This is a genomic window from Streptomyces sp. Q6, from assembly GCF_036967205.1.
Classification (GTDB): Bacteria; Actinomycetota; Actinomycetes; order Streptomycetales; family Streptomycetaceae; genus Streptomyces; species Streptomyces citrinus.
This window is the reverse complement of record NZ_CP146022.1, coordinates 5453281-5679636: the sequence shown is the minus strand read 5'-3', so window position 1 is coordinate 5679636 and position 226356 is coordinate 5453281. Positions and strand designations below refer to the sequence as shown.

Genomic DNA, 226356 nt, shown 5'->3' with positions numbered 1-226356 from the left:
GCGGCCAGCAGCAGCGGGTGGCGATCGCCCGCGCGCTGGCGATGGACCCGAAGCTGATGCTGTTCGACGAGCCGACGTCGGCGCTCGACCCGGAGCTGGTCGGTGACGTCCTCGACGTCATGCGCGACCTCGCCGAGTCCGGCATGACGATGGTCGTCGTGACGCACGAGATGGGCTTCGCCCGCGAGGTCGGCGACAGCTTGGTCTTCATGGACGAGGGCGTCGTCGTCGAGTCGGGGCATCCGCGCGACGTCCTGACGAACCCGCAGCACGAGCGGACGCAGTCGTTCCTGTCCAAGGTGCTGTGACCGCGGTAGCGCCTTGCGCGTGAAGGGCGGTGGGGACCCCAGGGTCCCCACCGCCCTTTCCCGTTCCCGCGGCCGGCCCGTCGCGTCAGGCGGGCTGCGGGGTGGGCGTCGCCGCGACGGGCACGACCGTGCGGGTCTCGCGCAGTATCAGCAGGCCGTTGATCACCATCGCGGTCGCGGTCAGGCAGTGGACGCCGAGCGCGGTGGCCACGGAGCCGTGGTGGGCCAGCACGGTCGTCATGTCGCCGTACGCGGCGAGGGCCTCCACCAGCAGCGCCCAGCCCAGCGCCCGGCGGTGGCCCGTGATCAGCAGGACGCCCAGGACCAGGGCGAGGACGACGTCGCGTATCCCCTTGATGACCAGGAAGCCGCCACCGTCGCCGGACGGCCAGCTCGGCAGGCCGAAGTCGGGGGCCGTCGTCTCCGGGCTCAGGATGAACTCCGAGCCGAACCAGAGGATGAAGAGGATGAAGGCGGCGGCCAGGACGGTGTTGAACTTCTTCAGCGACATGGTTCTTCTCCCTACGAGTCTTCGGTGGAACGACGGATCGGTGGAACGGCGGAACGGCGGATCGGCGGAACAGCGGACTGACGGATCGGTGGATCGGTGGACCGACGGCCCGGTGGACCGGTGGACCGACGGCCCGGTGGACCGATGAGCTTCGTGGAGCGCGGAGCGTGGGGGCGAGCGCGGCGTCGGCGTCCGGCTCAGACGAGGGCGGCGACGAGCAGCGTGAACGCGGCGACGATGACGGCGACCCGGACGTAGTGGTACCGGTTCCAGCGCTGCACCTGCTGCTTCCAGTCGGCGGGCCGGTTCTCGGGGGTCCACGTCTTGTTCCGGTTGTTGATCGGGACGAGCAGCAGGACCGACATGATCACGCTGACGGCCAGCAGCACCCCGCCACCGACGACGAGGCCGGTGCCGTGTGGGTCCCACCCGGTGACGGCCCAGACCGCGACGAGGACGAGCGAGCCGATGTACCAGAACGGCATCAGGGCGCCCATCATCCGGCCCCCGTGCGCATGGCCGAGCTGACTGCTGTCCTCGGGGAGCGCGTTCAGGATCGGGTTCATGACGAAGGCGACGGCGAGCTCGACCCCCACCATCAATCCGACAACCACCGTGGTGACGATCTCAAGCGCGTCGAACATGGCGACCCCTCCAAATTTCTAGCATTGCTAGGTGATGATGCAACGCTAGCCCTACTGTCGCTCGATTGTCTAGCGGTGCTAGAATCCCAGTCATGTCGGTACAAGAACGCAAGCAGCGCGAACGGGCGGAGCGCGAGCGCCTCATCGTGGCGACAGCCAGGGAACTCGCCGAGCAGCAGGGCTGGGACGCGGTCACCACGCGTCGGCTCGCCGACCGCATCGAGTACAGCCAGCCCGTCCTCTACAGCCACTTCCGCGGCAAACGCGAGATCATCGGCGCCGTCGCCCTGGAGGGTGCCGCCGATCTGGCCGTGGCGGTGCGCGCGGCGACCGCCGCCGCGTCCGGCCCGCGCGCGCGGGTCGCCGCCCTCGCCCACGCCTATCTCGACTTCGCCGAGCGCAACCCGGCGGTGTACGACGCGATCTTCCAGCTCGACGGCGGCCTCCCGTACGCGCGGGAGGACACCCCGGAACCCCTCAAGGACGCCTTCGCCGCGCTCCTGGAGAGCCTCGGGGAGGTAGCAGGGGACGGCGTCGACGCGGGGCTGTTCACCGAGACGTTCTGGGCGTGCCTGCACGGCCTCGCGACCCTGACCCGGGCGGGACGCCTGCCCCCGCAGGAGACCGAGCGGCGCGTGGGACTGCTGGTGGACCGGCTCCCCGTTGACTGACCGGGCCGGCCACGGTTCCCTTCTCACTCGGGCTCACGCGGGCCCGAGTCGCCGAGCGCCCTGCTCCACCCCTGACCCTTGGTAAGGTCCAATCATGGAACTGGCCTATTACTCGGACTACGCAGTGCGCCTGGTCAACACCGAGGAACCGGGGCGTGGCAAGGACACGCTGACCTCGGTGGAGGCGGTGCGCGAGCTCTTCGGCGCGGGCCAGGACGCGGCCCGCCGTGCCACCGACGCCGACCTGACCCGCTTCCGCGGCATCCGGGCACGCCTGCGCACCGTGTTCGAAGCCGCTGACGGCGGCGACGAGGAACTCGCGGTGAACCTGCTGAACTCGCTGCTCCTGGAGTTCCCGGTGAGCCCGCAGATCTCCGGGCACAACCACCGCGACGACGACGGCCGCCCCCTGTGGCACATGCACCTGGCGGACCACCCGTCGAACGCGACGGCGGGGTACGCGGCGATCGCCGCGATGGGCCTGGCGTTCCACCTCACGGAGTACGGCGTGGACCGCCTCGGCCTCTGCGAGGCGACCCCGTGCCGCAACGCGTACCTGGACACGTCCACGAACCGCTCACGGCGCTACTGCTCGGACCGCTGCGCGACCCGCGCCAACGTGGCCGCCTACCGTGCCCGCAAGCGCCTGGAGGCCGACGGCCCCGACCGGGCCGACACGGGACGTACGGCGGACCAGACCCAGGACAGCACGGCCGTCACGGACCGCTGACCCTCGCCCTCGGCCCACGGCCTGCGGCGCCGCAGCCGCCCGCGCACCTTGGCGAGCACCAGCTCGTCGGGGACGACGCCGTACACGGTGCTGTCGCCGCCGGCGCCCGGGTTGTCGCCGAGGACCCACCAGCCGCCGTCCCTGCGCTCGGCGATCCGCTTCACGACCAGAAGGTCCTGCTGGAAGGGGTGGCGCAGCACGATGACGTCACCCGGACGCACCCGGGCGCCGTGCTGCACCAGCATCCAGTCGCCCGGATAGAGGGTGGGCACCATGGACGGCCCGTCCACTTCGATGATCTGAAACGGCACCTTCGCCTCGCGCACTTCCTCGACCGCCTCGGGCATCAGTCATCCTCCCCGGTTCCCGCCGTGCTCCGGCACCTGTTCCATCCTCCACCAGTCCCAGTCTGACGCCGGTCTTTTGACCTAAGCCCCTGGGGGCACCCGAGAAAACCCGTCCTGCACGGAGTAATGTCGCACCCGAGAAGACGATCACGAGGAAGGAACAGCTACATGCTTTCCCGCCTGTTCGCCCCCAAGGTGAAGGCCAGCGCCCACTGCGACCTCCCCTGCGGCGTGTACGACCCCGCCCAGGCCCGCATCGAGGCCGAGTCGGTCAAGGCCGTCCAGGAAAAGATGGCCGGCAACGACGACGCGCACTTCCAGGCGCGCGCCACGGTCATCAAGGAGCAGCGTGCCGAGCTCGCCAAGCACCACGTCTCGGTGCTGTGGAGCGACTACTTCAAGCCCCCGCACTTCGAGAAGTACCCGGAGCTGCACCAGCTGGTCAACGACACCCTGAAGGCCCTCTCGGCCGCCAAGGGTTCGACCGACCCGGCCACGGGCCAGAAGGCGCTGGACTACATCGCCCAGATCGACAAGATCTTCTGGGAGACCAAGAAGGCCTGACCCAGGCCTCGTTCACGTCCGCGGAACCGGCGGGCGGTGCACCCCCGCGGGTTCGCTGTGTGAACATCTCCGAAGGGCCCGACCGAGCTTCCGCCCGGCCGGGCCCTTCGCCGTCCCCCGAACTTCTGTTCCTCGTAGCTTCTGTTTCCCGCAGTCCCTGATTCCCGCAGTCCCTGATACCCGCAGTCCCTGATACCCGCAGTGCCTGTTTCCCGTAGTCCCTGTACTGGAGCCGTTCCATGCCTCGCCGTCCCCGCGTCCTCTACGTCACCGACCTCGCGTACGAGGCCCGCGGCCGGCGCTACTGCGACGAGGACATCCGCCTCGCCTCCCGGCTGCGCGCCTGGTTCGACCTCGCGCTCTGCCACCCGCTGGACGCGGTCGCCCTGATGGACGGCTTCGACGCAGTCGTGGTGCGCAACAGCGGGCCGGTGCTCGGCTACCAAGAGGGCTACGAGGCGTTCCGCGCGCGGGCCCTGGAGCGGGGCACGAACGTCTACAACCCGCTGACCGGCCGCGCCGACATGGCCGGCAAGCAGTACCTCCTCGACCTGACCACCGCCGGGTACCCGGTGATCCCGACCGTGGACCGCGCGGAGGACCTGGACCGGCTCCCCCGCGCCGACGCGTACGTCGCGAAGCCGAAGCTGGGCGCGGACTCGATAGGCCTGCGCTTCGTACGTCCCGAGGAGCTCGCCGGCCTCCCCTACGCCGACGGCATCCTGGTCCAGCCACGCATCGACTTCACGTACGAGGTCTCCTTCTACTTCGTCGACGACCGGCTCCAGTACGCCCTGTACGCGCCCGACCCGGACCGCCGCTGGGAGCTCGTCCCGTACGAACCCACCGACGCGGACCGGGAGTTCGCCCGGAGCTTCATCGAGTGGAACGGCCTCGCGCACGGCATCCAGCGCGTCGACGCCTGCCGCGCCCCGGAGGGCGACCTGCTGCTGGTGGAGCTGGAGGACCTCAACCCGTACCTGTCGCTCGACCTGGTGGACGAAGCGACCCGGACGGCGTTCGTCCGGGCGATGGCGGACTCGGTCAACGCGACGATCGACGCCCGTACGGCACTGAACTAGCCTCTCACCACAGCCACTTGGGCACTTCGCGCACCGGGTGGAGCTTCTCCTCGCCGCGGCCTGCGAGTTCCGCCGCGCCACCCGCGTGCCCAAGTCGAGATGCGACCGGAAGGCTGTGCGCAACGCCCCGACGCGAGATCACCTCGGGCCGTGAGCGCCTTCACGCATCGGGATGCGGCCAGTCCCGTACCTCGGTCACCGCGACCACCGGCAACGGCCCGTAGATGTGCGGGAATCGGGGTCCGCCCGGCGAGACCTCCTCGACCCGCACCGGCACGTCGAGCAGCGCCGGGTCGATGACGAGCACCACCAGCTCGCCGGGCGCAGGCGCCGCCCCGTACAGCAACTCGGCGACCCCGCGCAGCTGGTGCGGGAACGAGCAGTGGATGAACCCCTCCTCCTGGAGGGTCCTGCCGCGGGTCGACCAGGTGTACGTGCCCGCGGCCCTGGCGCTCTCCCACAGGGTGCGCTCGGTGATGTGCAGCAGTTCGCTCATGCCGGACAACCTATGAGGTCGCGCGGCCGGTGCGGCGGGGCGCTACGCCGTCCGCGTGTACCGGCGGACGATCACGCCGTTGCCGAACGTCCGGTTCTCCACCAGGGCGAACTGCTCCAGGCCGCACTTCCGACCGCCGAACATCGGCATCCCGCCGCCGAAGACGATCGGATACGTCTTGATCACCAGCTCGTCGACCTCGTCCGCGAGCAGCCCGGCCACCTGCGCGCCACCGCACAGCCAGATGCCCAACTCGCCGTCCTCAGCCTTGAGTTCGCGGATCTTCCCGACGACGTCGTCGCGGATCAGCTCCACGTTCGGGTGCGGCGACTCGGTGAGGCTGCGCGTGGCGACGTACTCGCGCAGATGCCCGTACGGGCTGGTGACGTCGGCGTCGAGGCCCACCTGGTAGCTGCCGCGACCCTGGATGACCGTGTCGAACTTCTTGTTCGGCGCCCCGTCGAGGCCGAACGCCGGGCGGGCCTGAGTGGGGAGCGTGTCGGGGTATTCGCTGGTCAGGAACCCAAGGAACTCCTCGTCGAGGAAGGACATGAACGCGGAGCCGTCTCCGGACTCGTCCCCGATGAAGCCGTCGATGGAGGCGGCGACGAAGTACGTGAGCTTGCGCAAGCTGGTCTCTTTTCGCTGGGCGACAGAACGCTCCGGGGACGGCCTCGTCGACCGCTCGTCGACCGCTCGACGACTTGTCGACGGCCTATCGATGACCTGTCGATGACTTCCCCCCGAACCACTTCAGTTATAGTACTTCACCTGTAGTGGTTGCAAGGGATTAGGCGAGAGACGTCGGTGACGGGGAAGGAGTTCGGGAGATGGCGAGGAATCCGGAGCGCAGAGCCGCTCTCGTGGACGCGGCCGTCGAGGTGCTGGCCGCGGAGGGCGCGCGGGGCCTGACCTTCCGCGCCGTGGACACGGCGGCGGGCGTCCCCATCGGCACCTCGTCCAACTACTTCGCCAGCCGCGACGACCTGCTCCGGCAGATCGACGGCTGGTTGCACCAGCGGCTCGCGCCGAAGCCGGAGATCATCGAGAAGCTTCTCGCGCGCCCCCGCGACCGGGCCCTGGTCACCGCGTTCATGCACGACCTGATGAGCCGCGTGCAGGGCGACCGCACCGGCTTCCTCGCCCTGCTGGAGATGCGCCTGGAGGCGGGGCGCAGGCCGGAACTGCGCGCGTCCCTGATGACGTCGCTGCGCGGCGACCTCGACTTCGGCATCGCGTTCAACGCCGAGTCGGGCCTGCCGGGCGACGCCCAGGACATCACGCTGCTCTACCTGGGCATGCTCGGCCTGATCCTGGAGCAGTTGACGATGCCCGGGATGCTGGACGGCGCGATCCCCGGCGTGAGCGTGCCCGATGGTGTGGTGGAGCGACTGGTGGAGCGGATCGTGCCGGCGACGTGACCTCTTCGGGGACCCGTGGGCGCGACGCGGTCACCTACGCGCCCACCAGCCCGGCCGCCCCATCGGCCACCAGCACGGTCGCCCGAATCGCCCACCAGCACGGTCGCCGGATCGGCCATCGCGTCGGCCATCGGACGGGCCGTCGCGTCGATCATCGGACAGGTCGTCGCGTTGGTCATCGGACGGCCATGAAGTCGGTCATCGGGTCGGCCATCAGGCCGGTCTTCAGGCCGGTCTTCAGGCCGGTCTTCAGGCCGGTCTTCAGGCCGGCCATCAGACCGGCCATCAGATAAGTCACCGGCGCCGTCAGCTCGTGTGCGGCTCCCGCCACATGGGCCACAGCGTCGGCCCGTCCGGCAGGTCGAGCGCGGTGCCCGTGCACACGAAACCGAGCCGCTCGTACAGCGCGCGACTGCGCGGGTTGCTGGCCTCCAGATAGACGGGCAGCCCTTCCCGGTCGCAACGCTCAAGGACCGGCGCCATCAGCGCGGTGCCGAGGCCCTCGCCCTGCCGGCCCGGCACGACGCCGATCATCCAGAGATAGACGTGCGCGCGGCCCACGGGGTGGATGCCGGCCGTCAACCGGGCTATCTGCTCGACCCGTTCGTTGTCCGGGTCGACGGCTGCCCGCACGGCCGCGGCCTGCTCGGCCAGTTCCTTCTCGGCGAGCGCGGCAAGCTCGGCGGACTCCGGTGACCCGTCCACCTCATCGGACGCATTCGCCTCATGCGAATCATGCGGCTCGTGGGCCTGATGGGGCTCGTCCGGCATCTCCATCCACAGCGCGACGGCCGCACTGTCGTCCACGAGATCGATGTACCCGTCGGCGAGCGTGGCGTCGGTGAACACACCCATCAGCCCCGCGTGCCGGGCGCGCCGGTACTCCTCGCCGGGGAAGACCCAGCCGCTGACCGGATCGTCCATGAACGCGTCGTCGAGCAGTCGCACGACGAGGTCCCGATCACTCTGCTCCGCCCGCCGGATGCGCACACCCACGCCGACCGCCCCCTGCCTCGAACCTCAACCCGCTTGCCCTGTCCGGTCGTTGGCAGCCTAAGTGATCAGCGGAGCACACGGGCACGGTCCCCTGCACTCCGCCTTGTCCTCTCCCCCGTTTCCCCCGGTCACCCCTTTCCCCCGGTCACCTCTTTCCCCCGGTCACCTCTTTCCCCCGTTATCCCATGCCCCCTGCCTCCCTCCCTCGGCTTCTCTCCAACGGCCCGCCGGGATCACCACCCGCCAGCCCGCCGGCCCGTGACCCGTCACTGGCCCCCCGTCAGCCCGTCGTCAGTAACCGCGTCGCGTGACGAACTCCGCCAGCGACAGCAGTCCGCCCGCCGCCTCCGGATCCGGGACCGCCCGCGACAACTGGTGCACCGCGCGAGCCATCTGGTCCGCGGCCTCCGTCTGCGCCCAGTCGCGCCCACCGGCCCGCTCGACCGCGAGCGCGATGGCCTCCAGTTCCGCCTCGCTCTCCTTACGGGGACCCGGTGGCCCGTACAGCGCGGCCAGGTCGGCCGCGTACGGGCCGCCCGAGGCGAGACCCGCGACGACCGGCAGGGACTTCTTGCGTACGGCCAGGTCGGCCCCGGCCGGCTTGCCGGTGCGGGCCGGGTCGCCCCAGATCCCGATCACGTCGTCGATCAGCTGGAACGCCAGGCCCGCCGCCCGCCCGAACGCGTCCAGCGCCTCGACCTCCTCCGGCGCCGCCCCCGCGTACAGCCCGCCGAGCGCACACGCGCAGCCGAGCAGCGCCCCCGTCTTGGCCTCCGCCATGGCGAGGGTCTCCTCCAGGGTCACCTCCGCCGGATCACGCCGCTCCAGGGCGACGTCCGTGGACTGGCCCGCGCACAACTCGACGACACAGGCCGCGAGCCGGGCCGCCGCCGAGGCCGCCGCCGGGTGCCGGTCCTCGGCGAGCAGCCGCTGCGCCTGGGCCTGGAGCGCGTCACCCGCCAGGATCGCGTCGGCGTCCCCGAACACCGTCCACGCGGTCGCCCGGTGCCTGCGGGTGGCGTCCCGGTCCATCACGTCGTCGTGCAGCAAGGTGAAGTTGTGCGTCAACTCCACCGCTGCCGCCGCCCGTACCGCCTGCTCGGGCCGGCCGCCCAGGGCCCGCGCCGCGGCCAGGACGAGGGCGGGCCGTACGGCCTTCCCCGCGTTCCCCGCCGCGGGCGTACCGTCCGCGTGCTCCCAGCCGAAGTGGTACAGGGCAACGCGGCGTATGGACCCCGGCAGGGCCTCGACGGCTGTGCGCAGTTCGGGATCGACGGTGCTCCTGGCCTGCGCGAGGATCACCGCCGCCTCGTGCGCCTCGTGCCCGTCGCGGCCCGCGCTCGCCGCCACCGCCTCGACATGCTCTGCCACCACTCGCGTCTCCGTCGTCTGCGTCATGGACTCACCCCGGAGAGGGTGCGGACGGTGGCGGTTCCGCTGCTGCTGGGCGCGTACCCCCTGGATGTACCCGCCCCGGCGGGCGGGGACACGGACCGCCGGGGGGTGGGTGTCACCGCCACCGGCCCACCTCCACGTTCTCCAGGACCCCGAGCGCGTCGGGCACCAGGACCGCCGCCGAGTAGTAGGTGGTCACCAGGTACGAGATGATCGCCTGCTCGCTGATGCCCATGAACCGCACGGACAGGCTCGGCTCGATCTCGTCCGGGATGCCGGACTGCCGCAGGCCGATGACGCCCTGTTCCTCCTGTCCGGTACGCATGCAGATGATGGACGTGGTCCGCGCGTCCGAGATCGGGATCTTGGCGCACGGGTAGATCGGCACACCGCGCCAGGTCGGGATCCGGTTCCCGCCCACGTCGATGCTCTCGGGCACGAGGCCCCGCTTGTTGCACTCGCGGCCGAACGCGGCGATCGCCTTCGGGTGCGCCAGGAACAGCTTGGAACCACGCCGGCGGCTGAGCAGCTCGTCCATGTCGTCCGGGCTGGGCGCACCGTCGTGCGGCTGCAACCGCTGGTCGTACTCGCAGTTGTTGAGGAGGCCGAACTCCCGGTTGTTGATCAGCTCGTGCTCCTGGCGCTCCTTCAACGCCTCGACGGTCAGCCGGAGCTGGTGCTCCGTCTGGTTCATGGGCTGGTTGTAGAGGTCGGCCACGCGCGTATGGATGCGCAGGACGGTCTGCGCGACGCTCAGTTCGTACTCGCGCGGCGCCGACTCGTAGTCGACGAACGTGCCCGGCAGCACCGCTTCCCCGACGTGGCCGGCGGAGAGGTCGATCTCCCGCTCGCCGTACTTGTTGGCCCGCTGCTCCGGAACCGACCGCAGCCGGTGGAGGTGGTCGCGCAGCGCCTCGGAGCGCTCGGCGATCTGCTCCAGGTCGCGGCGCGGCAGCGTGAGCACCGTGCACGCGGTGACCGCGCGAGCCGTGTACTCCCAGATGCTCTCCGGGTCGAGCAGGGCCTGCTCGCCGAAGTACGCGCCGTCGGCGAGGACGCCGAGCACCGCGTCGTCCCCGTACGGTCCCGCGCCGACCTGCTCCACCCGGCCGTGCGCGAGGAGGTACACCTCGTCCGCCTGGCTGCCGAACGAGGCCAGGACCTCGCCCGCCGCGAACTCGCGCTGCGTACAGCGCTGGGCCAGCTCGCCCAGGACGTCCTGGTCCTCGAAGTCGCGCAGCGCCGGCAGCTCCCCCAGCTCGGCGGGGATGACGCGGACCTGGTCACCCGTCTTCACGAACGTGATGCGGCCGTCCCCGACCGAGTAGCTGAGTCGCCGGTTCACCCGGTACGTGCCGCCCTGCACATCCACCCAGGGCAGCGTCCGCAACAGCCAGCGGGAGCTGATCTCCTGCATCTGCGGCGCGGATTTGGTGGTGGTGGCCAGATTCCGCGCGGCGGATGTGCCGAGGCTCTTCTGCGACCCCGGCTGCTCCGTGCGGACCTCTTCGCCTACCGACATGAATTGCCCTCCCGATCATGAACTGGCCTGCGCCGCCCACCTTTCCAGCACGGAACGTGGTCGCGCCATTACACAAATGAGCGGGAATGGATCAGTGGCGGACGGGGCATGGGCGGCGTTTTTCGAACCCGGTTCGGCGTCCCGAAGCCGGTTTTCGGAACCACCGGCTCCCGGCGCGCGTTGATCGGGAAACGGACGAAACAACAGCGCGGACACCGCAGCAGGACCCACAAGAGGAGACGAACCATGGCTGGCTTTCTGGACCGTGCCAAGGAGCAGGCGCAGCGCGGACTCACGCAGGGCAAGCAGAAGCTGGACGACGTCCAGGCACAGCGCGCCGGTGGTGACCTGCTGAAGAAGCTGGGTGCGGCGTACTACGCGGAGCGCAAGGGGACCGGCAGCCCGCAGGCCACCCAGCAGGCGCTCCAGGCCCTGGAGGCGCACGTCGCGACGAACGGGGACGGGTTCCTCCACAGCTGAGCCCCCCGCACGAAGGCTCCCGCACGGGGCTCTCTGACCTGGTCACCCCTGTCCGGAACGGCTCGCACGGCGTACGAACGAGTAGTGGCCGTAGGGCAGTTCCTGTACAAGCAGCGGTACGAGACGGTGCGCGAACGGCGCTCGTCACTCCCCGCTAAGGAGGCGGCCATGGCCCCACCCATGTCCGCGAGCAGTTTTCTCGCCGCCCTCAAGAACGAGGGCCTGACCGTGGTCGAAGTCGGTGACTGGCGCCACCACAATCGCAACCACAAGGGCGCCTGGGGCCCCCTGAACGGCGTGATGATCCATCACACCGTCACCTCGGGCAGCGAGCGCACGGTCCGTATCTGCCGCGACGGCCACCCGGACCTACCCGGGCCGCTGTGCCACGGCGTCATCACCAAGGACGGCCGGGTGCACCTGGTCGGCTACGGCCGCGCGAACCACGCGGGTCTCGGCGACGACGACGTACTGCGGGCGGTGATCGCGGAGAAGGCGCTGCCGCACGACAACGAGGCGAACACGGACGGCAACAGCCGCTTCTACGGCTTCGAGTGCGAGAACCTCGGCGACGGGCACGACCCGTGGCCGGCGGAGCAGCTCCTGGCCATCGAGAAGGCCGCGGCGGCGATCTGCCGCCACCACGGCTGGACGGAGCGCTCGGTCATCGGCCACCTGGAGTGGCAGCCGGGCAAGGTGGACCCGAAGGGGTTCACGATGGCGGCGATGCGGGAGCGTATCCGCGACCGGCTCAAGTAGCACGGGGCGTTGCGGCGGGCACCCGGACACATGTCCGACAATGGCCGGGTGTCCCGCCCGCCCGTCGCCGCTCCGCGCCCCCGCCTGCCGTCGCCGCTCACCGAGGTCGACGACGACCGCTTCGCGCGCCACGGCGTCCGGCTGTTCCTGAAGCGGGACGACCTGATCCACCCGGACCTGATCGGCAACAAGTGGCGCAAGCTCGCGCCGAACCTCGCCGCCGCGCGGGGCCGCCCCCTCGTGACCTTCGGCGGCGCCTACTCGAACCATCTGCGGGCCACCGCCGCGGCAGGCCGTCTCCTGGACGTTCCCACCCTCGGCATCGTCCGCGGTCACGAGCTCGCCGACCGGCCCCTCAACCCGTCCCTGGCCCGCTGCGCGGCCGACGGCATGCGGCTGCACTTCGTCGACAGATCGACGTATCGACACAAGACGGACCCGGACGCCCTCGCGGCGCTCCTCGACGCCGCCGACGCCCGGGACGCGTATGTGATCCCCGAGGGCGGCAGCAACTCTCTCGCCGTGCAAGGCTGCACGGCCCTCGGCCACGAGCTCGGCGACCTGGCCGACGTCGTGGCGCTCGCCTGCGGGACGGGCGGCACCCTCGCGGGCCTCGCCGCGGGGCTCCCCGCGGGTCGGCGTGCCGTGGGTGTCTCCGTCCTCAAGGGCGGCTTCCTGGATGCGGAGATCCGCGCCTTGCAGGAAGCCGCTTTCGGCGGGCCGCGCGGCAGCTGGCAGGTGGAGGACCGTTTCCATTTCGGCGGCTACGCGCGCGTGCCCGCGGAACTGGCCGCGTTCGCCGAGGATTTCGAACAGCGTCACGGCCTGCCCGTCGAGCGTCTCTACGTCGCCAAGATGCTCTACGCCCTTGTCGCCCTCACGGCCGAAGGCGCCTTCCCGCGGGGCACGCGGCTGGCCGCCGTCGTCACGGGGTCGCCGGGTCCCGACGCTCAGTCGTCGACCTCGCGATAGGCGGCGGCCTCCTCCAGGTCCAGCTTGCGCAGCAGCGTCCGCATCATCTCGTCGTCGATGCGCCGCTCGTCCCGCATCCGTACGAAGACCTCGCGCTCGGCGGCGATCGCCTCGCGCGCGAGCCGCCGGTAGGTGCCGTCGGCGGACTCGCCGGTCACGGGGTTGGGCTGGCCGAGCCGTTCCCACACGGAGTTGCGGCGCCGTTCCAGAACGGTGTGCAGACGGTCCTGGAGGGGCTCTGGCAGGCAGTTGCGCTGGTCCCGCATGAGCTCGTCCACCCGCTCCTCCGCGGCCGTGGAGGCGACGCTCTGCGCCTGCGCCTCGGCGAGCGTCTCGGCCTGCACGTCCCGGCCCGGCAGTTTCAGGTACTTGATGAGCGGCGGCAGCGTGAGCCCTTGGACGACGAGCGTGCCGATGACGGTCGTGAACGTGAGGAAGAGCACCAGATTGCGCCCCGGGAACGGCGTCCCGTCCTCCGTGACGAGCGGGATGGAGAACGCGATCGCCAGCGAGACGACACCCCGCATGCCGGCCCAGCTCACGATCAGCGGCCGTTTCCAGTCGGTCTCGCTCTCGCGCGCCCTGATGCGCGACGACAGACACCACGGCAGATAGGTGGCGGGATACGACCAGACGAAGCGGATCACGACGACGAAGAAGAACACCCCGACGGCGTACCAGACGGCCTGCCCCACGCTGTACTCGCCGAGGTCCTCGACGACGACGCGCAGCTGGAGTCCGATGAGCGCGAAGACGGCCGACTCCAGGATGAACGCGACGACCTTCCACACGGCCGCCTCCTGGAGCCGCGTCTCGAAGTCGACCTGCCAGGAGCGGTGTCCCAGGTAGAGCGCCACGGTCACCACCGCGAGCACTCCGGAGGCGCCTACTTGTTCCGCGGCGGCGTACGCGACGAAGGGGATGAGCAGGGAGAGCGTGTTCTGGAGCACCGCCTCCTTCAGGTGCGTGCGCAGCCAGTGCAGCGGCACCATGAGCAGCAGCCCCACGCCGACCCCGCCGACGGCCGCCACCAAGAACTCCTTGATGCCGCCCGCCCAGCTCGCTCCCTCTCCGACTGCCGCGGCGAGCGCGACCTTGTAGGCGGTGATCGCGGTCGCGTCGTTCACGAGGGACTCGCCCTGGAGGATCGTGGTGATCCGCGAGGGCAGCCCCACCCGCCGCGCGATCGCGGTGGCGGCCACGGCGTCCGGCGGGGCGATCACGGCCCCCAGGACGAGCGCCGCGGTGAGCGGCAGGTCCGGGATCAGCTCGTACGCGAGCCAGCCCACCGCCACGGTGGCGAACAGGACGTAGCCCACCGACAGGAGCGCCACGGGCCGGATGTTCGCCCTCAGGTCGAGGTACGAGCTCTCCAGGGCGGCGGTGTGCAGCAGCGGCGGCAGGATCAGCGGCAGCACGATGTGCGGGTCGAGCGTGTACTCCGGAATGCCCGGCACGTAGGAGGCGGCCAGGCCGATCGCGACAAGGAGGAGTGGCGCCGGAACCGGTGTCCTGCGTGCCGCTCCCGCTACCGCGGCACTCGCCGCGATCAGTCCCACCAGTGGCAATACGTCCATGGCCCGCCTCCCGTCCGGCAGCCCATCGGCACGCCGCGCGTCGTAACCTGGCCATCATGAACGAGTGCCCGCACGTCGACGCGCTGCCGCACCCCGAGCCCGCGCCCCTGAGCGAGACCTGTCTGGAGTGTCTGGCCGTCGGCAGTCACCCTGTGCAACTGCGGCTGTGTCTCGTCTGCGGCCACGTCGGCTGCTGCGACTCCTCGCCGTACAAACACGCGACGGAGCACCACAAGGAGACCGGGCACCCCGTGATGCGCACCTTCGAGCCTGGTGAGAGCTGGCGCTGGTGCTTCGTGGACACGCGCCTGGTCTGATCCGTACCGCCATCGGGGTTCGATCCGTGGGCGCTTGGGTACGTCAACCCGGCGCCCGCTCTTTCCAATTGGGCCCGCACACCCTCTAGCCACTGTCCGTACCCGTAGGCTTACTATGAGTGACAGCACTGGGCCGGGGGTCCCCGGGACAGGAAAGTCGGGCGCGCGGTAGCGTCACCGCGTATATACGTGACGCATCACCCGGGGGAGGACCTCCCGGAGCCCGAAAGTGCTTGTACCACCTTGGAGGTGAGGGTGTCCCAGTTCGCAGGCGAGCCCGGGAATCAGGACTTCGTCGAAGTCCGGCTGCCGGCTGCGGGTGCCTACCTGTCGGTGCTGCGGACGGCCACGGCCGGCCTCGCAGCGCGTTTGGACTTCACCCTCGACGAGATCGAGGACCTGCGCATCGCGGTCGACGAGGCTTGCGCGATCCTGCTCCAGCAGGCCGTCGCGGGCTCCGTGCTCAGCTGCGTGTTCCGCCTCGTCGACGACTCCTTGGAGGTGACGGTCTCCGCGCCGACGACCGACGGCCGGGCACCGGAGCGCGACACGTTCGCGTGGACGGTTCTCTCGGCCCTCGCGGGCCAGGTCGACTCCTCGGTGGCCGACGACAACACGGTGTCGATCAGCCTCTACAAGAAGCGTGGCGCGGGCCCAGGCCCGGCGTGATGAACGGGGACGGTCCGGTGCGGGACGACAAGCGCGGCACACGGGATCTCCCGGCCGACGGCACGGGCGGGATGCGACGGCTCACCACCGGCATCCCCGAACAGCAGGCCAGGCCACACCCTGAAGACACAGCGGACCCGACCTCCGGGGCCGAGCTTCGCGGGACCCCAGGGGGATCGGACGCGCGACGGGCGGGATTGATGAGCGACCACGAGCGACACGGTGAGCAGCAGGGCCGGCACAATCCGCAGGACCGCAGCGGCGCGCGTGCGCTGTTCATCGAGCTGCGCACCCTGAAGGACGGCAGTCCGGAGTACGCGGAGCTGCGCAATCAGCTCGTCCGCATGCACCTGCCCCTCGTCGAGCACCTGGCCCGCCGCTTCCGCAACCGCGGCGAGCCGCTCGACGACCTGACCCAGGTCGCGACGATCGGCCTGATCAAGTCGGTCGACCGTTTCGACCCTGAGCGCGGGGTGGAGTTCTCCACGTACGCGACACCGACGGTCGTCGGCGAGATCAAGCGGCACTTCCGCGACAAGGGCTGGGCGGTGCGTGTGCCGCGTCGGCTCCAGGAGCTGCGGCTCGCCCTGACGACGGCGACGGCCGAGCTGTCCCAGCTGCACGGCCGCTCCCCCACGGTCCACGAGCTGGCCGAGAAGCTGGCCATCTCGGAGGAAGAGGTCCTGGAGGGCCTGGAGTCGGCCAACGCGTACTCCACGCTGTCCCTGGACGTCCCCGACACGGACGACGAGTCCCCGGCGGTCGCCGACACCCTGGGCGCCGAGGACGAGGCGCTCGAGGGCGTCGAGTACCGCGAGTCCCTCAAGCCGCTCCTGGAGGATCTGCCGCCGCGCGAGAAACGCATCCTGCTGCTGCGGTTCTTCGGGAACATGACGCAGTCGCAGATCGCCCAGGAGGTCGGCATCTCGCAGATGCACGTCTCCCGTCTGCTGGCCCGCACGCTGGCCCAGCTCCGGGAGAAGCTCCTCGTCGAGGAGTGACCTCCTGCGACGTACGTACGCACATGAAGGCGCCCGGTGCAGTGATGGCCACTGCACCGGGCGCCTTCTTGTCGCTTCTTGCCCGCCTCTATGAGGCTCACTTGGACTCCTGCGCGCCCCCTGGCGTGCGAATGCCGAGCGCGCGGGTGGTCTGGGGGTTCACGAGCAGCACCAGCGCGGTGATCGCGACCACGGCGAGCACGATCCCGCCGGGGATGGCCAGGCTGTCGGCCTGGAGGAGCGTGTAGGCGACCGGGAGCGCCATGATCTGCGTGATGATCGCGGGGCCGCGGCTCCAGCTCTTGCGGGCGAGCAGTCCGCGCGCGGCGAGCAGCGGCAGCAGCGCGAGCACGAGGAGCGTGACGCCGCCGGTGATGGCCTGCTCCGGGTTGTCGGGAGAGCCCGCGAGACCGGCGATCAGCATGTAGGCGCCGCCCACGGCGAGGGCGGCTCCTTCAAGGCCGGCCAGGGCCGCTGCGGCGGTCAGCCGACCGGGGCGCGGGCCGTCTTCTGCGGAGGTCTCCGGGGCGGGGTTCTGCTCTGAGGTCACCTTTGCAGAGTAGCCTCCGCGCGTCGCTCCCCCTCAGGCCCCGTACCGGCATCCGCCGCCCGCGGCGCTTACCGGAGCCCTACCTCGGTCTGGGCCGGATCAAGGGCGCTAGGTACTCTGCCTTGCATGCGTGCACTTCTCGTGGTCAATCCGGCGGCAACCACCACCAGTGAGCGCACGCGTGATGTGCTGATCCACGCCTTGGCGAGCGAGATGAAGCTCGAGGCGGTCACGACCGAGTACCGCGGCCACGCCCGGGACCTCGGCCGGCAGGCCGCGGAGAGCAAGGACATCGAGCTGGTCGTCGCCCTCGGCGGCGACGGCACGGTCAACGAGGTCGTGAACGGGCTGTTGCACCACGGCCCCGATCTCGACCGGCTGCCCGGCCTCGCGGTCGTCCCCGGCGGCTCCACGAACGTCTTCGCGCGCGCGCTGGGCCTGCCGAACGAGCCCGTGGAGGCCACGGGCCAGCTCCTGGACGCCCTGCGCGAGGGGCGGCAGCGCACGGTCGGCCTGGGCCTCGCCGCGGGCACGGTGGGTACCGAGGACGAAGGCGTCCCGTCCCGCTGGTTCACCTTCAGCGCCGGACTGGGCTTCGACGCGGGGGTGGTCGGCCGCGTGGAGCAGCAGCGGGAACGGGGCAAGCGTTCGACCCATGCCCTGTATGTGCGACAGGTCGTACGCCAGTTCCTCGGGGAGCCCGACCGCCGGCACGGCACGATCACGCTCGAACGGCCGGGCGAGGACCCGGTCACGGATCTGGTCGTCTCCATAATCAGCAACACCTCGCCGTGGACCTTCCTGGGCAACCGGCCGCTGTACCCGACGCCCCAGGCGTCCTTCGACACCGGCCTTGACGTGCTCGGACTCAAGAAACTCTCCACCCCCTCGGTGGCCCGTTACGGCACCCAGCTGCTCGCCTCGACCCCCGAGCGCGGGCCCCACGGGAAGAACGCGGTCACGCTCCATGACCTGACCGACTTCACCTTGCATTCGAAGGCGCCTCTGCCCCTCCAGATGGACGGTGACCACCTGGGGCTGCGGACGAGCGTGACGTTCACAGGCGTACGCCGTGCACTGCGTGTGATTGTGTGAGTGGAAGGGCCCAAAGTCCTTTATCTCGAACGTTTGGGCCAGGCTCCACCCCATGGAAGTACGGCTGTGACCTAGCCGACACCGAGGAATCAAAAAAAACTTTCCAGAAGGGGTTGTATCCGCCGCCGAGGTTTGCGAATCTCTACATGGCGCTCGGGACGGCCCGCAACATCGGCCCCACAGAGAGCCCGAATCCCCTCCTCCAAGCAACGGACCACCGTCGCGTATGTGACGTTCGGCCCTTCACTTGTTGAGGGATTCGTGAAAGCGTTCACATTCACAAGCAACCTGCACGTAATACCAAGGAGAGGTAGCAGCCATGGACTGGCGTCACAACGCCGTTTGCCGCGAGGAAGACCCCGAGCTCTTCTTCCCCATCGGCAACACCGGTCCTGCGCTGCTGCAGATCGAGGAAGCCAAGGCCGTCTGCCGCCGCTGCCCCGTCATGGAGCAGTGCCTGCAGTGGGCGCTCGAGTCCGGCCAGGACTCCGGCGTCTGGGGTGGCCTCAGCGAGGACGAGCGCCGCGCGATGAAGCGCCGCGCCGCTCGCAACCGGGCCCGTCAGGCTTCTGCCTGATTCCCACCCCGTATCGAGCCTGAGCCCGGCGGCGCGTACAGCGAGTACGCATCTCCCGCCCCCGAGCCGCAGCGCGCAGTACCCCCCGATGCTCCCCCAGGCTCAGCCCGGGACATGACCCGAGCAACGCGAGTAATGAGCCCCGGACCGTTCAACGGTCCGGGGCTCACTGCTGTTTGCGTCTGCGCAGTACCGCGAAGCGGCTACTTCTGGGAGCGCACCGGGATGTCGAGGACGACCTGGGTGCCGCGCTCCGGTGCGGGCACCATGTCGAACGTTCCGCCCAACTCGCCCTCCACCAAGGTACGTACGATCTGTAGCCCCAGATTCCCGGAGCGCTTCGGGTCGAAGTTCTCGGGCAGGCCGACGCCGTCGTCCTGGACGGTGATCAGGAGGCGGGCGTCCTTGCTGGTGCCGCCGCGCACCGCCGAGACCTCGACCGTGCCGGTGTCGCCCTGGCGGTAGCCGTGCTCCAGCGCGTTCTGCAACACCTCGGTCAGGACCATGGAGAGCGGGGTCGCCACCTCGGCGTCCAGGATGCCGAAGCGGCCGGTGCGCCGGCCGGTGACCTGGCCCGGTGAGATCTCCGCCACCATGGCGAGCACGCGGTCGGCGATCTCGTCGAACTCCACGCGCTCGTCCAGGTTCTGCGAGAGCGTCTCGTGCACGATCGCGATGGAACCGACCCGCCGCACCGCCTCCTCCAGGGCCTCGCGGCCCCGGTCCGACTCGATGCGCCGCGCCTGGAGGCGAAGGAGCGCGGCGACGGTCTGGAGGTTGTTCTTCACCCGGTGGTGGATCTCCCGGATGGTCGCGTCCTTGGTGATCAACTCCCGCTCTCGGCGGCGCAGTTCGGTCACGTCGCGCAGCAGGACCAGCGAACCGATGCGGGTGCCCTTGGGCTTGAGCGGGATCGCGCGGACCTGGATCGACCCCTCCTCGCCCTCGATCTCGAACTCGCGCGGCGCCCAGCCGCTGGCCACCTTGGAGAGTGCCTCGTCCACCGGGCCGCGGGACGGGGCGAGTTCGGCCGTCGTCGTGCCGAGGTGGTGGCCGACGAGATCGGCGGAGAAACCCAACCGGTGGTAGGCGGACAGCGCGTTGGGCGAGGCGTACTGGACCACACCGTCGGCGTCGAGGCGGATCAGTCCGTCACCCACGCGCGGCGACGCGTCCATGTCGACCTGCTGGTCGGGGAACGGGAAGGAGCCGGCCGCGATCATCTGCGCGAGGTCGGACGCCGACTGCAAATAGGTCAGCTCCAGGCGCGAGGGCGTACGGACGGTGAGCAGGTTCGTATTGCGCGCGATGACGCCGAGGACCCGGCCCTCCCGGCGTACGGGGATGGACTCCACCCGCACCGGAACCTCTTCGCGCCACTCGGGGTCGCCCTCGCGCACGATGCGGCCCTCGTCGAGGGCGGCGTCCAGCATGGGGCGGCGGCCGCGCGGCACGAGGTGGCCGACCATGTCGTCCTGGTAGGACGTGGGTCCGGTGTTCGGACGCATCTGCGCGACGGAGACGTACCGCGTCCCGTCGCGGGTGGGTACCCACAGGACGAGGTCGGCGAAGGAGAGGTCGGAGAGCAACTGCCACTCCGAGACCAGCAGATGGAGCCACTCGAGATCGGAGTCACCGAGAGCGGTGTGCTGGCGTACGAGATCGTTCATGGAGGGCACAAGCCCGAGCGTACCTGTCGGTCGACAGGGCCCCGAATCGACCGGCTTCGCACCTGATCGGTCACCATTGGCCCGGAAAAGACCGACGGGCCGCGGCGCCGGGGGTCGGGACCCTCAACCCTTTCCCTGGCACCGCAGCCCTTCAGGTGCATCGGCTTCCAGGTGTGCGGTCCCGGGGGCCGATCGAGGATCCGGCGCAGTCAGGGCAGAGAGCGACGGGTCCTCTGTTCCATCCTCCTGTGCGGGGAGGACGGAGGTCTCAGTTACGCATTGTGGACTAGACCATTCTCCGATGTCCATGCATCGACGGAGGTTTGTTGTCGTCGCTTCCTCCGACAACCGCGTCCACGGTTACTCCAACGTACGCCCTCACTCACGCGTGCCGGGCCCCGCCGGTTCATTTGCCGGCCAGACCGTCATCGCGACATCGGCCACGGCCTCCAGCTCGGCCCTGCTCGCGCCGTCCCGCGACTGCTGGGACATGCCCTGGAACACGGCGCCGACGAAGCGGGCGAGCGCCGTCGCGTCGGTGTGCCGCGGCAGCTCTCCGGCATCGATGCCCTGGCGTACCCGGTCCTCGATGGCACCGAGGCTGGCGAGGCGCTGATCACGCAGCGTCTGCTCGACCTCGGGCGTCGTGCAGTTCGTCGCGGCGTGGATGACGAGACAGCCGTGCGGGTGGGCGGGGTCGGTGAACTCGTCGGCGGCCTCCCGCAGCAGCCGCTCGACCGCCCCACGCGCCGTGGGCTCCTCGGCCAGGGCGCGGCCGGGCCCTGAGCCGTGCGTGATGCCGTAGACCCGCACGACCTCCTCGAACAGCGAGCGCTTGTCGCCGAAGGCGGCGTACAGGCTCGGGGCGCCGATGCCCATCTCGCGGGTCAGATCGGAGACCGAAGTCGCCTCGTACCCGTTCTCCCAGAAGGCTCGCATGGCCTTCTCCAGGGCGGTCTCCCGATCGAAGGAGCGGGGTCGCCCGCGCTGCTTGGTCGCCATGGGGTGAATTCTATAGCGCCCACTAGAAAACGGGGATGGTGGTGCGCTACGGTCATTTTCATAACGAGCGCTACAGATTTGTGGCCGTGGGTGAGCCGCGGCCATCGCCAAGAGGGGAAGGGGCGACGTCATGGGCGTACTCACGGGCAGGACGGCACTGGTCACGGGCGCGAGCCGGGGCATCGGGCGGGGCATCGCCGAGCGCCTCGGCCGGGACGGGGCACGGGTCGCGGTGCATTACGGGTCGAACGAGGCGGCGGCGAAGGAGACGGTGGCCGCGATCGAGGCGGCGGGCGGATCGGCGTTCGAGATCCGGGCGGATCTCGCGGAGCCGGGCGCGGCGCAGGGATTGTGGGAGGAGTTCGAGGCGCGGGCCGACGGGCTGGACATCCTGGTGAACAACGCGGGGATCGGGACGTCGAGCGCCTTCGCGGAGATCGAGGAGGCGGAGTTCGACCGGCTCTTCACGGTCAACACCAAGGCCCCGTTCTTCCTGGCCCAGCTCGCGGCCCCGCGGCTGCGCGAGGGGGGCCGGATCATCAACATCTCGTCCGGCGTCACCCGCACCACACTTCTCCCCGACCTCATGCCGTACGCGATGACGAAAAGCGCGCTCGACGTGTTCACCCGCTATCTGGCCCGGGTCCTCGGGCCGCGCGGCATCACGGCGAACACGGTGGCCCCGGGAATCGTCGACACGGATGTGAACGCGGAATGGCTGCGGGCGAGCGACGAGGCGTGGGCCGGCGCCGCCGCCTTCTCGGTCCTGGGCAAGGTGGGGACACCGGCGGAGATAGCCGACGTGGTGGCGTTCCTGGCGTCGCCGGACGGACGGTGGGTGACGGGGCAGTGGGTCGACGCGACGGGAGGTTCGCTGGTCTGAGGGTCCCGCGGGCGTAGGTGCTCGGCCGCACCCCCACCCCCGCGCTTCGGCGCTACCGCGTCTCCGTCACCTTCGCGAGCGCGCGCGGGGCGTCCGGGTCCTGACCGCGCGCGATGGTGACCTCGTACGCGAGCAGTTGCAGCGGCAGGATCTCCAGGACGGGCTGCACCTCTTCCGCGACTCCGGCGGTCGGCAGCACGAAGCCTGCCGAGGCGGCGTCCACCTGGGCCTCGGGGCCTACCACCATGAGGTCGGCGCCGCGCCCGCGCAGCCGGTCGAGCACGGGTTGCAGGGCCAGGCCGCCCCTGCCGTCGGTGACCACGGCGATGACCGGGGAGATGTTGTCGACCATGGCGAGCGGCCCGTGCAGCAGGTCGGCGCCCGAGTAGGACAGGGCGGGGATATAGCTGGTCTCCATCAGTTTCAGCGCCGCTTCCTTGGCGGTCGGATAGCCGTAACCACGGGAGGTGATGACCATGCGCTCGGCGAAGCGGTAGCGGGAGGCGAGCGTGCGGACCTCGTCGTCGCGGGCGATCAGTTCGGCCGCGAGATCGGGCAGGACGGCGGCGGCGGAGCCTTCGCCGCCGCGCAGCCCCTCGACGAAGAGGTACAGGGCGAGCAGGGACGCGGTGTACGTCTTGGTCGCGGGAAGGGCCTTCTCCGGTCCCGCCATGATGTCGATGTGGTGCTCGGAGACGGCTGCCAGCGGGGAGTCCGGGTTGTTGGTCACGGCCAGGGTGATCGCGCCGGCCTCGCGGGCGGCCTTCGTCGAGGCGACCAGGTCGGGTGAGCCTCCGGACTGGCTGACGGTGATGACGAGGACATCGCGCAGATCGGGGCGGGCGCCGTAGGCCGTCGTGGTGGACATCGAGGCGAGACCGCAGGGCAGACCGAGCTGGATCTCCAGGAGGTACTTGGCGTAGAGAGCGGCGTTGTCCGAGGTGCCGCGTGCGGTGAGGAGGACGAAGCGCGGGGCGCGGGCGGCGACCTGGCGGGCGACCTCCTGGATGCGCGGGGCGCCGGAGTCGAGGAGGCGGCGCAGGACGTCGGGCTGTTCACGGATCTCGCGGAACATGATCCGCCCGGGCCGTTCCTCCCCCGGCACCTCCGACGAGCCCTGCGGCAGGTCCGACGTCCGGCCCGACGTCCGGTCCGGCGACGGGTGCCGCGGGTCGGCCTGCGGGTCGGGGACGGATGGCGTGGCGGTCATGCGAGCACCTCCGGTGGGGTGTGTGGCGGGCCCGGCGCGGGAGGGGCGGGGCCGGGGCGCGGCGATCCGGACACCTTCCACTGTGGCCGCACCGCGTCGGCTTCGCCCAGTGGACGGGGGCGGCGCCATGGTCGAAGCGGGGGTCAGGGGGCGGGAGGGCGCGCGGGCAGGACAGGTCCGCCCCGCGACTCCGTGCCGTGACTCCCGCACCGCGACTCCCCTACCGCGACTCCCACCCCGCCACTTCCGGCCCGCGCCCCTGGCCCTGGCCGTGGCCCTGGCCCCGGCCCCGGCCCCGGCCCCGGCCCTGGCTCTGGCTCTGGCTCTGGCTCTGGCTCTGGCTCTGGCTCTGGCTCTGGACACGCTCTGCCGCCCGACCGCTGGTCACGCCCCGCGGCCGAGCCCTGGTCACCCCATGCCCCTGGCCCTGATCGCGCCCTGCGGCCGAGCTCTGGTCACGCCCCGCCACCCAAGCCCTCGCCACACCCCGCTGACCCGCACAGCCCGCCGCCCCCGCCGCTCCCCCAACATGTCGCCCCCGCCGCTCTCCCAACATGCCGACCCCGCCGCTCTCCCAACATGCCGACCCCCCGTTCAGCGTCGAGCATGGACGGAGTGGACCGCATGGGACGGACCCTCCGGATGGACCCACGGGATGGACCCACGACAGAGACGGGGTGGGGGCGTGGAGGGCCTGACCGGGAGGGTCACGCTCTGCTAGATTGGTCTATACCACACGTTCCCTTCCAGTCCCCTCTGACCAGAAACGGCAGGCCCAGCGTGGAAGTTGTGATCGTTCCGGACGCCAAGGCAGGTGGCGAGCTGATCGCCGAGGCCATGGCCCAGCTGCTGCGGCGCAAGCCCGACGCGTTGCTCGGTGTGGCCACCGGCTCGACCCCGCTGCCCATCTACCAGGCCCTGACGGCCAAGGTGCGCGCCGGTGAGGTCGACGCTTCGGCGGCGCGTATCGCCCAGCTCGACGAGTACGTGGGGCTGCCGACCGGGCACCCCGAGTCGTACCGGGCGACCGTGCTGCGGGAGGTCGTGGAGCCGCTCGGGCTGAGCGAGGCGGCGTTCATGGGGCCGGACGGGAGCGCCGAGGACGTGCAGGCGGCCTGCGTGGAGTACGACCAGGCGCTGGCCTCGGCCGGTGGTGTCGATCTCCAGTTGCTCGGAATCGGGACCGACGGGCACATCGGGTTCAACGAGCCGTGCTCGTCGATCGCGTCGCGGACCCGGATCAAGACGCTGACCGAGCAGACCATCACGGACAACGCGCGGTTCTTCGACGGTGACCTGAGCCAGGTGCCGCGGCATGTCATCACGCAGGGCATCGGGACGATCCTCGAAGCCCGTCACCTGGTGCTGCTCGCGACGGGCGAGGGCAAGGCGGACGCCGTGGCCGCGACCGTGGAGGGGCCTGTCGCCGCGGTGGTGCCGGCGTCGGCGTTGCAGCTGCACCCGCACGCGACCGTCGTCGTCGACGAGGCCGCCGCGTCCAAGCTGAAGCTGGCCGACTACTTCCGGCACACGTACGCCAACAAGCCGGAGTGGCAGGGCCTGTAGGCGGCCCGGGGGTCGTAGGCGACCACAGGGCTGTTGGACCGAGGGGCCGTAAGGCCGAGGGACGGTAGCCGGGCGGCTTCCGACTCCGGGCGCCCGCCCCGACGCCGGGCGGCCTCCCACTCCGGGCGGCCTCCCACTCCGGGCGCCCGCCTCACCCCAGCCCCCCATCCCGCTCCCCGCACCCCCGCTCCCACCCCCGCTCCCCGCTCCCGCCGCGACACGCAAAGTGCCGGTCACCCCCGCCCGGGGTGACCGGCACCAGTCATAAGCGCTGTCAGCAGTCAGCGGCCATCAGTCACGACCAGCCGTCACGATCAGCGGCCATCAGTCACGACCAGCCGTCACGATCAGCCGTCACCAACAGCGGCCATCAGTCCGATCAGCGGCCGGCGATCAGGTTGCGACGATGACCTCCGCCGCCGCGACGCCGCAGACTCGGGCCGCTCCGTGGGTGGCGATGTGCAGGGCGCCGCGCGGCGGGGCCTGCGGGACGCCCATCTCGACGACGACCGTGTCGGGGCGGGCCGCGAGGAGGGCGTCGAGCGCCGAGGACATCCAGGTGTGGCGGTGTTCGTCGCGGACCACGGCGACGACGCGCCGGTCGCCCGCCGCGGCCAGGGCGGCGGTGCCCGCGTCCGGGCCCGTGTAGGAACCGGTGGTGGTGCCGGGCAGGAGGCGTTCGAGTTCGGCGGCGACGCCCCACGGGGTCTCGTCGCCGACGGCGATGTTGGCCACCGGGGAGAAGGCCGCGACGTGGACGGGGCCGGTGACCCGCGCGGTGTCGTCGCCGCGCGTCACCCGGATCGCGCGGCGTGCGGCGACCAGGCCGACCTCGGTGTCCGCCGTGCCTGCCGTCGCCGCACCCCCGCCGCGCCCCCGACGCGGCGCGCGGCGCGGCCGTCCACGCGGCGAGTTCCCGTACCCGGGTGGCGGCGTCCGCGAGCCGTTCCTCGGCGAGGTCGCCGGCGCGCACGGCGGTGACGAGCGCGTCGCGCAGCCGCAGCACCGTGTCGTCGTCGGCGAGGCCGCCGCCCACGCAGATGGCGTCGGCTCCGGCGGCGATGGCGAGGACGCTGCCGCGTTCGATCCCGTAGGTCGCGGAGATGGCCTGCATCTCCATGCCGTCGGTGACGATCAGGCCGTCGTAGCCGAGTTCCTCGCGAAGCAGGCCGGTGAGGATGCGGCGGGAGAGCGTCGCCGGGCGGTCCGGGTCGAGCGCCGGGACCAGGATGTGCGCGCTCATGACGGCCCGGCTGCCCGCGGCGATCGCCGCGCGGAACGGGGCGAGGTCGCGGGCGTGCAGCACGTCGAGGCCGACGTCGATGCGGGGCATGTCGTGGTGCGAGTCGACGCCCGTGTCGCCGTGCCCGGGGAAGTGCTTGGTGCAGGCGGCGACGCCCGCGGACTGCATCCCTTCGACGTAGGCGGCGGTGTGCCGGGCCACCAGTGCGGTGTCCGCGCCGAAGGACCGTACGCCGATCACCGGGTTGTCCGGGTTGGCGTTGACGTCCGCCGACGGCGCCCAGTTGAGGTTGACGCCGCACTGGGCGAGCCGGCGGCCCAGCTCGAAGGCGACGTCCCTCGTGAGCTGGACGTCGTCGACCGCGCCGAGCGCGTGGTTGCCGGGGAACGAGGAGCCCGTACGGACTTCGAGGCGGGTGACGTCGCCGCCCTCCTCGTCGATCGCGACCAGGATGTCGTCGCGCTCGGCCCTCAACTGTGCGGTGAGGGCTGCCAGTTGGTCCGGCGAGGCGATGTTGCGGCCGAACAGGCCCACCGAGGCGAGTCCCTCCCCCAGGCGCCGCAGCAGCCAGTCGGGGGCGGTCGTGCCGGTGAAGCCGGGCTGGAGGACCGTCAGGGCGTCCCGGGTCAGTCCGTCCTGCGCGGAGGACGCTGTCGTGCCGCGTGCGAGTGTCGACCGTTGAGTCATCGGGGTGCGTTATCCCTTCACGGCGCCGGCGGTGAGGCCACTGACGGCCTTGCGCTGGAGGAAGACGAAGAGGATGAGGATCGGGACGGCGAACAGGGAGGACGCCGCCATCGTCGCACCCCAGTCGTCGCCGAAGGCGGTGCGGAACTGGGAGATCCACAGCGGCAGGGTCTGCGACTCGACGCTCTTGTTGAGGATCAGGACGAGCGGGAACTCGTTCCACGCGGTGATGAAGCCGAACAGCGACGTGGCCATCAGGCCCGGCGCGAGCAGCGGGAAGATCACCTTGACGAAGGCCTGCGGCCGCGTGCAGCCGTCGACCATGGCGGACTCCTCCAGTTCCTTCGGCACGGCGGCGACGTAGCCGCGCAGCGTCAGGATCGTGAAGGGCAGCACCATCATCATGTAGAAGACGGTCAGCGGGATCAGGCTGTCCAGCATGTCGTTGTCGCGGACCAGCATGTAGATCGCGATGACCATGACCTCCCAGGGGGCCATCTGCGCGATCATGAAGACGATCAGGAAGCCGCGCCGTCCCTTGAACCGCATGCGGGCCAGGGCGAAGGACGCGAACAGCGCGATGACGAGGGAGAGCAGCACCGACAGGATCGTCACGGTGAGCGAGTTGCGCACCAGCGTCCAGAAGTGGTCGGCGGCGATCGCCTTCTTGAAGTGCCCGAAGGTGACGTCCGTCGGGAACCAGACGGGGTTGTCGCTGATGATGTCGCCGGTCGGCTTGAAGGCCGTCGCGAACATCCAGTACACGGGGAACACGAAGCCGATGAAGAGGACCACGGCGGTCGCGTTGGGCCAGAAGCGGCCGAAGATCGAGCGCTTCACAGCTCGTCCTCCTCTTGCTTGAGCACCAGGCGCAGGTAGTACGCCGTCAGGAAGAGCAGCACCAGCATCGTCAGGAAGGCGATGGCGGAGCCCATGCCGAAGTGCTGGTTGCCGAAGCCCTCGATGAAGGCGTAGATCGGCAGGGTCTCGGTGAGCCGGTCGGGTCCGCCCTCGTTCATCGCGAAGATCTGCGGGAACGCCTTGAACACCCAGATGACCTCGAGGAATGTCGTGGCCAGCAGGAACGGCTTGAGGAACGGGAAGGTCACCGAGGAGAACGACTTCCAGGCGCCGGCGCCGTCCAGGGACGCGGCCTCGTACAGCTCCTTGGGGATGGTCGTCGTCGCGGCGTAGAGGTTGATGGCCACGAACGGGATGGACTGCCACACGATCAGCAGGGTGACCACGGAGAAGGTCGACATCTGGGTGCCGAGCCAGTTGTGGTCGGCCATCGAGTGCCAGCCGAGCGAGTCGAGGACCGCGTTGACGACACCGAAGCGCTGGGCGAACAGCCACTGGAAGACGGTGGTGGCCGCGAGCACGGGCATGGCCCAGGCGAGCACGAGGCCGAAGAGGAGCAGCAGCCGCATCTTCTTGCCGAGCCGCGCGAGCAGCAGGCCGACGAGCGTGCCGATCACCATGATCAGGACGACGTTGGCGGCGGTGAACAGGACGGTGCGCTTGACGACCTTCCAGAAGTCCGGGCTGCCCAGGACCTCCTTGTAGTTGTCGATCCCGTTCCACTCGGTGAGGTGGAGGATCAGCTGCCGCGGGTTGAGGTTCTGGAACGACAGCATGCCGTTCTTCACCAGGGGCCAGCCGAGCAGGATCAGCGTGGCCAGCAGGGCGGGCAGCAGCAGGAGGTAGGGGGCGGACGCACCGGCGCGGCGCTTGGCCACCGGCCGTCCCGTCTCACGCGGGGGCGGTGCCTCGGTCTTGCGGACACCGGTTGCCCCGGCCGTGTCCGTGCCTTCGGTCTGCACTGACATGACTCGCCATCTCTTCCGTGGCCGTACGGTCGACACGCCTGTGCCGGGGGCACCCCGCGAGGGGCGCCCCCGGCCGGCGGTGATCAGTTCTTCTGCGCGAGGCGCTTGTTGATCTCGCCCTCGACCGCCTTGGCGGCCTCGGCGGGCGACTTACCGTTGAGCACGGACGTCATGTAGCTCTTGATCGGGTTCGGGGTGTTCTCCACCGCGGCCCACTCGGGGATCAGCGGGGTGGTGCCACCGACCGCGGCGCCGGGCGCGGCGGCCTCGGCGACGGCGTTGCCCTTGAGGTTGCTCTCCAGGGACTGCTTGTTCGGGATGACGCCGCTCTCCTTGGCGAGCGCGCCCTCGAACTTGTCGGAGAGGGCCATCTTCAGGAACTCCTTGGCGAGCTCCTGCTTCTTGCTGCCCGCGGCGACGGCGAAGTTCGAGCCACCGAGGAAGACGCCCTCGGGCTTCTCGGCGGTCTCACCGGGGATGGTGAAGTAGCCGAGGTCCTTCTCGATCTTCTTGTTGGCCGCGACGGCGGTGCCGCCCTCCCAGCCCATGCCGATGAAGGCGCCCACGTTGCCCTTGGCGAAGACCTCGGCCTGCTGCGGGGTGGCCTCGTCCTTGTCCTTGGGGGCCTTGGAGTAGGAGGCGTACTTCTTGTAGATCTCCATGGCCTTGGTGACCTTGGGGTCGGCCAGGTTGGAGACGTACTTGTCGCCTTCCTTCTTCACGAGGTCGGCGCCCTGGCCGATGGTCAGGCCGTCGAAGAAGTACCAGTTCTGGCCGGGCAGGTACAGCGGCTCGGCCTTGGTCTTCTTGCCGATGGTCTCGAGGTCCTTGTAGAACTCGTCGCGCGTCTTCGGCGTGTCCTTGATCCCGGCCTCGGCCCAGATCTTCTTGTTGTAGACGACGACGCGGTTGGCGAAGTACCACGGGGCGGCGTACTGCTTGCCCTCGTAGACCGAGGACTTGGAGACGGACTCGGTCCAGTCGGCGCCGATCTCCTTCTTCAGGTCGCTCAGGTCGGCGAGGCCGCCGGTGGCCGCGTAGGCCGGCGTCTGCGTGTTGCCGACCTCGATGACGTCCGGCGGGGTCGACTCGGAGAGCGCGGTGGTGATCTTCTGCTGAATGCCGTCCCACTTCTGGGTCTCGAACTTCAGCGTGGCGCCCGTCTTCTTCTCGAAGGCGGCCTTCAGGTCCTTCGTCCAGTTGGGCGGCGTGGAGCCGTCCATCGCCCAGACCGTCAGCGTCTCGCCCTTGAAGCTGTCCGGACCGGCCTTGTTGCCGCTGTCCTTGTCGTCGCTGCCACAGGCAGCGATCGAGACCAGCATGCCCGCGACGCCGATGGCCGCGATGAGCTTGCGCTTCATGTCACCCTCCTCAGGGATGCCTGCAACCCCCCACCCACAGCGATGACATACGGCGAGTACGTGAAAACGTTCGCGGATACGGCTGGTGGGACTGGGACCTGGCCACTAATGGTGTAGACCAGTACCGGGAGCTTGGCCCAGACCAATAGGCGTGTCAAGGGTGGCCGAGAAAGGGCTGTGCGTCCGTTATCGGAACGACACCCGCCGCGCGCGACACGGGTGTTGGGGCCGCCCGGCCGCCGGACCGAGACGGCAAGGTGGACTAGACCAGACGGTCACCGGGCGGTATAAGGAGGGATCACGGAGCGTGCGGGGAGTCCCGCGGAGCGAGCCGTGCCACGATGTGAGCCGTGGCCGATGGGTACGTCGGCCGCATCGGCACCGGAGCCGGAAGGCGGAGCATGAGCACCGACGTCAGCAGTGCGGAGAACGAGAGCGGGGCACCCGTCCGTACCGCGCGCGTGCCCAAGTACTACCGCCTGAAGAAGCACCTGCTCGACATGACGGAGACGCTCCCGCCGGGCACGCCCGTGCCGCCCGAGCGCACCCTCGCCGCCGAGTTCGACACCTCCCGCACCACCGTGCGCCAGGCCCTCCAGGAGCTGGTCGTCGAGGGCCGCCTGGAGCGCATCCAGGGCAAGGGCACCTTCGTCGCCAAGCCCAAGGTGTCACAGGCCCTCCAACTCACCTCGTACACCGAGGACATGAGGGCGCAGGGCCTGGAGCCCACCTCGCAGCTCCTCGACATCGGGTACGTCACCGCGGACGACACCCTCGCGGGGCTGCTCGACATCACGGCCGGCGGCCGCGTCCTGCGCATCGAGCGGCTGCGCCTGGCGAGCGGCGAGCCGATGGCCATCGAGACGACGCACCTGTCGGCGAAGCGCTTCCCGGCGCTGCGCCGCTCGCTCGCCAAGTACACGTCCCTGTACACGGCCCTCGCCGAGGTCTACGACGTGCACCTGGCCGAGGCCGAGGAGACCATCGAGACATCGCTGGCCACCCCGCGCGAGGCGGGCCTGCTCGGCACCGACGTGGGTCTGCCGATGCTGATGCTCTCCCGCCACTCGATCGACGGCTCCGGCCAGCCGGTGGAGTGGGTGCGCTCGGTGTACCGCGGCGACCGGTACAAGTTCGTCGCGCGGCTCAAGCGGCCGATGGACTGAGCGGGCCGGGGCGCCCTCCGCGCCGCGGCTCCGGCGGCCGACGGACCGCGCGCGGCCCAACTCGCCGTACCACCAAGCCTGTTCGCGGTGTAGCGCGCATCACCTTTCTGCCCTACGGTCCTCCCGTCGCCGCATGGACGGGAGGACGCTCACGTGCGTACCGCAACCCCTCGCACCATCGCCCTGTGGACCGTCGTCGCCCTCGTGGCGGCAGCCGGCTGGTCCGTGCTCGCGCTCTCCCGCGGCGAGGAGGTGTCCGCCGCGTGGATGGTCGCCGCCGCGCTCGGCTCGTACGCCATCGCGTACCGCTTCTACGCGAAGTTCATCGCCTACAAGGTCCTGCGGGTCGACGCGAAACGGGCCACGCCCGCCGAGCGCCTCAACAACGGCATGGACTTCCATCCGACCGACCGGCGCGTGCTGCTGGGCCACCACTTCGCCGCCATCGCCGGGGCCGGACCGCTGGTGGGCCCGGTGCTCGCCGCGCAGATGGGGTACCTGCCGGGCACCATCTGGATCATCGTCGGCGTGATCTTCGCGGGTGCCGTCCAGGACATGGTCGTGCTGTTCTTCTCGACGCGGCGCGACGGGCGCTCGCTCGGGCAGATGGCGCGCGAGGAGATCGGCCCGTTCGGCGGGGCCGCGGCCCTGGTCGCCGCCTTCGCCATCATGATCATCCTGCTCGGCGTGCTCGCGCTGGTGATCGTGAACGCCCTCGCCGCCTCCCCGTGGGGCACCTTCTCCATCGCCATGACGATCCCGATCGCCCTGTTCATGGGGTTCTACCTGCGCGTGCTGCGGCCCGGCCGGGTGTCCGAGGTGTCGCTCATCGGTGTGGCACTGCTGCTGCTCGCGCTCGTCGCCGGGCGCTGGGTCGCCGAGTCGTCCTGGGCCGACACCTTCACGCTCGCGCCGTCCACCCTCGTCATCTGGATGGTCGCGTACGGGTTCATCGCCTCGGTCCTGCCCGTGTGGATGCTGCTCGCGCCGCGCGACTACCTGTCGACGTTCATGAAGCTCGGGACCATCGCACTGCTCGCCATCGGCGTCGTCGTGGCGCTGCCCACCCTGAAGATGGACCCCGTCACCGACTTCGCGTCACGCGGTGACGGGCCGGTCTTCGCGGGGTCGCTCTTCCCGTTCGTCTTCATCACGATCGCCTGCGGCGCGCTGTCCGGCTTCCACGCGCTGATCTCCTCCGGCACGACACCGAAGATGATCCAGAAGGAGACGCAGGTCCGGATGATCGGCTACGGCTCCATGCTCATGGAGTCGTCCGTCGCCGTGATGGCGCTCGTCGCCGCCTCGATCATCGACCCGGGCCTGTACTTCGCGATGAACGCGCCCGCCGGCGTCATCGGCGACTCCGTCCGGTCGGCGTCGCAGGCCGTCGCCGACCTCGGCTACTCGATCTCGCCGGACGATCTGGCGCGGGCCGCGAAGAACGTCGAGGAGTCGACCCTCCTGTCCCGTACGGGAGGTGCGCCCACCCTCGCGATCGGCGTCTCGGAGATCTTCTCGAAGGTGACCGGCGGGGGCCTGCGCGCCTTCTGGTACCACTTCGCGATCATGTTTGAGGCGCTGTTCATCCTGACCGCCCTCGACGCGGGCACGCGCGTGGGCCGCTTCATGCTCCAGGACATGCTCGGCAACGTCCACAAGCCGTTCAAGAACGTGAGTTGGAAGCCGGGCCTGCTGCTGACCAGCGCCGTCGTCGTCGGCCTGTGGGGCTACTTCCTGTGGGTCGGCGTGCACGAGCCGCTCGGCGGGATCAACCAGCTCTTCCCGATCTTCGGCATCGCCAACCAGCTGCTCGCCGCCGTCGCCCTCGCCGTCTGCACGACGCTGCTCGTGAAGTCCGGACGGCTCAAGTGGGCCTGGATCACCGGGGTTCCGCTCGTCTGGGACGCGGTCGTCACGCTCACCGCGAGCTGGCAGAAGGTGTTCTCGTCGGACCCGCGCGTCGGCTTCTTCCAGCAGCGCGCGAACTACCAGGACGCGATCGACGCGGGGAAGGTCCTGCCGCCCGCCAAGACCATGGACGACATGCACACCGTCGTCACCAACTCCACGGTGGACGGCGTCCTTTCGGCCGCGCTCGCCCTGCTCATCGTCGTGGTCATCGCGGACGCGACGCGGGTATGCATCAAGCACGTACGGAACCCGCGGTCGACGACGCTCAGCGAGGCTCCGTACGTGGAGTCCGCGCTGGTGGCCCCGGCCGGGCTGATCCCGACCCAGCTGGAGAAGCAGGAGGCACGCGATGCCGGCGTCGGCAGTACTGCGGGTGGCTAGGTATGTGCGGTGGTACGTCAGGGAGTTGACCGACGAGAGCGCGTACGAGCGGTACGTGGCGCACCTCAGGCAGACGCACCCGGGGGCGTCCGTGCCCTCGCGGCGCGAGTTCGAGCGGCGCCGGACGGAACGGCAGGAGTCGGATCCCCGACAGGGCTTCCGTTGCTGCTAGTTCGGCAGGGGATCGCCCCGGGCGCACCGCGGCCGAACGTCCGTTATCCGGACAGGGGTTCCATAGATCAAGACTCTCGCTTAGATTTCCCGCACGTTAAAGGTGAGATAAGTGGGACGAGCGAGGGGACGGAGCCGCGGAATGTCCGATGCGCCTGAAGTGAGACAACCGGTGGTCACACCGGTGCGCGTGATCATTGCACTGTGCCTGGCCGCACCCTTCGTGGCGATGCTCTGGGTCAGCTCGTACGCGAAGGTCGACCCGGCCTTCATCGGCATCCCGTTCTTCTACTGGTACCAGATGCTCTGGGTGCTCATCTCGACCGCGCTCACGATGATCGCGTACAAGCTGTGGCAGCGTGACCAGCGTTCCCGCAAGCCCGCCGGTTCCGCCCAGGAAGGGGCCGGCGCGTGAACGACGGCGTCAACGGTGTCGCGCTCACCGTCTTCATCCTCTTCTTCCTGGCCGTCACGGTCATGGGCTTCCTCGCCGCGCGCTGGCGCCGGGCCGAGAGCGACTCGCTCGACGAATGGGGCCTGGGCGGACGGTCGTTCGGCACCTGGATCACCTGGTTCCTGCTCGGCGGCGACCTCTACACCGCGTACACCTTCGTGGCCGTCCCGGCGGCGATCTACGCGGCCGGCGCCTCCGGCTTCTTCGCGGTGCCGTACACGATCCTCGTCTACCCGCTGATCTTCACGTTCCTGCCACGCCTGTGGTCGGTCTCGCACAAGCACGGGTACGTGACGACGTCCGACTTCGTGCGCGGACGCTTCGGCTCCAAGGGCCTCTCACTCGCGGTCGCCGTCACCGGCATCCTCGCGACGATGCCCTACATCGCACTCCAACTGGTCGGCATCCAGGCCGTCTTGGACGTCCTCGGGGTCGGCGGCGGCGAGAACACCAACTGGTTCGTCAAGGACCTGCCGCTGCTGATCGCCTTCGGCGTGCTCGCCGCGTACACGTACTCCTCGGGTCTGCGGGCCCCCGCGCTGATCGCGTTCGTCAAGGACACGCTGATCTACATCGTCATCGCGGTCGCCATCATCTACATCCCGATCAAGCTGGGCGGCTTCGACGACATCTTCGCCGCGGCGAACGAGAAGTTCTCGCAGATCAACCCCGCGACCGACAAGCCCGTCGGGGCGCTCGCGCCCGGCTCGGCAGGGACCTGGACGTACGCGACGCTCGCGCTCGGCTCGGCGCTCGCGCTGTTCATGTACCCGCACTCGATCACGGCGACGCTGTCGTCCAAGAGCCGCGAGGTCATCCGCCGCAACACCACGATCCTGCCGCTGTACTCGCTCATGCTGGGGCTGCTCGCGCTGCTCGGGTTCATGGCGATCGCGGCCGGGGTCAAGGTCCAGAACGGGCAGTTGGCCATCCCGCAGCTGTTCGAGGACATGTTCCCCGACTGGTTCACGGGCGTCGCGTTCGCGGCGATCGGCATCGGCGCGCTCGTACCTGCGGCCATCATGTCCATCGCGGCCGCGAACCTCTTCACCCGCAACATCTACAAGGACTTCCTCAAGCCGGACGCGACGCCCGAGCAGGAGACCAAGGTCTCCAAGCTGGTCTCGCTCCTGGTGAAGGTGGGCGCGCTCGCCTTCGTCCTGACCATGGACAAGACCGTCGCCATCAACTTCCAGCTGCTCGGCGGCATCTGGATCCTCCAGACCATGCCGGCGCTGGTCGGCGGTCTGTTCACCCGCTGGTTCCACCGGTGGGCGCTGCTCGCCGGCTGGGCGGTCGGCATGGTGTACGGCACGCTCGCCGCGTACGGGGTCGCCTCGCCGACGCAGAACCACTTCGGCGGCTCCGCCAAGGAGATCCCGGGCATCGGCGAGATCGGCTACATCGGCCTGACCGCGTTCGTCCTGAACGTGATCGTGACCGTCGTGCTGACCTTCGTACTGAAGGCCGCCAAGGCCCCCGAGGGCATCGACGAGACGTCGCCCGCGGACTACACGGCCGACGCCGGTGACAAGGGCGTCAAGGTGGAGCTGCCCGCCGTGGGAGTCGACGCCGGCCACTGAACCGCAGCACCGTAACGGGACAAGCCCCTCCGGTCCGGAGGGGCTTGTCCCGTTACGGTGTCCCCTGACCGCGATCACTGAAGGAGCCCCCCATGCCCGCCCCCATCGTCCTCGACAGCGACCCCGGCATCGACGACGCCGTCGCGCTCCAGTACCTCCTCGGCACGGGCCTGTGGGACCTCAAGGCGTACACGACCGTCGGCGGCAACGTCCCCTCCGAGCAGACGTTCCGCAACGGCCGCGCCCTCGCCCGCGCCTTCGGCATCGACGGCGGCGTGCCGGTGCACCGCGGCGCCGGACGCCCGCTCACCCGGCTGCCGTACTCGGCGGCCGGCGAGTTCCACGGCGCCGCCGGGCTGGGCACCGAGGTCCTTCCCGACTCGACCGCGCCCGAGCAGACCGAATCCTCCACGCAGGCGCTGCTGCGCCTCTCGCGCGCGTACGAGGGTGAGCTCACCGTGTGCGCCACGGGGCCGCTCACCAATGTGGCGCTCGCGCTCAGCGAGGACCCCGGCTTCGCCCGGCGCGTGAAGCACCTCGTCTTCATGGGCGGCGCCGCCGAGGTGCCCGGCAACATCACGCCGGTCGCCGAGTTCAACGCGTGGGCCGACCCGGACGCCGTCGACCTCGTCGTGTCCTCGGGCATCCGCTACACGATGGTCGGGCTCGACGCGACGCACGGCTGGCGGTTCGGCGCCAAGGAGCTGGAGATCCTGGAGGAGGCGGGCCAGGACATGGCGCTCACCGCCCGCCTGATGAGCTTCTACCTGAACGCCTACCGCGCCGACGAGGGCTGCCCGCTGCACGACCCGCTGGCCGTCGGCGTCTGCGCGGACGAGTCGTTCGTCACCGCCGCCGAGGGCACGGTCGTCGTCGAGTGCGCCTCCGAACTCACCCGCGGCAAGACCGTGTTCATCCCCTACGACGCCGACTACCCCCGCGAGTACTACGTCGAGTCGCCGCTGGTGAACGCGCGCACGCGGCACCGCGGCCGGATCGCCCTCGGCACCGGACCGCGCAACTTCACGGAGGACTTCGTGGACGCGCTCCTGAAGCGGCCGGGCACCGTGTAAGCACCGCCGCATGCGGCGGGCCGACACAAGATGTGGGCCTGCCGCAGCGACCCGGCACAACATGTATGCTCGCTCTCGCTGTCGCCACAGGGGAATCCGGTGCAATTCCGGAACTGTCCCGCAACGGTGAACGGAGGCGCACAAAGCGCCTGCGTGAGTCCGAGGACCTGTCGACGGTACGCCCGAGCCGTCCGGCTGGGGCGTCGACGACGTCGGGCCTCGCGGATCGGGCCGGTGACGACGGTGCCGCCGTGCGTGCGCGCCCGAGCCACTCCTCCCCCGTAAGGCCCCGAGCCGAGCGAGGGAGAGCCCCCACGTGACCATCGCGCCCGCTGATCCTGCCTCAGTCGTGGCCGAGGCGGATGCCCCCGGCACCGCGCTGCTGCGCACGCTGACCGAGCTGACCGCCGACCTCCCCGACACCGACCCCGGCCGGGTCGCCGCCGCCGCGCTGCGCGGCCGCTCCGCCGGGGCCGACGAGACCGAGCTGCGGGAACTCGCCACCGAGGCGGCCGCCGGGCTCATCTCCGAGGACCCGGCCTACTCCCGGCTCGCCGCGCGCCTGCTCACGCTCTCCATCGCCGCCGAGGCCGCCTCGCAGGGCGTCACCTCGTTCACCGAGTCGGTCGCGGTCGGCCACCGCGAGGGCCTGATCGCGGACCGCACCGCCGAGTTCGTCCGCGTCCACGCCGCCCGGCTCGACGCGCTGATCGACACCGCGGGCGACGACCGCTTCGGCTACTTCGGGCTGCGCACCCTGCACAGCCGCTACCTGCTGCGCCACCCGATCACGCGCTCCGTGATCGAGACGCCGCAGCACTTCATGCTCCGGGTCGCCGCGGGCCTCGCCGAGGACGACAGCGCGCGGGCGCGGGACGAAGTGGCGGCCCTGTACGGCCTGATGAGCCGCCTCGACTACCTGCCCTCCTCCCCCACGCTGTTCAACTCCGGGACCCGCCACCCGCAGATGTCGAGCTGCTACCTGCTCGACTCGCCGCTGGACGAGCTGGACTCGATCTACGACCGGTACCACCAGGTGGCCCGCCTCTCGAAGCACGCCGGCGGCATCGGTCTCGCGTACTCCCGCATCCGCAGCCGCGGTTCGCTGATCCGCGGCACGAACGGGCACTCCAACGGGATCGTCCCGTTCCTCAAGACCCTCGACGCGTCGGTCGCCGCCGTGAACCAGGGCGGCCGCCGCAAGGGCGCCGCCGCCGTCTACCTGGAGACGTGGCACGCGGACATCGAGGAGTTCCTCGAGCTGCGCGACAACACCGGTGAGGACGCGCGCCGCACCCACAACCTCAACCTGGCCCACTGGATCCCGGACGAGTTCATGCGCCGGGTCGCCGAGGGCGGCGACTGGTCCCTGTTCTCCCCCGCCGACGTGCCGAACCTCGTCGACCTGTGGGGCGCCGACTTCGACGCCGCGTACCGGCGGGCCGAGGCCGAGGGCAAGGCCCGGAAGACCATCCCTGCCCGGGACCTGTACGGCCGCATGATGCGCACCCTCGCCCAGACCGGCAACGGCTGGATGACCTTCAAGGACGCGGCGAACCGCACGGCGAACCAGACCGCGGAGCCGGGCCACACGGTCCACTCCTCGAACCTGTGCACCGAGATCCTGGAGGTCACGGACGACGGGGAGACCGCGGTCTGCAACCTGGGCTCGGTGAACCTCGGCGCCTTCGTCGACGTGGAGCGCCACGACATCGACTGGGAGCGCCTCGACGAGACCGTCCGCACGGCCGTCACGTTCCTCGACCGGGTCGTCGACATCAACTTCTACCCGACCGAGCAGGCGGGCCGCTCCAACGGGAAGTGGCGCCCGGTCGGCCTCGGGGCGATGGGCCTCCAGGACGTCTTCTTCAAGCTGCGCGTGCCCTTCGACTCCCCCGAGGCCAAGGCGCTGTCGACGCGGATCGCGGAGCGCGTCATGCTCGCCGCGTACGAGGCGTCGGCGGACCTCGCCGAGCGCAACGGGCCGCTGCCCGCCTGGGAGAAGACCCGCACGGCACACGGTGTGCTGCACCCCGACCACTACGGCGTCGAGTTCACCTGGCCGGAGCGCTGGGCCGCGCTGCGGGAACGTATCGCCGAGGTCGGCCTGCGCAACTCGCTGCTCCTGGCGATCGCGCCGACGGCCACCATCGCCTCCATCGCGGGCGTCTACGAGTGCATCGAGCCGCAGGTCTCCAACCTCTTCAAGCGCGAGACGCTGTCCGGCGAGTTCCTCCAGGTCAACTCGTACCTCGTCGAGGAGCTGAAGGCGCTCGGCGTCTGGGACGCCCAGACCCGCGAGGCGCTGCGCGAGTCCAACGGCTCGGTGCAGGGCTTCACCTGGGTCCCGGACGAGGTCCGCGCCCTGTACCGCACGGCGTGGGAGATCCCGCAGCGCGGCCTGATCGACATGGCTGCGGCCCGTACCCCGTACCTCGACCAGGCCCAGTCCCTGAACCTGTTCCTGGAGACGCCGACCATCGGCAAGCTCTCCTCGATGTACGCGTACGCCTGGAAGTCGGGCCTGAAGACGACGTACTACCTGCGCTCGCGTCCCGCGACGCGCATCGCGCGGGCCGCGGCCCGGGTGCCGGTCCAGATGGCCGAGCCCGACGCGGTCGCCTGCTCCCTGGAAAACCCCGAGTCCTGCGAGGCCTGCCAGTAATGACGGACACCACTCCCGAGAAGAACCTGCTCGACCCGGGCTTCGAACTGACCCTGCGCCCCATGCGCTACCCGGACTTCTACGAGCGCTACCGCGACGCCATCAAGAACACGTGGACGGTGGAGGAGGTCGACCTCCACTCCGACGTGGCGGACCTCGCCAAGCTCACGCCCGGCGAGCAGCACATGATCGGCCGTCTGGTCGCGTTCTTCGCGACGGGCGACTCGATCGTGTCGAACAACCTCGTGCTCACGCTGTACAAGCACATCAACTCCCCCGAGGCGCGCCTGTACCTCTCGCGCCAGCTGTTCGAGGAGGCCGTGCACGTCCAGTTCTATCTGACGCTGCTCGACACCTATCTGCCCGACCCGAAGGACCGGGCGGCGGCGTTCGACGCGGTCGAGGAGATCCCCTCCATCCGCGAGAAGGCCGAGTTCTGCTTCCGGTGGATGGACTCCGTCGAGAAGCTCGACCGCCTGGAGACCAAGGCGGACCGCCGCCGCTTCCTGCTCAACCTGATCTGCTTCGCGGCGTGCATCGAGGGCCTGTTCTTCTACGGCGCGTTCGCCTACGTGTACTGGTTCCGCTCGCGGGGTCTGCTGCACGGGCTGGCCACGGGCACGAACTGGGTCTTCCGTGACGAGACCATGCACATGTCGTTCGCCTTCGACGTCGTCGACACGGTCCGCAAGGAGGAGCCGGACCTCTTCGACGACGCGCTGCGCACGCAGGTCACGGACATGCTCCGGGAAGCGGTCGAGGCGGAGCTTCAGTTCGCGCGGGACCTGTGCGGCGAGGGTCTGCCGGGCATGAACACCGACTCGATGCGCCAGTACCTGGAGTGCGTCGCCGACCAGCGCCTCCAGCGCCTCGGCTTCGCCCCGCTCTACGGCTCGGAGAACCCCTTCTCCTTCATGGAGCTCCAGGGGGTCCAGGAACTGACCAACTTCTTCGAACGCCGCCCGTCGGCGTACCAGGTGGCGGTGGAGGGCTCGGTCGACTTCGACGAGGACTTCTGAGCTACACGTTCCTGAGGGGGCGGTACCGGGCGCATCCGTGCGTGCGCCGGGTGCCGCCCCTTCGTCGTCGACCGCGCGCGGGCGGTAACTCCCCGTGTTCTCCGTGCTGTTCGGTTCGGCGCGCGCATCTGCCGGCCGTGGCCCGGCGGCCGGGTCAGGCGACTCGGTCGTAGCGGGCGCGGAGTTCCTCCGCGGCGCGGGCGGACCTGAGCCGGCGGTCGACGCGACGGTCGTGGGCCATTCCGTACAGGGACGGGGCGGCGAGGAGGAGGAAGACGACGAGGACGGTGAGGTAGTTCATCGCTGTGTTCATGCCTCTACTGTCGCGCCGGACGGCACCGCGCGGCAGTGGCAGGACTGTCAGTGACCCTCGAATTGCTGCCAACTCTGCGGCACACTGGCAGACATGCTGAAAAACGTGGCCGCAGTGCTGCTCGACGGTGTGCACCCCTTCGAACTCGGCGTGGTCTGCGAGGTGTTCGGCCTCGACCGGAGCGACGCGGGGCTGCCCGTGTACGACTTCGCGGCGGTCTCCGTCGAAGGGCCGAACCTGTCGACGCACGTCCCCGGCATGACGATCTCCACCCCGTACGGCATCGAGCGCCTGGAGGAGGCCGACCTCATCGCGATACCGGCGGCCGGCGGGCCCACGCACGCCTACCCGCCGGAGCTGCTCGCCGCGCTGCACCGCGCGGTCGACCGGGGCGCGCGCGTCCTCAGCGTCTGCTCGGGCGTGTTCGTCCTCGGCGAGGCCGGGCTGCTCGACGGGCGCCGGTGCGCGGTGCACTGGCGGTACGCGCGCGAACTCGCCGTCCGCTTCCCGCGCACCCGGGTCGACCCCGACGTGCTGTACGTGGACGAGGGCCCGGTGATCACCTCCGCGGGCACGGCCGCCGGCATCGACGCCTGCCTGCACATCGTGCGCACGGAGCACGGCGCCGAGGTGGCCAACGCGATCGCGCGGCGCATGGTGGTGCCGCCGCACCGCGACGGCGGCCAGGCCCAGTACGTGGAGCGGCCGTTGCCCGCGACGCGCTGCGACACCGTGGGCGGGGTGCTCGCCTGGATGGAGCGGCACCTGGACGAGGCGGTGACGGTGGAGGAGCTGGCGGCGCGGGCGCACATGTCGCCGCGCACCTTCGCCCGCCGCTTCCAGCAGGAGACGGGCACGACCCCGTACCGCTGGCTGCTGCGCCAACGGGTGCTGTTCGCGCAGGAGTTGCTGGAGGGCACCGACGAGACGGTGGACGCGATCGCCTACCGCGCCGGGTTCGGGAACGCGGCGGCGATGCGCCATCAGTTCATGAAGGCGCTGGGGACGACCCCCAACGCCTTCAGGAGGACTTTCCGGGTCCGGTCCGTCGCCTGACCCGGCGTCAGACGGCCTGCTTGGCCTCGACCTTGAGCAGCGCCCGCCGCGGCTGCAAGGTGATGCCGATCCTGGCCGTGCCGTCGGTCTCCGCCGTCGGCACCAGGCGCCACTTGGCCACCACCGTGCCCAGGATCAGCGCCAGTTCGGCCATGCTGAAGTGGTCGCCCGGGCACTTGCGGTTGCCGACACTGAACGGCGCGTGCGCCGTCCGCGTGACGTCCGCGGCGCGCTCGGGCAGCCAGCGGTCGGGGTCGAACACCAGCGGGTCGCGGAACACGCGCGGGTCGCGCTGCATGGCCAGCGGGCTGTAGAGGATGTCGGCCCCGGCCGGAATGCGATACCCACCGAGCGTCGTATCGACGGCGGCGAGCCGCGTCAATATCCAAACGGCGGGCCGTATCCGCATGGACTCGGTGATGAGATTGCGCATATATGCGAGTTCTTTGAGGTCACCGAAAGCGACCGGCCGGCCACCCGTGACGGATTCCAGTTCAGCGCTCAACCGAATTTCGTGCTCCGGGTGTTCGGCGAGAAGCTGGAAGGCCCATGTCAGCGTCTTCGCCACATTCTCCGCACCGGCCACGACGAGGGACACGACCTGGTCGTGCACCTCCTGTTCGTGGACGGGTTCATCATTCTCGTCCCGGTCCGCGAGCAATGCCGCGAGCAGGTCGTCCGGATTCGTTCCCGAAGCGGCCTCTGCCCGTCGTTCCGCGATGATCTCGTCGACCAGGCGATGCAAATCGGCCAGCGCCCTGTCGAATCGCCGATTGGCGGGCGACGGCACCCGGTAGAGCGGCCCGAAGGAGAGGATCATCCGCCGGTACAGCCCCTCGAAGACCGTGTGCAGGGCCGCGCTGAGCCGGTCGGCCCGCTCGTCGATCGAGTCGACCTGGAGCACGGAACGCGCCACGATCCGGGTCGCCGTGCGGAACACCTCGGCGGTGATGTCGACGGTCAGGCCGTCGCTCCAGCGCGCGGCCATCGCGCGCGCCTCCTCCTCCATCACCGTCGCGTACTCGTGGATCCGGTCCATCCTGAACGCGGGCTGGATCGCCCGCCGCTGACGCCGGTGCAGCGGCCCGTTGCTGGTCGCCACGCCCTTGCCGAGCAGGACGCCCATGGTCTCCCACAGGGGCCCGCCGACCAGGAAGTCCGGGCTCTTGAGGACCGTCGCGACCAGCTCCGGGTCGCATACCGCGTACGCCGTCCTGGGGCCGAGCTTCAGCCGCACGACGTCGCCGCCGTCGCGCAGCCCGGACAGGAAACCGAGCGGGTCGCGCAGCAGGTTCCAGGCGTGCCCGAGGAGCGGCGCGCCGCCGGGGCGGGCGGCGGCTGCTGCTCGGGGCCCGGACCCGCGGCCGGAGCCGGCAGAGTCGATTCGACGGTCATGCGCACTCACCCACCTGATCGGGCTGTTGGTCGGGCTGTTCGTCACAGACGTAGGGCGGTGTGGCCCGGTCGTCCCAGCTGTCCACCGCGTACCGGCCGGATTCGTGGTGGAACCAGTACACGGAACTGAACCAGTTCCGCATATTTCCGATGCACGACCTGATGGCCGTCGCGAGTTCCACTCCGTGCGGTCCGACATTCTCCGTGGCGACCGCGAGCCGCTCCACCTCGACCTCCGCGACGAGGAAATCCTGAATGGTTCCCTCGACCCTTCGCCGGACTTCCTCGATGGCTTCTCGGAGAGAAATCTTCTCGTGCTTGATGAGACTTATCCCGAGATTGTGCAATTCCTCTCCCGCGAGTTCCTTGGGGAGCGAGCACAGGTCGTTGTACCAGGCGGAGAAATCCTGGCAGGCGAGCCCCGCGCGGGCGAATGCCTCGTTTTTCCGCACCCATGAAGGGAGTTCATGCTGTGCGGTCGGCTCCAGGAGATCGAGCCATATCCAGTGCGCGAAGGTGTTCCTGCGCAGGGCTATGTACTCATCGACCGTCGGCACCGTACCCGTCATCCGATTCCGGAACTCCTGGTCGTACGCGTCGATCACCACGTGGAAGTGGCGCGCGAACCGGGCGTTCCAGGACCGGCCGAGGGAGCCGTAGAGCCGCTCGACACTGTCCGCGAACCCCGCGACGACGGGGTCCTTGTGGTCCAGGTGCAGCTCCGGGGCTTCCGTGGCCGCATGCAGCTGGACGGCGAGCCGCCGCCAGCTCGCCGTCCTGCGGTGGATCACATCGCGGTCGTGGCGGTCGTCCCAGACGAAGAACCACGCGCTGTAGTCGCAGATCGCGGCCAGCACATCGTTGGGGGCACCAATGTAGTAGCCCGCCATCAGGTCCGTGTAGCACAGACCATCGGCATATTTCTCCACCTTGTCGGCGGGCATCAACCGCTTTTCGAGCAGCCAGGAGCGCGTCTTCTCCTGGAGCTTTGGCCAATACGGGTGCAGATTGCGAGGAAACGCGTCCTCGATCACCGGTAGCGCCAGTGCCGGTGGGACCGCTGTCTGTGGATAAGCAGGCACGAAAAACCCCTCTCTGCCGCCTGGTGGCGTACGCCCCTCCCGCGGTGCCGGGCGCGCGCCGTTGCGTATCCCCGCGCTTTCTATTCAGCACTACAACTGACCGTTCTGGGAACGGATTTGCTCCCCTCACTACCCCTGGACACCAGATTCGTCCCCTTACGTGACTGAATATGGATCTCTGACGGCCGATCCTGTTCGCACATGCGGGCGTACGAGGCCGCGCGGGGGCATACGACGAAGCGGCGCCTGGCCGGAAACTTCCGCACCAGGCGCCGCTCGGCGCTCAACCAGCAGGCTGGGCTCAGCTGTTGGGGACCACCTCGTAGCGCGGGGTCCCTTCCTCCATCTGCTTCAGCGCGTTCTTCCGGTCCCGCTTCGAGAGCCGGTCGATGTACAGGTACCCGTACAGGTGGTCCGTCTCGTGCTGGAGGCAGCGCGCGAAGTAGCCGGTGCCGCGCACGGTGATCGCGTTGCCCTTCTCGTCCTGCCCGGTGACCACCGCGTAGTCGGGGCGGGCGAGTTCGGCGTACGCCGTCGGCACGGACAGGCAGCCCTCGTTCGAGTCGTCGAGGCGGCGGCGGTCCGCGGGCAGCTCCTGGAGGACCGGGTTGCAGACGACGCCGGTGTGGCGCACGCCCTCGTCGTCCGGGCAGTCGTAGACGAAGACCTTGCGGTCGACGCCGATCTGGTTGGCGGCGAGGCCCACGCCCTCGGCGGTGCGCTGGCTGGCGAACATGTCGTCGACCAGCTGCGCGAGCTCGGCGTCGAACTCGGTCACGTCCTTGCACTCCTTGTGCAGGACCGGGTTCCCGACGACGGTGATCGGCCGCGACGTCCCGCGCTCCCGGTAGGCCGCCTCGCGCGCCTCGCAGTCCTCGGTGTCGACGACGAAGCCCTCGTCGTCGACGGGGAGCACGCCGCCGTGCTGCTGATCGGTGTCCTGCTGGGCCATGACGGACGCAAGCCTTCCTAGGGAAACGGGGTGATACCTACCAGGGTACGGGGAGATCGGCGCCGCCCGGGCGCGGGACCGGGTCCCTCAGGGGCTCCGCCGCGGGGCGCGACCAGCCACGACGAACACGCGGTCGATCACGCGCGTCAGCACACCTCTTCAAGATCCCGCCAGTCCCGGGAGTCGGGCGAATCCGCGACCCAGCCGTCCAGCAGCCCGCGCACCAGCGAAGCCGGCGCGGCCACCCCGCATTCACGCTCCGGCACCCACAGCTGCCCGTCCGTCACGTGCCCCAGCGGCCCGGGGTGCCCCGGCTCGCTGTGGTCGTGCGGATCGAGGTGCTCGCCGTCCCCCTCGTCGGACGGCATCCGTGACTCCGAGCACATCCGGCACAGCAGCCGCACCGACGACGACCAGTCCTCCGCCGCGAACCCGGCGTCGGCGGCCAGCCGCTCCAGCGCGTCCCGGTCGGCCTCCGTGGCGGCTTCGAGCAGGACGACCCACGTCGGCACCGGCGACGGCGCCCACAGCTCGATCTCGTCGAACACGGGGAACGAGTGGCCCGCCGCGGTCGTCCGCTCGCCGTGCGGCACGCCGTCGTGCAGGACGACCTCGCCCCAGCGCCGTCCCGACGACGGCAGCGGGATCGACAGGACCTCGATGCGCGCGGGGTCGAGCCTGCGCCCCCACACGACCTCGGCCTCGCCCTCCGGCGAGAGGCGGACCGCGGCGCTGCCCAGGTCCATCCCGGTCGGCTCACCGGCGGCCGCGGCGCCGCCCGGCACCTTCAGCCCGTACGCCTGCCAGGCCCGTCGCGCGAGCGGCCAGTCCTGGAGCGCGGTGGCGGCGATCCCGACGTTCCACCAGTCCGGGGCGCCGGCCTCCCGGTCGAGCAGCGCGACGGCCCGCAGTCCCGCGGTGCGCGCCTGCTCCCAGTCGTGCCGGAACTTGTGCAGCAGCGCGAGGTTGAACCAGGACTCGGAGAGCCAGGGCTCCAGGTCGGCGGCACGGGTCAGCAGCGCCCCCGCGTCCTCGTACCGACCGTCGCCGATCAGCGTGAACGCGCGGTCTGTGGCCTGCCGCCACGAGGCGGAGGGCCGGTGCCGTCCCTTGCCGAAGATCCTCACGATTCCTGCCTGCCGATACTCGAGGCCCGCACCCCCGGGGCGCGCCTCTTTTGTGGGCTTCTTCGCATCCAACCACGTACGGTCGGACGCCCGCTCATTACCCATGGGTTACCCAGCCGACCCTAGGCGCAGACCCGGGTGGGCGACCACTCTGGCCAGCGCTTCGACGACCTCCGGCTGGTAGTCGCGGCCGGTGGCCAGACGCAGTCGCTCCAGGGCCGTGAGCGGTCCCTGAGGGCCCTGTTCCCTCGCCATCTCGTCGTACGCGTTCGCTGTCCGCACAATCCGCGCGGACAGCGGCTGGTCCCGGTACGGATCGGCCTGCCGCTCGACGACCACGGCGACCTGGGCGTCCACCCCCGTCTGCCGGACGACGGCGCCGCCGAGCAGCGCTATCCGCCGCTGCTGGGCGGTGGGCAGGGCGGCGGTGGCCCCTTCGGCGACGGGGTCGAGCAGGGACAGCTGTCCGATGTCGTGCATCAGGGCCGCGTACTCCAGGACGGTCAGGTCGGGTTCGGAGAGTCCCAGCTCGCGCCCGACGGCCCGGCTGAGCGCCGCGACCCGCAGGGCGTGCCCGTGCGGGGTGTATCCGGCGATCTCGGTGGCGCGGGCCAGCGAGGTGATGGTCTGGCGGTACGTGGCCTTCACCGCCGCGTAGCGCCGGAAGGCGAGCTGGGTGAGGAGCAGCGGCAGGCTGATGACGGGCAGCGCCCACAGCCCGGCGACGGCCGCGGCGAGCGCCATCACGGCGCCCGTGGCGCACACGGCGGAGCCGATCCCGAGCATGGCCCGCAGCTCGTCGCGGAGCAGCGGGCCGAACGGCCACCGGGTCCTGGCGTGCGCCATGGCCGCGGCGAGCACCCCGTCGCAGAGCGCGGTCAGCACGAGCAGTCCGGCGATGAGCAGCGCGTAGTACGCGCCGTCGCCGAACCACTCCTCCAACTTGCCCTGGTTGTAGAGCGGTTGGAAGCACACGGCCGCGAACCCCACGGTCAGCACCCGTCGCGCCATGTGGTCGAGCGTGGGCCCCGTGCCGCGCGCGACGTGCGGGACGCAGCCGACGAGCGCCCCGGCGACGGCGACGGTCACGACCTGCCCCACGCCGTGGTGCGTGGGCTGTCCCGCCACCGAGCCGAGCAGCGCGTACGCGAGGGCGCCCGCGGCGCCCAGCGGCGCGGGCTCCCGGTCCCCGCCGCCGCCCCGGCGCGCCAGCTCCCCACGGCGACGAGCACTCCGAAGGCGAGCGCGACGCCCCGGTCGTCGACCCCGCGCCAGAGGGTCTCACCGAGCGCGACGACGGTGACGGCACAGGCGACGGCGTACACCCCGACGACGAACAGGGGCACCCGTGGCGCCCGGGGCACCGCCATGGACACCGCCCCCGTCACCGGGACGCCGCCCCCGGCACCGGCACGCCCTCCGCACGGGGCGTGGGCAGCGCCGCCGTCTCGTCGGCCGTCACCACGGGATGCCACCCCTCCCGCCGCAACACCTGGACCAGCGCCTCCACCATCACCGGATCGAACTGGGACCCCGAGCACCGCTCCAGCTCCGCGAGGGCGACCGGCACCGGCCGCGCCCGCGAGTACGTACGGGTCGAGGTCATGGCGTCGAACGCGTCGGCCACCGCGACCACCCGGGCGCACTCGGGGATCTGCTGCCCGGCGAGCCCGTACGGGTATCCGCTGCCGTCGAGGCGCTCGTGGTGGTGGAGGATCGCCGACCGCGCCTCGCCCAGGAACCCGATGCCGCGCACCATCTCGTGCCCGTACTCGGGGTGCAGCTGGATGATCTCGCGCTCCTCGGGGGTGAGCGGCCCGTCCTTGCGCAACAGCCGGGTGGGGACGCCGAGTTTGCCCACGTCGTGCAGGATTCCGGCGAACCGCAGGACTTCGACCCGCTCGTCGTCCATGCCCAGTTCACGGGCGATCATCATCGACGCCTGGCCGACCCGCTCGCTGTGCCCGCGCGTGTAGCCGTCCTTGATGTCGACGGCCTGCACCAGGGCGCGGATGGTCGCCTGGTGGGCGGCGCGCTCGCGCTGGTACTGGGCGAAGACCCAGCAGGAGATGTACATGGGGAGCAGCACGAGCAGCGCGGCGGCCGGGCCGTACGGGCTCGCCCACAGCACCGCCATCACCAGTCCGGCCAGGCCGTGCACGGCGACCGGGCCGAGGGAGCGCAGGAGGAGACCGGGCCACGCGCCGCGGACGGAGACCCGCTCGGCGGTGGCGAGGATGCCGCAGTCGAGGACGGTGAGGACGGCGCAGAAGGCGAGGACGGCGGCGGCAGCGGGCACCAGCGCGTACGGGAAGTGCGGCGCGGACACCGCCTCGGGGCCGCCGAGCGCGCCGAAGAGCCGCGCCGAGGCCCAGAGCGCGAGGGCGAGCCGGGCGGCCCGCCAGATCCGGCGCAGCCCGGCCGGCCGCTGTTCGACGTGGGTGAGCAGCGCGCCGGGCACGGCGACGAGCGCCGCGGCCGACGGCGGCAGCAGAAACGCTCCTGCGAGGAGTACGGGGAAGAAGGTCCCCATGCCCTGGGGCGCCCGGCGCCCGATGATCCGGCAGCGTCCGACCTGCTCGCACCCCGCGTACAGGCAGGCGAGCAGCCCGACGGCGGGCCAGGAGGTGGCGGACGTGACCGCGGGCGCGGCGCAGACGAGGGCGGCGCCGACGGCCAGGAGCACATAGGCGCGGGCCACCGGCGGAACCGACCGCATGCCTCAACTCCCTCTCCGTGGCGTTCAGTTCACGGAGAATAGGACGCGGGGAGAGACACGCGGGCCGCATCGTGCGGAATACCGGGGCAGCGGGGCCCCGGATTAGCACGATCGGGTGAACGAAGTGACGAACGGGCCGCGGGAGCCGGTGGGGCCGAACTCCCGCCCCCGCCGCTGAAGTTGCGTCAGGTGAGGGAGTTCCCCATGCCGTCGTCGGGGGCGACCTGCCCGGACCGGATCACTTCGATCCGCCCCATGACCTTGGCCCGCAGATCGCTGGGCACGTCGTCCGAGCCGCAGCACCGCTTGACCAGCTTCTTCACGGCCTGCTCCAGGCCGTACTTCTCCAGGCACGGGGAGCACTCCTCGAAGTGCACCTCGAACTTGGTGCAGTCCGGGTCCGGCATCTCGTGGTCGAGGTACTCATAGAGATGGTCGAGGACCTCACTGCAGTCCGTCTCGTGCGGCTCTCCGCAGCTCATGAGCCCGAGCCTTTCGCTTCGTTCGACTCTCCGGCGCCGGCCGGGACGAGCCCGCGGTCACGGGCGTAGTCCTCCAGCATGCCCCGCAGCTGGCGACGGCCCCGGTGGAGCCGGGACATCACTGTCCCGATGGGTGTCCCCATGATGTCCGCGATCTCCTTGTACGCAAAGCCCTCTACGTCGGCGAGATAGACGGCGATGCGGAACTCCTCCGGGATCGCCTGGAGCGCCGACTTCACGTCCGAGTCGGGCAGGTGGTCGAGCGCCTGCGACTCGGCGGAGCGCAGACCGGTCGACATGTGCGACTCGGCGCGCGCCAGCTGCCAGTCCTCGATCTCCTCGGCCGCACTGCGCTGGGGCTCGCGCTGCTTCTTGCGGTACGAGTTGATGAAGGTGTTCGTCAGAATCCGGTACAGCCACGCCTTGAGGTTGGTGCCCTCGCGGAACTGGTGGAACGACGCGTACGCCTTGGCGTACGTCTCCTGCACCAGGTCCTCCGCGTCCGCGGGGTTGCGCGTCATGCGCAGCGCCGCGGAGTACATCTGGTCGAGGAACTCCAGCGCGTCCCGCTCGAAGCGGGCGTTGCGCTCGGCAGTGCTCTCCGCCGGCTCCGGGCGCTCGTCCGCCTGGCCATGTTCGGTCCCTGCGTCGGTCCCTGTGACCGGACCCACCTCCTCCAACGACGGCATGAGACCCAGTGAGGTCCCACTCGAATCGGAGGATAGACGACGATCCGGTCCGCCCGCCGCCCGAATAGGGACGGTCTTGGCCGCGCTCAGCACGCTCCACTCCAGGTCAGGAGTGGTGGCACGGCTCGGGCAGATGGTCGAACCCATGCGGCGGACTTCCTCTCGTACCGACTGTGTTCCTACAGTCCGCACAACAGTCGCCCCACGCTCGACATTCCCCGGTTCTACGGGAGTGATCCAGTCCACGCGACGACGGCGTCGGTGAGCACGGCGAGGGCCTCGTCCTGGGTGAGGTCGGCGCGCTTCGGAACGGCGAAACCGTGGTCGCCGTACGGCACTTCGACGATCTCGTACGGGGCGGGTCCTGCGGGTTCGGGGAACTCGGCGGGCCTGCCGAACGGGTCGTTGCCGCCCTGGACGACGAGGGTCGGCACGCCCGCCCCGAGGAGTTCGTCGGCGCGCGACTTCTCGGGTTTGCCCGGCGGGTGCAGCGGGAAGCTCAGCGCGAGCACGGCGGCCGCGCCCAGCTCCTCCGCTGTGCGGCAGGCCACTCGGGCGCCGGCGCTGCGGCCCGAGGCGATCACGGGGAGCCCGGGTTCGGCCAGCGTGGGCCATACGCCGCGCCACCCGGTGTCGAGGGTCTTCGGCGCGGGGGCCACCTTCTTGCCGGCCACGCGCCAGGGCTGCTCGACGAGGGCCACGGTCACCCCGTGGGCCGGCAGGGTGGCGGCGAGGGCCTGCAAGTCCCTCGCCTCGATGCCGCCGCCCGCCCCGTGGCTCGCCGCCAGGATCAGGGCGGGGCGCTTCGCGGGGTGCCAGGTGATGCGGGCGTCGCCGGTTTCGGTGGGGACGGTTTCTGTACGGGTCACGGGGTCATGGTGCACGGGGCGGGCGGGTTTCGCGGGCACGTGCGGCGCGTGGGGCGGTCACGGCTAGAACAGCGTCCCGACCTCCGGGCCGTCCAGCTCGTCGAGGAGCTCGGGCCCGTTGTTGCGGACGTTGCTGACGGCCGTGGAGACGGGGTACGCCCGCATCAGCCCCTGGGGCGGCGGCTCCAGGAGCGTGCGGACGTCCTCCGGGTCCGTGCGGGACGGGTCGAGCCACGCGTCCCAGCGGTCCGGTGTGAGCATGAGCGGCATCCGCGGGTGGATGTCCGCCAGCGACCGCGGCCCTTCCTTCGGCGCGACCCCGAGCGGAGCGGTCTCCGCCTCCAGCGTGATCACGGAGCACGTCACCCACCAGGCCAGCGGATGCTCGTCCGGCAGGGTCCGGTCGCGCCAGAACTCGTAGAGCCCGGCCATGGCGAACACCGAGCCGTCCGCCGGCGTCACGAAGTACGGCTGCTTGCGCGGGCGCTTCTTCCTGCCCTCGACCTCCAGGTCCCGCTCGGCTGACCCGGTCACCCACTCGTAATAGCCGTCGGCGGGGATGACGCACCGCCGGGTGGAGAACGCCCGCCGGAACGAGGGCTTCTCGTGGACCGTCTCGGCCCGCGCGTTGATCATCCGGGCCCCGCCCTCCGGCGTCTTGGCCCACGACGGCACGAGGCCCCACTTCAGCGTGCGGAGCTGGCGAACCGGACGGGGGTCCTCGGCGTCTTTCACCGGGCGGTCGAGTACCGCGTAGACCTCCTTCGTGGGAGCCACGTTGTAGTCGGGTGCCAGGGCCTCCTGGGGCTCCCACTTCTCGATCTCGAAGATTCCTGCGAGATCCTCGGGGCTACGACTCGATGCATACCGTCCGCACATACGTGCCACAGTGCCAGAACCCGACCGACCATCGAAGCGATACGAACGGGAGCAGCCGGAAACCATGGACACCAGCCTCTGGGACCGGATCTTCGGAACCCAGTCCGACCCCGACCAGTGGGTGGTGATCGCCACCGGCGTCGTCGCGCTCGCCGCGATCGTCCCGCACAACGTCTGGCGGCTCTCCCGCAACGCCATCACCATCGCCCACGAGGGCGGCCACGGACTGATCGCCCTCCTGATGGGCCGCCGCCTCGACGGCATCCGGCTGCACTCGGACACCAGCGGTCTGACCGTCAGCCGCGGCAAACCGACCGGCCTCGGCATGATCCTCACCGCGGCCGCCGGGTACACGGCCCCGCCGCTGCTCGGCCTCGGCGGCGCGGCGCTGCTCGCCGAGGGGCACATCACGCTGCTGCTGTGGCTGGCCACGGCGCTGCTCGTGGCGATGCTGGTGATGATCAGGAACGCGTACGGCGTGCTGACCGTGGTGGTGTCCGGCGGGGCGTTCCTGCTGGTGTCCTGGCTGGCCGGACCGCAGGTGCAGGCGGCCTTCGCGTACGCGGTGGTGTGGTTCCTGCTGCTCGGCGGGGTCCGGCCGGCGTTCGAGCTCCAGTCCAAGCGCCGTCGCGGCGGCGCCGGCGACTCGGACGCCGATCAGCTCTCCCGCCTCACGCACGTCCCCGCGGGAATGTGGTTCTTTTTCTTCCACGCCGTCTCACTGTGCGCACTGCTCGGCGGCGGTCGCTGGCTGCTCGGCCTGTGAACAGGTGGGTCCTGCCAGGCCCACTAAAGTAAAGGCATGACCACGAACCCCGCGCACACCGCACTCTGGCCCGCTCCTCTCGCGAGCGGAGCCATCGATGCCACCGTCCAGGTGCCGGGGTCGAAATCCGTCACCAACCGCGCCCTCGTCCTGGCCGCGCTCGCCGCGGAGCCGGGCTGGCTGCGCCGCCCGCTGCGCTCGCGCGACACCCTGCTGATGGTGGGCGCGCTGCGCGCGATGGGCGTGGGCATCGAGGAGGGCGTGGGCCCCGACGGCTCCGGCGAGGCCTGGCGCGTCATCCCCTCCGGGCTCCAGGGCCCGGCCACGATCGACGTCGGCAACGCGGGCACGGTCATGCGCTTCCTGCCGCCGGTCGCCGCGCTCGCCGACGGGCCGATCCGGTTCGACGGCGACCCGCGTTCGTACGAGCGTCCGCTGCACGGCGTGATCGACGCGCTGCGCGCGCTCGGCGCCCGGATCGACGACGAGGGGCGCGGCGCGCTGCCGCTGACCGTGCACGGCGGAGGGGCGCTCGACGGCGGCCCGGTCGAGATCGACGCCTCGTCGTCGTCCCAGTTCGTGAGCGCCCTGCTGCTCTCCGGGCCGCGCTTCAACCAGGGCGTGGAGGTCAGGCACACCGGCTCCACGCTCCCGTCGATGCCGCACATCCGGATGACGGTCGACATGCTGCGCGCGGTCGGCGCCCAGGTCGACACCCCGGAGTCGGGCGGCGAGGCGAACGTGTGGCGGGTCACGCCGGGCGCCCTGCTCGGCCGGGACATCACCATCGAGCCGGACCTGTCGAACGCCCAGCCGTTCCTGGCCGCGGCCCTGATCGCCGGCGGCACGGTGACGATCCCCGACTGGCCGGCGCACACCACGCAGCCCGGCGACGCGCTGCGCGAGATCTTCACGGAGATGGGCGGCAGCTGCGAGCTGACGGAGAACGGCCTGGAGTTCACCGGCACCGGCACGATCCACGGCATCGACGTGGACCTGGGCGAGGTCGGGGAGCTGACCCCGGGCATCGCCGCCGTGGCCGCGCTCGCCGACGGCCCGTCCACACTGCGCGGCGTCGCCCACCTGCGCCTGCACGAGACGGACCGGCTGGCCGCGCTCACCAAGGAGATCAACGAACTGGGCGGTGACGTGACGGAGACGGCCGACGGCCTGCACATCCGCCCGCGCCGGCTGCACGGCGGGATCTTCCACACGTACGACGACCACCGGATGGCGACCGCGGGGGCGATCATCGGCCTGGCCGTGGACGGCGTGCAGATCGAGAACGTCGCGACGACGGCGAAGACGCTGCCGGACTTCCCCGAGATGTGGACCACCATGCTCGGCACGGACCGCCTCGGGACCGACAGGCCGTAGGGAACGAGACGCGATGCGCCGCTACAGCAAGAACACCGACGAGGACGACATCCGCCAGCGCCCGAATCGCAAGGGCAACCGGCCTCGGACCAACATCAGGCCCAAGCACGAGGACGCCTCGGAGGGCATGGTCCTCACCGTCGACCGAGGGCGTCTGACCGTCCTGATCGACGACGTCCCCGTCACCGCGATGAAGGCCCGCGAACTGGGCCGCAAGGCCGCCGTGGTCGGCGACCAGGTGGCCGTCGTCGGCGATCTGACCGGCAAGAAGGACACGCTCGCGCGCATCGTGCGGATCGAGCCGCGCACCTCCGTGCTGCGCCGCACGGCCGACGACGACGACCCGTACGAGCGCGTCGTCGTCGCCAACGCGGACCAGCTCGCCATCGTCACCGCGCTCGCCGACCCCGAGCCGCGCCCGCGCATGATCGACCGCTGCCTCGTGGCCGCGTACGACAGCGGACTCGACCCCCTCCTGGTCCTCACGAAGTCGGACCTGGCCCCGCCGGACAAGCTCCTGGAGCTCTACGGCGACCTCGACATCCCCTACGTCGTGACCAGCCGCGAGGAGCTGGAGAACGGCTCGGCGGTGGCCCGGGTGCGCGAGCAGCTCGACGGCAAGATCACCGCGTTCGTCGGGCACTCCGGCGTCGGCAAGACCACCCTGGTCAACGCGCTGGTGGCGCGGGACCAGCGGCGTACGACGGGGCATGTCAACGCGGTCACGGGCCGCGGCCGGCACACCACGACGTCCGCGCTCGCGCTGCCCCTGTCGGACGACGCGGGCTGGGTGGTCGACACCCCGGGCGTCCGCTCGTTCGGCCTGCACCACGTGGACCCGTCGCGCGTCATCCACGCCTTCCCCGATCTGGAGCCCGGCACGGAGAACTGCCCGCGCGCGTGCAGCCACGACGAGCCGGACTGCGCCCTGGACGCCTGGGTGGAGGCGGGGCACGCGGACCCGGCGCGCCTCTACTCGCTGCGTCGGCTGCTCGCGACCCGCGAGCGCCGCGAGGGCGACTGACCTCCGGCTTGTTTGCTGCCCCCGCGCACCGGTAAAGGCATAATCGCACCAAGCCGGACGCAAGATCGAGATCGGGAACACGCACACCGAGATCAGTGGAACGCGGGAGGCAATACGCATGGCGTGGCTGCTGGTGGTCGTCGCGGGGATTCTCGAGACCGGTTTCGCCGTCTGTCTGAAGCTCTCGCACGGCTTCACCCGGCTGTGGCCGACGATCGCGTTCGCCGCGTTCGCGCTCGGCAGCTTCGGCCTCCTCACGCTCTCGCTGAGAAAGCTGGACGTGGGTCCGGCGTACGCGGTGTGGACGGGCATCGGCGCGGCCGGCACCGCGATCTACGGAATGATCTTCCTCGGTGACGTGGTCTCCACCCTCAAGATCGTCTCGATCAGCCTGGTGATCGCGGGCGTGATCGGCCTCCAGCTGTCGGGCTCGGCGCACTGACGGTCCCGGAGGTCCGGCGCCCCCCCGCCCGCTCAGCTCGCGACCCGTCCGGGCCGGATGGCCTCCCGCACCATCCGCCCCACTCCGCCCTCGCCCGGCGGCACCATCACGCACGACAGCGCGAGCCGCACCGCCAGCTCGCAGTCCCGCGCCAGCGTCTCCGTCTCGCCCTTCGCGGCGCCCGGCGACCCGAGCGCGGCCAGGGACCGGTCGCGTACGGCACTGACGAAGTCGGTCGGCGCGGGCAGCGGGCCGTCCGCGCGGCGCTGCGCCGGCACGGCCGAGGACGACGGCACCGCGGACAGGGTCGGGGAGGGCAGCCGCTCGCTCCAGCAGCCGGTCAGCGTGGCCCGCACCAGCGGATTGCGTCGGGCGCTCGCCACCGTCCACTCGGCGACCGTGTCGAGGCCGCCTTCCTTCAGGGCCCGGTCGACGCCCGCGAGGTAGGCGTCGGCCTCACGCCGCACGAGGGCGCGGGCGAGCCCCTCCTTGGAGCCGAACTCGTTGTAGAGGGTCTGCCGGGAGACCCCGGCGACCGCGGCCACGTCCACCATCCGCACCCCGGACCATGGGCGTCGCGCCAGCGCCGTGTACGCCGCGTCGAGCAGGGATTCCCGCGCTGCAGGCATCGTCGCCTCCCGGGGCCGCAGTGTGCGTACGGCTTGTTTCGCCAGAGTTGACGGGGTTGTCCGCTCTGTCAATAGCCCGCACGGCCTCCTGCCCCCCGGTTGCCCGCCCGCCTCCGGGTCAAGCGTCGGGTCAGGCCCGCGTCGCGGCCCACACCCCGCGCGTACCGGCACACACCGCGCATCACGCCCCGTACCGCCTCAGGCTTCGCATCAGGCCCTGTAGCAGCGGACCGACCACGATCGATACTGTTCACTCATGCCCGACTACCACGATGATCTGCGTCTCGCCCACGTCCTCGCGGACGCCGCCGACGCCGCGACGATGGACCGGTTCAAGGCGCTCGACCTGAAGGTGGAGACGAAGCCGGACATGACGCCGGTGAGCGAGGCCGACAAGTCCGCCGAGGAGCTGATCCGCAATCACCTCCAGCGGGCACGGCCGCGGGACGCGGTCCTCGGCGAGGAGTACGGGGTCGAGGGCACGGGTCCGCGCCGCTGGGTGATCGACCCGATCGACGGCACCAAGAACTACGTCCGCGGCGTCCCGGTGTGGGCCACGCTGATCTCCCTCATGGAGGCGGGCGAAGGCGGCTACCAGCCGGTCGTCGGCGTCGTCTCGGCGCCCGCGCTCGGCCGCCGCTGGTGGGCGGCGAAGGGAGCGGGCGCGTACACGGGCCGCAGCCTGACCTCGGCGACCCGGCTGCACGTCTCGAAGGTGGGCCGGCTGGCCGACGCCTCGTTCGCGTACTCCTCGCTGACCGGCTGGGAGGAGCAGGGCCGCCTCGACGGGTTCCTGGACCTGACCCGCGCCGTCTGGCGCACCCGCGGGTACGGCGACTTCTGGCCCTACATGATGGTCGCCGAGGGTTCGATCGACCTGTGCGCCGAGCCGGAGCTCTCCCTGTGGGACATGGCGGCGAACGCGATCATCGTGACCGAGGCGGGCGGCTCCTTCACGGGCCTCGACGGGCGTCCGGGCCCGCACAGCGGCAACGCGGCGGCGTCGAACGGCCTGCTGCACGGCGAGCTGTTGAGCTACCTGCGCCCCTGAACTCACCTCCCGCGCCCCCTTGTTGACGCTCCCTTTACCTGTAACTCTGAGAGTCCCCCCACTTGTGAACTTGTGAACCGTTTCTCGTAGGAGTCCGCTCCCGCGGGGCCGCGGTGCCACAGGTGACTCACACAGGAAAGGTGGCTCCATCCATGCTCGTCCGTGACGCCATGAGCACGATGGTCCTCACCATCGGTCCCACCCACACCCTGCGCCAGGCGGCCCGTCTGATGGCCGCCCGCCGCGTCGGAGCGGCCGTGGTCCTCGACCCTGACGGTTCCGGCATCGGCATCCTGACCGAGCGCGACATCCTCAACTCCGTCGGCCTCGACCAGAACCCGGACCACGAGACAGCGGGCACCCACACCACGACCGACGTCGTCTTCGCCGCTCCGGCCTGGACGCTGGACGACGCCGCGGAGGCCATGTCGCACGGCGGCTTCCGTCACCTCATCGTGCTCGACGGCCAGGAGGCGATCGGCATCGTGTCGGTCCGCGACATCATCCGCTGCTGGGCCCCGACCAGGCGGCACGCGGCGGCCTCGACCCTGACGGTCTGATCCCGCACGGGACACACGCGTACGACCGTCTCCGTACGACGAAGAGGGCCGGCTCCCCGAAAGGAACCGGCCCTCCTCACCACAGCCTCGGATCAGGGCCCCCGACCAGGACGCGGACCGGGGCTCGGATCACCGCTCCACCAGGACTCAGACCAGGTCGAAGCGGTCGAGGTCCATGACCTTGGACCACGCGGCGACGAAGTCGTTCACGAACTTCTCCTTCGCGTCGTCGCTCGCGTAGACCTCGGCGACGGCGCGCAGCTCGGAGTTCGAGCCGAACACGAGGTCGGCGCGGGTGCCGGTCCACTTGACGGCGCCCGACGCGTCACGCGCCTCGAACTCGTCCTGCGCCTCGGACGTCGACTTCCACTCGGTGTCCAGGTCGAGCAGGTTGACGAAGAAGTCGTTCGTCAGCGTGCCCGGCCGGTCCGTGAGGACGCCGTGCTTGGACTGGGCGTGGTTGGCGCCCAGCACGCGCAGGCCGCCGACGAGGACCGTCAGCTCGGGCGCGCTCAGGTTGAGCAGGTTCGCCTTGTCGAGCAGCAGGTACTCGGCGGGCAGGCGGTTGCCCTTGCCCACGTAGTTGCGGAAGCCGTCGGCGGTCGGCTCCAGCGCGGCGAACGACTCGACGTCCGTCTGCTCCTGCGAGGCGTCGACCCGGCCCGCGCTGAACGGCACCGTGACGTCGTGACCGGCGTCCTTGGCCGCCTTCTCGACGGCCGCCGAGCCCGCGAGCACGATCAGGTCGGCGAGCGAGACCTGCTTGCCGCCCTGGGCGTTGAACGCCTCCTGGACGCCTTCGAGGGTGCGCAGGACCGCGGCGAGCTGGTCGGGGTTGTTGACCTCCCAGTTGCGCTGCGGCTCCAGGCGGACGCGGGCGCCGTTGGCACCGCCGCGCTTGTCGCTGCCGCGGAAGGAGGACGCGGAGGCCCAGGCGGCGGAGACGAGCTCGGAGACCGAGTGGCCGGAACCGAGGATGCGCTCCTTGAGGGAGGCGATGTCCGCGGCGTCGATCAGCTCACCGGTGCGGGCCGGCAGCGGGTCCTGCCACAGCAGCGTCTCGGAGGGGACCTCCGGGCCGAGGTAGCGGACGACGGGGCCCATGTCGCGGTGCGTCAGCTTGTACCAGGCGCGGGCGAAGGCGTCCGCGAACTGGTCCGGGTTCTCGTAGAAGCGGCGCGAGATCGGCTCGTAGATCGGGTCGAAGCGCAGCGACAGGTCGGTGGTGAGCATCGTCGGGCGGTGCTTCTTCGACGCGTCGAAGGCGTCCGGGATGGTCTCCTCGGCGTCCTTCGCGATCCACTGGTGGGCGCCGGCCGGGCTCTTGGTGAGCTCGTACTCGTGCTCGAAGAGGTTCGCGAAGAACCCGTTGCTCCACCGGGTCGGGGTGCTGGTCCAGGTCACCTCGAGGCCGGACGTGATCGCGTCCTTGCCGACGCCCGTGCCGTACGTGGACTTCCAGCCGAGGCCCAGCTGCTCCATGGGAGCGGCCTCGGGGTCGGCCTGCACGTTGTCCGCGGGGCCCGCGCCGTGGGTCTTGCCGAAGGTGTGGCCACCGGCGATGAGCGCGACGGTCTCCTCGTCGTTCATCGCCATGCGGCGGAACGTCTCACGGATGTCGCGGGCCGCGGCGATCGGGTCCGGGTTCCCGTTCGGGCCCTCCGGGTTGACGTAGATGAGGCCCATCTGGACGGCGCCGAGCGGGTTCTCCAGCTCGCGGTCGCCGGTGTAGCGGCCGTCGCCGAGCCACTCGGTCTCGGGGCCCCAGTACACGTCCTCCTCGGGCTCCCACACGTCCTCGCGGCCACCGGCGAAGCCGAAGGTCTCGAAGCCCATCGTCTCCAGCGCCACATTGCCCGTGAGGATCATGAGGTCGGCCCAGGAGATGCTCTTGCCGTACTTCTTCTTGACCGGCCACAGGAGCCGGCGGGCCTTGTCCAGGGACGCGTTGTCCGGCCAGCTGTTGAGCGGCGCGAACCGCTGCTGCCCGGCGCCCGCGCCACCGCGGCCGTCACTGATGCGGTACGTACCGGCCGAGTGCCAGGCCATACGGATCATCAGCGGGCCGTAGTTGCCGAAGTCGGCCGGCCACCAGTCCTGCGAGGTGGTGAGCACCTCGGCGATGTCCCGCTTCACGGCGGGCAGGTCCAGGGCGTTGAACGCCTCGGCGTAGTCGAAGTCCTCCCCCATCGGATTCGCCACGGCGGGGTTCTTGGCGAGGATCTTCAGATTGAGCCGCTCCGGCCACCACTGACGGTTTCCTCCGCCCTGGGTCGGGTGCGGCGCACGGCCGTGCGCGACCGGGCAACCACCCGTCCCCTCAGCCTTCGGGTCAGTGACGATTGCTTCATGGTTCTCGGACATTGGGGGCCCTTCCGGAGTCGTCCTGTCGCTTGGCCTGAGCCGTTTGTGATCCTACAATGGACAATGTCTAAGTCAAGCTATGCTCCAAACTTACGCCCGTTCGGGACCTGGGTCCCTTGACTGTTAGGCTGGTCTGTATGAGTGACCTGTTGGAACGACTGCGCGGACGCGGCTGGCGTATGACCGCCCAGCGGCGCGTCGTCGCCGAGGTCCTCGACGGGGACCACGTCCATCTGACAGCCGACGAGGTGCACGCCCGCGCCGTCGCCAAGCTTCCCGAGATCTCCCGCGCCACCGTGTACAACACGCTGGGCGAGATGGTCTCCCTCGGCGAGGTCATCGAGGTCGCCACGGACAAGCGCGCGAAGCGGTACGACCCGAACGCGCACCGTCCGCACCAGCACCTGGTCTGCGCCCGGTGCGGCCAGATCCGCGACGTCCACCCGAGCGGCAACCCGCTGACGGACCTCCCCGACACCGAGCGCTTCGGCTTCACCATCTCGGACGTCGAGGTCACGTACAGGGGCCTGTGCCCCAACTGCGCGGCCAAGGCGTAGAGCGTCCCTTCAGCGGAGGCGCGGACCGCTGCGCGATCAGCCCGCACCCGGCAACACCCCCGCATGTCGACCATCAAGAAGGCCCGCACCTCACAGGTGCGGGCCTTCTTGATGTGCCCCGCCGGAGCACGGCGAACGACGCGAACACCCGCGACGAGCCCACGACCGCCGCCGAAGCGTGCCCCAGCCACGCACCCTCTTCCGAAATCTGACACCCCGTCATATTCTCGCGGGCGCCCACCACACTCCGCCGCACCCCCGGAGGGCTCCGTGCACCCACACAAACTCCGCGCCACCGACCTCACCCGGACCTTCGACACCACGCACGCCCTCGGCCCCCTGGACCTCACGGTCGCCCCCGGCGAATTCGTCTGTGTCGTAGGCCCTTCGGGGTGCGGCAAGTCCACCCTGCTCCGGATAGCCGCGGGCCTGACCCGTCCCTCCACCGGCACCCTGGAGATCCGCACCAGCAGCCCCCGCCCCGCCGCGATGATCTTCCAGGACTACGGCATCTACGACTGGAAGACGGTCCTGGCCAACGTCCGGTTCGGCCTCGACATCCAGAAGGTCCCCCGCAAGGAGGCGAACGCCCGCGCCCGCGGCTGGCTGACCCGGATGGGCCTCGCCGACTTCGCCGACGCGTACCCCGCGGCCCTCTCCGGCGGCATGCGCCAACGCGTGGCGATCGCACGGGCACTGGCGGTCGAGCCGGAGATCCTGCTCATGGACGAGCCCTTCGCCGCGCTCGACGCCCAGCTCCGCACGATCCTCCAGGACGAGCTCCTCGCCCTCACCCAGACGACCCGTACCACCACGCTGTTCATCACGCACAGCCTGGAGGAGGCGATCGTCCTCGGCGACCGCGTCCTCGTGATGTCGGCGCGGCCCGGCCGCGTGATCGCGGAGCGCCGCCCGCCCTTCCCCCGCCCGCGCACGGGAGACATCCGCGCCACCCCTGAATTCACCGCCCTGAAGGGCGAGTTGTGGGACCTGCTGCGCGGCGAGGTGCACCAGGAGGCGGTCCCGGCATGACCACGACCGCCCCCGCCGAGGACACCGCCGACCTCCTGGTCCGCGCCCCGGGGCCCCAGGAACTCCACCCCGCCCGAACCCGCCGCAGGCGCCGCGCCCTCGAACTCTCGCTCGCCGCCGCCGTCCCGCTCGCCCTCGTCCTGCTGTGGCAGCTGGCGGCGACGCAGGCCTGGATCGACGCCCGCGTCTACCCCGCCCCCTCCACGATCCTGGCCGACGGCTGGGACCGGGCGGCCGCCGGCGACCTGTGGCCCGACGTCCGGGCCACCCTCAAGCGCGTCCTCGCGGGCTACGCGATCGGCACCGTCGCGGGCTACCTCCTGGGCCTCCTCATGGGGTCGATCCCCTTGATCCGCGCGGCACTCGAACCCCTCCTCGACGCTCTCTACGTCGTCCCGAAACTGGCCCTGCTCCCCGTCTTCCTCAACATGTTCGGACTCGGCGAGGGCCCCCAGATCGCGCTCGTCGCGGCGACGGTCTTCTTCTTCGTATGGATCTCGACGATGGCGGCCGTCGTCTCCGTCCCGTCCGGACACCGCGACGCGGGCCAGGTCTTCGGCGCCTCCCCCTGGCAGATGTTCCGCCACGTCCTGCTGCCCGCCTCGCTGCCCGCCGTCCTCGTGGGCGCGCGCATCGCGGCGGGCGTCGCGGTCCTCGTCATCGTCGCCTCGGAGCAGATAGCGGCGACGAACGGCCTCGGCCATCTCATCTTCGACGCCCGCGCCCTGTTCCAGAACGACGTGATGTTCGTCGGCATCGTCTGCGTGGCCGTCCTCGGCGTCGTCTTCTCCGAACTGGTGCGCCTCGCGGGCCGGTTGCTCACTCCGTGGGCCCCGCGCGACCGCGGCCGCGGCCAGTCCTGACCTCATCGCTGTGTACGGAGGATCGCTGTGTACGGAGGTTCCATGCGCACCAGAACCATGGGAACGACCCTGCTCGTGACCGGCGCTCTGCTGATCGGGGCGACGGCGTGCGCCAAGAACGACGCCGCGTCCGACGCGGCGGCCGCGAAGCCCCGCACGATCAAGGCGGTCGCGGGCTGCGGCGAGGGGAGCTGGACCGATCCCGCCGACCTCGCCCCGGACCGGAAGCCGGCCCGCTGCGCCTCCGGCGCCCCCGCCCCCGTCAAGCTCGGCAAGACCCGCAAGCTGACGATCGCGACGGGCACGCTCAGCGCCGAGTACGTGGCTCCGCTCGAAATGGCGCTCAAGAAGGGCGAGTTCGCCAAGGAGGGCCTGGATGTGACCTTGAAGGTCCTGCCCACCCCGGACGCCCTCCCCCTCCTCGCCAAGGGCGACATCGACGCCCAGTGGGCCGCGCCAGAGGCCGCCGTCATGAACGGCATCCTCGGCGGCTTCGACATCAAGTGGGTCGCCGGGAACTTCTCCCCCGACCCGAAGTCGCGGTCCGGCCTGTGGGTACGCCTGAAGGACGGGCAGTCCGCGTCGCACGTCCCCATGGCGGGGCGGAAGCTGGGCACGATGATCGGCAAGGGATCCGTCATCTCGTACCCCATGAACACCGCGCTGAAGAAGCACGGCGGCGGCCTCGACAAGATCCGGTTCCAGCAGCTCGGCTCGGCCGACGTCCTGACCGCGCTCCAGAACGGCGGCGTCGACTCGGCCTGGCTGCTCGACCCCGTCTGGCGCAGGATCGACGGCGACCAGCGCTTCGCGTTCCTCGGCGGCCAGCCCCAGGGCGAACCGCTCGGCGGCCTCCTCTTCGGCCCGAACCTCCTCAAGGACGACCCGGACGCGGGCGTCGCCCTCCTGCGCGCGTACATCCGCACCGTGAACACGTACTTCCCGGGCGACTACAAGAAGGACCCCGCGTTCGTGACGGAGCTGGCCGCTCTGCTCAAGACGGACAAGGACGTCCTGGAGTCGACGCCGTCACTGCGCATGGACTGGGAGATCCGCGGCGGCACGACGGACCGGCTCCAGGCCGCCTACAAGGCGGCGGGGGTCGCGGAGGGCGATCCGCTGCCGGAGTCCAGGACGGTGGACAGGAAACTGTACGAGGAGGCGGTCGGCCACACGTCCTGACCGCGCGCCATCCCGGAGCCCGTCCGGAAACACGCCTGAGGCCCGGAGCTTTACGCTCCGGGCCTCAGGACTTTCAGTAGCGGGGACAGGATTTGAACCTGCGACCTCTGGGTTATGAGCCCAGCGAGCTACCGAGCTGCTCCACCCCGCGCCGTTGAACGCAACCTTACGGGACCCCTCCGACCAGCGCAAATCCGTTCCCGCGGGGCCGTGAGCGCCCGCCCGAGCACCCGGACGGGCACCTCCCGGGGCCCGTCCGGGCCTGCGCGCGGGCGTGAGCGCGACGCCTACGCGGTCAGCTCCTGGCGCAGCGCGTCCCGCAGCCGACCCGCCCGCTCCGCGACCTCCGCGGGGCCGAGCTCCACGGCCCGGGACGCCCACTTCTGCCCCTCGACGAGATCGCCGCGGCGGGCGCGCAGCAGGGCGAGCCGGAGCGCGGCCCGGCCGTGCCCGGCGTCCGCGGCCCGCGTCCACCACAGCGCGGCCTCGGGCTCGCTTCCTCGCGGGCGAGCAGCAGCCCGAGGTTGAACGCCCCGTTCCGGGATCCGGCCTCCGCGGCCTCGCGGTACCAGCGCGCCGCCTCGACGACGTCACCGCGCGCGGCGGCGAGCATGCCGACACGCACCTGCGCGCGCCGGTGCCCGTGCTCGGCGGCCCGCTCGTACCACTCCTCGCACTCGCTCTTCACGGTGACGGGCTCGCCCAGCTCGTGCCGGACCTCCGGCGGCCTGCGCACGTCGAGGAGCGAGGCGAGCCGGTAGGCCGCCTCGGCGCTGCCGCCGCCCGCCGCGCACCGCAGATGCCGCTCGGCGGTCTGCTCGTCGCCTTCGAGGAGGCGCGCGATGCCGACCTGGAGCGCGGCCTCCGTGTGCCCGCCGGCGGCGGCCCGCTCGTACCACTGGAGCGCCTTCTGGTGCGACTCCTCGTCCTCGCGGCCCGCGTACAGGATCCCGAGGTTGAAGGCCGCGTCGACGCTGCCGGCCTCGGCCGCCTTGGAGAACCAGGGCTCGGCGCCGACCGCGTCCCCGTTCTGGAGGAGCAGCACGGCCAGCGCGTTGGCCGCCTCGCGGTGACCCGCGTAGGCGGCGCGCCGGTACCAGCCCTCGGCCTGCGCGGTGCGCTTCTGCTCGGCGCACAGCAGGCCGAGGTTGTACGCGCCGTTGTTGTCGCCCGCGTCCATGGCGGCGCGGTACCAGCGCTCGGCGGTCTGCGTCTCACCACGCTGGGCGTGCAGCGCTCCGAGCGCGTTCGCCGCGTTCCCGTCGCCGTCCTGGGCGGCGCGCAGCCACCACACGGCGGCGCTCTCCTCGTCCCCGGCGTCGCGCAGCAGGAACGCCAGGGCGCACGCCGCGCGCGGCTCGCCGTCCTTGGCGGACGTCAGGTACCAGCGCCCGGCCTCCTTCAGGGCGCCGCGCTTCTCCAGGATCGAGCCGAGGTGCAGCGCGGCCCTGCGGTGCCCGCGCGCGGCGGCCTGCCGGTACCACTGCTCCGCCTCGACGGCCGGCTTCCTGTCGCCTTCGGGCCCTTCGGGTACGCGGACGTCGTCGGGGCCCTGCTGGGCGGCCTGCCGGTCGAGGGCGCGGGCCAGCCGGTACGCGGCCTCGCGGTGCCCGCGCTCGGCGGCGACGCGCATCCAGCGCTCGGCGCCGACATCGCTGCGGTGCTCCAGGAGGTCGGCGAGGGCGTAGGCGCCCAGGGTGTGGCCCTGCTCGGCGGACTGGCGCAGCCAGTACTCGGCGGCGGGCTCGTCGCCGCGCTCGCGGAAGTAGCGGCCGAGGGCGTGCGCGGCGGGGGCCGAACCGGCGACGGCGGCGACCCGCCACCAGCCGGCGGCCTCTTCCGCGTAGCCGCGCGTGTGCAGGAGGACACCGAGGTTGTTGGCCGCGGCGCGGTCGCCCGCCCCCGTGGCAGCGCGCAGCAGGGGCTCCGCTCCGTCGAGATCACCGCGGCGCAGCAGCATGGCGCCGAGGACGCTCATCGCCTCGACGTCACCGGCCTCCGCGGCCAGCCGCTGGCGTGCTTCTTCGGCAGCCTCTCCGGGTTCGTCCCGATCTGTCGGCTGCACAAACCGCCCTGTCTCCAACAGAGTTGCCTTGTCCCCCATAACGTCCATCGTCGCACCACCTGCAACCTGGGTACACCTCGTATACCGCAGCCAGTGAGGTCACTTCAGCGTTTTGTCGACATGCCCACAGGGCGACAAGTGAAACACAATTTTCCCAACTCCCCCCGGGCGGAGCAGTCTTCGCACGAACTTGGTACACGCATCGCACATGCCAGTGGCTCATGACGTCCGGGGCACCGACGCACCGAAGGCCCGGAAGCTTCTGCTTCCGAGCCTTCGATCATCAGTAGCGGGGACAGGATTTGAACCTGCGACCTCTGGGTTATGAGCCCAGCGAGCTACCGAGCTGCTCCACCCCGCGCCGTTGTGTCCAAACCGTACCACGGCGCGGAGGGGCATCCTGACCGGTCAGCCGCCGGCCGCCTCCTTGTCCCCACTGCCCTTGTCGGCGCTCTTGTCAGCGTCCTTGCCCGCGTCCTTGTCCGCGTCCTTGTCCGCGTCCTTGTCGCCGCTCGACGCCTTGTCGGCCTCGGACTGCGCCTTCTCGGCGCGCTGAAGGGCGTCCTCCAGCTTGTCCTGCGCCTCGCCGTACGCGGTCCAGTCGCCCTCCTTGAGGGCCTTCTGGCCGTCCTCGAAGGCCTTCTCGGCGTCCGCCAGGGCTTCCTTCACCGTGGAGTTCGCCGGTGGCTCGGTGGTGTCCCCACCGGGCTCCTCCGGCTCGGCCGGGGTGTCCCCGTCCACTTCGAAGGCCTCGTTGAGCGCCTCCGAGAGGGAGTTGGCGAAGCCGATCCGGTCGCCGTACGAGACGGCCACCTTGCGCATCAGCGGGTACTCGGCGTTGCGGCCCTGTGCGTAGATCGGCTCGACGTAGAGGAAGCCCTTGTCGAGCGGCACCGTCAGCAGATTGCCGTACAGGACCGTCGAGTCGGCGCCCTTCATGTCGCGCACCCAGTTCGCCACGGTATTCGAGGAGTTGAGCTTGTTCTGGACCTGCTCCGGTCCGTAGACCTTGTCCTCGGTGACTCTCAGGAGCCTTATGGTCCCGTAGTCCTTGCTGGTGGCGTCGGCGTCCACGGCCATGAAGGCGCGCAGGTTGGGCCTGCCGCTCGGCGTGAACGTCGTCGTCAGCGAGAACTGCTGGCTGGTCTGACCCGGCATCTTCATGGACAGGTAGTACGGCGGGACCGGACTGTTGTCCTTCTTGGTCGGGTCGTTCGGGACCTGCCAGGCGTCGGACGCGTTGTAGAACTGGTTCGAGTTCGTCACGTGGTACAGCGAGAGCAGTTCACGCTGGACCTTGAACATGTCCTGCGGATAGCGCAGGTGCTCCTTCAGCTCCGTGGGGATCGCGCTCTTGGGTTCGACCGTGTCCGGGAACGCCTTCTTCCAGGTCTTCAGGACCGGGTCGCTGTCGTCCCAGGTGTAGAGCTTGACCTCGCCCGTGTACGCGTCGACGGTCGCCTTCACCGAGTTGCGGATGTAGTTGACCTGGTTCTGCTGGGCCACCACGGAGCGCTGACTGTCGGCCTCGTTGAGGGAGTCAGCCGTGGTGTCCCCGAGCGTCGTACGGGACGCGTACGGGTAGCCGTTCGACGTCGTGTACGCGTCGACGACCCACTTGATCTTGCCGCCGACGACGGTCGGGTACGCGTCGCCGTCGATGGTCAGCCACGGCGCGACGGCCTCGACGCGCTCCTTCGGGGTGCGGTTGTACAGAATCCGCGAACCGTCGCCGATGGCGCCGGAGTAGAGGATCTGCGGCTCGCTGAAGGACACCGCGTAGGCGGCCCGGTTGATCGGGTTCGAGAGGTTGACGCCGCTCTTGCCCTCGTAACTGGTGGTCTTCTGCGTGCCGTCGTCCTGCTCGTAGTCCAGCTCCTTCTGCGGCCCGCCGACGATCGAGTACTGCGTCGTCTTCTCGCCGTAGTAGATGCGCTGGTTGTAGCTGCCGAGGTCGCCCGCGGTGGGCAGGCCGGACTCGGTGAACTGCGGGGCGCCCTGGGCCGTCGACGTGCCCTGCGCCGTCACGGCTCCGTAGCCGTGCGTGTAGACGAAGTGGTCGTTGATCCAGTTGCGCTTGTCGAGCTTGCTCAGGTTCAGCTCGCGCAGACCCACGACGGTGTCCTGGCCGTTGTAGCGGTCCACGTCCAGGGTCGTCGGGAACTGGTAGTACTTCCGCTGCTGCTCGAGCTGCTGGAAGGTCGGCGAGACGACGTTCGGGTCGTTCAGGCGGTAGCTGGCCGCCGAGTCGGCGTCCGAGCGCTGCTTCGCGGTGCCCTTGTCCGAACCCTTGCCGCTGTAGTCGACGGGCGTCGCCTTGTCGATGCCGTACGCCTTGCGGGTCGCCTCGATGTTCTTCTCGATGTACGGGGCTTCCTTGGACTGCTCGTTCGGCTGGACCTGGAACTTCTGGACGATGGCCGGGTACAGGCCGCCGATCAGGATCGCCGAGAGCACCATCAGGCCGAAGCCGATGACCGGGAGCTGCCAGGTGCGCCGCCACAGCGTCGCGAAGAACAGCACCGCGCAGATGATGGCGATGCAGAACAGGATCGTCTTCGCCGGCAGGTAGGCCTGGGCGTCGACGTAGCGCAGGCCCGTCCAGTTGTCCGTCGCCTTGAAGTCGCTCGACTTCACCGCGAGCCCGTACCGGTCGAGCCAGTACGCGACGGCCTTCAGGGCGACGAACACGCCGAGCAGGACCGACAGATGACCCGTCGCCGCCGCCGTGGCCCGCGCGCCGGGGCTGGTGACGCGCAGCCCGCCGTACAGGTAGTGCGTCAGCGCGGCGGCGACCAGGCCGATCACCGCGGCGGCGAAGCCGAAGCCGAGCAGGAAGCGGTACCAGGGCAGATCGAACGCGTAGAAGGACACGTCCATGTGGAACTGCGGGTCCTTCTGGTCGAAGGGCACGCCGTTCACGAACATCAGCCATGTGCGCCACTGGCTGGCCGCCGAGGCGCCCGCGATCAGCCCGACGAGGGCGGTGATCCCGAGCAGCAACCACTTCTTGAAGGGCGCGATGCCCATCCGGTAGCGGTCGAGGCTCTGCTGTTCCATCGACATGGCGCTGAGCGGCGGGCGCAGCCGGTGCGCCAGCCAGATGTTCACGCCGACGGCGAGCGCCATGAGCAGACCGAAGACGAAGAAGAGTCCGATCTTCGTCCACAGCATCGTCGTGAACACGGACGAGAACTTGACCGACCGGTACCAGAGCCAGTCCGTCCAGAACCCGGCGAACATGACGAACGCCATGCCGAGCACGGCAAGAACGCCGAGCGTCAGCAGCAGCGTCCGGGCACGCCGGGACGGTCGGCCCACTCTGATCCGCGGCCCCGTCGGGCCTCCGCCGCGGTCCGGCATCTGGAAAGCCAAGGTGCGCACCTCGAAAGTTCAGTAATCGATCGGTCAGGCCCCCGAGATCGCGGACCCATCACCTATGCAACTTACTCACGCTTTACTCAGTTCCCGCTTCGGGGGAGGAACGAGGCAGGATTGTGACCATGCCCAACACTCCTATGGCAGCGAGCCCCCTCACCCGGGCCGTACTCGAGATCGACGAGTACGCCTCCGGCCTCGGCTGGGACCAGCCCGCTCGCCTCTTCGCCCTTGTCGACACGGCCGCGCTGCGCGCCCAGGAACCCGCTCTCGCCTCCCAGCTCGGCCTGGAGGGCGAGCAGGAGGCCCCCGGCCTCACCCCCATCGAGCAGGACGAGATCCCTGCCGGAAAGCCGCTGGACGAGTTCCTCGGCACCATCGCGTGGCCCGACGCCGTCGCGGGCTGCGCCCTGACGGTGGAGCGCCTCATGCTGCCGCCGTCCGCAGAGGCGTCCGTCCCCGAGGGGCTGAGCGACAAGAAGCTCGCGAAGTGGGTCGCCGAGCACCCGGACCGCCAGGAGGTCCGGATGACGGTCGGTGTGCTGCGCGACGGCACCCGTGACTCGGCGCTGCGCCTGCGCGAGAAGGACGCGTCGACGGAGGTCCTCACCGGCGCGAAGCTGGTGCCCGGTCTCGCGGAGGCCCTGGCGGCGACGTTCGCCGAGTGACGTTCTCCCGCTCTACGGAGAGGGCGCGCCGGGAGATCCCGGCGCGCCCCTCTCCGTAGAGCCGTGTTCCGAACTGCGAAACGTCAGCCCTTGGTGGTGCACTGCGGCAGGTCGGCGGTGTTGCCGCTGCGGATGTCCTTGAGCGCGTCGACGGCGTCGTCGATGGTGTTCACCTTGACGAGCGTGAGCCCGTCCGGGACGTCCTTGGCCGCGGTGGCGCAGTTGTCCTTCGGGGTGAGGAAGTACTGCGCTCCCTTGTCGCGCGCGCCGACGGTCTTCATCCCGATGCCGCCGATCGGGCCGACCTTGCCGTCGTCGTCGATGGTTCCGGTGCCGGCCACGAACTTGCCGCCGGTCAGGTCGGTGGGCGTGAGCTTGTCGACGATGCCGAGGGAGAACATCAGGCCCGCGCTGGGGCCGCCCACGTCGGCGAGCTTGATGTCGATCTGGAACGGGAAGGTGTGGTCGGTCCCGGCCTGGATGCCGACGATCGCGCGGCCGTCCTCGGCCTTGTCCGTCTTGATCGTCACATTCTCCGTACGGGTCGCCTCCTTGCCGTCCTTCTCGGCGGCGGCCGCCTCCTTGACGGGGACGACGGTGAAGACGACGTTCTCGCCGGCCTTGTGCTTCGTGACGAGCTTCGCGACGTCGGCCGGCTTGGTGACCTTGGTGCCGTCGACGGCCTTGATCACATCACCGGCGTGCAGTGCGCCCTCGGCGGGGCTGTCCTTGACGACGGTGGAGACGATGACCCAGGACTTCACGGGGATGTCCAGCTCGTTCAGGGCGGCGACCTTGGCGCTCTCCTGGGACTGACTGAACTCCTCGGCGTTCTCCTGCGAGGACTGCTCCTCGGTCTGCCCGTCGGGGTAGAGCGTGTCGTGCGGCACCACGATGCTGTCGTGGGCGAGCCACCCGTAGACGGCCGACACCAGGTTCATGTTGTAGTCGGCGCTGGTCACCCGCACCGTCGTCATGTTCAGGTGCCCCGACGTCTCGTACGTCTTGTGCCCGGAGATCTGGATCACGGGTTCGCCGTCGTGGTCCGCGAGGGTGTTCACCGTCGGTCCCGGGGACATCTCCGCGTAGGGCACTTTGATGAGAACCCCCGCGCACAGCAGCGCGATCAGGATCAAGGTCGAGGCGAGCATCGTCGCAGTGCGGCGTGGCATGGAAAGACAGTACGGGACGCCCCTGTAGGCGCACCCCTGGGGCCGGGCCGTACGAGGTCAGGTGCCCGAGTGGGACTTCTCCATGGCTTCGCGGAAGCGCGCGTAGCCGCTGAGCTCGGTCACGTCACCGGTCTTGTGGCGATTGCGACCGGCCCACGTTCCCCACAACCCGGCGCCGACCGCGGCGACAACCGGAATGAGCAGCCACATGAGCACTGCCATACGGACCTCCCGACCCCATGAGCGACCGCAACTGACTGATCAGCAGATTAACCATCCGCAGTGTCAACGCTCGCCGCAGGGGTCCGGTTACGCAACCGGAACCTCAGCAGGCTCCGCCCCGTCCTCCCGTCGCCCGACCGCCGCCCCTCGACGAGGCGCTACGCGCCGACCCATTCGTCGGTCCCGTCGGAGAACGTCTGGTGCTTCCAGATGGGTACGTCGTGCTTCAGGTCGTCGATGAGCTTGCGGCACGCCTCGAAGGCCTCGCCGCGGTGCGGGCACGACACCGCGACGACGACGGCGAGGTCACCGACCGTCAGATCACCGATCCGGTGGACCGCCGCGAGAGCGCGCACGGGGAACTCGGCGACGACCTTCTCCGCGATGCGCCGCATCTCCGCCTCGGCACTCGGATGGCACGAGTAGCCGAGCCGGTCGACGTCGGAGCCGCCGTCGTGGTTGCGCACGGTTCCCACGAAGAGCGCGGTGCCGCCCGCCGCGTCGTCGCCGACGGCCTGGAAGACCTCGTCGATGGAGAGCGGGGTCTCACGGATGGCGAGCAGCTTGATCGGGTCGTGCGCCGCCTGCTCACCGGGGTGGTCGTGCTGGGTGGGTGCCATGCCCACATCGTGCCGCACGCCGCCGACAACCGTGAATAGCGTTTTCCCCCGCACGCGCGCGTGCCGAATTGGAGCCTCCTACAGGTGGCCCGTTCAGCTGGCCCGGTCAGGTGTCCGGGCAGGTGGCCCGTCTCAGATGCGCCGCCGTGCCTTGCGCACCCGCCGCACCACGGCCGCGGTACCCAGCAGGGCCACGGTCGCGCCCGCCGCGCCGGCGGCCGTCGCGTCCTTGCGGCCGAGCCGCCGCCCGGCGACGGTGCGCCGCCCCGCGACCTCTTCGAGGAGTTCGGCGAGGACCTCCTCGTTGGTCCACTGGGGGCGCCACCCGGCGTCGTGCAGCCGGCTCCCGCTGACGACCCACGGGTACATCGTGTACGCCAGATCGCCGGCCGGGGAGGGGGTCAGGCCGATGCGGTGCAGCCGGGCCGCGGCGCCGAGCGCGACGGCGGACGGCAGCTCCATGCGCCGGATGCCGCTGAGCTCCTCGACCTCCTCCTGCTCCAGCCAGCCGTCGCAGCCGACGGCGAGCTCCCCGTCGACCTTCTCCAGAACGGCGTACTCCAGGGCGCTGCACAGGTCCTCCACGTGGCAGAACTGCCAGGCGGGCCGTGAACCCGCCACCACGAGGAGACGCGGCGACTCGAAGTACCGGGTCAGGGCCGTGTCCGTACCGCCGACGAGCACCGCGGGACGCACCACGGTGACGTTCAGGCCGGGGTGGGCGCGCGGGGCGCGGCGGGCGAGCCGCTCGACCTCCAGAAGGTCGCCGACGCCGGTCGCCTCGGCCGTGGCGCGCAGTTCGGCGTCCTCGGAAAGGGGCAGTTCGTTCTCGGCGAGCGCTCCGTAGACCATCGTCGACGTGCACAGGACGACGCGGTGCACCCCGGCCGCGGCGGCCGCGGTCAGCACGGTCTGCGTGCCGCGCACGTTGTACGCGGTGCGCGCCGCGGGGTCGGACTCCAGGTCGAGGTCGAGCGCCAGGTGGACGACGACGTCCGCGCCGCGCAGTTTCTCGGCGATGGCCGGATCCCGTACGTCCAGGATGTGCCAGGTCGCGGAGGCGCACTCGCCGCGCCGCTCGTCGATGGCGAGCACCTGCTTGATCGCGTCGGAGGCGGCGAGCCGCTCGGTGAGCAGGGCACCGACGCCGGAGGCGGCTCCGGTGATCGCGACGACGGGCCCGCGCACGGCGGGACTGGTTGAGGGGTTTCGCGCTGCGCGAACCTGCGGATCTGGGGAACTCACCGGGCGTCTCCAGCGGTTGTCTTCAGTACGTACGCGTATGACGCGTACGTACCAGGAGGCATCCATCCTGCCGCAGGCCATGAGTCGGCGAAGCACCGAGGCCACATCCCGCCATGGTGTCTACGCTGGGTGTGTAGTCGGGCAGTCGCCGCCGGGGTCAGAACCGGTGGCCTTACCAGCCGAGGATTCCCGTGAGTGACACCCCATTCGGTTTCGGCCTTCCGCCGGAGGAGCCGGACGACGGCGACGAGGGCAAGAAGAAGGACCAGCAGGGCGGTGGCGGTCAGGGACCGGCCAACCCCTTCGGATTCGGGTTCCCGGGCCTGCCCGGCGCGGGCGGCCCGGGTGGCGCGGGGGGTGACAACCCGTTCGCGGCCATGTTCGGCTCGATGAATCCGAACGACCTGGGGGCGGCCTTCCAGCAGCTCGGCCAGATGCTCTCCTACGAGGGCGGCCCGGTGAACTGGGACATGGCCAAGGACATCGCCCGCCAGACCGTGTCGCAGGGCACCCAGGACGGCGTGAAGGACGCGAGCGTGAGCGGCGCCGACCGCACCGCGGTCGAGGAAGCCGTACGCCTGGCCGACCTGTGGCTGGACGACGCGACGTCGCTGCCTTCGGGCGCGGGCTCGGCGGTGGCCTGGAGCCGCGCCGAATGGGTCGAGGCGACCCTTCCGGCGTGGAAGGAGCTCGTCGACCCGGTCGCCGAGCGCGTCGGCCTGGCCATGGGCGACGTGCTGCCCGAGGAGATGCAGGCCATGGCGGGCCCGCTGATCGGCATGATGCGCTCCATGGGCGGTGCCATGTTCGGCTCGCAGATCGGGCAGGCCCTCGGTGTGCTCGCGGGCGAGGTCGTCGGCTCGACCGACGTCGGCCTGCCGCTGGCACCGGCGGGCAAGGCCGCGCTGCTGCCGCTGAACATCGAGGCGTTCGGCAAGGACCTCGGCGTGCCGCAGGAAGAGGTCCGCCTCTACCTGGCGCTGCGCGAGGCCGCCCACCAGCGGCTGTTCGCGCACGTGCCGTGGCTGCGCTCGCACCTGTTCGGCGCGGTCGACGGGTACGCGCGCGGCATCAAGGTCGACACCTCGAAGCTGGAGGACGTGGTCGGCCAGTTCGACCCGCAGAACCCGGAGCAGATCCAGGAAGCTCTCCAGCAGGGCATGTTCCAGCCGGAGGACACCCCGGAGCAGAAGGCCGCTCTCGCCCGCCTGGAGACCGCTCTGGCGCTCGTCGAGGGCTGGGTCGACGCGGTGGTCCACGCGGCCGCGAAGCCGCGTCTGTCGTCCGCCGACGCGCTGCGCGAGACGCTGCGCCGCCGTCGCGCGAGCGGTGGCCCCGCGGAGCAGACGTTCGCGACGCTGATCGGCCTGGAGCTGCGCCCGCGCCGCCTGCGGGACGCGTCGCGTCTGTGGGCGTCGCTCACGGACGCGCGTGGCGTGGACGGCCGTGACGGCCTGTGGGCCCACCCGGACATGCTGCCGACGGCGTCCGACCTGGACGACCCGGACGGCTTCGTCCACCGCGAGCAGCTGGACTTCTCCGAGCTCGACAAGATGCTCGGCGACGCGGCGGCGGGCGGCTCCGGCGAGAAGCCGAACCTCTCCAAGGACGACTCCGAGAACGACTCCCGGGACGACGAGGGCGACGGCGACAAGTGAGCCTGTACGACGACGCGGTCCTCGTGCTGAAGAGCTACGAGGACCAGCCGGACCTGCGCCAGGTCTACCTGGACCATCTGTCCGAGCACGGTGACGCCGGTATGTGGAAGCCCTGCACGGCGGGGCACCTCACGGCGAGTGCCCTGGTGATCGACCCCGCACGCGGGCGTGTGCTGCTCACGCTCCACAAGAAGCTGCGGATGTGGCTCCAGATGGGCGGCCACTGCGAGCCCGGCGACGCGACGCTCGCGGCCGCCGCGCTGCGTGAGGCGACCGAGGAGTCCGGCATCCCGGGGCTCACGCTGCTCCCGGGCGGCCCGGTCCGGCTGGACCGGCACCCGATCCCCGGGCCCTGCTCGTGGCATCTGGACACGCAGTACGCGGCGCTCGCCCCGGCGGACGCCACGGAGGCCATCAGCGACGAGTCGCTGGACCTGCGCTGGTTCCCGTACGACGAGGTCGCGGACGTGGCCGACACGTCGGTGGTGCGGCTCGTGGAGGCGGCGCGGGCGCGCCTCTGAGGACGTCGTCCGAGGACCCAGATGTAAGGGGCGGGCGCCATGGCGCCCGCCCCTTACACATGCACCCGTAGGCGCTAGCTCCAGACGTTGCCCTGGTTCTGGCCCCGGGCGCCCTGCTGTCCCATCCCGTACTGCGCGGCGATGCCCTGCCCCACCACCGCGTTCTGCGGCGGCAGCAGCTCGCTGGGCTGGACGAGCGCGTAGCCGGTGCCCATGAAGCTGAGCTCCCAGCCCTCGCCGGTGTTGCCGCGGCGCCGCCACACGCCCGAGGAGTGCGTCTGGGCCTGCATCTGCACCCGCAGGCCGGTCGACCAGGCGACGATGGCGTCCGCGTCGGCGTTGACGTACTTGTCGGGCGTGACCTGGAGCATGAGCGGCTGGCCCGACGTCATCAGGGCGACCTTGCCGCGCCCGGTGATGTTGAGCTGGTACTTGCCGGAGCCGGAGATGCCGAACTGGCTGTCCACGGCGATGACTTCGTGGTGCAGGGACGAGTCCATCGCCAGCACGTAGCTGCTGTCGACGGTCAGGCCGTCCTGCTCGACGTCCACGACGTGGATGTACTGGCCGAGGTTCGCCAGGTAGACGGTCCCCTGGCCGTGGCAGCGCATCAGGCTGAGGCCCTCACCGGTGGTGGCGCGTGCGCGCTGCTGCCCCGACGTCTGGACCTCGCCGTCGAACTCCATCAGCCCCTGGTAGGCGACCATCGCTCCCTTGCGGGCGAGGATGTCGTCGTGGCCTTCCAGGGTGACCCGCAGCATCTGCGGGTTCTGCACCGTGTAGCGGTCCTGGGACTGCTGCTCGGCGTGTGCGAAAAGCGGGCTCTGCATGGTGTGTTCGCTCCCCCTAGCCCCGGACTCGGAGACGGTCGGTGCTGTCCTCACTGGGCTGTACGACGACGATGCCCTCGCCGGAGAAGCCCATCTGGTAGGCCTCTCCGCTGCCGCGCCCGATGAGCGAGCCGGCCCGGAAGCTGCGCTTGCCCTTCACCTTCAGCTTCGGCGACCAGGCGATGAGCGCGTCGGGGTCCACGTACGTCTCGTCCTCGCCGCGGCCGCAGTCGACGACGATGGGGGCGCCTCGCGATGTCAGGGCGACGAAGCCCTGGCCGCTGATCGTGATGTTCCACAGGCCCTGGCCCGCGAACTTGGCGAGGCCCTTCACGCGCTCGACGCCCCACTGGAGGTGCGCGTCGAAGGCGAGCAGGTTGGTGCCGTTGACGGAGATCGAGTCGCCGCCGAGGTTGATGACGACGACGTCCGCTCCGTAGTCGGCCAGGTAGAGCAGACCGTCACCGGTGCACTTCATAAGAGGCGCGCCCTCGCCGGTGATCCAGTCGCGGGCGATCTGGCGTACGGCGGGCGGGTTCGGCTCGTACTGCACGAAGCCTTCGTAGGCGACCATCGAGCCCACGCGCGCGAAGAGGTCGTTTCCGGTCTGCATGGCGACCTTCAGCATGTTGCTGCCGTGGTTCTCCATGCGGGCGGCTACCGGGGTCGGGGCGAAGCCCGCGATCGGCTGGTTCATGACGGGCTCCCTCAGACCTCGTACGGCTGGACGACGATGAAGTTGCCGGGTGCGCCCCGGAACTGGAGGTTGACGCTCTCCCCGCTGTGACCGGGGAACGCGTTGCGCCGCATCCGGACCTGGCTGGAGACGATCGCCTGCGCGGCCGCCGACCAGGCCACGACCGCGTTGCAGTCGGCGAACGTCGTCGGCGTCACCGGGAGCACGACCGGTGTGCCGTGCGTCTTCACGACGACGGTGCCGGTGCCCTGGAACTGCATCACGAACAGGGCACCTCCCGGGATGCCGTGCCCTTCGATCCTGCGGACCTCGTGCTGGAGCGTCTCGTCGTAGGCGAGGACGTTCTCCGCGGAGACGCAGATCGCGTCGCCCTGGAGCTCGATGGGGTGCAGGTGGGTGGCCTCTTCCGCGAGGAAGACCTGGCCGCGTCCGGTGCAGCGCATGAGCTGCATCTCCTGGCCGGTGGCGTTGCCCACGATGCGGCCGGCGAATCCGGCGCCCTTGTAGCTGAAATCGACCTTGCCCTGGTAGAGCACCATGCTGCCCTGCCGCGCGAGCACGGCCTGGTCACCACCGGCGCCGAGGTCGACGCGGATCAGTTTCTTGTTCTGGAGCGTCCAGCGCTGGCCGGTCGGCGCCTCGCGGTACTTCTCCAGGGCCGCCGCCACACCCGGCGCGGGGGCCTGCTGCGGGACTCCCTGGGGCATGCCGTACGGGGACGGTGCGCCGGGCGGCTGCTGTCCGTATCCGGGCGGCGCTGCCGGTGTCTGCGGCTGCTGTCCGTATCCGGGCGGCAGGGGCGCGCTGCCCTGGCCGGGCACCTGCCCGAACGGGGGCTGCTGCGGCTGCTGACCGTACGGGCTCGGGGCGACCGGCGTCGGAGGCGGCGGCACCGTACCGGGCGGCGTGGCCAGCGGCGCGACGATGGTGGGCGCCGCGTGGACGGGCGGGGCGGGCGCCGGAGGGGCGTGGGCTGCTGCGGCGGCGCGAAGGCCTGCGGCGCCGGGGCCGGAGCGGCCGCCGCGGGTGCCCCGAAGGCGGGCGGCGCGGCCGCCTGGGCGGGCGGCGCGAAGCCGGGGGACGCGGACTGGGGCTGCGCCGCGGCCGGCTCCTCCTCGGCGACCTCGCCGCCGAAGTTCTTCAGCAGCGCGTCGAGGCCGCCGTCGAAGCCCTGTCCGACGGCCGCGAACCGCCAGACGTCCTTCAGGTAGAAGTCGCCCAGCATGACCGCGCGCTCGGTGGTGAACTCGGCGCCGCCGAACGCGTAGCGGGCGACCTCCTCGCCACCGGCGACGATCCGGATGTAACCGGGCGCGACCTGCGACATCTGGCCGGGACCGTCGATGGTCGCGGTGAACGACAGCTTGTGGATCTGCGCCGGGATCTTGTCCAGCGTGACGCGGAAGGACTCGGTGTCACCGGCCTGCGCGCCGAGCAGCTGGACGGATTCCTCGGGGGTCTTCGGCTGGTTGAAGAAGACGAAGTACCGGTCGTCAGACAGCCGTTCTTCGGCGTCGAGGCCGAAGCAACTGATGTCGAAGGAAAGTCCGGGGCCGCTGATCTGTACGCCTACGTACAGATCGGTGCCCGCGGTGAGGTCACTGATCTTGGCCTTGTGGCCGCGTTGGAATTCCCTGGCCATGCGTAACGACCGTCCCCCATCCGGATGGTGATTGCGTCGCGCCAGGCTAACTGCAAACCCTGTAAGCGGAGGAAGTCGGTACAGCCCTGGTACAGAACCGTCCGCGGCGCCCCGCGCCGACGCCCCTGACGGCGCTCCGGAGAAAGCCCGGGCAGTCACCCGGGCAAACGATCACTCGCCGCGCGTGGTCGGCAGGTGCGGCAGCCGGTCGGCCGCGACCACCCCTTCGAGGTAGCCGCGCGCCCGCTCCGTCCGCGGATACGCCTCAAGGAGACGCCAGAAGCGCGGTCCGTGCCCCGGCACCAAGAGATGCGCGAGTTCGTGGAGGAGCACGTAGTCGACCACGTACTCGGGCATGCCTTGCAACCGGTGCGAGAGGCGAATGCTGCCTTCGGCCGGGGTGCAGGAACCCCACCGGGTGTTCTGGTTGGTGACCCAGCGGACGGACGCCGGACGGGCCTTGCCGTCGAGGTACTGCTCCGAGAGCCGCTCGGCGCGCTCGGCCAGCTCCGCGTCGCCGAGGACCCGCTTGCTCTCCTGCGCCGCGAGCTTGTCCAGCATGACGCTCACCCAGCGCTGTTCCTCGGCCTCCGACATCCGGGCCGGGATGAGGACCACCGTGCGGTCGCCCTCGCGATAGGCGGAGACCGTCCTGCGGCGTCGCGCACTCCTGCGGACCTCGACCGCGCTCACCCCCGGACCGCCTGGCGGCGGGCTGGTCGTGCTGCGCTGCGTGTTCGTGGCACGGTGCAGTGGGTCGGCGGGCACGCCCCGACGTTACCCGCTGCGCAGGGCGGAAGTCCCGCCTCCAGAACTCTTCGGTGTGCTCCCGGGCCCGCGCCGCTTGATTCGTACGACTATCCCCCGGCCCTGTGGACAACTTTCCGCACGCTTCCGGCCGAACCGGCATGCTGGCGATCGATCGACGCGAACGACGTGAAAAGTGCGTACGACGCATCAGTCGCAGAGAGACGAAACGGCACAGCACGGGGGGGACAGCCATGCATCCGATCCTGAAGCCGGCGCTGCGGCGCGGCTGGCACGACCTGAACACGGTGCAGTTCGGGATGACACCGGCGCACGCGGTGGTCGTCGGTCCGGTCGACACGGCGACGGGCAGCTTCATGACGCTGCTCGACGGGACACGCGGCGTACCCCTGCTGCGCGAGGAGGCCCGGAAGATGGGCCTGCCCGACGGCCATGTGGACGCACTCCTGGAACGGCTGGCCGGCGCGGGGCTGCTGGACGACGCGACGGGTGGCGGGCCTGCCGCCGACGCGCTGCGTGCCCAGTCACGGGTGATGGACCGGCTGCGCCCCGACCACGCCGCGCTGACGGTGACGACGTCCGAACCGGCCGAGGCCGTGCAGAAGCTGGCGGCACGGCACGCCATGCGGGTTCAGGTCAGAGGGGCGGGGCGGGTGGGCGCCGTCGTCGCCTCGGTGCTCGCCTCGGCAGGGGTCGGCCATGTCGACGTGCGGGACGGCGGCTGCGTCGAACCGTGGGATGTGGCTCCCGGCGGTCAGTGCGTGGAGGCGGTGGGCGAACGCCGGGACGTATCGGCGCGACGGGTGGTGCGCGCCCTGGCCCCGGCCCGGCCGCCGCGCCCCGACCGGCGCAGGACGGCCTCGCGCCCGGCGGAGGAGGAAGCGGGAGAGCCGCCCCTCTCCCTGGTGATCGTCGCTCCGCGGGACGGACTCGCGGTCCACTCCCCCGATCCCGCCGCGGTCGAGGACCTGGTGGCGGCGGGCATCCCGCATCTGTACGCGGGGGTCGTCGAGGCCACCGGGATCGTGGGGCCGCTGGTGCTGCCGGGCGGCACCGGCTGCGCGCACTGCCACTTCCTCGGCCGTGCGGACCGCGATCCGACGTGGCCTCGGCTGCTCGCCCAGTGGCGCTCGGGGCGTGCCGCGCGCCAGGTGGGGGCCTGTGACGTGGGTCTGGCCACGGCGGTCGCCGGGCTCGCGGCGGCGCACGGACTGGCTTTTCTGGACGGGGAACTGCCGTCGAGCACCGGAGCGCGCTGGGAGGCGTCGGCGCCGGGCCTCGACTGGCACGCCCGGCCGGTCTGGCCGCATCCGGAGTGCCCGTGCGGTGCGGGTGAGAGAGGTAACGGGCAGGAGACCTCCGTGGAGCAAGGGCCGCACGACACAATGGTCGGGTAAGCAATGGCCGACGGTGTCACGTCGCCTGGGCATGCGCAGCACGGCTGTCCGGCACTTGGAGGGGTGTATGTCTGATCTTCCCCGGAAGGCGGTTACCCGGACCGCCAAGTTGGCCGCGCTGCCAATCGGCTTCGCCGGCCGTGCCACCTGGGGCATCGGCAAGCGCATCGGCGGCAAGTCCGCCGAGATCGTCGGCCGCGAGCTCCAGCAGCGCACGGCGGAGCAGCTGTTCAAGGTCCTGGGTGAACTCAAGGGCGGAGCGATGAAGTTCGGGCAGGCCCTGTCCGTCTTCGAGTCGGCGCTGCCGGAGGAGGTCGCGGGTCCCTACCGGGCCGCTCTGACCAAGCTTCAGGAGGCGGCGCCTCCGATGCCCACCCGCACCGTGCACGCGGTCCTGGCGGAGCGGCTCGGCGAGCAATGGCGGGAGCTGTTCGAGGAGTTCGAGGACAAGCCGTCGGCGGCCGCGTCCATCGGGCAGGTGCACCGGGCCGTGTGGCACGACGGGCGCGAAGTCGCGGTGAAGGTGCAATACCCGGGCGCGGGCGAGGCCCTGCTCTCGGACCTCACTCAACTGAGCCGTTTCGCACGCCTGTTGGGCCCGCTCATTCCGGGGATGGACATCAAGCCGCTCATCGCCGAGCTGCGCGACCGGGTGTCGGAGGAGTTGGACTACGCGCTGGAGGCCCAGGCCCAGCGTGCCCACGCCGAGGAGTTCGCGGACGATCCGGACGTCGTGGTGCCGCAGGTGGTGCACCAGTGCGACCAGGTCCTGGTCACCGAGTGGATCGACGGGACGCCCCTCGCGGAGATCATCAACGACGGCACGGAGGAACAGCGCGATCGCGCGGGCCAGTTGCTGGCGCGCTTCCTGTTCTCGGGTCCGGCGCGCACCGGCCTGCTGCACGCCGATCCGCATCCGGGCAACTTCCGGCTGCTGCCGGACGAGGAGGGCGGCTGGCGGCTCGGCGTCCTGGACTTCGGGACGGTGGACCGCCTCCCGGGCGGACTGCCCACACCGATCGGCGCCTCGCTGCGCATGACGCTTGCCGGTGACGCGGTCGGCGTCTACGAGCTGCTGCGCGAGGAGGGCTTCGTCAAGGAGTCGATCGAGCTCGAACCGGGCGCGGTGCTCGACTATCTGCTGCCGATCATCGAGCCGGCCGAGGTCGAGTCCTTCACGTTCACCCGCTCCTGGATGCGCAACCAGGCGGCACGGATCGCCGACCCCCGCTCGCCCGCGCACCAGCTCGGGAAGCAGCTCAACCTGCCGCCCGCCTACCTGCTGATCCACCGGGTGACGCTCAGCACGATCGGGGTGCTCTGCCAGCTCGGAGCCACGGTCAGGCTCAGGGACGAACTCGAGGCGTGGGTACCGGGGTTCGTGCCGGAGTTCGACGAGGAGGAGGAGGCCGAGCGGGCCGCCGAGGGCTGATCACCACCAGTCGGAGTCGAGCCGTCCCTCGATGGCCCTGATGTTCTCCCGGGCGCAGGTGTCGCAGAAGTAGCGGCTGACACCAGCCTCTCTGGAGCACGTCCAGGTCAGCGGCAGTCCTGGGGCGCTCGCACCGCAGCGGGCGCAGACGATGGCCGAGGGTTCGGGCTGCTGGTCACAGTCCCCGCCAGGAAGAGACGTCACCCGGCGACGATAACTCCGCGTGCCGGTGATCGCCGCTCACCACGCACCGCGGGGGCCGGTCCGGGAAGGACCGGCCCCCGCGGGGACAGCCGCTCACTGCGGCGGTCGGCAGCGACGCTGTGCTGTGTCGTTCGGTGAATCTGTTCTCGGTGGCTCTGTTACTGCATGACGGCCATGGCCAGCGCGCGTCGGGCGCGCAGGGACGCGCGCTCGGCGCGCCGCTGCATCCGGCGAGCGACGACGAGGCGCACGGCCCTGCGTTCGCTCTCGGCCTCACGCAGCTGTTCGTGCATATGCGCACGAGCCAGCGCTTCTGGGATGAGTTGCATCTGACGGGTCCTGTTCTGACGCGATTCGTTCGCGCCGGTGGGGGTGAAGTCTGGGATCGCGGAGCCGGCGGGCTCGCTCGTGGACGGCTTCATCGGGGCCTGCTTCTTGGGGTCGTGCGTCAGAGGGCGGTCGATCGTTCCTGGGGTGTTCATGCCGCAACCGGGTTCTTGCGCGGGCGACCACGCGGCCGCTTGCGGGCAACGACAACTCCCTGGACGAACAGCTCGCCACCCCAGACGCCCCACGGCTCACGCCGCTCCTTGGCACCGGCGAGGCAGGCCTCGACCAGCGGACAGGTACGGCAGAGGGACTTGGCGTACTCGACATCCGCCGGCGACTCCGCGAAGAAGACCTCGGGGTCGTAGGCACGGCAGGGGACGGGCACGCCGAGGTTCTCGATGGCGTCGTCGAGCGCGGTGAGCGCAGTCAGCGGGTTCAAGGTGGAGTCCTCCGTGGACACGGGCGGGGGCAGAGGGTCTGAAGGCGGTACGGACGGGGCGTGCGCTTCGAGTTGCACGGTGTTTTCTTCCTCGTCTGGTCATTCCGGCCGGTGGGCCGGGTGGCGGTGGTACCGGGTTCTTTTCTTGTCCCGAGGCCCCTTCGTGCCGGCTCCTCGGAAGATCGCTGGCTCTTCCGGGAAAAACAGAAGGGCCGCGGATCCCGGGTGGGGTTCCGCGGCCCTGAAGGCGCCGGCCTGATCGTCGATCAGGCTGGATCACTCCAGGGTTCAGGCCCACGGAAGGCCCACATCGTGTGGTGGTGCTGCGTCGTCTGCTTCCGGAATCCGGCACCGGCCGCGGCAAAGGCATAGGCCTGAGCCTGTGCCGTCGCTACTGCTTCCGGTGCCTTGGTCGGTCGCTCATTGCCCTCGCGAATGGGAAGACCCGCGAGAGACAGGCCGGACTCCGGACGCATGGCGCTGACGCCAGACAGACCGGTGCCCAGGTTCGAGAAGCCGAGCAGGCAGGAAGCGACGACCGAGCGATCGGTCATTTTGACGGTGCTGATGGAGCTGGCCTTGATGCTGATCACTGGATTCGCCTCCTCTCGGCGTCTAGGGGACCGGTGAACCGGTCCGACGGCTTTCAAGTACATCACGGAACCAGGGCCTTCGAGAAGACCGCTGCTTTCGTGCTTAAGAACCTATGGGGGTTGCTGGGGCATGCGCAAACTATTTTTTCGACGAGTTTGAATCAGTCGTCGTGCGCCTCCACCGCGGGCTCATCGCCCACCGTTTGACCTGCGCAGATGGCCAGCACGTCGGATCCGAAGGTCCGAAACTTCCGTCGACCGACGCCCGGGATGTGGGACAGCTCCCGCTCGTCCTCGGGCGCGGCCTCGGCGATGGCGATCAAGGTCTTGTCGGTGAAGACGCAGAACGCCGGTTGGCCGAGATCGACCGCCGTGCGGGCCCGCCACTCGATCAGCCGCTCGTACAGGCCCTCGTCCATGTCCGACGGACAGTCCTCGCAGCGCATCAGCTTCATCTCGGCCGCCTCCAGCGTGCGCCCGCACACCCGGCAGCGCGCGACCTTCCTGTCGGTGCGGCGGCGTGCGGCGGTGCCCAGTGGCTCGCGCGCCTGCTGCCGGGTCCCGTGCTCGACGCCGCCCTGCCCGACACCGGCGCTCCGCCCGGCCACGCCGGTGGAGCCGGGGCGCAGCCCGTCCAGGAAGCGGCTGGGGCGCCGGTTCGGCCGACCACCGGGCGAGCGGGACAGGGCCCACGAGAGGCCGAGGTGGCGTCTGGCCCGGGTCACGCCCACGTAGAGGAGACGGCGCTCCTCCTCGATCTGCTCGTCGGTCTTGGCGTACGTGATCGGCATCATGCCCTCGGCGAGGCCGACCAGGAACACGGCGTCCCACTCCAGGCCCTTGGCCGCGTGCAGCGACGCGAGTGTGACGCCTTCCACGGTGGGGGCGTGCTGCGCGGCGGCCCGCTCGTCGAGCTCCGCCACGAAGTCGGCGAGGGTAGCGTCCGGGTGGGCGCGGGCGAAGTCCTCCGCGAGCCGGGCGAGGGCCGCGAGGGACTCCCAGCGCTCACGGACCGCTCCGGAGCCCGCGGGCGGCTCGCTCGTCCAGCCCTCGCCGGAGAGGACGGCTCTCACCTGGGAGGGCAGGTCCACGGCCTCGTCGAGGTCCGCGTCGTTGCCCCCGAAGCGGGCCGCCGCGCGCAGGGCGTGGCCGGCCTTGCGGACCTCGGCCCGCTCGAAGAAGCGCTCGGCGCCGCGCAGCTGGTAGGGCACACCGGCGTCGGCGAGGGCCTGCTCGTAGATCTCCGACTGGCCGTTCGTCCGGAACAGGACGGCGATCTCGCCGGCGGAGACCCCGCCGGCGATCAGCTCGCGGATGCGGCGGGCCGCGCCCTCCGCCTCGCTGGGCTCGTCGGCGTACTCGATGTAGACCGGCTCGGGGCCTGCCTCGCGCTGGGAGATCAGCTCCAGGCGGTGCTCGGCCGCGCGGCCGCTCGCCCGGGACAGGATTCCGTTGGCCAGGCGCACGACCTGGGGCGACGAGCGGTAGTCACGGACGAGTTTGACGACGGTGGCGCCGGGGTGGCGGGTGCGGAAGTTGAGCAGGTGGTCGGGGGTGGCACCGGTGAAGGAGTAGATCGTCTGGCTGGCGTCGCCGACGACGCAGAGGCTGTCGCGCTCGCCGAGCCACAGGTCGAGCAGACGCTGCTGGAGGGGGCTGACGTCCTGGTACTCGTCGACCACGAAGTGCTGGTACTGGGCGCGGATCTGCTCGGCGATGTCCTGGCGGTCCTGGAGGATGCCGACCGTCAGGAGCAGGACGTCCTCGAAGTCGATGACCGTGCGGTCCCTCTTCAGCGACTCGTAGTTGGCGTAGATCTGAGCGATCTCGGCCGGGTGGCGGGGCGATTCGCGGCCTGCCTTGTGGGCCGCCGCCGCGTAGTCCGCAGGGACGGTCTGGGTGACCTTGGACCACTCGATCTCGGCGGTCACGTCGCGCAGCTCACCTCGGTCGAGGCGGAGCCGGCAGGCCGCCGCGGCGTCGGCGACGAGCTGGATCTTGCGGTCGACGAGTCGCGGCAGCTCGCCGCCGACCGCCTTGGGCCAGAAGAACTGGAGCTGGCGCAGCGCCGCCGAGTGGAAGGTGCGGGCCTGCACTCCCCCGGCGCCGAGCTGGCGCAGCCGGCCGCGCATCTCACCCGCGGCGCGGTTGGTGAACGTGACGGCGAGCACGGTGCCCGGCTGGAGGATCCCGGCCCGGACGCCGAACGCGATGCGGTGGGTGATCGCGCGCGTCTTGCCGGTGCCCGCGCCCGCGAGCACGCACACCGGACCGTGCAGGGCCGTCGCCACGGCGCGCTGCTCGGGGTCGAGCCCGTCGAGCACCGCGTCGGCCGAATCCGGGACCTGCGGGAACAGGGTGGAGTGCGTTGCTGCTGTCACCCCGCCATGCTGCCAGGTCTGTGGGGGCGGGTGCGTCGCGTTGTCCACAGGCGGCCGGTGTTCGTCGTACTAATGCGCCCGACGTGCGGGAATGGTCGGCGCGTCGCGTACGTTCGACTCACTGCGAACACGCATCCCCAGCCACAAAGGAGCGCGAGAAACATGGCGGGCACTGTGACGATGTACAGCACCACGTGGTGCGGCTACTGCCAGCGGCTCAAGAAGCAGATGGACCGCGAGGGCATCGGGTACACCGAGATCAACATCGAGCACGACCCGGAGTCCGCCGCGTTCGTCGAGAAGGCGAACGGGGGGAACCAGACGGTCCCCACCGTCCTCTTCGACGACGGCTCGACGCTCACGAACCCGTCGCTCGCCCAGGTCAAGCAGAAGATCGGCGTCTGAGACGCCTAGGGGGTGACGCTCACAGGGCGTCGTTGGGCTTCGGCAGGGGCTTGCCGTACCAGAGCTCGATCAAGCGGGCCGCAATCGAGATTCCGTAGGGAGGCATGACCTCCCCGGTCTCGAAGGCGGCCCGCAGGTCTTCGCGGGAGAACCAGCGCGCCTCGTGAATCTCGTCACCGTCCACGTTGATCTCCGTGGACGTGGCGTGCGCCATGAAGCCGAGCATCAGGCTGGACGGGAACGGCCAGGGCTGGCTGGCGACGTACTCGACGTCTCCGACGTGGACGCCCGCCTCCTCGAAGACCTCGCGGCGCACCGACTGCTCGATGGACTCGCCGGGCTCGACGAAGCCCGCGAGCGTCGAGAAGCGGCCCTCGGGCCAGTGCACCTGGCGGCCCAGCAGGATGCGGTCCTGCTCGTCCGTGACGGCCATGATCACGGCCGGGTCGGTGCGCGGGTAGTGCTCGGCCCCGCAGGCCTGGCAGCGGCGGATGTGGCCCGCGGCGGCGATGACGGTGCGCTCGCCGCAGCGGGAGCAGAAGCGATGCAGCCGCTGCCAGTTCTCCAGCGCGACGGCGTGTGCCATGAGGCCGGCGTCCCGCGGCGAGAGAAGCAGTCCCGCCTCGCGCAGGCCCGCCGGGCGCGCGGACTGGTCCATGCGCCCGGGCAGCGTGTCCTTCTGGAGGGCGAAGTAGCTCACGCCGTCCTCGTCGGTGCCCAGGAAGTAGCGGTGGGCCTCGGTGAGGGGCGCTTCGAAGGCCGGCGTCATGACCAGTTCCGTCGCGCCGTCCGGTGTCTCGTCGATGAGCACCTGACCGCCGGAGACCACGAAGACCCGGGTCGTGGGGTGGCTCCACGCGGCGGCGAGCCAGGGCTCGTCGACGCGGTGGTGCGCGGCACGGTCGATGCCGCTCGGCGCGGCAAGCGTGAGCGGTCGACCTCCGGCGAGGTCCGTGGTGCGGTCGGTCCAGGTGGTCACAGGTACTTCCAACTCCCCCGGTGAAAAAATGGGTGGCTCGGCGTGCGGTTCAGCAGGACGTACGGCGGGACGGCTGCGGGGCGCCTCGTTCAGTGTGCATCCGCCCAGCTCTCCGCGAGATCGCCCCACAAGTAGGCGGTGGTTTCGACGCCCTTCATGAGGAGGTCGAGTTCGACCTTCTCGTTCGGGGCGTGCCAGCCGTCCGAGGGGACGGAGATGCCCAGGAAGAGGACAGGGGCTTCGAGGACGTCCTGAAGGTCGGCCGCGGGTCCCGAGCCGCCCTCGCGCGTGAAGCGGATCTTCTGCTCGAAGGCCTGCCCCATGGCGCGTACGACGGACTGGAGGGCGGGGTGGTCGAGCGGGGTGAGGCAGGGGCGGGTGGCGGCGCCGAACGTGATGGTGTGGCTGATCCCGGCGGGCAGCTGCTCGGCGACCCAGGCGGTGACGGCCTTCTCCACGTGGTCGGGGTCCTGCCCCGCGACCAGCCGGAAGGAGAGCTTCAGCATCGCGGACGACGGCACGATCGTCTTGCCGCCGGGGCCCTGGTAGCCGCCTCCGATGCCGTTGACCTCGGCGGTGGGGCGGGCCCAGATCCGCTCCAGAGTGGTCAGGCCGGCCTCTCCGTGGGTGGCGTGGGACTTGGCCGTACGCAGCCACTGCGCCTCGTCGAAGGGCAGCTCGGCGAAGAGCTCGCGCTCCCGGTCGGTGAGTTCCACGATGCCGTCGTAGAAGCCGGGGACGGCCACGCGCGCGTGCTCGTCGTGCAGGGCGGCGACCAGCCGGGCGGCCGCGGTCGCCGGGTTCGGCACGGCGCCGCCGAACGAACCGGAGTGGATGTCCTGGTCGGGTCCGCGCAGCTCGATCTCGCAGTCGGCGAGGCCGCGCATGCCGGTGCACACCGTGGGGGTGTCCTCGGCCCACATGCCGGTGTCGGAGACGATCACGGCGTCGGCGGTGAGCCGCTCCTTGCGGGCCTCCACCAGGTCGCGGAAGTGCGGGGAGCCGGACTCCTCCTCGCCCTCGATCAGCAGCTTGAGGTTGACCGCGGGGGCGGTGCGTCCGGTGGCGGCGAGGTGGGCTCGGACGCCGAGTGTGTGGAAGAACACCTGTCCCTTGTCGTCGGCCGCACCGCGCGCGTAGAGGCGGTTGCCGACGACGACGGGCTCGAAGGGGTCGGTGTCCCAGCCGTCCTCGCGGGCGGCGGGCTGCACGTCGTGGTGTCCGTAGACGAGGATCGTGGGGGCGTGCGGGTCGCCGGAGGGCCACTCGGCGAAGACGGCGGGGGCGCCGGGTGTCTCCCAGACCTCGGTGGTCGGGAAGCCGGTCGCGGCCAGCTTCTCGGCGAGCCAGTCGGCGCTGCGCCGCACGTCCGGTGCGTGGGCGGGCTGGGCGGACACGGAGGGGATCCGCAGCCACGCGGCGAGGTCGTCGAGGAAGGCTTCACGGTGGTTCTCGACGTACGCACGGACGGTGCTGACGGCGCTGTCAACGGGCTTGCTCATGGTCACGAGCCTAGTCTCCCACCAGGGTGTGGTCGTCCGGCGGCTCCTCAGCGGCCCCCACGAGGGCCTGCGGCTCCTCCATGAGCAGCCGCTCCAGCTCCGCCCGCCCGGGCAGCCGCCGCGGGCGGACCGTCTCCCCGGTGCGTACGTACAAGAAGGCGGCGCCCACCGACTCCAGGGGCACGCCCTGGAGCTCGGCCCAGGCGAGCCGGTAGACGGCCAGTTGGAGGGGGTCGGCGGTCTTCATGTGGCCGGTCTTCCAGTCGACGATCTCGTACGTGGCCTCGTCGCCGTCGCCTTCCTTGTAGACGGCGTCGATGCGGCCGCGGACGACGCGGTCCGCGAGGGCGAGCTGGAAGGGGAGCTCGACCCTGTAGGGGGTGCGGTCGGCGTACTCCGTGCGTTCGAAGGCCTCCTTGAGCACTTCCAGGTCACGCGCGTCGGCGATCTCGGCGTCGCTGCCGGGCAGCTCCTCCGGGTCGTGCATGGGCAGCCGCAGCTCTTCGTAGCGCGACTCGACCCAGGCGTGGAATCGGGTGCCCTGGCGCGCTGCGGGCTGCGGTGGGCGTGGCATGGGGCGGGCCAGTTCCCGGGCGAAGCCGTCGGGGTCGGCGGCCATGCGCAGGAGCTGCGACGCCGTGAGCGAATGCGGCACGGGCACGTCCCGTACGGCGGCGCGGGCGCGCAGCAGCTCACCGGCGAGGGCGTCGAGGTCGCGGTCCCAGGAGGCGAGGGTGCGGACTTCCTCCGGGGTCAGCTCGGGCTCCGGGGCGGGGTGCGGGACGGCGGGGGCGTCGCGGGGAACTCGGGCACGCGCGCGTGCGGCGCGGACGCGTCCGGCCGGGGCGTGGGGTGCGGGACGGTGGGCCGCTCGGCCGACAGGCTGTCCCAGTCGTCGGGATCCCCGGAGGCGTCGACGGCGTCGGCCGCGAACTCCTCGTAGGCCGGCTCGTCGTCGTCCGGCGGGGGCGGCCAGTCGGGGTCCTCGAAGGGCGGCTCGTCGTGGGCGGCCGGGTGGGCCTCCGTGTGGGCGCGCGGCCGCGCGGGGTCGCCGACGCGCTCCAGGTGGGCGAGGACGGTGTCGGCGGCGCGACGGCGGCGGGCCAGGGACGCCTCGTCGAGCGGCAGGGGCCAGGCGTGCTCGGCGGAGCCCTCCTGGAGGGCGGGGTTCTCCTCGTCCTCCTCGGGCTCGTCCGCCCATGCCTCGATCTCGCCGTACCCGGCGGCGCAGTGGTCGTGCAGCGCCTGAAGGAAGTCGGAGGGGCCGCGGGGCTTCTTCTGGGAGGGCCCCCACCAGTGGCCGGAGCCGAGCAGCAGGGTGCGCGGCCGCGTGAACGTGACGTACCCGAGGCGCAGCTCCTCGGTGTGCTGGTGGTCCTTCATGTCGGCGTGGAACGCCTTCATGCCCTTGGAGTCCCACGTCTCGATGTCGGGCAGCGTCGCGGTGTCCCCGCGCAGTTCGTGCGGCAGGACCTTGCCCTGCGCGGTCCACTTCTCACGGCCCTGGGCGCTCGGGAACGTCCCCTTGACGAGGCCGGGGACGGCGACGACGTCCCACTCGAGGCCCTTGGACTTGTGGGCGGTGAGCACCTTCACGGTGTTCTCGCCGCCCGGCAGCGCGTTGTCGAGGCCCTTCTCGTACTGGGCGGCGGTGCGCAGGAAGCCGAGGAAGGCGAGGAGCGTCGCGGAGCTGTCGTTGGCCGCGAACGACGCGGCGACGTCGAGGAAGTTGGACAGCGTCTCGCGGCGCCGGGCCGCCAGCGCGTGCGGGGACGCCGAGAGTTCGACCTCCAGGCCGGTGACGGCCAGGACGCGGTGCAGGACGTCCATGAGGGGGTCGGAGAGCGAGCGGCGCAGGTCGCGCAGTTCGGCGGCGAGCCGGGCGAAGCGCACGCGCGCGTCCGGTGAGAACGGCAGCCCGTCGTCGTCCCCGTCGCCCTCCATGGAGGTCTCCAGGAACGTGTCGAGCGCGTCCGCGAGCGATATCACTTCGGACGGGTCGACGCCTTCGACGGCCTGGGCCAGGCGTCGGTCCGGGTCGTCCTCGTCGCCCCCGCGCGCGTGGGAGACGAGCAGGCGGGCCCTGCGGCCCAGGAGGGCGAGGTCGCGGGCGCCGATCCGCCAGCGCGGCCCGGTCAGGAGGCGGACCAGGGCGGCGTTGGCCCCCGGATCCTGGAGTACTTCGCAGACGGAGACCAGGTCGGCGACCTCGGGAAGGTGCAGCAGCCCGGAGAGTCCGACCACCTCGACGGGGATGTCGCGGGCGACGAGCGCGCCCTGGATCTCCGCGAAGTCCGTCGCCGTACGGCACAGCACGGCGATCTCGCCGGGTGCCGTGCCGGTGGCCACGAGGTGGGCGAGGGAGTCGGCGAGCCAGTCGATCTCCTCGCTGTGCGTGCGCAGGAGGGCGCAGCGCACGAGGCCGTCGCGCTCGGCTCCGGGGGCGGGCCTGAGGGCTTCCACGCCGGCGTGGAGGGCGCGCAGCGGCTCGGCCAGTTCGTTGGCGAGGTCCAGGAGGCGGCCGCCGCTGCGCCGGTTCTCGCTGAGCGAGAAGCGGGTGGCCGGGCGCCCGTCGGCGTACGCGAAGTGGCGCGGGAAGTCGTCGAGGTTGGCGACGGAGGCACCGCGCCAGCCGTAGATCGCCTGGCAGGGGTCGCCCACGGCGGTCACCGCGTGGCCGGTGCCGCCGCCGAACAGGCCCGCCAGCAGGATCCGCTGGGCCACGGAGGTGTCCTGGTACTCGTCGAGCAGGACGACGCGGAACTCGTCACGCAGGATCTCGCCGACCTCGGGCCGTGTGTCGGCGAGCGTGGCCGACAGGGCGATCTGGTCACCGAAGTCGAGGACGTCCCGCGCGCGCTTGGCCTCCCTGTAGTGGCCGACCAGCTCGGCAAGCTCCAGGCGGGCGGCGACCGCTTCGGGCACCTTCCGCAGATCCGCGTTGCTGAGCTTGACGCCTTCGAGGGTGCTGAGCAGGTCGTGGTCGTACGCGCGCAGCCTGCCGGGGGTGACGAGGTGTTCCGCCAGCTCGGCGTCGAGCGCGAGCAGGTCGCTGACCAGGTCGGCGAAGGAGCGCGTGAGCGCGGGGTACGGGCCGGGGGCCTCGCGCAGCACTCGCGCGGCGAGCTGGAAGCGGGTGGCGTCGGCGAGCAGCCGCGTCGTGGGTTCGAGGCCGATGCGCAGGCCGTGGTCGGTCAGGAGGCGACCCGCGAAAGCGTGGTAGGTGGAGATCACGGGCTCGCCCGGCGGGTTGTCCGGGTCGATGACGTCAGGGTCGGTGACGCCCGCCTTGATGAGGGCCTTGCGGACGCGCTCGGCCAGCTCACCGGCCGCCTTGTTGGTGAACGTGAGGCCGAGGACCTGCTCGGGGGCGACCTGCCCGGTGCCGACCAACCAGACGACACGGGCGGCCATCACCGTCGTCTTGCCGGAACCGGCTCCGGCCACGATCACCTGCGGGGCGGGCGGCGCGGTGATGCAGGCCATCTGCTCCGGGGTGAACGGGATGCCCAGCAACTCTTTGAGCTGCTCGGGATCGGTGAGGCGTGTGGTCACCTCATCGAGGCTAACCGGCACCACTGACAGCGCCGGCCCGTTCCGGCTCAGCGGAGGCGCACGTCACTCCACGACGTGTTTGCCCTCGGGGCGCGCGCTGCACGAGGCGCGGAAGGCGCAGTGCGTGCAGTGCTGGCCGGCGGTCGGCGCGAAGCGCTCGTCGAGGACCTTTCCGGCCGCGGTGGCGAGCAGCTCGCCGACCCACTCCCCCTCCAGGGGCTCCTGGGCCTGCACCTTGGGCAGCGTCTCGCCGCCGTCCTTCTTCGCGGCGCCCTGTCGCAGCTGCACCAGTTCGGCACCGCCCGGCTCGGGGCGTACGCCGTCGAACGGCTCGTCGACGGCACCCTCGGCGACAGCGAGCTGGTAGACGGCGAGCTGCGGGTGACGTGCCACGTCCGCCGCGGTGGGGGCCTGCTTGCCGGTCTTGAAGTCGACTACGTAGGCGCGGCCTTCGGCATCGCGCTCGACGCGGTCCATGGAGCCGCGGATGCGCACTTCATAAGAGCCCGCTTCGAGGGTCACGTCGAAGTCGTGCTCGCTGGCGACGGGGGTGCGTCCGGTGCGGTCCATGACGTGCCACTGAAGGAACCGCTCCAGTGCCACGCGCGCGTGCTCCTTCTCCTGCGCCGACTTCCATGGCGCGTCGAAGGCGAGGGCGTCCCACACGGAGTCGAGTCGCTCCATGAGGACGTCGAGGTCGGCGGGGGTGCGCCCGGAGGCGACCTCGTCGGCGAGGACGTGCACGACGTTGCCGAACCCCTGGGCGGCGGTCGCGGGGGCGTCCGCCTTGACCTCACGGCCCAGGAACCATTGCAGCGAGCAGGTGTTGGCGAGCTGGTCGAGCGCGCTTCCGGACAGCACGACGGGCTTGTCGCGGTCGCGCAGCGGGACCTTGCTCTCGGTCGGCTCGTACATGCCCCACCAGCGGTACGGGTGGGCGGACGGCACGAGGGGGCGACCGTCGTCGTCGCTGAGTGCCGCGAGGCGCGCGAGGCGGCGGGCCGCGGCCTCGCGCAGCGCGTCGGACACCCGGGGATCGACCGTCGTGGCGCGCAGTTCGGCGACGAGCGCGGCTACGGACAGCGGACGGCGCGGGCGGCCCGTGACGTCCTTCGGCTCCACGCCGAGTTCGGTCAGGAACCGGGAGGGCTGGTCCCCGTCGTCCGCGGGTGCCTTGACCGCGGTGACGACGAGTCGCTCCCGCGCGCGCGTGGCGGCGACGTAGAACAGGCGGCGTTCCTCGGTCAGGAGGGCGCCGGGGGTGAGGGGCTCGGCGAGGCCGTCGCGTCCGATGCGGTCGGCCTCAAGAAGAGAGCCGCGACGGCGCAGATCGGGCCACAGCCCCTCCTGGACACCCGCGACGACGACGAGGCGCCACTCCAGGCCCTTGGAGCGGTGCGCGGTCATCAGACGCACGGCGTCGGGCCGCACGGCGCGCCCGGCGAGGGTGTCGGCGGCGATGTCCTGGGCTTCCAGCTCCTCCAGGAAGTTGCGTGCGCCGCGCCCGCCGATGCGCTCCTCCGCGCGCGCGGCGATGGCGAACAGGGCGCACACGGCGTCCAGGTCGCGGTCCGCGTTGCGGCCCGCGGCGCCGCCGCGGCGTGCCGCGCGCTCCAGCCGCTGCGGCCAGGGCGTGCCGTCCCACAGCTCCCAGAGGGCGTCCTCCGCGGTGCCGCCGTCGGCGAGCTTCTTGCGGGCGCGTGCGAGCAGGGCACCGAGCCGCTGCGCGCCGCGCGCGTAGGCCGGGTCGTGCAGAGCGAGCCGCTCGGGCTCGGCGACCGCGCGGGCGAGCAGATCGTCGGAGGGCGGGGGCAGGTGGTTGCCCGCGGCGCGCTCCTCCTCGCGCACCGCGCGCCCGAGGCGGCGCAGGTCGGCGGCGTCCATGCCGGCCAGCGGGGAGGCGAGGAGAGTGAGAGCGGTCTCGGTGTCGAGCCAGCAGGGCGTCTCGGCTTCGCCGGCTCCTTCTGCCCCCTCTGACCCCTCTGACCTCTCTGGTCCCTCTGCCCCCTCGGCCCGGTCGGTTTCGACGGCTTGGTCGGCTTGGTCGGCTTGGTCGGCTTGGTCGGCTTGGTCGGACCCCGAGGCTGCCTCGGCTGCGTCGGCCCCCTCGGCTGCGCCGGATCGCTCGGTCGCCTCGTCGGCTTGGTCGACAGGCCCGTACGACACCGCCTTGAGGGCTGTCAGCAGCGGCGCGACCGCCGGTTCGTGGCGCAACGGGAGATCGTCGCCGTCGATGTCCAGAGGCACGCCCGCCGCCGTCAGCGCACGGCGCACTGACGGGATGCCGCGGGTACCGGCGCGCACCAGGACGGCCATGTCGCTCCACGCGATGCCCTCCTCCAGGTGGGCACGGCGCAGGATGTCCGCGATGTTGTCGAGCTCCGTACCGGACGTCGGATACGTGTAGACCTCGGCCTTGCCGCCGTCGCGTACCGGCGCGAGGTCCCGGTGGGCGCGCACCTTGTCGGCAGGGAGGCGGGTCAGCGGCATCCGCTGGGTGATGCGGCGGGTCGCTTCGAGGAGGCGTGCTCCGGAGCGCCTGGACGTGGTGAGGACCTCGACGGGCGCGGGCGTGCCGTCGGCGCGCGGGAAGTCGCTCGGGAAGTCCAGGATGCCGTTCACGTCGGCGCCCCGGAACGCGTAGATCGACTGGTCCGGGTCGCCGAAGGCGACCAGTGTGCGGCCACCGCCCGCGAGCGCGTGCAGCAGCCGCACCTGCGCCGGATCGGTGTCCTGGTACTCGTCGACGAACACGGCGTCGTACTGCGCGGCGAGCTGATCGGCGACGTCCCTGCGGCCGGCCAGGAGCACGGCCCGGTGGACCAACTCGGCGTAGTCGAGCACGCCCTGCATGTCGAGCACGTCCAGGTACTCGGCGAGGAAGGTGGCGGCCGCGCGCCAGTCCGGGCGGCCGATGCGGCGCGCGAACGCGTCCAGGGCCGCCGGGCCGAGGCCCAGCTCGCGGCTGCGCGCGAGGACCGCGCGCACCTCGTCGGCGAAACCGCGCGTGGTCAGGCAGGCGCGCAGTTCGTCGGGCCAGCGCACGTGGGCGAGCCCGGCCCGCTCCAGGTCGATCTGGCCCGCGAGCAGCTCACGTACGGCGACGTCCTGCTCGGGGCCGGACAGGAGGCGCAGCGGTTCCGCGAAGAGGTCCGCGTCCTGGTGGGCACGGACGAGGGCGTAGCAGAACGAGTGGAACGTGGTCGCCTGGGGCGCGCGAGCGGCTCCTATGCGCAGCGCCATGCGGTCGCGCAGTTCGACGGCGGCCTTGCGGCTGAACGTGAGCACCAGGATGCGCTCGGGTGTGGTGCCCTTGGCGATGCGCGCGGAGACGGCCTCTACAAGAGTCGTGGTCTTCCCCGTACCGGGGCCGGCGAGGACGAGGAGCGGTCCGTGGGTGTGGTCAACCGCCGCGCGCTGATGTGCGTCCAGTCGAGGGGGGGCCACCGGAGCCGGCGGGGTACGCACCAGTCGATACGCGCCGGGGACCGCCTGTCGAGCCTGGTGCGGCGACAGGTGCCGGGTGGACGAAGAGGAGCTCACGTGGATCGCTGGTCCTGGTGGGTGTGCTGGTGGTCGAAACGCCGTCCGCGCAGAGCGGTGGCTACGGGGTGATGGAGGTGCCTGCCATCGACGGTTCCGTCGACGCTACGCCGTCGAGTGTGGCGGAAGCCGGGCTTCCGACGCCTCCCTCGTGTCCCTCTCGGCACAGGTGTGCTCTGTCTCACGAACGGACGCCGCCGTGGCGGAGTGCCCCGCGCGTCACGTTTCCCCCGTACGGGCCACAGGCACCCCACCCGCGCGCAGGATGGCCGAAGCTGTCAATTGTGAGCTTCCGTACGTGTCCGGCCGTCCCATCGCGCCCGCTTCATGTCGAGACGTGGCAGGTGGCCTTCGGCCGCACGGGAGGCTTCACGCAGCGGCGTGTTCTCCTCCCGGTAGTGGCCGAGCGCCCGCAGTTCGTGGCCCGGCAGCAGCGCTCCGTCCGCGCGCACCACACGCCACCACGGCACCGCGCCTCCGTAGAGCGCCATCACGCGGCCCACCTGGCGCGGACCGCCCTCCTCCAGCCACTCCGCCACGTCCCCGTACGTCATGACGCGGCCCGGCGGGATCAGCTCGGCGACCTCCAGGACCCGCTCCGCGTATTCGGGGTACTCGGGAAGTTCTCCCGCCGACCGGCTCTCCTCGCTCATCCGGCCCATCCTGCCGCATGGCACCGACAAGATGGAGGGACGTACGAGCGGTGCTCCGGTAAGACGTACAAGAAGGCGCTTGCCCGCGACTCCGCGCTCCTCGAATGCACCCTGATGCCCCCCTATGGCGATGGGACATGCCACCATCGTGCGGGCGGTGACTGGTGATACGAGATCAAGAAGAGACGACGGAGCAGAGCGTGCACCCCGACAAAGCGGAGGGCACCTCTGTGACACCGGCGCGCCCTGAAGAGACCGCCGACGAGGCGGTCGACGCGAAGCACGAAGAGCCTCTGCACGACCCCGACTGCGTCGACGCGGACGCGCACGCGGAGCGGGTCGAGGGCGACGAACCGCTGCTCCCCGCGCGCGTGCACCGTCCTTCCGATCTCATGCGCCTCCTCGTGGGGCTGCTCGCGATCGCCGTGCTGCTCGCCATCGCCGCGTTCGCGCACGCCACGACCTCGGGCTTCGCCCAGGACATCGACAAGGGCACCGGGCAGGCGCCCGACCTGCTGACGAAGTTCGCGGGCCTGGCGTCGAGCATCGCCATCCTTCTCGTACCGGTCGCGTTCGCGATCGAGCGGCTCATCAAGCGCGACGGGCTGCGGATCGCCGACGGCGTCCTCGCCGCCGTACTCGCGCACGGCGTGACGCTCGCGACCGACCTCTGGGTCGCCAAGGCCGCGCCGCAGTCGATCCAGGACGCGCTCACGAAGGTGTCGCCCGGCGACATCCACGCGCTGACCGATCCGGTGCACGGCTACTTGGCGCCCGTCATCGCCTACATGACGGCCGTGGGCATGTCCCGGCGACCACGCTGGCGCGTGGTGCTGTGGGTGGTGCTGCTGCTCGACGCCTTCGCGATGCTGGTCACCGGTTACACGACGCCGTTCTCGATCATCCTGACGATCCTCATCGGCTGGACCGTCGCCTACGGAACGCTGTACGCGGTCGGCTCCCCCAACGTGCGCCCCACCGGGCAGACGCTCCTCGCCGGTCTGCGGCATGTCGGCTTCCACCCGGTGAGCGCCGCCCGCGAGGAGGCCCACGAGGGCGCCACGGAGAACGGCGACCGAGGGCGGCGCTACTTCGTCACCCTGGAGGACGGACCGCCGCTCGATGTGACGGTCGTCGACCGGGAACAGCAGGCGCAGGGCTTCTTCTACCGCGTGTGGCGGCGCCTGACGCTGCGCGGCATCACGCAGCGCCGCAGCCTCCAGTCGCTGCGCCAGGCGCTCGAGCAGGAGGCGCTGCTCGCGTACGCCGCGATCTCCGCCGGGGCGAACGCGCCGAAGCTCATCGCCACCTCCGAGCTGGGTCCCGACGCCGTGATGCTCGTCTACGAGCACATCGGTGGCCGCTCGCTGGACGCGATGCCGGACGAGGAGATCACGGACGAGCTGCTGCACGACACCTGGCGTCAGGCGCAGGCACTCCAGTCGCGGCGGATCGCGCACCGGCGGCTCGCCGGAGACGCGATTCTGGTGGATCGTTCCGGCACGGTCATCCTCACGGACCTGCGCGGCGGCGAGATCGCCGCGGGCGATCTGGTGCTGCGGATGGACATCGCGCAACTGCTGACGACGCTGGGGCTGCGAGTGGGTGCCGAGCGGTCCGTCGCGTCCGCCGTCGCCGTCCTCGGCCCGGACACGGTCGCCGACTGCCTGCCCCTGCTCCAGCCGATCGCGCTCACCCGGTCCACCAGGGCCACCCTGCGCAAGCTCGGACGGGAACGCGCCCAGCGCGAGCGCGAGGCCGTCCTGGAGGCCTCCAGCAAGGCCAAGCAGACCCGGCTGGAGGAGTCCGGAGCCGAGGCCGACACGGACGGCAAGAAGTCCGTGCGCGCCGAGAAGAAGTCCGAGAAGGCCGAGCGGCAGGCCGAAAAGCGCGCCTTGGACGAAGCCCTGGACGAGGCCCGTGAGGAGGACCTGCTCACCCAGATCCGCCACCAGGTGCTGCGTATCCGGCCGCAGGCGCCCGTCGAACCGGCCCGCCTGGAGCGCATCAGGCCGCGCACACTGATCAGTTTCATCGCGGGCGCGATCGGCGCCTACTTCCTGCTGTCGCAACTCACGCACATCGACTTCGGCACCATCGTCAGCGAGGCCGAGTGGGGCTGGGTCGGGCTCGCGGTGCTGTTCTCCGCGCTCAGCTACTTCGCGGCCGCGATGAGCCTGCTGGGATTCGTTCCGGAACGCGTGCCCTTCATGCGGACCGTCGCGGCCCAGGTCGCCGGGTCGTTCGTGAAGATCGTCGCGCCTGCCGCGGTCGGCGGCGTCGCCCTCAACACGCGCTTCTTGCAGCGCGGTGGCGTCCGTCCCGGTCTCGCCGTCGCGAGCGTCGGCGCCTCGCAGCTGTTCGGCATGTGCAGCCACATCCTGCTGCTGCTGACCTTCGGCTACCTGACAGGGACCGAGAAGACGCCTTCCTTGTCACCGTCCCGGACCGTGATCGCGGGTCTGCTGACCGTCGCTGTTCTCGTCCTTGTGGTGACGTCGATCCCGTTCCTGCGGAAGTTCGTCGTCACGCGCGTGAGGTCGCTGTTCGCCGGTGTCGTGCCGCGCATGCTCGACGTGTTGCAGCGCCCCCGCAAGCTGCTCACCGGCATCGGCGGCATGCTGCTCCTGACCGCCTGCTTCGTCATGTGCCTGGACGCGTCGATCCGCGCTTTCGGGGACAACACGACGAGCCTGAGCCTGGCCAGCGTCGCGGTCGTCTTCCTCGCGGGCAACGCACTCGGCTCCGCCGCGCCGACGCCGGGCGGTGTGGGCGCCGTCGAGGCGACGCTGACGGTGGGCCTCATCGCGGTCGGCCTCCCCAAGGAAGTGGCCGCCCCCGCGGTGCTCCTGTACCGCCTGCTCACCTTGTGGCTGCCCGTGCTGCCCGGGTGGCTGTTCTTCAACCACCTGTCGCGCAAGGGCGCCCTGTAGCGTCGCGCGCGCTCCCCCGGCGCGCAGTCACTTCCAGGTGACGTGGTTGCCAGATGTCTCGGCTTCCACTCGGCGTCCAGGTGACTGGATTCTGGGTGACTCGGTTGCGTGACCAGCTTCCCTGGAAGTGGGACTTTCGGCCCGCGGGCGGCGCTCGGCACGGACGTAACGTGAGCTGGTGGGCCTGAATGTGCCCGGCAGGGAGTTCGGGTCATGCGTTCAGCAATCGTCATCGGCGGCGGAATCAGCGGGCTCGCCGCGGCCTGGGAACTGCGGAAGCACGCCGATGTCACCGTCCTGGAGAGCGCTCCGCGCGTGGGTGGCCAGCTGCGTTCCGTCTACGTAGCGGGGGTCCCGGTCGACGTGGGCGCCGAGGTGCTGACGGCGGAGCAGCCGGAAGCCCTCGCCCTCGCCCGTGACGTGGGACTCGCGGACGCGCTGCGCGAACCCGCCGACGCAGCCCTGTGCATCTGGTCGGACGGCGCTCTGCGTCCGCTGCCCGCCCGGCAGGTGAGGGGGATCCCCGCCGAGCCGGCCGCGCTCACCGGCACCGGCCTGCTGTCCGACGACGGCATCAATCGGCTGAGCCAGGAAGAAGCGCTTCCCGCGCACGGCCTGGAGGGCGACGTACCGGTCGCCGAGTACCTCGCGGGGCGGATCGGCAGAGAGGCCGTCGACCGCCTCGTCGACCCGCTGCTCGGCGCCCGCGGCGGCGGTCTCGCCGACCGGCTCTCGCTGCGGGCCGCGCTGCCCCGCCTCGCCGCCGTCGCCCGCCGGGGCGGGTCCGTGGTCCGGGAGGTGCGGGCCACCCTGTCCACAGCACCCTCCCCGGCCACGGCGGCGTACGGCGTCGACGGCGGCCTGGGCCGACTGCCGCAGGCCGTCGCGACGGCGAGCGGCGCCCGCGTCCTGACCGAGACGCGCGCGCACGAGGTGCGGCGCACACCGGCCGGACGCTGGCGGGTGCTGGCCACCACCGGGGACGGACCGCTCGTCATGGAGACGGACGCCGTGATCTGCGCGCTGCCCGCGGGCCCCGCCGCCGCGCTGCTGCGCCCGCACGCACCCGTCGCCGAGGCCGGGCTGGCCGGTGTCCGGCACGCGGGGACCGCCGTGGTCACCCTGGCCTTCGCCCGCGCGACGATGCCGCGACGCCCTCCCGAGGGGAACGGATACGTCGTCCCTCCTATCGAGAGACGTGCCACGCGGGAGGTCACCTTCTTGTCCAACAAATGGCGGCACGTGGACGACGCCGAACCAGGTCTCTTCTTGTTGCGCGCCTCTTTGGGACACATAGGAGAGGAGCACCGACTGGCCGTCCCCGACCGGCACTTGATACGCAGCGCCGTCGTAGAACTGCGGCTGGCCGTGGGCGCCTTAGGGGAGCCGGTCGCCGCGCGTGTCACCCGCTGGGAGAACGCTCTGCCGCAGTTCGACGTCGGCCATGGTGAGCGGATCGACACGATCCGAGCGGCGTTGAAGGCGCTGCCCGGCCTCGATGTGTGCGGCGCGGCCTACGCAGGCATGGATGTCGCGTCCTGTGTGGCCTCGGGCCGGGCCGCGGCCCTCCGGGTCGTGGCCGGGGCCGCGTATTGACGGACCCTCACCCGCACAGCCCGCAGCCCGAGCGCCCCGCACCGGGCCACCGCAGGATGGACGCATGCCCAATCCGTCCCGGCCCCGCGCCGCTGCCCTGGCCGTCTCCGCCGCCCTGCTCTCCGCCTCCCTCGCGGCTTGCAGCAGCGACGCGAAGGACGACGTGGATCTGCCGTCCCAGGCACTGAGCTGGAAGGACTGCCCCGCCCCTTCGGCGTCCGAGGGCGGCGGCGACGCTCCCTCCCCGCTGCCCGGCGGCGCCGAGTGGCAGTGCGCCACCATGAAAGCGCCGCTGAACTGGGACGACCCCGAGGGTGACACCATCGATCTCGCGCTGATCCGCGCGCGGGCGAGCGGTGACGAGGACCAGCGCATCGGTTCGCTGATCTTCAACTTCGGCGGGCCCGGCGGCTCGGGCGTCACGACCCTGCCGGCGTTCGGCTCCGACTACGCGAAGCTGCGCACCCGCTACGACCTCGTGAGCTTCGATCCGCGCGGGGTGGGCCGCAGCGCGGGCGTGGAGTGCGAGGACGACGAGCAGCTCGACGAGTACTTCGAGCAGGACTCGACGCCCGACGACGCGGAGGAGCAGAAGAAGCTCGTCGACAACATCACGTCGTTCAACAAGGCCTGCGACAAGAACTCCGGCACGGTCCTCCCCCACGTACGCACCACGGACGCGGCCCGCGACATGGATCTGATGCGCCAGGTCCTCGGCGACGACAAGCTGCACTACTTCGGGATCTCGTACGGCACCGAACTGGGCGGCGTCTACGCCCACTTGTTCCCCAAGAACGTGGGCCGCGCCGTGTTCGACGGCGTCGTCGACCCCACGCAGGACCCGGAGCAGGGCTCCCTCGGACAGGCCAAGGGCTTCCAGCTCGCCCTCGACAACTACGCGAAGGACTGCACGTCCAAGACCGAGGACTGCCCGATCGGGGACACGCCCGCGGAGGTCAAGGCCAAGATCGCCAAGCTCCTCAAGGAACTCGACGACAAGCCGATCCCGGGCATCTTCCCGCGTGATCTGACGCAGACCGCCGCCACCAACGGCATCGCCCAGTCCCTGTACTCGCAGGACTTCTGGGAGTACCTCACCGAGGGCCTTCAGCAGGCGTACGACGATGACGGCAAGATCCTGATGCTGCTGTCGGACTCGATGAACGGGCGGAACGAGGACGGCCGGTACAGCAACATCCAGGCCGCGAACGTCTCCATCAACTGCGCCGACGACAAGCCGCGTTACACCACCGAGGACGTCGAGGCGAAGCTGCCCGAGTTCCGCGAGGCCTCTCCGCTGTTCGGCGACTACCTCGCCTGGGGCATGCTCGGCTGCACGAACTGGGCGGTCGACGGCACCGCCGACCACCCCGACGTCAGCGCGTCGGGCTCCGCCCCGATCCTGGTCGTCGGGAACACCGGGGACCCCGCCACCCCGTACGAGGGCGCGCGGAAGATGGTGGACGCGCTCGGCGACGGTGTGGGCGTCGAGCTGACGTACAAGGGCCAGGGGCACGGGGCGTACGACAGCGACAGCACGTGCGTGCACAGCGCGGTGAACGACTATCTCCTCGACGGGACGGTCCCGAAAGAGGGAACGGTCTGCACCTGATCGCGGGGTTTTCCACAGGCCGGAGCAGATGTCTGCGGTGCCTCCTACGATGGCCTGACTGTCCTTCGAGCGAGGGCGGTCGAGGGGGGAGGTGCCATGGCGGCACAGGACGCGCATGCCCACGCGGGCGTACGCACACGCGCAGAACAGGGGGCCCGCGCCCGCAGGCTGGCGGTGGTCGCCGCGGTGGCGATCGGCCTGGTCGCGGGCTGCAGTTCGGGCGGGGAAGGCGGAAGGGCCGATCCGAAACCGCCCGCCGCGGGCAGCGGCGAGGCATCGCGCTCGGGGAGCTCGACACCGCGCGCCGCGGCGCTGCCCGCGCTCCCTTCCTCGATCACCGGGCAGCGCCTCGACTGGGGTCGCTGTACGTCGACCGGGAGCGCGCCCGCGCCCGGCTCCGACTGGCGGTGCGCGAAGCTCAAGGCACCGCTCGACTACGCGAAGCCGGACGGGCCGACGATCGACATCGCCCTGATCCGGGCCGAGGCACGCGGCGACCGGGGCGAGCGGATCGGCTCGCTGCTGTTCAACTTCGGCGGCCCGGGCGGTTCCGGTGTGGATCTGCTGCCGGCCTTCGCACCGCAGTACGCGAAATTGCGCGAGCGCTACGACCTGGTCAGCTTCGATCCGCGCGGGGTCGCGGCGAGCCGTGGTGTGCGGTGCCGCAGCGACAAGGAGACGCAGGCCGCGGAGTCCGTCGACCTCACTCCGGACACGGCCGGGGAAGAGAAGGCGTACTTCAAGGACGCCGCCGACTTCGGGCAGGGCTGCCGCACGGCAGGTGACCTGCTGGGTCATGTGTCGACCATCGAGGCGGCCCGCGACATGGACCTGATGCGGCAGGTGCTCGGGGACGACGAGCTGCACTACATGGGCGTCTCGTACGGCACCGAACTGGGCGGCGTCTACGCCCACTTGTTCCCCGACAAGGTGGGCCGGCTCACGCTGGACGCGGTGGTCGACCCGACAGCGGGACGGGTCGGGCAGGCGGAGAACCAGGCGCGCGGCTTCCAGCGCGCGCTCGACAACTATCTGAAGTCCCGCGGCAAGGACCCGAAGGAGGGCTCGCGCGAGATCGCGGCGCTCCTGAAGCGCCTGGACGAACACCCTCTCCCGACGTCGGGCGGCCGGGAGTTGAACGAGTCGCTCGCGACGACCGGCATCGCGGTCACTCTGTACAGCAAGAACAGCTGGCCCGCCCTGACCCGGGGGCTCAAGGACGCGGAGAAGGGCGACGGCACCTCGCTCCTCGCGCTCGCCGACTCGTACAACGACCGTGACGCGAGCGGTCATTACGGCACATCGAGCCACTCGCAGCGCGCGATCTCCTGCCTGGACGACAAGGTACGGCCGACGGCGGCGGAGACGAAGAAGCGGCTGGCGAGGTTCCGGGAGATCTCGCCGGTCTTCGGCGCGTACATGGGCTGGGACACGGCGGGCTGGTGCCACGACTGGCCGGTCGCGGGTCAGTGGAAGGACCCGGAGGTGAGCGCGCCGGGCGCGGCGCCGGTGCTCGTGGTGGGCAACACGGGAGACCCGGCGACGCCGTACGAGGGTGCGCGGCGGATGGCCGACGAGTTGGGCAAGGGTGTCGGCGTCGAGCTGACGTGGAAGGGCGAGGGGCACGGCGCGTACGGCTCCGGCAGCTCCTGCGTCGACTCGGCGGTCAACGACTATCTACTGGAGGGTCGAATACCGCGCGACGGCACGGTGTGCTCCTGACCGCGGTCGCTCCCGACATGCCCGACGGGCCCCGCGCGCAGTGCGCGAGGCCCGTCGGGAGAAGTCGCAGCCGGGTGGTGGCCCGGCGGGCCGGCTAGTAGACCGGCTTGCTCGGCTCGATCTGGTTGACCCAGCCGATGACGCCGCCGCCGACGTGCACGGCGTCCGCGAAGCCCGCGGACTTCAGCACGGCGAGGACTTCCGCACTGCGGACACCCGTCTTGCAATGCAAGACGATCTTCTTGTCCTGCGGCAGTCCTTCGAGGGCGGTGCCCATGAGGAACTCGTTCTTCGGGATCAGCTTGGCGCCCGGGATGGAGACGATCTCGTACTCGTTCGGCTCGCGGACGTCGATGATCTCGATGCTCTCGCCGTCGTCGATCCACTCCTTGAGCTGCTTGGGAGTGATCGTCGAACCGGCGGCCGCCTCCTGCGCCTCTTCGGACACGACACCGCAGAAGGCCTCGTAGTCGATGAGCTCGGTGACGGTCGGGTTCTCACCGCAGACCGCGCAGTTCGGGTCCTTGCGGACCTTGACCTGGCGGTACTGCATCTCAAGAGCGTCGTAGATCATCAGGCGGCCGACCAGCGGGTCGCCGACGCCGGCCAGGACCTTGATCGCCTCGGTGACCTGGATGGAGCCGATGGACGCGCACAGCACGCCCAGGACGCCGCCCTCGGCGCAGGAGGGGACCATGCCCGGCGGCGGGGGCTCCGGGTACAGGCAGCGGTAGCACGGCCCGTGCTCGGACCAGAAGACCGAGGCCTGGCCGTCGAAGCGGTAGATGGAACCCCACACGTAGGGCTTGTTGAGCAGCACGCACGCGTCGTTGACGAGGTACCGCGTCGCGAAGTTGTCGGTGCCGTCGACGATCAGGTCGTACTGGCTGAAGATGTCCATCACGTTGTCGGCCTCGAGCCGCTCTTCGTGGAGGATCACGTTCACGTACGGGTTGATGCCGAGGACCGAGTCCTTCGCGGACTCCGCCTTCGAGCGGCCGATGTCGGCCTGGCTGTGGATGATCTGACGCTGCAGGTTGGACTCGTCGACCTCGTCGAACTCCACGATGCCCAGCGTGCCCACGCCGGCGGCGGCCAGGTACATGAGGGCCGGGGAGCCGAGGCCGCCGGCGCCCACGGCCAGCACCTTGGCGTTCTTCAGCCGCTTCTGCCCGTCCATCCCGACATCCGGGATGATCAGGTGGCGGGAGTACCTGCGGACCTCGTCTACGGTGAGCTCAGCAGCTGGCTCGACCAGGGGTGGCAGCGACACGGGGACTCCGTTGGTCGGTTTCTACGTACGGTTGTTCCGTCTGTAACACTGCCACGCCCCCCTTCATTCCGAGACACCTGGTCCGATACGCGAGACGATCTCGTCCCAGTAACCGGGCATCGACTCCCAGGGGGCGCTCGGGCCACCGCGGTCCGTGCGGTCGGTGAAGTAGATGGTGCCGGCGCCCTGCCAGCGCGCGATGCGCAGCGCCTCTTCCAGATGCCCTCGGGGCATGCCGTGGACGAAGTGGCAGAACCGCTCGGGCGGATAGTCGGCGGTCCATTCGGCGACCTGCGACCAGCGGTAGTCGCTCCAGGGGCCGGAGAACGTCACCAACTGGTCGGCGGTCTCGGCGTATCCGGGGTACGGGTGGGTGCCGTGGCCGAGCACGATGTACGCGTCGTCGACGAGCGCGCGCAGCGTCGTGACGGTGCGCCGGACCTCGGGGAGGGCGGCCCGCTCGGTGGGGCAGCGGTCCACGGAGAAGCCGTCGACCTGGTACCAGTCCAGGAAGCGGTGGGCGTCGGAGACGAGTTCACCGAAGGAGCGGGCGCCGTAGGTCATGTCCAGGTGACCAAGGACACGTACTCCCGCGTTGCGAAGCCGGCCCGCCGCCGCCAGGCAGTGGGGGTCGGGGCGGGCCCCCGGCCCATTGGCGACATTGAGGACAACCCAGTGCAAAGGGGTTGCCGGGCGGGTGAGTTCGCCCCATTCGGTGGGGGCGACGAGGGGGTGGGCGAATCCTGGGACGCCGAAGCCCAGGCGTACATCAGTGCTCGACTGGCCGGTCGTGACAGGGGTCAGATACGGCATGCCGCCTCCATCCAGATGTCGGCGAGGGACTCTTCGAGGTTGATGCGCGGACGCCAGCCGAGCCGGTCGCGCGCGGTGCGCACGTCGGCCTGCTGCCAGCTGCCGCAGCCGTCGGGGTACGGGTACGCGGCGGCCGACGGGCCGTGCATCCCGTGGTCGGATTCGGTGCGCGGGTGGGCGACGGATTGCCTCAGCCCGAGAGACGGCGCGTCCAGTTCGTGGAGAGCGCCGCCGAATCCGGCGACGCGGGCGAGCACGGCGGCCGCGTCCCGCAGTCGGACGGCGCGGCCCGAGCCGATGTTGATGACGCCCTGTGCGGCGGAGAGGGACGCGGCGTGCACGGCGCGGGCCACGTCCCGTACGTCGATGAAGTCGCGCTGTGCGCCGAGGCCGCCGAGTTTCAGTTCGCCGTCGCCGGCCTGCATCGCGCGGCGCATCGCCTCGGCGAGCCGGCCGAGCGGGGATCCGGCCGGGGTGCCGGGGCCTGCGGGCGAGAAGACGCGCAGGACGACGGCGTCGAGGCCGGAGCCGAGGACCAGTTCGGTGGCGGCGAGCTTGCTGACGCCGTACGGGCCGCCGGGGCGGGGCACCGCGTCCTCGGCGGTGGACGAGCCGGGCTGCGACGGGCCGTACTCGGCGCCGCAGCCGATCTGTACCAGTCGGGCGCCGCAGCCGCTGCGGCGCAGGGCCTCGCAGACGGTGGCGACGGCGACGGTGTTGTGCCGGGTGAGGTCGCGGGCGCCGCCGCGGGTGGCACCGGCACAGTTGATGACCACTCCGGGGTGGACGGCGTCCAGGAAGCGGGTGAGCGCGCCCGGGCTGCCGGTGGCGAGGTCGAAGCGGACGTCGGCGTCGTCGCCTCGGCCGAGCGCGGTCAGCTGCACGGCGGGGTCGGCGAGCAGCCGGTCGGCGACGAAGCGGCCGAGATATCCGTTGGCTCCGATCAGCAGGACCCTCATCGGGCACCTCCGGCGGTGCGCGTTCGGAGCGCTCCCGGCGCCGCGCGTCGAGCGCGCCGGTCGTGGGTTCCGCGCTGCCCGTGAGGTCCGGAGTATCCGGCATATCCGGTGCCTCCGGGAGGAGGGGTGGTCATCTGGCGTTCTCCTTAGGGGTGTTGCCGTGGATCGGTTCGTCCCGCGGTGTCGGCCCCGCGGGATGTGGGTGGTTCTTGTCATGCGGCGCGCGGTGGGCGTGGCGGCCCGGCGCGTTCGGTGGCGTAGGAGACGGCGACGGCGCCGAAGAAGGTGGGGGTGGTGAGGGCGGCGGCGGTCATGGCGTACCGCCCGCCCCGTCGGTGTGGGCGTGCGCGGAGGCGCGGGTCAGCGTGCGGGTGGCGTGGACGAGCAGGGCGAGCGCGGCGACGGCGCAGGCCGTGGCGGGGACGACGCCCGCGCCCGCCGCGTCGACGGCCGCCTCGACCGGGGTGCCCAGGACGTCGCAGCCGGGCAGTCGCGCGGCGAAGACCAGCGCGACAGCCAGGGCCTCGGCCGCGGCGGCCGCGCCGAGTACGACGGTGGGGGCGTGGGTGCGTCCGTGCGCGGTGAGGAGTCGGGCGAGCAGGAGCAGGACGCCCAGGGCGCCCGCGGCGGCGTAGTCCGCGTCCTGGTCGAGCAGGGATCCGGCCAGGGCGAGGAGCACGGTCAGGGCGAGAGCGAACAGGAGGACGGATCCGAGGAGCAACGGCCGCGCGGAGGAGGCGAATTCGGCGAGGCCGCGGCTGGTGGCGAGTCGGCGGCGGGCACCGGCGATGAAGAGGTGCGCGCACCAGGTGGCGGGCGCCACGGCGGCGGCGAGCGCGAGGACCGGGGCAAACGACGGAGCCCAGGCCCCGTCGGGCCCGCCGGCCAGCGCGGCGTTCAGGAGGCCGTCGCCGAGCAGTGCGTAGCCGAGCAGCCACCAGACCCACAGGCGGGTGGCCGGGGCGGTCGAGCCTTCGGCGGCGCGCAGGGGCCGTGCCGCAGGGTCGTGCGCAGGGCGGCGGCGACGGCGAGCGCTGCGCCGACGCCGACGGCCAGTCGGGCGGTGCCGCCGGTGGCGGTGAGGGCCGGCAGCGCGAGCGCGCAGACGGCGCCCGGCAGCAGGGCGAGTCCCGCCCACGCGCCGCGCACGCCGGTCGGCTCGGCCGGGGCGACGATGAGCAGCTCGCCCGGGTCGCCGTCCCTCGGCATGCGCGCGTACATCTCCTCGGCGAGGGAGAAGACGTCCTTGTGGCGGTAGCGGGCGGCGGTGCGGTCGGTCACGCCGCGGGCTTCCAGCCCGGCCGCGATCTCCAGTGGATCGACGGCGCGCTCGCACAGGTCGCGGTGCCGGTGCATGAGGACCTTGACCGGGTCGGCTCCTGAACGGCGTTGCTGTGTGCGGGAGTTGGCGAGGCGACCGTCCGCACGGATGGCGGGGGTGGTAGCGGTGTCAGTGGTCGTGGCGGCACTGGGGGAACCCGGGCGCGCGCCTTCGCCGCCCCGTCCCGAGTGGGCCACGCCGCCCGGGGCAGCCGAACCGCCTGAGCCGCCCGAGCCATCGCGAGCTCCGCCGTCGGCACGGGCGCCGGCGCCGGTGCCGACCCGCCACGCCCCGGGAGTCTCCAACAGCCCTTCGTCCAGGTCGTCGCCGAACCCCTCGTCCAGCGCCTCGCCCAAGCGCTCGTCCAGAGCACCGAGAGCATCGAGGTCGCCGAGACCACCCCGCCCGTCCCGTTCGGCCGTCGGCGGCATCGCGGTCAGCGCCTCCTGGGATCCAGCACCCCAGGCTCCGGCGCTCACCGGCACGCGCGGCACATCCGCACCGGAACTCACCGGCACCCGAGGCACATCCACACCGGCACTCACCGACATCCGAGGCACATCCACACCGGCGCTCACCGGTACCCGGGGCACATCCGCCCCGGCGGCTCCACGCTCGCGCTCGCGCCTGTCGTCCGTACCGTCTCGGCCGTCCCGCCCGCTCATAGATCCCTCTCCCCGCTGCCCTGCGTCACACCGGCCAACTGCTCCCGCTCCCGACCGGCACCGTCATCCCCGTCATCCACTCCGGCCCCCGGCCGCGAACCCGAACCAGACCCCGAACCCGCACTCGGACCCGCGTCGCCCTCAGACATCTCGGCCTCAGACATCTCGGCCTCAGGCGCCTGGCCCTCCGGCACAGCGCCGGACCGCGACGCCCAACTGGGCTCCCCCGCACCGGCGGACCGTCCGGCGAGCCAGGTCCCGCCGGCTCCGGCGCCGCCCGGCGCCGTCCACCGCCCCGGTACATGCGCCTCCGGCGGGTGGGAGAACGGCAGCGGCTCCCCGGCGTCGTCCAGAGCCTCCCGGCGGACCGGGCAGTGCGACACGATCTCCAGGTAAATGCCGCGAAATGCCGCGACGTTCTGTTCGACGGTGAACAGCTCCAGCGCCCGCGCCCGAGCCGCCGCTCCGAGCCGGTCACGGCGCTCGGGGTCGCGCAGCAATGCCACGCAGGCCTCGGCCAGCGCCTTCGGGTTGCGCGGCGGGACGACGAGGCCGGTGCCGCCGATGACCTCGACGACGGCGCCCACGTCGGTCGACACCGTGGCGCGCCCGCAGAACATGGCCTCGACCAGGCTGATCGGGAAGCCCTCGACGACGCTCGACAGGACGACGACGCTGCCCGCGCCGTAGGCGTCGGCGAGGTCGGGCGCTTCGGGGCCGCCGAGCTCCTCGAAGGAGACGGGGTTCTCGCCGACGGCGTGGATGCCCTCCGCCTCGTCGGGGAACAGTTGCGCGGCGAGCGCCTTGCAGTGCCCGAGGTACGCCTCGGCCTCGGGGTCCTCGGAGCGCTCAGGACCCGGCCCGCCCGCGGCGGCCGCGACCGCCCTGCGCGGCATCGCCCATACGATCCGCAGCCGCGCCTTCGGTTCTTCCTTGCGGATCTCGGCGAAGGCGTGCAGCAGGGAGATGAGGTCCTTGGAAGGGTCGATCCGGCCGACCCAGACGAGGGTGTCGGGCTCCCCCGGCTCCTCCCGCTCGCCGACCTCCGCGAAGCGCGAGGCCTCCATGCCAGGGTGCACGGTGCGCAGCTTGGCGCGGTCGGCGCCGCACCGCTCCTGCCAGCGCCGGGCGTGGGTGTTGCCCGGGGTGATGACGGCGGCCTGCCGGTAGACCTCGGCGGCGAGGCGGCCGTGGAAGGCGGCGAGCAGCGCGCGGACGGGCGCGCTCAGGTCGGCGTCGCCCGCGGCGATGTAGCGGGCCCTGAGCTGCACCCCGTACTCCGTGACGAGCAGCGGGACGCCGAAGAAGCGTTTGGCGACCAGACCGGGCAGGGCCGCAGCCCCGCCGGACGTCGCATGGCACAGGTCGACGGAGCCGAGCCCTCCGCCGTCGTACGACCCGGAGGCGTCGTCGTACCAGTCGAGGGAGAGCGGGCGCAGCGCGCGCTCCATGTGCACGGAGAAGGCGAGCAGGTCGGGCACCCGGGCGGCGCGGGCCGCACGCAGGGCGCCGGGCGCACGACAGGCGCGCTCCAGGATGCGCATGGCCGCTTCCGAGCGCAGCGCGTGGCCGAGGCCGCCTTCGTGGCGGGCGAGTTCGGCGAGTCCGTACAGCGCGTTGGCGAAACGGTCCGCCTCGGCGTCGGCGACGCCGGGACCGCCCGGCGCGCCGCCGGCGGGAGCACCACAGACGACGGCCTCGACCAGTTCCGCGTACAGGGCGTTGAACCGGCGCCGTGCGCGCCAGCGCAGGCCGCCACCCCGCACTCCGTCCTCGTAACCCGAGTGCGCCGAGTGCGCCGAGTGCGCCGAGTGACCCGAGTAGTCCGATCCTCCGGAGCCCGTCGCGCCCGGCGTCCACATCGGCGCGGTCCGCACGCGGCTGACCTGCGGGGGCAGTTCCAGCCACCCCGCGTCCTCCTGCTGCTGGCTGCGGCTGAGCGCGTAGATGTCGAACTCATGCTGCTCGAGACCGCGCACAAGCCGGTCGCACCAGAGTCTGGCCTCACCGCTCACATACGGATAGCCACCCTCGGTAAGCAGTCCGATGCGCACGAGTACACCCCCGATCTCCCTTGTGGGGAGCCGCCGTTGACCCGGCGGCTCGCAGCGGGACGAACGTATGCGGACATGCCGGTGGCGTGATGGACGGTTGTCCATCACGCCACCAAAAGGGGTGAACGGTCGTAACTTTCCCGCGCGCGTGACGTTCAGTCGCGCTAAGAGATCAATCAGCTACGAAAAACTACGGAGCGTCAACCGTTGGGAAACGCCCAGGGGTTGGCCTTGCACGTGATCCCGTCGAAGGTCAGGAACTTGGTCTGCTGCTGCATGACCGGCGCAGGCGCGCCGTCCTGCGAGCAGGTCACGTGGTTGAAGCCGAGCCGGTGGCCGACCTCGTGGTTGATGAGCATCTGCCGGTACGGGTGGATGGCGCGGGCGCCGAGTTCCTTGTCGTACGTCGTGGAGCCCTGGGCCCAACGGTAGGCGTTGATCATCACGCGGTCGGTGGCGGCGGAGTCGCACGACACGTTGTCCACGGTCGTGTCGAGCCCCGACTTCGCGCACCAGTCCGCCGTCGTGCCCGGACTCGCCAGCGTGATCACGAAGTCCGGCTTGCCGGACGAGATCCGCTCGAAGGTGCGCGCCCCGTCGTGGGCCCAACTCCGCTTGTCGTTCAGGGTCTTCTGGACGGCCTGCGCGAACAGGGTGCCGTCGAGCCCGAGCCCCTTCTCCACGTCGACCCGGTAGCGGAACTTCTGTCCCTTGCCCGGCGCCTTGTCGAGTCCGGCGATCGCCTCGAACTTCCCCGACGCCTTCAGGTTCGCCGCGAGCGGGTACTTCTTGGCCATCTTCTGCGCGTACGTCGCCGGCGCGGCCTGCGCCGTGCGCGACGGGGTGGCCCGGTCGTCCGAGCGCGACGCGGAGCCGTCCTTGACGCGCGCGCCGTCCGCGGCCCGCGCCTGCACGCCGCCCGACGACCCGCCGTCCCGGCCCGTGACCTGTCCGGCGACGACGACCGCGAGCGCGGTGGTGACGGCCGCGGCGGCGATGCCCGTATAGGTGAGCCCTTGCCGCGCTTCTCCCGAGGCGCGTCGGCCTCCGGCAGCGGCTCGCGCACCGGCAGGGGCGGTTCGTCGTCCCAGTCGGTGACGGCGGCGTACGGGTCGCGCGGCGCGGGCGGTGCGCCGTCGAACGCGTCGACGTAGTCCTGGCGCGGTCGCGGACGCGGTATCGACGGCTGCCCGGCGGTCGCGCCGAGTCCGCGCGCCGGAGGGACCGGTCCCGCGCCGGGCGCGCCCCAGCCGCCGCCCTGTTCCCGCTGCTCCGGGTGGCCGCCCCGCACCTGCGGAGCGCTCGGCCGCGCGGGCATGTGCCCGGCCCCCGCCGCCTGGGCGGGCCCCCTGCGTCTGCGCCCTGAGCCGGGCCCGGGGTGCGAGGGGTCCGGCGCCGGGGGCGCTACGGGTATGTCGGCGGTATCGCCGTTGTCTGCCGGTCCTCGGCGGCTATGCCGTCCCACAGGCCGCCTCAGCTCCCCAATTCCGTATCAGTACCGCCGCTGCCACTACCACTGCCGCTACCACCGCCGCTGTTACTGCTCCCGCCCCCACCACCGGCACCGCCCGAACCACCGGCACTGCCGCTCGCCGCATGATCGCGTCCGCGACCCTGCCGCCCCCGCCCTTCGCTCAACTCACCGAGCCCACTCAACCCACCGAGCTCACTCGACTCGCGCAGTTCACTCAGCTCACTCACTTCACTGAGCTCGCTCGGGCCACTCACATCACTGGAGCCGTTCACTTCGCTCGCGCCACCGGCGCCAGCGCCGGCCCGCTGGTTCACCGTACCGGTGTCCGCGACGAGTTCCCTGAAGGCCGTCGCGACCGTCTCCGGGTACTCCATCATCGCGACGTGTCCCGCGTCCGGCAGCGTGAGCAGCCGCGAGTCACGGAAGGCCCGCGCCGCGCGCGCCGCCATCCGGTACGAGACCAGCAGGTCACGGCCGCCGTACACGAGCAGCGTCGGCGCGAGCACCCGCTCGGCCTGACGCCACAGACCGTGCTGGCCGCCGAGCGTGTACGCGTTCACGACGCCGCGCGCGGAGCGGGCCATCGCGTCCCAGAAGTACGGGAGTCGCAGCCGCCGCTCCATCTCGTCCACGGCGGCGCGGAAGCCTTCCGGAGTGACCCGGTTCGGATCTCCGTAGCACAGGGCAGTGACGCCGCGGACGCGCTGCTCCGGTGTCCATTCCCTGGTCAGGCGCGTGAAGAGCGAGGCCACGCCGGGCACCGCGAGCAGTCCGGTCGGCAGTGCGGTGCGCTGCACGCGGATCTCCGGCAGCGCCGGCGAGACCAGCGTCAGCGTCCGTACGAGGTCGGGACGTACGGCGGCGACGCGGGTGGCGACGGCGCCGCCCAGCGAGTTCCCGAAGAGGTGGACGGGTCCGCGGCCCTGCGCGTCGAGGTAGCGGATGACGGCGCGGGCGTGGCCGGTCACCGAGTAGTCGCCGTCGTCCGGTGGGGGCGAGTCACCGAAGCCGGGCAGGTCGACGGCCTCGCCGTCGACGATGTCCTCGAGCAGCGGCATCAGTGCCGACCAGTTCTGCGAGGAGCCGCCGAGCCCGTGGACGTACAGCGCGGGGGCGAGCCCTTCGCGCGTTCCCGGCCGCGACCGGACCGACAGGGTCAGGCCGGGCAGACCGACCGATCGCAGCCGCTCTCCCTCCACGACCCTGACGGTGCCCGGCTTGGGCACTGCGGCGGCGATGGCGGGGGGCACGCGCGGCGGATCGGTCGAAGCCATGCGGCATATGTTACGAGACGATCACGCAGTGGATCGTGTGTTCGCCGTCACAGCTCGTGCCCACCTCTCCCCAGAACTTCCCCGCGCCCCACGGGCGCGTGCGGCATCGAGATCGCATAGCGCCCCGATCGGGTGTCTCCTACGCTCGATATCAGGGCACCCGCCCACGTGACGACAGTGAGGAAGGGAGCCATTCATGACGGTCGACCCCAGCGATCCCGACACCTTCGAGGACCGCCGCCCGCCGGAGATCGACGTAGAAGCCCCCGAGGCCGACGCGGCCGAGCAGTCGACGGAGCTCGCCCCCGAGGAGGACGACGCCCCGGTCGAGGCCGCCGACCCGGACGGCGCGAACGAGGCGGATCGGGCGGAACAGGCCAGGGTGGTCGCGCTCGACGAGGACGACTATCGGTGAGGTGACGCCGGTATGCGCCGCTTTGCGTCCGCGGACGGGCCAGGACGGACTCCGCGCGGCTTTCACAGCCGTCCGGTCCGTGAAATTCTGCGCTCGCACCGCGCACATCTTGGTTACCCAAAAGTACGATGACGGCACGGCGCACACCGCGTACGGACGATTTTGGGAGGCGGCGTGACAGCCATCGAGCAGACGGAGGCAGCGCGCCCCAAGGGCACACGCCTGCCGCGCCGTGCCCGACGCAACCAGCTCCTGGGCGCTGCCCAGGAGGTTTTTGTCGCACAGGGGTACCACGCGGCCGCGATGGACGACATCGCCGAGCGCGCCGGAGTCAGCAAGCCGGTGCTCTACCAGCACTTCCCGGGCAAGCTCGAGCTCTACCTCGCGCTGCTCGACCAGCACTGCGAGTCGCTCCTCCAGTCGGTCAGGACGGCGCTGGCGTCCACGACGGACAACAAGAAGCGCGTCGAGGCGACGATGGACGCCTACTTCGCGTACGTCCAGGACGAGGGCGGCGCGTTCCGCCTGGTCTTCGAGTCGGACCTGACGAACGAGCCGGCGGTGCGCGAGCGCGTCGACCGGGTCAGCCTCCAGTGCGCCGAGGCCATCTCGGACGTGATCGCCGAGGACACCGGTCTGTCCAAGGACGAGTCGATGCTGCTCGCGGTGGGTCTGGGCGGTGTCTCGCAGGTCGTGGCGCGCTACTGGCTGTCCAGCGCGAGCCCGGTCCCGCGCGAGAAGGCGGTCCAGCACCTGACGTCGCTGGCCTGGCGCGGCATCGCGGGCTTCCCGCTGCACGGCGCCGAAGGGCACTGAGAGGCCGCTGAGGCGCCACTGTCCCCCCGGGGCACTTTTGTTCCCACGCGGTTGTTCGCTCTTGGCGTGCAGCCGGGGCACCGGGAGCCTCGTCCGGCCGGGCTATCTTTGCTGCGTACGGCGCGCGGTCGTCCGCGCACATCACGGATCGTCGGAGGGACAAGGCCGTGGAGGTCAAGATCGGCGTGCTGCACACGCCCCGCGAGATCGTTCTGGAGAGCGGCCAGTCCGCCGAGGAGGTCGAGAGCGCGGTGTCCGCAGCGCTGGCCGGCAAGGCGCAGCTGCTCTCCCTGACGGACGACAAGGGCCGCAAGGTCCTCGTCCCGGCCGAGCGCCTCGCCTACGTGGAGATCGGCGAGCCGACGGTGCGGAAGGTGGGCTTCGGCCCGCTGTAGGCAGCCCGGGACACACCGGAACGACAGAAGAAGGCCCGACGGCATCCCGCCGTCGGGCCTTCTTCTGTCGTTCCTTCTTCTCTGTTCCCCGCCAGGTCCTACGGCCCTTACCAGGTCTTCCGCTTTCACGGCGGACGCACAGCGAATGCACACGAGGAGGGTTGCATTCCGGGTGCCAGGGGTAGACCCGCTACGACCGTTTTGCACCTACCGGCCGCGCGGGAGGGACCCTCACCATGCTCCTCGAAGCTCTCGGATCCGCACTGCTCGGCCTGGCTCTCGCCATGGCCGCCGGCCATCGGCTGCCGCACCGTCTTCCGTCGCGCACCCTCGTACTGCCGACCGGAGTCGCGGGCGCCCTGTTCGGGGCGTTCGTCACCCACAGCGCTCTGGGCCCCGGCCATGTGATCGCGACGCTCGTGGGAGCCGTCGTGATGGCGGTGGCCCTGCTGTCGCTGCTGCTGCGCCCGGCCCGGGGCAGAGCGCGGCAGCTGAGTCCGTACGCGTAGCGGCGCCGCACACAAGGGCTCCGCAACCGGACGACCGGGTCAGGCCGCCAGGCCGAGCGCCGCCATCCGCTTGGTGTGCGCCTCCGTGATCCGCGAGAACATCCGGCCGACCTCGGCGAGGTCGAAGCCGTCGGCCACGCCCCCGACCAGCATCGTGGAGAGCGCGTCGCGGTCCGCGACCACGCGCTGCGACTGCGACAGGGCCTCGCCCATCAGACGTCGCGCCCAGAGCGCGAGCCGCCCGCCCACGCGCGGGTCCGCGTCGATCGCGGCGCGCACCTTCTCGACGGCGAACGAGGCGTGCCCCGTGTCGTCGAGGACCGCGAGGACCAGCTTGCGGGTGTCCGAGTCGAGCCGGGCCGCGACCTCGCGGTAGAAGTCGGAGGCGATCGAGTCGCCGACGTACGCCTTGACGAGGCCCTCCAGCCAGTCCGACGGGGCGGTCTGGCGGTGGAAGCCGTCCAGCGCGGCGACGAAGGGGTCCATCGCGCCGGTCGGCTCCGCGCCGACCGCGGAGAGCCGGTCGCGCAGCTGCTCGAAGTGGTGGAACTCGGCGGACGCCATCTTCGCCAGCTCGGCCTTGTCGGCCAGCGTCGGCGCCAGCTTCGCGTCCTCGGCGAGCCGTTCGAACGCCGCAAGCTCTCCGTACGCGAGGGCGCCCAGCAGGTCCACGACGGCGGCGCGGTAGTTCTCGTCCGCGGACGCGGTGGCCCAGTCCTGGGCCGCGATACCGGTCACGGCGGGGGTCTCTTCGGCGGACGGCGTGGCGTTGTCAGGCGTCTCCATGAAGCGCACAATAGCCCGCTCACCGCTCACCGGAAGTCCCTGGTCAAGGAGTGTGACGACGGCTACGTGACCAATTCGGCCGTCGCACATGCGGATTTCCGGGGTATGGTGGTAATGAGCCCGCCGAGTGCAAGCCAGCTTTCTGGTACTTGCGCGTATATGCGACGGGCCGCACGAATGAGGATGCCCGGTCGGTGGCCCGATCGGCTCCGACCCGACAGCCCTCCGGGTCGTACGTCACAAGACGTACGGATCGAGGAGGGGCCCCCTCAGCGGCACGAGCGCTCGAGCGTCGGCAGTGGTCCCGCGCCACCCGGTCCGTCCCGCACTCGCGGTCACGAGACCGGCGTACCAACGGCACGGCACTGGCACGGTCACGACCCCCGCGTTCGCCTCACGCCGCACCTCACAGAAGAGGCAACACCCTGACTACGCAGACTTCTACATTCCGTCAGCTCGGGATCCTTCCCGAGACCGCCGAAGCCCTTGAGGCCGTCGGCATCGTCACTCCCTTCCCCATCCAGGAGATGACCCTCCCCGTCGCCCTGACCGGCACGGACGTCATCGGCCAGGCCAAGACCGGCACGGGCAAGACCCTCGGTTTCGGTCTGCCGCTCCTGGAGCGCGTCACCGTCCCCGCGGACGTCGAGGCGGGCCGGGCCAAGCCCGAGCAGCTGACCGACACCCCGCAGGCGCTCGTCGTCGTCCCCACGCGCGAGCTGTGCACGCAGGTGACCAATGACCTGCTCACCGCCGGCAAGGTGCGCAATGTGCGCGTCCTCGCCATATACGGCGGTCGGGCGTACGAGCCCCAGGTCGAGGCCCTCAAGAAGGGCGTCGACGTCATCGTCGGTACGCCCGGACGCCTTCTGGACCTCGCGGGCCAGAAGAAGCTGGACCTCTCGCACGTGAAGGCGCTCGTCCTCGACGAGGCCGACGAGATGCTCGACCTGGGCTTCCTGCCCGACGTCGAGAAGATCATCAAGCTGCTTCCGGCGAAGCGTCAGACGATGCTGTTCTCGGCGACTATGCCGGGCGCCGTCATCGGCCTGGCCCGCCGCTACATGTCGCAGCCCACGCACATCCGCGCCACCGCGCCGGACGACGAGGGCAAGACGGTCGCGAACACCAAGCAGCACGTGTTCCGCGCGCACAACATGGACAAGCCGGAGATGGTCGCGCGCATCCTCCAGGCCGACGGCCGCGGGCTCGCGATGATCTTCTGCCGGACGAAGCGGACCGCCGCCGACATCGCCGAGCAGCTGCAGAAGCGCGGCTTCGCCTCCGGCGCCGTCCACGGCGACCTCGGACAGGGCGCGCGCGAGCAGGCCCTGCGCGCGTTCCGCAACGGCAAGGTCGACGTGCTCGTGTGCACCGACGTCGCCGCGCGCGGCATCGACGTCGAGGGCGTCACGCACGTCATCAACTACCAGTCCCCCGAGGACGAGAAGACGTACCTGCACCGCATCGGCCGCACCGGCCGCGCGGGCGCCAAGGGCATCGCGATCACGCTCGTCGACTGGGACGACATCCCGCGCTGGCAGCTGATCAACAAGGCGCTGGAGCTGGACTTCAACGACCCGGTCGAGACGTACTCCTCGTCCCCGCACCTCTACGAGGAGCTGAACATCCCGGCGGGCACCAAGGGTGTCCTGCCGCGCTCGGAGCGCACGCGCGCCGGGCTCGGGGCCGAGCAGATCGAGGACCTGGGCGAGACCGGTGGCCGTGGCGCCTCGCCGCGCGGCGGCCGTGGTGGCCGTCCGGACCGCGACCGTCCGCGTGACCGCGACCGCGACAACCGTGGCCGTGAGCAGGAGCAGGAGCAGGAGCGTTCCGCTCGCACCCCGCGTCGCCGTCGCCGTACGCGCGGCGGCGAGACGGTCGCCGCGGAGGCCGCCGGCAGCACGGCGACTCCCGTGACGCCGGTCGCGGAGGACGCCTCCGAGCCGCGCACGCCGCGCCGTCGTCGTCGGACGCGCAGCGGTGCCGGAGCGCCCGTCGCCCCGGCCGCCGAGGCCGTCGTCGAGACGGTCGAGACGGTGGCGCCCGTGACCGAGGCCGTCGCCCCGGTGACCGAGGTCGTCGCCGAGGCCGTGGCGGAGAGCAAGCCCCGTCGCCGTACGCGTAAGAAGGCGGAGGCCGTCGTGGAGGCGGTCGAGGCGGTCGCTCCGGCGACCGTGGCCGTCGCCGAGGCCGAGGCCGAGGCCGAGGTGGAAGCCAAGCCCCGTCGCCGTACGCGCAAGAAGGCGGCGGAGGCCGTCGTCGAGACCGTGGAGGCCGTCGAGGCCGCCGCTCCGGTCGCCGAGGCCGTCGTGCCGAAGCCGCGTCGTACGCGCAAGAAGGCGGAGGCCGCGGTCGACACCGCCGAAGCCGTCGAGGCGAAGCCCGCCACGCGGACCCGCAAGAAGGCCGTCGCCGCCGCCCCGGCGGAGGAGGCGCCCGTCGCCGAGACCAAGCCGCGCCGCACGCGCAAGAAGGCCGAAGTCGCCGTCGACACCGCGGAAGCCGTCGAGGCGAAGCCCGCCACGCGCACCCGCAAGAAGGCCGTCGCCGCCGCCCCGGCGGAGGAGGCGCCCGTCGCCGAGACCAAGCCGCGCCGCACGCGCAAGAAGGCCGAAGTCGCCGTCGACACCGCCGAAGCCGTCGAGGCCAAGCCCGCCACGCGCACCCGCAAGAAGGCCGTCGCCGCGGAGCCCGCGGAGGCCAAGCCGGCCACGCGGACCCGCAAGAAGGCCGTCGCCGCCGCTCCGGTCGAGGCGCCCGTCGCCGACGCCAAGCCGCGCCGCACGCGCAAGAAGGCCGTCGCCGAGGCCCCCGAGGCCTGATCGGTCCAGCCTTGAAGGCCCGGTTCCCGCACTGCGGGGCCGGGCCTTCTTCGTGCCCGCCGAGGCGCGCGACCGGCGCGCCACGTAATCTCGCGGCATGAGCAGGCCGCCCACCTTCACTCCGCCGCCCGGTACCCGTGCCCAGCGTCTGGTCACCGCGAGAGGCGAGTTCGCCGCCCTCGTCGGTGAGCCGGAGCCCGGGTCGGGGCCCGTGCGCGGCACCGCGCTGCTGCTGCCCGGGTTCACCGGCAGCAAGGAGGACTTCATCGCGCTGCACGCCCCGCTCGGCGCCGCCGGATACCGGACGGTCGCCGTGGACGGGCGCGGGCAGTACCAGAGCGCGGGCCCCGAGGACGACGAATCCCCTTACGCCCAGGGCGAGTTGGCGCGGGACGTGCTGGCGCAGGCCGCCGCGCTCGACGCGGGCCCGGTGCATCTGCTCGGCCACTCGCTGGGCGGGCTGATCGCGCGGGCGGCGGTGCTCATCGACCCGGCGCCGTTCGCGACACTGACCCTGATGGCGTCGGGCCCCGGGCCGGTCACCGAGCCGCAGCAGCAGCGGGTCAAGCTGCTCCAGGACGCGCTGACCGCGCTGGACATGGCGCAGGTCTGGGAGGCGATCCAGGCCCTGGAGACCCCGGAGGACGTCGTCGACGTACGCGGTGACGAGGAGGATCTGCGGCGCCGCTGGATGGCGCACAGTCCGGCCCAACTCATCGCCACCGGGCGGCAGTTGTGCACCGAGCCGGACCGGGTGGCGGAGCTGGCCGCGGTCGCGCCCCCGGTGCATGTCGTGTCGGGCGAGCGGGACGACGCGTGGCCGGTGCCGCAGCTCGACGCGATGGCGGCGCGGCTGGACGCGGCGCGGTCGCTGATCGCGGGGGCCGAGCACTCCCCCAACACCGACCGCCCGCTGGAGACCGCCGCCGCACTCGCCGCCTTCTGGGACCGCCACCCGGCGTCGTAAGGGATACCGCGCCGGAACAGGAAGCGGGGGCGGACGTCAGTACTGCGTCTGGAGATGGCTCCAGAACCCGTCCCGCAGCGAGCGCCGCAGGTCGGAGTGGCCGCGCAGCGAGTACTGGAGCAGCGCTTCCGCCTCGACGAGGAGTTCCTGGTCGACGGATCCCGGCAGGTAGGGGTGGCCGGGGAGCAGGTCGGCCAGTGCTTCGCGCCCGCGCGCGGCCAGCCACTGCGCCGCGATCTGCGCTCCGACGAACCGCACCTGGTCGCGGCCGGGCCGCGGCGCGTCCGGGTACTCGTACGAGAGCGTGGTGCGGCGGGTGACGAACGGCTTCACGAAGTCGAGGTCGAGGGTGCGCTGGCTGTCGACCTCCCAGAGCAGCGGATCGGCCTGGTTGCGGCCGTCGGGCGCCTCGATGCCCCAGAGGTGGACGCGGGCGCCGTACCCCTGGGCCGCCTCGACGGCGGAGACCAGGTCCTCGTCGCCGCCGAGCAGGGCCGCGTCGCTGATGGCGCGGTGCCGGGCGAGCGATTCGAGGTCGCTGCGGATGAGGGAGTCGACGCCCTTCTGCTGGTTGTTCGCGTTCAGGTTGCCGAGGCGCACCTTCACGTCGGGCAGCTCGGCGATCGACTGCTGCTCGGTGGTGTGGATGCGGCGGCGGGCGCCGTCGTACCAGTAGACGCGCAGCAGTCGGCTGTCCGCGAAGATCGTGCGGGCCTTGTCGATCAGGGCCTCGATGACCCCTTCGGCGTCGAGGTCGAAGGAGCGGCGGTCCTCGGTGCCGGCGACGAGCCGGCCCGCGGCCGCGTAGAGGTAGCCCGCGTCCACGAAGATCGCGTGCGTCGACGGCGTCTTCGCCACTTCGGCGAGCATCCGTCTGAGCAGGTCGTTCGTGGTGTCGAGGCGGGTGCTCACGGCGTCCGTGGGGGTGTCGTCGTTCATCGCCGCCCATTGTCCTGGGCGTCACGCCCCGTGTACAACCGCTCCCGCTACCCGCCGGTAATTAGTTACCCGAAAAATTTCCTTAGCGTAGGGAATGTTTGCTGGGGGCAACTCGTTGAACCCCATAGAGCACGCGGGGCACTGGAGCCACGCAATCCACTCTTAACGGTCAGGCAACCGCCTGGCCGTACAGCTGGACCAGACTCGTGGTCAGCACCAGTAGTTCTCCTTCAGGAGGATCACCAGACGAAGGGAGAAGCCACATGCGCTTCGAAATCATGCGACTCGACGACGTCGACGGCACCGCCGTGGACAGCACCGTCGTGGACGCCGCCTCCGTCAACCGGATCGTTCAGCAGGCCGCCGCCATCGGGCAGCGCCTCTACATCCGCCCGGCCGAGTCGGCCGCCTCGTAACGGGGTAGCGACTCACACATCTTCGAAGCCCCCGTACGCACGACGCGTACGGGGGCTTCGCATGTCCGGAGCCTGCTCACGGCAGCCGGGGGTCAGGCGCCCTGGATCACCTGGGTCACCCCGTTGATGATCTGCTGCACGGCGATCGCCGAGAGCATCATGCCCGCGAGCCGGGTCACGAGGACCACGCCGCCGTCCTTGATGACGCGGATGATCACCAGCGAGTAGCGCATCACGATCCACAGGACGACGTGGATCGCCACGATCGCCGTCCAGACCGAGACCTGGGTCGCGAACGAGTCCGCCTTCTGGACGGCCAGGATGACCGAGACGATCGCGCCGGGCCCCGCGAGCAGCGGCATGCCGAGCGGGACGAGGGCGACGTTCACGTCCTTCGTCTGCTTCGGCTCGTCCGTCTTGCCGGTCAGCAGGTCGAGCGCGATGAGCAGGAGCAGCAGCCCGCCCGCGATCATCAGGGCCGGCACGGAGACGTGCAGGTAGTCGAGGATCTGGTGGCCCAGGAGACCGAAGACGGCGATGACGCCGAAGGCGACGCAGACGGCCTGGAAGGCCATCCGCTTCTGGACCTTGGCGGGGCGGCCGGCGGTGAGGGCGAGGAAGATCGGAGTGATTCCAGGGGGATCCATAATCACAAAAAGCGTGAGAAAAAGGGATCCGAAAACAGCGACATCGAACACAGTGGGGGCTTGCCTTGCGGGAGAGTCGAGCGGAGGGGGGCGTACGAGGGGGACGCGCGGGGAGCGTCAGGCGCGGCGTCCGCCGGCGCCCGGCACCGGGAAGGCGCCCGTGGCGCGCCGCGTGATCTCGCCGTAGATCTCGGGGTCGGTCGTGTACTCGCCGAGCACGCAGGTCTTGCGGCTGCCGTGGTAGTCCGAGGAGCCGGTGGTCAGCAGGCCGACGTCGGCGGCGAGGCCGCGCAGGCGCTCGCGGGTGGCCGGGTCGTGGTCCATGTGGTCGACCTCGATGCCGTCGAGACCGGCCTCGGCCAGCTTCGCGATCGACGCGTCGGGGACCGTCCGGCCTCGCTTGGCAGCACCCGGGTGCGCGAAGACGGTGACGCCGCCCGCGGCCTTGACCAGGCGGATCGCCTCGAAGGGGTCCGTCTCGTGCTTGTCGACGTACGCGCGCCCGTCGTTGGCCAGCCACTCCTCGGTGAACGCGTCGGAGACCGTCGGTACGACACCGAGCTCGACCAGCGCCGTGGCGATGTGCGGGCGGCCGACCGAGCCGTCACCGGCGATACGGGCGACCTGCTCCCAGGTGACGGGGACGCCCAGCTCGTTCAGCTTGGCGATCATGCCCTGGGCGCGCGGCACCCGGTCGTCACGGACCAGCTCGCGCTCGGCGAGCAGCCCCGCTTCCTCGGGGTCGAAGAGATACGCCAGCATGTGCATGCTCACGCCGTCGAGGCGGCAGGAGAGTTCGGCGCCGGTGACGAGGGTGAGGCCCTCGGGGAGCGCGGCGATCGCCTCGGCGTGGCCGCGCGTGGTGTCGTGGTCGGTGAGCGCCACGACGTCCAGACCCTGAGCCGCCGCGTTCCGCACCAGCTCGGCCGGGCTGTCCGTCCCGTCGGAAGCGGTGGAGTGGGTGTGCAGATCGATGCGCACGGCTGCGTACTCCAGGCTCGGACGGGCTGCTGCCGGAGGGCAGCGGGGGACGCTCAAGGATAACGGGGAATTTCCCCGCTCCCGTCACCACCGAACCGGGCCGCCACCCCTTACGCGGACGTCCCACCGATTACGCGGACGCCCCACCGAAGGCCCTCGGGCGCACCGCCCCGTACGCCTGCGGGCAGGCCCGTACACCACGCGGGCACGTACACCACGCGGGCACGTACCCCCGGCGCACGGTCCCGTACGCCCTACTGAAGGATGCGCGGTGACAGCGCCCCGCACGGCAGCAGGTCCACCTCGGCGCCCGCGTCCCGCAGGTCGGTGAGCACCAGCTCGTCGTACATGAGCAGACCCGACTGCTCCGGCCACACGATCGCCCACAGCCACAGGCCGCGCGCCTCGCCGGCGAAGACGGCACGGTCGTCCGGTGTGCCCGTGACGTGCCAGAGCGGAGTGGGCCGACCGGCAGCGAGCAGCTTGGCCTGCGGCGGCTTCTCGACGTTCATCCGCGGTCCCGGGTCGGGCCCCTCGATGCCCGCGTAGCGCGCGCCGAGTCCGACGCCCAGCTCCTCGGCGACGAGCACCAGCTCGCCGATGCCGCCGAGCGGTCCCGGCCCCGAGCAGGCGACGGCGGTGGCGCGGCCGCCGTGCCGGTCGTCGCCCGCGTTGGCCACGCCCGTGAACAGCCAGCCGACCGGCAGCGGCCACGGCATCCACACCGGTACCCGCGCGCGATGCACCACGACACCGAGGGCCTCGACGCTGGGCGGGATCACAGGCTGCAACGGATGCACGGTCCCGTGCACATCGCACTGCCAGGAGTCGGCAAAGAGTCCGGGAGCCCTGACCCGGCCACCACACTTCGGGCAACTGGGTTCGCCCCTCATAAAGTCCCACGGTCCTCCCCGTGCCGCGCCGCGTCAAGGACGATCACCCGTCCGGAGTGTGCCGGTCTGCCCCACAGATTTACGTGTAGCTTGCATTAATTAGCTGGTCTAACTTATTATGTGCATACGCCAACGATCTCGCTCGGCCCAGGAGCAAAGGAGCATCAGGCATGAGCCACAGCAGCACAGGAGGTCCCGCCGAAGGGGACCCCTTCGACGCGGGTGCGGGCAGCATCCTGCGTCAACCGAAGGCGGTCTGGGCGACCGCCGGGGCATCCGTCGTCGCCTTCATGGGCATCGGACTCGTCGACCCGATCCTGCCGTCGATCGCCAAGGGCCTGGAGGCGACCCCGAGTCAGGTCTCCCTCCTCTTCACCTCGTACTTCCTGATCACCGCGATCGCGATGCTGGTCACCGGCTTCGTCTCCAGCCGCATCGGCGGCAAGAAGACCCTGCTCGTCGGCCTCGCGCTCGTCGTCGTCTTCGCCGCGCTCGCGGGCACGTCCGGATCGGTCGGCGAACTGGTCGGCTTCCGGGCCGGCTGGGGCCTCGGCAACGCGCTGTTCGTGTCGACCGCGCTCGCCGTCATCGTCGGCGCCGCGGCCGGCGGCAGCGCCGCCGCGATCCTGCTGTACGAGTCCGCGCTCGGCCTCGGCATGGCGTGCGGACCGCTGGTCGGCGCCCTGCTCGGCAACGCCAGCTGGCGCTACCCGTTCTTCGGCACCGCGGCGCTCATGGCCGTCGGGTTCCTGTGCATCACGGTGTTCCTGAAGGAGCAGCCGAAGCCCGCACGGAAGACCTCGATCCTCGACCCGATCAAGGCGCTGGGCCACGGCGGCCTCGCGTCCGCCGCCGTCTCCGCCTTCTTCTACAACTACACGTTCTTCACGGTGCTGGCCTTCACACCGTTCGTGCTGAACATGACCCCGTACAAGTCCGGCGGTGTCTTCTTCGCCTGGGGCGTGCTGCTCGCGCTGTTCTCGGTGATCGTGGCGCCGCGCATGCAGGCGCGGTTCGGCTCGCTGAAGGTGCTCGGCGGTTCGCTGGTCCTGCTCGCCGCCGACGTGCTCGTCCTCGGCTACGGCAGCCACACCGCGGCCATCGTCTGCACGATCCTGTCCGGCGCCTTCATCGGCGTGAACAACACCGTCTACACCGAGCTCGCGCTGGGCGTCTCGGACGCGCCGCGGCCCGTGGCGTCCGCCGGGTACAACTTCGTCCGGTGGTTCGCCGCCGCGGCCGCCCCGTACTTCGCGCCGAAGATCGAGGAGTGGAGCGACATCCACATCCCGTTCGTGGTCGCCGCCGTCACGGCGCTGCTCGGCGCGGTCGTGGTGTGGGTGCGCAGGAACGCCCTCACCCACGACGCCGAGGAACTGGAGCCCCGGCACGCGAGCGAGGACAGCGTCTCCGTCTTCGCCGGCTAGAACCTGACCGGCGGACCCTGCCGCGGACGCGGCCCTGGACGCCGGCGACCGGACGGCACCACGTCAGTCGAGCGGCACGGACCTGCGCAGCGGATCGCGCAGGTCCGTGCCGCTGCTCAGCCACTTCTCCTGGAGCGCGGCCGCGCCGTGCACGCGCTTCCACGCCGCCTCGTTCTGCGTCATCGGCAGCAGCGGCAGGAACCGTACGGGGTCGAGCGGCTCGTCCAGTTCCAGGTCCTCGACCAGGCCGCCCGACTCCGCCACGAGGACCGAGGTGAACGGGGCGCCCGGCCACAGCGGCTCCCCCACGTCCAGCGAGGCGCCCGGCGCGACGACGACGCCCTCGACCTGCGGGGACGCGGCGAGCACGGCCAGCGGGCGCAGCGCCTTGTCGGTGTCGGCGAGGCCGGCCCTGACCGTCAGGACCAGCTCCGCGCGCGGGCCCTTCACCGGATCGGCGAGCACCGCCGTCGGGTCGGACATCGGGGATGTGGACATGCCGAGCGTCGCGTACCGGACGACGTCGCCGTCGCTGAAGCGCAGCACCTCGATCCGGTCGGTGCCGAGGAACGTGACCGCCGCGCGCGCGTCCGGCTCGCCCAGGGCCGTGGTCAGCCGGGCTTCCACCAACGCAAGAACTTCTGCCATCCCGCGAGCATAGAACTCGCATGCAACGGGTAAAGAAGGGGCTTGCTTCTTCAGTCGGCTGATAGTCTTGGCCGCTGGTCGGGATGGTACGCACCGCGTACCCGCCGAGAGCCCCTCAGAGAGCACTCGAAGAACCGACCCACCAGACGTCCCCCACGGGGGACCGACCGGAGGAGGTGGGGCTGTCATGGATCGAAGTCGACCGTGCAGTACCACCCGTTCTTCCGGCCGCTAGGCCCGCACTTCACTCCGCAGTCGCTGTCCTTCAGGGCTGCCCGCGCGTGCCGGAAGAGCGCTTCGTTTCCGCCTGATCTTTCTGATCTTCCTGATCTGAATCAGTAAGCGAAGCCGCCCCAGTGCCGGTGCGGTGCTCCCCGCTTTGTGGACGTGCAGCATGTCCGGTTGGCCAGGACGTCCTCATTCCGGGTAGTTCCACCCGTCCCTGCGCGGCTCCCGCCCGCGAAGGAGCCTGCCCATGTCGATGATTCGCGACCTGCGTGCCGCCGTCCGCCCCTCGCTGCGCAAGAGCGTGGCCCCGTACGAGAACGAGTCGCGTTCCTCGTACGACAGCACGCGTGACCCGTCCGCGGTCTCGGCGGTCGTGGACTGTGCCGTGTACCGCGACGGAGCCCGCGTCGAGTCCGGCGAGTGCCTGACGCCGCGAGAGGCCCGCTACCAGGTGCGCCGTGACGGCGGCTTCGCCTGGATCGGCCTGCACGAGCCGACCGAGGCCGAATTCTCCGGTATCGCCGCCGAGTTCGGGCTGCACCCGCTCGCCGTGGAGGACGCGGTGCACGCGCACCAGCGACCCAAGCTGGAGCGGTACGACGACACCCTCTTCGCCGTCTTCAAGACCATCCACTACGTCGAGCACGCCGAGCTCACCGCGACCAGCGAGGTCGTGGAGACCGGCGAGGTCATGTGCTTCACCGGGCGGGACTTCTTCATCACCGTGCGGCACGGCGGGCAGGGCTCGCTGCGCGCGCTGCGCCACCGGCTCCAGGACGACCCCGAGCTGCTCGCCAAGGGCCCGAGCGCCGTCCTGCACGCCATCGCCGACCACGTCGTCGACGGATACCTGGCCGTGGCCGACGCCATGCAGGACGACATCGACGAGGTCGAGACCGAGGTCTTCTCGCAGACCGGCAAAGGCGCGCCGCGCGGTTCCGACGCGGGCCGGATCTACCAACTCAAGCGCGAGGTACTGGAGTTCAAGCGTGCCGTGGCCCCGCTGCGCCGCCCTCTGGCGCTGCTGAGCGAGCGGCCGATGCGGCTGATCGACCCGGACATCCAGAAGTACTTCCGGGACGTCGCCGACCACCTGGAGCGGGTCCAGGAGCAGGTCGTCGGCTTCGACGAACTGCTCAACTCGATCCTCCAGGCCAACCTCGCGCAGGCCTCCGTCGCCCAGAACGAGGACATGCGCAAGATCACCTCGTGGGCCGCCATCATCGCCGTACCGACCATGGTGTGCGGCGTCTACGGCATGAACTTCACGTACATGCCCGAACTGCACTGGCGGTTCGGCTACCCGATGGTGCTCGCCGTCATCGGCGCGGTCTGCTTCGGGATCCACCGGACCCTGAAGCGGAACGGATGGCTGTGAACAGCGCGGCTACGCTTGCCGCATGACGACTCCTGAACTGCTCGACGCCGCCCTCGTCGAGGAGGCCACGAAGAAGTCCGGGCTCATCTGGGTCCGCGGCGGCTCGGACCCGTCGGGGCCCGAGCGCGCCCTGTGGCACGTGTGGCACGAGGGCGCCGCGCACGTGGTCGGCGACGGGCCCGGCGAGCAGCCGCTCCCCGACCTCGTGGACGGCGGCTCGGCCACCGTCACCGTACGCAGCAAGGACAAGGGCGGGCGGCTCGTCGGGTGGCGGGCGAAGGTCGTGGAGCTCGCGTCCGGCACGCAGGCGTGGGAGGCGGCGGTCGGCGACCTCAAGGGGAAGCGGCTGAACGCTCCGGACTCCGAGGCCATGCCGGAGCGGTGGGGGCGGGAGTGCCGGGTGCTCCGCCTCGAGCCGGACCTCGGTGCGGGCGTGGTGCCCGGCTCGGACGGGGCGCTGGCCGCGCCGCCGCTGCCGTCGCCCGCGGTGACGCGTAACGCGGTGCCCGCGGGGTTGCCCCGGCTTCTCGCCCGGCGGAAGAAGGGCTGAGGCCACGCGGCTCAGGACGACGGAAGCGCCTGACCGTAGTCCACCGTGTCGCCGTCCTCCGGCTCCGCGAGATCGAAGTCCTGGCCCCAGTCGGTCAGTTGGAGGGTGCCCGCGCCGCCCGCCCGCTCCAGCCGCATGGGGAACGCGCGGCCTTCCAGAGAGACGTCGAGGGTGCCGCCCGCGCCCTTGTCGCCGGTGAGCTCGATCGTGCGGACGCCGCCGGAGGAGCCGCGGTCGCCCTTCGCCAGGTCGCCGTGGAGCGTGAGCAGGCCGTCGAGCAGGACGTCCTTGTCGGTGAAGGTGCTGAGCCGCTGGTACGCGGGATCGCCCTTCGGGACCTTCACGTACTTGCCGTCGAGCTTCTCCGCGGCCGCGCCGTCGCCGTGCCCGCTCTTCGCGTCGTCCGAGTGCGTCCAGAAGTCGGCGTCCGCCTTGAGGAACAGGTGGTCGCCGACGCGCAGCAGCCGGAACGTGCTGCCGTTCGCCGTCACCGATCCCGTGCCGCCGTCGTCCTTCAGCCGCATGTCAAGCCGGTAGGACTTGCCGCTGCTGACCACGGTCCCGGAGAGGTGCACGGCGTCCGCGCCCTGCGCCGCCTTGACCGTACGGCTCTGGATCGTGGCCGGTTCCAGTTTGCCGACGCCGTTCGTACCGGCGTCCGGATCCTCGCCGCCGCAGGCCGCGAGTCCGACCGCGAGCCCCGAGCACATCACGCCGACCAGGACGGTCCTGCGGGTACGAGGGGCCAGGAAAGCTGCGGTCACGGGTGGGACACCTCTCGTACGCATCGAGCCGGGAAGGCAGGGCGGCGCGCAGCGCCCCTGTGGGGGGGGGCGGTGGCGGCAGACGGGCGAGCAGACGGCAGCGTACCCCTGCCATCTGCGGATACTCGCCCGGGTCCGGGTGGCCGCAGCGCAAAGGCGTGTTCTACGGGTACCGGCTAGCCTGAACCACGGATTGCTCGTATTTACGCACCGATACGGCCGAAAGGGAGGTGGGGAGCGATGGCGGGAGGCGTACCCAGGATCTTCGTCTCGCACCTCGCCGGCATCGCCGTCTTCGACCCGAACGGCGACCAGGTGGGCCGGGTGCGCGACCTCGTGGCCATGCTGCGGGTGAGCAAGCGGCCGCCCCGGCTGCTCGGGCTCGTCGTCGAACTGTCGACGCGGCGGCGCATCTTCCTGCCCATGACCCGCGTGACCGGCATCGAGTCGGGCCAGGTCATCACCACCGGCGTGCTCAACGTCCGGCGCTTCGAGCAGCGGCCCACCGAGCGCCTGGTGATCGGCGAGATGCTCGACCGGCGGGTCCGGCTCGTGGAGAGCGGCGAGGAGGTCACCGTCCTCGACGTCGCGATCCAGCAACTGCCCGCACGCCGCGACTGGGAGATCGACCGGGTCTTCGTGCGCAAGGGGCGCAGCAGCGCCTTCCGGCGCAACAAGGGAGAGACGCTGACCGTCGACTGGTCGGCCGTCGACGGGTTCTCGCTGGAGGAGCACGGGCAGGGCGCCGAGAACCTGCTCGCCACCTTCGAGCAGCTGCGCCCCGCCGACCTCGCGAACGTGCTGCACCACCTCTCCCCCAAGCGGCGGGCGGAGGTCGCCGCCGCCCTCACCAACGAACGTCTCGCCGACGTCCTCGAGGAGCTCCCCGAGGACGACCAGATCGAGATCCTCGGCAAGCTGAAGGAGGAGCGCGCCGCCGACGTCCTGGAGGAGATGGACCCGGACGACGCGGCCGACCTGCTGAGTGAACTGCCCGAGGAGGACAAGGAGCGCCTGCTCGCGCTGATGCAGCCCAGCGACGCGGCCGACGTGCGGCGCCTGATGGCGTACGAGGACCGGACCGCGGGCGGTCTGATGACGACCGAGCCGATCGTGCTGCGCCCGGACGCGACCGTCGCCGACGCCCTGGCCCGCGTGCGCAACCCCGATCTCTCCCCGGCGCTCGCCGCCCAGGTGTACGTGTGCCGGCCGCCGGACGAGACGCCGACCGGCAAGTACCTGGGCACCATCCACTTCCAGCGACTGCTGCGCGACCCACCGTTCACGCTGGTCAGCGCCGTGCTCGACGAGGACCTCCAGGCGCTGTCGCCGGACGCCCAACTCCCGGAGATCGCCGGGTTCTTCGCGACGTACGACATGGTGGCCGCGCCCGTCGTCGACGAGAGCGGCTCGCTGCTCGGCGCCGTGACCGTCGACGACGTACTGGACCACATGCTGCCCGACGACTGGCGCGAGCAGGAATTCCACCTGTCCGGGGATGTGAACCATGCCGACTGAGGAGACCCAGACCCGCACCGGGGAGGCCCCGCGGCGGCCGCGGATCCGGCTCGACCAGCCGCTGACGCCCCGCCGCAAGCTCATCCCGGACTACGACCCCGAGGCCTTCGGGCGGATGTCGGAGCGGATCGCCCGGTTCCTGGGGACGGGCCGGTTCATCGTCTGGATGACGGTGATCATCATCGCGTGGGTGGCCTGGAACGTGGCGGCGCCGGACGCCCTGCGCTTCGACACCTACCCGTTCATCTTCCTGACCCTCATGCTGTCGCTCCAGGCGTCGTACGCCGCTCCGCTGATCCTGCTCGCCCAGAACCGGCAGGACGACCGCGACCGGGTCAACCTCGAACAGGACCGGAAGCAGAACGAGCGGTCGATCGCCGACACCGAGTATCTGAGCCGCGAGGTGGCGGCCCTGCGGATCGGGCTCGGCGAGGTGGCCACCCGCGACTGGATCCGCTCCGAGCTGCAGGACCTCCTCAAGGAGCTGGAGGAACAGCAGCGCTCCGTCGCCAAGGGCGAGGTGTTCCCGGGGGACGGCGATCGCGGACGTGACGTAGACGACCGCTGACGGGGCTTTCCGTGCCCCGGTTACCGCGCCGTACTATCGGTTGTATGGCTACGGAAGACGCGGTGCGCGAGGCGCTCGCGACAGTGAACGACCCCGAGATCCAGCGACCCATCACCGAGTTGGGGATGGTCAAATCGGTGGACATCGGTGCGGACGGAGTCGTCGCGGTCACCGTGTATCTGACCGTCTCCGGCTGCCCGATGCGCTCGACGATCGAGAACAACGTGCGGGACGCCGTGCTGCGCGTCGACGGCGTGACCGAGGTGCAGGTCACCCTCGACGTCATGGGCGACGAACAGCGCAAGGAGCTGGCGGCCGCGCTGCGCGGCGGGACCGCCGAGCGCGAGGTCCCGTTCGCCAAGCCCGGCTCGCTGACCCGGGTGTACGCGGTGGCCTCCGGCAAGGGCGGCGTCGGCAAGTCGTCCGTGACCGTGAACCTGGCGGCCGCGCTCGCCGCCGACGGACTGAAGGTCGGCGTCGTCGACGCGGACATCTACGGGCACAGCATCCCGCGCATGCTGGGTGCCGACGGCAAGCCCACCCAGGTCGAGAACATGATCATGCCGCCGATGGCGAACGGCGTGAAGGTCATCTCGATCGGCATGTTCACGCCGGGCAACGCGCCGGTGGTGTGGCGCGGCCCGATGCTGCACCGCGCGCTCCAGCAGTTCCTCGCGGACGTCTTCTGGGGCGACCTGGACGTGCTCCTGCTCGACCTGCCGCCGGGCACCGGTGACATCGCCATCTCGGTCGCCCAGCTGGTGCCGAACGCCGAGATCCTCGTCGTGACCACGCCGCAGCAGGCCGCGGCCGAGGTCGCCGAGCGGGCCGGTTCGATCGCCGTGCAGACCCACCAGAAGATCGTCGGCGTCGTCGAGAACATGTCCGGGCTGCCGTGCCCGCACTGCGACGAGATGGTCGACGTGTTCGGTACGGGCGGCGGCCAGGCGGTCGCCGAGGGCCTGACGAAGACGACCGGAACGAACGTGCCGGTGCTCGGCTCCATCCCGATCGACGTCCGCCTGCGCGAGGGCGGCGACGAGGGCAAGCCGGTCGTCCTGACCGACCCGGACTCCCCCGCGGGTTCGGCGCTGCGCGCCATCGCCGAGAAGCTGAGCGGCCGCCAGCGCGGCCTGTCCGGCATGTCGCTGGGGCTCACCCCGCGCAACAAGTTCTGAGCGCGAGGCGTTCTCGCGTACGAAAGCGGGCCGCGTCCGGAGTCGTTCCGGACGCGGCCCGCTCTCGTACGCCTACGCGAGTTCCGCGACGTCCTTGACCACGGAGAACCCGAGCCCGTACGCGCTCATGCCGCGCCCGTACGCTCCCAGGTGCACCCCGGCCTGCGTGGACCCGGCGAGGACCCAGCCGTACTCGGACTCCCGGTAGTGGAACGGCGTCGGCACCCCGTCGACCGGCAGCGACAGCGTCGCCCAGTCCGAGGACCCGAGGTCGTCCGCGAGCACCCAGGCCGTCTCGGTCTGCTGGTCCAGCCAGTCGTCGCGCAGGGTGTGGTCCATCTGCCCCGGCCACGTGTACGAGAGCAGACCGACTCCGGCCAGCCAGGCCGCCGAGGAGACGGACGTCGCCTCCAGGACACCCGTGCCGTCGGAGCTGCGCCGCACCGGATTCGCGGCGACGGTCACCACGACCGCGAACCGCTCGGTGTCTTCCGTGCCTTCGCTGCGTACGGAGGGCTCGTCACCGTGCCCGATCGAACCGTGCTCGACGGACCCGTCCGCCGTGGTGCCGACCTGCATCAGCCAACGCGGTCCCGTGAAGGCCTCGTCGAGGCCGTACCACGGGAAGGGCGCCAGCAGGTAGCCGTCGACCGTGCGCCGGGCCGTGGGAACCTGACCGGCCCCCTCGGTGGCCGGCGCCTGCGCGCCTACCCGACTCGTCGTCTCCATGTACCCGGCCGCCTCCTCGCTCTCGTACGGACCGGAGCGGCCCGCCCCCCTCGGGCGTTCTCACGTCCGGTCCGCGCAACAACAAGGCAGGATGCCACACCGGGTCCAGGAGGCCCGGTTCCACACGGGTGGTTCAGGTCGCGTCGGTGTCGAAGGGCGGCGGCTCGACGGCGGGCGGCTGGTCCGACTTCTGCATGTCGACCTTCGCGGGCTGCTCGGTGCGCTTCTGCATGTCGACGCTGCCGGCGGTGGCGCCCGCCGCACCCAGTTCCTCCAGGTCACCCACGGTGTGCACCGCGTCGGAGACCTCGGCCATCTCCTTCTTCAGGTCGAAGCCGTTGCGGATCTCCTTGAGCCCCAGCTCGTCACTGTCCAGCTGCTTGCGGATGAACGTCTTGGGGTTCAGGTCCTCGAACTCGAAGTCCTTGAACTCGGGGCCCAGTTCGTTGCGGATGTCCTGCTTGGCACTGTCGGAGAACTCGCGGATCTTGCGGATGGTGCGCGAGACGTCCTGAATGACCTGCGGCAGCTTGTCGGGGCCGAACACGAGCACGGCCAGCACGACCAGCGCTATGACCTCCGGTAGGCCAATGTCGTTGAACACCTTGCACTCCTAGCGTGTCCTCGGCCCGCGGCGGTCTTCAGTAGCAGGTCTTCGGCAGGGTCCGGCATCGGACCGGGTCCACGGTACCCGGCGATCCTGTCCATTTGGTAGCCACTGGGATACGTCCGGGATCAGGTCGGGTCAGTTGCCGTCGGCCGAGCCGAGCACGAGGTTCACTTTCCGTTCCTTTCCGCCCCGTTCGAGCGTGAGGTCCAGTTTGTCGCCGGGGCGGTGGGCGCGGATCTTGACGATCAGTTCCTCGCCGGAGTGGACGCGCGTACCGTCCACCTCGGTGATCACGTCGCGGGGTTCGATTCCGGCCTTGTCGCCGGGCCCGCCCGGACTGACGGCCGAGCCACCGCTGTTGCCCTTCGTGCCGACACGGGCGCCGTCGCCGCTGTAGTCCATGTCGAGCGTGACACCGATCACCGGATGGGTGGCCTTGCCGGTGTTGATGAGCTCCTCGGCGACGCGCTTGGCCTGGTTGATCGGGATCGCGAACCCGAGGCCGATCGAACCGGACTGGCCGCCGTCCAGCTCGGAGCCGCTGTCCGCGGAGCGGATCGCGCTGTTGATACCGATGACGCGGGCCTGCGTGTCGACGAGCGGGCCGCCGGAGTTGCCCGGGTTGATGGGGGCGTCGGTCTGGAGCGCGTCGACGTAGCTGACATCGCTGCCGTCGCCCTTCTCGCCGCCCGCCGTGATGGGCCGCTCCTTGGCGCTGATGATGCCGGAGGTGACCGTGTTGGCCAGGTCGAAGGGGGCGCCGATGGCCACGACCGGGTCACCGACCTGCACGTTCTCGGAGTTGCCGAGGCGCAGGGGCTTCAGTCCGCGCACGCCCTCGACCTTGATGACGGCGAGGTCGTAGCCGCTGTCGTGCCCGACCACCTCGGCGTCGGCGCTCTGGCCTCCGGCGAACGTGACCGATATCTCACCGCCGCTGCCCGCGGGTTCCACGACGTGGTTGTTCGTGAGGATGTGGCCGCGGCCGTCGAGCACGAAGCCGGTGCCGGTGCCCTGCTCCGAGGAGCCCTTGGTGTGGATGGTGACGACGCCGGGCAGGGCGGTGGCGGCGATGCCCGCGACGCTGCCGGGCGCGCGGTGCGTGGACTCGGCGCCGGCCTGCGGGAGTTGGACCTCGGTGCCGCCGTTGCGCTCCAGGTAGGAGCCGATCGCGCCGCCGACACCGCCGGACACGACGGCGATCAGTACGGCGGCGAGCACCGCGCCGCGCCGCCGCCGCGCGGGCTTCCCGCCGACGGGCCCGCCGCTCTGCGACAGGGAGACGGGCCCGGCCCAGGGGTCGTACTGCTGCCAGGCCCCGGCCGGGGGCTGCGGTGCGGGCGTGGCTCCGCCTGCCGGGTGCGGGCCGGTCGGCGACGCGGGCGCCGGGGCACCGGCGAACGGCGGCGGGGCGTTGAGCGCGTGACCGGCCGGCGCGGCAGCGGGGTGCGGGTCCATGGGAGCGGGAGCGGGCGCAGGCGCGGGGGCCGGAACCGGAGCGGTGCGGTACGGCGGCTGCGCCGTCGACGTGCCGTGGGCCGGGGTGGTCGCCGGGTGCTGGACGGGCGGCGCGAGCGCCCACGGCCCCGGCTCGCCGTACGGCGGGGTGCTGTAGGGGTCGGGGTCGTGCAGGGGCGCGGGGCTTGGCCGTCGGCCCCGGAGGAGGCCGCGGCGGGGGCCGGAGCGGGATCGGGGGTGATGCCGCTGCCGAGGCCGGCACTGGTGGTGCTGGGGCTGGTACCGGCGCCGAGGCTGGTGCTGGGGCTGGTACCGAGGTCCGCGCCTGCGTCGCCCATGCCGCTGCCGGTGCTGTCAGCGATGTCAGCGGTGTCGCTGTCGGCCGGGGCGGCAAGCGTCGGGTTCGGTGAACCCCCGTCCACCCCCTCACCCGTGCTCCCGGCGCTCGGCACGGCGCTCGTCACGGCACTCGCCGCACCCGCACCCTCACCGCTCTCCGCGATCCCGCCGGAGTCAGGCGCGGACGCCGGTGCGGGTGCTGCTGCCGGTGCCGGGGCGGGTGCCGCTGTCGGCGCTGATGCTGGTGCCGGCGCCTGGAGGTGCCAGTCGCCGTCGTCCCCCACGGAGTGCCCCGTGTCCGGTCGGGGGCGGCTCCACCACTTGGCCTTTGTGGGCTTGCCCTCGTCCATGTCCCGCCGCTCTCCCCGCCACCTGGCCCGCGGCACCACGCCACGGGCTCCCACGCGCGATTCAACCAGGTTCAGCGGCTCGGGTGCAGGTGCGTCAGCGGAGCGAGGACGGGCGGGACGACGCGGTCGGCGAGGAGACGGGCGCCGCGACGAACCCCGGTGTCATCTCCTCGAAGGCGGTCGCCTCGGCCGGCGCGTACGTGTCCTGAGCCGGGCGTATCAGGGGCGACATGCGGGCCGCGCCGGACAGCAGCGGGCTCGGGAACGGGTACGTGGCGCTCTCGGCGTGGCCGCCGCCGGGCAGCAGCGGCGCACCCGCCTCCGTCGGCGACACCGGTGCGGAGAGCGCGCCACCGCCCTGGCCGAGCAGCGGGGACAGGGCCCGACGACGCGGGGACTCCGGACTCGACGTGGTGCCCGAGGCCTGGCTGCGCAGCGGTGTGACATTGCTGCCGCCGCCACCGCGCGCGTCCGACGCGTCGACCGGGGCACCGGCCGAGACTCCGCCGAGCGCGATCGCGGCCAGCGACACCGCGCCCGCCGCGGCGAACGCGAAGCGGCGCGAGCGCGAGGCCCGGTCGCCGTCGTGCCGGTCGGGGCGGCTCACCTCGTGGATGCGGAAGCCCCGCTGCGCGCTGGGAAGCACGGCGGCGTGCGCCCCGGCCGGGGCGTAGCCGAACGGTTCGGGGTCTACGTCGAAGACTCCTTGCCCGAAGCCCCGGACGCTGCCGAAGGCGCGGCCGGTACCGAAGCCGCCTCCCGCGAACGGTGGTGTGCCCGCGTCGCCGTCACCTCCCGCGGGAAGCCCCTGGAGGCGGGCGAGGAAGCTCTCGGAGGGCGGCGGTGGGGCCGCCTCCGCGAAGACGCTCTTGAGGCGGCGCTGGGCGTCGGCCTCGGCCTTGCATTTCGAACAGGTCGCCAGGTGCGCGAGCACGCGCTCGCGGGCGTCGTGGTCCAACTCGCCGTCGACCAGAGCGGCCAGCCTGTCCCCCAGGTGCTGATCGGCCGCGGTCTGTTGGCGCTCGGCAGGATTGAGACGTGATCCACTCACGCGGGCGCGCCCCCTCCTCCAAGGACGGGGATCCCCGTGGTCGCGAGCGTGCGGCGCTCGGCGCGGGCCTCGGGCGAACGGTGCTGCAACGCCTTGCGCAGCTGCGAGCGGCCGCGGTGGATACGGCTGCGCACCGTGCCCAGCTTCACGCCCAGGGTCGCCGCGATCTCCTCGTACGAGAGTCCTTCGATGTCGCACAGCACGACGGCGGCGCGGAACTCGGGCGCGAGGGTGTCGAGGGCCTGCTGGACGTCGGCGTCGAAGTGCGCGTCGTTGAAGACCTGCTGCGGCGACGGGTCGCGGCTGGGCAGGCGCTCGGCCGCGTCGTCCCCGAGGGAGTCGAAGCGGATGCGCTGCTTGCGGCGGACCATGTCCAGGAACAGGTTCGTGGTGATGCGGTGCAGCCAGCCCTCGAACGTGCCGGGCGTGTACGTCGACAGGGAGCGGAAGACGCGGACGAAGACCTCCTGCGTGAGGTCCTCGGCGTCGTGCTGGTTTCCGGTCAGTCGGTAGGCCAGCCGGTACACCCGGCCGCTGTGCGTGCTGACGATCTCCTCCCAGGTGGGCGGAGTCCACGCCTGCGATTCCGCATCAGCGGCAAAGGTCGCGGTCTGCTGCGCGGAGTCAGTGGTGCGGATTCGGTCAGCGGTGTCGGTCACAGATTTCGGCTCACCCGCCGACCTGAGAAAGCGCCGCAGCACTCCTCCCCGATCCACAGGCGCAGCCGCACCTCCCCTGTCGGCTCTGGTGGTGTCCAGTGGAGCCCCTACCATAGCCACCTCGCCCGTTAGCTCCGGATAAGCGTTTTTACTCAGATTTGCCGGTCGGCTCCCCGCCGTCCGCCTGCCTCTTAAACGCCCGGTCCCATCTGCGAGTTCCCGCCACCAACGGATAAAGTCACGCGCAGGCAACCACGGGGACAGGAGAGGGCCATTACCGGCAACCGGCAGACGAGCTGGGCGTTCGCCGACGCCTTTGTCGCCGAGGACGACGCGGTGCGCTGGGCCCGGGACCGGGCCCGCGAGGCCGGGCTGCGCTCGGTGTCCCCCGGCGCGGGCGCCGCGCTGCGGCTGCTCGCTGCCACGGTGGGGGCGAAGTCCGTCGCCGAGATCGGTACGGGCACGGGCGTGTCCGGAATCCATCTTCTGCACGGAATGCGGCCCGACGGCGTCCTGACGACGGTCGATCCCGAGCCCGAGCGGCAGCAGTTCGCCCGGCAGGCGTTCCGCGCGGCCGGCTTCGCCAGCAACCGGGCCAGGTTCATCCCCGGCCGGGCGCTCGACGTCCTCCCGCGGCTCGCGGACAGCGGCTACGACCTGGTCTTCTGCGACGGCGACCGGATGGAGAGCCTGGACTACCTCGCTGAATCGTTGCGCCTGCTGCGCCCCGGCGGCCTGGTGTGCTTCGAGGGTGTCTTCGCCGACGGCCGGACCGTCGACTCGGGTCCGCAGCCGGTGGAGGTGGTGCGCCTGCGCGAGCTGCTGCGCGCGGTGCGGGAGTCCCCCGAGCTGGTGCCCTCGCTGCTGCCCGTCGGCGACGGGCTGCTCTGCGCCGTGAAGCGCTGAAACACCGGCCTCCCCGGGGTCCGGACCCCGGACGCACGACTGCCCCGGCACCGAATGTGTGCCGGGGCAGTCGAAAAGGTATGGTCGCTTCCGCGTCAGCCGACGACCTTCTTCAGGGCGTCGCCGAGGGCATCGGCCTCGTCCGGCGTCAGCTCTACTACGAGCCGACCGCCGCCTTCGAGCGGAACGCGCATGACGATGCCCCGCCCCTCCTTTGTCACCTCGAGCGGGCCGTCACCCGTTCGCGGCTTCATGGCCGCCATGCTCGTTCCCCTTCCTGAAACCAGCTCATCGGTAGCCGACGGCCCTCTGGATGGGCACACGTCACCGGCATCGAACACATTGCTTCCAGGCCATTATCCCGCATCGGCGGACCCGATGACCAACATCAGTCGGCATCGCTTGCGCAACGCGCTTGAGCAAAACCACTCAATTCGGCGATGTGACTGCGATACTGCGCCTCCTTCATGCTCCCCCCGAAGCGGAATTGTTAGACGCAGGTCACATGCCGGGGGCGTTCCGCGGGCCGTGATCTCCGTCATGCTGAGCACGACGACTAAGCAACCGCATAGGAGGAGTCCCATGGCCGACACCGTGCTCTACGAGGTGAGTGACGGGCTCGCGACGATCACGCTGAACCGCCCCGAGGCGATGAACGCGATGAACAACGAGGCCAAGGTCGCCCTCCGCGACGCGGTGCAGGCCGCCGCCGCCGACGAGGCGGTGCGGGCGGTCCTGCTGACCGCCTCCGGCGAGCGGGCGTTCTGTGTGGGCCAGGACCTGAAGGAGCACGTCGGGTCGCTGATGGCCGACCGCGAGGACGGCAAGGGCCGCACCATGAACACGGTGCGCGAGCACTACAACCCGATCGTGCGGGCGCTGACCGGGATGCCGAAGCCGGTCGTGGCCGCGGTGAACGGCGTGGCGGCCGGCGCGGGCTTCGGGTTCGCGCTCTGCGCTGACTACCGGATCGTCGCCGACCACGCGTCGTTCAACACCTCGTTCGCGGGTGTCGCACTGACCGCCGACTCCGGCGTGTCCTGGACGCTGCCGCGCCTGATCGGGCCGGGCCGCGCCACCGATCTGCTGCTCTTCCCGCGCTCCCTCACGGCGCGGGAGGCGTACGAGCTCGGCATCGCGAACCGGATCGTGCCCGGCGCCGAGCTCGCCGACGAGGCGCGGAAGGTGGCCCGCACGCTCGCCGAGGGTCCGACCGTCGCCTACGCCGCGCTCAAGGAGGCCGTGGCGTTCTCCGCCGACCACTCCCTGGACGAGACCCTCGACAAGGAGGACGAACTGCAGGCGCGGGCCGGCGCGTCCGAGGACCACACCATCGCCGTCCAGGCCTTCCTCGCCAAGGAGAAGCCGAAGTACCTGGGGCGCTAGGACCTGCGTGACCGGGGCTTCTTCGTCGTGCGGGCCGTGCAGTCGGCCAGGTGGTCGTCGACCAGCCCGCACGCCTGCATGAGCGCGTACGCCGTGGTGGGGCCGACGAAGCGCAGGCCGCGCTTCTTCAGCTCCTTGGACAGGGCCTTGGACTCGTCGGTGATCGCGGCCACGTCGCCGAGCACCTTCGGGACCGGGCGGTCTGCGGCGCTCGGCGCGAACGACCAGATCAGCGCGTCGAGTTCGCCGGGCGACCACTGCGCGAGCACGCGGGCGTTGGCGAGGGTCGCGTCGACCTTGGCGCGGTTGCGGATGATGCCGGGGTCGGCGAGCAGGCGCTCGCGGTCGGTGTCCGTGAAGGCGGCCACGTCGGCGATCTTGAACCCGGAGAAGGCGGCGCGGAAGGTCTCGCGGCGGCGCAGGATCGTGATCCAGGACAGGCCCGACTGGAAGGCCTCCAGGGACAGCCGCTCGAAGAGCGCGTCGTCGCCGTGGACCGGGCGGCCCCACTCCTCGTCGTGGTACGCCAGGTAGTCCTCGGTCGACAGTCCCCAGGGACAGCGCAGCTTCCCGTCGGGTCCGGGGAGCGCGGCGCCCGGTACCGGCTCGCTCACCGGAAGTCCTCCCCCGGCTCGCCCTGGTACCCGCCGGGCGGCGCGAAGCCGTTCTGATCGGTCCGGGGGTCGACGGGCCGCCGGGCCGCCTGTGCGTGGGCCGCGGCGAGGGCCGCCTCCAGCTCCCCGATGCGTGCCTCGCGCTCGGCGAGCTCGGCGCCCAGGCGGTTCAGCGCGTCGTCCACCTCCGCCATGCGGTAGCCGCGCACGGCGGTGGGCAGGCGCAGCGCCTCCAGGTCGGCGGGGGCCAGGGGGCGATCCGGGGGCAGCGGGTCGGCGTAGAACTGGGACGGCTCGTCGCGCAGCGCGCCGCCGTCGCCGCCGCCGAGGACCGCGAGCGTCACCGCGGCGACCACCACGACCAGCGCGGCGACCAGAAACAAGAACATGACCATCTCTGCTGTCCCCTGGCTCGACTGGGCCGTGCGGCCCGAAACCGTCAGGCTCCGATCGTGCCATGCCGCACCGACGGTTAAGGTCGCAGGCGACCGTTCTAGAGGGATCCGAGGGAGAGTCACAGGGGATGCTCAGGCTGGGCCAGCACGAATTCGGCGCTCACGAGCCGGTGATCATGGCGATCGTGAACCGGACCCCCGACTCCTTCTACGACCAGGGCGCCACGTTCCAGGACGAGCCCGCGCTGGCCCGCGTCGAGCAGGCGGTGGCCGAGGGCGCCGCGATCGTCGACATCGGCGGCGTGAAGGCGGGTCCCGGCGAGGAGGTCGACGCGCGGGAGGAGGCGCGGCGGACCGTCGGTTTCGTCGCGGAGGTGCGGCGCCGCTTCCCCGACGTGATCATCAGCGTCGACACCTGGCGGCACGAGGTCGGCGAGGCCGTGTGCGAGGCCGGTGCGGATCTCCTGAACGACGCGTGGGGCGGCGTCGACCCGAAGCTCGCCGAGGTCGCGGCCCGCTACCAGGTCGGCCTCGTGTGCACGCACGCGGGCGGCGCCGAGCCTCGGACCCGGCCGCACCGGGTCACGTACGACGACGTGATGGCGGACATCCTGGACGTGACGGTCGGCTACGCCGAGCGGGCGGTCGCCCTGGGTGTGCCGCGCGAGTCCGTGCTGATCGATCCGGGGCACGACTTCGGGAAGAACACGCGCCACTCGCTGGAGGCGACGCGGCGGCTGCCGGAGATGGTGGAGACCGGGTGGCCGGTGCTCGTCTCGCTCTCCAACAAGGACTTCGTGGGCGAGACGCTCGACAAGCCCGTCAAGGAGCGGGTCATCGGAACGCTGGCGACGACCGCCGTGTCGGCGTGGCTGGGGGCGCAGGTCTACCGGGTGCACGAGGTCGCGGAGACCCGGCAGGTGCTCGACATGGTGGCGTCCATCGCGGGACACCGGCCCCCGGCGGTCGCCCGCCGGGGACTCGCGTAGCGGTCCGCCGCCGGACTACTTGCCGGTCTCCTTGGTGACCAGCGTGATCGCCTCTTCCACGTCGTCCGTGACGTGGAAGAGCAGGAGGTCCGCCTCGCTGGCCTTGCCCTGGGCGATCACCGTGTCCTTGAGCCAGTCGACCAGGCCGCTCCAGTACTGCGTACCGAAGAGGACGATCGGGAAGCGGGTCACCTTCGTGGTCTGTACGAGGGTGAGCGCTTCGAAGAGCTCGTCCAGGGTGCCGAGGCCGCCGGGCAGGACCACGAAGCCCTGCGCGTACTTGACGAACATCGTCTTGCGTACGAAGAAGTAGCGGAAGTTGAGGCCGAGGTCGACGTACTGGTTGAGGCCCTGCTCGAAGGGCAGCTCGATGCCGAGGCCGACCGAGATGCCCTTGGCCTCCACGGCGCCCTGGTTGGCGGCCTGCATGGCGCCCGGGCCGCCGCCCGTGATGACGGCGAAGCCGGCCTCCACCAGGGCCTTGCCGATGGCGACGCCCGCCGCGTACTCGGGTGAGTCCAGCGGGGTGCGCGCCGAGCCGAACACGCTGATCGCGGGCGGCAGTTCGGCGAGCGTGCCGAAGCCCTCGATGAACTCCGACTGAATGCGCAGGACCCGCCAGGGGTCGGTGTGGACCCACCCCGAGGGGCCCTCCGTGTCGAGCAGTCGCTGGTCACTCGTTCCCGGCTGGACCTGGTCGCGACGACGGATCACGGGCCCCGTCCGCTGTTCCTTCGGATGCCGCTTGCCCTCGGGGTTGCTCATCGTCTGCTCCCTCCATGCGCAGGAATCACGCGCTTACGTAGAGCAAGGGTAGGTCTACGCGGGTTACAAGCGCGGGACCCCGGCGTATCGGGAGTCGGAGGATCAGGAGGCCGTGAGCCAGGCGGCGAGGCGCTTCTCCGCCTCCAGGATGAGCGCGGTGTCGACGCGCTCGTCGATCTTGTGGGCGTAGATCGGGTTGCCGGGGCCGTAGTTCACCGCGGGGACGCCGAGCGCGCTGAAGCGGGAGACGTCCGTCCAGCCGAACTTGGGGCGGGCCTCGCCGCCGACGGCGGCCATGAAGGCGGCGGCGACGGGGTGCGTGAGGCCGGGGCGCGCGCCACCGGTGTGGTCGTCCACGATGAACTCGTCGATCGGGCAGTCGGCGAAGAAGTCACGGACGAACCGCTCGGCCTCCTCCATCGAACGGTCCGGCGCGTAGCGGAAGTTGACCGTCACCGCGCAGTCGTCGGGGATGACGTTCGTGGCGACGAAGCCCTCGACGCGCACGGCGTTCAGGCCCTCGTGGAACCGAAGCCCGTCGACGACCGGCTTGCGCGGCTCGTAGGCGGCGAGCTTCTCCAGGATGGGGGACGCCGCGTGGATGGCGTTCTTCCCCATCCACGCGCGCGCGGAGTGCGCCCGCTCGCCCTTCGTCCTCAGGATGACGCGCAGCGTGCCCTGGCAGCCGCCCTCGACCTCGCCCTCGGTGCCCTCCAGGAGGATGGCGAAGTCGCCCTCCAGCCAGTCGGGGTGGGCGTCGGCCACGTGGCCGAGTCCGTTCAGGTGCGCGGCGACCTCTTCGTTGTCGTAGAAGACGAACGTGAGGTCGCGGTTGGGCTCCGTGATCGTCTGGGCGATACGGAGCTGGACCGCGACGCCCGACTTCATGTCGCTCGTGCCGCAGCCCCACAGCACGCCGTTCTCGTCGAGGCGCGAGGGGACGTTGTCGGCGATCGGGACGGTGTCGATGTGGCCCGCGAGGATGACCCGCTCGGCACGGCCGAGGTGCGTGCGCGCCACCACGTTGTTGCCGTGGCGGTCGACCGTGAGGTGCGGCAGGGCGCGCAGTGCCGCCTCGACGGCGTCGGCGAGCTCTTTCTCGCTGCCGCTGGGCGAGGGGAAGTCGACCAGCTGGGCGGTGAGAAGGGCGGCGTCCTGGGTGAGGTCAAGAGGCGTGCGGTCCATGCCGTCGACCCTATCGCCCGTGCGACGACAGGCCTGTCCCCCTTCTCAGCGGCCTCCAGTACCTTGGACGCGTGCCTGAGCCCCCCACCCTCGTCCGGCGCGGCCGCCTCCTGCGCATCGGCGCGGCCGCGGTCGTGCTGCTCGCCGTGGCCACGTATGTGGCCGTCCAGTACGCCACCGGTGGCCGCGCCACGCCGAGATGCGTGGTCGTCTCCGCCAACGGGGACGGGGCGTCCTACGAGTTCACCTCCGAGCAGGCGGTGAACGCGGCGACGATCGCCGCCGTCGGCACCTCGCGCGGCATGCCCGAGCGGGCCGTCACGATCGCCCTCGCGACCGCGCTCCAGGAGTCCGGGCTGCGCAACATCCGCCATGGCGACCGGGATTCCCTCGGCCTGTTCCAGCAGCGGCCCTCGGAGGGCTGGGGCAGCGAGAAACAGATCATGGACCCGGTGTACGCGGCGGACCGGTTCTACGCGCACCTGGACAAGATCCCCGGCTACTCGCGGCTCCCGCTGACGGTGGCGGCGCAGCGCGTGCAGCGCAGCGGCTATCCGCAGGCGTACGCCAAGCACGAGCCGGACGCCACGCTGCTGTCCGCCTCGCTGACCGGGCGGGCCGCGGCGTCCCTGACCTGCGAGGGGCGGCCGAGCGGCGCGGAGGGCGCGCGGGCCGGCGATCCGGCGCAGGTGAAGGCCGCGCTCGTACGGGACTTCGGCAAGGGCGTGGCGCCGTCGGCGCACCGGGGCGGGCGTTCCGTCCGTGTCCCCGTGCCGTCGACCGTCGACTCCGCGGAGGGCGGGGAGCGGCAGCGCGGCTGGGAGCTGGCGCAGTGGGCCGTGGCCAACTCGTCCGCGTTGCGCATCGAACGCGTCTCCTACGCGGGTCACGAGTGGAGCGCGGGCGGTTCGGGGAAGGAAGGCAGCAGCGAGTGGCGCGAGGCGTCCGCGGCGGCCGGCACGGGATCCGGTCCCGCGGCCTCGACGTCGGTCGCCGAGGTCCGAATCGTCACTGGGCAGTAGTGCGGGCCCTCACTCGATCGGGGCACGTGGATCATGCGCGGGTGACCCCGCGGGCGACTTTTCGCGCCCGCCGCGGCGCGCTCCGCGAATCCCTTGGCGGCAAAGGGCTGTAGGGGATTCTCAGGGGTCCGGAACGGGTGGCGTTTGCCCGTTTTTATCCGGAGCCGATAATGCGACGCATTGCCAACCCTTTACGTCGGGGACCCGCAACCTTCCTGGGCCTTGGGGCTGTTGTCACGGCGTCCGACCGCCGAGCGGCCCGAGCCGTGAGGCGGTCGGACGACCCAAGTTCTCTCCCGTCTAAGGAGCATCATGTCCCTCCCCCTGACCCGCCGGATCGCCCGTGTCGCGCTGCTCGTCGCGGCGGGAGCGGCGCCCGTGGTCGGTGCGGCCGGCTCCGCTGGCGCCGCCGAGCTCCCGGCCGCCCCCGACCTGGGTGGCGTGACCGCCCTGGACGGCGCGGGCCTGGGCAACACCGTGGACGGTGCGGCTCAGAACGTCAGCGGTCTCGCGGGCGACACCGGCAGCAAGGCCGTCAAGAAGGCCGTGCCGACGGCGGGCAAGGCGGTCGGCAAGGGCGCCAAGACCGCCACGCCGGCCGCGCAGAAGGCCGCGGGCGAGCTGGCCGGCAGCACGGGTGACGTGCTCGGCGAGACGGCCGGGACGGCGACCAAGGACGGCGTGCCGGTCGCGGGCGGCGGTCTGCCGACCGACTCGCTCACCCAGGGCGGCCTGCCGACCGACCAGCTGCCGGTCAAGGGCCTGCCGCTCGGCTGATCGCCGCCTCTCGCACCACCGGGGTGCCCGGAGCTCCTGAGCTCCGGGCACCCCGGTTTTCCGTCCGACCGCTTCCGCTCAGCCGAGGCGCTCGACCGCCGCGGCGACCCGCTCGTCCGTCGCGGTCAGGGCCACGCGGACGAAGTTCCCGCCCGCCTCGCCGTAGAAGTCGCCCGGCGCCACCAGGATGCCGAGCTCCGCGAGGTGGGCGACCGTGTCCCAGCAGGACTCGTCGCGGGTCGCCCACAGGTACAGGCTCGCCTCGCTGTGCTCGATGCGGAAGCCGTGCCGTACGAGCGCGGCGCGCAGCTGCTCCCGACGGGCCGCGTAGCGCTCACGCTGCTCGTGGACGTGGGCGTCGTCGCCGAGCGCCGCGACGACCGCCGCCTGCGTCGGGGCCGACGTCATCATGCCGCCGTGCTTGCGGATCTCCAGGAGCGGGCCGAGGACCGCCGCGTCGCCCGCGAGGAACGCCGCGCGGTAGCCCGCCAGGTTCGAGCGCTTGGAGAGCGAGTGGACGGAGACCAGGCCCTCGTACGAGCCGCCGTTGACGTCCGGGTGCAGGACGGAGACCGGGTCGGCCTCCCAGCCCAGCTCGATGTAGCACTCGTCCGAGAAGATCAGGATGCCGTGCTCGCGCGCCCAGGCCACGATGCGGGTGAGCTCGTCCTTGGCCAGCACCCGGCCCGTCGGGTTCGACGGGGAGTTCAGCCACAGGAGCTTGATGCCGGCCGGGTCGAGTTCCGTCGGATCGTCGTACGCCACGTACTCGGCGCGGGCCAGGCGGGCGCCGACCTCGTACGTCGGGTAGGCGAGGCGCGGGTAGGCGACCACGTCTTTGGACGTCGCGGTGCCCGGACCGAGGCCCAGCTGCGTCGGGAGCCAGGCGACCAGTTCCTTGGAGCCGACCACCGGCAGGACGTTGCGATGCGTCAGGTCCCGGGCGCCGAGGCGGCGTTCGCACCAGGAGACCAGCGCGTCGCGCAGCTCGGGCGTGCCCCACACCGTCGGGTAGCCGGGCGAGTTCGCGGCGTCGACCAGCGCCTTCTGGATCAGCTCAGGCACCGCGTCGACCGGCGTGCCGACGGAGAGGTCGACGATGCCGTCCGGGTGCGCCGCCGCCGTCTTCTTGTACGGCTCGAGCTTGTCCCACGGGAACGCGGGGAGGCGGTCGATGGGGGCTGGGACTGCGGACACCTGAGGGCTCACTTTCCTCGTGATGGACACATGCCACGGTCCCGTACGGCAGTCGAAGCCGTACGGGACCGGGGCAGCGCCTGTGCGTACCGCTACTGCGGAATTACTGGTTCTGCGGCGGCAGCGCGGCGATGAACGGGTGGTCCTTCTCGATCAGGCCCATCTTCGAGGCACCACCGGGCGAACCGAGCTCGTCGAAGAACTCGACGTTCGCCTTGTAGTAGTCCTTCCACTCCTCCGGAGTGTCGTCCTCGTAGAAGATCGCCTCGACCGGGCAGACCGGCTCACAGGCACCACAGTCGACGCATTCGTCCGGGTGGATGTACAAGGACCGGGAGCCCTCGTAGATGCAGTCGACCGGGCACTCCTCGATGCACGCCTTGTCCTTGACGTCGACACAAGGCTGCGCGATGACGTAGGTCACGCTGTCGTTCCTCCTCGATAGGGCGCTGGCGGGCCTCCACAGGCTCCGCCGCCTGGCGCGCGGGAGCGCGGCGTCGTCGATGCCCGCCCCTAGTATCTCCGTTCCTGGGCATGATCCGAACAGGAGGGGTGGACCGAGCTGTGGAATTCACTGCGGGCGGACGGCTCGAAGTCCGTATCACCGGCGCTGACGTGGGAAAACGTGTGTCCGTGCGACGGGTGAGTGAGGAGGGCCCCGCGGGTCGGATGTTCACCGACACCGTCGGAGTTCTCACATCGTGGAACGACGGTGTGCTGCTCATCACACGCAGGGGCGGCGAGCGGGTCGCGATCGACGAGTCGTCGCTGGTCGCCGGGAAGGTCGTCCCGGCCGAGCCGGCGCGTCGCCGGGGGCCCTCGGCGACGTATCCGGAGCTCGCGCGGATCGCCTCGCGGGCCTGGCAGCCGATCGAGCGCGAGCCCCTGGGCGAGTGGGAGCTGCGGGCCGCCTTCCAGGACGGGCCCGGGGCCGGACGGCGCCAGGGCTTCACGCGCCGCGCCAACTCCGTGCTGCCCCTGGGCGACCCGGGCCGTCCGCTCGACGACGCGCTCGCCCACGTACAGAAGTGGTACGAGGACCGGGGGCTGCCCGCGTACGCGCAGACGGCGACCGGGGCGCGGGGGACGCAGGAAGTGCTCTGCGCCGAGTTGGAGGCGCGCGGCTGGGTGCGGGAGGTGAGTGCCGAGCTGCGGATCGCGGCGCTCGCGCCGATCGGCGACGCGGCGGACGATCCCGGGGTGGTCCTGAGCCGGGAGCCCGGGGAGGCGTGGCTGGGGCGCTACCAGCGCAAGGGTGCGGACGAGGTCGCGCGGAAGGTGCTGTGCGCCGGGCCCTCGGTGTGGTTCGCGACCGTGCCCGGCGAGGGCGAGGTGCCCGCGGCGATCGGGCGGTGTGTGGTCGACGGGCGGTGGGCCGGGTTCGCCGCTGTCGAGGTCGACCCCGCGCAGCGGCGTCGGGGGCTCGCGACGCGGGTCATGACAGCGCTGGCGCGGCGGGCGCTCGACGAGGGCGCGTCGGCGGCCTGGCTCCAGGTGGAGAGCGACAACGACGCGGCGCGCGCCCTGTACGAGCGGATGGGTTTCGCCACACATCACGCTTATCACCACTACCGTGCTCCGGAACGGCGCGGCGGCTGACCCGCTATCGATCGGTCTGAGAGGGCACGAGGCACGTATGTCCCCCCACCTTTCCCCCCGCTCCGGGGAACTTCGCCGTCGGTTCGCCGAGGAGGCGCGGGCCGAGCGGCCCGATCTGGCGCAGCTGTGCCTGCTGCTGGCGGCACAGGCGGACGGCGGCCTCGACGAGGCCGGCATGGACGCGGTGGAGATCGAACTGGACGAGCTGGCCGGGCAGTTGCCGTTCCGTCCGGGCGGGCCCAGGTCCTGGGCCACCGCGCTGGGCGAGCTGCTCGGTGCGCGGCTCGGCTTCCACGGGACGCCCGGCGACTACCAGCGACTGGAGTCGTCGCTGCTGCACGAGGTCGTGCGGCGGCGGCGCGGGCTGCCGATCCTGCTCTCGGTGGTGTGGATGGAGGTCGCGCGGCGGGCCGGGGCCCCGGTGTACGGGGTCGCGCTGCCGGGGCACTTCGTCGTCGGGTTCGGTCCACCGCAGGACCAGGTGCTCGCCGATCCGTTCGCCGGCGGGCGGGTGCTCAGCGGGCCCGACACGGAGCTGCTGGTGGCCGGGGCCACGGGCGCTCCCCTCGATCCGTCGATGCTCACGCCCGCCGATCCGCTGGAGGTCGTGCTGCGGATCCTGAACAACGTCCGGGCGTGGGCGGCGACCCGGCCCGAGCGGTCCGATGTGTCGCTGTGGGCCGTCGAGCTGTCCCTGCTGCTGCCGTCGCATCCGGCGCGGCTGCGGTACGAGCGGGCCCAACTGCTCGTGCAGCGCGGTGACTTCGTGACCGGGGCCGTCGAGCTGGAGGCGTACGCGGAGGTCGTGGCGACGGTGGACGCGGCGGCGGCCGAGCAGGTGCTCGGGCAGGCGCGGGCGGCGCGCGCGATGCTGAACTAGACCCGGCCCTTCGGGCTACCGCCCGTCCGGGAGTCGGGAAGGGCTCACAGCCAGCCCTTCTCCTGCGCGACCCGTACCGCCTCCGCCCGGTTGCGGACCGCCAGTTTCTGGATCGCCACGGACAGGTAGTTGCGGACCGTGCCCTGGGAGAGGTTCAGGGCGAGGGCCAGTTCGGCGTTGGTGCTGCCGTCCGCCGCCGCGCGCAGGACCTCGCGCTCGCGGTCCGTGAGCGGGTTCGCGCCCTCCGCGAGCGCCGCCGCGGCGAGCGTCGGGTCGATGACGCGCTCCCCCGCGAGGACCTTGCGGACGGCCTCCGCCAGCTGGGAGGCGGGGGCGTCCTTGACGAGGAACGCGGCCGCGCCCGCCTCCATGGCGCTGCGCAGATAGCCGGGGCGACCGAACGTGGTGAGCACGACGACCTTCAACTCCGGCATCTCCGCGTGCAGTTCGGCGGCCGCCTCGATGCCCGTGCAGCCCGGCATCTCGATGTCGAGGAGCGCCACGTCCACCGCGTGCGCGCGGGCCGCCGCCAGGACCTCGTCACCGCGTGCCGCCTGGGCGACGACCTCGATGTCGGGCTCCAGGCCGAGCAGCGCGGCGAGCGCCTCGCGGACCATCGACTGGTCCTCGGCGAGCAGCACCCTGATCGTCGTGTTCTCCGTGCTCATGCGGCGGATCCTACGGACGCGGCCGGGACGCGGGCCACCAGGTGGAAGCCGCGGCCGCGCGCGGCGCCGGTCTCCAGGGTGCCGCCGACCTCGGCGAGGCGTTCGGCGAGACCGGTGAGGCCGTTGCCCGCGCTGGCGCCCGCCGGGCCGCGGCCGTCGTCCTCGACGGTCAGCTCGACGAGCGGCCCGCCGAGGGTCTCGCGGCGGGTGACGTCGACGACGCAGTGCCGCGCCCGGCTGTGCCGTACGACGTTGGTGACGGCCTCACGCAGCGTCCAGGCGAGTGCCGCCTCCTGCGCGTCGGGCAGCACGGGCGCCTCGGAGGGCACCTCCGCCGCGATGCCGGCCGCCGCCAGCACGGTCTGCGCGCCCGCGAGTTCGGCGGCCAGGCGGGGGCGCCGGTAGCCGCTGACGGCCTCGCGCACATCCACGAGCGCCTGCCGGCTGACCTTCTCGATATCGGCGACCTGATCGGCGGCCTTGTCCGGGTGAGCGGGCAGCATCCGTCCGGCGAGCTCGCTCTTGAGCGTGATCAGGGAGAGGGAGTGGCCGAGCAGATCGTGCAGGTCGCGGGCGAGCCGGAGCCGCTCCTCGCTCGCGGCGAGCTGCGCGACACGGGCCCGCGCCTCCCGCAACTCCCTCGTCGTGCGCACCAGTTGCCGTACACCGGTCATCGAGAAGCCGCCGAGCAGCGCGGGGAAGACCAGGTCGAGGTCGGGGCCCGCGCCGAGCCCCAGCGCGATGACGACGATCACGGCGGTGGACGCGAGGATCATGGCCCGCGCCTGCCGTATCGGCAGCACGGCGCCGCAGGACACGGCGACGTACACGAACAGGACCAGCCACGGCTCGCCGAGCGTCACGGACAGGGCCGTGGCGAGGACGGGCAGGGCGGCGAGGATCACGTACACGACGGGGCGGGCCAGGGGCCTGTTGGTGTGCCGGAAGACCAGGGCCACGTACGTGAGCGTGAAGACGACCAGGCCGATCCAGCCGCAGACGGTGCCCGCGGTGGCGTGGTCGCCGTCGAGGAGGTCGTCGACGGGGGCGCCGAGGAAGACCAGCCACATGCCGATCCACAGCAGCTTCACGACGAACTCGCGGCGGCTCTCCGGCGTCCGGCCGATCGCCAGGTCCTCGCGCGTCCCGTTCACGGTCCCGTTCACGCCTTCAAGGTGTCCTTCCGGTACAGCCAGGCCGCGCCGCCCGCGAAGAGCAGGAAGTACGCGACGATCAGCGTGACGTCCTTGAGGTGCGGGGCGTCGCCCAGCTCGATGGCCTGGCCGAGGGCAGCGTACGCGTGCGTGGGCAGCCACTTGGCGATGTCCTGGAGCCAGTCGGGGAAGGTCGTGGTCGGCATCCACAGGCCGCCGAGGATCGACAGGCCGAAGTAGACGATCATCGTGATGGGGCGGACGGCGTCACCGGACGCGACGTAGCCGATGGCGACCCCGAGGGCGGCGAAGCAGAGGCTGCCGGCCCAGATCGCACCGGTCAGCGCGAGCCACTGCCAGGCGTCGAACCGTACGTCCTTGAAGAGCGCGGCCACGACGAAGACGACCACGATCGAGGGCAGCGAGACCACCGCGGCGCTCGCCGTCTTGGCGAGGACGTAGCCGCGCCCCGGCAGCGTGGTGAGCCTCAACTGCCGGACCCAGCCGCTCTCCCGCTCCTTCGCGATGCGCTCGCTGTTGCCCATCAGGACGGCGGTGAGCGCGCCGAAGGAGGCCATGGAGACCATCATGAACGCGGCCAGGTTCAGGCCCGTGCCGTCGACCATGGTGGAGGTGTCGGACTGGCCCGCGATCAGCAGGAACAGCACGGACGGGTAGACCACCGAGAAGAACAGGAACTTCTTGTTGCGCAGGGCGCGGACGAGTTCGAGCTTGATCAGGCTGTTCATCGGGCCTTGGCCTCCTCGGCTTCGGTGATCGCCACGAACGCCTGCTCCAGGCCGAGGCCGGCGACTTCGAGGTTGCGGGGGTAGACGCCGAGCCCGTACAGCGCGTGCACGGTCGCGTCGGCGTCGGTGGACTGGATACGGACGGTCTGTCCGGAGATGTCCACGCTGGTGAGGAACGGCAGCGCCTTGACGGCGGCGGCGTCGATCTCGCCCTCCAGGTCGAAGGAGACCTTGCGCGCGCCCGCCTTCGCCTTGATCTCGGCGGCCGTGCCGTCGGCGAGGAGGCGGCCGCGGTGCAGCACGAGGACCCGGTCGGCGATCGCGTCCGCCTCCTCCAGGTAGTGCGTGGCGAACAGCACCGTGCGGCCCTGGTCGGCCTGCTCGCGCATGGTCGCCCAGAACGCCTGGCGCGCGGAGACGTCCATGCCGGTGGTCGGCTCGTCGAGGACGATGAGGTCGCTGTCGCCGGCCGTGGCGAGGGCGAAGCGGACGCGCTGCTCCTGGCCTCCGGAGAGCTTGTTGACCTTGCGGTCGGCGATCTGCGTGATGCCGGCGCGGGCGAGCACGTCACCGGGCTTGTACGGCGTGGGGTGCAGGGCGCAGGCCAGCTCGACGAGTTCGCGGACGGTCACCTCGTCCATCAGGCCGCCGCTCTGGAGCATGGCGCCGACGCGGCCCGCGACGATGGCGTCGCGCGGGCTGGTGCCGAAGACGCTGACGTCGCCGGTGTCGGCCGGGCGCAGGCCGAGCAGCAGGTCCAGGGTGGTGGACTTGCCCGCGCCGTTCGGGCCGAGGAGGGCGACGGTCTCGCCCGGGTGCAGGTCGAGGCTGAGGCCGTCGACCGCCTTCACGGTGCCGTAGGTCTTCGTCACCCCGGTGAAGGTGACCGCTGCGGTGGTGTTCATGCCGTCATCGTCGCCGGTCGGCGGCGGTGCGCGGCAGTGTCGGGCGTCGCACGTCCCGCATGACATCTGTCATGCGGGACGTGCCGTGTCCTAGCCGGGGTTCGTCTCGATCGTGGCGATGCGCTCCGCCGGCGTCTTGCCGAGCAGCGCCTTGGCCATCGCCTGGGCGACGTCCGTGGGCTGCACCGGGGTCTTCTTGCCGGTGCCACGCGTGATCAGGACGCCGTCGAAGGTGTTCCCGTAGAGCTGCTTGAGGGCTTCGAGGTCGTACGTCTCGACGAGCTTGCCGTCGACCGCCTTCATGCCGAGGATCTTGGGCAGCGACTTGTCGGGGCCGAACTGGATGGACGCCGTCGGCCCCGCCTTGATGGTGATCAGGCCGGACATCGCGGGCTCGGCGAACTGCTTCATCTTCCGGTCGACCTCGGAGTTCGCGACCGTCGGCTCGCGCGTCGTCGTCGCGACCGGGACCGGCGTGGCCGAGCCCGTCTCGACCTGCGTCCGGTACGCCTGCTCGACCGCGGAGGTCGACTTCGCAACGTCGATGCCCTTGCCGGTCTTGCCGTAGACGGCGAAGGCCTTGCCCGGGACGAACTTGATCGTGCCGTCGCCGGAGGCGGCGGCGCCGCCCGCGGCCCGCTCCAGGGCTGCGGCGAGCTTCTCCTCGTCGACCGGCATGACCGGCTCCACGACCCGTTCGTTGCCGAACAGCGAGCCGATCACGGAGACCGGGTTGTAGTCGCTGCCCGCGGCGGCGGACACGGTGGCGGCGCTGTCCAGGGACAGGCCCGCCTGGTCCGGCTTCAGGGCGACCGTCTTGCCGTCGACCTGGAGCTTCAGGTCCTGCTCGGTGCGCTTGTGCAGGGCGTCGTCCAGCTTGGCGGTCGCCTCGTCGCGGGTGCCGCCGCCGATGTCGACGCCGAGGACGGTGGTGCCCTTGGGCACGTCCGAGTGGTTCATCAGCAGGCCCGCGCCGTACGCGACGCCGGCCACGCCGACGACGCCCGCGCCGAGCAGGACCAGCTTGCTGCGGCCCTTCTTCTTCTTCGCGGGGGCCGCGGCCGGGGCGGCCTGCACCGGGTCGGGCAGCTTCGGCGGGGTGTGCGGGGACGGCGCGGTGCCGGGTCCGCCGGGGCCGAACGGCGAGCCGGGTCCGCCGGGGACCTGCCCCGCCTGCGGGACGACCGGGATGCCGCTGGTGAGCGTGTCACCCGAGACGTTGCCCCCCGCGCCGCGCTCGGGAGCGGGCTTCTGCGGGGTCAGGATCGCGGTGTCGTCACTCATCCGGGGCGGCGTCTGCGCGCCGCCGACCAGCGGGTTGGGCGTGCTCGGCGTCATCATCGGGCCGTCGCCGGTGGCGGGGCCCGTCGTGGGCCCCGCGGGTCCGCCCTGGCCGCCGGGGCGGGGCGCGCCCGCGTCCTGGCCGCCGGAGAAGTACGGGAGGTCGCCGCCCTGGCCGTCGGGGCGCTGGGCGCGCGGGGCCGCGCCGCCGAGCGGGCCCGCGGCCAGCGCGCCGGTCACGTCGAAGCCGCCGGAGGAGCCCGAGGGACCGCCCGAAGTGCCGGAGGGCGAGCCGCCGTTGGGGCTGCCGTTCGCAGCGGGCGGCGGGGTGAGCGGGCCGCGCGCGCCGGAACCGCCGGGCGCGGGGGCGCCGGAGGCGGGGCCACCGGCGGAGGCCGCGGCTCCCGCCCCGTTCGCGGCGGCGCCGCGCGGGCCGGGGACGACGGCTTGCGCGGGGCGAACCAGTCGCTGGTCTTCTCGCCGCGCGCGGGCTTGGCCTCGGCGGGCTCGTCGGCGGCGGGGGCCGCGGCCGGACCGGGACCGGTCTCCGTCGCGCCGGCCGCGTACGCGGACAGCGCTGAGGGACGCCCGGCGGACGCGTCGGCCTCCGGGGCCTGCGCGGCGCTGTCGGCCGTGCTCGCGGACTTGCCGTCGACATCGCTCATCGGCGTACGCATCACGACCGGCGGGATCGGCCGGGACCCGGGGATGTTGATCCGGATCCGCGTCGTCAGCGTGGTCTCGGTCTTGGGCGCGTCCGGGGACTCCTGGTCGCCCGCGGGCACCTGGCCCAGCGGGTCGGCATCGCCGGACGACGGGCCCTGCGCGGACGTTCCGTACGGAGGCGTCCCCGACGGGTAGGCGGCAGCGCCGCGCCCCTGGGGCCCGGAGGACGAACTGTCAGTTTCACGACTCAAAGCAGGTTCTCCCGGTTGGCTCCGCCGCCCGTCTCGACCTCGCGCGGGCTGCTCGGCGGCGCGCACCACCATACTGGCCGCCGCAGGAAGTCACGGTGTGACGGATGGTGAATCCCGTGCGGAGGACCAGGGGTGCTGGTAATAAGTGCGACGTCACTTCCCAAGTCGGGCGGCGGACGCGGGTGGTTGCCGCGGCACGCCAAGGGTGGCGCACATCACAGCCACGGCCATCCCGCCGAGGAGGAAGAGGTAGGAGCCGAGGCCCGCGCCGAACAGGAAGTCGCCCTCGGGACGGCTCGCGGTCAGCAGGACGACCGCCACGACCCAGCCCGCGGCCGGTGCGAGGGCCCCGGATCTGGCGCCGACGAGACGGGCGCCGCCGTGGAAGAGTCCGGCCGCGCCGAGCAGCGACAGGAACAACCCGCCCGGGAACCAGCCCCCTTGGACGAGCGAACCCGCGGCACCGACGCACGCGCCGAGCACGAAGAGGACGAGGAGGACGGCGACCCGCCCCGCCGACAGGCCGCTCATGCTGAAGGGGAGGTCGACCTGCTGGGCCGGGGTCGCGCCGCCCTTGCCGGAGGCCGCCGAGGCCCGTCCGCTGCCGCCGCTGCTCATCACGCCCGCGCTCCCTCAGTGCCGTCCGCGCCCTCGACGCCCTCGACGCCCTCGAACAGGTCCTTCTCGTACGCCGATCCGGGCTCGCCCCGCACCAACTCGTAGTACTCGATGTCGAACAGCGGCTGCGCCAGCGCGTTCGACAGCGCGAACACCCGGAACCCGTCGGAGCCGTCGGGGCCGGCGGGGACCTCGGCGACATCGACCTGTGTGGCGTGCGCGGCCATCGCGGCGGCCTTCCGCCCCACGTACGCGCGGCCGTCGATCTCGGCGGTCACGCGGGTGTCATCGACGACGCCCGGGACATCGCCCACGACGGCGGCGGCGTCGAAGGGGGTGGTGTCGAGCACGTCGGCGAGGCGGCGGAACCGCTCCTCGACGACCGTGCGCGGCACGCGGTTCCAGTAGATCTTGGAGATCGTGTGCGGTTCCCCGAGATCGCGGCGGAACGCGCTCTCGGCGGCGAGGTCGGCGGCGCGCATGGCGACGCGGTGCGCCTGGATGTGGTCGGGGTGGCCGTAGCCGCCGTCCGGGTCGTACGTGACCAGGACCTGCGGGCGGACCTCGCGGACGACGGCGACGAGATGGGCGGCGGCCTCGTCGAGATCGGCGGACCAGAAGGCGCCCGGCCGCTCGTTCTGCTCGACGCCCATCATTCCCGAGTCGTGGTAGCGGCCCGGACCGCCGAGGAAGCGGTGGTCGGTGACGCCCAGTTCCTTCATGGCGGCGGCCAACTCACCGATTCGGTGCGGCCCGAGGAGATTCTCCCGGTCCGGTGCGAGATGGGCGAGTTCGTCCGGAATGACCTCGCCCTCTTCGCCGAGGGTGCAGGTCACGAGCGTGACGTGGACGCCGTCGGCCGCGTACCGGGCCATGGTGGCGCCATTGTTGATCGACTCGTCGTCGGGGTGCGCGTGCACGAGGAGCAGACGCCGGTCGGGCAGTTCCGTCATGTCACCAGACTAGAACCCTCACGGCGCCCGGCCACAGCTAGAACTTGATGTCACCGATCATGCCCGCGACGTTCGTCGTCAGCTCCGTGATCGTGGGGGCGATGGACGAGCTCGCCAGATAGAAGCCGAGGAGCACGCAGACGACCGCATGCCCGGCCTTCAGGCCGGACTTCTTGATCAGGATGAAGACGATGATCGCGAACAGCACCACGGCGGAGATCGAAAGTGCCACAGCGGTCCTCCTCCAAAGTGATCAGGGGTCAGGTCGCTCCGACCGACTCTTACCCACGCAGCGCAACGAATCATAACTATCCGTCGCCACGCATGAGTCACGCCGAGGGGGCACGGGGGCGACGGGGAGCGCGTGGGGGCGCATCAACCGCTTCCGGTCTAGGGCCTGTCTCCCGGATCCCTCCGTCCGCCCGAAGGGCGGGCCCTGCGGCGTCCGGTGCGTGCTCTCGGCGTGCCGGATGCAGGGCCTCGTACTGGATGTACTTGGCCTTGGGCCCGGTGCGGCGAGAGCGTGCACCAGACGCCGCGGGGCAGGAGGGATCCGGGAGACAGGCCCTAGGCTTCGGGGATGACCTCCGAGACGTACTCCTTCCCCCGTCGGCACGCGCGGACCCAGCGCTTCACGTTGGGTGCGCCGCGGGCGTTCACCGTGGCGCCCGACGGGGAGCGGGTGGTGTTTCTGCGGTCGTCCTCCGGGACCGATCGGGCGAACGCGCTGTGGGTGCTCGACGTGACGAGCGGTCAGGAGCGCGTGGCCGCCGACCCGGCCGTGCTGCTCGGCGGCGCGGCGGAGCATCTGTCGGCGCAGGAGCGCGCACGGCGGGAGCGCAGCCGGGAGGGCGGTGCGGGCATCGTGGGCTACGCGACGGACGCGGCCGCCGAGTTGGCGGCGTTCGCGCTGTCGGGACGGCTGTTCACGGCCGAGCTACGGGCCGGTACCGCGCGGGAACTCCCCGCCCGCGGCCCGGTGCTCGACCCGCGCCCCTCCCCGACGGCCGGCACATCGCCTACGTCGCGCAGGGCGCGCTGCGGATCGTCGGCGCGGAGGGCGAGGACGACCGGGCGCTCGCGTCGCCCGAGTCGGAGACGGTGACCTACGGGCTCGCGGAGTTCATCGCGGCGGAGGAGATGAGCCGGTCGCGCGGCTACTGGTGGTCGCCGGGGTCGGACCGGCTGCTCGTGGCCCGCGCCGACGACGCGGACGTACGGCGCTGGTGGATCGCCGACCCCGCGCACCCGGACCGGGAGCCCGCGCGCAACGCCTATCCGGCGGCCGGTACGCCCAACGCCGAGGTGCGCCTGTTCGCGTACGCCCTCGACGGCACCCGTACCGAGATCAACTGGAACCGGTCGGCCTACCCGTACCTGGCCCGCGTGCACTGGTCGGCGGACGGCGCCCCGCTGATCCTCGTGCAGGCCCGCGACCAGCTCAGCGCGCTCTACCTGGCGGTGGACCCGGACAACGGCTCGACCCGGATGGTGCACGCCGACGAGGACGACCAGTGGCTCGAACTGCTGCCCGGGGTGCCGTCCTGGTCGCCGAGCGGGCAGCTCGTGCGGATCGCCGACGAGGGCGGCGCGCGGGTCCTCGCGGTGGGCGAACGGCCGTTGACCGGGCCGCAGTTGCACGTGCGGGCCGTGCTCGACGTGGGTGACGGGGACGTCCTCGTGTCGGCGTCGGCGGGCGCGGACGCCGAGGCGCCGGAGACCGGCGAGGTGCACGTGTACCGCGTCAACGAACTGGGCGTGCAGCGGCTCACCACCGAGCCCGGCGTCCACTCCGCGGTCCGCTCCGGCGACGTCACCGTCCTCGTATCGGCGACGCTCGACGCCCCCGGCGCGCGGGTGCGCGTGGAGCGCGACGGCAAGCACGTCGCCGAGGTCGTCTCGCACGCCGAACGCCCGCTGTCGGCCCCGCGCGTGACGCTCACCGAGGCGGACGGCATCCCGTGCGCCGTGCTCCTTCCGACCTCGTACGAGGAGGGGGACGGCCCGCTGCCGGTGCTGATGGACCCCTACGGCGGACCGCACGGGCAGCGCGTCGTCGCGGCGCACAACCCGTACCTGACCTCGCAGTGGTTCGCCGACCAGGGCTTCGCGGTGATCGTCGCGGACGGCCGGGGCACGCCCGGCATCTCCCCCGGCCGCGAGAAGTCGGTCCGCGGCGACTTCACGGTGACGCTGGACGACCAGGTCACGGCGCTGCACGCGCTGGCCGAGCGGTTCCCGCTCGACCTGTCCAAGGTGGCGATGCGCGGCTGGAGCTACGGCGGCTATCTGTCGGCGCTGGCCGTGCTGCGCCGCCCCGACGTCTTCCACGCGGGCATCGCGGGCGCGCCGGTGACGGACTGGCGGCTGTACGACACGCACTACACGGAGCGTTACCTGGGCGATCCGGCGACGTCCCCGGACACGTACGCGAAGAGTTCGCTGGTGACGGACGACGGGCTCGCGGAGGCCGCCGACGAGCACCGGCCGATGCTCATCGTGCACGGGCTCGCCGACGACAACGTGGTGGTGGCCCACTCCCTGCGGCTCAGTTCCGCGCTGCTCGCGGACGGGCGCCCGCACGAGGTGCTGCCGCTGTCGGGGGTCACGCACATGACGCCGCAGGAGCAGGTCGCCGAGAACCTGCTGCTGCTCCAAGTCGACTTCCTGAAGCGGTCGTTGAAGCTGGTGTGAACGGCGACCGGGCCGGAGCGACATGGCGCGCTCCGGCCCGGTCTACGGCACCCGCACGGCCGTACGCTGCACACCTTGGTCCGCCCGTATATCGGGACCGGGTCGGCCGAGTTGCCTGTGTGTAAAGGCACGCGTCCCGGCGCGCACCGCCTCATTCGGTCGGCACGACCTGCTTCTCCTCCGCGAAGTGACAGGCCGACGGGTGCTTCGCCGGGCTGTCGCCGATCCGGAAGACGGCGGGCACGGCGAGCAGCGGCACCTCGTCCTCGCAGCGCTGCTGCGCCTTCCAGCAGCGGGTGCGGAAGCGGCAGCCCGAGGGCGGGTTGGCGGGCGAGGGCACGTCGCCGGAGAGGATGATCCGCTCCCGGTGTTCGCGCGCCTGCGGGTCCGGCACGGGCACGGCCGACAGGAGCGCCTGCGTGTACGGGTGCGTCGGGTGGTCGTAGATCTCGGCGTCGGAGCCGATCTCGACGATCCGCCCGAGGTACATCACGCCGACCCGGTCGGAGATGTGCCGCACGATCGACAGGTCGTGGGCGATGAAGACGTAGGAGAGGTCGAACTCGTCCTGGAGCTTGTCCAGCAGGTTGATGACCTGCGCCTGCACCGACACGTCGAGCGCGGAGACCGGCTCGTCGGCGACGATGATCTCCGGGCGCAGCGCCAACCCCCTTGCGATACCGATGCGTTGACGCTGGCCGCCGGAGAACTGGTGCGGATAGCGGTTGATGTACTCGGGGTTGAGGCCGACCACGTCGAGGAGGTCCTGGACCTTCTTCCTGCGGTCCCCCTTCGGCGCGACCTCGGGATGGATCTCGTACGGCTCCCCGATGATGTCGCCGACCGTCATGCGCGGGTTGAGCGAGGTGTACGGGTCCTGGAACACCATCTGGATGTTGCGGCGCACCGCCTTGAGGGCGCGGCCGGAGAGCGTGGTGATGTCCTCGCCCTTGTACTTGATCTGCCCGGCCGTGGGCCGCTCCAGGTTCACCAGCATCTTGGCGACGGTCGACTTGCCGCAGCCGGACTCGCCCACGATGCCGAGCGTCTCGCCGTGCCCGAGGTCGAAGTCCACGCCGTCGACGGCCTTGACCGCGCCGACCTGCTTCTTGATGACGATGCCCCGGGTCAGCGGGTAGTGCTTGACCAACCCCCGTACTTCGAGCAGGGGTTCGTGCCCGGACGCCGAGCCGTTCTTCGCGTACGAGGACTCGGCCTGCGCCTTGTGGAGGAGGTGCTCGGCGATCTCGCCCTCGCGCTTGAGGTCGTCCTTGCTGACGTGTCCGCCGCCTTCAACGGGCCGCATCGATCGTCTCCTTCCAGAAGTGGCAGGCGCTGCGGCGGTCCTCGGAGACCTTCGCGAGCGGGGGGACGTCGGTGCGGCACACGTCCTGAGCCATCGGGCAGCGCGGGTTGAAGGCGCAGCCCGGCGGGATGTTCAGGAGGTTGGGCGGCAGGCCCTTGATGGCGAACAGCTCCTGGCCCTTCTGGTCCAGGCGCGGGATCGACTCCAGGAGGCCCTTGGTGTACGGGTGGGCGGGCGCCTTGTAGATCTCGCGGACGGGCGCGTGCTCGACGATGCGGCCCGCGTACATCACGGCGATCTTGTCGGCGACGTCGGCGACCACGCCCAGGTCGTGCGTGATGAGGATGAGGCCCATGTTGAGCTCGCGCTGCAACTCCGCGAGCAGGTCCATGACCTGGGCCTGGACGGTGACGTCGAGGGCGGTGGTCGGCTCGTCCGCGATGATCAGGTCGGGTTCGAGCGCGAGCGCCATCGCGATCATGATGCGCTGGCGCATACCGCCGGAGAACTGGTGCGGGTACTGGCCGACCCGCTCCTTCGCGGCGGGGATGCGGACCCGGTCCATCAGCTCGACGGCCCGCGCCTTCCCCTCCTTCCTCGACGTCCCCTTGTGGACGACGAACAGCTCGCCGATCTGCTCGCCGACGGAGAGCACGGGGTTGAGGGAGGAGAGCGCGTCCTGGAAGATCATCGCCATCTCGGCGCCGCGGATCTTCCTGCGCTCGTCCTCCTTCAGCTTCAGCAGGTCCCGGCCCTTGAAGAGGATCTCGCCGCCGGCGATCCGGCCCGGCGGCATGTCGAGGATGCCCATGATCGCCTGGGCGGTGACGGACTTGCCGGATCCGGACTCGCCGAGCACGGCGAGCGTCTCGCCCTCGTCGACCGTGTAGTTGACGCCGTTGACGGCCTTGGCGACGCCTTCCCGGGTGCGGAACTCGACGTGCAGGTCACGGACTTCGAGCAACGGCATGGGCGCTACCTCAGCTTGGGGTCGAGGGCGTCGCGCACCGCGTCGCCGAGCATGATGAACGCGAGGACCGTGAGGGCGAGCGCGCCGGACGGCCACAGCAGCATGTGCGGCGCGTTGCGGATGTTCTGCGACGCCGCCGAGATGTCGATGCCCCAGCTCACCGTCGGGGGCTTCAGCCCGACACCGAGGTACGACAGGGTCGCCTCCAGGGCGATGAAGGTGCCCAGGGCGATGGTGGCGACCACGATGACCGGCGCCACGGCGTTGGGTGCCACGTGCCGCAGCAGCATCCGGGTGTTGGAGGCTCCGAGCGCGCGGGCCGCCTGGACGTAGTCGTGCTGCTTGGCGGTGATGACCGAACCGCGGGCGATGCGGGAGATCTGCGGCCAGCCGAGGAGCACCATGAAGCCGATCACCGGCCAGACCGTGCTGCTGGTGATCACCGACAGCAGGACCAGGCCGCCGAGCACCACGGGGATGGCGAAGAAGATGTCCGTGATGCGGGAGAGGACGGCGTCCCACGCCCCGCCGAAGAATCCGGCGAGCCCGCCGAGCAGGCTGCCGAGGAGCGCGACGCCGAGGGTGGCGCACACGCCGACCGTGATCGAGGCCCGCGCGCCGTAGACGGTCCGGGTGTAGACGTCACAGCCCTGGGCGTCGTAGCCGAACGGGTGGCCCGGCTGGGACCCCTGCTGGGCCTTGGCGAGGTCGCACTTGAGCGGGTTGCCCGAGGCGATCAGGGACGGCCAGATCGAGATGATCACCAGGAAGAGGATGACCAGCGCGGAGATGAGGAAGACGGGGTTGCGGCGCAGGTCCCGCCACGCGTCCGACCAGAGGCTGCGCGGGGCGTCGCCGGGGCCCTGACCGCCGCCGGGCCCGGTACCGGTGCCGAGCTCCGCGGCCTCGCTCGCGGCGAGGTCCATCGCGCCACCGGCGCCGGTCGCCGCGATGGCTCCCTGGTTCTCCTGGGGTTCAGGCATAACGGATCCTGGGGTCGAGAACGGAGTAGAGGAGGTCCACGAGCAGGTTCGCCACCAGGAAGACCAGCACCAGGATGGTGGCGAAGCCGACCACCGTCTGGGTGTTCTGTCGCAGGATGCCCTGGTAGAGCTGGTAGCCCACGCCGTGGATGTTGAAGATGCGCTCGGTGACGATCGCTCCGCCCATCAGGGCGCCGATGTCCGTACCGATGAACGTCACCACGGGAATCAGCGAGTTGCGCAGCAGGTGGCGGGTGATGACCCGGCGTCGCGGGAGCCCCTTGGCGACCGCTGTGCGGATGTAGTCGGCGCGGGCGTTCTCGGCGATCGAGGTGCGGGTCAGCCGGGTCACGTAGGCCAGGGAGACCGAGGCCAGCACGATGCCCGGCAGGATCAGCTCGTTGAACGGGGCGTCCGAGGACACCGTGGGCGACACCACTCCCCACTCGATGCCGAAGAGGTACTGGAGCACATAGCCCGTCACGAACGTCGGGATGGCGATCACGATCAGGGTGATCACCAGGACCGAGGTGTCCACCGCGCGGCCCCTGCGCAGGCCGCAGATCACGCCGAGGGTGATACCGACGACGATCTCGAAGAAGATCGCCACGATCGTCAGACGCACGGTCACGGGGTAGGCGCTGGCGAGGAGTTCCGTCACCTTCTGCCCGTTGAACGCGGTCCCGAAGTCGCCGGTGAACACGTTCCCCATGTAGGTGAGGTATTGCTGCCAGACGGGCTTGTCGAGCCCGAACTCCTTCTCCAACTGCGCGGCGGTCGCGGGATCGCACGCCTTGTCGCCGCAGAGGCCCGCGATCGGGTCGCCCATCACGTTGACCATGAGGAACAGAAGCAGCGTGGCCCCGATGAACACGGGGATCATCTGCAACAGTCGCCGGATCACATACCGACCCACCTTGCCTCCATCCCTCGGCCGTCAGGTTCCCAATAGAACCCAAGCGGATAAGTTACGCATCTCAGGACATCGGGGGCGGCATTCCGGCCGTGGACCGGCCGGGCCGCCGCCCCGACGGGGTCAGTTGACCTTGATCTCGTTGTAGACCGGGACGCTGAACGGGTTCAGCGTCACGTTGGAGACCTTGTCCGAGTAGCCGGCGCTGCCGTTCTGGTACCAGAGCGGGATGGCCGCCATGTTGTCCCTGACGACCTCCTGGGCCTGCTGGAAGGTCTTGACCGCGGTCGCCGTGTCGGCCTCGGCGTTCGCCTTGTCGACGAGGGAGTCGAACTCCTTGTTGGACCAGTGGCCGTCGTTGGACGAGGCGTTGGTGTAGTACAGCGGCTGCAGGAAGTTCTGGATGAGCGGGTAGTCCATCTGCCAGCCGGCGCGGAACGGGCCCGTCATCTTCTTGTCGGTGATCTTGTTGCGGAAGTCCGCGAACGTACCGGTGGGCGCGCCGACGCAGGCCTTGTCGTTGTCCAGCGCGTTGTTGATCGAGTTGCAGACCGCGTCCACCCACTCCTTGTGGCTGCCGGTGTCGGCGTTGTACCCGATGGTGACCTGCCCGTTCGGCAGCCCGCCGCCCTCCTTGACCAGCTTCTTGGCCTCGGCCGGGTTGTAGTCGCAGTAGTCGCCGCACAGCCCTTCCTTGTAGCCGCCGTCCGCGCCGAGCACGGGCGAGGTCCAGTCGGTGGCCGGGGTGCGGGTCTTCTCGAAGATCGTCTCGGTGATCTGCTTGCGGTTGATCGCCATCGACAGGCCCTTGCGGACCTTGTCGCTGTCCGCCTTGTTCCAGTCCGAGTCGTAGAACGGGAAGGCGAGCGTCTGGATGATGCCGGCCGGGGTGTTGATGTATCGGCCGCTGAGGTCGTTCTCCACGTTCTTGAGCTGCGAGGCGGGGATGTCGTCGACCAGGTCGAGGTTGCCGGCCGTCAGGTCGGTGTAGGCGGTGTTGTTGTCGGTGTAGACCTTCAGGTCCACGCCGCCGTTCTCCGCCTTGTCGTCGCCCGGGTAGTCGTCCCACTTGCGCAGGGACATCTGGGAGCCCTTTTGGTACGAGTCCACGGTGTACGGGCCGTTGCCGATGGGCTTGCCGACCCACGCGTCGTGGTCGTCGAAGAACGCCTTGGGCAGCGGCGCGAAGGCCGCGTAGCCGAGGGTGTCGGGCCAGGTGGAGAACTTCTGGTTGAGCTTGACCGTGAAGGTGTTGTCACCGGTGACCTTCAGGCCGGAGAGGGTGTCGGCCGACTGGCTGCCGGAGTCCGGGTGCACCTTGTCGTAGCCGTCGATGTACCCGAAGAAGTACGCGTTCTTCTGGTTGTTCTTCAGGCTCGCGCCGTAGTTCCAGGCGTCCACGAAGGACTTGGCGGTGACCTTCTCGCCGTTGGAGAACGTCCAGCCGTCCTTGACGGTGATCGTGTAGTTCGTCTGGTCGGAGGTCTCGATCTTCTCCGCCAGCATGTCCTTGGCCTCGCCGGTCTTCGGGTCGTACCGCTTCAGACCCCGGAAGATCATGTCGAGCACCTTGCCGCCCTGCACCTCGTTGGTGTTGGCGGGTTCGAGCGGATTCTGCGGGTCACCCCACGAGGAGCGCACGACTCCGGAGCCGTCACCACCGCCGCCTCCGCTGTCGCCGCCTCCACCACAGGCCGTCGCCGTGAGTGCGACGGCCACCGCAACAGCGGCCCACTTGGCGTGCGTGGCTCCACGCATGGAGTGCCTCCTCTTCACCGTTCACCTGACACGTACGCCTAAATATCGACCCACACCGGACATATCGCACTCTGGCTACGGCCTTACGGGAACCACGGCCGCGCGGGAAATGCCTCGCGGCGGTCGGGTGCGGCGGGAAATGATCGCCCGATGGTCGACCACGCCTTCGATGACACCCGCCTCGCCCGCCTCTACGACGCCCTGAACCCGTGGGCCCCCTGCGACGACTTCTACCTGGACCTGGTGCGCGGCGCCGGGTCGGTGCTCGATGTGGGGTGCGGTACGGGGGCCCTGCTGATCCGGGCACGCGAGGAGGGGCACGCGGGGCGGCTCGTCGGGCTCGACCCGGCGGCGGGCATGCTCGCCGTGGCGCGCGAGCGGGGCGGATCCTCCGTCGACTGGGTGGCGGGGACGCTGGAGTCGGCGCGGATGGCGGGCGGGTTCGAGCTGGCCCTGATGAACGGGCACGCGTTCCAGGTCTGGGTCGACGACGACGAGATCCGGGCGTCGCTCGCGGCCGTGCGGGAGCTGTCGGGGGCCGGCGGGCGGTTCGCGTTCGAGACGCGGAACCCCGCGGCGCGGGCCTGGGAGTCGTGGACCCCGGACCGCTGGGTGGAGGTGGACGGGGTGCGGGTCACGCACGAGGTGGTCCGTGACTTCGACGGGCGGACCGTCACGTTCACGACGACGTTCGCGTCACCGGCCTGGGCCGCGCCCGAGGTCAGCCGCAGCACGCTCCGCTTCCTGGCACCGGATGAGCTGGACGGGTTCCTCGGCGAGGCGGGGTTCGCGGTGGAGGCGCGGTACGGCGACTTCGACGGCTCCCCGTTCGCCGCGGACAGCCCGGAGATCATCTCCGTCTGCCGGGTGCGGTGAGCGGTGGGGTGGGTGCGTCGCGGGTGCGCGACCGGCCCGCGCCGGCGCCCAGCCGAAAGCACCACGGCCCGGCGCCGGTGACGATGTCACCGGGGCCGGGCCGCAGCCTCGTACGAAACAGACGTCAGGACTTGTCGTCCTCCAGCGCCGCGAGCGCCGGGTCGAGGATGATGTCCTCGGTCCGCTCGACGGTCGGGTCCTCCGGGAAGTGGCAGGCCGTGAGGTGACCGGCCTGGGAGCCGGAGATCTGCACGAGCGGCGGCTCCTCCGTCGCGCACTTGTCCTGCGCCTTCCAGCACCGGGTGCGGAAGCGGCAGCCGGACGGCGGCGAGATCGGCGAGGGCACGTCGCCCTCCAGGCGGATGCGCTCCTTCTTGTTCGCGTCGATGTCCGCGTCGGGCACGGCCGACATCAGCGCGTGCGTGTACGGGTGACGCGGCCGGTTGTACAGGGAGTCGCGGTCCGCGATCTCCACGATCTTGCCGAGGTACATCACCGCGACGCGCTGCGAGAAGTGCCGCACGATCGCCAGGTCGTGCGCGATGAAGACGAACGCGATGCCCATCTCCCGCTGGACCTTCTGGAGAAGGTTGACGACCTGCGCCTGGATGGAGACGTCGAGCGCCGAGACCGGCTCGTCCGCGACGATCAGCTTCGGCTCCAGGGCCACCGCACGGGCGACGCCGATGCGCTGGCGCTGACCGCCGGAGAACTCGTGCGGGAAGCGGTTGTAGTGCTCGGGGCTCAGGCCCACGATCTCCAGGAGTTCGCGGACCCGCTTCTCACGGCCCCCGGGCGGGTTGATGCCGTTGATCTCCATCGGGCCGGAGATGATCGTGCCGACCGTCTGGCGCGGGTTCAGCGACGCGTACGGATCCTGGAAGATCATCTGGATCTCGGACCTGATGGGCGCCAGCTGCCGCCGGTTGGCCTTGCTGATGTCCTGGCCCTTGTACGTGATCGTGCCCTGCGTGGGCTCGTACAGGCGGGTCAGGAGACGGCCCGTCGTCGACTTGCCGCAGCCGGACTCGCCGACCAGGCCGAGGCTCTCGCCGGCGTAGACCTCGAAGTCCAGGCCGTCGACGGCCTTGACCGCGCCGACAGTGCGCCGGATCGGGAAGCCGCCCTTGATCGGGAAATGCTTGTGCAGGTCGCGGACCTGGAGGAGCGGCGTGGCGTCGCCGTCCCGCTGCTCAGGGATCGCCGCGTCGGCGACCGCTGTGGTCGTGCTGTTGTTCTCACTCATGGTCATGCCCCAGTCGCCGGTTTCAGCTCAGCCCAGCCGGGGCTGAATCGTGTCGATGAACACCTGCTGCTTCTGGTCCGCCGTCAGGTGGCAGGCAGAGCCGCGGCCCACCGGAAGCACCGGACGCTCGCCCGAGCAGCGCTCACCGCTCACCTTGTCGGTGAAGGTGCAGCGCGGGTGGAACGGGCAGCCGGACGGCGGGTTGAGCAGCGACGGCGGCGAGCCGGGGATCGGCAGCAGCGGCTCGTTGACGTCCGAGGACAGACGCGGCATCGAGCTCAACAGACCCCAGGTGTAAGGGTGCTGAGGCGACTTGAGCACCTCGCGGGTGCTGCCGCGCTCGACGGCGCGGCCCGCGTACATCACGAGGATGTCGTCGGCCATGTTCGCGACCACACCCAGGTCGTGGGTGATCATGATGATCGCGGAGCCGAACTCCTGCTGCAGGTCCTTGAGCAGGTCGAGGATCTGCGCCTGCACCGTCACGTCGAGAGCCGTGGTCGGCTCGTCGGCGATCAGCAGCTCGGGGTTGCACGCCAGCGACATGGCGATCATGGCGCGCTGGCGCATACCGCCGGAGAACTGGTGCGGGTAGTCGTCGACGCGCTGCTTGGGCTGTGGGATGCCGACCTTGCCCAGCATCTCGATGGCCCGGTCCCGGGCCTCCTTCTTGGAGGCGCCGGTGTGCTTGCTGTACGGCTCGGCGATCTGCCGGCCCACCGTGTAGTACGGCGAGAGCGCGGTCAGCGAGTCCTGGAAGATCATCGCCATCTTGTTGCCGCGAAGTCGCTCCATCTCGGATTCCGAGGCGGTGAGCAGCTCCTTGCCATCGAGGACGATCTCGCCGTCGATGGTGGTGTTCTTCTTGTTGTGCAGGCCCAGCACGGTCAGGTTGGTGACCGACTTGCCGGAACCCGACTCGCCGACGATGCCGAGCGTCTTGCCGCGCTCGAGGTCGAAGGAGAGGCCGTCCACCGCCTTGACGGCGCCGTCCTCGGTGGAGAACTGCACCCGCAGGTCGCGTACCGAGAGGAACGCCTCGGAACCGGTCGGGGCCGGGGCGTCCTCGGGCTTGGTGAGTGTGGTCACGGGGGTTCTCCTAGGACAGGCGCACGCGCGGGTCGATCACGGCGTACAGGGCGTCCACGACGACATTGCAGATGATGATGAAGGCGGCACTGATCAGCATGACGCCCATGAGGACCGGCAGGTCCTTGTTCGTCACCGATTCGATGGCCAGGCGGCCGAAGCCCGCGAGGCCGAAGGTCAGCTCGGTGACCATGCCACCGCTGAGCAGGGCGGCGATGTCCATACCGATGATGGTGATGATCGGGATGAGCGAGCCGCGCCAGGCGTAGCGGAAGAAGACGTAGCGGCTGCTCATGCCCTTGGCACGGGCAGCTCTCACATGCTCTTCCTGAAGCTGTTCGATCATCGAGGAGCGGGCCATGCGGGTGTAGTTGGCCGTGAAGATCGTGGCCATGACGACCCAGGGGATCAGCAGGCCCGCGAACCACGCTCCGGGATTCTCGGTGATCGGCGTGTACTTGGGCTTGTCCAGCCAGCCTGTGCTGTAGACGAAGATGCCGAGCACGATCGGGCCGAGGAAGTAGATCTGGAAGGAACTGGTCACCAGCGAGGCGCCGCTGAAGAGCTTGTCCAGCCAGGTACCGCGGAAGCGGGCGGCCATCAGGCCGGCGCCGAGACCGGCGATAAGGAAGACGACGAGGCCACCGACCGTGAGGGAGACCGTCAGCGGAAGACGGTCCATCATGGTGTCCCACACCATCTGGTTGTTGCGGAACGAGACGCCGAAGCACGGCGCGTCGCAGTGGCCCACCGGGAAGTCGCGTCCGGCGAAGATCCCCACCAGGTAGTGCCAGTACTGGACCGGCACCGGGTCGTCGAGGCCGAGGTTCTTATGGATGATGTCGAGCGCGGCCTTGGTGCAGTTCTTGCCGCACGCGAGCGTCGCCGGGTCCTGTGGGATGGCGAAGTACATGAAGAACGTGAAGGCGCTGATCAGCAGAAGGATGAGTGCTGCGCCAGACGTCCGGCGTATGAGAAATCGAAGCATCGCAAAAAGCTGCTCTCAGGACGGCGGCGGTGGGGAGGCCAGGAGGGGTCCGGCGGCCCGGGGGTGAAGGCTCCGCCGCGCCTTCACCCCCGGGAACTGCCTTTAGCTGGTTACTTCTTGAGGTAGATCGTGGTCGGGTCGGTGTAGCTGACCACCTGGCCGTAGCGCAGGCCACCCACGTTCGAACCGGCGATCTGGAACACCTTGGTGTAGTAGATCGGAGCAGCCGGGTTGATCTTCTCGGAGATGTACTTCGAGAGCTTCGCGTACTCGGCGGCGCGCTCGTCGGCGTCGGCGATCTTCTGGATGCGGCCGAGCTCCTCGTTCACGTGCTTGTCGTTCGTGTGCGAGTAGTTGGACGCGCCGTCCTGGATCTGGGCACCGTCGAAGGAGGGCGGGAAGACGGTGTTGCCGTCGGCCCAGTCCTGGCCCCAACCGGTCATGTAGAGGTCAAAGCCGTTCTTGACCTTGCCCATCTGCTCGTACCACGTGGCCTGGTCGACTTCCTTCTTCTGGATGTCGAGGCCGATCTTCTCCAGGTTGTTGATGATCAGGTTCGCCTGGGTGGTACGGACCGGCGTGTTGGCGTACGCGTAGACGAGCTTCTTGCCCTCGGCGCCCGCCTCCTTGATGAGCTTCTTCGCCTTCTCGATGTCACCGTTCGGCTTCTTGACGCGGTCGAACGGGTCGTACGTCTTGTCGAAGCCCGGGGTGGTGGGCGACATCAGCGACGTGGCCGCGTCACCGCCGTAGGCACCACCGTCGGCGCGGGCGGCCGAGGTGGCCGGGATCGCGAGGGCGATGGCGTCACGGATCTTCTTGTCCTTGACGCGGTCCATGTTGAAGTTCAGCTGCCACACGTACGGGGCGTAGCCCTGGATCGTGCGCTTCATCACGGCCTTGTCGGACGTGATCTTCTGAAGCTGCGTGGCGTCGACCTGACCGGTGAACATGATCGCGTTCTTCGCGTCACCGCGGTCGGCCAGGATCGTCTTCGTCTGGTCGGCCTTGTCGTGGTTGAACTCGATGTTCCAGCCGTCGACGTAGGCGTGACGCAGCGGGTCGGTCTTCTCGTCCCAGTTGTCGTTGCGGACCAGGGAGAGCGACTTGCCCGACTTGTACGAGGCGACCTTGTACGGGCCCGTGGAGACGGGAGCCTGGTCGTACTTCTGCTTCGTGTCCGTCTTCTCGGGCACGACGGAGTAGGCGGCCATGGCGAGCGCCTGCGGCACGTCGGTGTGCGCCTCGAGGAAGTGGAACGTGATGGTCTTGTCGTCCGGGGTGTCCAGGACGGACTTCGGCAGGTGCTTGCCCTTGTACGGGCCCTTGTAGGCCTCGCGGTACTTGGTGCCCGCGCCCGACAGCCACTGCTGGATGTAGGTCGGACCGTCCGTCAGGAACGGGTCGTAGAGCCGCTCGATGGAGTGACGGATGTCGCCCGACGTGATGACGTGGCCGTTCTGGTCCTTGACGCCGTCCTTCAGCGTGAAGGTCCAGGTCTTGCCGCCGTCCGAGGACTTGCCCGGGTCGGTGGCGAGGTCGCCGACGACCGTCTGGTTGCCCTCGGCGTCCTCGGTGTACGTGGTCAGGCCACGGTAGAGGAGCTTGGCGAGCATGCCGGCGTCGGAGACGTAGATCTGCCCCGGGTCCAGGTGCGAGAAGTCCGCCTCCTGGTAGACCTGGACGGTGCCGCCCTTCTTGGCACCGGCGACGGGCTTGGCCGGACCGACCGAGTCCTGGGCGGTGCCCATGGCGACCGGCTTGGCCTGGGCCTTGGCGTCCTCCTGGGACTTACCGGCCGGCTTCTTGCTGTCGTTGCTGCCACTGCTGCAGCCGGTCAGAGCGAGGGCGCCGACGGCTGCCGCGGCGACCGTTGCCTGCGCCGTGCGCGATCGAAGGATGCTCATGGAGTTGAGTCCACCTGCCTGTGAGTAGTGATCCTTTGGTGCTGCCTGGCGCATCCGGATGGTCCCCCCGGTGCCCGGGTGGCAGCTAACCCCCTGGTGGTGCCGGTTCAGCGTCCGGTCTTGGGATCGAACGCGTCCCGAACCGAGTCACCGAGGAGGTTGAACGCCACGAAGAAGACGACCATGGCGACACCCGGGAAGAACATGTAGGTCGGGTCCTGCTCGTAGATCTTCGCGGCGGTGGCGAACATCAAGCCCCAGTCGGGAGTGGGGTCTTGGTAGCCGACGCCGACGAAGGAGAGGAAGGCGACCGAGAGGATGGTGCTGGGGAGGAGGTACGTGCCCTGGACGATGATCGGCGTGACCAGGTTGGGCAGCAGCTCCTTGCGGATGATCCGCCACGGCGTGGCGCCCGCGACCTTCGCCGCCTCGACGAACTCCCGCTCGCGCAGCGACATCGTGACGGCGCGCACCAGACGGGACAGGCTCATCCAGGTGAGCATCCACATGACACCGGTGATGGCGAGGAACCGGATGTAGACCGGCGTCTCCTCGTCGGGGGCCACGAACACCGCGACGATGACCGGCATGGCCGCCACCATGAACAGCTGGTTGGGCAGGGCCATCATGAAGTCGGTGAACCGGCCGAGCCAGTAGTCGATCCGGCCGCCGAAGTAACCCGCGGTCAGACCGATCACCACACCCAGGAGCACCATGCCGATGGTGGCGCAGAGCGCGGTGTACAGCGAGGTCCGCATTCCGTACAGCAGGTACGAGAACACGTCACGCCCGTAGTTCGGGTCGATGCCGAACCAGTGCTCGGGCGACATACCGCCGTTGGGCCCCGCCGGCAGGTTGAACTCGTTGAGCAGCGTCGGGTCGTCCTGGCCGTAGAACGTGTACGGGTCCTTGCCGTACAGCTTCGTGATGACCGGGGCGAGCGCGGCTATCGCGAAGAAGAACAGCACGATGCAGGCGGAGATGATGCCCGTCTTGTCGCGCTTGAACCGGCGCCACATCAGCTGTCCGGGGCTGCGCCCCTCCAGCTTCTTGGGCTCCGGGGCGTCGCCCTGCGGCGCGCTCTCCTTGTCCAAGGCGGAAGAGGTAACAGCGCCCTCAATCTCGATTGGACTCGTCATGATTCGTCCATTTCACAGGTGTTGGAGGTCGTCGGGGGTACGGAGACGGTCCCGGCGGCCATCGCACGGCGTACGTCATTCGAAGCGCGCGAGGGGAACAACGACTGGGGTGAACCCACCCCTGGGGAACCCTGGCCCTGCTGTACGTCGGCCTCGGCCGGTCGTCAACAGGCCGAGCCGTCAAGCGCGTTCGCGACGCTGGATCGTTACCTCGGCCGCCACAACGGGACTGGACGTGCCCGTGGGGCCTACAACACCTGTCATCGGGGACGACGCGACCCATATGGCGCTTGTGGCACCTGGCATGGGTTCCTCCTCATGAGTCCACTTTGTTCACTGCAAGTGGAGGCACGATTCACCCAGCCGACACCCCTGACGGCGAAGGTGCATGTGCCCCTAGTGTGCTCGCGAGTCGGCGCGCTCCCCACAGCGCGTGACCCATTGACCCGAGCTCTACGCGGTCAACTATTAGCCACGTCGGCTGTCGCGACCACACTCTTTTGGTCTCGGTTCGATCACACCTGATGCGTACATTGCCCAAAATCCGGACAAACGGATCTGCGATAGAGGACCACGAAACGGACGTGTTACATATCTATCGACCACTCACGCCCGAATACCGGACACCACCGTGGACTTAATCACTTGCGCCGGGGCGGTATTTGACCCTTTGTTGGGCGACGTCTTACCCGCCCTGTCCCCGGACGCGGTCACCCCGCGTAGACACGGGCAGGTTAGCGGCAACGCAAAGGGCCCGGCACCCCTTTCGGGGTACCGGGCCCTCCTGGGCGTCAGCTAGCGGGACATCAGCCGTGCTTGGCGCGCGAGGCCGTGCGGCCGCGCTCCTTCTGGTCCAGGACGACCTTGCGGATGCGGACGGCCTCCGGGGTCACCTCGACGCACTCGTCGTCGCGGCAGAACTCCAGGGACTGCTCCAGGGACAGCTTGCGGGGCGGCACGATCGCCTCGAAGGAGTCCGCGGAGGCGGAGCGCATGTTGGTGAGCTTCTTCTCCTTAGTGATGTTCACGTCCATGTCGTCGGCGCGCGAGTTCTCGCCGACGATCATGCCCTCGTACACCTCGGTGCCGGGCTCGGTGAACAGCACGCCGCGCTCCTGGAGGTTCGTCATCGCGAACCCGGTGACGGCGCCGGCGCGGTCGGCGACCAGCGAACCGTTGTTACGGGTCGTCAGCGTGCCGAACCACGGCTCGTGGCCCTCGTGGATGGAGTGGGCGATACCGGTACCGCGGGTGTTCGTCAGGAACTCCGTACGGAAGCCGATGAGGCCGCGGGACGGGACGACGAACTCCATGCGGACCCAGCCGGAGCCGTGGTTCGACATGTTGTCCATACGGCCCTTGCGGACGCCCATGAGCTGCGTGACGGCGCCCATGTGCTCCTCGGGGACGTCGACCGTGAGGCGCTCGACCGGCTCGTGGACCTTGCCGTCGATCTCCTGGGTGACGACCTGCGGCTTGCCGATGGTCAGCTCGAAGCCCTCGCGGCGCATCTGCTCGACCAGGATCGCCAGGGCCAGCTCACCGCGGCCCTGCACCTCCCAGGCGTCGGGGCGCTCGGTCTCCAGGACGCGCAGCGAGACGTTACCGATCAGCTCGCGGTCCAGGCGGTCCTTGACCTGGCGGGCGGTGACCTTGCGGTCCTTGACGGCCGACTTGGCGGCCGCGCCCTTGCCGGTGCCACCACGGCCGACCAGCGGCGAGGTGTTGGTACCGATGGTCATGGAGATGGCCGGCTCGTCCACCGTGATGAGCGGCAGCGCGACCGGGTTCTCCGGGTCGGCGAGCGTCTCGCCGATCATGATGTCCGGGATACCGGCCACGGCGCAGATGTCACCGGGGCCCGCGACCTCGGCGGGCTTGCGGGTGAGCGCCTCGGTCATCATCAGCTCGGTGATGCGGACGTTCTGGATCGTCCCGTCGCGCTTGATCCACGCGACGGTCTGGCCCTTGCGCAGCTCGCCCTGCTCGACGCGCAGGAGCGCGATACGGCCGAGGAAGTTGTCGGCGTCCAGGTTCGTGACGTGCGCCTGGAGGGGGGCCTCCTCGTCGTACGTCGGAGCCGGGACGTGCTCCAGGATCGTGGAGAAGAACGGCTCCAGGCTGGTGGAGTCCGCCGGGACCGTGCCGTTCTCCGGCTTGGTCAGCGAGGCGATGCCGTCACGGCCGCACGCGTAGACGATCGGGAACTCGATCTGGTCCTCGTCGGCGTCCAGGTCGAGGAAGAGGTCGTACGTCTCGTTGACGACCTCGTCGATCCGCGAGTCGGGGCGGTCCGTCTTGTTGATGCAGAGGATGACGGGCAGGCGCTGCTGGAGCGCCTTGCGCAGCACGAAGCGGGTCTGCGGGAGGGGACCCTCGGAGGCGTCCACGAGCAGAACGACGGCGTCCACCATCGACAGACCACGCTCGACCTCGCCACCGAAGTCGGCGTGGCCCGGGGTGTCGATGATGTTGATCGTGATGACGTCGCCGCCATCCTTCGGGTGGTACTTCACCGCCGTGTTCTTGGCGAGGATCGTGATGCCCTTCTCACGCTCCAGGTCATTCGAGTCCATCATGCGATCGTCGAGGGACTCGGCAGCGTGCGCGGCGAACGAACCGGCCTGCTTGAGCATGGCGTCGACGATGGTCGTCTTGCCGTGGTCGACGTGGGCGACGATAGCGACGTTTCGGATGTCGTGGCGCGTGGCCATATTGCGGCGTACTCCCGGAGTGAGTGGACGGCTGCGCGTACATCAGTGATACGCGCGCCCTGCCGGGCTGGACACGCCACGGCCTTACCCCATGGTACGTGGCTTGACGGGTGGGGGCTCTGCCGGGCCTTGTGGGGAGGCCGGCAGGTGAAGAAAACCGCAGGTCAACGGGTGTTACGAACCTTGCCCGCCGGACAGGCCGGCGGGCAAGGGAATTGAGCTCGATCTGAGCTAAAGAATCACGGCGACCCGTACGGGAACCGGGTTACGAGTCCTCGGAGGGCGAGGCCGACGGCTTGGCGCCCTTCTTCAGGTAGCCGATGTCCTCGTACTCGGGCTCCTGGAACCCGAAGGCGCCGGCGTTGGCCAGCTCCGGCCTGGCCGCGACCAGCTCGGGCCGCTGGTACAGCGGAATCGATCCTGCGGCGGCCCAGATCCGGGCGTCCGCCTGCTTGACCAGGGCGCGCTCCTCGTCCTCGTCGAGTTCGCCGATGGCCTGGTCGAAGAGCTGGTCGATGTGGTCGGTACCGACCCGCGTGTAGTTCTGCTCGACGGTGAGCGAGCCGTCGGCGGCCGGGACCGGCTTGGCGTAGATGGGGCGGCCGTCGGTCGCCGGGTAGGCGGACGCGGGCCACGAGTACAGCGCCAGGTCGTACTGGCCGGACGCGATGTGGTCCTTGAAGTAGCTCTCGTCGTCGACCTTCATGACGTCCGTCCGTACGCCGATCTTCTGGAGCATCCGCGTGATCCGGTCGGCGACCGCGCGCAGCTGCTCCGAGCCCTCGCCGGAGGGGAGCACGAAGCGCAGGGTGAGCGGCTTGCCGTCCTTGGCGAGCGGCCCGGCGGCGGCGCCGGCCGGGGCGGCCGTGCCCTTCGGGGCGTACGCGCCGGGGGCGCCACCGTGCTTGGCGGCACTGTCCTTCTTACCTGCGTGCTCGCGCGTGGGGTGCTTCTTCTTCTCCTTGTCCGCCTCGCGCAGCTTCATCGTCTCGGCCTGGTGCAGCAGCGCGGCGTACTGGGCGGCGGCCACCGGGCCGGGGCCGAGGAGCAGCGGCGCGCTGTCGCCGGGCTTCTGGTCGTCCTCGCCGACGATGTACGTGCCGTCGCCGGCGTCCTCGGAGTCGCCGGACGCGTCGGAGTCGGCCTCGCCGCCCGCCGTGCTGGGCTTCTCCTTCTTCTCCTTCAGCGGGCCGCCGGGCGTCCAGCCCGCCTCGGCGAGCAGCGCCTGCGCCTCCGCGGTGTCCTGGTCACCGAGCGCGTCGCTGTTGTCGGCGTACGCGTCCTGCCCGGACAGGGCGAGGTGGTTGTCGACGGTGGTGACCGGCAGCCCGAGCGGCTTGAGGACGGCCTCGGCGAGCTGGGTGCGGTCGAGGGCGCGGGCGACGGCGCGGCGCACGCGCTCGTCGGCGAGGGGGCCCTCGGAGCCGTTCAGGGCGAGCTGCGTGAAGGCCGGTTCGAGGGACTTGCGGACCTGGAAGCCGTGCAGGTTCGCCTGTTCCTTCGCGTACTTCCTGATGGCCTTACGGGTCTTCTTGCGGGCCGCGATCTCCTCCTCGGCCGCTTCCTCGTCGTCGCCGTGCACGATCGCCCAGGAGCGCAGCGCCTTGCCGGGGGTGAGGGCGGCGCCCGGACCGTGGGCGAGGGGTCCGGCGGTGCCCTTGTCGCGGGCCGCGTACGAGATGCGGTCGGCGCCGCCCGCGTCGAGGTCGGCCAGGTCGAGCTTGTCGGCGGCGAGGGCGGCGGCGCGCTCGGAGCGCGGCACGGCGGCGAGGACGAGCCGGTCGAGCTTGGCCGGGCGGCCCCACCAGCGCGGGTTGCGCTTGAGGGTGACCTCCTTGGCGTCGCGGTCGATCGCGCCGATGGCGAAGGGGCCCGCGGTGACCTTGAGCTTGCGGCGGGCGCCCTCGTTGAAGTTGTCCGGCGTCCCCATGACGTCCTTGGGGTACAGCGGCGAGAACAGCGCGCGCCAGTCCGTGTACGGCTTGGAGAACGTGACCCGGACCTCCAGGTCGTTCGCGCCGCGCTCGATCTTCTCGATCCGGTCGTAGCCGGCGTTGTGCGCGGTCCAGTACGCGGTGTCCTTGCCGGACAGGGCGCGCCACTGGGCGGCGAAGTCGGGGGCGCCGATCTCGCGGCCGTCGCTCCAGACGGCCTGCTGGTTCAGCTTGTACAGCACGACCTGCTTGGGCTCGGTCTCGATGACCTCGGCCTTCTCCAGGTAGTCGGCGTCGCGCTGCGGGCGGCCCTGCGCGTCGATACGGAACATGGCCGGGAGCACGGCGCCGGTGATCCGGCCGGTGCTCTGGTCGGCGTCCGCCTGGAAGGAGTTGAGGGTGCCCGGCATGGCGTCGATCGCCCAGCGCAGGGTGCCGCCGTCCTTGATCTGGTCGCGGGCCGCGGGGGCGATGTCCTGCCCGGCGGAGGGGACGCTCTTCTCGTCGTCGGCGCCGCATCCCGCGAGGGCGGTCACGGCGAGCGCGCCGCTCACGAGAAACGCGGCCGAGCGGGTGGCTGCGCCTGGGCGCCTGGGGTGGTGGTGCATCTCGGCGAGTACCTCCGGTGCGGGCCGGTTGATCACGTTTGGCGGTATATGTCGCTGATCACATCTATTGGCCCACTGAAATGGATGGGGTCCGCCGAGTCCGGCCGACACGGCGGCGCGCCGCGGGAACCCCACTCTTGCGGCTTAACGGGGGCGCCCAGGGGAGGCCGATCGACGTGCGAGCGCGGCCGCGGGTCCGAGGGGGGCCGGTCGCGCAGCTCCCCCCACTCGGCGCGCACAAGGGGGCGCGTATGCGGGCGCGCGCCCGGGAATCCGGGCCGGTGTCTTCACAAACCGCAATGTGACGCGCGACACTCGCAGGCGCATGAGCATCTCCGCCGCACCAGCGGAAGCGAGGGCAAGTCATGTCCCTGAATGACGACTTGGCGGCGGTACAGCGCTGCGTCGACGATCTCGTCCGGGCCGTGGGCCGCCTCACGGCGGACCCCGCGGGACCGGACCTGCGCCGCGTCCGTGCCGACACCGATCACCTGCGCGAGAGCGTGGCCCTGCTGCGCGCGTCGGTCACGACGCAGAGCCAGGGCCGGGCGCACCGCCCGGAGGGCCTGGTCACCATCCCCGACACCCCGTACGACAGCTCCCTGTGGACCGACTCGGACGACGAGGGGCTCGGCGCGCGGGACCGGCACGCCCCCTGAGGCACACCCACGACCCCAGTCCCTTCGAGCGGAGGCTTCGTTGGCCACCGGCACGGAACCCACCAGTACCGAAGAACCCCGTACCGCGAGCGGCACCGGCGTCCGCGGCCGGACGCGTGCCGCGATCTCCGCGCCGCACCTGCGCACCGACCGCTGGTGGCTGGCCCCGGCCGCGACCGCCGCCGGGCTGCTCGCCTTCATCGTCTACTCGACCTGGCGGGCCTTCGCCAACGCGGACTACTACGCGGCGCCGTACGTCTCGCCGTTCTACTCGCCGTGCCTCGCCGACAACTGCGCGCCGATGCGGCACGGCCCCAACTGGGAGCTGTTCGGCGGCTGGTGGGGCCTGTCCCCCGCCCTGCTCATCCTGATCTTCCCGCTGGGTTTCCGGCTGACCTGCTACTACTACCGCAAGGCCTACTACCGCGGCTTCTGGGCGTCGCCGCCGGCCTGCGCGGTGGCCGAGCCGCACAAGAAGTACAGCGGGGAGACGAGGTTCCCGCTGATCCTCCAGAACATCCACCGGTACTTCTTCTACGCGGCCGTGCTCGTCGCCTGCATCCTCACGTACGACACCGTGCTCGCCTTCCGCGACGAGCACTACGCGTGGGGCCACATGGGCCTCGGCACCCTGGTGTTCCTCCTCAACATCGTGCTGATCTGGGCGTACACGATCTCCTGCCACTCGTGCCGGCACATCGTCGGCGGGCGGCTGAAGCACTTCTCGAAGCATCCGGTGCGGTATCGGCTCTGGGGCTGGGTCGGGAAGCTGAACGCCCGTCACATGGCGCTCGCCTGGGGCTCGTTGGTGAGCGTGGCGCTCGCCGACTTCTACGTGTACCTCGTCGCCTCCGGCGCTTTCGACGATCCGCGATTCTTCTAATGGACGGTGCCTTCTGATGTCAGTGGTGGAGCGGCAGCGGTGGGATGTCGTCGTGGTGGGCGCGGGCGGGGCCGGTCTGCGGGCCGCGATCGAGGCGCGTGAGCGTGGCGCCCGTACGGCCGTGATCTGCAAGTCCCTGTTCGGCAAGGCCCATACGGTGATGGCGGAGGGCGGCATCGCGGCCGCCATGGGCAATGTGAACTCGGGGGACAACTGGCAGGTCCACTTCCGCGACACGATGCGCGGCGGCAAGTTCCTCAACCAGTGGCGGATGGCGGAGCTGCACGCCCGCGAAGCGCCCGACCGGGTCTGGGAGCTGGAGACCTGGGGCGCGCTCTTCGACCGGACGGCCGACGGGCGGATCTCGCAGCGCAACTTCGGCGGGCACGAGTACCCGCGCCTCGCGCACGTCGGTGACCGTACCGGCCTCGAACTCATCCGCACGCTCCAGCAGAAGATCGTCCAGCTCCAGCAGGAGGACTTCAAGGAGACCGGCGACTACGAGTCTCGTCTGAAGGTCTTTCAGGAGTGCACCGTCACACGGGTGTTGAAGGACGAGGCGGGCGAGCGCGTCTCCGGCGCCTTCTGCTACGAGCGCGAGAGCGGACGGTTCTTCGTGCTCGAGGCGCCCGCTGTCGTGCTGTCCACCGGCGGTATCGGCAAGTCCTTCAAGGTGACGTCGAACTCGTGGGAGTACACGGGTGACGGGCACGCGCTCGCGCTGCTCGCCGGGGCGCCGCTCCTGAACATGGAGTTCGTGCAGTTCCACCCGACGGGCATGGTCTGGCCGCCGTCGGTGAAGGGGATCCTGGTCACCGAGTCCGTGCGCGGCGACGGCGGGGTGCTCAGGAACTCCGAGGGCAAGCGGTTCATGTTCGACTACGTCCCCGACGTGTTCAAGGAGAAGTACGCGCAGTCGGAGGAGGAGGGCGACCGCTGGTACGAGGACCCGGACCACAACCGGCGGCCCCCCGAGCTGCTGCCCCGCGACGAGGTCGCGCGGGCCATCAACTCCGAGGTGAAGGCCGGGCGCGGCTCCCCGCACGGCGGCGTGTTCCTCGACGTGTCGACCCGTATGCCGGCGGACGTCATCCGCCGCCGGCTTCCGTCCATGTACCACCAGTTCAAGGAGCTGGCGGACGTCGACATCACGGCCGAGGCGATGGAGGTCGGGCCGACCTGCCACTACGTGATGGGCGGCATCGCGGTCGACTCGGACACGGCGGCGGCGCGCGGCGTGCCCGGTCTGTACGCGGCCGGCGAGGTGGCCGGCGGTATGCACGGCTCCAACCGGCTCGGCGGCAACTCCCTCTCCGACCTGCTGGTCTTCGGACGGCGCGCCGGACTGCACGCCGCCGAGTACGCGGCCGGGTTCGACGGCGACCGCCCCGGCGTCACCGACCTCCAGATCGACGCGGCCGCCGCCGAGGCGCTGCGCCCCTTCTCGGCCGAGGGCCAGGAGGAGGGCACCGTCCCCGAGAACCCGTACACGCTGCACCAGGAACTCCAGCAGGCGATGAACGACCTGGTCGGCATCATCCGCCGCGAGGGCGAGATGGAGCAGGCGCTGCGCAAGCTCGCGGACCTGCGGCTGCGGGCGCGGCGGGCCGGGGTCGAGGGGCACCGGCAGTTCAATCCCGGCTGGCACCTCGCGCTCGACCTGCGCAACATGCTCCTGGTCAGCGAGTGCATCGCGCGGGCCGCCCTGGAGCGCACGGAGTCCCGCGGCGGGCACACCCGCGAGGACCGTCCGGCGATGGACCGCGAGTGGCGCCGGGTGAACCTGCTGTGCCAACTCCGTGATCCCACCGGCGGGTTGGCCGCCACCGACCCGGTGCGCGGCCAGATCGATCTCGTACGCGAGACCACCGAACCCGTCCGCCCCGACCTGCTCGCCCTCTTCGAGAAGGAGGAGCTGGTGAAGTACCTGGCCGAAGAGGAGCTCTTCGAGTGAGCGACACGTACGAGGCGCACTTCAAGGTGTGGCGCGGGGACACGGACGGCGGCGGTCTGGAGGACTTCGCGGTCGAGGTGAACGACGGCGAGGTGGTCCTCGACATCATCCACCGCATCCAGGCGACCCAGGCCCCCGACCTGGCGGTCCGCTGGAACTGCAAGGCGGGCAAGTGCGGGTCGTGCTCGGCCGAGATCAACGGACGGCCGCGGCTGATGTGCATGACGCGGATGTCGGTCTTCGACCCGGGCGACGTCATCACCGTGACACCGCTGCGCGCCTTCCCCGTCGTCCGGGACCTGGTGACGGACGTCGGCTTCAACTACACGAAGGCCCGCGAGGTGCCGGCCTTCGTGCCGCCCGCCGGGGTCGGGCCCGGCGAGTACCGGATGATGCAGCAGGACGTGGACCGCTCGCAGGAGTTCCGCAAGTGCATCGAGTGCTTCCTGTGCCAGGACACGTGCCATGTGGTGCGGGACCACGAGGAGAACAAGCCCGCGTTCGCGGGTCCCCGGTTCCTGATGCGGGTCGCCGAGCTGGACATGCACCCGCTCGACGCGGCCGCCGCCGAGGGCCTCGACCGCAAGCGCACCGCCCAGGACGAGCACGGCCTCGGCTACTGCAACATCACGAAGTGCTGCACGGAGGTCTGCCCGGAGGGCATCAAGATCACGGACAACGCGCTGATTCCCTTGAAGGAAAGGGCGGTTGACCGCAAATACGATCCCGTGGTGTGGCTGGGGAAGGTGATCCGGCGGCGGAAGCCGTAGTCCCCCGGCTGTCGGCCGGTCCCGCGTGCCAGACTGCCGCGCATGCGGATGGTGACCAGGAGATTCATGGTGCCCCTGTTGGCCGGGGTGCTCGGGGCGAGCGCTGTGGCCTGCGGGGCGCAGAACGACGACGGCACGGCCGGTGACGGGGAGCGCGGGCTGACGGCGGCGCTGTCCGCGGTTCCCGCGTCGTCGGCCGAGCTGCCGCTGACGTACCGGGACGTACGGACCGCCCGCCGGCTCGTCGCCACGGGCGCCTCGCTGTACCGGGGGCTCGACGGATACGGGGTGTGGGAGCTCAGCGGCCGCCCCGAGTCCCGCGCCACGTTCAGGACCCGGTACGGCTTCGACGCCAAGAACATCGAGACGTCCCTGCTTCTGGGGAGCCAGCAGTCGCAGCGGCTCACCGGGACGTTCGACGTCGACGCGGCCCGCGCCGCCCTGACGAAGCGCGGCTACAAGGCGTCGGACGAGGGCGGCGACGGCGTGCGGCTGAGCAAGGACGGCCAGGCGTCCTTCGCCGTGTCCGCCTCCGCGCGCGTGACCGACTGGCTCGACGGCGCCACCCTCCCCCTCGAAGCGCCCTCCGACGCCGTCACGGACGACTCCGCGTACCGGGCGGTCCTCGACTGCCTCGGCGACGACGTCTACGAGGCCTCCTTGTACGGAAAGCGCCCCGAGTACCGCGAGCGGGGCATCACCCTGGTCGGTGTCGCGGGCCGGGTCGACGGCACGAAGAACCCGACGGAGACGCTCTGCGCGCTGACGCCGTCGAAGGCGGCGGCCGAGCGGGCCGCCGGGAAACTGCGCGGGAAGACCGGCGCCGGTGAGCGGTACGCCGGATCGAAGGTGACCGTCGGCGAGGGCGAGACCCCTGTCGTCTCCCTGACCTGGAAGAACGCCACGAAATCGGGCCTGCGTCCGACCGACCAGGAGCGCACCGGCGAACTCCTGCGACTCCTGCTGTCCTGACGCACACCCCTTCCCGCAAGGGCACGAAACGGAACCTCTCGGACACCGCACAGGCCCGCTCTTGCTCCGGTCGCCCACCCCGACCTAGGGTGAATGCGCTTTCATTTCTCTGTCACCTGTCGTCCCACGAAGCACATGGGGGTCCCACCCGGTGAGCACAGCCCCCACGGTGTACGACGTGGCCGAGCGGTCCGGCGTCTCCATCGCCACCGTCTCCCGCGTCTACCGCAACCCCGACTCGGTCCGCGCCCAGACCCGCGAGCGGGTCCTCGCGGCGGCCCGCGAGCTCGGCTACGTCCCGAGCGGGAACGCGCGCGGTCTCGCCAGCCGGTCCACCGGTGTGCTGGGCCTGTGCTTCCCCGACTACTCCGACCCGGACGCCGAGTCCGAGGCGGAGACCGGCGCCGGGGACGAGGCCGACAACGACGCCGCGATGCTCTACTCCGACCAGATCATCCGCGGCATGGAGCGCGCCGCGCGCCGGCACGGGTACGCGCTGCTGATCGCCGCGTCGCTGAAGGGCGGCCCGGAGAGCCTCGTGGCGAAGGTCGCGGGACGGGTCGACGGGTTCGCCGTGCTCGCGAGGACCGTGCCGACGGAGGAGCTGGAGGTCATCTCGCGGCGGCAGCCGGTGGTGATGCTCGCCGGACCCCGTGAGTCCGACGACCTCGACCACCTGGACCACATCGAGGTCGCGAACGCGGACGGCCAGCGCGAGCTGACCCGGCACCTGATCGAGGACCACGGGCTGCGGCGGCTCGCGTACGTCGGCTCCGCCGAGGAGTCGCCGGACGTGGAGGCACGCTTCCGCGGCTACGTCGAGGCGTGCCGCGCGGCGGGCATCCAGGTCTCGGACGCACCCGACCTGCGGGTCGGCATGATGACGCAGCCGGAGGGCGCCCGCGCCGCCGACGTCCTCCTCGACCGTCCGGGCGACCGCCCCGAGGCGCTGCTGTTCGCCAACGACCAGATGGCGGTCGGCGCCCTGCACACACTGGAGCGCCGGGGCGTCCGCGTCCCCGAGGACATCGCCGTCACCGGCTTCGACGGCATCGCGCTCAGCCGCCTGGTGCGCCCCGCGCTCACCACCGTCCGGCAGCCGATGCGGCGGATGGGCGAGGAGGCGGTGGAGCTCCTGGTGCGCCGGCTCACCGGGCGGCAGGACAAGGAACCCGTGTCGATGGTGCTGCCCGTGTCGGTGGCCCGCCGGGAGAGCTGCGGCTGCGCGTCGCGGGGTGCCGCGCCGGCATAACCGGATGCACCGGGGCCCGGCATTCCCGCACGATGGCCCCATGTCCGAGCGCCCCTCACCCGCCCCGCTGTCCGCCATGGAGCGGAACCTCGCCGAACACGCCTGCCATCTGCACCGCGCCCTGCCCGGCGCCCGGGTCGTGGACTCCGGCGACCTGCTGGTCGCCGACAGCGGTCTGCCCGACGACACGTTCAACATCGTCGCGGCGGCCCGCCTCTCCCCCGGCGACGCCGATCGGCGTATCGCGGAGACGGTACGCGAACTGCGCGGCACGGGGCGCCCGTTCTCCTGGTGGGTGGGGCCCGCCGCCGAACCGGCCGACCTCGGTGCCCGGCTCGTCGCCGCGGGGCTCACCGCCTCCGAGCGGGAGACCGCCATGTGGGCACGCCTGGACGGCACCGTCCCCGCACCGGCGGCCTCGGACCTCGACATCCGCCCGGTGACGACCCCGGCCGCGCTCACCGACTACGCCACCGTCCTCGCCGCCAACTGGACCCCGCCCTCCGCGACCGTACGGCGCTTCTACGCCGCTGCCGCCCCGCGGCTCCTGGCCGCGGGCAGCCCGGCCCACTGCCTGGTCGGCTACGTGGCGGGCCGCCCGGTCTGCACGGCCGAGGTCTTCGACCACGCGGGCGTGGCCGGCCTCTACAACATCTGCACCCTCGACACCCACCGGCGCCGCGGTCACGGCGGCGCGATGACCGTGGCGGCCCTGCGCACGGCCCGCGCGCTGGGCCACGACATCGCGGTCCTCCAGGCCTCGGAGGAGGGCGAGCCGGTGTACCGGCGGTGGGGCTTCGAGGGCTGCGGCCATTTCACGGAGTACGCGATCTGAGCCCGCCTGTCCCCAGCCGGCCCCCACCTTGCGCCTCACCCAGGGCCCCGCACCGCCGGGCGGCCCACCTCAGGTGGGCTCACGTCACGGCAGCCCACCCCGGGCGGCCCGCTTCCAGGCGACTCACCCCAGGCGATGCACCCCAGGCGATGCACCCCAGGCGACTCGCCACCAAGCGGCCCCCTCCCGAACGGCCCACTTCGACACGGCCCACCCAGTAGCCCGTATCCAGGCGGCCCGCCTCCAGGTGACTCACCCCAGGCGACTCACCACCAAGCGGCCCCCTCCCGAACGGCCCACTTCGACACGGCCCACCCAGTAGCCTGTATCCAGGCGGCCCGCTTCCACGCGGCCCGCTTCCACTCAGCCCGTATCCGCGCGACCCGCTTCCACGCGGCCCGCTTCCACTCAGCCCGTATCCGCGAGGCCCGCTTCTACTCAGCCCGTATCCACGCAGCCCGTACCCACGCAGCCTCTTCCAAGCCGACCGCTCGCAGCGTGCCCGGCGGCGGAACCGCCCGCCCGCACGCCGTCCGCTCCCCGGCGGCCCACCGCCCAAGCCGCTCACTTCCAAGCCACGGCCACCACGGTCGCCGCCGCCGTCAGTACCCCGACGCCGTAGAAGGCCCACGCCTGCTTGTTCCGCATGCCCACGAGTGCCACTACCGCCACCAGGACGTCCAGGGCCAGCTTCACGCCCATCTTCGCGTGCGGGATCGGCAGGTCGAGGGTGGCGCGGGTCCAGATGAGTCCCGCTCCGGTGACGAGCTGAACCACCGCGCTGCTCACCATGTAGCCGCCGGTCACCGGGTCCTTCCCCCGCAGCTGGTAGAACAGGCCGCCCATGATCGCGGCGAACCCGAAGAGGTGGAAGACGAGGAGCACGTACCGGAGGGTCTCCATGCGAGTGATCTTTCCGTGAGGCGGGGCGAGTTGAGGCCCGATGCGCCCGGGACGCGGACGTCCTGATACGCACCCGGCGAAGGGTTTCGCATCAGGGACTGTCCAGCGCCCCGGAATGTGACATCCGCCCCGCCGCCCTCACTCACGCACCGGAGGGAGGGGCAGTGATCGCCCCTCCCTCCGGCCGCCGTCCGGGTCGGCCCCGGGCCCGCGCCAGGTCAGGTCACTTGAGCACGCGCGCGAAGAACTCCCCCTTGGCGGCGGCCAGTTCGGCCGACGCCGCCGCCAGGCCCGGGAACTCGAAGTGCCCGGCCTCCAGCACCATCAACTCCGCAGCCCCGCCGAGCGAGTTGTGGACGGCGAACTGCCCCGGCGGCGGCACCGACGGGTCGAACAGCGCGGCGGCGACCAGCACCGGCTTGTCGATCCGCGTGGCGGCCGTCGCCGCGTCGAAGTACCGCAGCACGTCGACCACTTCGGGGTGCGTCTCCCGATGGCGCCGGACGGCGGCCCCGCTCCCGATGCAGTCCAGGGTCAGCCGCAGCGGATGGTTCCCGAACGTCGGCACCGTCAGTTCCCCGGCCGCGAACCGCTCGTCCCACGGCAGCGCGAGCGCCCCGAGCCCGCCCCCGAAGCTCTCCCCGAGGTAGCCGAGCCCCGCGCCCGAGGCCACCCGCTCCCCCAGCTCGGGGACGAGTTCCAGCAGGGCGCTCGCCGCGCACCACAGATCGGCGACGCACTCCCCGATGACGTACGTCTCACGCGTCTCGATCCCGTGCAGCACATGCTCGGCGGAGGTGGACGGCACTCCGTCGACGAGACCGCGCTCCACCATGCCCCGCACGCACGGCAGGATCGCCGCGGACCGGGGCAGCGGCAGCGGCACGTCGGGTCCGGCCTGGTCGCGGCCGCCGTAGCCGTGCCCGATGACGAAGCCGTGCTCCGCCGGGCCGTCCGCCGGCAGTGCCAGCCACCCGCCGAGGCGGACGCCGCCCACGGAGTCGTAGGTCACCTCGAAGATCCGCACGCCGTCCCGTTCCTCGACGAGCCGCCCGACCTCGGGACGGGTCCGCACCTGCCGCGCGGCGTCGTGACGGCCCCGCCAGAACGCGTCGAAGTCGGCCGGAGCGTCGTTCGGCGCGGGCACGGCGAGCAGGTCATCGAGCGTGTAGCCGTAGGTCGGATCGAACGGGAATTCGTGTGTGAACGCTGTCATGGCCGCGACCCTAGGTCAGAGATCACACCCGGTACAGGCCAATTCTTCCGAGGTGGCCCGACTGAAAACGGAATGTCTCTTTTACTCTCGAAGGAGTGCACCGCCTCTCCTGTTACGGGAGTGTGACCAAGACCCCTCTTGCCACATCAGAGGCACCTGGCACAGAGTTATGTATGCGCTTACAGACAGCGCATACATCCGGGGTCCGCTCAAGGAGGAGCCGTCCATGAACCGCCGTGCCACCACTGCCGCGATCGCCGTAAGCCTGGCGTCCGCGCTGACTCTCACCGCCTGCGGCGGCTCCGGCGGCGACTCGGTCGCGGCCGACGCGAAGCAGACGCTGACCGTCTGGGCCATGGGTACCGAGGGCGAGAAGCTCGCCGACGTCGCCAAGGACTACGAGAAGGCGAACCCGAAGATCACGGTGAAGGTGACCCCGATCGGCTGGGACGTCGCCCACCAGAAGCTCGTCGCCGCCGCGGCCGCGAACAAGCTGCCCGACGTGATGCAGATGGGCGGCAGCTACCTCACCGAGTTCGCCGACATGGGCGCCCTGGAGCCGATCGACACCAAGACCTTCCAGGAGAAGGACTACTTCCCGGCCGGCTGGGAGCAGGGCGAGTACGACGGCAAGGCGTACGGCGTCCCGTGGTACGTCGACACCCGCGTCCTCTACTACCGCACGGACCTCGCCGAGAAGGCCGGCATCGACAAGGCCCCGGCTACGATGGCCGAGCTGAAGCAGGCCGCGGAGAAGTACCAGAAGGCCGGCTCCCGCTACGGCCTGTCGATCCAGCCCAACGGCCTCGACTCGGTGCAGAGCTTCTACCAGTTCCTGTACTCGGCCGGCGGCGAGATCGTCACCAAGGACGGCAAGGCCGTCGCCAACAGCCCGAAGGCCGTCAAGGCGCTGGAGAACTACACCAGCTACTTCAAGGACGGCCTCGCGGCGAAGTCGGTCCGTCCCGGTTACGACGTGACCAAGGACTTCAACACCGGCAACGTCGCGATGTTCTTCGGCGGCCCCTGGCACATGGGTCTGCTCGACGACAACTACCCGAACCTCAAGGGCAAGTGGGCCATCGCCAACGTGCCCACCGACGAGACCTCCGCCTCCATGGCCGGCGGCTCGTCCCTGGCGGTCTCCTCGGACAGCGAGCACAAGGCCGCCGCCCAGGAGTTCATCCAGTACCTGACCGACGCCAAGGGGCAGAGCGACTGGTTCGAGCGCACCAAGGACCTCCCGGCCAACGTGAACGCCTGGAAGTCCGGCGAGCTCGCCACCGACCCGAACATGAAGGTCTGGAAGACGCAGATGGAGTCGGCGCGCGTCTCGCCGTCCCAGCCCAAGTGGACCGAGATCACGTCGAAGATCGACGCCGCGATCGAGAAGGCCGCCCAGGGCAAGACCTCCGCGAAGGCCGCGCTCGACGAGGCGCAGTCGCAGATCGAGGGCCTGATCCAGAAGTAGCCGCGGGTCACGGCAGCAACCCCCACACGCAGGAAGTCCGAAGGGCACACCATGTCCACCACGACACCCACCCGCGCGCGCTCCGGGGCCGTCAAGGCCCCGGACAGCGGCAAGGCGGGACGGCGCAAGAAGCGCTCGATGGGCAAGCAGAACCTGGCCGGCTGGCTGTTCTCGACCCCGTTCCTCGCGCTGTTCGGCGTCTTCATGCTCTTCCCGATCGTGGCGACGCTCGTGATGAGCTTCACCGACTTCGGGCAGCGCAACGTCCGACGCCCGCTGGAAGCGAACTTCGTCGGCCTGGAGAACTACACCAAGCTCTTTGGCGACGACCAGTTCCTGCGGGCGATGTTCAACACCGCCTACTTCGTCGTCGTCGGAGTGCCGCTGACGATCGGGCTCGGGCTGCTCGTCGCGATCCTGCTGAACAACGGCATCGAGCGGGCCCGCACGTTCTTCCGCGTCGGCTTCTACGCCCCCGTGGTCACGACGATCGTCGCCGTGGCGATCGTGTGGCGGTTCGTGCTCGACCCGACGGACGGCCTGATCGCCGGGCTCGGCGACGAACTCGGCTTCACCGCACCGGACTTCCTCGGTTCGGAGACCTGGGCCATGCCCTCGCTGATCCTGATGGCGGTGTGGCGCAACCTCGGCACGGTGATGGTCCTGATGATCGCCGGCCTCCAGGCCATCCCGACCGAGGTCCGCGAGGCCGCCCGCCTCGACGGGGCGAGCGCCTGGCAGGAGCTGCGCCGCATCACGGTGCCGCTGCTCCGTCCGACGCTGCTCTACACCACGGTCATCACCACGATCGGCTACCTCAACGTCTTCGAGGAGCCCTTCGTGATGACCCAGGGCGGTCCGAACGACTCCACGCTGACGGTGTCGCTCGACATGTACAAGCAGGGCTTCAGCTTCTTCAACATGGGCTACGCCAGCGCCATGGCCTACGTGCTCTTCGTGGTGATCATGGCCATCACGGTGCTTCAGCTCCGACTGATGAAGGACAACACCAAATGAGCGCCGTCACCTCCACGCGCCGCGGGAACGGCCGCGCCCGCAAGCCGCTCCTCTACGTCGTCGCCTCGCTCGGCCTGCTGGTCATGGCCACGCCCTTCCTGTGGATGGCGCTGAGCGCCTTCAAGACCAAGAAGGACCTGACCGCCAGCCCGCCGGTGTGGATCCCGTCCGAGTGGACCCTGCAGAACTTCCGGGACCTGCTCGACCAGCTGGACATGCCGCAGTACTTCCTGAACTCGGTGATCGTCGCGGTCCTCGTGACCGTCTGCAATCTCCTGTTCTGCTCGATGCTCGGCTACGCCCTCGCGAAGCTGAACTTCTCCGGCCGCTCGAAGGTCTTCGGGGTCGTGCTCGCCGCGCTGATGGTGCCGGCGAACCTGATGGTCCTGCCGCTGTTCGTGCTGATCAACCAGATGAACCTGCTCGACACCTACGCGGGTCTGGTGCTGCCCTTCGCGGCCGGTGCCTTCGGCGTCTTCCTGATGCGGCAGTTCATGCAGTCGATCCCGGACGAGCTGCTCGAAGCGGCCCGGATGGACGGCGCCGGCGAGTGGTACATCTTCTGGCGGATCGTCCTTCCGCTGGTCAAGCCCGCCCTCGCGACGCTGACGATCTTCACGTTCCTCGGGTCGTGGAACAACTTCATCTGGCCGCTGATCGCGACCAACGACCCCCACAAGTACACGCTCCCGGTGGCCCTCGCGACGTTCGCCAACGACCCCAACCGCACGGTGGGCGGCGGCAACGGAATGCTGATGGCGGGCTCCCTGCTCGTCGTCCTGCCCGTGCTCGTCGTGTTCGCGGTCCTCCAGCGCCACTTCACCCAGGGCATCGCCACCGCCGGCATGAAGTAAGCCGCACCGGCCCCCACACACGTACGCAGAAAGACAGGCATCACCATCATGACGCTCCCCCCTGCCCGCACGGCCGCGCTCCCCTTCCCCGACGGCTTCCTCTGGGGCGCCTCGACCGCCGCCCACCAGATCGAGGGCAACAACGTCAACAGCGACTGGTGGCGCAAGGAGCACGACCCGGCGGCGAAGATCCAGGAGCCGAGCCTGGACGCCTGCGACAGCTACCACCGCTGGGAGCAGGACATGGACCTGCTCGCCGAACTCGGCTTCACCGACTACCGGTTCAGCGTCGAGTGGGCACGCATCGAGCCCGCCCGCGGCCACTTCTCGCAGGCCGAGATCGCGCACTACCGGCGGATGGTCGAAGGCGCCCTCGCGCGCGGCCTGCGGCCGATGGTGACGCTGCACCACTTCACGATCCCGCAGTGGTTCGAGGACCTGGGCGGGTTCACCGCCGACGGCGCCGTGGAGCTCTTCGCGCGCTACGTGGAGGAGTGCGCGCCGATCATCGCGGACGGCGTCAGCCACGTGTGCACCATCAACGAGCCGAACATGGTCGCCGTGATGGCCGGTCTCGCCAAGCGCGGTGAGCAGGGCTTCCCGCCCGCCGGTCTGCCGTTCCCCGACGAGGAGACGACGCACGCCATGATCGCCGCGCACCACGCCGCGGTGCGGGCCGTGCGGTCGATCAACCCGGAGATCCAGGTGGGCTGGACGGTCGCCAACCAGGTCTACCAGGCGCTGCCCGGCGCCGAGGACGTCACCGCCGCCTACCGGGCGCCGCGCGAGGACGTCTTCATCGAGGCGGCCCGCGGCGACGACTGGATCGGCGTGCAGTCCTACACCCGCACGAAGATCGGCGTCGACGGTCCCGTACCGGCCCCGGACGACGCCGAGCGGACGCTGACGCAGTGGGAGTACTACCCGCAGGCCGTCGGGTACGCGCTGCGGCACACCGCCGAGCTCGTGGGCCCCGGCGTCCCGCTGATCGTCACCGAGAACGGCATGGCCACCGCTGACGAGGACCGCCGTATCGCCTACTACGCGGGCGCGCTCGACGCCGTCGCCGCGTGCATCGAGGACGGCATCGACATCCGCGGCTACCTCGCGTGGAGCGCCCTCGACAACTACGAGTGGGGCACGTACAAGGCGACCTTCGGGCTGATCTCCGTCGCGCCCGGCACCTTCGAGCGCACGGCCAAGCCCGCCGCGCACTGGCTCGGCGGCCTGGGCCGCGAGCGGGTCCTGCCGCGCCTCTGACCCGGCGGCCCCGCCCGTCCCCCGACGCCTCGGACACCTCCGAGACCCCTGATACCCGTCCGGGACCACGGGCCCTGACCCCCTCGGTCCCGGGCAGAGGCGGGGCCGGCGCACCCCTGATACGCGCCCGCCCCGCCTCCACCAGAAGAACCCCTGAACCGGTGCCGCGGCCGGGCGCGCTGTGGGGGCGCCCCGGTCGCGGCACCTTCCCCTCGGACATACGCTCCGAAGTGTGACGCCCGCCGGTACACCGCCCGCCCTGGCCGTGCGGACGGCGGCAGCCGCGCTGACGGCGCTGCTCTGGCTGCTGCTGCCCGTGGCCTCCGCCCGCGCCGACGACCCGGTCACCCTCTCCCGCACCGGGCAGATCACCGACACGGTGGACGCCCTCGGGGACCGCGAGGACGTCACCGCCGACGCCCTGGAGAACCTCGACGACCGCCGGGGCATCCAGCTGTTCGTGACGTACGTACGGGACTTCTCCGGCCGCTCCGCGCAGGACTGGGCCAACGCCACGGCCGACAAGAACGGCCTGGGACTCAACGACGTACTCCTCGCCGTCGCCACGCACGACCGGCAGTACGCCTTCTCGGTCGACCAGGACTCCCGGCTCACCGACGCCCAGATCCAGGACATCGCGGCCACCGCGGTCGAACCGGCGCTGCGCAAGAACGACTGGGCGGGCGGCGCGATCGGCGCCGCGAACGGTATCGGTGCCGTCGTCGCGGGGCGGCCCGTGCCCACGCCGACCGTCACGCCGGGCGCCGCGGACCCGGCCGCGAGCACGGACGACGACGGCGGCAGCGGCGCCGGCGACCTGGCGCTCCCCGTGATCGCGGTCGGCGCGGCCGGGGCGCTGGCCGCGTACTCGTACACACGGCGCAAGAAGCGGATGACCAGCCGTACGACGCCCGGCGGCGGTACCAGCGGCGGCTGGGGGCGGTCGCCCGTCACGCCACTGCCCGAACTCGACAAGCAGGCCCGGCGGCTGCTCGTGGAGACGGACGACGCGGTGCGCACCAGCACCGAGGAACTCGGCTTCGCCACCGCGCAGTTCGGGGAGGAGACGGCCGAGCCGTTCGGCGCGGCGCTCGCGTTCGCGCAGGCGGAGCTCACGGCCGCGTTCAAGCTGCGCCAGCAGCTCGACGACGCCTTCCCCGAGGACGATGCGACCAAGCGGCGGATGCTCGACGAGATCGTCGGCCGGTGCGGCGAGGCGCAGCGCCGCCTCGACGCGGAGTCCGCGGACTTCGACCGGCTGCGCGCCCTGGAGCGGACGGCGCCCGAGGCGCTCGCCCACGCCGAGCGGGCCTTCCGGGAGCTCGCGGCGCGCACCAGCACCGCCCAGAACACCCTGACCGAGCTCGGTACGCGGTACGCGCCCGGCGCGCTGCTGTCCGTCGCGGGCCACGTGGAGCAGGCGAAGGACCGGCTCGTGTTCGCCACGACCCACCTCAACCAGGCCCGTCAGTCGGTCGACGCGGGCGACAACGGCGAGGCCGCCGTCCATCTGCGGGCCGCCGAGGGCGCCGTCGACCAGGCCGGCACCTTCGTCACCGCGGTCGACCGTCTCGCCGGTGAACTCGCCGAGGCGGAAGCCGAGTTGCCGACCGCGCTCACCGAGTCCGAGGCCGATCTCGCGGACGCCCGCGGGCTGCTGACCGGCACCACGCACGGCGTCTCCACGGCCGATCTGCGCGGCCGGATCGCCCGCGCCGAGTCGGTGGTCGCCGACGTACGCAAGGAGATGACGGGCCCGTACGACCCGATCGACGCGCTGCGCCGCGTGGAGGAGGCCGACACGGCGCTCGACGAGGCCCTCGCGGCGGCCCGGGAACGCGAGGCCGGCACCACGCGCGCCCGCTCCTCCTCGGTCAGGCGCTGCTCGCGGCCCGCAGCAGCACCGGCGCGGCCGCCGACTTCGTCACGACGCACCGCGGCGCCGTCGGCAGCGAGGCCCGCACCCGGCTCGCGGAGGCCGAGCGCCACCTGGCCGCCGCGCAGGCCGCCGCGGAGGGCGATCCGGCGGCCGCGCTCGGCGAGGCGCAGCAGGCCGACGCCCTGGCCCGGCAGGCGCAGTCGCTCGCCGAGCGGGACGTGCGCGCGTACGGCAATCCGTACGGGGGCGGCGGGCGCGGCGGTGGCGGGACCGGCGGCGCGGTGCTCGGCGGCATCATCCTCGGCCAGATCCTGGGCGGCGCGGGTCGGGGCGGGGGCGGCGGAGGGGGCGGCCGGGGCGGCTTCGGCGGGGGCGGGCCCGGCAGCTTCGGCGGAGGGGGGACCCGCGGCCGCCGCGGCGGTGGCGGGCGTTTCTGACGCCACGATCCTCCCCCGGGCGCGCAGCTCCTGTCCGTCCGTATCCGTACAGATCAAGGGACTTGACCATGACGAAGCAGACCATTCTCGGCCGGGTCACGCAGCTCGCGAAGGCGAACATCAACGCCCTGCTCGACAGTGCCGAGGATCCGCAGAAGATGCTCGACCAGCTGATCCGTGACTACACGGACAACATCAGGGACGCGGAGGAGGCGGTGGCGACCACCATCGGCAACCTGCGGATGATGGAGCAGGACCACAAGGAGGACGTGGACGCGGCCGCCGAGTGGGGCACCAAGGCGCTCGCCGCCAGCAAGAAGGCCGACGAGCTGCGGGCCGGCGGGAGCACGGCGGAGGCCGACACGTTCGACGGGCTCGCGAAGGTCGCCCTGGGTCGGCAGCTGCGGTCGGAGAAGGAGGCGCGGGACGCCGAGCCGACCATCGCCGCGCAGACCGAGGTGGTCGACAAGCTGAAGTCGGGGCTCGACCGGATGAAGACGAAGCTGATCGAACTCCAGTCGAAGCGGGACCAGTTGGTGGCCCGCGCCAAGACGGCGCAGGCGCAGAACCAGATGCTCGACGCGGCCAGGAACATCAACGTCCTGGACCCGACGAGCGATCTGAACCGCTTCGAGGAGAAGGTGCGCCGCGAGGAGGCGAAGGCGCTCGGCAAGCAGGAGCTGGCCGAGTCGTCCCTGGACGCCCAGTTCGAGCAGCTGGACTCGCTCGGCGACGCGGCCGAGGTCGAGGCCCGGCTCGCCGCGCTCAAGAGCGGCTCCTAGAACAGCTGGGACTGCCAGAACAGCTGGGACAACTAGGACAACTGAGGCAGCGAAGGCAGCTAGAACAGGCTGAGCAGGGCCTCCGTCGGGTCGACGAGTCCGGACTCTCCATCCGGCAGCGGGAGTTCGAACCACACCGTCTTGCCACGCGGCGTACGCCGCGAGCCCCAGGCGGCGCTGAGCAGGCCGACGAGCTGGAGGCCGCGGCCGCCCTCGTCGGTGTCGCGGGCGCGGCGGCGGCGGGGCTGGACGAGACCCGCGTCCCACACCTCGCAGACCAGTGTGCGGTCGAGGAGCAGGCGCAGCCGGATGTCGCCCTCGCCGTACCGCAGGGCGTTCGTGACGAGTTCGCTGACGAGCAGCTCCGTGGTGTCGACGAGCTGTTCGAGGTCCCAGTCGACCAGCTGGGCCCGGGTGAACTCGCGGGCACGGCCGACCGACTTGGGCTCGCGCGGCAGCGTCCAGTCGCCGACGTTCTCGGCCGGCAGGCCCTGGACGCGGGCCATCAGAAGGGCGATGTCGTCCTCGCCGTGCCGGGTGTCGAGGGCGTTGAGCACCTGGTCGCAGACGTCCTCGAGCGCCGGTGCGGGGTCGTCGAGCGCGGCCCGGAAGGCGGACAGGCCCTCGTCGAGCGGATGGTCGCGGGACTCGACCAGGCCGTCCGTGTAGAGGGCGAGCAGCGCGCCCTCCGGGAGTTCGACCTCGACCTCCTCGAAGGGTTCGCCGCCGACGCCGAGCGGCATGCCGGGCGGCACGTCGAGCATCAGGGCGCCCTCGCCCGGTTCGACGAGGACGGGCGGCAGGTGGCCGGCGTTGGCGAAGGTGCAGCGCCGGGTGACGGCGTCGTAGACCGCGTAGACGCAGGTGGCGAGGTAGACCTCGGACAGGTCCTCGCCGCCGAACGAGTTCGCGGTGCGGGCCGTGCGGGTGGCCTGCTGGACGCCGCCGGGGGTGCCGAGTCCGCGCGCGATCTCGTCCAACGCGCTGAGCACCTCGGCCGGTTCGAGGTCGAGCAGTGCCAAGGTGCGCACGGCGGTGCGCAGTTCGCCCATGGCGACGGCGGCGCGCAGCCCGCGCCCCATGACGTCACCGACGACCAACGCGGTCCGGTGGCCCGGGAGTTCTATGACGTCGAACCAGTCGCCGCCGACCTCCGTCGCGGCGTTGCCCGGCAGGTAGCGGCAGGCGATGTCGAGGCCCGACGCCTCGGGGTTGTCGGGCGGGAGCAGCGACCGTTGCAGTATCAGCGCGCGCTCGTGCTCGCGGCGGTACAGGCGCGCGTTGTCGATACAGACCGCGGCGCGCGCGGCGAGCTCCACCGCGAGGGACCTGTCCCGGTCGTTGAAGGGCTCGCTGCCCTTCGTACGGGAGAACTGCACGAGGCCGACGACGGTGTCGTGCGCGACCATCGGCACCGCGAGGGTGGACTGGACGAGGCCGCCCGGTTCGGCGGGGAGCAGTTGGGGCCGTGCGGTGCGCAGGGCGTCCGCGCAGGCCGAGTTGAAGGTGAAGCGATGGACGGCGCCGACACTGACCGGGACCTCGCCGCCGAGGCCGAGGAACGGGACGTCGGCCACGGCGCTCGCGGCCGCGACCCGGCGCAGCTCGCCGCTGCCGTCGGCGAGGCTGTGCCGGCTGAGCGCGGTCTCGTCACCGGCGAGCAGTCCCTGGTACAGGTCGACGGAGGCCAGGTCGCAGAAGCCGGGGACGACGACGTCGAGGAGTTCGCGGGCGGTGGTCTCCAGGTCCAGCGAGTTGCCGATCCGGGCCCCCGCGTCGTTCAGGAGCGCCAGGTTGCGGCGGGCGTGCGCGGCTTCGCGGGCGGCGGCGTGCCGGCGGGTGACGTCGGTGGCGAGCCCCGCGATGCCGATCGGGCGGCCCGAACCGCTGTGGACGCGGTAGAGGTTGATGGACCAGTGGCGCCGCTCGGCGGAGTCGGGCGCCGGGCCGACGAGCTGCATGTCGGTGACGGCTTCGCCGCTCTCCATGACCCGGCGCAGCGCACCCTGCACCCGGTCGGCCTCGTGGCGCGGCAGGTAGTCGTGGACGGTGCGGCCGCGGTGGTCGTCGTCCTGGCCGCCGAAGACCGCGGCGAACGTGCGGTTGGTCCGCTGGACCTTGAGATCCAGATCGAACAGCAGGAAGCCGAAAGGGGATTGGCCGAAAATCGCCTGCGACGCGGCGAGGTCGGTCTCGATGTGCCGGAGCGTCTGGACGTCCACCACGATGCAGAGCGCGGCCCGCTCGCCGGACTCGGTGGTCGTCGGCATGACGTACACCTCGGCGAAGCCGGTGCGCCGCTCGGCCGCGGCCGGGTCCTCGCCCTCCGTGGGCGGCATCCGGAACGGGACGACGCCCGTCCACTCGCGCCCGTCCAGGATCTCGGCCATCTTGCGGTGGCCCTGCTCGCGCAGATCGGCGGGGACGAAGGCCTCGATGGGGTCCTTGCCCACGGCCGCGCCGGGCTCGATCCCGAAGAGCTGCGCGGCCCGCCGGCTCCACTGCTCGACCAGCCCGTCGGGCCCGATGGAGAAGGACGCGACCTTGATGTAGTCGTAGATCGAACCGGGCGGGCTCGACTGCCAGACGTCGGCCTGCTCGGGTCGGGCGCCAGGAGGGGAACTCGGCGTGTTCCCGTCGCCGGATGCCCGGCTCGCCTGCGGCGCCGACTCCGCGTCCGAGGAACCCTCGGACGACCTGGCCTTCGCTGGTATCTCGCTCACGCGAACCGTCCCCTCCAGCTCACCGCGTCCGGCACCGGTCACCGGGGCGGCTGCCCGCAGTATCCAGCACTACGGAGCCGCGCAACACGGTGTTCACGATCACACCACGCTCCCGACGTTTTTTGGCCCGTCGGGACCGACTGTTTCCGTACCCAGGGTGCGGGTGCGCCCACACACCGCATCCCACACCTCCGTTTCGTTCTCCCGTCTCCTAACCAGGCAGCGCCAGCTCGAACCACACCGTTTTCCCGCCCGCCCCGCACCTGCCGTCGCGCGGCGCGGGCCGGGTGCCCCAGCGGCGGGAGGAATCGGCCACGAGTTGCAGGCCGCGCCCGCCCTCGTCGTCGGGGGCGGCCGCGCGGGCGCGGGGCGGATCGGGCAGCGGGTCGGAGACCTCGACGAGGAGCGCGGCGCGAGGGCCCGTCCGGCGCACGAGACGTACGCCGATGGGCCCGGACGCGTGGCACAGGGAGTTGGTGACCAGCTCGCTGACCAGCAGCGCCGTGACGTCGGTGAGCTCGTCGAGGTGCCAGCCTGCCAGCTGTGCCCGGACCGCGGCGCGGGCCTTGCGGACGGCGCCCGGGTCGGCGGGGAAGGCCCACTCGGCGCTGTCGCCTTCGGTGTGGAGCACTCCGATCACTTCCCTGGCCGCGCGCGATGGGCTCTGCCGGGACTCACCTGCACTGTCCGGTTTCAGAGGGTTAATCGGGATATACCCGGACGTGGCGGCGTGCTATCGCGTCAGCGGGTGCGTGGTGGCACGGACGGCGTAGGGGGTGGCTCGGCCGGATCGCGCGGACGGCGTCCGCGCGCCGTACGACCGCCGCCCGCCGGTACGCGTCAGGCCGTGCCGCTCACGGTGTCCTTCACGGCCGGGACGTCCTGGTCGAGCCAGTCCACGGACCAGATCTCGTCGGGGCCGAGCCAGCGCAGCTCGTCATGGTCCTGGAGCGGGAGAGGGTCACCGGAGCGCAGGTCACAGCGCCAGACCCGCAGGACGTACCCCGGTTTCAGGGGCCACTCCCCCGGCACGCGGGCGACCGGATCGGCGTCGACGCCGAGTTCCTCGCGCAGCTCGCGCACGAGCGCCCGCTCGGGGCTCTCGCCCGGTTCGACCTTGCCGCCGGGCAGTTCCCAGCGGCCCGCGAGCTCGGGGGGCGCACTCCGTCGCGCGGCGAGCAGGCGTCCGCCGGTGTCGTACAGGGCGGCGGCCACCACCACGATCGGTTCTGTCATGGGCCGGAGCCTACGGCTCCGGGTCAGCGCGCCGTTCCGTTGGTACCGCTGCGGCCGGGGGCCGGTGCCTGCCCGAGCCGCTCCACCGAGTAGAGCTGCCGGTCGCCGCCCGCCGGGCGGCCACCACCGCGTGTCGCGGCACCGCGGGCCGCCGCTTCCTGCTGGTCGTCGAGGCTGTCGGCCATCCGCTGGGCCTCCGCCCTGGTCGCGTACCGGCCGACGCGATAGCGATTGCCGTTGTCGTCCTGGCGGATGACGAGCCACGGAAGTGTGGTCGTGCTGTCTGTCATCGCGCCCCTCCACTCCCCGACTCCGGCTCGCATCGCGCCCCGCCCCCTAATCCTGAGGAAACCGCAATCCGCATATGCCCGAGCCTACGCCTGACCTTTACGGAGCGGATACGGATTGGCACAAAGAGATACGCAACCAGCCACGTACGGGACATGCGGCGGCCACGGCGAGGGGGCGCATCCGCATAGATGCGCCCCCCGTCCCCCAGTCGTGCGGTCTCAGCTCGCCCGTACCGTCGGCATCGGCATCAGAACCGGCTCGCCCGTGGGCTTCTTCGTGCACGCGTCGCCGCACTCGGCGTCCAGCGAGCAGCACAGCGAACAGATCGGTCCGGACTGCACGGGGCAGTCGGCGATGTCCGGGAGTTCGTACGCCGTCTCGCAGACACTGCACTCGTGGGTCGCGGTGACGTCCTCGATGTCGACGTCGGGACCGTTCACCGGGTTCGGCCGGGCCAGGTAGTACTTGCCCTTCGTGGCCCAGGCGATGAGCGGGCACAGGATCAGCGCGAGACCTGCGGCGATGAAGGTCGAGAAGGCTTCCGCGTACTCACCGAAGAGCCCGAAGAAGGCGAGGATCGAGACGGTCGACGCGATCACCATCGAGCCGAAGCCGGCCGGGTTCACGGCGTACAGGTACGCCCGCTTGAACTCGATGTACTTGGGGCTCCAGCCGACCCGCTTGTTGATGACGAGGTCGGCGGCGACGGCCGCGATCCAGGCGATGCCCACGTTCGAGTAGAAGCCGAGCAGCTTGTTCAGCGCGGCGAACATGTTCATCTCCATCAGCGTCAGCGCGATGGCGAGGTTGAGGAAGATGTACCAGACGCGGCCCGGGTGCTTGTGGGTCACGCGGGAGAAGAAGTTCGACCACGACAGCGAGCCGCTGTAGGCGTTCGTGACGTTGATCTTGATCTGGGACACGACGACGAAGAGCGCGGCGGCGGGCAGCGCGACCGAGCCGAGCCACGGCTTGAGGGCTTCGACCTGCGGCGCGATGGGTTCGAGCGCGTGCGTCTTGCCGACCGCTTCGAGGGCGACGAAGGCGAGCAGCGCGCCGCCGATCTGCTTGGCCGCGCCGATGATCACCCAGCCGGGGCCCGCGGCGAGAACGGCCAGATTCCATCGCTTGCGGTTGCTCTCGGTCTTGGCGGGCATGAAGCGCAGGTAGTCGGCCTGCTCACCGATCTGCGCGATGAGCGACAGCGCGACGCCCGTACCGAGCCCGAAGCCGATCCAGTCGAAGCCGCTGCCCGCGCCTTCCGTGCCGCCGAAGTGCGTGAAGTCACCGAAGGAACCGGGCGAGTCGAAGGCGAGGATCACGAACGGCAGCACGAGCCCGATCAGCCAGACGGGCTGGGTCCACGCCTGCACCTTGGCGAGCGCGCCCATTCCGCGGAACACGATCGGGATGACGATGAGCGTGGTCAGCAGATACCCGACGGGCAGCGGCAGTCCGACGACCTCGTGCATGGCCTGCGCCATGATCGAGCCTTCGAGCGCGAAGAAGATGAAGGTGAACGAGGCGTAGATCAGCGAGGTGAGCGTCGAGCCGAAGTAGCCGAAGCCCGCGCCGCGCGTGATGAGGTCCATGTCCAGGCCGTACTTGGCGCAGGCGCGGGCGATCGGGATACCGGTCACGAAGATGATCGTCGCCGCGCAGAGGATCGACGCGAAGCCGCTGGTGAATCCGTACGTGAAGACGATCGAGGCGCCGATCGCGAAGTCCGCGAGGTAGGCGATGCCGCCGAGCGCGGTCGAGGCGACCATGGTCGGCGACCAGCGGCGGTAGGAGTGCGGGGCGTACCGCAGCGAGAAGTCCTCGCGGGACTCGTCGGCGGCGAGCTTGGCGTAACTGCGCTTCGGTTCCCGGCCGCGGGGCGGCTCGGGCGCTGCCGGGTCGGCGGTGGGCAGAGCGGTCTCGGTCATCGGCGGCTTCCCGTTCGTCCATCAGTCAGCGGTATACCGGTACGGCCGGTACGCAGAAGGAAGGTAGGAGCCGTGCATGACAAGTCGTTGCAGCCGGGGATTGCCTGCCGGTTACGGGAGTTGATCCCGCGTTAACTCGGGATCACGCGATCCGGACGGCGGGGTCCGGGTATCGGTCCTCGGGGGTCGCTTGATCGGCGGGTGGTATGCGATCGGGTCCGCGTGCGCGTCCGCGTACGTCGGGGTTCGGATAGGGGCGCCCCCGGGCGCCATGGGGCCGGCAGGGCACCAGCGAACGCCACTTGAGCGTCTACGGGGGTCATGGGGCCGGGAGGCGGCGAGTGAGCGTCACTTGTCGGGCGGCGGCGAGGGATCCGCGGGTTGCGGGCGGCGCTCACTTCGCTGGCAGGCGGCGAAGGGCGGTCAGGCGGCATCAGCAGGGGGCGGCCACTTCACCGGCAGATGGCAGGTCGCTCCCACTCCACCGGCAGGTGGCAGGTGGCGGCCACTTCACCGGCAGGTAGCAGGTGGCTGCCACTTCACCGGCAGGTGGCAGGTCGCTCCCACTCCATCGGCAGGTGGCAGGTCGCTCCCACTTCATCGGCAGGTGGCAGGTGGCTGCCACTTCACCGGCAGGTAGCGGGCGGCGGCCACTACACCGGCAGCTAGCAGGTCGCTCCCACTCCACCGGCAGGTAGCAGGCGGCGACCACTCCACCGGCAACTAGCAGGTCGCTCCCACTTCACCGGCAGCTAGCGGGCAGCGGCCACTCCACCGGCAGTCGTCGAGCGACCGGCACTCCACCGGCAGGCCGCAAGCGCGCTCGTCACTTCACCGGCAGGTGATACGCGATGCGGTAGCGGTCGGCGGGGACGACGACGTCGGCCGTCTCGACCGGTCGGCCCGACGCGAAGAACGTCCGGTGGATGACGAGGACGACATGCCCCGGCACACCGCCGAGCGCGCTCAACTCCTCGGCGAGACCGGGGCGGGCGGCCACCTCCTCCGTCACGTTGTCCACGATCACGTCGATCGCCGCCATGCGCTCGACGACGCCGCAGCCGCCGAGCGGGCCCTCCTCGGGGAGCATCACGGGCGTGCGGCCGGTGACCGCGAGGGGCTCCCAGGAGGTGGCGAGCATCATCGCCTCGCCCGCGTCCCGGTACACGTACTTGGTGCGCATCACGCGGTCGCCGACGCGGATGTCGAGCCGGTCGGCGACCTCCGCGTCGGCCTCGGCCTGATCGCTGCGCGACTCCCAGGTGCCGCGCGCCGCCGGGTCGGACTGCTCCTGGCGGAACGGGGTGGAGCCGCTGGTGACGCGGTATCCGGAGCGGGCGACGCGGCGCGGCACGGGACGCTCACGGACGTACGTGCCCGACCCGGAACGGCCCTCGACGAGACCCTCGGCCATCAGGACCTTGCGCGCCTCCAGGGCGACGGTGTCCGAAACCCCGTACTCCTCACGGATCTTGGCCTGGGAGGGGAGGCGGGTGTGCGGCGGCAGCGAGCCACTGACGATCTTCTTACGGAGATCACCCGCGACGCGCAGGTACGCCGGCTGCTCACCGAATGTCACTGATTGTTCCCCTCGTTCCCCGTGAATGCCTCGCCACGTGCCCCATCTGATTGACAGACAGCAACAGCGTGGCAACCGTGGGTTGAGGCATGCAAGCAAAGGCCAGAGAATCACTCGATGTGATGACATGCGGGCGCCGAGGTCTTTACGCAGGGACTTTCTCCAGGTAGTGCTTCATTCACACATCGACTCCCGAATCGATCGCACGTACGGGCGGACTCCCCGGCGTCGCGCCCTGTACGCGGCGTGACGTCGGGATGCGGCCCCGCCGTGCCTACGCTCTCCCCATGAGCGCCCTCCCCGACTGCTACTGCCCCACCGACGGCACCCGCGTCCCCGCCGGCTCCCTCGACTGGTGCTGCCCGGTCTGCCGGGGGCCGCTCGACCTCGACTACTCTCCGACCCCGGCGACCCTCAAGTCGCTTTCCGGCCGGGTGGGTTCGCTGTGGCGGTACGCCGAGTGCCTGCCGCTGCCGGTCCCCGACTGCACGCTCGGCGAGGGCCGCACGCCGCTCGTGCCGCTCACCGGCACGGTCTCGGCGAAGCTGGACTTCCTCATGCCGACGCTGTCGTTCAAGGACCGCGGCGCCGTGATGCTGGCCGCGCTCGCCTGCCGCCTCGATCCCGGCCACGTCATCGCCGACAGCAGCGGCAACGCGGGCACGGCCGTCGCCGCGTACTGCGCCCGCGCCCAGCTCCCGTGCACGGTCTTCGTCCCCGAGGGCACCTCCCCCAAGAAGCTGGAACAGATCCGCGCCCACGGCGCCCGTCTCGTCGTGGTCCCCGGCGACCGCGAGACGACCGCGCGGGAGGCGCGCGCCGCGGCCGACGCCCCCGATGTCTTCTACGCCAGCCACGTCCACAACCCGTACTTCCTGCACGGCACGAAGACGTACGTCCATGAACTCTGGGAGGACCTCGGCGGCCGCCTCCCCGACGCCCTGGTCCTGCCCGTGGGCAACGGCACGCTGCTCCTCGGCGCGGCCCTCGCCGTCGCGGAGCTGCACACGGCGGGCTTCATCGACCGCCGCCCGGCGCTGCACGCCGTCCAGTCCGCGGCGGTCGCCCCGCTGGCGGCGGCCTGGCAGGCCGGAGCGGACGACCTCGTCGGCACGACCCCGACGGCCCCGACCCTCGCCGAGGGCATCGCGATCCCCGCCCGGCCCGCGCCCGGCAGATCCTTCGAGCGGTACGGGAATCGGGCGGCGCCTTCCACACGGTGACGGAGGACCAGATCCGCCACGCCCAGCGGGACCTGGCCTCACGCGGCCTGTACGTGGAGTCGACCGGCGTCGCCTGCTGGGCCGCGACCCGCGAGGGCACGCCGCTCGCCGCGACCCTGAACACCCGCAGTGCCGTGGTGCCGCTGTGCGGGGCGGGGGCGAAGACGGGGCTGGCGGAGGGGCCCTGAGGCGGCCGGCGTCGGCGCGGGGGCCCGGTAACGGCGGCCGGGACGGTCGACGCGAGGAGTCCGACGCAAGGCCGTCGCTGCGAGGCCCGCTCCGCCGCGATGCCCCCATCGGTGCCCCGGGCGGCCCGGTTCCCGGCGCGTATGCCGCGCGACCGCCGTACCACCCCGCACGCTCGATCCGTGAGCACCCCGAGATCCTCGAACACCCCACAGGCCACGAACACCCCACAGGCCACGAACACCCCGCGAGCGGTCGGCGCCCCGCGTGCCCTGAGCCGTCCCCGTGTCGTCCTCGCCGCGTCCGCCCTGGCCCTCACCGCGACGCTGCTCCCGCACCCCGGCACCCCGCGCGCGGACGCCGCCCCGCCCGTCTGCGCCGGTCAGGGACCCGGGTGGACCCTGTCGGCCCGCGCCAGAACCCCCGTGGAGCAGCACCCGTACGCGGGCAACGGCTACCTCGGTGTCCGCGTCCCGCCCGTCGGCGCCGGGTACAGCCCGCCCTCCGGTGCCGACGCGAAGGCGAAGACCGGCTGGCCGCTCTACACACCGCCGTACGACGGCGCCTTCGTCTCCGGCCTGTACGGCCGCGGGCCCGCCGGGACGGCCCACCGCGAGGCGATCGCCGCGCTCCCGAACTGGACGGGCCTGGAGGTGACCGTGGCCGGGGAGACATACGGCCCCGGCAGTCGCACCACCGGCTACCGCCAGAGCCTCGACCTGCGCTGCGGCATCGTCCGCACCACCCTCACCTGGGTCCACCGGGACGGCCGCCGCACCGACCTGGACTACGAGGTGCTCGCCGACCGCGCCCGCCCGCACGTCGGTGCCGTACGCCTGCGCGTCACCCCGCACTGGTCAGGCACCGTCACCGTCACCGACCGCATCGACGGCCGCGCCGCCCGCCGCCTCGCCGCCACCGGCGCGGGCCCGGCGGGCAAGCGCACCACGGCGGTGGGCTTCACCACGGCCGGCTCCCGCACCGCCGGCACCGTCGCGTCCACCCTCCGCTCCCCCGGCCGCACCCACCCGTCCCGCCGCACCACGGACACCCTCTCCAGCCGGCAGTCCGCCGACTTCCGGGCGACAGCGGGCTCCCGGTACGACGTCGTCAAATACGTCGGCGTCGACACCGCCCTGACCTCACGCGCCCCGCACGACGACGCCGTAAGCGCCTCGCAGCGCGCGGCGGCGGCCGGCTGGAACACGCTCGTGGCCCGACACGGCTCCGCCTGGCGGACGTTGTGGGCGTCGGACATCGAGGTCCCGGGCCGCCCCGGTCTCCAGGCGCAGGTGCGTGCCGCCCAGTACGGGCTCCTCGCCTCGCTCCGCGACGGCGCCCGCGACAGCATCGCGCCGACCGGCCTGAGCAGCGACAACTACGCGGGCATGGTGTTCTGGGACGCCGAGACCTGGATGTTCCCCGCACTCCTCGCCACCCGCCCGAAGCTGGCCGAGCCGGTCCTCGCGTACCGCTACCGCACCCGTGCGGCGGCCGCCGACAACGCGCGCAAGACGTCCGTCCAGGGACTCATGTACCCGTGGACGAGCGCGAGTTCGGGCCACCTGTGGACCGAGTGCCAGAGCTGGTATCCGCCCCACTGCGTCATCCAGAACCACCTCCAGGGCGACATCGCCCTCGCCGCGTGGCAGTACTACCAGGCCACCGGCGACCGCACCTGGCTGCGCGCACAGGGCTGGCCGCTCCTCAAAGGGCTTGCCGCTTACTGGACTTCGCGCGTCACGCCGAACAAGGCCGACGGCTCGTACTCCATCAAGGACATCGCGGGACCCGACGAGTACAGCAACGGCGTCGACGACGGCGTCTACACGAACGCGGTCGCCGCGACGTCCCTGCGCGCGGCCACCAAGGCGGCCCGCCTCGTCGGCGAACGCCCGCCGGCCACCTGGGACCGGATCGCCGCCCGCCTGCGCATCCCGTACGACGAACGGCGCAAGGTCTTTCTCCAGTACGCCGGTTACGACATCGCGCGCGCCGCCGACATCAAGCAGGCGGACGCGGTGCTCCTCCTGTACCCGCTGGACTGGCGCCCGATGCCGAAGGGCGCGGCGGCCGCGACGCTCGACCACTACGCGGCGCACACCGACCGCGACGGCCCCGCGATGACCGACTCCGTGCACGCGGTCGCCGCGGCGGCGACGAACGAGCCGGGCTGCTCCACGTACACCTTCCTGGAACGGGCCTCGCGCCCCTTCTTCCGCGGCCCGTTCGGCACGTTCTCGGAGTCGCGCGGCACGAAGGCGGGCGCGGGCGACGCGCTCGCGGGTTCACCCGCGCAGGACTTCCTCACCGGGAAGGGCGGCTTCCTCCAGGTCTTCACGCACGGCCTGACGGGCCTGCGACTGCGCGACGACGCGGCGGTCACCCTGGACCCGACGCTGCCACCCCAACTCTCCACCGGGGTGACCCTGCGCGGCCTTCGGTGGCGCGAGCGCACGTACGACATCGAGATCGGCCCGCGCCGCACGACGGTACGCCTCACCTCCGGCGCACCCTTCACGGTGGTCACGCGCGACGGCACCCGCCGCACGGTCACGCCGCAGGGCCTGACCCTCCCCACCCGCCGCCCCGACCTCGCCGCCACCTCCGACCTGGCGCGCTGCCGCCCGGCGACGGCGACGTCCGAGGACCCCGGCCAGTACGCGGGCGCGGCGGTCGACGGCAACCCGTCCACGACCTGGCTCCCCACCCGGCGCGGGGCGTCCCTGACCGTTGATCTGGGGGCCGTACGGCGGCTGTCCCGGGTGGCGGTGCCGGGAGTGCGGGCCTATCGGGCGCAGACGTCGGCGGACGGGCGGCGCTGGGCGCCGTTCACCCCGGCGGGACGGGGCGCTTCGTCCGGGTGACGCAGACCGGCGAGCAGCCCGCCCCCGTCGGGGAGGTGACCGTCAGCTGACGGACGGGTCGCCGTGGGCCCGCGGCACTCCGCTCGGGCCCACGGGGACAGGTTCGGCCACCGGCTCGGCGCCCGTGTCGGGCAGGGCCGTTCCGCGGGCGGCGCCGGGCTGCTCGCGCACGGCGAACTGCGCCACCGCCGCGACCACGACGTTCACGCCGAGCGCGATCAGGCCGGTGTCGACGGTGCCGACGTCCACCCCGCCGAACGTCAGCCAGGTGAGTACCGCGACCCCGGCGACGATCCCGAGCAGCGCGGGCGTCGCGCCGAGCCGCACCCGCTTGGCCAGGCCCATCACGATCGCCGGGGCGAGCTGGGTGAGTCCGCCGTAGGTGAGCAGCAGCAGGTCGGACAGGAGACCGGGGCGGGTCAGGCCGAACACGAGGGCGAGGCCCGCCGCGGCCACCACGCACAGGTGGTTGGTGCGCAGCTGCCTGCGTTCGTCGCGGACGCTGAAGAGGTTGCGGGACAGCAGACTGGAGATGCCGACGACGATGGCGGCGGACGGCACCATCGCGGCCGAGGCCGCCGCGACCGCGACGACCCCGACCAGCCAGCCGGGCAGCGTCTGCCCGGCGAGGGTGAGGGCCACGGAGTTGGGGGCCGCGTCCTTGTCCACCAGCAGGACGCCGGCGAAGCCGACCACGATCGGGATGCCGAGGGCGATCTGGTAGAGCGGCAGCCAGATCGCGTTGGATCGCAGGGCGCGGCCACTGCCCGCGGCGAGCACCGGCGGCCACAGGTGGGCCATGGTGCCGAGGCCGCCGCCGAGCCCGGAGATGATGACCGCGGTGACGAAGAACGTGGCGTCATAACCCGGCTGATGCAGCGTCAACAGCTGTGGGTGGGCGTCGCGCACCGTCTCGAAGACACCGCCGATGCCGCCCTTCACGGAGACCGCGACTCCGATGAGCAGCACCACGAGCCCGACGATCATCAGCGCGTCCTTGAGGTAGGCGACGCGGGCGATGCCGCGGATGCCGGACCACAGGACGAAGCCGACGGTCAGGACGGTGGCGAGGACCATGCTCCAGTTACCGCCGGCGCGGCTGCCGGTGGCGAGCTGGACGATCATGCCGAGGCCGGTGATCTGGAGCTGGAGGTACGGGAGCAGGAAGACCGCGCCGACCACGGCGACGACCTTGCCGAGCAGCGGGCTGCGGTAGCGGTCGACGAAGAAGTCGGCCTGGGTCAGATAGCCGCCCCGCAAACCGAGTTGGCGCATGCGCGGGGCCGTGAAGTACTGGAGGACGAAGTTGATGGCGAGGTAGCACAGGGCGAAGGACGCGGCGACGCCGGCGCCGAACGCGATGCCCGCGAGTCCCAGGAAGCTGAAGGTCGTGAACGACTCACCGGCCTGGAGGAACCAGGTGGTGAAGGTGGAGAAGCGGCGCTTGCCGACGGTCCACTCCCCCAGCTCCTTGCTGGGCGCCCGGCGCCCGCTGACGCCGACGGCCGCGATGGCGACGATGCCGACGACCGTGATGACCATGGTGCTGTTCATGCGGGCTCTCCGTCCTCTCCGTCGCCCTCCGGGCGAGCGAGCCGGTCGACGAGGGCGAGCGACACCGTCGTCCCGGCCGTCCAGATCAGGCACCAGCACAGGACGGACGGAATGCCGAACCACAGGTGGGGGCCGTTGACGAACGGCAGGAACGGAGTGGCGAGGAAGGCCAGGACGGGCACGGCGGCCCACAACGCATGCGGTGATCTCATCAGGGCTCCAGAGGACGGGAGGTGAGCACCTACGGAAGGACGGGGGCGCGTCGGCCGTGCCCGGTGGCGGCCTCGTGGGCGGCACCGACTTCCAGGACGGTGCGTTCGGCGCGCGGCGGGCCCACGATCTGCAGGCCGGCGGGGAGTCCGCCGGGGGTGAACCCGGCAGGGACCGAGAGGGCGGGTGCGCCCAGGGTGGAGAGGAGGTACGCGGAGCGCATCCAGTCGAGGTAGGTGTGCTGCGACTGCCCCTCGACGAGGACCGGGTACTCCAGCTCCACGTCGAACGGCACCACTTGGCTCACCGGCGCGATCAGTACGTCGTAGCGCTCGAAGAAGGCGACGGCGGCGAGGTGCAGCCGGGTGAGCTCGGCGCGGGCGCGGGCCAGGTCGGCGCCGGTGAGCTTGAGGCCCTCCTCGATGTTCCGGACGAGGCTGGGCTTGAGCGCGTCGCGCGAGGCGTCGAGCAGCGGGCCGAAACCCTGGTGGAAAGCGTGGGCGCGCAGCGTGCGGAAGGCGTGCTCGGCGCCGTCGAGATCGGGGCAGTCGAGAGCGACGGAGCAGCCCAACTCCTCGAACACGGCGACCTGTTGCTCCACGACGGCCCGCACCTCGGGGTCGACGGGGACCCGCCCGCCGAGATCGGGCGCGTACGCGACCCGCAGGCCCGCCAGGTCACGTTCCAGTGGGGCGCGGTACGCGGCCGGGTCCGGGACCTCCAGGGAGAGCGGGCTGCGCGGGTCGGGCCCCGCCATGACCGACAGGAGCAGCGCGGTGTCGGCGACGGTGCGGCCCATCGGCCCGGCGACGGCGAGGGTCTCCCAGACGTCGCCGGAGGGCAGCGACGGCACCCGGCCCGGTGTGGGGCGCAGTCCGACGACGTTGCAGAAGGACGCCGGGTTGCGCAGCGAGCCGCCCATGTCGCTGCCGTCGGCGATCGGGGTGAGCCGGGCGGCGAGCGCGGCCGCGGCGCCGCCGCTGCTGCCGCCGGCCGAGCGGGTGGTGTCGTACGGGTTGCGGGTCGCGCCGAAGACGGTGTTGAAGGTGTGCGAACCGGCCGCGAACTCGGGCACGTTGGTCTTGCCGACGCGGATGGCGCCGGCCGCCTGGATGCGCTGGACGAGGAGTTCGTCCTCGTCGGGGACGTGGTCGGCGAAGAGCGGCGAGCCGTGCGTGGTGCGCATGCCGCGGGTCAGATGGGTGTCCTTGAAGGCGATGGGCAGCCCGTGCAGGGGGCCCAACTCGGCTCCGGACGCGGCCAGTTCGTCGGCCGCTCCGGCCGCCTTCATGGCGCCCTCGGCGTCGAGCGTGACGATCGCGTTGAGCTGCGGGTTCACCCGCTCGATGCGGTCGAGGTGGGCGGCGACGACCTCGCGGGCGGACAGGTCGCGGCGGCGGATCCGAGCGGTGAGCTCGACGGCGTCGAGGGAGCAAAGTGCGTCGGCGTCAGCAGGGCGTACGGGCATGGCGGTCCTCGTGCGGGAGGCGACTGTGTGCGCCACCACACTGCGGCCCACTGACGCTTTCAGTCAATGAGCAGGACCATATAAACTTTTCAGACGCGAGATTCACTCAAGTGAAACTTCTGGTCACGCGCCCGCAACAACCCGCGAAGAAACTTCCCGGGTCGGCACCCCGCTGCGCTTCCACGCCTCCACCACCAGGTGGGACTGGACCGCCTCCACCCGCCGCACCCACGGCGCCTCGGTGAGGAACGCGTGCAGGGCCGGCTTCGACGGCTGGGTCACATCGACCAGGAGCTGGTGCTCACCCATCACCACGGCCGCGTACCGCACGAGCGGCGACTCGACGAGCAGGCGCCCCACCTCCTCGACCTCGTCGGGCCGGGTCCTGATCCACAGCATCGCCTCGACCGGGAGCCCGAGCAGCGCGGGCTCCACGGCGGCCCGGATGCTGACGAGGCCCTGCCGGGTCAGCGACTCCACGCGGCGCCGCGCGGTGGCGACCGACACCCCGGCCACGGCGGCGAGTTCGTCGTGCGTGCGCCGGCCGTCCTCGGCGAGGGAGCGCAGAATGGCGTGCTCGTCGGGCGCGAGCTCGACGTCCGGCACCTCGACCCCGTCCACCGGCCGCGCCGCCGCGCCGCCGAGCGCCGCGGCCTCCCCCTCGTCGAGGATGCCCGGCTCCCACTCGTGCACCGTGCGGAAGTACCGCAGCACCGGCGCGGCCTGCTGCGCGACGAGCCCCGGCAGCGCGGGCACCTCGTCCAGCATGAGCCGCCCCAACTCACCCGGCCTGCACTGGAGTTCGGCCACACAGTCGGCGGCGCCCGCGAGCACGTACGAGAAGATGGTGTCGTCCCGGCGGGCCGTGGCCACGGCGGTCTCCCGCACCGCCCCGGGCCGGCAGTTCATCCGCAGGATCACCGTCTCCCCGCGCACCACGAGCCCGCGCACCGCCACGTCCCCGCTCTCCAGCAGCCGCAGCCCCCGCCGCGCCACCTTCCGCTCGGGTTCCCCGAGCGCGGCGGCGATCCGCCGCCAGGAGGCACGGCCGTCGATCTGGAGGGCGGCGACGATACGCCGGTCCAGCGGGTCGAGCGGGGTGAGGGGGGCGGTCGGGCGCGTCGGTTCAGTGGTCACAGGGCGACCCTAGGGCCTGTCGCCACACTCCCGTCATCGCCCGAAAGACGGCCGCCCCGCGCCATTGGGCGCATGCGATCGCGGGGCACCGGAAGACCCACGCCAAGGGCCCGACCCCGAAGAGCCGGACCCTTGCTGACCTGGATGTGTGGTGCGGGGGCAGCGACGTGGTGACGCGTTCCGCTACACGTTGAAGCGGAACTCCACGACAAGGCTCTGAACTGCGGAAATGCAGGCGCATCCCAGCACCATCCCAGCACGGGATCCGCGACAAAGTACAAGAAGATCCAGGGGTGCCAAGATTACAGAGTAGCCGCGCGAAGGCGTGGCGCTCGCTGCGCGATAGCTTCCGGTCACAGTCAACTCCGGACAAGGAAACCGCATGTCCTTACACCACGCCTTTCGACCGGCAGCGACGAGGTGTCAAGGGCGGATGCGTCGGGCTTCTCGGATGAACTTGATGAGAGCAGCGTCCTTCTGGCACACGCACCCAGGGGTGGGAAGCCGGTGGTCGATCATCTGGTCGGGCCGGGGTCCGAAGCGGGTGTCGTACTCGATGCGTCGTGGAGGTCCGCTGACCAGGCCCGTGCTACGTGCGATCCAGGCGCCGACGACCAGGCAAGCGGCCTGCTGGGCCACGAACGCGGCCGAAGGACGGAACCCATCGTCCGCTCTACCGGTCAGCTCGGCCGAGTTGATCAGCCCGCACACCGGCCGTCCGAGGAACTGCCTGACGAGTTCCCGCTGTTGATTGTCCAGGCCTTCCAGGTCCCGTTCGGTCAGGGGCTCCTGCCCGCGGGCGATTCGAGATAGCGGGAGCCCAGTCAGTTCATGCAGTCGCTGCTCCGCGCTCTTCCCGGTGTGGTTGGCCTTGAAGTAGCAGCGCAGGCAGGGGCCGGTGGGCAGTGCCTCGTGCAGGGCGACAGTGGTGCCGACCGGGCCGCCGGTGCTGCCGTCCAGGGTGAGATCGGCCTGCAGCCGCTGCAGGTCGTGCCGGGCCTCGACGCTGTCCAGCCCGCCGAAGACGATTCGGGGCCACGGAAGGGTGCCCGCATCGATGGCCTCGATGGAGTCCTGGATCGTCCCGTGGAACGGGGTCACGTCGATCCGCCGTAGGCGCGCATCGATCAACCGCACCTTCGGCAGGCCCGCAGCCGCGTCGGCCAGGGTGCCGATGCTGTACGAGGTGACGTTCGGTTTCTCGAAGACCTCCCTGTCCACCACCGTCAACTCGCCGGAGATCTGCAGCAGGTCCAGGACCAGGGCGATGCCGGTGCCGATTGCACCGCCCCCGCCCAGCAGCACCTGCTCCAGCGCGGGCAGCGGGGCGACGACGATCCCGGGTTGCTCACCGGGGAGGACGGGGCAGAAGTCCACCACCGGGGTCACCTGGAACGTCCCCTCCCGCAGCCTGGCAACGACCTTGAACGCCTCGCCGGCCAGCATCGCTGCAGTGAGGACCGCGCCCAGGCCGGTGCCGGGCGCGTTGAGCCGGGGGAAAGGATGATCGGTGTGCCGCAGACGGACCCCGTGTCCGTCCGGCGCACCGGCCACCGCAGTACCCAGCGGTGGTGCGGTTCCCACGTGCAGATGCAGGGGCGCCTTGGCCTGGGCCTCGCCGATGCGAAGCGGCCGGTCCGGATCGATCCCGGTCGCCGTGTCCGCCAGCCTGCGGATGAGTTGGTCGTCGAGCCGTCCCGGTCCGCGGCCGGGATCCAGACTCAGCCGGACCGGCCACCGGCGCAGGTCCGCCACCAGTACTTCTAGAGTCTCGGCGGCCGCGGGCAGGTGCCTGTCTGCGGTCAGGTGGATCAGGGTGCCCTCCATCCGCTCCCGCAGGGTGGTCTCTCCTACGCCGGCGGCCAGGCCGCCTAGGCGTACGCTGCGGCTGTAGTCAGTACTCACGGACACCCTCCTCGTCGAACACCACCGTGCGCACCGGGGGCAGCGCCGGGTCGGCAACCGGAGCGGTGCAGGGCACCCAGTCCTGCTCGAAACGCCACCACCCCCACGACACCGGGTCGGCGGGCGGCGCTGTATAGGTCGGGACGACAGCGCTGACGAACCCCGGTACGCGCAGCGAGTACGCGCGGTCGGTCCGCGACAGGAAAGCCTCCTCGGGGTGTGAGTGGATCATCGCCCGCACCTGGTAGGACCGTTCCTCGGCGAAGGTGAACAGCCGGTCGTACGCGACCGCGCTCACCGTGAACAGATCCGGCTCCCGCACGATCCCCGCCGTCCCGGCCACCGCCACGACCCGCACGCACATGTCCGACTGCCCGGTCAGCAGCAGCGCACCGGTCTCCTGGTCGGCCAGCCCGTGGCGCCGAATCTCCTTCAGCACCGGGCCGACCGCACCGGTCGGCAGCGCCAGCTGCCTCGTGTCGGTGGTCATCCGGCACGCCTCCCGTCAACGCGATCGATGTCGTCCTGCACGTTCTCCACCACGTACAGGAAGGGATTGCCGGTGCTCCGCCAGGAATGCGGCCCCCTGCTCCACTCGGAGTGGAGCCTCTGACCTTCGGCGGTGAACGGCTTGCACACGTCGTTGGAGTCGTAGCGATAGCCATCCACTCCCGGCCACGCACTGCGGGCTCCGACTCCGGAGGCGCCAATCGACTCGACGAAGACGAGGGAGGGCGGCCGGTCCGGATAGACCGTCCACTCGATCCGGGCGATAAACGCTGCGCGCTCACCGTTGAGCGGCTGTACCTCGGCCCAGAACAGGCCGTCGGGGTCCTGGTCGCGGCGGTGGAGACGGCCAGCGGTCGAGGAGAGGAACTCCTCGACCGCCGGGACGTCGCCCGCCAGCCGCAGACGGCTTTCGAGATCCACGACTGACTCCCGAGCTCTAGCCGTTGGTGGTCTCGGTTCGCAGCTTCAGGTGCAGGGCCCTGGCGTGCCCGGCCAGTTCGCCCACCGTCGCCTCGGGCGGGACCTCGTGCCCGTCGAAGAACAGGTAGTAGCGGGTGGTGCCGTCGCTGCCGAAGCCGAAGGCGATGAGCGCGTCGGACAGGACGCTCGTGGCGGTCACCTGCGGGGCGTAGTCGTGCTGGTACGGGTGCCCGGCGAGGGCGGACGTCACCGTGGTCTTGATCTCCTGGGGCTGGGGCATACCGATCTCCTAAGTCCTTCGAGGCTGCTACGGGAGAGCCCTGCTGATTCAGCAAAGCGTCACTGCGTCTCCAGTGTGATCACCTGGGGTCGATGCAGTCAAGCTTCATCGCCGTATTGCTGCGCGCTACGCTGCCCGTATGAGCCCCGACCGGAGCCAGCTCCCTCTCCCGGACCCCGAAGAGACCGGACCGGACGCTGTCGAGCAATTCGACGTCGCCGAACTCGGACGCCTCCTGAAGGAACACCGCGGCCCCCTCTCCCTCCGGCAGGCCGCCGCCGAGGCGGGCGTCAGCTTCAGCACCCTGACCAGGGTCGAAGCCGGCGCTCAGCCCGACCTCGCCACCTTCACCCGCCTCTGCGCCTGGCTCGGCGTCGCCCCGAGCCGCTTCTTCACCCCGACCGCCACCCGCGAGATCTCGCCCCTCGACCAGGCCATCACCCACCTCCACGCAGACCCCCGGCTCACCGACGACGCGGCGAACAAGATCAGCTCCGTTCTGCGCGACCTCTACGACGCCCTCGCGAAGGAGGCGGTCCCCGCCGTACCCGCCCTTGCCTGCCACCTCCGGGCTGCCTCGGTGCTGCGTCCTGGCGCCCCCCAGCGGCTCGCCGACCTGCTCACCGACATGAACACCGAACTCGAACGACTCGTCGAAGCAGGCGAACTGTGACCCTCCCCCGAGGCTTCAAGGCCAACGCCGAACGAGAAGCCCTCCGAGTGCGCCGCGAACTCGGCCTCAGCGACACCGATGTCCTGAACGTCGACGACCTCGCCGACCACCTCAAGGTCAAGATCGTCAGCGCCGAGAAGCTCGTCAGCCGCACCCGCCTCGAAGAACTCGAACGGGTCCAGGCGTACGCCTTCTCCGCCGCGACCTTCCAGGTCTCCGGCAGGAACATCGTCGTCACCAACCCGCTCCGAACCCCGGGCCGCAGGGCCAGCGACGTGGCCCACGAGCTCTCCCACCTCTTCCTGAAGCACGACCTCACCGAGATCCGCGAAGTCAACGGCATGCCCTTCAGGACCTGCCGCCCCGACGAGGAAGAACAAGCCACCGCCTTCGGCGGAACACTCATGCTTCCCCGCCCCCTGCTGCTCGGCGCAGTCCGCCGCCAGTGGGGGCCGGCGCAGATCGCCGAGCACTACGGCGTGACCGAGGAGATGGCCCGGTACCGGTACAACACCACTGGGGTGGCCAAACAGATCCGAGGCCGCTGACGGCGCTGTCGGTCTGCCGCTTGCCGCCGGGGGTTGCGCGGGGCGGGCACGTCCCGCAGCACATCCGCCCACGACTCGCTCGACTCGCGCAGGCCCTCGGCCAGCGCGATCAGCTCCTTGGAGCCGTCCAGGCGCATCAGCACCAGCACGCAAGGTCCGCCTGGCCCAGGCGGACCTTGAGACACACAGGATCGGCCCATACGGAGACGTAGTCGGCCGGCGACAGGTCGCGGGTCTGGAAGGCAGCGTGGTCATCGCCCGACGACAACCGAGGCACTGCTCCAACGCGGGCATGAAGTCTCCGGAATACAGGCCGTGCAGATAAGGCAGCGGCAGCACGCCGGGGATCTTCGGCCACTTGCGGCAACTCAGCGGCAGAACCTTCGAGGAGATCCGCTTACGCTCGCCGGTGGTGGCATCGACGCGTTTGTCGTTCACCCGCGGCGCGGCGACTTCCACCAGCCGAACCCACGCCTGGCAAGCCGCCAGCAACGTACTGGCCAGCTACTGCGGCAATCGAATCGACCTCGGCGGATTCCACCTGAAAACACGAGTGACCCACCGAAACTAAACCAGAGGAACCGCAACGCAGGTGCACATACAGAAACCGATAGACGGACAGGAGAAACCCGGCTTCCTACCGCGGTGATCGCCGTGGTCAAGGTTCGACAGGCCAGAGGCGGCGCATCAACCGCCTCTGGTGTCGACGATGCCGTAATGCGGTGCCATTCAGGTGCGCTTGGGCTTCGAGCGTGAATCTGTGGATGGCGCCCTCAAGCCGACGACATTCGTCGTGAACTGTCATCGGCCGCCCATGGATTCGAGACATGGTGCCTGCATGTTCCGGCGTCGCTGTCAGGAGCATGCGCGTCGATTTGGCGTGTTGATCGATGAGGAGGGCTGCGTAGGCGAGCTCGTCAGGTCCTTCAAGGAACACCAAGGCGGCTGGTTCATCCAAAGGATTAGCTCGGGCGGTGGCCGCGATCGCCTCGCGCCGCTGCTCCTCCTCTGCAGGGCTAAGCGGCTCGCCGGCAGCGCGCGCCAGTTGTATCTCCGTGGCGTGAGCGAGAGCCTCCGCAATGTCCGCCTTGTGCCGCCGGGCCGCTGTGAGAAATGCGGCATAGACCTCGCGCTGTTGCTGACGGCGGACGGCGTCCACGCTCCCGCGCCCCTGGGCGCTCCCCGCGGCGTAGGCCGCTGCAGCGGCCAAAATGGCGGTGGGGGTGGTGATGAGCGTGGCTGTGACGGCGGGATCCATGACAGGTGATGATGCCGCACGGCCATGGCCATGGGAAAAACACGGTCAGAGCCCCATGGGAGAGGTTCGATCGGGCCGCATGTGGGCCTTGCGAGGCTGGCCGACTGTCGACGACGACAGACCGGTCGGCCGATAGCTGATCCCGGAGTCCTCCATCAAGTCTTCCCAGCGCGGGAGGCGGTCGCATCAGTCCCAGAAGAACTGTTCTCGCCGTTAGCGCGCCTTCCGGTACCTCTCATCCGAACGAGGGGTCCTCTCAGCGGCCGCGAATTCCCGCAGGGGCAGCGGGCATTGTCGCCGGGGACAGCGCACCGAGGGAACGGCGGGAGGCTACATGGACCAGGCCCTCAACGAGCGGCAGCGGGTCGTGCTCGACTGGGTGGGCCAGGGGTGTCCCGAAGGAGTCTGGCCGGACAGCACGTACAAGACCAGCGGACAGGCCCTGCAGAACCGAGGGCTCATCAAAGTCACCAAGCGCCGCGGGCATTGGAGCGCCCACCTCACCGAGAAGGGGCGGCAGCATCTCACCGAACGCGGCATCCTCCCCGTGGAGCAGAGCACCCGACCACCGGAACGTCCCGCCCGAAAACCGGCACCGCCGCGCCCCAGAGCCGCACCGAACGCCCGTACGAACTACGCGGACCAACTACTCGAAGAACTGGCCGCGAACGATGGCTGTCTCATCAAGCCCATCGAATCCGGCCCGCACGCAGTGAATTGGACGTCACGGGTCAACGCCGCCCGCAAGTCCGGCAAGATCCCCCACACGCAGGAACTCTACGGATACCGCACCCACCGCGGCTACGAAATCAAGCTGGTCGACATCCCTGCCTGGCGCCTCGCTGAACTCACCCCGCTCCCCGTGCCGGCCAGACTCACCAAACCCCATGCCGTCGTGGCCGCCCTTCAAAAGCAGCCGCAGCCCATGGGCCTGACCAAACCCCTCCAGGGCCGAGCCCTGCGCATCATCCAGACCCTCATCGCCGCCACCGAAGCACAGGGCCATAAGGCAGCGCTCGGAACCACACAGGGCGCGCCCCCGCCCCATCGCCGCCGTAAGGCGCCACCGCATTTCACCATCACCGCCCAAGGCGAAAGTGTCGGATTCCTCGTCCTTCAAGAACAAGACCGCAGCGAACACGTCCCCACGGACAAGGAACTCGCCGACGCCAAGAAATACTCATGGATGCGCATTGCCCGCTTCGACTACACCCCCTCCAGCCGCCTGCGTTTCATGCTCCGCGGGGGCAGCCCGCACCGCGCCAGCGAATGGGCCGACCTCCCCGACCGGCCGCTGGAAGACCAACTCGCCGAGATCGTGCAAGAGGTCGGCCTGCGCGGCGAAGCCGCGGAACGTAAACGTCTTGCAGACCAGCAAGCCAGAGAGGTGCAGCAAAAGCGGTGGGAAGCCGTCATGCAGGAAGCCCGCGCCGCCTACGCCCACGCCTATCGCGTCAAACACCTCGGAGAACAGGCAGACGCCTGGCACAAGGCCAACCACCTGACCGAATACGTCACAGCAGTACGCGACCGCGCCACATCACTGCCGCCCGGACAGGAACGGACCGAGATCGAGGCGTGGCTCGCATTCGCGGACGCGCACCTCCAACACCTCACCGAATCCGCCTCAGCACCAAAGCTGCCCACACCGCCGAAGCCCAGCGGCGACGACCTCAAGCCCTTCCTCGGCCACTGGAGCCCCTACGGGCCCCGCTCCTACTGAGGCTTGGCTCCGCCCGCGACCTACGGAATTCACCACGAGGCGGAAGAGCGGCACCATAGCGGCGGATCGCCGGTTACCGAAACCGGAGATCCACCGAATACTTCGAGCTCCACCGCCACTCACTGACCAACCGTCGAAAGGCAGAAAGCCGACCAGGGGAGCTCACACCGCCACGAGCCGGACCCGCTCACCGCACAGCTTGGCCATGTCGTCGATATCGGAAGTCAGCATGACCACGGGACGGTGCTGCCGCAGCGCCGCCTCGGCGACCGCCGCATCGATCGCGTACTTGTGCCCGTGCAACCCGGCATTCATCAGCAACTTCGAGGCCGCCCTCGCCTCCTCGTCACCCACCGGGACGACCCGCAGCCCGGAAAGCACCCAATTCAGGCGGGACTTGTTCGTACGGGCATGGACCGCTTCGATGATGGTGAGCGCACTGATCACGACCTCCATGCCGCGCGAGCGTGCCTCGGCGATCAGAGCCACCACCTGCTCGTCGTCGGCGAGCAGCTTCGAGAGTCCCTCGCTGTCGAGGACCAACGTCCCCTCGTGACTCAGCCTGCGGCGGGCCACTCCGCCTCCTCGGCGAACACCTCGTCGAAGACCTGCCGCGCCCTCTGCCGAGCCGGTTCGGAGACGGGCCCCTTGCGGCTCTCGTAGTCCGCCAGGTACTCGTCCAGGACCTGCCCGCGCAGCTCGCGCTCGACCGCCTCGGTGATGAACGCGGAGAACTCCCGCTTCCCCACCCGCGCCCGGATCGCCTCCGCGGTCCCTTCGGGCAGCGACAGGCTCACCCGCGTCGCCGGACCTTCCCCGATGCTGTACGTCGTCTCACCCATACCCCGAGTGTGTCAAACGAGTAGGAAAAGTGCTACGCCCGAATCCTCGTGGCATCCCAGGGTCGTGAAGAAGACGTGCGGATAAAACCTCTCCCGCCCACCCCGCGCACCGAGCAGATCACTCCCCAAAACCCAGCACGGGCTTCTCATCCCCTCCCAGCACGATCCCAGCACGGTACGGATGACCAGGGATGACGACAGGTGACGAGGGGTCAGCTATCCCAGCACCATCCCAGCACGGGAAAAACTAAGGGCCCGACCCCGAAGAGTCGGACCCTCACTGACCTGCATGTTTGCCAGATCAGCGACGTGGTGGTAAGTCAGCGGCTACACATTGAAGCGGAACTCCACCACGTCGCCGTCCTGCATGACGTACTCCTTGCCCTCCATGCGCGCCTTGCCCGCCGCGCGGGCCTCGGCGACCGAGCCCGTCTCGACCAGGTCCGCGAAGGAGATGACCTCGGCCTTGATGAAGCCCTTCTGGAAGTCGGTGTGGATGACACCGGCCGCCTCGGGGGCCGTCGCGCCCTTCTTGATCGTCCAGGCGCGGGATTCCTTGGGGCCGGCCGTCAGGTAGGTCTGGAGGCCCAGGGTGTCGAAGCCGACGCGGGCCAGGGTCGCGAGGCCCGGCTCCTCGGCGCCGACCGACTCCAGGAGCTCCATGGCGTCCTCCTCGTCGAGCTCGGCGAGGTCCTGCTCCAGCTTGGCGTTCAGGAAGATCGCCTCGGCCGGGGCGACCAGGGCGCGCTGCTCGTCCTTGAAGGTGTCGTCGGTCAGCTCGTCCTCGTCCACGTTGAAGACGTAGAGGAAGGGCTTGGTGGTGAGGAGGTGCAGGTCGTGGAGGAGTTCCTCGTTGCCGCTGCCCTGGACGATGCCCGCCGAGAAGAGCGTGTCGCCCTTCTCCAGGATCTCCTTGGCCGCCTCGACCGCCGCCACCTTCGGAACGATGTCCTTCTTGATGCGCGACTCCTTTTGGAGGCGCGGCAGGACCTTCTCGATGGTCTGGAGGTCGGCGAGGATCAGCTCGGTGTTGATCGTCTCGATGTCGTCCTTGGGCGAGACCTTGCCGTCGACGTGCACGACGTTCTCGTCCTTGAAGGCGCGGATGACCTGGCAGATCGCGTCCGACTCGCGGATGTTCGCCAGGAACTTGTTGCCCAGGCCCTCGCCCTCGCTCGCGCCGCGCACGATGCCCGCGATGTCGACGAAGTCGACCGTGGCCGGGAGGACCTTCTGGGAGGAGAAGATCTCGGCCAACTTGGTCAGCCGGGTGTCCGGGACGCCCACGACGCCGACGTTGGGCTCGATCGTGGCGAACGGGTAGTTGGCCGCGAGCACGTCGTTCTTGGTCAGGGCGTTGAACAGGGTCGACTTGCCGACATTCGGCAGACCGACGATTCCGATCGTGAGCGACACGTTGCGACTTCCCGTACAAGAGGTGAGGTGTGGGCGATCCACCAGTCTACGGCCTCGCCGCTCCCGCACCGGCGACGTATCGAACACCCGCCCCAACCTCAGTCAAGCTCGTCCAAAGCGCGTGTCCCGCGGCCTATTCCACACATAAGCCCACCTATGTTGGGCCTGTGGAGCAACCCAGGACGCGTCCCGCGCAATCCCGACCCCGTCGCACGGCCCCCCTGCCGCCGCAGGCGCAGGGCGAGGCCCCCGGTGAGCGTGCCGCCGCCCCGGCGGAGTCCGCCACCGTCTACCGGGCCGCGGGCAAGGCCCGCCGGCCCGTGCCGCCCGTCGTGCAGGCGCTGCGCCGCTTCCCGAACCCCCGGCTCACGGGGCTGGGCAGCGGGCTGTTCTGCGCGGGGACGATGCTGGCCCTCGGACTGCTCGACGGGCTGCTGTTCGCAGGCTCCGCCGCCGTGTACGGGGTGTTGTTCCTGCTGGTCAGCGGGCTCACCGCGGGTTGGGTGCGGAAGGCCGACCTGGTGACGGCACCGATCGTCGTACCGATCGCGTTCGCCGTCGGTACGGTACCGATCGCCGACGGGGCGGGCGGGTTCGGCGCCCAGGCGATGGGCGTGGTGACGGCCCTCGCGATGAACGCGGGCTGGCTCTACGGCGGCACGCTCATCGCCGGTGTCGTGGTGATCGTGCGCAAGGTGCGGCTGATGGCCCGGCGGGCGGCGCAGCGGCGGGCCGGTCAGGTGCCCGCCAAGAAGGCCCCGCAGCCCCGCCGCCGTACCGCGTGACCCGAGGGACGGCTGTGGCCCACTGATCCGCGGTTCCTGTCGTGCTACGCGCGCGACGCCGTCATCGCCGCTCCCACGATCCCCGCGTTGTTCTGCAACTGGGCCGGGACGATCTCCGCCTTGATCTCCCCGGTCTCCTCGATCAGCGGCAGGAACTTGTGTGCCTTGCGGCTGACGCCGCCGCCGATGATGAACAGCTCCGGCGAGAACAGCATCTCCACATGGGCCAGGTACTTGGTGACCCGCTTGGCCCAGTGCTCCCAGCTCAGGTCGTGGTCCTCCTTGGCCTTGGTGGAGGCGCGGTGCTCGGCGTCGTGGCCGTCGAGTTCGAGGTGGCCGAGCTCGGAGTTGGCGACGAGGACGCCGTCGCTGAACAGGGCCGAGCCGATGCCCGTACCGAAGGTGAGCAGCAGGACCGTGCCCTTGCGGCCGCGGCCGGCGCCGAACTGCATCTCGGCGACGCCCGCCGCGTCCGCGTCGTTGAGGATCGTGACCGGCAGGCCGCCGAGCTTCTCGCCGAGCAGGGCGCGGGCGTCGACGTCGATCCAGCTCTTGTCGACATTGGCGGCGGTACGGATCGTCGAGCCGCCGGTGACGACGCCCGGGAAGGTGATGCCGACCCGGTCGCAGCCGCCCCCGAAGTGGTCGACGACCTCTCTGACCCCGTCGGCCACCGCGTCGGGTGTGGCCGGGTGCGGGGTCAGTACCTTGTACCGCTCCTGCGCGAGATCCCCGCGCTCCAGGTCGACCGGAGCGCCCTTGATCCCGGATCCGCCGATGTCCACGCCGAAGATCTGCATGGGTCCACGCTACGACGGGACGCGCGCGGTCACTTCTCGGAGGTGCGCTCCTCGATGAGGGCGGCGGCCTCGGCGCGCAGGTCGCGGCGCAGTTCCTTGGGCAGCGAGAAGGTGATGGACTCCTCGGCGGCCTTCACGATCTCCACGTCCGCGTAGCCGCGCTGCGACAGGTATTCGAGGACCTCCTCGACGAGGACGTCCGGCACGGAGGCACCGGAGGTGACACCGACCGTCGTGACGCCCTCCAGCCAGGACTCGTCGATCTCGCTCGCGAAGTCGACGAGGTACGCCTCCTTGGCGCCCGCCAGCTTCGCGACCTCGACGAGGCGCACGGAGTTCGACGAGTTGCGCGAGCCGACGACGATGACGAGATCGGCCTCGGCGCCCATCTGCTTGACCGCGAGCTGACGGTTCTGCGTGGCGTAGCAGATGTCGTCGCTGGGCGGCGAGATCAGGCCGGGGAACTTCACCTTCAGGGCGTCGACGGTCTCCATCGTCTCGTCGACGGAGAGCGTGGTCTGGGAGAGCCAGACGACCTTCTCCGGGTCGCGGACCTCGACCTTGTCGACGTCGTGCGGACCGTCGACGAGGGTGATGTGGTCGGGGGCCTCGCCGGAGGTGCCGATGACCTCCTCGTGGCCCTCGTGGCCGATCAGGAGGATGTCGAAGTCGTCGTTGGCGTAGCGGATCGCTTCCTTGTGGACCTTCGTGACCAGCGGGCAGGTCGCGTCGATGGTGGCGAGCTTGCCGCGCTCGGCCTCCTGGTGGACGGTCGGCGCGACACCGTGCGCGGAGAACATCACGATCGATCCCTCGGGGACCTCCTCCGTCTGCTCGACGAAGACGGCGCCCTTCCGCTCCAGGGTCTGCACGACGTACTTGTTGTGCACGATCTCGTGGCGGACATAGATCGGGGAGCCGTACTGCTCCAGGGCTTTCTCGACGGCGATCACGGCACGGTCCACACCGGCGCAGTAGCCACGGGGGGCGGCGAGCAGGACGCGGCGGGAGCCGGTGGTAGCAGTCATGCTCCCCATCGTAAGGCCGACCCCGGGAGGCCAAAGATCCCCCGTCTGGGGAGACTGGGAGCCTGTGCGATCACGCCGTCAACGGAGGACCGATGTCCACACACGCCGCTCCCGACGCCACCGGCGAGGTCCCGGACGGCTCGCTCCGCCGGGACCTGGGCTTCCGTGACCTCGTCGTCTACGGGCTTCTCTTCATCGCTCCCATGGCGCCCGTCGGCGTCTTCGGCACCCTGGACGCGAAATCGCACGGCGCGGTCGCGCTCGTCTACATCGTGGCGACGGTCGCGATGGCGTTCACCGCTTTCAGCTACGCGCAGATGGTGCGGGTCGCCCCGCGCGCGGGCTCGGTGTACGCCTACGCGCGCGTCGGGCTCGGCAAGGGGCCGGGGTTCATCGCGGGCTGGATGGCGATGCTCGACTACCTGCTCATCCCCGCGGTGGCGTACCTCTTCTCCGGGATCGCGATGAACTCGCTGGTCCCCTCGGTCTCCCGGTGGGTGTGGACGGCGCTCGCGGTGGTGATCACCACGCTGCTCAACCTGTGGGGCGTGCGGGCGGCGGCCCGGGTCGGCTTCGCGGTCCTGGCGCTGGAGATCGTGGTGCTGCTGGTGTTCGTGGTGTCGGCGATCGTGGTCCTCGCGCGCGACGGGGCCCAGCGCGGCTGGCTGTCGCCGCTGTCGGGCGACGGGACGCAGGGCGCGTTCGCGCTGTCCGCGGTGATCGGCGCGGTCTCCATCGCCGTCCTCTCCTATCTGGGCTTCGACGCGATCGCCACGTTCGCGGAGGAGGTCACGGGCGGCTCGGCGAAGGTGGCGCGGGCGGTGCTGTTCTGCCTGGCGCTGACCGGTGTCCTGTTCGTGGCGCAGACGTACCTGGTGGCGCTCCTGGAACCGACGACGTCGGCGCAGCTCGCGAACGACCCGGGGTTGCAGGGTTCGGCGTTCTACGACGCGGTCGATTCGTCCGTCGGGGGCTGGCTGCACGATCTGGTGGCGGTGAGCAAGGCGATCGGCGCGGCGTTCGCGGCTCTGGCCGGGCAGGCCGCGGCGGGCCGGCTGCTGTTCGCGATGGCCCGCGACCGCCGCCTGCCGAAGGCGCTGTCCCGGACGAACTCGGGCGTGCCGCGCCCCGCGCTGCTCGTCGCCGCGCTGATCACGCTGGTCGCGGCGGTGTGGGCGGCCAGCCGCGACGACGGCATGGACCATCTCGTCTCGGTCGTCGACATCGGCGCCCTGACCGCCTTCACGCTGCTGCACGCCAGCGTGGTCGGGTACTTCGCGGTACGGCGCCGGGGCGGGCCCGTGATCTGGTGGCGGCACGTCCTGCTGCCGGTCCTGGGCGCGGCGATCACGGTCGCGGTGATCGTGGAGGCGTCCGGCGCGGCACAGGTGGTGGGCGCGATCTGGCTGGTGGTGGGGCTTGTGGTGCTGTTCGTTCAACGGGGGCGGGTGGCCGACCCGCAGGACCCGGTGCAGCCGACGGACCCGACGGACCCGACGAGCTCGGTGGGGCCGACGCCGCCGGCTCCGTGAAGGCCGTGAGGCCATCGGCGGCGGGGCCGGACCGGCTCACCCCGCCGCCGCACCGGCCCCGCCCCCACCTCACCCGCCCCACCGAACCGCCCCGCCTCAGTGCGCCCGGCGCCTGCGGCCCGCCCAGAGCATGACTCCGGCACCCGCGCCGACCGCGCCGGATGCGATCACGCCGAGCAGGCGCAGATGGCGCCCGGCGCCGGTGTTCGCGAGGGTGGGGCCCGTGGGGCTCGGGGCCGGGGTGGACGGCACGACGACGGCCGGGGCCGTCGGGGTCGGCGTCGAGGGTGCGGGTGTCGAGGGCGTCGACGGCGTCGACGGCGTCGGCGTCCCGGGCGAGGGGGCCGAGGTCGGCTCGGTGGGCGAGGGAGTGGGGGTCGGGGTCGGCGTCCCGG

Annotated in this window: 201 protein-coding genes, 2 tRNA genes, 10 pseudogenes and 1 riboswitch (2 of these 214 cut by a window edge); of the genes and pseudogenes, 88 read left to right on the top strand and 125 right to left on the bottom strand. The window is 70.9% G+C overall.

All coding sequences use genetic code 11. The features are described from left to right. A protein-coding gene (locus V2W30_RS26545; protein WP_425244702.1) for an amino acid ABC transporter ATP-binding protein crosses the window boundary here: on the top strand, positions 1 to 308 show its 3' end. Its footprint begins 445 nt before the window's first position; the window shows 308 of its 753 coding nt (coding positions 446-753); its start codon lies beyond the left edge, outside the window; its stop codon occupies positions 306 to 308. Positions 309 to 393: 85 nt separating this feature from the next. Here V2W30_RS26545 and V2W30_RS26540 read toward each other — a convergent pair whose 3' ends face one another. Next, entirely contained in the window at positions 394 to 819 is a 426-nt protein-coding gene (locus V2W30_RS26540) for a DUF4267 domain-containing protein (protein WP_338700360.1), read from the bottom strand. A gap of 197 nt (positions 820 to 1016) precedes the next feature. Continuing rightward, entirely contained in the window at positions 1017 to 1463 is a 447-nt protein-coding gene (locus V2W30_RS26535) for a DUF1772 domain-containing protein (RefSeq protein ID WP_338700359.1), read from the bottom strand. A 92-nt stretch (positions 1464 to 1555) separates the two neighbouring features. Here V2W30_RS26535 and V2W30_RS26530 point away from each other — a divergent pair, with 92 nt between their 5' ends. Both V2W30_RS26530 and V2W30_RS26525 read left to right on the top strand, forming a co-directional pair. Then, positions 1556 to 2134: a TetR/AcrR family transcriptional regulator gene (locus V2W30_RS26530; RefSeq protein ID WP_338700358.1), complete on the top strand. Its 579-nt coding sequence runs from the start codon at positions 1556 to 1558 to the stop codon at positions 2132 to 2134. A gap of 94 nt (positions 2135 to 2228) precedes the next feature. Beyond that, entirely contained in the window at positions 2229 to 2864 is a 636-nt protein-coding gene (locus tag V2W30_RS26525; protein WP_338700356.1) for a CGNR zinc finger domain-containing protein, read from the top strand. Here the strand turns inward: V2W30_RS26525 and sodX are convergent. Beyond that, positions 2762 to 3211: a nickel-type superoxide dismutase maturation protease gene (gene sodX / locus V2W30_RS26520; protein ID WP_338700355.1), complete on the bottom strand. Its 450-nt coding sequence runs from the start codon at positions 3209 to 3211 to the stop codon at positions 2762 to 2764. The genes V2W30_RS26525 and sodX overlap by 103 nt on opposite strands. A 168-nt stretch (positions 3212 to 3379) precedes the next feature. Here sodX and sodN point away from each other — a divergent pair, with 168 nt between their 5' ends. Together sodN and V2W30_RS26510 are read left to right on the top strand one after the other, a co-directional pair. Then, positions 3380 to 3775, top strand: coding sequence for a superoxide dismutase, Ni (gene sodN / locus V2W30_RS26515; RefSeq protein WP_324772391.1), 396 nt, complete (start codon positions 3380 to 3382; stop codon positions 3773 to 3775). A gap of 239 nt (positions 3776 to 4014) precedes the next feature. Then, entirely contained in the window at positions 4015 to 4857 is an 843-nt protein-coding gene (locus V2W30_RS26510; protein WP_338700352.1) for a hypothetical protein, read from the top strand. A 160-nt stretch (positions 4858 to 5017) separates the two neighbouring features. On the opposite strand, the gene V2W30_RS26505 is transcribed toward V2W30_RS26510, so the two are convergent. Further along, complete coding sequence (locus tag V2W30_RS26505; protein ID WP_338700350.1) at positions 5018 to 5353, bottom strand: DUF952 domain-containing protein; 336 nt, start codon at positions 5351 to 5353, stop codon at positions 5018 to 5020. A 42-nt stretch (positions 5354 to 5395) separates the two neighbouring features. Further along, on the bottom strand, positions 5396 to 5983 hold the full coding sequence (locus V2W30_RS26500; RefSeq protein ID WP_338700348.1) for a dihydrofolate reductase family protein: 588 nt from the start codon (positions 5981 to 5983) through the stop codon (positions 5396 to 5398). A gap of 200 nt (positions 5984 to 6183) precedes the next feature. Between V2W30_RS26500 and V2W30_RS26495 the strand changes: the two genes are divergently transcribed. Next, on the top strand, positions 6184 to 6774 hold the full coding sequence (locus V2W30_RS26495) for a TetR/AcrR family transcriptional regulator (RefSeq protein WP_338700346.1): 591 nt from the start codon (positions 6184 to 6186) through the stop codon (positions 6772 to 6774). A gap of 175 nt (positions 6775 to 6949) precedes the next feature. On the opposite strand, the gene V2W30_RS26490 is transcribed toward V2W30_RS26495, so the two are convergent. From V2W30_RS26490 to V2W30_RS26475, 4 genes are all read right to left on the bottom strand, one after another. Continuing rightward, positions 6950 to 7105 carry a hypothetical protein gene (locus tag V2W30_RS26490; protein ID WP_338700345.1) on the bottom strand — a complete coding sequence of 52 codons (156 nt, stop codon included), beginning with the start codon at positions 7103 to 7105 and terminating at the stop codon, positions 6950 to 6952. Continuing rightward, positions 7081 to 7770, bottom strand: coding sequence for a GNAT family N-acetyltransferase (locus V2W30_RS26485; RefSeq protein WP_338700344.1), 690 nt, complete (start codon positions 7768 to 7770; stop codon positions 7081 to 7083). The genes V2W30_RS26490 and V2W30_RS26485 overlap by 25 nt, the downstream gene beginning before the upstream one ends. A 291-nt stretch (positions 7771 to 8061) precedes the next feature. Next, positions 8062 to 9168 (bottom strand): family 2 encapsulin nanocompartment cargo protein polyprenyl transferase, encoded by a 1107-nt coding sequence (locus V2W30_RS26480; protein ID WP_338700342.1) that lies wholly within the window; start codon positions 9166 to 9168, stop codon positions 8062 to 8064. A 112-nt stretch (positions 9169 to 9280) separates the two neighbouring features. Next, on the bottom strand, positions 9281 to 10687 hold the full coding sequence (locus V2W30_RS26475; RefSeq protein ID WP_338700340.1) for a family 2B encapsulin nanocompartment shell protein: 1407 nt from the start codon (positions 10685 to 10687) through the stop codon (positions 9281 to 9283). Between the two features lie 246 nt (positions 10688 to 10933). Here V2W30_RS26475 and V2W30_RS26470 point away from each other — a divergent pair, with 246 nt between their 5' ends. The 3 genes from V2W30_RS26470 (at position 10934) to V2W30_RS26460 (ending at position 12898) form a co-directional block, all read left to right on the top strand. Then, a complete protein-coding gene (locus V2W30_RS26470; protein WP_338700339.1) occupies positions 10934 to 11167 on the top strand; it encodes a hypothetical protein in 234 nt (77 codons plus the stop codon). A 168-nt stretch (positions 11168 to 11335) separates the two neighbouring features. Beyond that, positions 11336 to 11926, top strand: coding sequence for an N-acetylmuramoyl-L-alanine amidase (locus V2W30_RS26465; RefSeq protein ID WP_338700337.1), 591 nt, complete (start codon positions 11336 to 11338; stop codon positions 11924 to 11926). A gap of 30 nt (positions 11927 to 11956) precedes the next feature. Further along, the gene (locus V2W30_RS26460; RefSeq protein ID WP_338700335.1) at positions 11957 to 12898 is read left to right on the top strand and encodes a 1-aminocyclopropane-1-carboxylate deaminase/D-cysteine desulfhydrase; all 942 of its coding nucleotides are present in this window, start codon (positions 11957 to 11959) and stop codon (positions 12896 to 12898) included. Here the strand turns inward: V2W30_RS26460 and V2W30_RS26455 are convergent. Beyond that, positions 12877 to 14475: a Na+/H+ antiporter gene (locus V2W30_RS26455; protein WP_338700333.1), complete on the bottom strand. Its 1599-nt coding sequence runs from the start codon at positions 14473 to 14475 to the stop codon at positions 12877 to 12879. The genes V2W30_RS26460 and V2W30_RS26455 overlap by 22 nt on opposite strands. A 56-nt stretch (positions 14476 to 14531) precedes the next feature. Between V2W30_RS26455 and V2W30_RS26450 the strand changes: the two genes are divergently transcribed. The 3 genes from V2W30_RS26450 (at position 14532) to V2W30_RS26440 (ending at position 16462) form a co-directional block, all read left to right on the top strand. Further along, the gene (locus tag V2W30_RS26450; protein WP_338700331.1) at positions 14532 to 14792 is read left to right on the top strand and encodes a UBP-type zinc finger domain-containing protein; all 261 of its coding nucleotides are present in this window, start codon (positions 14532 to 14534) and stop codon (positions 14790 to 14792) included. Between the two features lie 255 nt (positions 14793 to 15047). Continuing rightward, the gene (locus tag V2W30_RS26445; protein ID WP_338700329.1) at positions 15048 to 15461 is read left to right on the top strand and encodes an anti-sigma regulatory factor; all 414 of its coding nucleotides are present in this window, start codon (positions 15048 to 15050) and stop codon (positions 15459 to 15461) included. 17 nt (positions 15462 to 15478) lie between these two features. Further along, complete coding sequence (locus V2W30_RS26440; RefSeq protein ID WP_425244701.1) at positions 15479 to 16462, top strand: RNA polymerase sigma factor SigF; 984 nt, start codon at positions 15479 to 15481, stop codon at positions 16460 to 16462. 97 nt (positions 16463 to 16559) lie between these two features. Here the strand turns inward: V2W30_RS26440 and V2W30_RS26435 are convergent, their stop codons facing one another. Further along, positions 16560 to 17012 (bottom strand): hypothetical protein, encoded by a 453-nt coding sequence (locus tag V2W30_RS26435; protein ID WP_338700327.1) that lies wholly within the window; start codon positions 17010 to 17012, stop codon positions 16560 to 16562. 126 nt (positions 17013 to 17138) lie between these two features. Here V2W30_RS26435 and V2W30_RS26430 point away from each other — a divergent pair, with 126 nt between their 5' ends. Then, a complete protein-coding gene (locus tag V2W30_RS26430; protein ID WP_338700326.1) occupies positions 17139 to 18107 on the top strand; it encodes a diacylglycerol/lipid kinase family protein in 969 nt (322 codons plus the stop codon). A 319-nt stretch (positions 18108 to 18426) separates the two neighbouring features. Then, a complete protein-coding gene (locus V2W30_RS26425) occupies positions 18427 to 18684 on the top strand; it encodes a WhiB family transcriptional regulator (protein WP_016639615.1) in 258 nt (85 codons plus the stop codon). A gap of 203 nt (positions 18685 to 18887) precedes the next feature. Here the strand turns inward: V2W30_RS26425 and V2W30_RS26420 are convergent, their stop codons facing one another. Both V2W30_RS26420 and V2W30_RS26415 read right to left on the bottom strand, forming a co-directional pair. Next, a complete protein-coding gene (locus tag V2W30_RS26420; RefSeq protein ID WP_338703767.1) occupies positions 18888 to 20354 on the bottom strand; it encodes a PAS domain-containing sensor histidine kinase in 1467 nt (488 codons plus the stop codon). A 378-nt stretch (positions 20355 to 20732) separates the two neighbouring features. Further along, the gene (locus tag V2W30_RS26415) at positions 20733 to 21356 is read right to left on the bottom strand and encodes a TetR/AcrR family transcriptional regulator (RefSeq protein ID WP_338700325.1); all 624 of its coding nucleotides are present in this window, start codon (positions 21354 to 21356) and stop codon (positions 20733 to 20735) included. Positions 21357 to 21486: 130 nt separating this feature from the next. On the opposite strand from V2W30_RS26415, the gene V2W30_RS26410 reads away from it, so the two are divergent. Further along, positions 21487 to 22239: an SDR family oxidoreductase gene (locus V2W30_RS26410; protein WP_338700324.1), complete on the top strand. Its 753-nt coding sequence runs from the start codon at positions 21487 to 21489 to the stop codon at positions 22237 to 22239. 52 nt (positions 22240 to 22291) lie between these two features. On the opposite strand, the gene V2W30_RS26405 is transcribed toward V2W30_RS26410, so the two are convergent. Then, complete coding sequence (locus V2W30_RS26405) at positions 22292 to 23314, bottom strand: SIS domain-containing protein (RefSeq protein ID WP_338703765.1); 1023 nt, start codon at positions 23312 to 23314, stop codon at positions 22292 to 22294. 915 nt (positions 23315 to 24229) lie between these two features. Here V2W30_RS26405 and nagB point away from each other — a divergent pair. Further along, positions 24230 to 25015: a glucosamine-6-phosphate deaminase gene (gene nagB, locus V2W30_RS26400; protein ID WP_338700322.1), complete on the top strand. Its 786-nt coding sequence runs from the start codon at positions 24230 to 24232 to the stop codon at positions 25013 to 25015. A 393-nt stretch (positions 25016 to 25408) separates the two neighbouring features. Here nagB and V2W30_RS26395 read toward each other — a convergent pair. The 4 genes and pseudogenes from V2W30_RS26395 to V2W30_RS26380 form a co-directional block, all read right to left on the bottom strand. Further along, positions 25409 to 26945, bottom strand: a pseudogene (locus V2W30_RS26395) (glycoside hydrolase family 3 protein). Between the two features lie 9 nt (positions 26946 to 26954). After that, positions 26955 to 27785: a carbohydrate ABC transporter permease gene (locus tag V2W30_RS26390; RefSeq protein WP_338700320.1), complete on the bottom strand. Its 831-nt coding sequence runs from the start codon at positions 27783 to 27785 to the stop codon at positions 26955 to 26957. Continuing rightward, complete coding sequence (locus V2W30_RS26385) at positions 27782 to 28774, bottom strand: sugar ABC transporter permease (protein ID WP_338700318.1); 993 nt, start codon at positions 28772 to 28774, stop codon at positions 27782 to 27784. Before V2W30_RS26385 ends, V2W30_RS26390 begins: the two co-directional genes overlap by 4 nt. Positions 28775 to 28857: 83 nt before the next feature. Beyond that, on the bottom strand, positions 28858 to 30135 hold the full coding sequence (locus V2W30_RS26380) for an extracellular solute-binding protein (RefSeq protein WP_338700317.1): 1278 nt from the start codon (positions 30133 to 30135) through the stop codon (positions 28858 to 28860). A gap of 401 nt (positions 30136 to 30536) precedes the next feature. Here V2W30_RS26380 and V2W30_RS26375 point away from each other — a divergent pair, with 401 nt between their 5' ends. The 8 genes from V2W30_RS26375 to V2W30_RS26340 all read left to right on the top strand — a co-directional run bounded on the left by V2W30_RS26375 (position 30537) and on the right by V2W30_RS26340 (position 40561). Beyond that, positions 30537 to 31301 (top strand): GntR family transcriptional regulator, encoded by a 765-nt coding sequence (locus tag V2W30_RS26375; RefSeq protein ID WP_338700315.1) that lies wholly within the window; start codon positions 30537 to 30539, stop codon positions 31299 to 31301. 153 nt (positions 31302 to 31454) lie between these two features. Beyond that, entirely contained in the window at positions 31455 to 33596 is a 2142-nt protein-coding gene (locus V2W30_RS26370) for a carbon starvation CstA family protein (RefSeq protein WP_338700313.1), read from the top strand. Further along, positions 33565 to 33768: a YbdD/YjiX family protein gene (locus V2W30_RS26365; protein ID WP_338700312.1), complete on the top strand. Its 204-nt coding sequence runs from the start codon at positions 33565 to 33567 to the stop codon at positions 33766 to 33768. The genes V2W30_RS26370 and V2W30_RS26365 overlap by 32 nt, the downstream gene beginning before the upstream one ends. A gap of 141 nt (positions 33769 to 33909) precedes the next feature. Beyond that, positions 33910 to 34182, top strand: coding sequence for a DUF3311 domain-containing protein (locus tag V2W30_RS26360; RefSeq protein WP_338700310.1), 273 nt, complete (start codon positions 33910 to 33912; stop codon positions 34180 to 34182). Beyond that, positions 34179 to 35804: a monocarboxylate uptake permease MctP gene (gene mctP, locus V2W30_RS26355; protein ID WP_338700308.1), complete on the top strand. Its 1626-nt coding sequence runs from the start codon at positions 34179 to 34181 to the stop codon at positions 35802 to 35804. Before V2W30_RS26360 ends, mctP begins: the two co-directional genes overlap by 4 nt. Before the next feature lie 92 nt (positions 35805 to 35896). Then, a complete protein-coding gene (locus tag V2W30_RS26350) occupies positions 35897 to 36877 on the top strand; it encodes a nucleoside hydrolase (protein WP_338700306.1) in 981 nt (326 codons plus the stop codon). A gap of 59 nt (positions 36878 to 36936) precedes the next feature. Then, a riboswitch (cobalamin riboswitch) is annotated at positions 36937 to 37066 on the top strand. A 127-nt stretch (positions 37067 to 37193) separates the two neighbouring features. Next, a complete protein-coding gene (locus V2W30_RS26345) occupies positions 37194 to 39542 on the top strand; it encodes a ribonucleoside-diphosphate reductase subunit alpha (RefSeq protein ID WP_338700303.1) in 2349 nt (782 codons plus the stop codon). Continuing rightward, positions 39542 to 40561: a ribonucleotide-diphosphate reductase subunit beta gene (locus V2W30_RS26340; RefSeq protein WP_338700302.1), complete on the top strand. Its 1020-nt coding sequence runs from the start codon at positions 39542 to 39544 to the stop codon at positions 40559 to 40561. Before V2W30_RS26345 ends, V2W30_RS26340 begins: the two co-directional genes overlap by 1 nt. A gap of 154 nt (positions 40562 to 40715) precedes the next feature. Here V2W30_RS26340 and V2W30_RS26335 read toward each other — a convergent pair whose 3' ends face one another. Next, entirely contained in the window at positions 40716 to 40874 is a 159-nt protein-coding gene (locus tag V2W30_RS26335) for a hypothetical protein (RefSeq protein ID WP_338700301.1), read from the bottom strand. A 93-nt stretch (positions 40875 to 40967) separates the two neighbouring features. Between V2W30_RS26335 and V2W30_RS26330 the strand changes: the two genes are divergently transcribed. Beyond that, positions 40968 to 41930 (top strand): GlxA family transcriptional regulator, encoded by a 963-nt coding sequence (locus tag V2W30_RS26330; protein ID WP_338700300.1) that lies wholly within the window; start codon positions 40968 to 40970, stop codon positions 41928 to 41930. Positions 41931 to 41937: 7 nt separating this feature from the next. On the opposite strand, the pseudogene V2W30_RS26325 reads toward V2W30_RS26330, so the two are convergent. The 10 genes and pseudogenes from V2W30_RS26325 to V2W30_RS26280 all read right to left on the bottom strand — a co-directional run bounded on the left by V2W30_RS26325 (position 41938) and on the right by V2W30_RS26280 (position 52124). After that, positions 41938 to 43325 (bottom strand): annotated as a pseudogene (locus V2W30_RS26325) (cytochrome P450). Next, positions 43322 to 44407, bottom strand: coding sequence for a terpene synthase family protein (locus V2W30_RS26320; protein ID WP_425244600.1), 1086 nt, complete (start codon positions 44405 to 44407; stop codon positions 43322 to 43324). The pseudogene V2W30_RS26325 and the gene V2W30_RS26320 overlap by 4 nt, the downstream one beginning before the upstream one ends. A gap of 301 nt (positions 44408 to 44708) precedes the next feature. Next, entirely contained in the window at positions 44709 to 45359 is a 651-nt protein-coding gene (gene def, locus V2W30_RS26315) for a peptide deformylase (protein ID WP_338700297.1), read from the bottom strand. 146 nt (positions 45360 to 45505) lie between these two features. After that, positions 45506 to 46486 (bottom strand): hypothetical protein, encoded by a 981-nt coding sequence (locus V2W30_RS26310; RefSeq protein WP_338700295.1) that lies wholly within the window; start codon positions 46484 to 46486, stop codon positions 45506 to 45508. Between the two features lie 108 nt (positions 46487 to 46594). Next, positions 46595 to 47856: pseudogene (locus V2W30_RS26305) on the bottom strand (HD-GYP domain-containing protein). A gap of 14 nt (positions 47857 to 47870) precedes the next feature. Beyond that, positions 47871 to 49205 carry an HD-GYP domain-containing protein gene (locus V2W30_RS26300; RefSeq protein ID WP_338700293.1) on the bottom strand — a complete coding sequence of 445 codons (1335 nt, stop codon included), beginning with the start codon at positions 49203 to 49205 and terminating at the stop codon, positions 47871 to 47873. A 185-nt stretch (positions 49206 to 49390) separates the two neighbouring features. After that, complete coding sequence (gene rsrA, locus V2W30_RS26295; protein WP_338700291.1) at positions 49391 to 49687, bottom strand: mycothiol system anti-sigma-R factor; 297 nt, start codon at positions 49685 to 49687, stop codon at positions 49391 to 49393. Further along, complete coding sequence (gene sigR, locus V2W30_RS26290) at positions 49684 to 50358, bottom strand: RNA polymerase sigma factor SigR (protein ID WP_338703764.1); 675 nt, start codon at positions 50356 to 50358, stop codon at positions 49684 to 49686. Before sigR ends, rsrA begins: the two co-directional genes overlap by 4 nt. Before the next feature lie 242 nt (positions 50359 to 50600). Then, the gene (locus V2W30_RS26285) at positions 50601 to 51245 is read right to left on the bottom strand and encodes an alpha/beta family hydrolase (RefSeq protein WP_338700289.1); all 645 of its coding nucleotides are present in this window, start codon (positions 51243 to 51245) and stop codon (positions 50601 to 50603) included. Between the two features lie 63 nt (positions 51246 to 51308). After that, positions 51309 to 52124: an SOS response-associated peptidase gene (locus V2W30_RS26280; RefSeq protein ID WP_338700288.1), complete on the bottom strand. Its 816-nt coding sequence runs from the start codon at positions 52122 to 52124 to the stop codon at positions 51309 to 51311. 64 nt (positions 52125 to 52188) lie between these two features. Here V2W30_RS26280 and V2W30_RS26275 point away from each other — a divergent pair, with 64 nt between their 5' ends. From V2W30_RS26275 to V2W30_RS26260, 4 genes are all read left to right on the top strand, one after another. After that, complete coding sequence (locus tag V2W30_RS26275) at positions 52189 to 52890, top strand: M50 family metallopeptidase (protein ID WP_338700286.1); 702 nt, start codon at positions 52189 to 52191, stop codon at positions 52888 to 52890. A 36-nt stretch (positions 52891 to 52926) separates the two neighbouring features. Then, positions 52927 to 54267 carry a 3-phosphoshikimate 1-carboxyvinyltransferase gene (gene aroA / locus V2W30_RS26270; RefSeq protein WP_338700284.1) on the top strand — a complete coding sequence of 447 codons (1341 nt, stop codon included), beginning with the start codon at positions 52927 to 52929 and terminating at the stop codon, positions 54265 to 54267. Between the two features lie 13 nt (positions 54268 to 54280). Then, positions 54281 to 55291 (top strand): ribosome small subunit-dependent GTPase A, encoded by a 1011-nt coding sequence (rsgA, locus tag V2W30_RS26265; protein WP_338700282.1) that lies wholly within the window; start codon positions 54281 to 54283, stop codon positions 55289 to 55291. A 118-nt stretch (positions 55292 to 55409) separates the two neighbouring features. Further along, the gene (locus V2W30_RS26260) at positions 55410 to 55733 is read left to right on the top strand and encodes a multidrug efflux SMR transporter (RefSeq protein ID WP_338700281.1); all 324 of its coding nucleotides are present in this window, start codon (positions 55410 to 55412) and stop codon (positions 55731 to 55733) included. 32 nt (positions 55734 to 55765) lie between these two features. Here the strand turns inward: V2W30_RS26260 and V2W30_RS26255 are convergent, their stop codons facing one another. Then, complete coding sequence (locus V2W30_RS26255; RefSeq protein ID WP_338700280.1) at positions 55766 to 56362, bottom strand: TetR/AcrR family transcriptional regulator; 597 nt, start codon at positions 56360 to 56362, stop codon at positions 55766 to 55768. A gap of 256 nt (positions 56363 to 56618) precedes the next feature. Here V2W30_RS26255 and hisN point away from each other — a divergent pair, with 256 nt between their 5' ends. Both hisN and V2W30_RS26245 read left to right on the top strand, forming a co-directional pair. Then, complete coding sequence (hisN, locus tag V2W30_RS26250; protein WP_338700279.1) at positions 56619 to 57413, top strand: histidinol-phosphatase; 795 nt, start codon at positions 56619 to 56621, stop codon at positions 57411 to 57413. 152 nt (positions 57414 to 57565) lie between these two features. After that, the gene (locus V2W30_RS26245) at positions 57566 to 57973 is read left to right on the top strand and encodes a CBS domain-containing protein (RefSeq protein ID WP_338700277.1); all 408 of its coding nucleotides are present in this window, start codon (positions 57566 to 57568) and stop codon (positions 57971 to 57973) included. Positions 57974 to 58120: 147 nt separating this feature from the next. Here the strand turns inward: V2W30_RS26245 and katG are convergent, their stop codons facing one another. Further along, a complete protein-coding gene (gene katG / locus V2W30_RS26240; RefSeq protein ID WP_338700275.1) occupies positions 58121 to 60337 on the bottom strand; it encodes a catalase/peroxidase HPI in 2217 nt (738 codons plus the stop codon). Between the two features lie 137 nt (positions 60338 to 60474). On the opposite strand from katG, the gene V2W30_RS26235 reads away from it, so the two are divergent. The 4 genes from V2W30_RS26235 to V2W30_RS26220 all read left to right on the top strand — a co-directional run bounded on the left by V2W30_RS26235 (position 60475) and on the right by V2W30_RS26220 (position 63971). After that, positions 60475 to 60894 carry a Fur family transcriptional regulator gene (locus tag V2W30_RS26235; RefSeq protein WP_338700274.1) on the top strand — a complete coding sequence of 140 codons (420 nt, stop codon included), beginning with the start codon at positions 60475 to 60477 and terminating at the stop codon, positions 60892 to 60894. 270 nt (positions 60895 to 61164) lie between these two features. Continuing rightward, positions 61165 to 61926 (top strand): ABC transporter ATP-binding protein, encoded by a 762-nt coding sequence (locus tag V2W30_RS26230; RefSeq protein WP_338700273.1) that lies wholly within the window; start codon positions 61165 to 61167, stop codon positions 61924 to 61926. Continuing rightward, positions 61923 to 62789 (top strand): ABC transporter permease, encoded by an 867-nt coding sequence (locus V2W30_RS26225; protein ID WP_338700271.1) that lies wholly within the window; start codon positions 61923 to 61925, stop codon positions 62787 to 62789. The genes V2W30_RS26230 and V2W30_RS26225 overlap by 4 nt, the downstream gene beginning before the upstream one ends. A gap of 42 nt (positions 62790 to 62831) precedes the next feature. Beyond that, positions 62832 to 63971 (top strand): ABC transporter substrate-binding protein, encoded by a 1140-nt coding sequence (locus V2W30_RS26220; RefSeq protein WP_338700269.1) that lies wholly within the window; start codon positions 62832 to 62834, stop codon positions 63969 to 63971. Between the two features lie 77 nt (positions 63972 to 64048). On the opposite strand, the gene V2W30_RS26215 is transcribed toward V2W30_RS26220, so the two are convergent. The 4 genes and pseudogenes from V2W30_RS26215 to V2W30_RS26200 form a co-directional block, all read right to left on the bottom strand. Continuing rightward, positions 64049 to 64122 (bottom strand) — tRNA-Met (locus tag V2W30_RS26215). 136 nt (positions 64123 to 64258) lie between these two features. Continuing rightward, a pseudogene (locus V2W30_RS26210) lies at positions 64259 to 66084 on the bottom strand (tetratricopeptide repeat protein). Positions 66085 to 66323: 239 nt separating this feature from the next. Beyond that, positions 66324 to 66397: transfer RNA gene (locus V2W30_RS26205), tRNA-Met, on the bottom strand. 47 nt (positions 66398 to 66444) lie between these two features. Next, on the bottom strand, positions 66445 to 69399 hold the full coding sequence (locus tag V2W30_RS26200; protein WP_338703763.1) for a UPF0182 family protein: 2955 nt from the start codon (positions 69397 to 69399) through the stop codon (positions 66445 to 66447). 140 nt (positions 69400 to 69539) lie between these two features. On the opposite strand from V2W30_RS26200, the gene V2W30_RS26195 reads away from it, so the two are divergent. After that, the gene (locus V2W30_RS26195) at positions 69540 to 70082 is read left to right on the top strand and encodes a PPA1309 family protein (RefSeq protein WP_338700267.1); all 543 of its coding nucleotides are present in this window, start codon (positions 69540 to 69542) and stop codon (positions 70080 to 70082) included. A gap of 83 nt (positions 70083 to 70165) precedes the next feature. Here the strand turns inward: V2W30_RS26195 and V2W30_RS26190 are convergent, their stop codons facing one another. The 4 genes from V2W30_RS26190 to V2W30_RS26175 all read right to left on the bottom strand — a co-directional run bounded on the left by V2W30_RS26190 (position 70166) and on the right by V2W30_RS26175 (position 73341). After that, complete coding sequence (locus V2W30_RS26190) at positions 70166 to 71254, bottom strand: PDZ domain-containing protein (RefSeq protein WP_338700265.1); 1089 nt, start codon at positions 71252 to 71254, stop codon at positions 70166 to 70168. Between the two features lie 57 nt (positions 71255 to 71311). After that, a complete protein-coding gene (locus V2W30_RS26185; protein ID WP_338700264.1) occupies positions 71312 to 71476 on the bottom strand; it encodes a hypothetical protein in 165 nt (54 codons plus the stop codon). A gap of 158 nt (positions 71477 to 71634) precedes the next feature. Then, complete coding sequence (locus V2W30_RS26180; RefSeq protein WP_338700263.1) at positions 71635 to 72096, bottom strand: molybdenum cofactor biosynthesis protein MoaE; 462 nt, start codon at positions 72094 to 72096, stop codon at positions 71635 to 71637. Between the two features lie 132 nt (positions 72097 to 72228). Continuing rightward, positions 72229 to 73341, bottom strand: a complete 1113-nt coding sequence (locus tag V2W30_RS26175; RefSeq protein WP_338700262.1) for an SDR family oxidoreductase — start codon at positions 73339 to 73341, stop codon at positions 72229 to 72231. Positions 73342 to 73532: 191 nt separating this feature from the next. Here V2W30_RS26175 and V2W30_RS26170 point away from each other — a divergent pair, with 191 nt between their 5' ends. Continuing rightward, positions 73533 to 74999, top strand: a complete 1467-nt coding sequence (locus V2W30_RS26170) for a zinc-dependent metalloprotease (RefSeq protein ID WP_338700261.1) — start codon at positions 73533 to 73535, stop codon at positions 74997 to 74999. Then, positions 74996 to 75520: an NUDIX hydrolase gene (locus tag V2W30_RS26165; RefSeq protein ID WP_338700259.1), complete on the top strand. Its 525-nt coding sequence runs from the start codon at positions 74996 to 74998 to the stop codon at positions 75518 to 75520. Before V2W30_RS26170 ends, V2W30_RS26165 begins: the two co-directional genes overlap by 4 nt. A 74-nt stretch (positions 75521 to 75594) precedes the next feature. Here the strand turns inward: V2W30_RS26165 and V2W30_RS26160 are convergent, their stop codons facing one another. From V2W30_RS26160 to V2W30_RS26145, 4 genes and pseudogenes are all read right to left on the bottom strand, one after another. Next, entirely contained in the window at positions 75595 to 76350 is a 756-nt protein-coding gene (locus tag V2W30_RS26160) for an AIM24 family protein (protein WP_338700257.1), read from the bottom strand. Between the two features lie 16 nt (positions 76351 to 76366). Then, positions 76367 to 77047 carry an AIM24 family protein gene (locus V2W30_RS26155; RefSeq protein ID WP_338700255.1) on the bottom strand — a complete coding sequence of 227 codons (681 nt, stop codon included), beginning with the start codon at positions 77045 to 77047 and terminating at the stop codon, positions 76367 to 76369. A gap of 11 nt (positions 77048 to 77058) precedes the next feature. Next, a pseudogene (locus tag V2W30_RS26150) lies at positions 77059 to 78689 on the bottom strand (TerD family protein). Between the two features lie 171 nt (positions 78690 to 78860). Then, positions 78861 to 79457: a M48 family metallopeptidase gene (locus V2W30_RS26145; protein WP_338700254.1), complete on the bottom strand. Its 597-nt coding sequence runs from the start codon at positions 79455 to 79457 to the stop codon at positions 78861 to 78863. 233 nt (positions 79458 to 79690) lie between these two features. On the opposite strand from V2W30_RS26145, the gene V2W30_RS26140 reads away from it, so the two are divergent. Together V2W30_RS26140 and V2W30_RS26135 are read left to right on the top strand one after the other, a co-directional pair. Continuing rightward, on the top strand, positions 79691 to 80854 hold the full coding sequence (locus V2W30_RS26140) for a ThiF family adenylyltransferase (RefSeq protein ID WP_338700253.1): 1164 nt from the start codon (positions 79691 to 79693) through the stop codon (positions 80852 to 80854). A gap of 67 nt (positions 80855 to 80921) precedes the next feature. Next, positions 80922 to 82286 (top strand): AarF/ABC1/UbiB kinase family protein, encoded by a 1365-nt coding sequence (locus tag V2W30_RS26135; protein WP_338700251.1) that lies wholly within the window; start codon positions 80922 to 80924, stop codon positions 82284 to 82286. Here V2W30_RS26135 and V2W30_RS26130 read toward each other — a convergent pair whose 3' ends face one another. From V2W30_RS26130 to V2W30_RS26110, 5 genes are all read right to left on the bottom strand, one after another. Beyond that, a complete protein-coding gene (locus V2W30_RS26130) occupies positions 82287 to 82490 on the bottom strand; it encodes a hypothetical protein (protein ID WP_338700250.1) in 204 nt (67 codons plus the stop codon). It abuts the gene before it with no gap. Between the two features lie 158 nt (positions 82491 to 82648). Continuing rightward, a complete protein-coding gene (locus V2W30_RS26125; protein WP_338700249.1) occupies positions 82649 to 82972 on the bottom strand; it encodes a hypothetical protein in 324 nt (107 codons plus the stop codon). Next, positions 82969 to 83337 carry a WhiB family transcriptional regulator gene (locus V2W30_RS26120; RefSeq protein WP_338700248.1) on the bottom strand — a complete coding sequence of 123 codons (369 nt, stop codon included), beginning with the start codon at positions 83335 to 83337 and terminating at the stop codon, positions 82969 to 82971. The genes V2W30_RS26125 and V2W30_RS26120 overlap by 4 nt, the downstream gene beginning before the upstream one ends. A 188-nt stretch (positions 83338 to 83525) precedes the next feature. Beyond that, positions 83526 to 83852 carry a hypothetical protein gene (locus V2W30_RS26115; RefSeq protein WP_338700247.1) on the bottom strand — a complete coding sequence of 109 codons (327 nt, stop codon included), beginning with the start codon at positions 83850 to 83852 and terminating at the stop codon, positions 83526 to 83528. A 161-nt stretch (positions 83853 to 84013) separates the two neighbouring features. Next, positions 84014 to 86233: an ATP-dependent DNA helicase UvrD2 gene (locus V2W30_RS26110; RefSeq protein WP_338700245.1), complete on the bottom strand. Its 2220-nt coding sequence runs from the start codon at positions 86231 to 86233 to the stop codon at positions 84014 to 84016. Between the two features lie 162 nt (positions 86234 to 86395). Between V2W30_RS26110 and V2W30_RS26105 the strand changes: the two genes are divergently transcribed. Beyond that, entirely contained in the window at positions 86396 to 86638 is a 243-nt protein-coding gene (locus tag V2W30_RS26105) for a mycoredoxin (protein WP_338700243.1), read from the top strand. A 19-nt stretch (positions 86639 to 86657) separates the two neighbouring features. Here the strand turns inward: V2W30_RS26105 and nudC are convergent, their stop codons facing one another. The 6 genes from nudC to V2W30_RS26080 form a co-directional block, all read right to left on the bottom strand. After that, positions 86658 to 87617: an NAD(+) diphosphatase gene (nudC, locus tag V2W30_RS26100; protein ID WP_338700241.1), complete on the bottom strand. Its 960-nt coding sequence runs from the start codon at positions 87615 to 87617 to the stop codon at positions 86658 to 86660. Positions 87618 to 87706: 89 nt separating this feature from the next. Next, positions 87707 to 89119, bottom strand: a complete 1413-nt coding sequence (locus tag V2W30_RS26095) for a dipeptidase (protein WP_338700239.1) — start codon at positions 89117 to 89119, stop codon at positions 87707 to 87709. A gap of 10 nt (positions 89120 to 89129) precedes the next feature. After that, complete coding sequence (locus tag V2W30_RS41650; protein WP_425244599.1) at positions 89130 to 89774, bottom strand: PD-(D/E)XK nuclease family protein; 645 nt, start codon at positions 89772 to 89774, stop codon at positions 89130 to 89132. 98 nt (positions 89775 to 89872) lie between these two features. Continuing rightward, complete coding sequence (locus V2W30_RS26090; protein ID WP_425244598.1) at positions 89873 to 92674, bottom strand: ATP-dependent helicase; 2802 nt, start codon at positions 92672 to 92674, stop codon at positions 89873 to 89875. Between the two features lie 63 nt (positions 92675 to 92737). Continuing rightward, positions 92738 to 96217, bottom strand: a complete 3480-nt coding sequence (locus V2W30_RS26085) for an ATP-dependent DNA helicase (RefSeq protein WP_338700237.1) — start codon at positions 96215 to 96217, stop codon at positions 92738 to 92740. A gap of 278 nt (positions 96218 to 96495) precedes the next feature. Continuing rightward, on the bottom strand, positions 96496 to 96870 hold the full coding sequence (locus V2W30_RS26080; protein ID WP_338700235.1) for an MGMT family protein: 375 nt from the start codon (positions 96868 to 96870) through the stop codon (positions 96496 to 96498). A gap of 200 nt (positions 96871 to 97070) precedes the next feature. On the opposite strand from V2W30_RS26080, the gene V2W30_RS26075 reads away from it, so the two are divergent. The 4 genes from V2W30_RS26075 to V2W30_RS26060 all read left to right on the top strand — a co-directional run bounded on the left by V2W30_RS26075 (position 97071) and on the right by V2W30_RS26060 (position 104733). Continuing rightward, positions 97071 to 99803, top strand: coding sequence for a lysylphosphatidylglycerol synthase domain-containing protein (locus tag V2W30_RS26075; RefSeq protein ID WP_425244597.1), 2733 nt, complete (start codon positions 97071 to 97073; stop codon positions 99801 to 99803). Between the two features lie 213 nt (positions 99804 to 100016). Then, positions 100017 to 101399: a protoporphyrinogen oxidase gene (gene hemG / locus V2W30_RS26070; RefSeq protein ID WP_338700233.1), complete on the top strand. Its 1383-nt coding sequence runs from the start codon at positions 100017 to 100019 to the stop codon at positions 101397 to 101399. Positions 101400 to 101463: 64 nt separating this feature from the next. Then, positions 101464 to 103011 (top strand): alpha/beta hydrolase, encoded by a 1548-nt coding sequence (locus V2W30_RS26065; protein ID WP_338700231.1) that lies wholly within the window; start codon positions 101464 to 101466, stop codon positions 103009 to 103011. Between the two features lie 96 nt (positions 103012 to 103107). Next, positions 103108 to 104733 (top strand): alpha/beta hydrolase, encoded by a 1626-nt coding sequence (locus V2W30_RS26060; protein ID WP_338700230.1) that lies wholly within the window; start codon positions 103108 to 103110, stop codon positions 104731 to 104733. A 94-nt stretch (positions 104734 to 104827) separates the two neighbouring features. On the opposite strand, the gene moeZ is transcribed toward V2W30_RS26060, so the two are convergent. The 8 genes from moeZ to V2W30_RS26020 all read right to left on the bottom strand — a co-directional run bounded on the left by moeZ (position 104828) and on the right by V2W30_RS26020 (position 114566). Then, positions 104828 to 106006 carry an adenylyltransferase/sulfurtransferase MoeZ gene (moeZ, locus tag V2W30_RS26055; protein ID WP_338700229.1) on the bottom strand — a complete coding sequence of 393 codons (1179 nt, stop codon included), beginning with the start codon at positions 106004 to 106006 and terminating at the stop codon, positions 104828 to 104830. A 63-nt stretch (positions 106007 to 106069) separates the two neighbouring features. Beyond that, entirely contained in the window at positions 106070 to 106819 is a 750-nt protein-coding gene (locus V2W30_RS26050) for a spherulation-specific family 4 protein (protein WP_338700228.1), read from the bottom strand. Continuing rightward, positions 106807 to 107778, bottom strand: a complete 972-nt coding sequence (locus tag V2W30_RS26045) for an NAD-dependent epimerase/dehydratase family protein (protein WP_338700227.1) — start codon at positions 107776 to 107778, stop codon at positions 106807 to 106809. Before V2W30_RS26045 ends, V2W30_RS26050 begins: the two co-directional genes overlap by 13 nt. Positions 107779 to 108088: 310 nt before the next feature. Continuing rightward, positions 108089 to 108601 carry a hypothetical protein gene (locus V2W30_RS26040; RefSeq protein ID WP_338700226.1) on the bottom strand — a complete coding sequence of 171 codons (513 nt, stop codon included), beginning with the start codon at positions 108599 to 108601 and terminating at the stop codon, positions 108089 to 108091. A gap of 74 nt (positions 108602 to 108675) precedes the next feature. After that, positions 108676 to 109578 (bottom strand): hypothetical protein, encoded by a 903-nt coding sequence (locus V2W30_RS26035; protein WP_338700224.1) that lies wholly within the window; start codon positions 109576 to 109578, stop codon positions 108676 to 108678. 182 nt (positions 109579 to 109760) lie between these two features. Then, on the bottom strand, positions 109761 to 111818 hold the full coding sequence (locus V2W30_RS26030; protein WP_338700223.1) for a DUF3492 domain-containing protein: 2058 nt from the start codon (positions 111816 to 111818) through the stop codon (positions 109761 to 109763). A gap of 200 nt (positions 111819 to 112018) precedes the next feature. Further along, positions 112019 to 112732, bottom strand: a complete 714-nt coding sequence (locus V2W30_RS41645) for a DUF3152 domain-containing protein (protein WP_425244596.1) — start codon at positions 112730 to 112732, stop codon at positions 112019 to 112021. A 559-nt stretch (positions 112733 to 113291) separates the two neighbouring features. Beyond that, on the bottom strand, positions 113292 to 114566 hold the full coding sequence (locus V2W30_RS26020; protein ID WP_338700222.1) for an alpha/beta hydrolase: 1275 nt from the start codon (positions 114564 to 114566) through the stop codon (positions 113292 to 113294). A 196-nt stretch (positions 114567 to 114762) separates the two neighbouring features. On the opposite strand from V2W30_RS26020, the gene V2W30_RS26015 reads away from it, so the two are divergent. The 4 genes from V2W30_RS26015 to V2W30_RS26000 all read left to right on the top strand — a co-directional run bounded on the left by V2W30_RS26015 (position 114763) and on the right by V2W30_RS26000 (position 116701). Next, positions 114763 to 114981 carry a hypothetical protein gene (locus tag V2W30_RS26015; protein WP_338700221.1) on the top strand — a complete coding sequence of 73 codons (219 nt, stop codon included), beginning with the start codon at positions 114763 to 114765 and terminating at the stop codon, positions 114979 to 114981. 174 nt (positions 114982 to 115155) lie between these two features. Beyond that, positions 115156 to 115797 carry a TetR/AcrR family transcriptional regulator gene (locus tag V2W30_RS26010; RefSeq protein WP_338700220.1) on the top strand — a complete coding sequence of 214 codons (642 nt, stop codon included), beginning with the start codon at positions 115156 to 115158 and terminating at the stop codon, positions 115795 to 115797. Positions 115798 to 115964: 167 nt separating this feature from the next. Further along, positions 115965 to 116192 (top strand): DUF3107 domain-containing protein, encoded by a 228-nt coding sequence (locus tag V2W30_RS26005; RefSeq protein WP_338700218.1) that lies wholly within the window; start codon positions 115965 to 115967, stop codon positions 116190 to 116192. A gap of 236 nt (positions 116193 to 116428) precedes the next feature. Then, positions 116429 to 116701 (top strand): hypothetical protein, encoded by a 273-nt coding sequence (locus V2W30_RS26000; protein WP_338700216.1) that lies wholly within the window; start codon positions 116429 to 116431, stop codon positions 116699 to 116701. Positions 116702 to 116740: 39 nt separating this feature from the next. Here V2W30_RS26000 and V2W30_RS25995 read toward each other — a convergent pair whose 3' ends face one another. Continuing rightward, positions 116741 to 117496: a ferritin-like fold-containing protein gene (locus V2W30_RS25995; RefSeq protein ID WP_338700215.1), complete on the bottom strand. Its 756-nt coding sequence runs from the start codon at positions 117494 to 117496 to the stop codon at positions 116741 to 116743. A gap of 518 nt (positions 117497 to 118014) precedes the next feature. On the opposite strand from V2W30_RS25995, the gene V2W30_RS25990 reads away from it, so the two are divergent. After that, on the top strand, positions 118015 to 120312 hold the full coding sequence (locus V2W30_RS25990; protein ID WP_338700214.1) for a DEAD/DEAH box helicase: 2298 nt from the start codon (positions 118015 to 118017) through the stop codon (positions 120310 to 120312). Between the two features lie 97 nt (positions 120313 to 120409). Continuing rightward, complete coding sequence (locus V2W30_RS25985; protein ID WP_338700213.1) at positions 120410 to 121279, top strand: alpha/beta hydrolase; 870 nt, start codon at positions 120410 to 120412, stop codon at positions 121277 to 121279. Between the two features lie 36 nt (positions 121280 to 121315). On the opposite strand, the gene V2W30_RS25980 is transcribed toward V2W30_RS25985, so the two are convergent. Further along, positions 121316 to 122218, bottom strand: coding sequence for an NYN domain-containing protein (locus V2W30_RS25980; RefSeq protein WP_338700212.1), 903 nt, complete (start codon positions 122216 to 122218; stop codon positions 121316 to 121318). 263 nt (positions 122219 to 122481) lie between these two features. Here V2W30_RS25980 and V2W30_RS25975 point away from each other — a divergent pair, with 263 nt between their 5' ends. Further along, entirely contained in the window at positions 122482 to 122634 is a 153-nt protein-coding gene (locus V2W30_RS25975; RefSeq protein WP_338700211.1) for a hypothetical protein, read from the top strand. Between the two features lie 92 nt (positions 122635 to 122726). Here the strand turns inward: V2W30_RS25975 and V2W30_RS25970 are convergent, their stop codons facing one another. From V2W30_RS25970 to V2W30_RS25960, 3 genes are all read right to left on the bottom strand, one after another. After that, a complete protein-coding gene (locus V2W30_RS25970) occupies positions 122727 to 123332 on the bottom strand; it encodes a MarC family protein (protein ID WP_338700210.1) in 606 nt (201 codons plus the stop codon). 66 nt (positions 123333 to 123398) lie between these two features. Beyond that, complete coding sequence (locus V2W30_RS25965; RefSeq protein WP_338700209.1) at positions 123399 to 124262, bottom strand: PHP domain-containing protein; 864 nt, start codon at positions 124260 to 124262, stop codon at positions 123399 to 123401. 254 nt (positions 124263 to 124516) lie between these two features. Continuing rightward, positions 124517 to 125155 carry a DUF6758 family protein gene (locus V2W30_RS25960; RefSeq protein WP_338700208.1) on the bottom strand — a complete coding sequence of 213 codons (639 nt, stop codon included), beginning with the start codon at positions 125153 to 125155 and terminating at the stop codon, positions 124517 to 124519. A 170-nt stretch (positions 125156 to 125325) separates the two neighbouring features. On the opposite strand from V2W30_RS25960, the gene V2W30_RS25955 reads away from it, so the two are divergent. Beyond that, positions 125326 to 126582: an MFS transporter gene (locus tag V2W30_RS25955; RefSeq protein WP_338700207.1), complete on the top strand. Its 1257-nt coding sequence runs from the start codon at positions 125326 to 125328 to the stop codon at positions 126580 to 126582. Between the two features lie 63 nt (positions 126583 to 126645). Here V2W30_RS25955 and V2W30_RS25950 read toward each other — a convergent pair whose 3' ends face one another. Continuing rightward, complete coding sequence (locus V2W30_RS25950) at positions 126646 to 127230, bottom strand: suppressor of fused domain protein (protein WP_338700206.1); 585 nt, start codon at positions 127228 to 127230, stop codon at positions 126646 to 126648. A 475-nt stretch (positions 127231 to 127705) separates the two neighbouring features. On the opposite strand from V2W30_RS25950, the gene V2W30_RS25945 reads away from it, so the two are divergent. Beyond that, positions 127706 to 128836 carry a magnesium and cobalt transport protein CorA gene (locus tag V2W30_RS25945; RefSeq protein ID WP_338700205.1) on the top strand — a complete coding sequence of 377 codons (1131 nt, stop codon included), beginning with the start codon at positions 127706 to 127708 and terminating at the stop codon, positions 128834 to 128836. A 22-nt stretch (positions 128837 to 128858) separates the two neighbouring features. Further along, positions 128859 to 129386: a hypothetical protein gene (locus V2W30_RS25940; RefSeq protein WP_338700204.1), complete on the top strand. Its 528-nt coding sequence runs from the start codon at positions 128859 to 128861 to the stop codon at positions 129384 to 129386. A gap of 11 nt (positions 129387 to 129397) precedes the next feature. Here the strand turns inward: V2W30_RS25940 and V2W30_RS25935 are convergent, their stop codons facing one another. Next, complete coding sequence (locus V2W30_RS25935; RefSeq protein ID WP_338703762.1) at positions 129398 to 130096, bottom strand: hypothetical protein; 699 nt, start codon at positions 130094 to 130096, stop codon at positions 129398 to 129400. Positions 130097 to 130390: 294 nt separating this feature from the next. On the opposite strand from V2W30_RS25935, the gene V2W30_RS25930 reads away from it, so the two are divergent. Genes V2W30_RS25930 through V2W30_RS25920 form a run of 3 tightly spaced genes read left to right on the top strand, consistent with a single transcriptional unit; the run spans position 130391 to position 133414 of the window. Then, complete coding sequence (locus V2W30_RS25930) at positions 130391 to 131668, top strand: magnesium transporter MgtE N-terminal domain-containing protein (RefSeq protein WP_338700203.1); 1278 nt, start codon at positions 130391 to 130393, stop codon at positions 131666 to 131668. Next, on the top strand, positions 131658 to 132236 hold the full coding sequence (locus tag V2W30_RS25925; protein ID WP_338700202.1) for a DUF1003 domain-containing protein: 579 nt from the start codon (positions 131658 to 131660) through the stop codon (positions 132234 to 132236). The genes V2W30_RS25930 and V2W30_RS25925 overlap by 11 nt, the downstream gene beginning before the upstream one ends. Positions 132237 to 132280: 44 nt before the next feature. Beyond that, positions 132281 to 133414 carry an Mrp/NBP35 family ATP-binding protein gene (locus V2W30_RS25920; protein WP_338700201.1) on the top strand — a complete coding sequence of 378 codons (1134 nt, stop codon included), beginning with the start codon at positions 132281 to 132283 and terminating at the stop codon, positions 133412 to 133414. Between the two features lie 72 nt (positions 133415 to 133486). On the opposite strand, the gene V2W30_RS25915 is transcribed toward V2W30_RS25920, so the two are convergent. The 3 genes from V2W30_RS25915 to V2W30_RS25905 all read right to left on the bottom strand — a co-directional run bounded on the left by V2W30_RS25915 (position 133487) and on the right by V2W30_RS25905 (position 136211). Then, a complete protein-coding gene (locus V2W30_RS25915; RefSeq protein WP_338700200.1) occupies positions 133487 to 134143 on the bottom strand; it encodes a hypothetical protein in 657 nt (218 codons plus the stop codon). A gap of 133 nt (positions 134144 to 134276) precedes the next feature. Next, a complete protein-coding gene (locus tag V2W30_RS25910; protein WP_338700199.1) occupies positions 134277 to 134747 on the bottom strand; it encodes a sec-independent translocase in 471 nt (156 codons plus the stop codon). Positions 134748 to 134888: 141 nt separating this feature from the next. Beyond that, a complete protein-coding gene (locus V2W30_RS25905; RefSeq protein ID WP_338700198.1) occupies positions 134889 to 136211 on the bottom strand; it encodes a S1C family serine protease in 1323 nt (440 codons plus the stop codon). On the opposite strand from V2W30_RS25905, the gene V2W30_RS25900 reads away from it, so the two are divergent. Then, the gene (locus tag V2W30_RS25900) at positions 136210 to 136368 is read left to right on the top strand and encodes a hypothetical protein (RefSeq protein ID WP_338700197.1); all 159 of its coding nucleotides are present in this window, start codon (positions 136210 to 136212) and stop codon (positions 136366 to 136368) included. The two genes, V2W30_RS25905 and V2W30_RS25900, sit on opposite strands and share 2 nt — an antisense overlap. A 626-nt stretch (positions 136369 to 136994) precedes the next feature. Here V2W30_RS25900 and V2W30_RS25895 read toward each other — a convergent pair. Both V2W30_RS25895 and sigE read right to left on the bottom strand, forming a co-directional pair. Next, positions 136995 to 137951 carry an anti-sigma factor family protein gene (locus V2W30_RS25895; protein ID WP_338700195.1) on the bottom strand — a complete coding sequence of 319 codons (957 nt, stop codon included), beginning with the start codon at positions 137949 to 137951 and terminating at the stop codon, positions 136995 to 136997. Beyond that, positions 137948 to 138724: an RNA polymerase sigma factor SigE gene (gene sigE / locus V2W30_RS25890; RefSeq protein WP_338700194.1), complete on the bottom strand. Its 777-nt coding sequence runs from the start codon at positions 138722 to 138724 to the stop codon at positions 137948 to 137950. Before sigE ends, V2W30_RS25895 begins: the two co-directional genes overlap by 4 nt. Positions 138725 to 138817: 93 nt before the next feature. Here sigE and V2W30_RS25885 point away from each other — a divergent pair, with 93 nt between their 5' ends. Beyond that, a complete protein-coding gene (locus tag V2W30_RS25885; protein WP_338703760.1) occupies positions 138818 to 139516 on the top strand; it encodes an O-methyltransferase in 699 nt (232 codons plus the stop codon). Positions 139517 to 139611: 95 nt separating this feature from the next. Here the strand turns inward: V2W30_RS25885 and V2W30_RS25880 are convergent, their stop codons facing one another. Next, positions 139612 to 139779: a DUF3117 domain-containing protein gene (locus tag V2W30_RS25880; protein WP_003966491.1), complete on the bottom strand. Its 168-nt coding sequence runs from the start codon at positions 139777 to 139779 to the stop codon at positions 139612 to 139614. A gap of 319 nt (positions 139780 to 140098) precedes the next feature. On the opposite strand from V2W30_RS25880, the gene V2W30_RS25875 reads away from it, so the two are divergent. Further along, positions 140099 to 140902: an enoyl-CoA hydratase/isomerase family protein gene (locus tag V2W30_RS25875; RefSeq protein WP_338700192.1), complete on the top strand. Its 804-nt coding sequence runs from the start codon at positions 140099 to 140101 to the stop codon at positions 140900 to 140902. Here the strand turns inward: V2W30_RS25875 and V2W30_RS25870 are convergent. Next, the gene (locus V2W30_RS25870) at positions 140899 to 141516 is read right to left on the bottom strand and encodes a DNA-3-methyladenine glycosylase I (protein WP_338700190.1); all 618 of its coding nucleotides are present in this window, start codon (positions 141514 to 141516) and stop codon (positions 140899 to 140901) included. The two genes, V2W30_RS25875 and V2W30_RS25870, sit on opposite strands and share 4 nt — an antisense overlap. Beyond that, positions 141513 to 141911, bottom strand: coding sequence for a DivIVA domain-containing protein (locus V2W30_RS25865; protein WP_338700188.1), 399 nt, complete (start codon positions 141909 to 141911; stop codon positions 141513 to 141515). The genes V2W30_RS25870 and V2W30_RS25865 overlap by 4 nt, the downstream gene beginning before the upstream one ends. 128 nt (positions 141912 to 142039) lie before the next feature. On the opposite strand from V2W30_RS25865, the gene folP reads away from it, so the two are divergent. Next, positions 142040 to 142900 (top strand): dihydropteroate synthase, encoded by an 861-nt coding sequence (folP, locus tag V2W30_RS25860; RefSeq protein ID WP_338700186.1) that lies wholly within the window; start codon positions 142040 to 142042, stop codon positions 142898 to 142900. Positions 142901 to 142915: 15 nt separating this feature from the next. Here folP and V2W30_RS25855 read toward each other — a convergent pair whose 3' ends face one another. Beyond that, the gene (locus V2W30_RS25855; protein WP_338700184.1) at positions 142916 to 143665 is read right to left on the bottom strand and encodes a TIGR00730 family Rossman fold protein; all 750 of its coding nucleotides are present in this window, start codon (positions 143663 to 143665) and stop codon (positions 142916 to 142918) included. 102 nt (positions 143666 to 143767) lie between these two features. Beyond that, a complete protein-coding gene (gene dapE / locus V2W30_RS25850) occupies positions 143768 to 144850 on the bottom strand; it encodes a succinyl-diaminopimelate desuccinylase (protein WP_338700183.1) in 1083 nt (360 codons plus the stop codon). Positions 144851 to 144921: 71 nt separating this feature from the next. Here dapE and V2W30_RS25845 point away from each other — a divergent pair, with 71 nt between their 5' ends. Together V2W30_RS25845 and V2W30_RS25840 are read left to right on the top strand one after the other, a co-directional pair. Continuing rightward, complete coding sequence (locus V2W30_RS25845) at positions 144922 to 145872, top strand: heavy metal transporter (protein ID WP_338700182.1); 951 nt, start codon at positions 144922 to 144924, stop codon at positions 145870 to 145872. 312 nt (positions 145873 to 146184) lie between these two features. Continuing rightward, complete coding sequence (locus tag V2W30_RS25840; RefSeq protein WP_338700181.1) at positions 146185 to 146649, top strand: ATP-binding protein; 465 nt, start codon at positions 146185 to 146187, stop codon at positions 146647 to 146649. A gap of 78 nt (positions 146650 to 146727) precedes the next feature. Here V2W30_RS25840 and V2W30_RS25835 read toward each other — a convergent pair whose 3' ends face one another. Further along, positions 146728 to 147846, bottom strand: coding sequence for a bifunctional succinyldiaminopimelate transaminase/glutamate-prephenate aminotransferase (locus V2W30_RS25835; RefSeq protein WP_338700179.1), 1119 nt, complete (start codon positions 147844 to 147846; stop codon positions 146728 to 146730). A gap of 103 nt (positions 147847 to 147949) precedes the next feature. Beyond that, positions 147950 to 148270 (bottom strand): ferredoxin, encoded by a 321-nt coding sequence (gene fdxA / locus V2W30_RS25830; protein ID WP_111666449.1) that lies wholly within the window; start codon positions 148268 to 148270, stop codon positions 147950 to 147952. 140 nt (positions 148271 to 148410) lie between these two features. On the opposite strand from fdxA, the gene V2W30_RS25825 reads away from it, so the two are divergent. Both V2W30_RS25825 and V2W30_RS25820 read left to right on the top strand, forming a co-directional pair. After that, on the top strand, positions 148411 to 149445 hold the full coding sequence (locus tag V2W30_RS25825) for a GNAT family N-acetyltransferase (protein ID WP_338700175.1): 1035 nt from the start codon (positions 148411 to 148413) through the stop codon (positions 149443 to 149445). 37 nt (positions 149446 to 149482) lie between these two features. Next, complete coding sequence (locus tag V2W30_RS25820) at positions 149483 to 150325, top strand: transglutaminase-like domain-containing protein (RefSeq protein WP_338700173.1); 843 nt, start codon at positions 149483 to 149485, stop codon at positions 150323 to 150325. A gap of 44 nt (positions 150326 to 150369) precedes the next feature. On the opposite strand, the gene V2W30_RS25815 is transcribed toward V2W30_RS25820, so the two are convergent. From V2W30_RS25815 to V2W30_RS25780, 8 genes and pseudogenes are all read right to left on the bottom strand, one after another. Continuing rightward, on the bottom strand, positions 150370 to 150993 hold the full coding sequence (locus V2W30_RS25815; RefSeq protein ID WP_338700172.1) for a response regulator transcription factor: 624 nt from the start codon (positions 150991 to 150993) through the stop codon (positions 150370 to 150372). Beyond that, positions 150990 to 152147 (bottom strand): sensor histidine kinase, encoded by a 1158-nt coding sequence (locus V2W30_RS25810; RefSeq protein ID WP_338703759.1) that lies wholly within the window; start codon positions 152145 to 152147, stop codon positions 150990 to 150992. The genes V2W30_RS25815 and V2W30_RS25810 overlap by 4 nt, the downstream gene beginning before the upstream one ends. An 8-nt stretch (positions 152148 to 152155) precedes the next feature. After that, entirely contained in the window at positions 152156 to 152896 is a 741-nt protein-coding gene (locus tag V2W30_RS25805; RefSeq protein ID WP_338700170.1) for an ABC transporter permease, read from the bottom strand. After that, a complete protein-coding gene (locus V2W30_RS25800; RefSeq protein ID WP_338700168.1) occupies positions 152893 to 153801 on the bottom strand; it encodes an ABC transporter ATP-binding protein in 909 nt (302 codons plus the stop codon). The genes V2W30_RS25805 and V2W30_RS25800 overlap by 4 nt, the downstream gene beginning before the upstream one ends. Before the next feature lie 90 nt (positions 153802 to 153891). Continuing rightward, a pseudogene (locus tag V2W30_RS25795) lies at positions 153892 to 155999 on the bottom strand (hypothetical protein). Positions 156000 to 156152: 153 nt separating this feature from the next. Continuing rightward, positions 156153 to 156530 (bottom strand): DUF6113 family protein, encoded by a 378-nt coding sequence (locus V2W30_RS25790; RefSeq protein ID WP_338703758.1) that lies wholly within the window; start codon positions 156528 to 156530, stop codon positions 156153 to 156155. 86 nt (positions 156531 to 156616) lie between these two features. Next, positions 156617 to 157570, bottom strand: coding sequence for an N-acetyl-1-D-myo-inositol-2-amino-2-deoxy-alpha-D-glucopyranoside deacetylase (mshB, locus tag V2W30_RS25785; protein WP_338700166.1), 954 nt, complete (start codon positions 157568 to 157570; stop codon positions 156617 to 156619). Positions 157571 to 157607: 37 nt separating this feature from the next. Then, positions 157608 to 157802: a hypothetical protein gene (locus V2W30_RS25780; RefSeq protein ID WP_338700164.1), complete on the bottom strand. Its 195-nt coding sequence runs from the start codon at positions 157800 to 157802 to the stop codon at positions 157608 to 157610. A 348-nt stretch (positions 157803 to 158150) separates the two neighbouring features. Here V2W30_RS25780 and V2W30_RS25775 point away from each other — a divergent pair. After that, a pseudogene (locus tag V2W30_RS25775) lies at positions 158151 to 160264 on the top strand (prolyl oligopeptidase family serine peptidase). Between the two features lie 151 nt (positions 160265 to 160415). On the opposite strand, the gene V2W30_RS25770 reads toward V2W30_RS25775, so the two are convergent. The 5 genes from V2W30_RS25770 to V2W30_RS25750 all read right to left on the bottom strand — a co-directional run bounded on the left by V2W30_RS25770 (position 160416) and on the right by V2W30_RS25750 (position 166194). After that, a complete protein-coding gene (locus V2W30_RS25770) occupies positions 160416 to 161570 on the bottom strand; it encodes a dipeptide ABC transporter ATP-binding protein (protein WP_338700162.1) in 1155 nt (384 codons plus the stop codon). Next, the gene (locus V2W30_RS25765) at positions 161557 to 162540 is read right to left on the bottom strand and encodes an ABC transporter ATP-binding protein (protein ID WP_338700159.1); all 984 of its coding nucleotides are present in this window, start codon (positions 162538 to 162540) and stop codon (positions 161557 to 161559) included. Before V2W30_RS25765 ends, V2W30_RS25770 begins: the two co-directional genes overlap by 14 nt. A 5-nt stretch (positions 162541 to 162545) precedes the next feature. Then, complete coding sequence (locus tag V2W30_RS25760) at positions 162546 to 163523, bottom strand: ABC transporter permease (protein ID WP_338700157.1); 978 nt, start codon at positions 163521 to 163523, stop codon at positions 162546 to 162548. Beyond that, positions 163516 to 164439 carry an ABC transporter permease gene (locus V2W30_RS25755; RefSeq protein WP_338700156.1) on the bottom strand — a complete coding sequence of 308 codons (924 nt, stop codon included), beginning with the start codon at positions 164437 to 164439 and terminating at the stop codon, positions 163516 to 163518. Before V2W30_RS25755 ends, V2W30_RS25760 begins: the two co-directional genes overlap by 8 nt. 120 nt (positions 164440 to 164559) lie before the next feature. Then, positions 164560 to 166194, bottom strand: coding sequence for an ABC transporter substrate-binding protein (locus V2W30_RS25750; protein ID WP_338700154.1), 1635 nt, complete (start codon positions 166192 to 166194; stop codon positions 164560 to 164562). A gap of 150 nt (positions 166195 to 166344) precedes the next feature. On the opposite strand from V2W30_RS25750, the gene V2W30_RS25745 reads away from it, so the two are divergent. Then, positions 166345 to 167070, top strand: coding sequence for a class I SAM-dependent methyltransferase (locus V2W30_RS25745; protein WP_338700152.1), 726 nt, complete (start codon positions 166345 to 166347; stop codon positions 167068 to 167070). Positions 167071 to 167194: 124 nt separating this feature from the next. On the opposite strand, the gene V2W30_RS25740 is transcribed toward V2W30_RS25745, so the two are convergent. The 7 genes from V2W30_RS25740 to V2W30_RS25710 all read right to left on the bottom strand — a co-directional run bounded on the left by V2W30_RS25740 (position 167195) and on the right by V2W30_RS25710 (position 178695). Further along, positions 167195 to 168316, bottom strand: a complete 1122-nt coding sequence (locus V2W30_RS25740; RefSeq protein WP_338700150.1) for a dipeptide ABC transporter ATP-binding protein — start codon at positions 168314 to 168316, stop codon at positions 167195 to 167197. 27 nt (positions 168317 to 168343) lie between these two features. Beyond that, positions 168344 to 169405, bottom strand: coding sequence for an ABC transporter ATP-binding protein (locus V2W30_RS25735; RefSeq protein ID WP_338700148.1), 1062 nt, complete (start codon positions 169403 to 169405; stop codon positions 168344 to 168346). Between the two features lie 10 nt (positions 169406 to 169415). Continuing rightward, on the bottom strand, positions 169416 to 170393 hold the full coding sequence (locus V2W30_RS25730; RefSeq protein ID WP_338700147.1) for an ABC transporter permease: 978 nt from the start codon (positions 170391 to 170393) through the stop codon (positions 169416 to 169418). 110 nt (positions 170394 to 170503) lie between these two features. Beyond that, positions 170504 to 172300, bottom strand: coding sequence for an ABC transporter substrate-binding protein (locus V2W30_RS25725; protein ID WP_338700146.1), 1797 nt, complete (start codon positions 172298 to 172300; stop codon positions 170504 to 170506). A gap of 107 nt (positions 172301 to 172407) precedes the next feature. Next, positions 172408 to 173439 (bottom strand): ABC transporter permease, encoded by a 1032-nt coding sequence (locus tag V2W30_RS25720; protein ID WP_338700144.1) that lies wholly within the window; start codon positions 173437 to 173439, stop codon positions 172408 to 172410. 806 nt (positions 173440 to 174245) lie between these two features. After that, positions 174246 to 176153, bottom strand: a complete 1908-nt coding sequence (gene typA, locus V2W30_RS25715) for a translational GTPase TypA (RefSeq protein ID WP_338700142.1) — start codon at positions 176151 to 176153, stop codon at positions 174246 to 174248. Between the two features lie 265 nt (positions 176154 to 176418). Continuing rightward, positions 176419 to 178695, bottom strand: coding sequence for an ABC transporter family substrate-binding protein (locus tag V2W30_RS25710; RefSeq protein WP_338703757.1), 2277 nt, complete (start codon positions 178693 to 178695; stop codon positions 176419 to 176421). Between the two features lie 365 nt (positions 178696 to 179060). Here V2W30_RS25710 and V2W30_RS25705 point away from each other — a divergent pair, with 365 nt between their 5' ends. The 7 genes from V2W30_RS25705 to V2W30_RS25675 all read left to right on the top strand — a co-directional run bounded on the left by V2W30_RS25705 (position 179061) and on the right by V2W30_RS25675 (position 186020). Then, positions 179061 to 179354: a hypothetical protein gene (locus V2W30_RS25705; protein WP_338700141.1), complete on the top strand. Its 294-nt coding sequence runs from the start codon at positions 179061 to 179063 to the stop codon at positions 179352 to 179354. Positions 179355 to 179394: 40 nt separating this feature from the next. Beyond that, complete coding sequence (locus V2W30_RS25700; RefSeq protein ID WP_338700139.1) at positions 179395 to 180237, top strand: hypothetical protein; 843 nt, start codon at positions 179395 to 179397, stop codon at positions 180235 to 180237. 16 nt (positions 180238 to 180253) lie between these two features. Beyond that, the gene (locus V2W30_RS25695) at positions 180254 to 182191 is read left to right on the top strand and encodes a fumarate reductase/succinate dehydrogenase flavoprotein subunit (RefSeq protein ID WP_338700138.1); all 1938 of its coding nucleotides are present in this window, start codon (positions 180254 to 180256) and stop codon (positions 182189 to 182191) included. Next, the gene (locus V2W30_RS25690) at positions 182188 to 182961 is read left to right on the top strand and encodes a succinate dehydrogenase/fumarate reductase iron-sulfur subunit (protein ID WP_338700137.1); all 774 of its coding nucleotides are present in this window, start codon (positions 182188 to 182190) and stop codon (positions 182959 to 182961) included. Before V2W30_RS25695 ends, V2W30_RS25690 begins: the two co-directional genes overlap by 4 nt. A 66-nt stretch (positions 182962 to 183027) precedes the next feature. Further along, a complete protein-coding gene (locus tag V2W30_RS25685) occupies positions 183028 to 183933 on the top strand; it encodes a hypothetical protein (protein ID WP_338700136.1) in 906 nt (301 codons plus the stop codon). A 151-nt stretch (positions 183934 to 184084) separates the two neighbouring features. After that, positions 184085 to 185185 (top strand): LacI family DNA-binding transcriptional regulator, encoded by a 1101-nt coding sequence (locus tag V2W30_RS25680; protein ID WP_338700135.1) that lies wholly within the window; start codon positions 184085 to 184087, stop codon positions 185183 to 185185. A 76-nt stretch (positions 185186 to 185261) separates the two neighbouring features. Continuing rightward, a complete protein-coding gene (locus V2W30_RS25675; RefSeq protein WP_338703755.1) occupies positions 185262 to 186020 on the top strand; it encodes a GNAT family N-acetyltransferase in 759 nt (252 codons plus the stop codon). 564 nt (positions 186021 to 186584) lie between these two features. On the opposite strand, the gene V2W30_RS25670 is transcribed toward V2W30_RS25675, so the two are convergent. Both V2W30_RS25670 and V2W30_RS25665 read right to left on the bottom strand, forming a co-directional pair. Then, complete coding sequence (locus V2W30_RS25670) at positions 186585 to 186923, bottom strand: hypothetical protein (RefSeq protein WP_338700134.1); 339 nt, start codon at positions 186921 to 186923, stop codon at positions 186585 to 186587. Between the two features lie 223 nt (positions 186924 to 187146). Further along, a complete protein-coding gene (locus tag V2W30_RS25665; protein ID WP_338700133.1) occupies positions 187147 to 188139 on the bottom strand; it encodes an acetylxylan esterase in 993 nt (330 codons plus the stop codon). Between the two features lie 226 nt (positions 188140 to 188365). Between V2W30_RS25665 and V2W30_RS25660 the strand changes: the two genes are divergently transcribed. The 6 genes and pseudogenes from V2W30_RS25660 (at position 188366) to V2W30_RS25635 (ending at position 195839) form a co-directional block, all read left to right on the top strand. Next, positions 188366 to 189610, top strand: a complete 1245-nt coding sequence (locus tag V2W30_RS25660) for a sugar ABC transporter substrate-binding protein (protein ID WP_338700131.1) — start codon at positions 188366 to 188368, stop codon at positions 189608 to 189610. A gap of 51 nt (positions 189611 to 189661) precedes the next feature. After that, positions 189662 to 190627: a sugar ABC transporter permease gene (locus tag V2W30_RS25655; protein WP_338700130.1), complete on the top strand. Its 966-nt coding sequence runs from the start codon at positions 189662 to 189664 to the stop codon at positions 190625 to 190627. Next, entirely contained in the window at positions 190624 to 191481 is an 858-nt protein-coding gene (locus V2W30_RS25650; protein ID WP_338700129.1) for a carbohydrate ABC transporter permease, read from the top strand. The genes V2W30_RS25655 and V2W30_RS25650 overlap by 4 nt, the downstream gene beginning before the upstream one ends. A 48-nt stretch (positions 191482 to 191529) precedes the next feature. Next, positions 191530 to 192741 (top strand): glycoside hydrolase family 1 protein, encoded by a 1212-nt coding sequence (locus V2W30_RS25645; RefSeq protein WP_338700128.1) that lies wholly within the window; start codon positions 191530 to 191532, stop codon positions 192739 to 192741. A gap of 265 nt (positions 192742 to 193006) precedes the next feature. Then, positions 193007 to 195057, top strand: a pseudogene (locus tag V2W30_RS25640) (TPM domain-containing protein). 68 nt (positions 195058 to 195125) lie between these two features. Then, positions 195126 to 195839, top strand: a complete 714-nt coding sequence (locus V2W30_RS25635; protein WP_338700127.1) for a PspA/IM30 family protein — start codon at positions 195126 to 195128, stop codon at positions 195837 to 195839. Positions 195840 to 195898: 59 nt separating this feature from the next. Here V2W30_RS25635 and V2W30_RS25630 read toward each other — a convergent pair whose 3' ends face one another. The 6 genes from V2W30_RS25630 to V2W30_RS25605 all read right to left on the bottom strand — a co-directional run bounded on the left by V2W30_RS25630 (position 195899) and on the right by V2W30_RS25605 (position 203596). Beyond that, positions 195899 to 198562 carry a SpoIIE family protein phosphatase gene (locus V2W30_RS25630; protein WP_425244595.1) on the bottom strand — a complete coding sequence of 888 codons (2664 nt, stop codon included), beginning with the start codon at positions 198560 to 198562 and terminating at the stop codon, positions 195899 to 195901. A 211-nt stretch (positions 198563 to 198773) separates the two neighbouring features. After that, the gene (locus V2W30_RS25625; RefSeq protein ID WP_338700124.1) at positions 198774 to 199202 is read right to left on the bottom strand and encodes an ATP-binding protein; all 429 of its coding nucleotides are present in this window, start codon (positions 199200 to 199202) and stop codon (positions 198774 to 198776) included. A gap of 200 nt (positions 199203 to 199402) precedes the next feature. Continuing rightward, positions 199403 to 199798: a (deoxy)nucleoside triphosphate pyrophosphohydrolase gene (locus tag V2W30_RS25620; protein ID WP_338700122.1), complete on the bottom strand. Its 396-nt coding sequence runs from the start codon at positions 199796 to 199798 to the stop codon at positions 199403 to 199405. A 23-nt stretch (positions 199799 to 199821) separates the two neighbouring features. After that, positions 199822 to 200088, bottom strand: a complete 267-nt coding sequence (locus V2W30_RS25615) for an SPOR domain-containing protein (protein ID WP_338700121.1) — start codon at positions 200086 to 200088, stop codon at positions 199822 to 199824. Positions 200089 to 200307: 219 nt separating this feature from the next. After that, positions 200308 to 202017: a hypothetical protein gene (locus tag V2W30_RS25610; protein ID WP_338700120.1), complete on the bottom strand. Its 1710-nt coding sequence runs from the start codon at positions 202015 to 202017 to the stop codon at positions 200308 to 200310. Positions 202018 to 202843: 826 nt separating this feature from the next. Further along, positions 202844 to 203596 (bottom strand): GntR family transcriptional regulator, encoded by a 753-nt coding sequence (locus V2W30_RS25605; RefSeq protein WP_338700118.1) that lies wholly within the window; start codon positions 203594 to 203596, stop codon positions 202844 to 202846. Between the two features lie 287 nt (positions 203597 to 203883). On the opposite strand from V2W30_RS25605, the pseudogene V2W30_RS25600 reads away from it, so the two are divergent. Together V2W30_RS25600 and V2W30_RS25595 are read left to right on the top strand one after the other, a co-directional pair. Further along, positions 203884 to 205007, top strand: a pseudogene (locus tag V2W30_RS25600) (pyridoxal-phosphate dependent enzyme). Positions 205008 to 205187: 180 nt separating this feature from the next. Then, positions 205188 to 207872, top strand: coding sequence for a glycosyl hydrolase family 65 protein (locus tag V2W30_RS25595; protein WP_425244594.1), 2685 nt, complete (start codon positions 205188 to 205190; stop codon positions 207870 to 207872). Between the two features lie 42 nt (positions 207873 to 207914). Here the strand turns inward: V2W30_RS25595 and V2W30_RS25590 are convergent, their stop codons facing one another. From V2W30_RS25590 to V2W30_RS25555, 8 genes are all read right to left on the bottom strand, one after another. Beyond that, complete coding sequence (locus V2W30_RS25590; RefSeq protein WP_338700117.1) at positions 207915 to 209426, bottom strand: sodium:solute symporter family protein; 1512 nt, start codon at positions 209424 to 209426, stop codon at positions 207915 to 207917. Then, complete coding sequence (locus tag V2W30_RS25585; RefSeq protein WP_338700115.1) at positions 209423 to 209638, bottom strand: hypothetical protein; 216 nt, start codon at positions 209636 to 209638, stop codon at positions 209423 to 209425. Before V2W30_RS25585 ends, V2W30_RS25590 begins: the two co-directional genes overlap by 4 nt. Positions 209639 to 209667: 29 nt before the next feature. Continuing rightward, the gene (locus V2W30_RS25580) at positions 209668 to 211104 is read right to left on the bottom strand and encodes an amidase (RefSeq protein WP_338700113.1); all 1437 of its coding nucleotides are present in this window, start codon (positions 211102 to 211104) and stop codon (positions 209668 to 209670) included. A 123-nt stretch (positions 211105 to 211227) separates the two neighbouring features. Beyond that, the gene (locus tag V2W30_RS25575) at positions 211228 to 212241 is read right to left on the bottom strand and encodes an Lrp/AsnC family transcriptional regulator (protein WP_338700111.1); all 1014 of its coding nucleotides are present in this window, start codon (positions 212239 to 212241) and stop codon (positions 211228 to 211230) included. Between the two features lie 423 nt (positions 212242 to 212664). Beyond that, a complete protein-coding gene (locus tag V2W30_RS25570) occupies positions 212665 to 214146 on the bottom strand; it encodes a ThiF family adenylyltransferase (RefSeq protein WP_338700109.1) in 1482 nt (493 codons plus the stop codon). Beyond that, a complete protein-coding gene (locus tag V2W30_RS25565; RefSeq protein ID WP_338700108.1) occupies positions 214136 to 214636 on the bottom strand; it encodes a hypothetical protein in 501 nt (166 codons plus the stop codon). Before V2W30_RS25565 ends, V2W30_RS25570 begins: the two co-directional genes overlap by 11 nt. After that, entirely contained in the window at positions 214633 to 215076 is a 444-nt protein-coding gene (locus V2W30_RS25560) for a hypothetical protein (RefSeq protein WP_338700107.1), read from the bottom strand. The genes V2W30_RS25565 and V2W30_RS25560 overlap by 4 nt, the downstream gene beginning before the upstream one ends. Before the next feature lie 16 nt (positions 215077 to 215092). Next, entirely contained in the window at positions 215093 to 215356 is a 264-nt protein-coding gene (locus V2W30_RS25555) for a hypothetical protein (RefSeq protein ID WP_338700105.1), read from the bottom strand. 139 nt (positions 215357 to 215495) lie between these two features. Between V2W30_RS25555 and V2W30_RS25550 the strand changes: the two genes are divergently transcribed. Both V2W30_RS25550 and V2W30_RS25545 read left to right on the top strand, forming a co-directional pair. After that, a complete protein-coding gene (locus V2W30_RS25550; RefSeq protein ID WP_338700103.1) occupies positions 215496 to 216029 on the top strand; it encodes a helix-turn-helix transcriptional regulator in 534 nt (177 codons plus the stop codon). After that, entirely contained in the window at positions 216026 to 216577 is a 552-nt protein-coding gene (locus V2W30_RS25545) for an ImmA/IrrE family metallo-endopeptidase (protein WP_338700101.1), read from the top strand. Before V2W30_RS25550 ends, V2W30_RS25545 begins: the two co-directional genes overlap by 4 nt. Positions 216578 to 216630: 53 nt before the next feature. Here V2W30_RS25545 and V2W30_RS25540 read toward each other — a convergent pair. Continuing rightward, positions 216631 to 217036, bottom strand: a pseudogene (locus V2W30_RS25540) (transposase); the annotation flags it as partial. 199 nt (positions 217037 to 217235) lie between these two features. After that, entirely contained in the window at positions 217236 to 217835 is a 600-nt protein-coding gene (locus V2W30_RS25535) for a hypothetical protein (RefSeq protein ID WP_338700099.1), read from the bottom strand. A gap of 334 nt (positions 217836 to 218169) precedes the next feature. Between V2W30_RS25535 and V2W30_RS25530 the strand changes: the two genes are divergently transcribed. Next, on the top strand, positions 218170 to 219558 hold the full coding sequence (locus V2W30_RS25530; RefSeq protein WP_338700098.1) for a hypothetical protein: 1389 nt from the start codon (positions 218170 to 218172) through the stop codon (positions 219556 to 219558). A gap of 162 nt (positions 219559 to 219720) precedes the next feature. On the opposite strand, the gene V2W30_RS25525 is transcribed toward V2W30_RS25530, so the two are convergent. The 3 genes from V2W30_RS25525 to ychF form a co-directional block, all read right to left on the bottom strand. After that, positions 219721 to 220134 carry a PIN domain-containing protein gene (locus V2W30_RS25525; RefSeq protein ID WP_081551890.1) on the bottom strand — a complete coding sequence of 138 codons (414 nt, stop codon included), beginning with the start codon at positions 220132 to 220134 and terminating at the stop codon, positions 219721 to 219723. After that, complete coding sequence (locus V2W30_RS25520) at positions 220116 to 220400, bottom strand: hypothetical protein (protein WP_081551891.1); 285 nt, start codon at positions 220398 to 220400, stop codon at positions 220116 to 220118. Before V2W30_RS25520 ends, V2W30_RS25525 begins: the two co-directional genes overlap by 19 nt. 327 nt (positions 220401 to 220727) lie before the next feature. Next, on the bottom strand, positions 220728 to 221816 hold the full coding sequence (gene ychF, locus V2W30_RS25515) for a redox-regulated ATPase YchF (RefSeq protein ID WP_338700093.1): 1089 nt from the start codon (positions 221814 to 221816) through the stop codon (positions 220728 to 220730). A gap of 167 nt (positions 221817 to 221983) precedes the next feature. Between ychF and V2W30_RS25510 the strand changes: the two genes are divergently transcribed. Beyond that, positions 221984 to 222601 (top strand): DUF6542 domain-containing protein, encoded by a 618-nt coding sequence (locus V2W30_RS25510; protein ID WP_338700091.1) that lies wholly within the window; start codon positions 221984 to 221986, stop codon positions 222599 to 222601. 44 nt (positions 222602 to 222645) lie between these two features. Here the strand turns inward: V2W30_RS25510 and ppgK are convergent, their stop codons facing one another. Next, a complete protein-coding gene (ppgK, locus tag V2W30_RS25505; protein WP_338700088.1) occupies positions 222646 to 223401 on the bottom strand; it encodes a polyphosphate--glucose phosphotransferase in 756 nt (251 codons plus the stop codon). A 29-nt stretch (positions 223402 to 223430) separates the two neighbouring features. Beyond that, entirely contained in the window at positions 223431 to 224438 is a 1008-nt protein-coding gene (locus V2W30_RS25500) for a 4-hydroxy-3-methylbut-2-enyl diphosphate reductase (RefSeq protein ID WP_338700086.1), read from the bottom strand. An 83-nt stretch (positions 224439 to 224521) separates the two neighbouring features. On the opposite strand from V2W30_RS25500, the gene V2W30_RS25495 reads away from it, so the two are divergent. Further along, entirely contained in the window at positions 224522 to 225961 is a 1440-nt protein-coding gene (locus V2W30_RS25495; protein ID WP_338700084.1) for an APC family permease, read from the top strand. Between the two features lie 96 nt (positions 225962 to 226057). Here V2W30_RS25495 and V2W30_RS25490 read toward each other — a convergent pair whose 3' ends face one another. Next, a protein-coding gene (locus V2W30_RS25490; protein WP_338700082.1) for a choice-of-anchor A family protein crosses the window boundary here: on the bottom strand, positions 226058 to 226356 show its 3' end. Its footprint extends 1195 nt past the window's final position; the window shows 299 of its 1494 coding nt (coding positions 1196-1494); the start codon falls outside the window, past its right edge — the gene reads right to left on this strand; it ends in the stop codon at positions 226058 to 226060.

What these genes read in the sequence shown, in the direction of transcription:
- V2W30_RS26540 (WP_338700360.1), bottom strand. Translation starts at nt 819, where the DNA reads ATGTCGCTGAAGAAGTTCAACACCGTCCTGGCCGCCGCCTTCATCCTC.
- V2W30_RS26535 (WP_338700359.1), bottom strand. Translation starts at nt 1,463, where the DNA reads ATGTTCGACGCGCTTGAGATCGTCACCACGGTGGTTGTCGGATTGATG.
- V2W30_RS26530 (WP_338700358.1), top strand. Translation starts at nt 1,556, where the DNA reads ATGTCGGTACAAGAACGCAAGCAGCGCGAACGGGCGGAGCGCGAGCGC.
- V2W30_RS26525 (WP_338700356.1), top strand. Translation starts at nt 2,229, where the DNA reads ATGGAACTGGCCTATTACTCGGACTACGCAGTGCGCCTGGTCAACACC.
- sodX (WP_338700355.1), bottom strand. Translation starts at nt 3,211, where the DNA reads ATGCCCGAGGCGGTCGAGGAAGTGCGCGAGGCGAAGGTGCCGTTTCAG.
- sodN (WP_324772391.1), top strand. Translation starts at nt 3,380, where the DNA reads ATGCTTTCCCGCCTGTTCGCCCCCAAGGTGAAGGCCAGCGCCCACTGC.
- V2W30_RS26510 (WP_338700352.1), top strand. Translation starts at nt 4,015, where the DNA reads ATGCCTCGCCGTCCCCGCGTCCTCTACGTCACCGACCTCGCGTACGAG.
- V2W30_RS26505 (WP_338700350.1), bottom strand. Translation starts at nt 5,353, where the DNA reads ATGAGCGAACTGCTGCACATCACCGAGCGCACCCTGTGGGAGAGCGCC.
- V2W30_RS26495 (WP_338700346.1), top strand. Translation starts at nt 6,184, where the DNA reads ATGGCGAGGAATCCGGAGCGCAGAGCCGCTCTCGTGGACGCGGCCGTC.
- V2W30_RS26480 (WP_338700342.1), bottom strand. Translation starts at nt 9,168, where the DNA reads ATGACGCAGACGACGGAGACGCGAGTGGTGGCAGAGCATGTCGAGGCG.
- V2W30_RS26475 (WP_338700340.1), bottom strand. Translation starts at nt 10,687, where the DNA reads ATGTCGGTAGGCGAAGAGGTCCGCACGGAGCAGCCGGGGTCGCAGAAG.
- V2W30_RS26470 (WP_338700339.1), top strand. Translation starts at nt 10,934, where the DNA reads ATGGCTGGCTTTCTGGACCGTGCCAAGGAGCAGGCGCAGCGCGGACTC.
- V2W30_RS26465 (WP_338700337.1), top strand. Translation starts at nt 11,336, where the DNA reads ATGGCCCCACCCATGTCCGCGAGCAGTTTTCTCGCCGCCCTCAAGAAC.
- V2W30_RS26460 (WP_338700335.1), top strand. Translation starts at nt 11,957, where the DNA reads ATGTCCGACAATGGCCGGGTGTCCCGCCCGCCCGTCGCCGCTCCGCGC.
- V2W30_RS26455 (WP_338700333.1), bottom strand. Translation starts at nt 14,475, where the DNA reads ATGGACGTATTGCCACTGGTGGGACTGATCGCGGCGAGTGCCGCGGTA.
- V2W30_RS26450 (WP_338700331.1), top strand. Translation starts at nt 14,532, where the DNA reads ATGAACGAGTGCCCGCACGTCGACGCGCTGCCGCACCCCGAGCCCGCG.
- V2W30_RS26430 (WP_338700326.1), top strand. Translation starts at nt 17,139, where the DNA reads ATGCGTGCACTTCTCGTGGTCAATCCGGCGGCAACCACCACCAGTGAG.
- V2W30_RS26425 (WP_016639615.1), top strand. Translation starts at nt 18,427, where the DNA reads ATGGACTGGCGTCACAACGCCGTTTGCCGCGAGGAAGACCCCGAGCTC.
- V2W30_RS26420 (WP_338703767.1), bottom strand. Translation starts at nt 20,354, where the DNA reads ATGAACGATCTCGTACGCCAGCACACCGCTCTCGGTGACTCCGATCTC.
- V2W30_RS26415 (WP_338700325.1), bottom strand. Translation starts at nt 21,356, where the DNA reads ATGGCGACCAAGCAGCGCGGGCGACCCCGCTCCTTCGATCGGGAGACC.
- V2W30_RS26410 (WP_338700324.1), top strand. Translation starts at nt 21,487, where the DNA reads ATGGGCGTACTCACGGGCAGGACGGCACTGGTCACGGGCGCGAGCCGG.
- V2W30_RS26405 (WP_338703765.1), bottom strand. Translation starts at nt 23,314, where the DNA reads ATGTTCCGCGAGATCCGTGAACAGCCCGACGTCCTGCGCCGCCTCCTC.
- V2W30_RS26385 (WP_338700318.1), bottom strand. Translation starts at nt 28,774, where the DNA reads ATGTCAGTGCAGACCGAAGGCACGGACACGGCCGGGGCAACCGGTGTC.
- V2W30_RS26380 (WP_338700317.1), bottom strand. Translation starts at nt 30,135, where the DNA reads ATGAAGCGCAAGCTCATCGCGGCCATCGGCGTCGCGGGCATGCTGGTC.
- V2W30_RS26375 (WP_338700315.1), top strand. Translation starts at nt 30,537, where the DNA reads ATGAGCACCGACGTCAGCAGTGCGGAGAACGAGAGCGGGGCACCCGTC.
- V2W30_RS26365 (WP_338700312.1), top strand. Translation starts at nt 33,565, where the DNA reads ATGCCGGCGTCGGCAGTACTGCGGGTGGCTAGGTATGTGCGGTGGTAC.
- V2W30_RS26360 (WP_338700310.1), top strand. Translation starts at nt 33,910, where the DNA reads ATGTCCGATGCGCCTGAAGTGAGACAACCGGTGGTCACACCGGTGCGC.
- V2W30_RS26350 (WP_338700306.1), top strand. Translation starts at nt 35,897, where the DNA reads ATGCCCGCCCCCATCGTCCTCGACAGCGACCCCGGCATCGACGACGCC.
- V2W30_RS26340 (WP_338700302.1), top strand. Translation starts at nt 39,542, where the DNA reads ATGACGGACACCACTCCCGAGAAGAACCTGCTCGACCCGGGCTTCGAA.
- V2W30_RS26335 (WP_338700301.1), bottom strand. Translation starts at nt 40,874, where the DNA reads ATGAACACAGCGATGAACTACCTCACCGTCCTCGTCGTCTTCCTCCTC.
- V2W30_RS26330 (WP_338700300.1), top strand. Translation starts at nt 40,968, where the DNA reads ATGCTGAAAAACGTGGCCGCAGTGCTGCTCGACGGTGTGCACCCCTTC.
- def (WP_338700297.1), bottom strand. Translation starts at nt 45,359, where the DNA reads ATGGCCCAGCAGGACACCGATCAGCAGCACGGCGGCGTGCTCCCCGTC.
- V2W30_RS26300 (WP_338700293.1), bottom strand. Translation starts at nt 49,205, where the DNA reads ATGCGGTCGGTTCCGCCGGTGGCCCGCGCCTATGTGCTCCTGGCCGTC.
- rsrA (WP_338700291.1), bottom strand. Translation starts at nt 49,687, where the DNA reads ATGAGCTGCGGAGAGCCGCACGAGACGGACTGCAGTGAGGTCCTCGAC.
- V2W30_RS26280 (WP_338700288.1), bottom strand. Translation starts at nt 52,124, where the DNA reads ATGTGCGGACGGTATGCATCGAGTCGTAGCCCCGAGGATCTCGCAGGA.
- V2W30_RS26275 (WP_338700286.1), top strand. Translation starts at nt 52,189, where the DNA reads ATGGACACCAGCCTCTGGGACCGGATCTTCGGAACCCAGTCCGACCCC.
- aroA (WP_338700284.1), top strand. Translation starts at nt 52,927, where the DNA reads ATGACCACGAACCCCGCGCACACCGCACTCTGGCCCGCTCCTCTCGCG.
- rsgA (WP_338700282.1), top strand. Translation starts at nt 54,281, where the DNA reads ATGCGCCGCTACAGCAAGAACACCGACGAGGACGACATCCGCCAGCGC.
- V2W30_RS26260 (WP_338700281.1), top strand. Translation starts at nt 55,410, where the DNA reads ATGGCGTGGCTGCTGGTGGTCGTCGCGGGGATTCTCGAGACCGGTTTC.
- V2W30_RS26255 (WP_338700280.1), bottom strand. Translation starts at nt 56,362, where the DNA reads ATGCCTGCAGCGCGGGAATCCCTGCTCGACGCGGCGTACACGGCGCTG.
- hisN (WP_338700279.1), top strand. Translation starts at nt 56,619, where the DNA reads ATGCCCGACTACCACGATGATCTGCGTCTCGCCCACGTCCTCGCGGAC.
- V2W30_RS26245 (WP_338700277.1), top strand. Translation starts at nt 57,566, where the DNA reads ATGCTCGTCCGTGACGCCATGAGCACGATGGTCCTCACCATCGGTCCC.
- katG (WP_338700275.1), bottom strand. Translation starts at nt 60,337, where the DNA reads ATGTCCGAGAACCATGAAGCAATCGTCACTGACCCGAAGGCTGAGGGG.
- V2W30_RS26235 (WP_338700274.1), top strand. Translation starts at nt 60,475, where the DNA reads ATGAGTGACCTGTTGGAACGACTGCGCGGACGCGGCTGGCGTATGACC.
- V2W30_RS26225 (WP_338700271.1), top strand. Translation starts at nt 61,923, where the DNA reads ATGACCACGACCGCCCCCGCCGAGGACACCGCCGACCTCCTGGTCCGC.
- V2W30_RS26220 (WP_338700269.1), top strand. Translation starts at nt 62,832, where the DNA reads ATGCGCACCAGAACCATGGGAACGACCCTGCTCGTGACCGGCGCTCTG.
- V2W30_RS26200 (WP_338703763.1), bottom strand. Translation starts at nt 69,399, where the DNA reads ATGCCGGACCGCGGCGGAGGCCCGACGGGGCCGCGGATCAGAGTGGGC.
- V2W30_RS26195 (WP_338700267.1), top strand. Translation starts at nt 69,540, where the DNA reads ATGCCCAACACTCCTATGGCAGCGAGCCCCCTCACCCGGGCCGTACTC.
- V2W30_RS26190 (WP_338700265.1), bottom strand. Translation starts at nt 71,254, where the DNA reads ATGCCACGCCGCACTGCGACGATGCTCGCCTCGACCTTGATCCTGATC.
- V2W30_RS26185 (WP_338700264.1), bottom strand. Translation starts at nt 71,476, where the DNA reads ATGGCAGTGCTCATGTGGCTGCTCATTCCGGTTGTCGCCGCGGTCGGC.
- V2W30_RS26180 (WP_338700263.1), bottom strand. Translation starts at nt 72,096, where the DNA reads ATGGCACCCACCCAGCACGACCACCCCGGTGAGCAGGCGGCGCACGAC.
- V2W30_RS26160 (WP_338700257.1), bottom strand. Translation starts at nt 76,350, where the DNA reads ATGCAGAGCCCGCTTTTCGCACACGCCGAGCAGCAGTCCCAGGACCGC.
- V2W30_RS26155 (WP_338700255.1), bottom strand. Translation starts at nt 77,047, where the DNA reads ATGAACCAGCCGATCGCGGGCTTCGCCCCGACCCCGGTAGCCGCCCGC.
- V2W30_RS26140 (WP_338700253.1), top strand. Translation starts at nt 79,691, where the DNA reads ATGCATCCGATCCTGAAGCCGGCGCTGCGGCGCGGCTGGCACGACCTG.
- V2W30_RS26135 (WP_338700251.1), top strand. Translation starts at nt 80,922, where the DNA reads ATGTCTGATCTTCCCCGGAAGGCGGTTACCCGGACCGCCAAGTTGGCC.
- V2W30_RS26125 (WP_338700249.1), bottom strand. Translation starts at nt 82,972, where the DNA reads ATGAACACCCCAGGAACGATCGACCGCCCTCTGACGCACGACCCCAAG.
- V2W30_RS26105 (WP_338700243.1), top strand. Translation starts at nt 86,396, where the DNA reads ATGGCGGGCACTGTGACGATGTACAGCACCACGTGGTGCGGCTACTGC.
- V2W30_RS26095 (WP_338700239.1), bottom strand. Translation starts at nt 89,119, where the DNA reads ATGAGCAAGCCCGTTGACAGCGCCGTCAGCACCGTCCGTGCGTACGTC.
- V2W30_RS26080 (WP_338700235.1), bottom strand. Translation starts at nt 96,870, where the DNA reads ATGAGCGAGGAGAGCCGGTCGGCGGGAGAACTTCCCGAGTACCCCGAA.
- hemG (WP_338700233.1), top strand. Translation starts at nt 100,017, where the DNA reads ATGCGTTCAGCAATCGTCATCGGCGGCGGAATCAGCGGGCTCGCCGCG.
- V2W30_RS26065 (WP_338700231.1), top strand. Translation starts at nt 101,464, where the DNA reads ATGCCCAATCCGTCCCGGCCCCGCGCCGCTGCCCTGGCCGTCTCCGCC.
- V2W30_RS26060 (WP_338700230.1), top strand. Translation starts at nt 103,108, where the DNA reads ATGGCGGCACAGGACGCGCATGCCCACGCGGGCGTACGCACACGCGCA.
- V2W30_RS26050 (WP_338700228.1), bottom strand. Translation starts at nt 106,819, where the DNA reads ATGCCGTATCTGACCCCTGTCACGACCGGCCAGTCGAGCACTGATGTA.
- V2W30_RS26045 (WP_338700227.1), bottom strand. Translation starts at nt 107,778, where the DNA reads ATGAGGGTCCTGCTGATCGGAGCCAACGGATATCTCGGCCGCTTCGTC.
- V2W30_RS26020 (WP_338700222.1), bottom strand. Translation starts at nt 114,566, where the DNA reads ATGGCTTCGACCGATCCGCCGCGCGTGCCCCCCGCCATCGCCGCCGCA.
- V2W30_RS26015 (WP_338700221.1), top strand. Translation starts at nt 114,763, where the DNA reads ATGACGGTCGACCCCAGCGATCCCGACACCTTCGAGGACCGCCGCCCG.
- V2W30_RS26000 (WP_338700216.1), top strand. Translation starts at nt 116,429, where the DNA reads ATGCTCCTCGAAGCTCTCGGATCCGCACTGCTCGGCCTGGCTCTCGCC.
- V2W30_RS25990 (WP_338700214.1), top strand. Translation starts at nt 118,015, where the DNA reads ATGACCCTCCCCGTCGCCCTGACCGGCACGGACGTCATCGGCCAGGCC.
- V2W30_RS25985 (WP_338700213.1), top strand. Translation starts at nt 120,410, where the DNA reads ATGAGCAGGCCGCCCACCTTCACTCCGCCGCCCGGTACCCGTGCCCAG.
- V2W30_RS25980 (WP_338700212.1), bottom strand. Translation starts at nt 122,218, where the DNA reads ATGAACGACGACACCCCCACGGACGCCGTGAGCACCCGCCTCGACACC.
- V2W30_RS25975 (WP_338700211.1), top strand. Translation starts at nt 122,482, where the DNA reads ATGCGCTTCGAAATCATGCGACTCGACGACGTCGACGGCACCGCCGTG.
- V2W30_RS25960 (WP_338700208.1), bottom strand. Translation starts at nt 125,155, where the DNA reads ATGAGGGGCGAACCCAGTTGCCCGAAGTGTGGTGGCCGGGTCAGGGCT.
- V2W30_RS25955 (WP_338700207.1), top strand. Translation starts at nt 125,326, where the DNA reads ATGAGCCACAGCAGCACAGGAGGTCCCGCCGAAGGGGACCCCTTCGAC.
- V2W30_RS25950 (WP_338700206.1), bottom strand. Translation starts at nt 127,230, where the DNA reads ATGGCAGAAGTTCTTGCGTTGGTGGAAGCCCGGCTGACCACGGCCCTG.
- V2W30_RS25945 (WP_338700205.1), top strand. Translation starts at nt 127,706, where the DNA reads ATGTCGATGATTCGCGACCTGCGTGCCGCCGTCCGCCCCTCGCTGCGC.
- V2W30_RS25940 (WP_338700204.1), top strand. Translation starts at nt 128,859, where the DNA reads ATGACGACTCCTGAACTGCTCGACGCCGCCCTCGTCGAGGAGGCCACG.
- V2W30_RS25935 (WP_338703762.1), bottom strand. Translation starts at nt 130,096, where the DNA reads ATGTGCTCGGGGCTCGCGGTCGGACTCGCGGCCTGCGGCGGCGAGGAT.
- V2W30_RS25930 (WP_338700203.1), top strand. Translation starts at nt 130,391, where the DNA reads ATGGCGGGAGGCGTACCCAGGATCTTCGTCTCGCACCTCGCCGGCATC.
- V2W30_RS25925 (WP_338700202.1), top strand. Translation starts at nt 131,658, where the DNA reads ATGCCGACTGAGGAGACCCAGACCCGCACCGGGGAGGCCCCGCGGCGG.
- V2W30_RS25920 (WP_338700201.1), top strand. Translation starts at nt 132,281, where the DNA reads ATGGCTACGGAAGACGCGGTGCGCGAGGCGCTCGCGACAGTGAACGAC.
- V2W30_RS25915 (WP_338700200.1), bottom strand. Translation starts at nt 134,143, where the DNA reads ATGGAGACGACGAGTCGGGTAGGCGCGCAGGCGCCGGCCACCGAGGGG.
- V2W30_RS25900 (WP_338700197.1), top strand. Translation starts at nt 136,210, where the DNA reads ATGGGAGCGGGAGCGGGCGCAGGCGCGGGGGCCGGAACCGGAGCGGTG.
- V2W30_RS25905 (WP_338700198.1), bottom strand. Translation starts at nt 136,211, where the DNA reads ATGGACCCGCACCCCGCTGCCGCGCCGGCCGGTCACGCGCTCAACGCC.
- sigE (WP_338700194.1), bottom strand. Translation starts at nt 138,724, where the DNA reads ATGGTAGGGGCTCCACTGGACACCACCAGAGCCGACAGGGGAGGTGCG.
- V2W30_RS25880 (WP_003966491.1), bottom strand. Translation starts at nt 139,779, where the DNA reads ATGGCGGCCATGAAGCCGCGAACGGGTGACGGCCCGCTCGAGGTGACA.
- V2W30_RS25875 (WP_338700192.1), top strand. Translation starts at nt 140,099, where the DNA reads ATGGCCGACACCGTGCTCTACGAGGTGAGTGACGGGCTCGCGACGATC.
- V2W30_RS25865 (WP_338700188.1), bottom strand. Translation starts at nt 141,911, where the DNA reads ATGGTCATGTTCTTGTTTCTGGTCGCCGCGCTGGTCGTGGTGGTCGCC.
- folP (WP_338700186.1), top strand. Translation starts at nt 142,040, where the DNA reads ATGCTCAGGCTGGGCCAGCACGAATTCGGCGCTCACGAGCCGGTGATC.
- V2W30_RS25855 (WP_338700184.1), bottom strand. Translation starts at nt 143,665, where the DNA reads ATGAGCAACCCCGAGGGCAAGCGGCATCCGAAGGAACAGCGGACGGGG.
- dapE (WP_338700183.1), bottom strand. Translation starts at nt 144,850, where the DNA reads ATGGACCGCACGCCTCTTGACCTCACCCAGGACGCCGCCCTTCTCACC.
- V2W30_RS25840 (WP_338700181.1), top strand. Translation starts at nt 146,185, where the DNA reads ATGTCCCTCCCCCTGACCCGCCGGATCGCCCGTGTCGCGCTGCTCGTC.
- V2W30_RS25820 (WP_338700173.1), top strand. Translation starts at nt 149,483, where the DNA reads ATGTCCCCCCACCTTTCCCCCCGCTCCGGGGAACTTCGCCGTCGGTTC.
- V2W30_RS25815 (WP_338700172.1), bottom strand. Translation starts at nt 150,993, where the DNA reads ATGAGCACGGAGAACACGACGATCAGGGTGCTGCTCGCCGAGGACCAG.
- V2W30_RS25805 (WP_338700170.1), bottom strand. Translation starts at nt 152,896, where the DNA reads ATGAACAGCCTGATCAAGCTCGAACTCGTCCGCGCCCTGCGCAACAAG.
- V2W30_RS25800 (WP_338700168.1), bottom strand. Translation starts at nt 153,801, where the DNA reads ATGAACACCACCGCAGCGGTCACCTTCACCGGGGTGACGAAGACCTAC.
- V2W30_RS25790 (WP_338703758.1), bottom strand. Translation starts at nt 156,530, where the DNA reads ATGAGCGGCCTGTCGGCGGGGCGGGTCGCCGTCCTCCTCGTCCTCTTC.
- mshB (WP_338700166.1), bottom strand. Translation starts at nt 157,570, where the DNA reads ATGACGGAACTGCCCGACCGGCGTCTGCTCCTCGTGCACGCGCACCCC.
- V2W30_RS25770 (WP_338700162.1), bottom strand. Translation starts at nt 161,570, where the DNA reads ATGCGGCCCGTTGAAGGCGGCGGACACGTCAGCAAGGACGACCTCAAG.
- V2W30_RS25765 (WP_338700159.1), bottom strand. Translation starts at nt 162,540, where the DNA reads ATGCCGTTGCTCGAAGTCCGTGACCTGCACGTCGAGTTCCGCACCCGG.
- V2W30_RS25760 (WP_338700157.1), bottom strand. Translation starts at nt 163,523, where the DNA reads ATGCCTGAACCCCAGGAGAACCAGGGAGCCATCGCGGCGACCGGCGCC.
- V2W30_RS25750 (WP_338700154.1), bottom strand. Translation starts at nt 166,194, where the DNA reads ATGCGTGGAGCCACGCACGCCAAGTGGGCCGCTGTTGCGGTGGCCGTC.
- V2W30_RS25745 (WP_338700152.1), top strand. Translation starts at nt 166,345, where the DNA reads ATGGTCGACCACGCCTTCGATGACACCCGCCTCGCCCGCCTCTACGAC.
- V2W30_RS25740 (WP_338700150.1), bottom strand. Translation starts at nt 168,316, where the DNA reads ATGAGTGAGAACAACAGCACGACCACAGCGGTCGCCGACGCGGCGATC.
- V2W30_RS25730 (WP_338700147.1), bottom strand. Translation starts at nt 170,393, where the DNA reads ATGCTTCGATTTCTCATACGCCGGACGTCTGGCGCAGCACTCATCCTT.
- V2W30_RS25725 (WP_338700146.1), bottom strand. Translation starts at nt 172,300, where the DNA reads ATGAGCATCCTTCGATCGCGCACGGCGCAGGCAACGGTCGCCGCGGCA.
- V2W30_RS25720 (WP_338700144.1), bottom strand. Translation starts at nt 173,439, where the DNA reads ATGACGAGTCCAATCGAGATTGAGGGCGCTGTTACCTCTTCCGCCTTG.
- typA (WP_338700142.1), bottom strand. Translation starts at nt 176,153, where the DNA reads ATGGCCACGCGCCACGACATCCGAAACGTCGCTATCGTCGCCCACGTC.
- V2W30_RS25710 (WP_338703757.1), bottom strand. Translation starts at nt 178,695, where the DNA reads ATGCACCACCACCCCAGGCGCCCAGGCGCAGCCACCCGCTCGGCCGCG.
- V2W30_RS25705 (WP_338700141.1), top strand. Translation starts at nt 179,061, where the DNA reads ATGTCCCTGAATGACGACTTGGCGGCGGTACAGCGCTGCGTCGACGAT.
- V2W30_RS25695 (WP_338700138.1), top strand. Translation starts at nt 180,254, where the DNA reads ATGTCAGTGGTGGAGCGGCAGCGGTGGGATGTCGTCGTGGTGGGCGCG.
- V2W30_RS25685 (WP_338700136.1), top strand. Translation starts at nt 183,028, where the DNA reads ATGGTGCCCCTGTTGGCCGGGGTGCTCGGGGCGAGCGCTGTGGCCTGC.
- V2W30_RS25675 (WP_338703755.1), top strand. Translation starts at nt 185,262, where the DNA reads ATGGAGCGGAACCTCGCCGAACACGCCTGCCATCTGCACCGCGCCCTG.
- V2W30_RS25670 (WP_338700134.1), bottom strand. Translation starts at nt 186,923, where the DNA reads ATGGAGACCCTCCGGTACGTGCTCCTCGTCTTCCACCTCTTCGGGTTC.
- V2W30_RS25665 (WP_338700133.1), bottom strand. Translation starts at nt 188,139, where the DNA reads ATGACAGCGTTCACACACGAATTCCCGTTCGATCCGACCTACGGCTAC.
- V2W30_RS25660 (WP_338700131.1), top strand. Translation starts at nt 188,366, where the DNA reads ATGAACCGCCGTGCCACCACTGCCGCGATCGCCGTAAGCCTGGCGTCC.
- V2W30_RS25655 (WP_338700130.1), top strand. Translation starts at nt 189,662, where the DNA reads ATGTCCACCACGACACCCACCCGCGCGCGCTCCGGGGCCGTCAAGGCC.
- V2W30_RS25650 (WP_338700129.1), top strand. Translation starts at nt 190,624, where the DNA reads ATGAGCGCCGTCACCTCCACGCGCCGCGGGAACGGCCGCGCCCGCAAG.
- V2W30_RS25645 (WP_338700128.1), top strand. Translation starts at nt 191,530, where the DNA reads ATGACGCTCCCCCCTGCCCGCACGGCCGCGCTCCCCTTCCCCGACGGC.
- V2W30_RS25635 (WP_338700127.1), top strand. Translation starts at nt 195,126, where the DNA reads ATGACGAAGCAGACCATTCTCGGCCGGGTCACGCAGCTCGCGAAGGCG.
- V2W30_RS25620 (WP_338700122.1), bottom strand. Translation starts at nt 199,798, where the DNA reads ATGACAGAACCGATCGTGGTGGTGGCCGCCGCCCTGTACGACACCGGC.
- V2W30_RS25615 (WP_338700121.1), bottom strand. Translation starts at nt 200,088, where the DNA reads ATGACAGACAGCACGACCACACTTCCGTGGCTCGTCATCCGCCAGGAC.
- V2W30_RS25610 (WP_338700120.1), bottom strand. Translation starts at nt 202,017, where the DNA reads ATGACCGAGACCGCTCTGCCCACCGCCGACCCGGCAGCGCCCGAGCCG.
- V2W30_RS25590 (WP_338700117.1), bottom strand. Translation starts at nt 209,426, where the DNA reads ATGAACAGCACCATGGTCATCACGGTCGTCGGCATCGTCGCCATCGCG.
- V2W30_RS25585 (WP_338700115.1), bottom strand. Translation starts at nt 209,638, where the DNA reads ATGAGATCACCGCATGCGTTGTGGGCCGCCGTGCCCGTCCTGGCCTTC.
- V2W30_RS25580 (WP_338700113.1), bottom strand. Translation starts at nt 211,104, where the DNA reads ATGCCCGTACGCCCTGCTGACGCCGACGCACTTTGCTCCCTCGACGCC.
- V2W30_RS25565 (WP_338700108.1), bottom strand. Translation starts at nt 214,636, where the DNA reads ATGACCACCGACACGAGGCAGCTGGCGCTGCCGACCGGTGCGGTCGGC.
- V2W30_RS25555 (WP_338700105.1), bottom strand. Translation starts at nt 215,356, where the DNA reads ATGCCCCAGCCCCAGGAGATCAAGACCACGGTGACGTCCGCCCTCGCC.
- V2W30_RS25550 (WP_338700103.1), top strand. Translation starts at nt 215,496, where the DNA reads ATGAGCCCCGACCGGAGCCAGCTCCCTCTCCCGGACCCCGAAGAGACC.
- V2W30_RS25535 (WP_338700099.1), bottom strand. Translation starts at nt 217,835, where the DNA reads ATGGATCCCGCCGTCACAGCCACGCTCATCACCACCCCCACCGCCATT.
- V2W30_RS25530 (WP_338700098.1), top strand. Translation starts at nt 218,170, where the DNA reads ATGGACCAGGCCCTCAACGAGCGGCAGCGGGTCGTGCTCGACTGGGTG.
- V2W30_RS25520 (WP_081551891.1), bottom strand. Translation starts at nt 220,400, where the DNA reads ATGGGTGAGACGACGTACAGCATCGGGGAAGGTCCGGCGACGCGGGTG.
- ppgK (WP_338700088.1), bottom strand. Translation starts at nt 223,401, where the DNA reads ATGCAGATCTTCGGCGTGGACATCGGCGGATCCGGGATCAAGGGCGCT.
- V2W30_RS25500 (WP_338700086.1), bottom strand. Translation starts at nt 224,438, where the DNA reads ATGGGGAGCATGACTGCTACCACCGGCTCCCGCCGCGTCCTGCTCGCC.
- V2W30_RS25495 (WP_338700084.1), top strand. Translation starts at nt 224,522, where the DNA reads ATGTCCACACACGCCGCTCCCGACGCCACCGGCGAGGTCCCGGACGGC.